We start from the raw sequence: 230686 nt of genomic DNA, 5'->3' as shown, positions 1-230686 counted from the left end.
CTTGCGCCAGATGTTCGGCACCGCGATGGGGTCACGGTGGCCGATGTGGCGGGTCGTCGTCACACCGATCACGAGCGCCAAGATTCCCACAAACAGCGCAACGGAACTGAGGACTATTGCAAGCATTCCTACAGCCTATTGCCCCGCCGTTAGACTTACCTCCATGATCGACCTGAAACTGCTCCGCAATGACCCCGATACCGTGCGTGCCAGCCAGGTCTCTCGCGGCGAGGACCCCGCGGTGGTGGATCACGTGCTCGCCGCAGACGCCGAGCATCGCGCCTCGCTCGCTTCCTTTGAGGCCAAGCGCGCGGAGCAGAAATCACTGGGCAAGTCCGTCGCGCAGGCCAAGGGCGAAGAAAAGCAGGCCGTGCTCGCGCAGGCGAAGGCCCTCGCCGGCGAGGTCAAGGAACTTCAGGCATCGGCCGATGCCGCGGCGGCTCGCGCGGTCGAGCTCGCCCGGTCACTGGGCAACATCCCCGAGCAGGGCGTGCCCAGCGGTGGCGAGGAGAACTTTACGGTGCTGCGCCACGAGGGCACCCCGCGCGACTTCGCTGCCGAGGGCGTCGACGTCCAGGATCACCTGGCCATCGGCGAGGGACTCAAGGCCATCGACATGGAGCGTGGCGCCAAGGTGTCCGGGTCACGGTTCTACTTCCTCAGCGGGATTGGCGCGCGCCTCGAACTCGCAATCCTCAACGCGGCCATGGCGGCGGCGCAGGACGCCGGCTTCAGCCCCATGATCACGCCCACGTTGGTGCGACCCGAGACCATGGCCGGCACGGGCTTTTTGGGCAATCACGCTGACGAGATCTACTACCTCGAGAAGGACGACCTCTACCTGGTGGGCACGTCCGAGGTGGCACTCGCCGGCTACCACTCGGACGAGATCCTCGACCTCGAGGGAGGGCCGCTGCGCTACGCGGGCTGGAGCACCTGCTACCGCCGCGAGGCCGGTTCCACTGGGCGGGACACGCGCGGCATCATTCGCGTTCACCAGTTCCAGAAGATCGAGATGTTCTCATATGTGACGGCGGCCGATGCCGCGGCCGAGCATGCTCGTTTCCTCGCCACCGAGGAGGCCATGCTGCAGGCGCTCGAACTTCCATACCGTGTGATCGACACCGCTGCCGGCGACCTGGGTCAGAGCGCGGCGCGCAAGTTTGACTGCGAGGCGTGGCTGCCCAGCCAGGAGCGCTGGATGGAGGTCACCTCGACCTCCAACTGCACCACCTACCAGGCACGACGGCTTGGAATTCGCGAGCGCGGCGAACACGGCACCGAGGCCGTGGCTACCGTGAATGGCACCATCGGCACCACGCGCTGGATTGTCGCGTTGCTCGAGAATCATCAGCAGGCCGACGGGTCCGTGTACGTACCTCCACTGTTGCGGCCCTACCTCGGCGGCCTCGAGGTGCTTGAGCCGGTCCGGTAGCCTTCCTGCACCCATTGGCTGCTGGGGCGCACCGGCGCGTTTACCGAAGCGTCACGTGGTGGTGTTTCCGCGAGTCAGACGCGCGTCGTAAAGTCGAGGCATGACCGAAGCTGAACTTGCCATGAACCCGCCGCTCGACGAGAACTCCTGGCAGTTGCTGGGGCTGGACATTGACGGCACGCTCATGCATTGGGGCGGCGACATCTCACCCGCAGTGGTCGACGCGGTGGAGAAGGTGCGCATGTGCCGCAACCACGTCATCCTCGCGACCGGCCGCAACATCATCGCGACGCTGCCGGTGGCCGAGACCCTTGGAATTCGGCGCGGGTGGGCCGTGTGCTCCAACGGCGCCATCACGATCCGCCTGAATCCCGGCACCCCGGGCGGCTACGACATCGTCGAGAAGGTCACCTTCAACCCTCGGGCGGCGCTCGAGCTCATCCGCCAGGAGATGCCTGACGCATTTTTTGCGGTGGAGGACCTGGGCGTTGGCTTCCGCGTCAGTCAGGAGTTCCCTATGGGCGAACTCGTGGGTCGACAGCGCGTGGTGGACAGCTTCGAGGAGCTCTACGAGGAGGAATGCACCCGCGTGGTCATCCGTGCGCCCGGCGGCGACGTGAGCCACTTCGATGCCCTGGTTCAGCGCCTGGGGCTCAACGACGTCACCTATGCCGTGGGCTACAGCGCCTGGCTCGACCTCACGCCTCCGGGGGTGAGCAAGGCCTCGGCACTCGAGGCGCTGCGTCGTCAGCTAGGGGTCTACCCGGACCACACCGTGGCAGTGGGCGACGGCAACAATGACATCGACATGCTGAAGTGGGCCGGGCGCTCCGCCGCAATGGGTAACGCAATCGAACGTGTGCGTGAAACGGCCGACCGCGTGGTGCCAAGCGTCGAGGACGACGGAGTGCTCGACGTGTTACTGCCCATGATCGACCCCAAGCGCCTCGCGGTGCTGTGACTGAAGTGGGGGATTCCCCCGAGTCGCACACCGACGACCATGCCAGGCGGCGCCGCACCTCGGTGCTGGGGACGTCGCAACTCTTCACTTCCGTCGGCGTCGCCTCCGGCCTGGCGGTTGGCAGCCTGCTCGCCGAGGACATCACCGGACGCACCTCGCTCAGCGGGTTGCCCACGACCGCGATGGTGCTCGGCGCCGCAATTCTCGCCGTGCCGTTGGCCCGGTTCGCCTCACGCTCGGGGCGCCGCAACGCATTGATCACGGGGCTGCTGATCGCTGCCCTGGGTTCCGCGACCATCATCCTGGCCGCCGCGCAGAACCTGTTTCCACTGCTACTGCTGGGGGCTCTGCTCGTGGGGGGCGGGACGGCAACGGGACTCCAGGCGCGCTACGCCGCGACTGACAACGTGCCCACGCGCCATCGTGGGCGCAGCCTGTCCATTGTGGTGTGGGCCTCGACGGCGGGCGCGGTGCTGGGTCCCAACCTCATCGATCTTGGTGCGACGGTCGCCCACGCCCTCACGATCCCCGACCTGGCCGGCCCCTGGGTGCTGACCGTGGCGGCGCTGCTGGTGTCGGTGGTGATTCTGGGCATCGGCCTGCGTGGTTCCGGGCCAGTGGGAGGCAACCGCCAGCCCGCCTCCATCCGCATCACCTTGGCGGCGGTGGTGTCACGCCGCGACGGGCTGATCGGCTTGGTGTCGCTGGGCACCGGACACGCCGTCATGGTGGGAATCATGGCGATGAGTGCCGTCCATCTGCATGGTCACGGCTCAAGTTTCACGTTCATCGGCCTCGTCATCAGCATCCACGTCGCCGGCATGTACGCCTTCAGCCCCCTATTTGGCGCCGCGGTGGACCGCTGGGGTGCAATCCGCGTCATCGTGCTTGGCGTCGCGCTGCTGTGTGTGGGTGCGCTCGCGACCATGATGGCCGGCTTCGCGGATGGCCGTATGGACCACGGCGCGGCCCAGCAGTGGATCACCGGTGGTCTCCTCGTCATTGGGTTGGGGTGGTCGGCGTGCATGATCGCCGGATCCACGTTGCTCTCCACGGGTGCCCACGAAGCCGACGAGCGCGTCAGCAACACTGACGTGCAGGGAACCTCAGACCTGATCATGGGACTCGCTGGCGCGACCGCGGGAGCGGGATCAGGTGCGGTGCTTGCCTGGGTCGGCTACAGCGGACTGTCGCTGGTCGGCATCGGCTTGCTGGTGCCATTGCTCATCCTGTTGATGGTGAAGCGTCCGGCCGCTCCGCAGGTCGTCCCAGACCACGCGCTCTCCTCGTAGCGGTCCCTTTTTGCACGACTCTCGGGCCTAGAAATTCCAGGCGGTCCGCGAGCGCTCGGGTCGCTAGTGTTGGGTCATGAACTGGCTGATGTCCCCCGCTCATCACCGCTGGCTTGAGGCGGAGTCCCACCGTCTGATTGGTTTCGCGGAGGCTTCCAAGCACCCTGACGGCGGCTTTGGCTTCCTGCGCACCGACGGAACGCTGGATGAATCGCGCGACGTGGAGTTGTGGATTACGTGTCGCATGACGCACGTCTTCGCCATCGCAGCGCTGATGGGACGCCCCGGTGCCGCCGCTCTTGTGGACCACGGCCTGGATGCGCTGCGCGGTCGTCTTTACGACGTCGAGCACGGCGGCTGGTTCGCTGCAGTCGATGCCGAGGGCCCCACCAACACCGCCAAGGAGGCCTACGGGCACGCGTTCGTGATCCTCGCGGCCTCGAGTGCCAAGGCGGCCGGTCGCGAGGGTGCCAGCGCGATGTTGCGTGACGCCCTCGACGCACACCAGACCCATTTTTGGGACGAGGCGGAGGGGATGAGTCGCGAGTCGTTCAATCGCGACTGGTCCGAGGAAGAGGACTACCGCGGGATCAATTCCAACATGCACATGGTCGAGGCCTACCTCGCCGCCGCCGATGTGACCGGAGAGCGTGACCTTTTGCAGCGGGCCCTACGGATCACTGAGCGCACCGTTCACGGCTTCGCGCGCGAGCACGAGTGGCGACTTCCCGAGCACTTCACTTCCGAGTGGCAGCCCATTCTCGACTACAACGAAAGCACACCCGCACACCCCTTCCGGCCATTCGGAGCGACCATCGGGCACTGGTTCGAGTGGTCCCGGCTCACGCTGCAGTTGGCGGCATCCCTTGAGCAGAGCGGCCACGCCGCCCCAGAGTGGATGCTGGCCGATGCGCAGGATCTGTTCGAAGCCGCGGTCACCCAGGGATGGGCAGTCGATGGGATGCCAGGCTTCACCTATACCGTCGACTTTGAGGGCGTTCCAGTGGTCCGCGAGCGCATGCACTGGGTGAGTGCGGAGGCGATCGCGGCGGCGGCAGTGCTGTGGCAGCGCACTCGCGCGGACCGCTGCGCGGATTACTATCGCGAGTGGTGGGACTTTGTCGGTGAGTACCACGTCGACGCTGTTGGCGGTTCGTGGTGGCACGAGCTCGATTCACAGAATCGACGCGCCAGCACCGTCTGGGAAGGCAAAGTCGACGTCTATCACGCGCTGCAGGCGACGATCTATCCGCGCCTGCCCATCACGCCCGCCATCGCCGCCTCACTAGCGTCCGAGAATCTCAGATAGTCATCCGCCTGGAGCGCTGCGGGCGAGGACGTGCGGTGTGGGGGCTAAGGGATGAGGAGTAGTTTGCCGCGCACCCCGCCTGCGTCCATGGCACGGTGAGCCTCGGCCACGTCGTCCAGCGCAAAGCGCGCGTGAGTGACGGGACGCACGTCCGTCGGAATCAGGGGCCAGAGTTCGCGCTCGACTCCTCGAACGATCGCCGCCTTCTGAGCGTGAGGTCGTGAACGCAGGCTGGTGGCAATCACGCTGAGCCGCTTGGCGAGCATCGTGCCGAGGTTGATCTCTCCCACGGACCCCTTCTGCATACCGATCACCACGAGTCGGCCGTCGGCGCGAAGTGCAGCGAGGTTCCGCTCAAGATAAGCGGCCCCCACGACGTCCAGGATGACGTCGGCGCCGCCACGCGTGTTGACCTCGGCGACGAAGTCCTGTGAGCGATAGTCGATGGCATGATGCGCACCCAGGTCGAGACAGGCCTGTGCCCGCTCGGGACCCCCGGCGGTGGCGATCACCTGCATGCCGATGGCGCGCGCCCACTGGATGGCCATGGTCCCGATGCCTCCCGCACCGCCGTGGACCAGCAGGGTCTCGCCCGACCGCGCGGACGCGGCTTCCAGGTTTGACCACACGGTGCAGGCCGATTCGACCAGACCGCCCGCATCTACGAGGTCCACGCCGACGGGCGCGGGCAGGACCAGGTCCTGGTCTACAGCGACCGCCTCGGCATAGCCGCCTCCGGCCAGCAGCGCACACACGGGGTCGCCGGGCGCCCATCGGGTCACCTCCGCCCCTACCGATGCGACGTGGCCGGAAACCTCGAGGCCGGGCCAATCCGGCGCATCGGCCGGCGGAGGGTAGTGCCCCTGGCGTTGCAAGACGTCAGCCCGGTTGATGCCGGAGGCAGTGACATTTATCACAACCTCGTGTGCCCCTGCCGCTGGCGCAGGCATATTAACCAGGGCGAATACCTCAGGAGCCCCAAACTGGGGCAAACTTGCCACCTTCACTGAAAATCACCCACATTCGTCGCGTCATAGTCTCGTCACTCAAGCGTCTCACTAACCACAGCGAGTGATGGTGCTCATGTTTGACGCCCGGTGGCCGATAACAGTGAGGATCGGAATCAACGTTGCGTGTCATGCAAGCGGCGGCCGTAACTCGCGGTTGTCAATAAGGGAGAGGTCCATGCTCCAGAGGCTGAGTATTCGAGGAAAGATCCTCGCCGTAGTAGCAGTGCCTATTCTCGTGCTGTTGCTCGCCGTCGGCGTGGTGACCTTGAACGCGACCCAGAGTCTGAACAACGCGCGAAACGTCGAGCAGTTGCTCGGCGTGCTCGGCGATGCTCGCTCGTTCGGGGCCGACCTCCAGACCGAGCGCAACCTCTCCGTGAACTACGTCGACGCGGTTGCCGTTGGCGAAAGCAAGCGTGCCGATGCCGAACAGGCGACCAATTCCGCCGTGGCCACCCTACAAACAGACGTCGCCGAGAACCCGACCCCCGAAGGTGAAGCCGCCCTCTCCCAGATCAACAAGGCCATCGGGCTCACGCAGCCCACCGTCTTTCTGGTCGACGAACGCTCCGTGGACATCGTCAGCAACGAGATTGGCGAGTGGCCCACGTTCCCGAGCGAGGCCGACGTGCAGGAGACGGTGGACAACTACACCGCCATCACCACGCAGATTGACCTCATCGGTGACGCGACTCCCGCCTCCGCTGGAATTTCGAGCTCAATTTCCAGTCTTTCCATCGCGATCGGCGCAGAAAGCGCAGCGACGCAGACCTACCTGACCGAGCCTGCAGCGCTCCAGGAACTGCTCATTGCAGCAATACCCGACACCGATGCGTCTGAGAACGCCTACAACGACGCCACCACGGGGATTGAGAGCCGCTCGGAGAACGAGTCCGTTCAGTTGACGGTTGCGGATGCCAGCGAGCAGCTCGCCCAGCTTCCCAACGTGCGTACCCAGGTGGTCAACCGAAGCATCTCCGTCTCGGTGCTCAACAGCTACTTCGGCGACACGATCGAGCCCATCGTCAAGCTCTCGTCCGACGTCTCGAGTGTGGTCTCCGACCGTGAGCTCGCCGCCCAACTTCGTGCGTACAACTCCATGGATGTGCTCGTCGAGCGCGTGCGTGCTGAAGAGGTCTACACCGACCACCTGCTCCGTGCGGGTGAGTTCCTCCCCGGTGACTCGACGTTCCAGCGCTCGCTGGTGTCGTTGTCTGACATCGCATTGGACAACGCGCAGACCACGGTGGACCCCATCGACTCCGAGATGCAGGTGCCGCCCTTCGGCGCCTCCGCGGACTCCAGCACCGGCGAGAGTGCATCGTTCGAGTCGATTCGACGAAACATCGCCTCTGGTTTGCCCGCCTCACTGATCACCGAGCGCGGCAACGACTGGCCACTCCAGGTGACGCAGGAACTCGACGTCCAGGAGCCCATTCGCGACACGCTGTGGACTGACGCCCAGGCAAACGCGTCTGACTCCCTCCAGTCCACGGTGCTGCAGACGATCCTGACGATCGTTGGAGCCGTGCTCGTGGTGGCAGCAACGATCTTCATCGCACTCTTGATTGCTCGCCGAATCATCGGCCCGCTTCGCCGCCTGACCACGACGGCAACCGCCGTTCGTCAGGAACTTCCCCGCATGGTGGAGCGCGTGGCACTGCCCGGTGAGACTGTGGACGTGTCCGAGGTACAGATTCCCGTGGAGTCCTCTGACGAGATCGGCCGTCTGGCCGAGGCGTTCAACGGCGTTAACGCGGCGACGCTCGCCATCGCAGGTGAGCAGGCCGCGCTGCGTGGCTCCATCTCGGAGATGTTCGTTAACGTCGCCCGCCGTGACCAGGTGCTCCTCAACCGCCAGCTGTCCTCTATCGATGAGATGGAGCGCACTGAGGACGACCCCGACACGCTGACGCGACTGTTCGCGCTGGACCACCTCGCAACGCGAATGCGTCGTAACTCTGAGTCGCTGCTCGTGCTCGCAGGTATTGACACCGGTCGCCGCCTGCGCCGCCCGATGCCGCTCGCCGACGTGATCCGTACCGCATCGTCTGAAATCGAACTGTACGAGCGTGTTCAGCTTGAGCTTGACGCCGACCCCGCCATGGTCGGTCACTCCGCGTTGACCGCCGCGCACCTGTTCGCGGAGCTGCTGGAGAACGCCACCGTGTTCTCCGACCCCGGCACGCCCGTGGTGGTGCGCACGTTCGAGCGCGACGGCAACTTCCTCGTGGAGGTCGAAGACTCGGGAATTGGCATGACCGCGGACGAGCTCCACGAGGCCAACAACCGCGTGGCTTCGACCGCCGCATCGGAAATCCTTGGTGCACAGCGACTGGGACTGTTCGTGGTTGGTCGTATTGCCCGCCGCGTGGGTGCCCGTGTGTCGATCGCGTCCAAGGAAGGCGAAGGCACGGTGGCGACCGTCACGATGCCGCCCACGCTGTTCGACACCCGTTCGCAGGAGCCCGTCGCACACGTGTCCACAAATGCAGTGGACACCGCCATGCACGCTCCTTCGGCACTCGTGGGGCACAACGCCGCCGACGAGGTCATGGACACCACGTCGGAGCCCGATGCCACGAAGCGCCCGAGCGCTCCCACGTACCAGCCCGCATCGGTTGCCGCCGGCGCGAGCCTCGTGGGTCGCACGGACGATGCCGTGGCGGAGGAGTCGCCCGTCGAGCAGGCGTCCGAGCCGACGGTTGATGACTTGATCGCAGCGGATGCCGCGGTCGCGCCCGAGGCAACCGCGATCGACGCAGCCGCCCTCGCAGGCGGACTCACCGCATCCGGTCTGCCCGCTCGCCGCCGTCGTAGCAACGCTGGAGCGGAAGCGGCCAGTGAGGAAGAGCGCGCCAAGATCATCGGCTTGCCCGTGCGCGCAACGCCCGACCAGCTCAGCGCGCTTGACGCTGAAGCCCCGACCGGCTTCACGCCCAGCGTCTCTGCGGACGAGATCGCTCCGCAGACGGCTGAGGAGCGGGCCTCGATGTTCCGTGGGTTCCGCTCACGCAAGGCCACCGAGCAGGACATGCCTGTCAGTGTCGATCCCGAGGCTGAGTCCATGGGGCAGGCAGCACGCCGTGGCGCGTTTATCGAGCCTCCCGTGTCGCAGGTACCGGCAGTCCCGGAGACCCCTGAGGTTGCTGAGCCCGAGAGCCCGGCTGAGCCCGAGATGGAGATTCCGCAGCTCGAGGATGACAAGCCAGCGGCCGACGACCGGCCGACGTTCGCCATGCCAAAGTTCGATTCCCAGCAGGGCGCGAGCGGAGCCATCGTGGCGGGTGCCGTTGGCCTCGGAGCCGCGGCCGGCATTGCCGCCCACGGCAACGCGTCCGACGACGACGACAACGCGAGTGCTGACGCGACCGGCGACGAGAACGCCACCAGCGCCACCGACGACAGCAGCGCGCCTGTCGCATCGCAGGAGACTCCCGCGGAGCCACAGGCGTGGACTATTCCGCAACTCGAGGACGACGAGCCCGAGCTCGCGGCCGAGGATGCTCACGACATTGAGGACGCGCCCATGGTGGTGCCCTCGCTGGTCGAGGATGAAGTTGACGAGGGTGCCGGAGAAGCAAACCTCGACGAGCCATACTCATGGGGCGCTCCGCCCGTTGCCGAGGCACCGCAGGACGCCGCCGCTTCCGAGGAAGCTAGCGACGCTGCACCCGTGGCCGACGGCTTCCCTGTGCCGGAAACCACTCCGTCCCACGATGCGCCCGTCGAGCGTCCGGTGCCGTCCTACGGCGTCGACCAGGTATCTCTGGAGACGGGACCCACCTTCTCCGAGCCCGCACCAAGTGCGCCGGTCGCGGCCACACCGCCCGCGCCCACGGGTGCACCGCTTTCGGAAGGCACCGAGCCGGCACCGTACACACCTGCGCCATATGCGCCTGAGGCGGACGCTCCAGTGACGGAGGCAGCTCCCGCTGTGTCCGCGCCTTACGCCCCCGAGGCAGACGCCGCACCGGCTGCAGCTCCACAGTCACCCGCTCCGTCGCACCAGATGGACCCGGCCGCACTGGCCGCGCTCACCGCGACTCCAAGCATGGACGACCTCATGCAGCCGGGCGAGGACGATGACAAGCCGAACTTCTTCTCGCGCCTGTTTGGCCGTGGCAAGAAGGCGACGGAAGCGCCCGCGCCCGTACCGGCATCGGACGTCAGCAAGTCTCCCGCTGCGGCCCCCGTGTTTGCTCCGATCACCCCTCCCTCGCAACCGCCCGCGCAGGCGCCGGCCGCCTCGCCGCACACCGGTTTCACACCGGCGGCGACGCCCGAGCCCGCTCAGGCACGTGAGGAAGCACCGGCATCCGAGCCTGCGGCTCAGCCCGATGCGCAGCCCGCCTGGGGTCAATTCACCCCGGCGGTGTCCTTGCACGACGCACCCGCCAAGGACGAGTCGCCGTGGCACACGCAGTCGACGCCCACTCCGCAGCAGCCCTCTGAGCCGGCACAGCCGGTCGAAGCGGCTCAGCCGGTCGAACCCGCTCCGGCGGCGCCCGCGCCGGTCGCTGCGGCGAGCTTCTTCGCGCCACGTACTGACGACGCACCGCAGCAGACGCAGTTCTCACCCGACGAACTCGCCAGCCCGATGGGCTGGGAGGCCGCCGGTGCGAGTGCGCTGCAGGCCGCGGAGCCCGATGTTCAGACGTCGTACAGCCCCAAGGTGGACTTCGAGTCCGATCACGACGGCGACTCGGACCTCTCGAGCGTGTTTAGCGAGTTCAGCTCGCTGTCCGCCGAACGCCCCAAGGTAGAGAAGACGCGAGCCGGCCTCCAGAAGCGCCGTTCCGCCGATGCTCCGCCTGTGCAGGTGACGCCCATCGAGGAGGAAGTCGTGGTCGCACCTCGCGAACGCGATGCCGATGCCGTACGTTCACGTTTTAGTAGTTTCTATTCCGGCACCGAGCGTGCTCGTTCTGATGCAGCCGAATTTGAGCGGTCTCAGGCGACTAGCGACGCGAAGGAATGAGAGTATGACCCACATCAGTGATCAACCGCTCCGGCCCCGGAGCAGCAACCTCAAGGAGGAGCAGTGACCGCGCTCAGTACTGAAGCCACTAACTTCGGATGGCTTCTGGACAACTTTGTCCAAACCGTGCCCGGCACTCGCCACACCCTGGTCGTCAGTGCTGACGGCCTACTCATGGCGATGTCGAAGAACCTCGATCGCACCGGCGGTGACACGCTCGCGGCCGTTGTGTCCGGCATGGCTTCACTGACCCGCGGCGCCGCACGCCAGCTGCAGGCGGGTGAGGTTCGCCAGTCCATCATTGAGATGGACGAGCTGTTCCTGTTCCTCATGAGCGTGTCCAACGGTTCCGTTCTGGCAGTGGCCGCCGACTCCACGTGTGACGTGGGACTGGTGGGCTACGAGATGACTCTGCTGGTGTCGCGCACGGAGAACGCGCTCACGCCTCAGCTCATCACGGAGATGCGTCAGAACCTGCCTACGGATGGCGCCACGCGCGCATAGGCAAATATGACCGATTCAATGGCGACATCGGAACACGGAGACGAAGAGGCGTACACGGTGCGCCCCTACGCCGTCACCGGCGGGCGTGTGAGTGCTGCGAGCACCGGCCTTCCCATGGAGGCGCTCGTCGAAGCGCTATCCGATTATCAGACTTTACGGGGGCTTACCCCTGAAAAGAAGAAGATCCTGCAGCTTGCTGCGGGCCAGTACCAATCCGTGGCTGAACTTTCGGCTCACACCCGGCTTCCGCTGGGTGTGGTCCGGGTGCTCGTCACGGATCTTGCCGATCAAAATCATCTGAAAATTCATACCGGCGGAACCGCGAGCGATGCAACGACGCACGACGAGTCCGGCGGTCTTTCCCTGAGTCTCCTGGAGAGTGTCCTCGATGGCATCGCAGCCCTCTGACGCACCGACGGCGCCTGTGAGCGCCCCCGTTGCAGCCCCTACCGTTGTCAAAATCGTGATCGCTGGTGGTTTTGCCGTGGGCAAGACCACCTTCATCGGCTCGATCTCTGACATTGATCCCCTCAACACCGAAGCCGCCATGACGGAGCACTCGGTGGGCGTCGACGACGCTGGTGGGGTCACCGACCGCAAGACCACCACGACGGTGGCGATGGACTTCGGTCGTATCGCCCTGCCTGGTTCGCTTTGGCTCTACCTGTTCGGCACGCCCGGCCAGGACCGCTTCTTGTTCATGTGGGATGACCTGGTTCGTGGCGCCATCGGCGCGGCCGTGCTAGTCGACACCGAACGTCTCGACCAGTGCTTCCCGGCTGTTGACTACTTCGAGGGCAAGGGCATCCCCTTTGTCGTCTGCGTCAACTGCTTTGACGGTGTGGCTCGCCACCAGCTCGAGGACGTGCGTGAGGCACTTGGGCTGTCGCCCGAGACCCCCATCATGTACACGGACGCACGCGAGAAGGCCGCTACCAAGCAGGCACTGATCGCGGTCGTTCAGCTCGCCATGAAGCGACTCAAGAACGACTAGTTCATCGGTAGTGACGACGGGCGGCACACCTGATGGTGTTCCGCCCGTCGTCGCGTACCGGGATAGTCTGTGACCTGTGATTTACGTCGATGGCACCGCGCTGATCCGCTTCCTCCCCGGGGTGCGGTACTTCGACGAATGGAACGAGTGGGCGGTGCCGCGCATCAATGCGCTGGCCACCACGCAGCTGGGACTGACCGAGCTGCGCCAGGCGGCTGAGCTCTTCCCGCGCGAGACTAAGTCCAAGGCCTTCGACGTGGTCGAACAGGTCCGCGCCAAGATGCCGGTGATTCGATTCTCCGACGAGAACGTCTCCGTCTCCACGCACGCCTCTGTGGTTCTCAAGCCCTTCGCCGCGCTGCACCTGGGTGCCGCCGTGGCGCACAGCGCCATTGACACCATCGCCACGTATGACGGCGACTTGGCGCGGGTGGCTGAGCTTTACGAGCTCAAGATCATTACCCCCGGGCTCTACCCGGGCTGGCACAACGGAACCGCGCGCGGTTAGCGCGGATTAACGACTCGCGCTCGCGCCTGGCATAATCACACGGTGCCGTTCTTTCGGCGCACGCTAGGAGAGTTGACCGAGCGGCCGAAGGTGACAGTCTTGAAAACTGTTGAGGCGTAACCCGCCTCCGCGGGTTCGAATCCCGCACTCTCCGCCATTTTTGCCCAGGCGAGCCGCCCGCTCCGGTCGCCCGTGTCGTGCGTAATGCGCCCTGCGCTTACACCTGCGCGCAAATCAGTCGCCAAATGAGCCGAGATGTAAGCGCAAGGGCCGCGGGGTCGGCCTGAAGTCTCGCTCGCCGAGCGCCGCCCACAGGCTCAACTAGGGCCGATGAAAATGCGCGCTTTGGTAAGTGAGCCCACGGGCAGGTAGTCTGTGTTCTCGCTAGGAGACGTCGCATAGTCCGGCCTAGTGCGCATCCCTGCTAAGGATGTGACGGAGCAATCCGTCCGTGGGTTCAAATCCCACCGTCTCCGCCACTGTGAGCCCTCGGGCTCGCGAGTGCAAAACATGAGTGTGCAAGGCTGTATACTCGTGACTCGGCCTTTGGGCCGACGCGCCCGTAGCTCAACGGATAGAGCATCTGACTACGGATCAGAAGGTTGGGGGTTCGAATCCCTCCGGGCGCACACTTGAGACTAGAAGTTCACTCACATCCACGATGCGGCTAGGCCGCCGGCGTCTCGCCTCTTTGGCTGATGGCTCCCCAACGTGGAGCACTGGAAAACCTCCAAGCGGACGTTGTTCCATAAAGTGCTGTCCAGTTTGTGGCGTTTTTGCGTGTTTGCCCTGCTATTTGCACCCGAATCCGTGTGATGTTTTGCACATTCTTGTGCTCACAGCGCCGTAAGATGGATGCCATGCTGAGGAAAAGTATGCTAGGAAACGCGCGCCAAAAAAACGACTCCGGGACCGTCAAGCGGCGTATCGCCGCGACGGTGGCCGCGGTACTCGCGCTGAGCTTCGCGCTCGCGCCCGCCGCCACGGCCGTGGAGAATCCAGTCGACCGGCAGGCGTTGCTTGAGGTGACAAAGGAAGTCGCCACTCCCTCCGACAAGTTGGTGGTGTCTGGCGGTGACGTGACCTGGAATATCACCGTCAACTGCCAGTCGGACACGATCTATTGCTGGGACACCACACTGACGGACGTCATCCCCGCGCCGTTCGTTTACGTGCCGGGCAGCATCCAGTTCACCTCAGACGGCGACTGGCCCGCACCTACCGTTACTGAGCCCGCTGCAGACAACGGTCAGACTCTGTCGGTGGTCTTCAACGACTACAGCGGCAGTTTCCCCGGCAAGACGGGCCTCGCCAGCGGTCACGGTTTGACCTTCTCGGTCACAGCGAATCTGCCGTTGTCGCAGGAAATCCCCGGAGGCGGCGAAGACATCCTCAATACCGCCACGCTCACCTCGACCGATGAGAGCGTCCAGGATGCCAAGGATGGCGACACCGTCCACATCGAGTTTGCTGCAAAGGTTGTTGCAAACGTCAACAAGTCGTGGAGCGAAGACAGCGTCGTCGCCGGCGACCCCAGCAACGTCGGCGTGAGCCTCGACGCATGGCACACCTCCAACGTGCCCGCGCAATCGCTCGTCATCAATGACCCAGTGGGACCCAGCACGGCTTTCGACAAGTTCTCGTTCGTGGGTTTCACGGGCTTGACCCTTCCCAATGCTGCAGACCACGTAGCGGTGTCCCTCGCCTTGGACGGCGGGGGCAGCCTTGACTTCCCGGCGGCGGCGACGCTCCCGACGGACGCCCAGATCGCCACGGAACTGGCAGGAGCCGGAAAGGCGCTGACGGACATCATGGGCGTCACGGCGACGTTCACCAACCCCGCGGTCGACGGCACCATCGCCGCCAACGACCACGCCAAGATCAACTTTGCCATGGCGCAGCGTGACTCCATTACCGGCGGGCAGACTGTAGACAACCTCGCGTCGGCGAACGTCACTACCGCCTATGGCGACGACACCGCAGCGGCGAACGACGCCATCGACATCGAGTCACGCTCGCTCTCGTCGTCGGCGAGCAAGGTCTACACGGACGCTGCTGGCGTGACGCTCGGCAACAACGTCAACGTCGTCACGGGCCAGACATTTGGCGGCCTTGCGACCCTCACGAGCAGCGGCAACGTGTCCCTGGACTCGCTCACAATTAACGACCCGGCACTCGACCCTGTGAGCACTCTCACCGGTGAATACGCCTTCAGTGACCAAGGAGTGACGTTCAACGGCTTCGGCGCCGACGGCACGAACACCATTGGCGCCGCAAGTTCGGTTCCGAGCGGGGCGACCGGCGCGACAGTTACGTACACATATGTGGGCGGAGCTACGGAAGTCTTGGCGGCAACGTTGAACTCGCCGGGCATCACGTTCCCGGCGGCCAGTGGCGTGGTCGACGGCTTCTCCATCACTTACTCGGGGGACCTTGCGCCCGACGCTTCCGCCAGGATTCCCTACAGCCTCACCGCGGGCGCGACTCCCGTGAGCAGCGCGAACAACAGCGCCGATGGCCAGGTCACCTCTGGCGCCGAGAACGCGGTAGCACCTCCGGCGACCGACGAGATCGCCATCGTAGTGCCCCACGTCGAGAGCACCACCGACAAGAACATCGTTCCAGGGCAGGTATCGAAGGACTCCGGCTCGACCTTTGTCTCGATCCTCTCCTCGCGCCTGGACAAGACCAACGGCACGCCGCTGTCCAACGTACCCGTCAACCAGTTGGTCATTGAAGACTCGACCGCCACGGGTGGTGACGTGTGGACCTCGACGTTCCGGCCCACCGGGCTCACTTCGTCGTCTCTCCCGACTGGAGTGACCGCCACCTTCGAGCTCTTCAACGGATCCGACTGGAGCACCTACACGGCGCCCGGTCCGTTCACGGGGTACATTCCGGAGGTGTCCTTTGGCTATGTAGGCGGCGTGGACGGCGTCCGCGTGACTTACACGAGCACCGACGGATCCTCCATTGACGAGTCGCAGCGGTACCGCACGTTGCTCGAGTGGACCGCGATTGGCGAGAACGCTCAGGACACGTACACGAACACCGCTACCTCCCGGGCCACGGGCACCAACCCGGCCACCGGTGAACCAGTCGTGGGCGACGAGGTTGCAGACTCCGACACCATCACCACGGTGGAGGGCAGCGGCGGCGGTGGCGGAGACGGCGACACCCCGATCGCAGTCACCACGGTCAAGGACTGGACCGTCTCCGGTGACTCGGCCGCACGTGCGCTTGGCGTCCCGCTTTGGGTTCCGAATACCGGCAACTACCCCAAGTTCGGTCTCGCAATCGGCGTGGAGAACAGCTCCGAGCACGGCGTTCCGGTCGACTCGCTGTCGCTCCAGGAGCCCGCGGTTGGGCCCCAGGACATCGGCAGCTCCACAGTCGCCCAGACCGAACCCTTCGACACCATCCAGTTGCTCTCGCTGAACTCCGTGGTGACCCCCGACAATGCGGACCTCACCACGTTCAGTGTGACGTTGACGCCGCAGGGCGGAAGTGCCACGACGTTCGGGCCGGGACTGCCGAATGCGGTCACCCCCTTGGTCAACACCTTCCTTGCCGCGAACACTGACGTCGACAACGTCGAGTTCTACATCGAGGCTAAGCCCGGCGGTATCGAGACCGGCGAGCGTTTCAGCGCTCGCTTCGCGACGCAGGTGCGCACGGTCACGCTCTCGGGAGTGGCCGTAGACCCGGACGTGCTGGCGGTAGCCCCTGAGACCATCGACAACGTGGTCCTAGGCTCGGCAGTTTACGGAGAGTATGCGGCGGACGCTGCGGATCAGGACGACGTGGAGCTGCGCGCCCTGTCCACGCAGCCGGTCACGGTGAAAGCGAGCAAGTCGCTGTCCCCTAACCACGCCACCATCCTGTCCGACCAGGAGTCCCCGACGGTCACCATGACCTTGGGTGCGAACAAATTCGCCGCGAACGCGACCAGGCCCGATGTGGATTCCTTCAGCAACCCCATCAGCTACGAACTCACCGACATTACGCCAGCATTCTGGGACATCTTTACGCTGAAGGGCGCGACGCAGATTATTGGCGAGCCCACCAATTCTTCCGTGGAAGTCAAGTTCAGCATTGAGTACCAAACTCCCACCGGCTGGCTCACACCTGATGGCGCGACGGCCGACGGTTTTGATGTCCCGCAGGGGTCTAGTTACAAGAACGTCCCCGCGTCGGCGAAGCTTCCCCCTGCGGGATACACATTTGCCGATGTCACCGGTGTGCGCGTGAAATTCTGGACTGAAGACGGCGTCTCGCCCCTCCCGGACATGTCGACGAGCACCAACAGCTTGAATAGCTACGGTCAGAAGATCAGGTTCGGTTTTGAGCTGCGGTCGACGTTCCGCGACTCGGGCGATGCAATTCCTGACGGCACCTCCGTCACCAACTCGGTCGACGTCCATGCCGTCAACGCGCAAGGAAGGTTCGCGGACGACGACGCTTCGGCCACCTTCAGGGTCGACCAGCGCACCAGCAAGGTGACGATCAAGAAGACGCCGGACGGCAGGACCGCCCCCGCGGGCACCGGTATTAGCTTTGGTCTTTCCCTCAAGAACGAGGGCACCACGGCAGTGCGCGGGTTGGTGTTGACTGACACGATCCAGTGCGTCGGCGGTAAGCCAGACATGATCTACGACGCCGAGACAGCCGCCATCGCACTGGGTACGGGCGCGACTGACGCTGCGGGCGTTACGACCGACCCCAAGGCTGCCACGGTCACCTACACGACCGGATGCGTTGACGGCACCGACACCGTCAGCATCGCGCTGCCTGCAGCTGACACGGTGTGGCCGGGTGAGACCTACGCGATCACCGTGCCTCTGACAGTGAGCGCGGGGCACGAGCCCGGCGACTTCAAGAACTCGTATGGCCTCTCCTACACCGACGAACTCGGGGACGCCGCAGTTGGCCCCGTCACGGTGAACATCTACGTGCCCGTTGCGCCGGGCTTCTGGTTCTCCAAGTATGTGCGTGAGGTAGTCGACACCGACGCGGGCCAAATGCTCACCGGCGTCAAGGGTGTTTGCCGTGGCACTGAGGAGGAATACCTCAGTGGCGAGCTCGACCCCTGGCAACGTATTCCCTGCGTCGTGAAGACGCAACCGGGAGGCACCGAAGAGTGGCGCATTTGGCTGACCAACGCGGGCAACCAGCCCACCAAGCAGCTCGTGGCGGTCGACGTGTTGCCCACCCCGGGCGACGTGGGGATCACTACAGGACTCTCGACCATTTCACGTGGCAGCGAGTTCACGCCTACCCTGCTTGCGGGGATCGATGTCGAGTGGCTGGGTAGCGAGGGAACCCTCGAGATCGAGTATCAGACTGCCGCCAACGCAGGTTGCGTGCTCACGGGAGGGGTGGACGAACAGGACCCGTTCAACCCGGAGTGCAACGACTGGGAGTCTGACTGGGACTCAATCAAGGACGACGCGAGCGCACTGGCGGCGGTTACCGCCCTGCGTTTCAATGTGATGTACGCCGACGACGCACTTCTTCAGCCGGGTGAGGCCGTCAAGATTTACTTCAAGACGAAGAATCCGGAGACCCTTCCTGAGGCGGCCCCTGCGGACGATGCGCCGGCGTGGAACTCGTTTGGTGGGTGGGCTCAGACCGTGACCAACCCGAGGGATGAACCCGCTGACTTCAACTTCACGTATTTCCGCACCGCTCCGCTTAAGGCGGGTGTGGTGGTGTCTCAGCCCGACCCGCCGTTGGCGATCGGCGACCGAGTATGGATTGACGAGAACCGCAACGGTGTCCAGGACCCCGGTGAGGAGCCCTTGCCTGGAGTGACAGTGAGGTTGCACGAACTCGATGGCACCGTGGTCGGCGAGACCGTGACCGGCGTTGACGGCGACTATGTCTTCGAGGGGCTCTACCCAGGTACGTACCGGGTGAGCTTCGAACTGACGGCGGAACAACGGGTCATTTACATGGCGACCCTGCCCAAGCAGGGCGACGGCGCGGACGACTCGAACATCGCCGCAGAGCCGGTGGATGGCAGTTACTGGAGCGACACGGTCACCATCGACTACCCGTCGCGCGGCGACGCGGCGAACATGGTCAGCGCGGCTGACTACAACGCGTTGGACATCCAACAGATCACTGCGGGGAGCTACATCGACCCAACGATCGACGCGGGCTTTATGCTGATTGACCCTAAATGGCTCAAGGTTGCGGGAGAATCGCAGTGCATCTCCGATGCGCCGTGGTTCTACTACGACATCACCACCAGCAACTTCGTGGAGCAGGGTCTACCCTTCACCATCTCGTGGTACCCCGATGCAAACCAGGACATGGTGCCGGATGGCCCGGCCGTGCAGGTTGACACGATGCCGGCCGGCAGCGCGTTGAACGGGCGCATCCTGTGGCCCGGTGCCGAGATCGACCCCACGACCGAGTGGGGAACGGCGTGGCCCGGTTGGCGCGTGGCCACTCGTGACGAGACTCCCAAATGGGAGAACTTGATCTACGACCCGACCTTGTTCGGCGCGGATCTGCGCGACGGAGCGCTCGTCATTATCGAAATGAACCCAACGGGAGAGGCGTGGCAGGTCTACCCGACGTCGACCCCCACGTGCGAGGAGGACAGGGTTCCGAACCTCAGCGTCACCAAGAGCGTGGGTGTCGACGCGGTCAAGGCTGGCGAGGCGGTCTCTTGGGACCTGGTGGTTGAGAACGCGGGCCCGGGTGCCTCCAACGACGTGACTCTGACGGATCAGATCCCGGCCGAGCTTAGGGTCACGGATGTTGCTGTGGCGGACCCGACCGACGACACGCAGCCGGAGTGGGACAAGTGCACCGTCACTGGGGCAGACAACGACGGCTATGGGGGCTCGGTCGCATGCGTCCTCGATGGCTGGCTTGGGATTGGCCAGTCGGCTCCGCCGGTCACCATCACTACCACCGTCAACCCGGAATTCTCGGGCGACGTGGTCAACGGCGCCACGGTCACGTGGACTGATCCAGACGAAGACGACCCTATGGAGAGGTCCGACGACGACAATGCGACCGTTGCCGTCAGCGCATCGGGGTCGCTCTCCATGACGGGCCTGAACGCCATCGCGCCACTCGGCCTCGCCGCAGTGCTGCTACTGGTTGGGTTTGGTCTGATGGCGATCCGCCGAGGCCGCAACTAGCGCAAGAACCGCGCCCGTGGGGGCGCAAGTAACGCACCGGGCTCTCCTCCTCAGCAGGGAGTCCGGTGCGTTGCTTTGTGCGTCACCCGCCGATGCACTCGACGTCGCCGGGACGCCAGGTTTGATCAAACCAGCCGTCGAGCGGGCCGTAGAGCCGCAATACGACGAACCAACCCTTACCCGGCACGGTTTGGATCCAATTGGTGGATAGTTCAGTAGGTTCGTCGGGCCCGAACAGGATGTCAATAGACCCGTCCCCGTTGGCCTGAAGCGGGTCGCGCGTGTTGTTGAGACTGGGAAAGCGCTGGCCCGTTTGGAGTTCGGATCGCGTCTGTGGGTCATAGACGCAGATTGACCAGAAGTTCTTGGCAGGCACGCCAGCAGGGAGATTTAGACGATAGCGCCCTGAACCTTCGAGGAAGTCACCTGCGGCGTCGACATCCGCGCCCGCGTACTGCGACCCGGCGCCCACGATCTTGAGAGCCATCGCTGGCGTGTTCACCGTCGCCATGTAGAAGAAGAAGGTCCGCGCGTCCATGTAGCGGCCGCCGCGGCCCTCATCACGCAGCCACTGATAGTCACCGCCGATGAAGTAGGTGTGCCATGACCGGTCGTCGTAGATCCGTGCCTCGCCGGTACGCCAGCGAAAGTACAGCGCCCGTGCGGTGGCGTTGGCTACGGCGGCGGCGTCGACGAGGATCGCCTTCATACGCTCATCTGGCTCGAATGGTCGATCCTTGTGGATCCCGATGGCGGCGAGGAGCCCGCGGGTCTCGGGATCGATCATGTCGATTGGCTCACGGTGGATGACGGGTGCAAGCTCTTCGTAGTAGCTCGCGTCGTTGGCGTGCACAGTGTTGAATAGTCGCCCTTCCGCAGTATGGAACTCCATCGGCGGCTGGTGGTCGGCATGCGAGAGCGGATAGATCTTCACGCCCTCCTTGAACATCGTGGCCGAGGCATCAGGCTTTCCGTCGACCAGGAAGCCGCGCAGAATGATCCAGTTGCTGAACGACCTGGACCTCGCGACGAAGTAGCCGTCGGGCACGTCGCCTTCATACCCAGGAGGCAAAATCAGGTACTTGCCTCCCTGACCTCGGTCCGGTCCGGGGCCACCCATGTCGATGACGAATCTGAACCAAGCGTCATTGACGGTGCCCGGTCCGCATCCCGGTGGAATCTCGACGACGGTCGGCCCGTCCTTCTCGAGATCCAGGAACCCGCCGCAGTAGACCGTGTCAGCGTTCCCCGTGAGGAAAAGAGGTTCGGAGTTGAGCAGTGTGTCCATGATCAGCATCTTGTGGCAGGCATCGACGCCGACGTCCGCGAAACCGAGACGCAGCGCCTCGATCGACGCTGCAGGCACGCAATTGAGGAACACCTCGACCGCCCGCAGGTGGTCGAGGTTGTCAAACAGTTTCTGCGCGGTCTGAGCCGACGGCACTCCGTCGGTGAAGTCGAGGGGCCCCAGGCGGGAACTGACCCGGTCAGGCGTGAGAATCTTCGACGGCACAGGGGTGTTGTAACCAGTGGGAATTTCATCTGTCGCCATGACAGTCTCCTCAGTCGGGGTGATGTTTTGACACTAGCCTCAAACATGGTGAGCGGCAGGATGAGAGAGGGGTTGTGACGCCCCCTGTGCCCCCCTATGCTCGGAAGTCCGGGACCTGATCAGGTGCATCCGTCGGACGCGCATCAGGACCGTCGAACTTTAGGGAGATGTTCTCAATGGCTGAGCCCAAAGCACCAACCGAAGCGATCAAGAAGGCGCACGCGCACACGCTGGCAACCCTGCCATTTGATGACACAGCGGACTTCGACGCCGCGAACCGTGGCTTCCTGGGCACTCACGAGTCCAACGTCATCAAGGACGCGGATGGCAATGTGGTGTGGGACGCCGAGAGCTACCGCTTCCTTGAGGGCGACGCCCCCGAGTCTGTGAACCCCAGCCTGTGGCGCCAGTCCAGCCTGGTCGCCAAGCACGGCCTGTACGAGGTCACTGAGGGGCTGTATCAGGTGCGCGGGTTTGACCTGTCGAACATCACCTTCGTGGAGACGAACTCCGGCGTGGTCGTGATCGATCCGCTGATCTCGGCGGAGACGGCCGCTGCCGCGTTCGACCTCTACAAGGAGCACCGAGGCGACCGTCCACTGGTCGCGGTCATTCACACCCACAGCCACATCGACCACTTTGGTGGCATCTTTGGCATCACCTCACGCGAAGCGGTCGAGGCCGGTGACGTGCAGATCGTCGCCCCTGAAGGCTTCCTCGAGCACTCAATCGAAGAGAACGTCTTCGCTGGTGTCGCCATGGGTCGCCGCGCGGGCTACATGTATGGCGCTGCGCTCGCGCGTGGCGAGCGTGGCCAGGTGGGCGCCGGTCTTGGTCAGTCCACCTCGCAGGGCGAGGCCGGAATCCTCGAGCCGACACTCATCATCACCACCACCGGCGAAACTCACACCTTCGACGGCCTCGAGATCGAGTTCCAGATGGCGCCCGGCACCGAGGCTCCGGCGGAGATGCACTTTTACTTCCCCAGCTTGCGCGCGCTGTGCATGGCTGAGAACGCCACCCACACCCTGCACAATCTGCTGACGCTGCGTGGCGCCGTGGTGCGTGACCCCCACGTATGGTCCCAGTACCTCACCGAGGCCATCGAGGTCTTCGACGGCAAGGCCGACGTGGCCTTCGCGTCGCACCACTGGCCCACGTGGGGTGCGGACAACATTCGCGAGTTCCTGTCGACGCAGCGCGACCTCTACGCGTACTTGCACGACCAGACGCTCCGCATGCTTAACCAGGGCATGACCGGTGCTGAGATCGCCGAGGAGATCACGCTGCCTCCAGTGCTGGAGAACGCATGGAACGCCCGCGGCTACTACGGGTCTGTCAGCCACAACGTCAAGGCCATCTACCAGCGCTACATGGGCTGGTTCGACGGCAACCCTGCACGACTGTGGCCACACCCGCCGGCCGCTGAGGCGACGCGGTATGTGGACGCCATGGGCGGCATCGGCCGTGTTGTCGAACTCGCACAGGCGGCGTTCGACGAGGGCGACTTCCGTTGGGCCGCGACCCTGCTCGACCACGCGATCTTTGTGGACGAGAATGACCAGTCAGTGCGTGACCTCTACGCGGACACGCTCGAGCAGTTGGGCTACGGCGCGGAGAACGGCACGTGGCGCAACTTCTTCCTGTCGGGTGCCACTGAGCTTCGTGGCGAGAACTTTGGTACGCCAACCAAGACTAATTCGCCCACGATCATGGCGCAGCTCACGCCGGCGCAGTTGTTCGATTCGCTGTCGCTCAGCATCGATGGCCCCAAGGCGTGGGACCTGGATCTGTCTATCGACGTCACGCTGACGGACCTGGACACGAACTACCGGGTGACGCTGCGCAACGGCGTGCTGGTCTACATCGAGCGTCCGGCTCGCGACGATGCTCAACTCACGCTGACGCTGACCAAGGCGCGCCTGCTCACGCTCGCGGGTGGAGACACCACGAGTGCGGGCGTCGAGCTCACCGGCGACACCGGTGTGTTGCCGCAGTTGCTCGCGGTTCTTACCGAGGGCAACCCGGCGTTCAACATCATTACGCCGTAGTGGCTCGAGTAGTGGCGGTTGGCGAGTGATCCGTTAGGGGCGCTCGCGCAACCGCCACTGCGCACCACCGATGAGCCACTCGGTCAGGAAGATGTCTCCCGTCGCGTCGACGGCCACGCCGTGCGGTGAATTCAACACGCCTGGTGTGAGCGTCGGACGCACTAGAGCGCCGTCGACTAAGACATTCGGCCAGGGCGCGCTACGAGTCGTGGGCGCAGGTGGATCGGTGAGGCGCGCGACCTCGTCATCCGGCCCTACCTCCAGTAGCCCCCCATGCAGGTCGGTGACCACCACGGTGGTCCCGCGCTGGGCGAGGCACGACGGGCTAGTGAGAAGGTCAGATGCAATGACCCGCGAGACGCTGCCGTCGATCCCGAAGGCGACGATGCGACGGTTGCCGCGGTCCGCCACCAGGATCTCCGGCGATTCCCGCCGGCGATCCACCACGAGTCCGTGCGGACAATCGAGGGGGACGCCTTCAGCGCCCCTCAGGGTCAGGGTGAGCGTGCCATCCGCATCAAAGCGATGCACCAGCGACTCTCCATAGCCGTCAGCTACCCAGACTGCCCCCGAGTCATCCTCCACCACCGAGGTTGGGCGCCAACGAGCGTCCTCATAGTCGGGCAACTCGGGCTGGGACAGTTCCGCGACGATGCTCGCCGCGTCATGGTCGCGCGAGCCGAGGTCAATGAGCACGGCACGCCCTGGGTGGATGCTCTCGTCGTATCCCAGCCCCGGACGAGCCTTGGCGCCGGGATCGGCCAGCCACAGCATCGTTCCCGAGCCGGGGCGCAGCGATATCCCGTGAACCTCCGGTAGCGCCACGGCGACCGACTGGGCCGTGCCCGCCTCGGCATCGGCGACGATCAACCGTCCGCCTTCCGGGGCGCAAAAGACAGCGCGGCCATCGGCAAGCACCTCGATGCCCGAGTGGGCCCACTCGTCGCTTCCGGCGCCGTCGGGCCAGAGGTCGGTCCATTCCCACGCGGTCATGCGGCGGTCCCCGCGGCGAGGGGCTGCGCCATGAGTTCCTTGCGATACGTCAGCATCTGACCGGTCATTCCGATCCCACACACGCCCACTAGGCGACTGTCGCGGTAGTAGCCCACGAGGCACTCGCCGGCGAGATCCCCGGCGAGCAGCGTGGAGCGGTCGGCAATGCGCGTCATGCCGTACGCGAGCAGGTGAGTGTCGTATTGGTCGGTCCAGAACGACGGCAGGGGCGTGAAGGGAGTCGCGGCGACATCGAGATGGGAGGGGTCATCGGCGAGCATTGGCGCGATGACGGAGGCCGCGCGTTTTGCCGTCTCCGTGGGAATGTTCCAGTGTTCGACTGACGCCGCCCCGATGCCGTGGTGCGGATGCGGGTAGCTGGCGACGTCGCCCACCGCAAACACGTGGGGGTGCGGCGACCCGTCGCCACGCACCACGCGCATGGCGGAATCCGTGCGAAGCCCACGGGTGGCGTCGACGTCATTGCTGGAAATCCATTCGACGTTGGGGGAGGAGCCGACGGCCTCGACCAGCACGTCGCACGCAAGGGTGCGCCCGTCGGCGCGGTCGACGTGAGTCAGGTAGGGGTGGCCCAGCGCTGCGGTGATGCGCGTGCCCATGGAGAATGCCACGCCGTGATCCTCGTGGCGGGCTTGCATAGCGGCGCCCAGGTCGTGGCCCAGCGCGGCCTGCATGGGAACGGAGGTGGTGCCCACGACGTGGACGTCGCACCCGAGTCCGATGGCGGTGGCGGCAACTTCGCAGCCGATGAACCCGGCCCCGGCGATCACGACTCGTGTGCCGGGGGTCAGTACGTCCCGCAATGCTCGGGCATCGTCGATGGTCCGTAGCGCGTAGCGGCCTACGGTGGCGCCGCCCGGAACGTGGAGGCGGCGTGGGCGCACGCCCGTCGCCACCACGAGCGCGCTGAACTCGCGGATCTCGCCTTGGTGGTCCGTCACCGTGCTGGCGTCGAGATCGGCGCTGACCACGCGGGTGCCGGTGATCCAGGTGACGTCCGAGATGGCGGGTCGGTGGGCGAAGGCGAGATTCTCAAGCGAGCCTTCCGCGTCGTTGAGGGCGGCCTTGGACAGCGGCGGCCGCTGATAGGGCAGGTGGGGCTCGTCGCCGATGACGGTGATGGGACCCTCGTAGCCGAAGCGGCGCAGGGACTCGGCTGTGCGCAGGCCGCCTAGCGAGGCCCCCACGATGATGACGGGAGGGGTTGCCATGGTGCTACTGCACCATCGAGATTGCCTGCATGGGGCAGATGTCGATCGCATCCTCGATGGCCTCACGCTCGTCGTCCGCGACCTGCGCGACGTACTCGAGGCGATCCTTGGCGTTGAGTTCGAAGACGCTCGGCGCCTCGAGGACGCACTGGCCGTAGTGCTGGCACTGGGACATGTCGACTTTGACGTTGATCACGGGGGACCTCCGGGGATAGGTGGCGGGTGACGCGGCTCAGTATTGCATAAAATAGTCGGTAAGTGTCTAAATTGGCGAGATGGCACGATGAGTCCATCGACGAGGGGGGTCCATGGGCGAGGCGAAAGGTCACAGCAAGGTCGAGATGCGCCGGCGCAACCTGGCAGTGATGCTGACCCGCGTGCAGCGCTCCGGCGCAATGTCGCGCTCGGAACTCACCAACGCGCTCGGGCTATCGCGCACCACCGTCCTGGAACTCTCTCAGCAACTTGCCGAGCTAGGCCTGGTGACGGAGGCCGACTCTCCGCGTGAGGCCGGCGCTGGCCGACCCAGCCGGGTGGTGCGAGCATCGGACCGCGTCGTCTCGCTCGCCGTGAATCCTGAGAGCGACGCCCTGACCGTGGGCCTGGTCACCCTCGGGGGCGTGCTTCTCCGGAGCGTGCGCATCCCCACCCAGGGTTCGATGACGCCCGAACAGGCGGCCGATGCTGCCGCGGGCGCGTGGGCTGCGTTGCGTGATGAGTTGCCGACTGGGGCAATCGTGGTCGGCGCGGGCGCCGCCATCCCCGGACAGGTGGCACGCGAGGCAGGGCTCGTGCTGAATGCCCCACGGCTTGGCTGGCACGACGTGGCGTTCGCCGAGATGCTTCACGGCAGACTCGGCATGCCCGTCGCAATCGACAATAACGCCCGTGTGGTGACCGCCACCGAGCATCTGCGGGGGGTCGCACGCGACTGTAGTGACTTCATCTACGTCTTCGCCGGCGCAGGCGGAATTGGTGGCGGCGTGTTTTCCGGCGGCCGCCCGCTGCTCGGCAAGAGTGGGCTGGCCGGCGAGATCGGGCACGTGCGGTTGACGGCCGATGCGGTCGCTGACTTTGGCGGGCTCACGGGAACGCTCGAGGCTCACGTGCGTCGTGACGAGATCGTGGATGTACTGGGTGGGATGTCGGGTGACGATCTGGAGCTGGACGCGCGGATCGCCGTCGCGCAGGGCCCAGAATTCACCGCGATTGCCACCCGCCAGCTCGAGGCGCTCGCGGGAGCGCTCGGAAGCCTGGCCAACGTCTTCGACCCGCAGGCCCTGGTGCTGGGGGGATTCGCGGGTTCGCTCTATCAGCGACTGCCCGAGGCATTCGATGCCGCGCTCGCGGCCTCGGTCCTGCCGGGCATCGGCGCGGGCCTCGAGGTGCGGACGTCGGTGGACACCGCCAGCGCGGTGCTGGCGGGGGCGGCTCAGCTTGCGTTCGAGCCGGTCCTGGCGGATCCGCTGAGTGTCGCGTTTGTCCCACGAGAGTAGTCGCCGCCACTCAGGGGTGCGTCCATGGTAATCTTCTCGAAGAATTTAGACGATTACCGATTTTATTGAGGAGTGCGCCGTGGCACACCAGACTTACCAGGGGCGACGCGAGGTTCGGGGTCACGCCAACGTGCGGGCCGCGCTCAAGGACACCGAGACCTACTCGAGCGACCTGCTGGGCGATCGTGACGTGCGCAGCTACCGTCAATTGCCTCTCGAGGCGGACCCGCCGCGACACACGAAGTACCGTCAGGCTCTCCAACCGCTCTTCATGGGCGACGCCATTGCACCCAAGGCGCCGCGCTTCAAGGCGCTGGCACGTGAGCTTATTGATGGGATCACAGCCCGCGGAGGTGGCGAACTCACCACGGAACTCGCCCTGCCGTACGTGATTGGCTGCCTCACCATCGTCTACGAGCGCCCGCAGGATTACGAGGAGTGGCTGTCGTGGGGACCCGACGTGTGGACCGCGGAGGCCTACGCGAAGGGCGAGGTCTCCGAGGAGTCGATCCGCGCCCAGCGTGATCGTGACTTCGACAAGCCCAGCCAGCGCTCCGGCGCGATGCTGGACGACTACCTCGCGCGCGTGTTCGACGCAGCGGAGGCGAAGGGGCACGTCGCACCCGAGGACCGCGACGTGTGGGACCAGATCGTCGCGCTCGAGATCGACGGCGAGCGCCTGACACGTGACGAGATGAAGGGCATTGCCAACGTGCTGCTGGCGGGCGGTCGCGACACGGTCATCAAGGTCGTGACCGGCATGGCGTGGCACCTGATGCGCAACGTCGAGGACCGCGACTACCTGACGCGAGAGCCCGATGCCTTCAACAGTGCCTTCGCAGAGATGGTGCGATACCTGTCGCCACTGTCCAAGATGGAGCGCGTGCTTCCGGAAGATCGCCAGGTACCTGACGCGGAGCGGGATGCATCGAGGTACGTGCTGATGAGCTACGTTTCCGCGAACTACGACGACTCGGTGTTTCCCAACCCGGAGACGCTGGATCTGCACCGCAAGCGCACGCCCCATCTGGGGTTCGGATTCGGCAAGCATTCCTGCATGGGGATGAATATTGCCGAGCACGAGACCAAGGCGTTCCTGCACACCCTGCTCGAGTCGTGGCCGGCGTGGGAGTTCGACGGTGAGCCCGAGATTGTGTGGGAGGTCGATGGCGAGGGTGCCGACGCGCACACCATCCTGGAACGCTTCGCCTCGGTGCCGGTACGCGTCGCATAGGACTCACGGCAGCAGATGTGGTTCAGTTATCCCCATGACCAACGCAGCTAGCCCCACGGGCGACCAGATCCACCTCGAGCGCCACGTCGGGGACTCGACCGTCACCGCCACCGTCACCAGCATCGGTGCCGGCCTGCGCGAGTTGCGTGTGGGCACCATAGACATCATCCAAGGATTTCCGGCCGATGCTGAGGTTGCGTTCTGCGCGGGACAAATTCTGATCCCGTGGCCCAACCGGGTGCGCGATGGCAAGTGGTCGCACCAGGGCGAGAGTTTCCAACTGCCCATCAACGAAGCCGACCGCAACAATGCCATTCACGGCTTCCTGTTGACGTTGCCGCACGAGGTGATGGCCTCCAGTTCGGAGTCGGTGGTGCTTCACACCACGATTGCTGCCAGCGACGGCTACCCCTGGGAGCTCAGCGTGGTCACGGAGTACGTCCTGACTGAAGCGGGTGTGGCGATTACGCACCGCATCACGAACGCCTCCGCGACCCCCGCCCCGGTGGCTGTGGGCTCGCACCCCTTCCCGTGCATCGGCGATGTGCCGACCGAGGACCTGGTGGTGACGCTCGACGCCGCGACCCGTGTGGTGGTTGACGAGCGCCTCAACCCCACCGGCACCGAGTCCGTCCAGGGCACCCGGTTTGATCTCAGTGGCGGCCAGCGTGTGGGCGACTTTGACCTGGACACGGCGTACACAGACATCCCTGCGCGGGCTGATGGCACGCGTGCGCTGACGGCTACTGCGCCGGACGGGCGCTCGGTCACGGTCTGGGGCGACAGCAACTTCACGCAGGCTCAGGTCTTCAATACCAACGAGTTTCCCGCCGATGGCGGCACCACCTGGGCGGTCGCCCTCGAGCCCACGACGGCCCCGCCCAACGCCCTCGCCTCCGGCGAGGACGTACACCTCGTGGCACCGGGCGAAACCTGGGAGTTGACCTGGGGCATTGAGTACGACGCCCACCACTAGCCGATGCTGCGGCACCCGTTCTAGGAAACCCGCGCGCGTGCGGGTAGGGTATTTCTAGGTTCGTCAAAAATGGCGGCCCGTCATAATTTTCTTAAGGGGTAGTAATGGATTTTCTCGGTGACTTCCTGAACGTGTTGCTCTTCACGTTGTGGATCTTTGTTTTCGTCGCAGTGATCATGCTCGTGGTGCGTATCTTCATGGATATCTTCCGTGACCACGACCTGAGCGGCTGGGGCAAGACCGGCTGGACCTTCCTGATCATCGTGTTCCCGCTGATCGGTGCGCTCATCTACCTGATCGCTCGCGGCAAGGGCATGGCAGAGCGCAACGTCAAGGACGCTCAGGCGATGCACAACGCTCAGGTCGAGTACACCCGCTCGCTGGTCAACGAAGCCTCGGGCCCCGCGGCTGACATCAAGGCAGCGCAGGACCTCCTCGACGCTGGCACGATCAACCAGGCCGAGTTCGACAAGCTCAAGGCAAAGGCGCTCGCGTAATCACGCGAAGTTCTTAACTAGACGGTTCGCCGTCGCCAAGGCGGGTGTCCCCTTCGGGGGGCGCCCGCCTGTTTGCTTTCCAGCCCTGCGGATCAGAGGCCCTGAAGTCCACCGGCCCAGCGATCTACCGGTGCCGTGCGCTACCCGCCGATGCGCTCGCCGGCGTCGTCGAGTGAGACACGCTGGCGGCTGTCGCCCTCGCCGGACACCACGGTGACGGCGACGTCACGGCCTTCGGGCAGCGTGCGGGCGGTCACGGTGCCGTGCTGGGCGCGCTCAAGCTCGCCCACCACCACGCTGCCGAGCCGGCGCATGGCCTCACCGGACGGAAGGGGTGTGCCGCGGTCGTCGAGCAGGTTGACCGTCACGCCACGCGATCGTGCGTTGCGGGCTGCATCCGCAACGGCAGGCAGCGTGAGCGAACGGCCGCGCACGCTGTCGCGCAACTCAGCCTCTACCGTCTGGAACACCAGTCGGTCCTCGTCGGTGAGGGGCGCCCCGCTGGCGATCTGTTCCAGGTGCGGCACCGCGAGTGCTGCCAACTCGGTCACCCGCTGCCGGCGTATCTCCAGGCTCGCATCCGCGGCCGCAGCGGCCGCCGCGGCGTCCACGGAGCGGTTGGTCAGGGTGTTGATGATGCGCGCGGTGCGTCGCAGGCTCGACGCGAAGAGGGTGGCCACAAGCAGGATTCCCCAGTGGTTCTGCATGAGTGTGAGCCCAAACAGGGGGCTGTGACCCACGCTGACTGCCCATCCGATGGTGATCGCCGTCAGCAGCATGATGCCGATCCACGCCATACGAGCACGCCTGCGCAGAGCCAGGAAGAACAGTAGCCAGGTTGCGGCACCCAGGTTCCACGACTCCCGGCCCAGGTCCCCGGTCTCCGGGAAGTGCCAGTTCATCACCAGAGCGGTGACGCACACGATCGCGATGATCGCGAAGGTATCCCACCAGGGGAGGGGATCCGCGTGCGGGCGGGTGACGATCAGCGCGCCTGCACTGATGAGCACGAGCCCCACGAACGAGGGCCAGGCCGACTGCATGCGGTCCAGCGTCGCAAGGGTGAACACCACGTTGGAAAGGATGAAGAAGTAGAGAATGAAGCGCGCCGGCGTGGACGTGAGCGAGAGCAGCTCGCTGACGTCCGTGGGGGTTGACACCAGATCCACCGGCTTGGACGATGCGTCCTCGCGCAGGGTCGTCTCAGTCATGGTCGCCGCCAGGTGAGCTCGACGGTGGTGCCTGCCCCGGGTCGCGACGTGACGGTGGCATCCCCACCGGGGATCGACTTCATGCGTTCAACAATGCTCACCCGGATGCCGAGCCGTCGTGGGCCGACGGCCCGAGGCGAGAAACCGCGGCCCGAGTCGCGAACGCTCACGGCGGCGCCGGTGTCCGTGACGTCGACGTGGACCTCACGGCTAACGACCTCGTCGCCAAGGCCCGCGTACTGAGCGCTATTGCGGATCGCCTCGGCGAGAGCCTCGGTCATAGCTGCGACAACACTCGCCGGGGCCGATTTTGTGGACTGCAGCCGATAGGAAAAGTCGACGTCGGCGAGGATGCCCGTCACGGTGGCGCGGAGGGCAGCGGTGAATTCTTCGGGGCTGTACGTGGTTCGTCGGGTGCCCTCTTGGGTGATCGCGGCAATGGCGGCCAGGGCGTGCTGCGCTTGATCCGCGAGTTCGGGGGCCGCACTCTTGCGTCCGGCGGTGAGCAGCACCGACATCACGTCGTCGTGCACGATGGCGTTGATGCGCGTCTGCTCCCGGTCGCGCGTGCGCCGCGAAGCCTCAAGGGAGGCCTGCGCTCGTGCTCGCGCCGCTACCTGGTCCTGACGCTCCGCGGCGTGCACCACGGCGGTAGCGACGCCCATGAGGATCAGCGAGAACACCATCCCGCCGAGCCCGTCGAGGATGGCATCGAGCGTGGAGTCCGCTCGAGAAAGGATCTGGTTCACGGCGACGATGGGTCCAGTTGCGAGCGCATACGCCCACACCCAGCGCCCTTGCCAGCGCACGGCCGTGATGGTCGCGGCGAGCGCGGTCACGCCCTGGAGCCACGGTGACGCATCGTTTGCCAGAACGTCCACCGTCATCGACGGCACCCACAGCAATTCCGCCACGACAAAACCAATCGACGCGGTGGCGGCGAGCGCGTACATCGCGCGCAGTGGAATCACGAACGGCAACACGACAAAGGTGGCGGGAAGAAGGATCACCACGGTGAGCGCGCCCCACGCAAACGCGGGGCGTAGCTGACTCATCTGAGTGAGAATGCCGCCGCCCCCGGTCGCGAGCAGGGCCCCGAACACGATGGCGCCGATTCCTGTCGCGAGGAACAGCATGCGTTGCATGCGGTCGCGGGCCTCGTGGGTCAGCACCGGCACACCGGCCGATGCCGTGGCGGGTCCCGTGTAGGGCTCGCCTTGGTGCAGCGCCACGGGGGTTGTCACGCGGGACCTTCGAGCAGGCCGTCCTCAAGCGCTCGCTTGTAGAGATCGACACGAGTGGTCGCTGGCCGTCCCACCTCCGCATATTTCTTGCGGATCCTGCTGACGTAGTCTGCGACCGTGTCGCGCGACAGGTTGGTGATGGTGGCCACCGACGTCGCGGTCTCTCCGGAGGCGTACAACGACAAAATTTCCTGCTCACGGGCGCTGAGTCGGGCATCGGGCAACTGAGCATCGGCGTCGATGGCGGCCGCCCAGTCCACACCAAACACTTCGCGTCCACGCGCAGCCGTGCGAATGGCATCGAGCAGTGTTTCCGCGTCGGTCGACTTGCGAATCAATCCGAGCGCGCCCGAGCGTGCGGCGGATTGGATCAGTCGCCGGTCCTCGGCCCCGGTGTAGATCAGCACGTGCGCACCACGGGCGTGGATGGCACGCACGTTGTCCTCGGGCAGTGACCCATCCGCGAGGCGCAGGTCCAGCACCACAAGGTCCACACTTTCGCCGAGGCTGTCGAGCTCAGCGACGGACTCGACCATGCCCACCAGACGCAGGTCATCGGTGGCGTTGACCAGGTCCCGGAATCCAAGTGCAATCAACGCATGGTCCTCGACCAGCGCGATCGTTGGCATTGACGTGCTCATGTGGTGACCTCCCTGGTGGATAGCGTAGTGGGAGAGGGGATCAAACGTGCTCTCTGCCCCCCATTCGGGGGGCTTTACGTCATCCCGATCGAATGCCACGCTGGGGGAGGGCGATGCGGGGGCCGCGAGACTGAAGTCTTGCGCCCGGTCGTCCCAGGCGTCGTGAGGGAGGGCACCGGATGCATTGGTCGGCTGAGGAGTACGTGCTCATGGGCACGGGCGCGCTGTTCGTCGTGGTCTTGCTGCTGGGGCGTGCGCCCACCGTTTCCCTGTCGCGATTTTCCTATGCCGTGTTCTCGGCGGCGGCAGCAATATGCGCGGTGGCGGCAGTCCTTCTCGCCACCGTCGACGACGTCTGGTACCCGCGGGTGCTCTGGTTACTCCCAGTCATTCCGGCCATCGAGATCGCAATCCTGCTGCGCGACGCGCTCCATCGTCAAGACAACGCGGTCCACGTGACAGAGCTCGTCGAGTTCGAGGTGGGTGAACCCGGCGTTGATCACCCCGTGATCTCGATACCTCGCCCGGAGGCCAAGCCCTTTCCGCGATCCGAGATCCGTCGGCCGCCCCATCCCGCCGACGATGCCGCTGCCCGTGCGCGAGCCCACAATCCGCATACCGACGCGACGGTGCTCGCTGATCTCGCTTACGGCTACCCGTCGCTACGGGCCGCAGTCGCCGGAAATCCTGCGACACCGGCTGCAGTGCTCGACTGGCTCGCGAAGTCCGGCGACCCGGTGGTCACTGCGGCAATCGCGGCACGAGGGTCGTCCTTGTCCATGCGCGGTCGTCACGTCAACCCACCTACCGCCGTCTGAGGCCCTGGCGAGGTACTAGCTCACTACTGCATCGGCCGTCGCGTCGTGTGCGGTGCCGGCTCCGTAGGAACCCGCCACGGGCCGCTCGGTCGTGATGACGCACACCCCGGTGCGGTCGCCCAGCTGCCACGTGTCGGCCGACGGCACCCACGCGAGCCATTCGTATGCGGGAGCCTCCGGTGGAGTCTCGATAAAACCGCTAGCGGGGTCGACCTGGGCGGCGCAGAACTCCATGACTTCCTGGCGAGCTGCTGGAGTCCCGGGCCAATCAGTTGAGGTGAAGGTATAGCTGACCAGCGCCTCGGCGTGATGTGGGTCCACGCAATTCACCACCTCGACGGGTTCGGGGTCCTCAGTGAGGTCGGGCGCTTCCTTGATGCACATGCCGGTGATGACCTGGCCGGTGTGAAGAGTACCGGTGGTGCCCTGCGTCGCGGGCTTGACCCCCGACGAGCGATAGGTCAGCACGCCCGCCCAGCCGATTCCGCCGACGATGAGGGCAATCGCAGCGATCATCGTTGCGAACACCCAACGCCCGTTGGTGCCCCGCCTCGCCTTTCGTGGCCGGCGGCCCTTCGTGCCAGGACGGATAGGCGCAGGCGGTGCAAGAGAGGAGGCAAAGCGTCCACCCGATGCCGCAGGTGGGGTGGTCGAGGAGGGGCCCGCCACGTTGCCGCCAGGGGGTGGAGGTGGCGCGAAGTCGAAGCCTGGTTCGTTCGGGGTCGATGAGCCGTCCTCGCTCATAGTGCGGGGCCGGCCTCGTCAATGTCGAGCACCACGGGGACGTGATCGGAGGCGCCCTTGCCCTTGCGCTCGTTGCGGTTGATCTGCACATCGACGGCACGTGCCGCGAGAGACTGCGAGGCGTAGATGAAGTCGATCCGCATGCCCTCACCCTTGGGGAAGCGCAGCTGCTTGTAGTCCCAGAACGTGTACGTGTTCGGCTCGGGTTGAAAGCGGCGTGACAGCTCCTCGTAGCCCGAGGCTTCAAAGGCGTGGAACGCTGCGCGTGCCTCAGCCGTGATGTGGGTCTCCGCTTCGCTGTCCGCCTCGGACCAGATGTCCTCGGTGCGCGGCGCTACATTGAAGTCGCCCACCAGAGCCGTGGGGACCTCTGCCCAGGTCGCCGATGCGGCGCGCAGTTCCTCGAGGAAGCCCAACTTGTACGCATAGTGTGGGTCGGCGAGGCCCCGCCCATTGGGCACGTACAGGCTCCACACGCGCACGCCACCGCAGGTCGCTCCCAGGGCTCGCGCCTCGACCACGACGTCCTGGCCCGGCTTTCCGAATCCGGGCTGCTGCGGGAAGTGATCCTGCACGTCCTCAAGCCCCACGCGCGACGCGATCGCGACGCCGTTCCACTGGTTGAGGCCGTGGATGGCGACCTCGTAGCCGGCGTCGGTAAAGGCCTGCAGCGGGAACTGTTCGGGCTTGCACTTGATTTCCTGCATGGCGAGCACGTCAGTCTGTGAGCGCTCGAGCCAGTCGATCACCCTTTCCTGTCGGGCACGGATCGAGTTCACATTCCAAGTGGCGAGGCGCATGACTCCACGCTACCGGAGCGCACTGGCGCCGATGCGTCCCGTAGCCTCGAACTATGGCAACAGCATTGGTGACCGGCGCATCGGCCGGATTGGGTGAAGAATTTGTGTGGCAGCTCGCGACGGCGGGCCACGACGTGGTGCTGGTGGCGCGGTCGGGCGACCGGCTCAGCGAACTCGCGGATGTGATTCGCTCCGCGACGGGCGTGGGCGCCGAGGTGCTCGTGGCGGACCTGTCCACGGAGGCAGGCCGTGCCGCGGTCGAGGCGCGCATTCTGGACGACGCGCACCCCGTCAGCATGGTGGTGAACAATGCGGGTTTTGGGCTCGGCGAGGGGTTCCTCCAGAGCACCTGGGAGGACGAGCGGGCCGTGCTCGACGTGATGGTCACCGCGACGTTGCAGCTCTCGCACGCCGCCGCCAAGGCCATGACGGCGCGTGGGCACGGCGCGATCGTCAACATCTCCTCGATCGCCGCGCACCTGGCCAACTCGACCTACGCGGCCCACAAGCGGTGGATCCTCGACTTCACGGAGGCGCTGGCCGGCCAACTCAAGGGCACGGGCGTGAGCGCGACGGTGGTGGTGCCCGGCCTCGTGCGCACCGAGTTCCACGACGCCGAGTCGCTCGAGCACATGAAGACCGACTACCCCGACGTCGCCTGGCTGACGCCCGACGTGGTGGTGACCGCGGCGCTCGCGGGCGTGCGGCGCAAGCAGGTGGTGGTGACGCCCAGCGCCCGCTACCTCGCGGCCGCGGGACTGCTACGCCTCGTTCCCAAGTCGCTCACGCGCCGTGGGGGCAGCAAGCTTTGACGACGCCACGGCATCGGCCGATGCTTGGGGCGTTGGGTCTTTGACTCGCCGCTAGGCTGGGGTCATGACTTCAGCAACCCCTCGCGAGGAGCTTCGCGACCTCATCAAGGACCTCGCCGTGGTGCACGGTCGTATTACGCTCGCCTCGGGCAAGGAGGCCGACTACTACGTCGACCTGCGCCGCATCACGCTGCACCACCGCGCGTCCCCACTCGTGGGTCACCTGCTGCTGGACCGCCTCGAGGAGGAGGGCTTTGGCCCCGCCGACGTGGAAGCCGTGGGTGGGCTGACACTCGGTGCTGACCCCGTTGCCACCGCTCTCATGCATGCCGCCGCCTCGCGCGGACTCGAGTTGGACTCATTTGTGGTGCGCAAGGAGAACAAGGCACACGGACTCCAGCGGCGCATCGAGGGCCCCGACGTTGAGGGCCGCAAGGTTGTGGCCGTCGAGGACACCTCGACCACGGGCGGCTCCGTATTGACGGCGGTCGACGCGCTGCGTGAAGCGGGCGCCGAGGTGGTTGCTGTCGCCGTGATCGTGGACCGCAACACCGGGTCGCGTGAGCGCATCGAAGAGGCCGGGCTGCCCTACATCTACCTCTATGGCCTCGAGGACCTGGGCCTCGCCTAGCCACTGATGGCCAGCGGTCATGCAAGGAACAATCACTCTTCACAGTACGAGCCCACGCCGCTAGTGTGAGCGCATGCGCCAGTCGTTGAGTCTCCGTAACGTCGCGGCCTACGTCGCCGCCGGCGTCTTTGTGCTCGGCTTTTTCCTGTTCCGCATCGGCTTCACGCCCTTCTGGCTGTTCGTGTTGGGCGCCGTTGCCGTGGTGATCTGGGTGGTCGACTACGTCCGCGCTCAGCGCCATCGCAGTGAGTACGCGGAGTTCGCCGAGCTGCACGGCTGGGAGTATGCGGCTCGCAGCTTCGACTACAACTCCAGGTTCACCAGCGCGCCGTTTGGCGTAGGAAACAAGTGGCATCAGACGGATGTGCTGAGGGGAACCCTGAGTGGGCTCGAGTGCGCCACCTTCACCCACCACTACGAGGTCGAGAACGGCCGTGGGGGCGAGAGCACTCAGTACATCTTCCAGGTCACGATCGCGGAGCTTCCCGTGAATCTGCCGCGACTCGAACTCATCCCCGAGTCGCTCGCGCAACGCGTTGCCAAGACCGTTGGCGCGATGGACATCGAGTTCGAGTCCCATGAATTCAACCGTCAGTGGCGCGTGCGCGCGGCGGACCGGCGCTACGCGCACGACGTCCTGGACCCGCGGATGCTGGAACGGCTGATCCTGCCCGATGCGCAAGGCGCCATGATCCGCATCGAGGGCGGGGCGGTGATGACCTGGCAGGCAGGTCGCGTGGGACTCGACGGACTCTCCACGCGGCTGGGTGTGCTGACAGCCATCGCGCGGCGTATCCCGGACCACGTGCTGCGGGAGTACACCGAGCGGGGCCTTGCCTCGCACCATGGCAAGCACGCAGGCGGCCACGGAGCGCATAGGCCTCTCGTGGGCCCGGATTGGGCCACCACACCTGGCGCCCTCACCTCTGGGCGGTACACCGGCATCGGCGCCGAGGACGAGGATCCACAACGACTGACCCCGCCCGCCTCGTAGCCCGCGGTCTTCGCGTTCGTCACGGTGGGGCGCTAGCATCGCCCTAGGTACTCATCAAAGGGAGTCAAGTCATGCTGGAGATTTTCCTGATCGTCATCTTCGCGTTGATCGTCATCGCGGTGCTGTGGGTCATTAGCGCGTACAACGGTCTGGTGCGCCTGCGCAATCTCGTGCAGGAAGCCTGGCGCCAGATTGACGTCGAGCTGCAGCGTCGTCACGACTTGATCCCCAACCTCGTGGAGACCGTCAAGGGTTATGCCGGACACGAGAAGTCGACCCTCGACGAGGTCACGCAGGCGCGCACCATTGCTGCTGCCCCCGGATCGACCCCGGGCGAGCAGGCCCAGCAGGAGAACGTGCTGACCCAGGCGCTCGGACGCCTGTTCGCCGTCGCCGAGGCCTACCCGGACCTCAAGGCGAACCAGAACTTCATGGAGTTGCAGCGCGAGCTGACCAACACCGAGGATCGAGTGGCCGCCGGACGCCGCTTCTACAACGCGAACGTCCGCACCATCAACACCAAGGTCGAGACGTTCCCCACGAGCATCGTCGCCAGCTCGTTCGGCTTCCACCGCGAGGAGTACTTCGAGGTCGAAGACCAGGCCGCACGCCAGGCCCCCAACGTCCAGTTCTAGTCTCGCCGCTCGTCGAGTAGGGAACCCGCGAGCCTCAGTTCCTGGCTATGCGGCCGGCGGCTTCTGAATGGGCGTGACTTCATCCTCGACGGCATCGACCACTGCTGCGGCGGCACGACGCGCTGCCACGCGGTGGTTGATGGTCTCGATGATGATGGGCAAGAGCGACACGAACACCACCAGCACCAGCGCAACCTCGATGTTGTCGCGCACCACCGCGAATCCACCCAGCCAGTAGCCGAGCAACGTCACACCGATGCCCCACACCACTGCGCCAATGGCGTTGTAGCGAGCGAAGTGGCCCCAATGCATGCGGCCCACACCTGCCGCGACCGGCACGTAGGTGCGGACGAAGGGCACAAAGCGGGCCAGAATGATGGCGCGCGGACCGTACTTGTCGAAGAATTTCTCGGTCTGGTCCGCATACTCCCGCTTGAAGAGCCGCGAGTCGGGTCTATTGAATATTCGGGGGCCGGCATAGTGGCCGATGCCAAAGCCAATCTGGTCGCCCACGAATGCCGCGACCCCCATCGTCAGCGCCGCGACCCAAATGGGCATGTCGATCGCACCGGTACCGACGAAGAGGCCGACCGTGAAGAGCAGCGAGTCGCCTGGCAGGAACGGGAAAAGCAGCCCGGTCTCGATGATGATGACGACACAGATCGCGAAGACCGCCCACGTACCCCAGCGCTCGAGGAACCCGTTGATGAGGTGCTCGGGGTCGAGCCAGTCTGGCCCAAGCGTGGGTAGATGAGCGCCAGCCAGCGCGAGGGCGTGATTCATGGGGCAAGGATACGTGAAGCGAACAAGCGTCTCCCCGCGTCGTCCCCGTTGCTAGTGTCGGAGTCGTGTCAGCATCCACCACACTTTCCGTCCGCGGCCTCACCCAGACGTTTGGCGACCGCACCGCGCTCGACGACGTCTCGTTCGAGGTGCGCCCCGGCAGGCTCACCGGGTTCGTCGGCGGCAACGGCGCGGGCAAGACCACCACCATGCGGGCCATCGTCGGCGTCCTCAAGCCCGATGCTGGGGAGGTGACCTTTGGCGAGGAGCCCATGACGCTGGGCGTGCGGAGAACCATCGGCTACATGCCTGAGGAACGTGGCCTGTATCCCAAAATGAAGGTGCTCGAGCAGTTGATCTTCTTGGGGCGGGTGTTCGGTGTCGACAAGGACGTGGCGCGCGAGCGGGCCACACAGTTGCTTGAGGATTTTGGCCTGAGCGACCGCGCGGGTGACGTCCTGCATACGCTGTCGCTCGGCAACCAGCAACGGGTTCAGGTGGCTGCCGCGCTGATTCACGATCCGGCGCTATTGGTGCTCGACGAGCCCTTCAGTGGCTTGGACCCCAACGCGATGGACGCGATGAGCGAGCGACTACGGGAGCGGGCCAGCGCGGGCGTACCCGTGCTGTTCTCCTCGCATCAGCTCGACCTGGTCGAGAAGCTCTGCGACGACATCGTGCTGATTCACGAGGGCCGCGTGGTCGCGACAGGCGAGGTTCGGTCCCTGCGCGAAGAGCGTGCTGGGCGGCGCTACCGAGTCCAGGTGGAGGGCCTCCCCGACTGGAGCCCGGACCTCCCGGGTGTCAGTGTCCTCACCGCGGGAGCGGATGGCACCACCGTCGAGCTCGCCGACGGCGCCGACCCGCAGGCGTTGCTTGTCTCAGCCCAGCAGGCTGGCCCCATCGCGCACTTTGGGCGCGTGCTGCCCACCCTTGCCGACCTCTTCGCGGAGGTGTCGCGATGAGCGCCGCTGCCCGCCCCACCGCCAACCGCTCGGACCTGGTGCGCACCATCGCCGGCCGCGAGATCTCCGTCAAGCTCCACGACAAGGGTTTCATCGCCTCGACCGTGGTGTTCCTGGTGGTCATCGTCGTGGCGACGGTGCTGCCCGCGCTGCTTGAGGGAGGCACCCCCTCCTACACAGTCGGCGTGACCCAGGGGGCACAGTCGGAGGCCGAGGTCGCGCAGCGACTCGGCGGACTCAACAACGACGAGCGCCCCTCGGACATCCCCGCCGCGGACATCACACTCGTGGACGTCGCGAGCGTGGAGGAGGGACTCGCGGACCAGGACGTCGACGCCGTCCTGACCGTCGACGGCCAGAACGCGATGCTGTCCGGCCGCGACAGCATGCCCGACGAATTGCTGACCTTGGTGACTGTGGCCCACGCCCAGTCGGTCATCGGCGCCGTGGCGACCGAGGCGGGTCTCGACGCCGACCAGCTCGCAACGCTAACGTCGCCGCCCGCACCGCAAGTGGTCCTCGCCGACCCTCCACCGGACTTCGCAGTACCCCCGCAGCTTGTGATCATCGTATTCGGCTTCCTGTTCTACTTCTCCGTGCTGACGTTCGGCATGTCGATCGCGCAGTCCGTGGTCGAGGAGAAGCAGTCGCGCGTGGTCGAACTCCTGGTGGCTGCGGTGCCGATCCGCTGGCTGCTGTCCGGCAAGGTACTCGGCAACGCAGTTCTCGCCATCTCACAGGTCGCGATCATCATTGGGGCCGGGCTGATCGGCGCCTCGGTGACCGGGGCCAGCGACGTGATCGGCCAGGTCGCGGGCGTCAGCGGCTGGTTCCTCGCGTTCTTCGTGGTGGGCTTCTTGATGCTCGCGTGCCTGTGGGCCGTCGCGGGATCGATGGCGTCCCGCATCGAGGATCTGCAGTCCACGACCCTCTACATGCAGATCGCGGTCATGGTGCCGTTCTTCGCTGCCGTGCTGATTCAGGACGACGGCCCACTCCAGCGATTCCTGTCCTACTTCCCGCTGACAGCGCCGCTGCTGATGCCGGCGCGCATGATTCAGGGCACTGCGGCCGGGTGGGAGCCGTGGATCGCCATGGCGCTTGTGTTGCTCACCGCCGCCATCCTGATCGTCGTGGGCGCACGCCTCTACGCGGGCTCCGTGCTCAACACCTCCAAGCGTTCGCACCTACGCTCCGCCTGGGCGCAGGGGGCCGGCGCGTGAACGAGGGGAGTTCGTCGGCTCAAACCGCACCGGCATCGGCCGTTCCAGCAGCGGACCTCCCGGAGGAGCCGATGCACGGGCTGGGTCCCTGGGAGGGCACGCTTCCCGATGGCGACCAATGGGATCAGGACCTGCTGCGCGACGGCGACCGCCGCAACGTGGTGGACCGCTACCGGTACTGGAACCACGACGCGATCGTCGCCGACTTGGACGCGCGCAGACATGACTTCCACGTGGCCATCGAGAACTGGCAGCACGACTTCAACATCGGCTCCGTGGTGCGCACCGCCAATGCCTTCATGGCCCGCGAGGTGCACATCGTGGGCAACCGCCGCTGGAACCGCCGCGGCGCGATGGTGACCGACCGGTACCAGCACGTGCGCCACCACCCCACGGTCGGGGAGTTTGTCGAGTGGGCGCATAGCGAGGGTCTGACGGTGATCGGCATCGACAACCTGCCGGGTTCCGTCCCGCTCGAAACCTACGAACTGCCGCGCAACTGCGTGCTGGTCTTTGGTCAGGAGAGCGTGGGTCTGACCGATGCCGTCCGAGAGGCGGCCGATGCGACGCTCGCGATCGCGCAGTACGGTTCCACGCGGTCGATCAACGCCGGCGCAGCCGCAGCCATTGCGATGCACTCCTGGGTGCGCCACCATGGAGACGTGGAGGCCGGACATGACGGATAGTGCGAACGTTGACGAGGACCTCGAGCCCTACGAGAAGTTCCACAAGGATGGCTCGCTGTGGGCGCGCGGGCAGTTCCTCGAGGGAAAGATGCACGGCTACTGGGAGTACTTCCGTGTGGACGGCACAATAATGCGGTCGGGTTCCTTTGACAGGGACGTGCAGGTAGGAGAGTGGACCACCTACGACAAGCAGGGTGCGCCCTACAAGGTGACCACAATGAAGGGTGACGCGGGGTCGTAGCCGGCCCAAGCATCGGCTGTCTGTGCGCGGGACCAAGGTCATGTGCGCTCATAGCGCGGTTTCTGACAGAATGGGGGGCGGATACGTCCCCCCATAACTCCAGGAGATAACTATGGCTCTCGCCAATCCCGAGTCTTACAACGCGATGCTCGATGCCGCCAAGGCCGGCTCTTACGCGTTCCCCGCGATCAACATCACGTCCTCGTCCTCGATCACCGCAGCCATCCAGGGCTTCGCGGAGGCCGAGTCCGACGGCATCATCCAGGTCTCGGTCGGCGGTGGACAGTACGCCTCCGGCTCCACCATCAAGGACCAGGTGGTGGGCTCGCTCGCACTCGCGGCCTACGCTCGCGAGGTTGCTGACAGCTACGGCGTCACCATCGCACTGCACACCGACCACTGCCACCCCGACTACGTCGACTCCTGGCTGCGCCCGCTGCTCGCCGCCTCGACCGCGCGCGTGAAGAACGGCGAAGAGCCCATCTTCCAGTCGCACATGTGGGATGGCTCGCCTGTTCCCATGGCGGACAACCTGTCGCTCGCGCAGGAGCTGCTCGAGCTCTCGCAGGCTGCCAAGACCATTCTCGAGATCGAGATCGGTGTTGTCGGTGGCGAGGAAGACGGCCACACGGCCGAGATCAACGACAAGCTCTACACGACCACCGAAGACGGTCTCGCGACCGTCGAGGCGCTGGGCCTGGGCGAGAAGGGCCGCTACCTGACGGCCCTCACGTTCGGCAACGTGCACGGCGCCTACAAGCCCGGCGCGGTCAAGCTCCGCCCCGAGCTCCTCGGCACCATCCAGGCCGAGGTCGGCGCCAAGTACGGCAAGGACAAGCCCTTCGACCTCGTGTTCCACGGCGGCTCCGGCTCGACCGCGGAAGAGATTGCGGAGGCCGTCAGCCACGGTGTCATCAAGATGAACGTCGACACCGACACGCAGTACGCGTACACGCGTCCCGTCGTCGACCACATGATGAAGAACTACGACGGCGTCCTCAAGGTCGACGGTGAGTGGGGCAACAAGAAGGCCTACGACCCTCGCGCCTGGGGCAAGCTCGCCGAGGCCGGCATGGCTGCTCGCGTCGTCGAGGCATGCCAGCAGCTCGGCTCAGCCGGCAAGAAGATTTAAGTACGACTGTGGCGGAGGCCCCCGGAGTCGCACTGACACCGGGGGCTTTCGCACGTCACCGTAAGATAGACACGCATTAGTGACGTGAGCGAGTGCTCACGTTAACCAAGCCCCGGGCGTTGTTTCCGGGTGAGGGGAGGGCCTTGTGCCCGGAGTAGTTATTGTTGGCGCCCAGTGGGGCGATGAAGGCAAGGGCAAGGCGACTGACGTCCTGGGCTCCCGCGTGGACTACGTGGTGAAGTTCAACGGCGGCAATAACGCCGGTCACACCGTGGTGATTGGCGACCAAAAGTTCGCCCTGCACCTGCTGCCTTCCGGCATCTTGTCTCCCGGCGTCACGCCGGTGATCGGCAACGGCGTCGTCGTGGACATCTCGGTGCTCTTCCAGGAGTTGGATGCAATCCAGGAGCGCGGGGTCGAGACCTCGAAGCTGCTAATCTCCAACGCCGCCCACGTGATTGCGCCGTACGCGCGGACGCTAGACAACGTCACCGAACGCTTCCTCGGGTCGCGCAAGATCGGCACCACCGGTCGCGGCATCGGCCCGGCATATGCCGACAAGATCAACCGCCTCGGCATTCGCATGGGTGATCTATTCGATGACCAGGTGCTGCGCGACAAGGTCGAGGGCGCCCTTGAGCAGAAGAATCACCTGCTCGTGAAGGTGTACAACCGTCGTGCCATCGAGGTCGACGAGGTAGTCGAGGAACTGATGCAGTACCGCGAGCGCCTCGCCCCCATGGTGACGGACACGTCGCTGGTGCTCAACGCCGCGCTCGACCGCGGCGAGACCGTGCTGTTCGAAGGTGGCCAGGCCACCATGCTGGACGTCGACCACGGCACCTACCCGTTCGTGACGTCATCCAATGCGACCGCCGGTGGTGCGTGCACTGGTTCCGGTGTGGGACCGACCCGCATCGACTCCGTCATTGGCATCGTGAAGGCCTACACGACCCGCGTGGGCGAGGGCCCTATGCCGACCGAGTTGTTCGATGAGGATGGCATCAAGCTGCAGACCATCGGCGGCGAGTTTGGTGTCACCACCGGGCGCACCCGTCGTTGCGGCTGGTACGACGCGGTCATCGCCCGCTACTCCGCGCGCATCAACGGCCTGACGGACTTTGTGTTGACCAAGCTCGATGTGCTGACCGGCTGGGAGACCATCCCGGTGTGTGTCGCGTACGAAGTCGATGGTGTTCGCTACGAGGACCTCCCGCAGGACCAGGCAGCCTTCGCGGCGGCCAAGCCCATTTGGGAGGAGTTCCCCGGTTGGACCGAGGACATCTCCGCGTGCAGGACGTTCGACGAGTTGCCGGCGAACGCGCAGAACTACGTGCGCGCGCTTGAGGCCATGTCGGGCTGCCGGATCTCGTCCATTGGAGTGGGCCCGGACCGCGAGCAGACCATTGAGGTCAACGACCTCATCCACGCCCGCGGGGTCTAGCAACTTCTTACTCACCGCCCTCCCACCGCGGGTGCCCCCGCCGGCGGGCTGTAGTCCTGTCCGCCGCGCGCCCCACCCACGCCCGCAGCTCACCTTCCCAGTTGGTCCGATTTGGCACGCTTTTTTGGGTGCTCGGCATGCTGTTGGTCCGATCTGGACCGCAGCCCGCCTGCAATTTAGGTGAAGCGCCGCCGCCGCTCGCGTGCGCTTGCGAGGCGCGGCGTGACAAGAAGGACCAACAGGGCTCCGGCCAGCTCAGATCCGTGCGAAAACGGACCAATACGGGGTAGGCGGGCCAGGGACGCCAGTTCGCTAGACTCGCGGAGTGATCATCCTCATCGTCGGCGGGGGAGCCCGCGAGCATGCCATTGCCCGCTCCCTCCACCTGGACCCTGCAGTCACCGAGCTTCACGCCGCCCCGGGCAACCCCGGCATCGGCCAGATAGCGACGCTGCACTCGACCGACCAAAATGACGGAGTGGCCGTCGCGTCTCTCGCGGCGCAGGTACGAGCCGACCTGGTTGTTGTGGGCCCCGAGGCCCCGCTCGTCAACGGCGTCGCGGATGCCGTACGCAAGGCAGGCATTCCGTGCTTTGGCCCCGGCGCCGCAGCCGCGATGCTCGAGGGCTCCAAGGCGTTCGCCAAGGACGTCATGAACGCCGCCAAGGTGCCGACCGCCGGCGCGGCGGTGTGCACGGACCGGGAACAGTTGGCCGCCGCATTGGACGAGTTTGGTGCTCCGCATGTCGTCAAGGATGACGGGCTAGCGGCAGGCAAGGGCGTCGTCGTGACCAACGACCGTGCTGAGGCCGATGCGCATGGCGAGTCGATTCTTAGCTCGGGCGGCCAGGTGGTGATCGAGGAGTTCCTCGACGGACCCGAGGTGAGTCTGTTCGTGATCTGCGACGGCACCAATGTTGTCCCGCTCCAGCCAGCACAGGATTTCAAGCGCGCCTACGACGGCGACGAGGGTCTCAACACCGGCGGCATGGGTGCATACAGCCCGCTGCCCTGGGCTCCCGCGGACCTGGTGGATGAGGTGGTGCGCACCGTCGCCCAGCCCACTGTCGATGAGATGGCCCGGCGCGGCGCCCCATTCCAGGGCGTGCTCTACTGCGGCCTCGCGCTCACCTCACGCGGCGTGCGAGTCATCGAGTTCAACGCGCGCTTTGGCGACCCCGAGACCCAGGTGGTCCTCGCCCGCTTGGAGACCCCCCTTTCCGATGTACTGATGGCGGCTGCGCTGGGACGCCTCCCAGAACTGCCTAGGCTTGCGTGGCGCGCAGAGTCCGCCGTCACTGTCGTGATCGCAGCCGAGGGATACCCGGCGGATCCTCGCAAGGGCGACGCGATCACCGGTATCGACGACGCTGAGGCGATGGAAGACGTGCATGTGCTTCACGCCGGCACCACCTTCGACGACAACGGAGCGCTCGTGTCGAACGGTGGGCGCGTGCTGTCTGTCGTCGCGGCCGGCGCCGACCTGACCGAGGCTCGCACGCGTGCGTACGCCGGCGTCGACGCGATCGATCTACCCGGCTCGCACCACCGCACGGACATCGCACGGACCGCAGCGGAGGCGAACTGATGGGCGAGATCGTCCTTCCTGCTCCGCCGGTAGTACCTGGCTGGCGCCATATCTACTCCGGCAAGGTCCGCGACCTGTACGAGCCCATCGAGCCACACCCGCGCGGTGATGTCGTCCTGGTGGTCGCGTCGGACCGCATCAGTGCCTATGACTGGGTTCTACCCACGACCATCCCTGGCAAGGGTGAGATCCTCACGGCGCTGAGTCTGTGGTGGTTCGACCAGATCCGGGACATCGTCCCTAACCACACGGTCGAGGCCCCGGTGCCGGCAGAGGTAGCCGGCCGCGGCATGATCTGCCAGCGCCTGGACATGTTCCCGGTCGAGTGCGTGGCGCGTGGCTACCTGACCGGTTCCGGCTTGGTCGAGTACCGCGACAACGGCGAGGTGTGCGGTGTCCCACTTCCCGATGGCCTGGTGGACGGATCTCGCTTGCGCACCCCGATCTTCACCCCGGCCACCAAGGCCGCCGTGGGCGACCACGATGAGAACGTGAGTTTTGACGCCGTGGCGGACACCATCGGGCCGGTGGACGCGGCCGCGCTGCGCGAGATCACGCTGCATGCCTATACGCGTGCGCACGAGATTGCGGCAAGCAAGGGCATCATCCTGGCTGACACCAAGTTCGAGTTTGGTCGCAATGCCGCCGGTGAGATCGTGATCGGAGACGAGGTGCTCACCCCGGACTCCAGTCGCTTCTGGCCCGCGGACACGTGGGAGCCGGGCCGTGCCCAGCCCAGCTACGACAAGCAATTCGTCCGCGACTGGCTGACCTCGCCGGAGTCTGGCTGGGACAAGGCTGGCGACGTGCCGCCGCCCCAGTTGCCCGCGGAGATCGTCGAGAAGACCCGTCAGCGCTACCTCGAGGCGTACGACCGGCTCGCCAAGGCGTAGTCAGCGGGCCACCCGCACCCGAACCGCGCCACAATGAGGACATGCGTTCCTTCGATGATTTAGTGGCGGAAGCCGATGCTGCGGATGTATCCGGTTGGGGGTTCGGCTGGCTAGACGGCAGGGCGACGGAGGAGCGCCCGCCGTGGGGTTTTGCGCGTTTGCTCGCAGATCGACTGGCCACCGTCGACTCCGCGCTCGACCTCGACACCGGCGGGGGAGAGGTGTTGGGGGAAGCCCCGATCTTTCCTCCAACGATGGTGGCGACCGAGGGCTGGCCGCCCAATGCGGCGCGGGCCCGTTCCGCATTGGCGCCACGCGGCGTGAAGATCGTCGATGCTGTGCCTGGCGAGGCCTTGCCCTTCGAGGACCACACCTTCACCCTGGTCACCGCGCGGCACCCCGTCGCGCCGGACTGGCCCGAGATTCATCGCGTCCTCCGGCCGGGCGGCTCCTACTTTGCGCAGCACGTGGGGCCTGCCTCCGCCTTCGAACTCATTGAGGAGTTCCTAGGGCCGCTGGTCGAGGAGCGCCGGGGGCGCGACCCAGACTTGGAGAGCGCAGCGGCTCGCGACGCCGGCCTGGAAATCGTTCACCTGAGCACGGCTCGATGCCGCATGGAGTTCTACGACATCGGCGCCGTGGTGTGGACCCTCCGCAAGTGCGTGTGGTGGGTGCCAGACTTCTCCGTGGTCAAGTACGACGCGATGCTGCGAAGGCTCGATGCCCAGATGCGGGCGGGAAAGCCTGTTGTGGCGCATTCGACGCGCCACCTCATCGAAGCTCGCCGCCCTAGCTAGGTCGCGGTGAGAACCCAACGTTTCCCGAGCATCGGCCGTCCTATCTGTATGAAGCCTTTTCAGAAGACCCTGGCCTTGGCGGCCGTCGCCCTTGGAGCCGTCGCCGCCCTGACGGGCTGTGCCGCGGCGGGGTCGGGATCGCCCGGCGAGCAGCGGCAGGTAGTCGAGGGCGTCGAGTACTACCCCGCCTGTGGAAACGAGACGCTGACCTTTGACGGCGTGACCTGGTACCAGTTCGACCCCGAGGACGAGGAGGACTTCCCCACACCCGTGGCGTTCGCAGCGGTGGATATGCCCGGACTTGGGATGTCGCGTTCGACAAAAGCAGTCGTGGCCCCTGGCCCTGGAGACGACACGGGAACACTGGTCGTCTACGACGGTGGATACGCGTACTTCCGCTCCGACAGCGGCGACCTCACCACCTGGCTAACCACCGACAAGATCGAGTACAACTTTGTCTGCTGAGACTGCCGCTAGACTTTGCCCATGGCCACCATCGTCGTACATGTGATGCCCAAGCCCGAGATCCTTGACCCGCAGGGCAAGGCAGTTGGCGCCGCACTCCCGCGTCTGGGATTCGACCAGTTTGCCGGCGTGCGCCAGGGCAAGCGATTCGAACTGACCGTTGACGGTGAGGTCACCGACGAGGTGCTCGCTAAGGCTCGCGAGGCCGCGGAGACGATGCTATCCAACCCGGTCATCGAAGACGTGGTCTCGGTCGCCGTCGAGGAGAACTAAATGACCGCCCGCATCGGCGTCGTCACGTTCCCCGGCACGCTCGACGACCGCGACGCGGCACGCGCCGTCCGCCTCGCAGGTGCCGAACCGGTCTCGCTTTTCCATGCGGAGCCCGACCTCAAGGACGTCGACGCGATTGTCCTCCCCGGTGGTTTCAGCTACGGAGACTATCTGCGCGCAGGTGCCATCTCGCGCTTCTCTCCCATCACGGAGAAGATCGTGGACGCGGCCAACGGCGGCATGCCGGTGCTGGGCATCTGCAACGGTTTTCAGGTGCTGACCGAGGTCCACCTGCTGCCGGGATCGATGATCAAGAACGAGCACCTGCACTTCATCTGCCGCGACCAGACGCTACGCGTCGAGAACGCGGACACCGACTGGACTCGCGAGTACGAGGACGGCCAGGACATCATCGTGCCGCTGAAGAACCAGGACGGCCAGTACGTCGCCGACGAGCACACCCTCGACGAGCTCGAGGCCGAGGGTCGCGTGGCCTTCCGCTACGTGGGCTGGAACCCGAACGGTTCGCGACGCGACATCGCCGGCATCACCAACGCGCGCGGCAACGTGGTGGGCCTCATGCCGCACCCCGAACACGCGGTCGAGCGCGGATTCGGCCCCGACTCGACAGAGGAGGGCCGCGCCGGAACCGACGGCCTGACCTTCTTCACGAGCGCCATCTCGTCCTTGCTCGCCAACGCCTAAGAGGCTTCAGTCAGCCGATGCAGGGGCTGGCCTCGTCGTAGGAGCATCGTCGAGGCGGCGGCTGAGGAGCGACTAGTGCTGTCCCGCCGGGCCGTTCGCGCGACGATCTCGGAAGAACAGGTAGAGCGTCCATCCCGCCAGAATCAGCGTCATGGTGCGGGGAATGGGCACGAACCCGGTAGGCGTGATGAAGGCGAGTGCCGCAGCGCCCGAGGCCCAGCCCCAGTTCTTGTGGTGCACGGACCGTGCCGCGAATATCGATGAGCTGAGGCCCACGATGATGGAGCCCGCGACAAGGACTCGTAGCGATACCTCAAGGTCGGCCCAGACCGAACTCGCATACATAGCGCTGTAGATCAGCATCGCGACCGTCGTGAGAACGGCGAGCGCTAGCGGCCCCCACTCTTTGCGTGCGGGGCGGCCATGAGGCATCTCGGGCTTGGATCTGTCTGGCACGGGGAAGACGTTACACCAGCGGTACGGTGGCCCGTGAAGTCGTCTACTCCCCGAGCGCGGGCTTGATGTCGCGCGCGAGGACCTCAAACGTGCGCCCATTGAACTCCGCGCCCAGTTGATTGGGCACCGTGACCAGGACAGTGTCCGCAGCCATGACGGCCTCGTCCCGGAGCAGCTCTGCCACGATCTTGTCCGGCGCACCTACGTAGGTCTTGCCGAACGTTCCCTTGGCGTTGTCGATGTAGCCGATCTGATCCTCGTTGCCGCCCATGGACTCGCGTGCGAGTATGCCGCCAAAGTAGCGCTCGGATGCGTCGTCGAAGATGGGCATGATGGATCGGCTCACGGACACGCGGGGCTTGCCGTCATGACCGGCCGCGTCCCACGCCTCGCGATAGGCCGCGATCTGGCGAGCCTGGACGGTGCCGAGCGGCTCGCCCGTGGCCTCGAGAACAAGCGTCGAAGACATCAGATGCATACCGAGTGAGCCGACTCGCTTAGCGCTGTCGGTGTTGCCCGCGCCGTACCAGATGCGCTGTGAGAGTCCCGGCGACTGCGGAGTGATCGGTAGTTTCTGACCGGCGAGCACGTGGGCATTCGCGCCAGGCTCCGCGATCCCCTCACCCGAGATCGCCTTGCGGAAGAGCGCAATTCGCTCCGCCGCGTCCTCAACCGGCAGTTTGCCCACGGGAAGCGGGTAGCCAAAGCTGGCTGGGCCATCGGCCGCTGGCTCGGGAGAGCCGCGCGAGACGCCAAGCTGGAGTCGACCTGTCGACACCAGGTCAGCGGTGGCCGCGAGTTCCGCCATGTATAGCGGGTTCTCGTAGCGCATGTTGATGACGCCGGTTCCCAGTTCGATGCGCGACGTGCGTGCGGCCATCGCGGCGAGGAGGGGGAAGGGCGAGGACAGGTTCTGCTCGTAGTGATGCACTCGGATCCATGCGCCGTCCATGCCTGCCTCCTCGGCCGCGACCGCCAAGTCGATGGTGTCGCGCACGGTCTCGCCAGCATCGCGCGTCCTGGAACCGGGCGCAGCCGACCAGTGGCCAAAGGAGAGAAAGCCAAAGTTCTTCATGGAGTTGTCCAATGGTTGATGTGTCTACTGTCCGCTTCAACGTGACCTGGGAAGCCGTCATTCCCGCATCGTTCCAGGGCGCGCGGAGGTCAGGTGCGCCTCACTGAGTTGAGCCTGTCCTTGCTAGCGCATTGTGTGGTCGCGGCCTAGGCTGGCGATATGACAAACGACACTTTTGAATCATTGCTCAGGGCCCAGGTGGGCGTGGAACTCGACGCCCACACGCAGTACATCGCGATCGCGGTGTACTTCGACTCCGAAGACCTTCCCCAGCTCGCCGCTCACTTCTACCGCCAGGCGGTCGAGGAGCGCAATCACGGCATGATGATCGTCCAGTACATGCTGGACCGCGACCTTAAGGTCGAGATCCCTGCCGGCAAGGAGCCAAAGAACGGCTTCGGTTCCGTCACCGAGCCCATTGAGCTCGCTCTTGCGCAGGAGAAGCAGGTCACCAAGCAGATCGAGGCGCTCTTCGCGGCCGCCCGTGCCGAGGGTGACGTGCTGTCCGAGCAGTTCCTGCTGTGGTTCCTCAAGGAGCAGGTCGAGGAGGTCGCCTCCATGTCGACTCTCCTCACGGTCGCGCAGCGTGCCAGCGGCAACCTGTTCGACATCGAGAACTTCGTGGCTCGCGAGCAGGTGGGTGACGGCGGCGTCGACGCCGATGCTCCTGGCGCTGCTGGTGGAGTGCTCTAGCGAGCGCTCGCGTCACCTCAAACGACAACGGTTCCGCTCGGCCATCGTGGCCGGGCGGAACCGTTCGTGTTTGTGCTTGGTGCCGGACCTAGGCGGCAGCGCCGCGCAGTGCGGCAAGCTCGCGACCGGACTTGCGTGCGACCTCTTCCGCGTCGCTCTTGAGGCCAGCGGCCATCTCGGTGAAGTCATTCAGCGCCGGGTCCACACCCACGAGCGTGAACGAGCGCGACACTACGCGAAGGTCGAGCCCGAGGACGTCGCGCAGGACGCGGACCAGCCACTCGGTGGAGTGGTCCCACCCCTCCTTGGGCGTTCCCTCGGAGTAGTTGCCGCCCAGCACGGTCACAAGTGTCGCGGGCTTGCCATTGACGGCAGTGACTGCGGAGCCGATGCGGGGGTCCGTCTTGACCAGGTCGAACCAGGTCTTGAAGTGCTGTGAAACACCAAAGTTGTACAGCGGCACGTCGAACAGCAGTGCGTCGGCGTCAACAACTTCGTCCGCGAGAGTCTTGGCAAGCGCGCCAGCCTCGAGCTGTGCGGGCGAGCGGTCGCCCTCGGGGGTGAAGCCGCCGAGCACCGCGTTCTGCCACGCGGTCGCGGGGACCGGGTCGGCCGTAAGGTCGCGACGAGTGACCGCGGAATCGGGGTGAGCCGCGGCCCACTCCTGCTCGACGATGTCGCCGAGCGCGCGGCTTGCTGAGGTGGCGGGCATGATGCTTGCGTCCAGACGAAACAGTGTCATTTCTTCTCCATGAGTTGGGTGTCAATAGTGACTAATAAAAAAATAGTGACTAGACAGAGCGTAGCACGGTACACTCGTGGCATGGAAACCGAGATCAGCGAGCACAATGCGTGCGATGGCGCCGTCAGCCTCGCTTTCACGATCCTCGGCAAGCGCTGGAACGGGATGATCATCGCCACGCTGGGCAAGGGCCCGCTGTGCTTTGCGGAGTTGCGACGCGCGGTACCCGGGATCAGCGACGCGGTGCTGTCCGACCGGCTCTCCGAACTCGCGGAGGTCACCCTGGTGACCCGTAGCGTCAATCCCGGCCCGCCCATCGCCGTCTCTTACGCCCTCACTGACGGCGGCAAGCACCTGGTGCCGGTGCTCGAGCAACTCGGGCAGTGGGCGTCCAGCAACCTGCAACCGCCCGTCAAGGCCTAGCTGCCCGCGCCAAGAGGATCTGAACGTGCTCTCCATTCGCCGCGTCCAGTCGGACGATGCCGCGGCCCGGGGCCTCTGGGACGAACAGCAGGCCGAGATGCGGGTGGTTTACGGAGACGACGGGCACGTCGATGCCCCGGAGGGCGAGGCGTTCGATGATGCGATCGACCTCTCCCGCGTCTATGCGTCGCTGGTAGGTGCGGACGAGTCGGGTGAGGACATTGCTACCGCGATGCTCCAATGGCCGGCGTACGACCTGCCTCTGGGAACCATTGAGGCCAAGCGCCTCTACGTCCGGCCGGAGCATCGTCGCCGGGGATACTCACGCGTCATGATGGGCGCGCTCGAGGCCGCCGCGCGGCGATCGGGTGCCACGAGCATCGCCCTCGAGACCGGCACCGAGCAGCCAGCCGCGATCGCCCTGTACGAGGCGCTCGGGTATCACCGCATCGAGCCATACGGTCAATACAACGAGGATCCGCGCTCGGTGTGTTTCGCGAAGGAACTGCCCACCCGAGTGCTGGTGGTGAACGGCAGCATCGGCGCGGGAAAGACCACCAGCGCCGCCGCCGTGTTCGACGCCTTGGAGGCGCGCGGGTCTCGCTCAGCCTTCATCGATGGCGACTTTCTATGCCAGGCCGTTCCACCCCCCGCGGACGACCCGTACAACCAGGCGCTGTTTTTCCAGAACCTCGCAGCAACGGCACCCGTGTATCGGGCACGGGGGTGTGGGCTGGTCGTGATCTCTCGCGTCCTGGAGGACGCCGACGACCGTGCCCGCTGCGCCACCGCCTTTGCGAGTGTGGCGGGACAAGCCGACGTCAGCATCGTCCGCGTGGACGCGCCGTTGGACGTGCGCGAGGCGCGCCTGTCCGTGCGCGAGCCGGAGGGCAAGTGGCGGGACTGGGCGCTCGCGCGCACCGTGGAGCTGAGCGACTCGCTCGACAGCCAGGACCTGGACGACGCGATCGTTATGACTGCCATGGATGCCGGTGAGAACCGCTCGCGCGCAGAGGTGGCCGAGGATGTCCTTGACGCGGCCGGCTGGGCTTAGTTACTGCGCTAGTCCTCCAGGCAGAACCTCAGTGCGGCGTCCACGAACAGCCCGGCGGAGTCGAAGTAGGGCACGTCGATGTCGGGCTGCGTGACGACCATGGGAATCTCGGTGCAGCCGGAGATCATTCCCTGAGCGCCCTGCTCCAGCAGCGGGTCGAGGATTGCCAGTACCTGCTCGCGCGCGCCTTCGGGGATGACGCCTTTGGCGAGCGAGCCGTAGATCAGCTCGTGTAGTTCACTGAGGGCCGGTTCCGCGGGGGCAAGGGTGGTGATGCCGCGCGTGGCCATGTGATCCCGGTAGAAGGGGTCGCGCATCGTGTAGCCGGTACCCAACAGGGCGACGGTGTCGAGGTCCTGGGCGAGGATGGCATCGGCGGTGGCGTCGAGCATGTGAATCAGCGGCACGTCGATGGCCGCCTCGACCGCCGGAGCGACCTTGTGCATCGTGTTCGCGCAAATCATGATGGCCTCGGCGCCGGCACTCTGCAAGCCCACGGCATCGGCCGCGAACTCGGCCCCAAGGCCCTCCCAATCCCCGGCGGCCTGAGCGTCGGCGATGTGTTGGAAGTTGTAGGAGCGCACCAGGAGGTCACCGGAGCTGCTCCCGCCGAGCGCGTCGTTCACGCCGTCGTTGATGGCGCGCTCCATCTCGATGGAGCTGTGCCAGGTGATGCCTCCCAGGAGGCCGAGTCGACGGGGTGTAGTTCTCATGCTTTTCACAGTAGCGGCCGATGGTGGGTCCAGGTGCGCATCGGATGGCACCTTGGGCGGGACGTAACGTTCTAGCCAGATGGAATGAATTGGCGTATCGTGGAGCCATGAAGATTGGTGAACTTGCCGAGGCCGGCCACGTGACGGCGAAGACCGTGCGGTACTACGAGAGCATCGGGCTGATGCCCGCTCCGGGTCGCACGGCCTCCGGCTACCGCGACTACAGCGACGACGCCGTTGATCGGTTGCGGTTCATTCGTGACGCCCAGGCATCGGGCCTGACGCTCGCCGAGGCGGGGCAGATCCTGGGCATGAAGGACGACGGCGAGTCCACGTGCCAGCACACCCGCGCGCTGGTGGACCGTCACCTTGCGGACATCGACCTGCAAATCGCGAGCCTGCTTGCGGCGAAGGGAGAGCTCACGGCACTGTCCCGCCGGGCGGCAAGCCTGGACCCGGCGAACTGCAATGACCCGAACGCATGCCAGGTGCTCGCGCACTAAGTCGGCGTACGGCTTGACCTTCCAGCACACTGTAAGGTCTATGTTGAGGTTATGACTACTTCAACGACCATCATTGAACTCTCTGTCGAGGGCATGACGTGCGAGGGCTGCGCCACCACCGTGCGCGAGGCCCTGGTTGCGGCTGACGGTATCTCCGGCGCCGACATCGACGTAGCGACCGGTCAGGTCGCCGTGCACTCCGACGGCACTGTGCCCGTCGATGATCTCGAGTTCGCCATCGACGAGGCCGTGACCAAGGCCGGCTACACCGTAGGCGCCTAGCCACGCCCCATCCTTCCCCTTTCACCCACGCACCAACGCACGGAGAGCTCTCATGAGTACGCCGACCACCCCCAGCACCGGCCAACCGAGTGTCCCGATCAACCTTGCGATCGATGGCATGACGTGCGCGAGTTGTGCTTCGTCCATCCAGGGCGGCCTGGCGAAGCTACCCGGCACCACGGACGCCACGGTGAACTACGCGACCCGCCGCGCCACCGTCCAGAGCGACGGCACCATGGATCGCGCCGAACTCGAGGCCGCGATGCGCACCACCATCGAGGGGCTCGGGTACCAGGTACTCACGCCGCAGCGCGGGAAGGAAGCCGTGGGTGCCAACCGTCCTGGTGATGCTCAGGGCGGCGATATGGATCACGGCGGCATGGACATGGGCAACGAGCATGCCGCACACATGAACGCCGACGCCTCGCGCATCGCGGACTACAAGCGCCGCTTCATCTTTGCGCTTGTCTTCAGCGTGCCCCTGTTACTGGTCTCGATGATCCCGGCCTGGCAGTTCGACGGCTGGGAGTGGCTCGCCTTCGCCCTCGCCACCCCCGTCGTGTTCTACGCCGCCTGGCCGTTTCACCGCAGTGCCCTCATGAGCGCGCGTCACGGCGCCACCAACATGGACACCCTGGTGACGATGGGCACCGGTGCCGCCTGGCTGTGGTCGACCGTGGTGCTGTTCGGTGGAGCGTTGGGCGTCACCGCGTTCCAGAACGGCCACATCTACTACGAGACCGCCGGAGTCATCATTTCGCTGATTCTGCTCGGCAAGTGGCTCGAAACCCGCTCCACCGCCCGTGCGGGCGACGCCATCCGCGCGCTCAGCTCCCGCCAGTCTGCGACAGCCCGGCTCGAGGACGGCACGGAGATCTCGCGCGAGGAACTCGAGGTGGGCATGCGCTTTGTGACACGTCCCGGCGAGACCATCGCGACGGACGGCACTGTGGTTGATGGCGGCGCCTCCGTGGACGCAAGCCTGGTCACCGGCGAGTCGGTCCCGGTTCGAGTCGAGGTTGGGGGAGAGGTGGTGGGCGGCACGGTCGCGACCGACGGCGCGCTCACCATCGAGGCAACCAAGGTGGGCAGCGAGACGATGCTGTCCCAAATCGCCCAGATGGTCGACCAGGCGCAGAACGGCCGAGCCCGCGTACAACGTCTCGCGGACCGCATCTCGCGGATCTTCGTGCCGGTCGTCTTGGGGATCGCTCTTGTGACGCTCATCCTGTGGATCGCTATCACGGGCGACGTCAACGCGGCCTTCACCGCCGCCGTTGCCGTCATGATCATCAGTTGCCCCTGCGCCCTGGGACTGGCAACTCCCCTCGCGATCATGGTGGGAACCGGCCGCGGCGCTCAGCTGGGCGTTCTCGTTCGTGGGCCCGAGGCGCTCGAGGACACGCGTGACGTCAGCACCATCGTGCTCGACAAGACCGGCACCGTCACCGAGGGCAAGATGTCCGTCGTCGACGCCGAGACTCCGGGCCTGGACGCCGATGGCGCGCAGACCCTGCTCGACGCCATCGCGTCGGTCGAGAGCCGTGCATCGCACCCCATCGCGCAGGCGATTGCGGACTCCCGCGATCACCGTCTCAGAGTCAAGGGCTTCAGCAACGTCGCCGGCAAGGGAGTGGTCGCCACGGTACAAGACGCCGCCGCCGATGGCTCCAACGCCCTGGTCTACGTGGGCTCGCGCCGACTGTTCGCCACCATCCCGAACCACCTTGAGGAACTCGCGTCGACGGCAGAGGCAGAGGGACGCACGGCAGTCTTCGCTGGGCGCTCTGCGCCCAAGCCAGCGATTTCGCAGGGCAAAACAACAGCATCGGCCGATGCTGGGGCGCCGGAAGGCGCTGTGGTCGCCGAAGCGATGATTTCCGTCAGCGACACCGTCAAGCCCACCTCGAAGGACGCGATTGTTGCGTTCCGCGACCTGGGTCTTGAGGTGGTGCTGCTCACCGGTGACAACGAGCGTGCTGCCCGCGCGGTCGCGGCCCAGGTGGGGATTGACGACGTCATCGCCGAGGTCCTTCCCGGCGACAAGTCCGACGTCATCACGAGGCTCCAGTCCGACGGCAAGCGCGTGGCGATGGTGGGTGACGGCATCAACGACGCCCCCGCGCTGGCTCAGGCGGATCTGGGCATCGCGGTCGGTACCGGTACGGATGTTGCGCGCGAGGCATCGGACCTGACCATCGTCTCCGGAGACCTACGCGCGGCGGCCGACGCGATCGCACTGTCCCGGCGCACGCTCGGCACCATCCGGGGCAACTTGTTCTGGGCGTTCGCCTACAACGTGGCCGCCATCCCGCTCGCGGCGTTCGGGGTCCTCAATCCCATGATCGCCGCCGCGGCCATGGGAGGTTCCAGCTTGTTCGTCGTGGCCAACTCGCTGCGATTGCGCGGCTTCTCGGGATATCGGGGCTAGCCGGAGGGTCTACCGGTCATCTCACGAGGATGTTTGAGCGCGTAGATCAACGGCCGAGTGGTCCAGGCCGCAATCTCTAATGAGGTGAGGAGGTGGCCGGGTGACCCGCGGCATCGGCTCTCAACTGGGCGAGCGCCGCCTGCGCGGCGAGGACGTGTTCTGTTGCCTCGTCGGCGCGTTCGGAATCCATGCCATCCTCGTGTGCGGCGCTCAGCAGCGCGAGCTGGCTCTGTTGCAACTGCCGCATGGCGAGCGCGCCGGACAAGCCCAGACTCCGGCGAGCGGAGGTGCGCACGTTGCTACGAATCGTGCGGTTGGACAGCAACGCGAAATCGAGTGAGCTCACCAGGTGGTCGGGCACCGTGTCGCGGGCTAGGTGAGCGAGGATGGAACGCTCGCGCTTGTGCACTACCCGGAGCACCACGAGCAGCATGACAAAGACGGGGATGCCTTTGGCGATAGTCGCCGCGTAAACGTTGGTGTCGAGCAGTGGCGCATCGAAGAAGGCGTGCAGCAGCATCGCTACTCCAAGGCCGCCCAGCATCACACCCCAGCGCACCCCGGGGCCGCGCGTCGAATTAAAGAAGTAGCCCACGCCTGCACCAGCGATTGCCGTGAGCGTCGCATGGCTCCACAGACCGGAGACGACCCCTCGCAGGATGACGAGCTGAAAGACGGTGTCGAAATTCCCTCCCGAGGCCACGGCTGCCTGCATCGTGTAGAGGTAACTCTCCACCACCATGAACCCAAGCCCGATGATCGCGCCGTAGAACAGTCCGTCCGCGGCGCTGCGGACTCTGGCCCCAGGAATCAGCGCGAGAGCCACTACGCCGAGCATCTTCAACGGCTCCTCGACGAGCGGCGCGGATACGGCAGTGATCCATGGCGAGTCCTCACCCAACCATGAGGCGACGATACCGTGCATGGCGGGTGCAGCGACCACGCCGATGCCGGCGCATACCAAGGAGCCCCACATCAGGGCTCCAAAGATGGTGACGGGGGACCGACGCTCGAACAGCTCGAGTTTGTAGACCACGAACACGAATGCCAGGGCGTACAGGCTCCACAGGATGACCGCCAGCATGCCTGCCGCCGGGTAGGTCTGCATCCCACGGAGCAGCAGGGGGGTGACCTGGATCAACCCATACGCGGACAGAATCATGAAGACCCAAAACACCAAGGAGTGGATGTCGACAAACGACCGCGTGCGCGGTGAATGGCGGAGCACCGGAGTAGCTGCGGTGGCGGTGGGTGGTTCGGCCGACGAACTGCGTCGCCCCGCGGTGAGGCGATCGAAGGTAGTCCGGCGGCTCACGGCAGGTCCTCCGGGGTGAACTTCACCGACGCTGCGATCGCGTTGGCGCTGTCGGAGATGCCATCCCATACGGACAGCGGAGAGGTCAGCACCAGGGTGGTTTGAAGATTGCCGTCGGAGACCACCCACACTTGCGTGGCCGCGTCCTTGGATTGGGCGGTGACGGTCGCGCCTGAGTCTCCGGCGGTGGTGGTGAAGGTCGAGGGTGGCGTCACCACCCAGGAGTTGTTGGGGTCGTCCGCGAGGGCATCCGCGAGAGTCTGAATCCGCGTGGCGACGGACTCCGTGGCCGGCGCCGCCGACGTGATGACGAGTTGCGCACCGCTGTTCGTGAGGGAGGTCATGCCACCCTCGGCCGTGTTGCTCAGCACCCAACCGGGAGGTGGAGTGACCTGCAGGTTCTCACCGACCGCAAGAGGCACGCCCACGGTCAGGTCCTCGCCCTTGACGTGGTCGCTGATCGCGGGGAGCACCAGGATGAAGAACAGCGCGCAGAGCAAGATCGCGGCCGCGCCGCCAATCGACTGCTTGTTGAGGAGCGCGACGGATAGCGGCATCGCGCTTCTGCGCGGCCCTGCCGTCTGAATGGGCATCTCGGAGGTCAGCGGAGCGTATTCCGCGACGGGCGTGGGCTTTGCGGCGTGCTCCGCCTCGTCGCGACGCGAGGTGCGCCGTCGTCCGAGACTGAACCTGGCCACGATGTGCCCCTTCGCTAGATTGCCGCGAGCGCGCGCTCGAGGTCGGCGCGCAGGTCCTCACGCTCCTCGAGCCCGATGCTGAGGCGCACCGTCGCTTCCGACATGCCTACGGCGGCGCGTGCCTCGGGGGTCATTTTGTTGTGAGTCGTGGTCGCGGGGTGCGTCGAGATTGACTTGGCGTCACCCAAGTTGTTCGATACCTCGAACAGCTCGAGGGCGTTCATGAACCGGAAGGCGGCTGCGCGCGCCTCAGACCCCGCTGGGTCCGTGCCCGGGGGCAGAGCGACGTCGATGGTCACGAGCGTCCCGCCCAGCGTCATCTGGCTTGCGGCCAACTCGTATTGCGGGTGCGACGGCAGCAACGGGTAGCGGGCGAGTGCCACCTTGGGGTGGGCATCCAGCCAGCCAGCAAGGTCAGCAGCCGATGCGCTCTGTGCCTTCACGCGCACGCTCAGGGTCTCGAGCGACTTCAGTAAGACCCAGGCGTTGAAGGGCGACATAGTCGCGCCCATCTGACGGACCATCTGCTTGACCGGCCCGTTGATGTAGTCGGTGGAACCAAGGATCGCCCCACCCATGACCCGGCCCTGGCCGTCGATGTGCTTGGTCGCGGAGTACACCACGGCATCGGCGCCCAGCTCCAGAGGCTTCTGGCCGATCGCCGTCGCGAAGACGTTGTCGACCACGAACAGCGCGCCGGCGGCTTTGGAGAGCGTGGCGACAGCCGAGATGTCGACCACATCCTGCATGGGGTTGGACGGAGACTCGACGAACACGACTTTGGCGGGGGTTGCGAGCGCGCGCGCCCAGTCGTCGTTGTCGTGGGCATCGACGTAGTCAACCGTGATGCCCCAGTTCTCGAAGTAGTTGGTAAAGACCTGGATGCTCGACCCGAAAAGCGCACGGCCCGCCACAAGGCGATCGCCCTGCTGGAGAATCGAGGCGAGCGACACGAAAACCGCCGCCATTCCCGTGGCAGTGCCGAAGCACGCGTCGGCGCCCTCGATCGCGGCCAGGCGTTCCTGGAAGGCGGTCACCGTGGGGTTGGCGTAACGCGAGTACATGTAGACGTCGATGTCTCCGGCGAACGCGGCGGCAGCCTGCTCGGCCGACTCGTACGCGTAGCCCTGCGTCAGGAACAGCCCCTCGGACATCTCGTTGGCCTCGGAACGGTGGATGCCCGTGTGCAGCGCGAGCGTGTCGGGTCCGTACGAGTGCGAGTTGTCCTGGTTCGTCATGGCTCAAGCGTAGCGGCGTGGGCAAGTGCCAGCGGGGAGTGCCGCGGCCCCCGACCGCCGAACGTCCGCACCCTCAATCACCTGGGTGGCTGGCCAGCCCCGCACGCGGGGCACCGGCCACATCGATTGAGGGTGCGGACGTAGAGAAAAGCGGTGGTGAGGTTAGCGCACTGTTGCCTTACGACGCGCGATGATCACCGCGGCGCCGGAGAGCAGCAGCAACACGCTGAGCAGGATGGTGCCATCGACGGGTGCGCCCGTCTGGGAGAGCTCGCCAGAGGACGCCGTCACGGTCTCTCCCGCCGCGACCGGGGCAGTGAGTTCAATGGTGGTTGAGCCCAGCACGGTGCCGTCGGGGCTTTGCAACTCGATGGTGTGCGTCCCGGCGGGGAGGTCCGTCGGGATGGTGAAGGAGACCACCCCGTCGGCGCCTACCGCGAAGGTGCCGATGACCGTGGGCTCGGAGTACATCACCACGACCACCGAGTCACCCGCGCAGGCTGGATCCACGGTGATAGCGATGCTCTGGCCTGCGGCGGCGCCGGCGGGAGCCGTGACGGTGCACTGCACGGTGTCAGCGTCACCCTCACCCTCCGTCGCGACTGGGTCTGTGGTTCCGGGATCCGGCACAACAGGGTCGGTTGAGTCGTCAGGATCGGTCGTCCCGGGGTCAGTGGTGCCCGGCTCGGACTCATCGTCGCCGGCGCAGCCCAGTGTGCCGGTGCGAATCGAGAACCCGTCGGTGTTGGCATCGTCCACATAGAACGTGGCGACCGAACCATCGGTGCAGGTTGACGCGCTCGCGATGGCAAAGCCCTCGTTGGCGACATTGGGCATTCCCGCGGGACGCTCGTACAGCGCCGATGCGGTGAACACTCCCGCGTTGTCACCCTCGTCGGTGAGCGCAAAGGTGGCGATGCGGCCGTCGCAAACGTCGTCACAGACAACCCACAGCAGGTCGCGGTCTGCGTCGAACTGCACGTCGGCCACGTTGCTGAAACTCAGGCTCGCGAGGTCCAGTTCGGCGATGCGCTGAAAGGTGCCTCCCGGCATGAGTGCGTAGGCGTATACGCCCGCCGTGCCCTCAATGCTGACGAAGAACAGCCCGCTCCCGTGACCCGCATAGTCCGCGGGGTCGTAGGCCACCGCGGTGTTCTGGTCCACGAAGCCGCGCGCGGTGAGCCACGCGTCAGAGATGAAGGTGATGCCCTCCATGCCGGCATTCGCGCCGATGCCGGGGAAGTCTGTGGCCAGGTTCCATTCGGCCGATGCCGTGATTTCCTCTCCCGCGCCACTCACGTCGAACTTCAGCACGGAGGGACGGCTCGTACTGCTCGCGTCGTTGTTGCGTTCGGAGGAGACGTAGACACCCGCCTGAGCTCCGGCGTCGGTGACCGTCACGCCCTCGGCATCGACGGTGCCAGTGCCGTCGGGGTAGCGCAACGTCTTGCCTTCTGCCCAACCCTCGGTCGCGTCGGGAACCCAGGTGCCCGAATCATCGGCGACGATGCGGTAGAGCAGGCCGTCGCCGTTCTGGACTGCCCAGAGGGCGCCGGTGGTCGAGTCGTAGTCGATGCCGCTCATGTCACCGGCGTACGTGTCCATGGCGTCCACTGTGGAGACTGCCTCGCCTCCGGGCCACTGCTGCGCGTTGACGATGCCGGCACAGACGTTGGTGTCACCCTTGGTGGGAACGGCGGTGGTGGCGAACTCGCCGGTGCCGTCTGGGCAACGGCCATAGGTGGTCGCAGCGTGCTCGCTCCACTCGTAGGAGTCGATCAGCGTGGCGCCGTCCGCCTCGAACAGGCGCACGTTGTCGCCTCCGCCCAAGCCGTAGTCGAAGCCCGTGGCCGGGTCGTCGGTCCGCTCGAACACGACGATGGCGCCCGCGGCGAGCGCCGGGGTCGCGGGGATGGAGAAGACGTCGTCGTCCTTGTTGTCGCTCAGCACAAGGCCCGTGATGCCCACGGGGGCGTCGCTGATGTTGATCAGCTCGATCCAGTCGGCACCGTCACTAGCGTCGCTGGACTCGACCTCGTTGATGCGGATAGGAGTGGAGCAGTTGTTCAGTGCGCCCTTGGTGGACACGGTCGAGTCGACAAAGTCTCCGGTGCCGTTGGGGCATCGTGCCCAGGTCACTGTTGCGTGGGAGTCGTATGCGAAGTCCGCCACGGGCGTGGTGCCGTCGGCGGCGAACAGGCGCACGTGGTCCGGGTCGCCCAAACCGAAGTCGAAGCCATCGGCGGTCGTGGTCTTCTGGTCAATGACGAAGACGGCTCCGGGTGTGACCGTGCTGCCCTCGGGCAGTGTGTAAGCGTCGCGATCCTTGTTGTCCATCAGCACATAGCCGGAGATGTCTGCCGCCGCGTCACCGATGTTCATGACCTCGACCCAGTCGGTGTCGTCGCCGTTGGACTCGACCTCGTTGATCACGATGATGCTGGAGTTTTCCGGTTCAGTGGTAGCGCAGTCATTGGCCGCTCCCATGGTTGCCGAGGCCGTCAGCACGAAATCTTTGTCGATGGCCGGCACGGGGCAGCGGCCCCACGTGGTGTCCGCGTGAGCGTCCCAGGCGAAGCTGTCAATCAGCGTGGTGCCGTCAGTATCGAAGAGCCGTGCGCTGTCCGAGCCGCCTAGGCCAAAACCGAGGCTTGCGTCGCTGTCATCGTTGAGAAATGCGAGGTACGCACCGGCGGCGAGGTCGACGTCCTCGGGGACGGCGAAGGTGTGGGCGTCGTCATTGTCACTCAGGATGAGGCCCGTGAGGCTCACCGCGGTCTCGCCCGTGTTGTAGAGCTCGATGAAGTCGGCGGTTTCTTCCGAACTGGACTCAATCTCGCTGATCACGACGACGTCGGCCGCGGTCACAGGTGTGGGTTCTGGGCTGTTGGGCACGCATGAGTTGGCGGCGCCGGGTGTGGCCTCCGCGGTCAGTTCAAAGTCGCTGTCGGGCGTGGGGCAGCGACCCCAGGTGGTTGCCGCCTCGGATTCCCAGGTGAAGCTGTCAATCAGTGTCTCGCCGTCCTGTGCGAACAACCGTGCCGAGTCGGCACCGCCTAGCCCAAAATCAAAGCCAACAGCAGCATCGTCTGATTTTTCGAACGCGATGTACGAGCCGGCCGCCAGGCTCGTGCCCGCCGGAATGGTCCAGGCGTGAGTGTCATCGTCGTCCTTGAAAACGAGTCCGTCCAGCGCGATGGCCTCGCGCGTGGGGTTGTAGACCTCGACCCAGTCCGGGCCATCGGGTGCCTTCGACTCCACCTCGGTTATGACTACCGGAGGGGCTGACTCGCCGTCGGCGGCGGCCAGGGCAGGAGTGCCCGCCGCGACTGACGCGGCTCCTATCGTCAACGTCATGACAGCGGCGAGAGCCGCCTTGGAACCACGCATCGTTTACCCCTTTGTCGGTACTGCCAGGCACAGGTCGTGTGGCCGAACCTAACGACGCAGGGCAAACGTCGGGTGAACATGGGGTGAGGGATGCGTGAATCATTGCGCCCGGACGCAAGCACGGCCCGGCCCCAAGAGAGTGAGGTCGGGCCGCGCTGGTGCAGCAAGTGCTGCGTTCGGTCGCGGGTACGGCTAGGTAACGACGCGGACCGAAACCTCCCCTGCATCGGGCGACGTGGCAGTGATGCCGTCGCCAGTACCGCGCACACGGTACGTGACGCGACGGCCCTCAGCCGTCACCACCTCGAGGTCCTTGTCCACGGTCTCACCACCGGAGTAGACGTCGAGCGTCAGCCCGTCGAGGAAGTCGTAGTCGGGGCGGTCCACGCGACCGCCCCGAGCAATGATGGCGCCCTGGCGCACGTACACCGGCAATGAGTCGTAGCCGTGCGTCTCGCGTACCCAGCGACCACCTCCCACGAGCTCACCGGTCAGCAGGTGGGTCCACACCCCAGTGGGCAGGTAGAAGTCCACCGTGCCATCAGCCGTCATGACGGGCGCGACCAGAATGTCGTCGCCCAGCATGTATTGACGATCCAGGTAGCCCACGGCCGGGTCATCGGGGAACTCCATGAACATTGGACGCGCGACAGAGACGCCACTTGCCGCGGCATGTGCTCCTGCTGTGTAGAGGTAGGGCATGAGCGAGTTTTTGAGTTGGGCGAACTGTCGCGTGACATCTACCGCCTCGTCGTCGAACGCCCACGGCACCCGGTAGGACGTGGAGCCATGCAGGCGTGAATGCGAGGACAGCAGGCCGAACGCGACCCAACGCTTGAACACTCCGGCGTCGGGCAAGCCCTCGAAGCCGCCGATGTCGTGACTCCAATAGCCAAAGCCGGACGATGCGAGGGAGAGCCCTCCGCGCAGAGTCTCCGCCATCGACACGTAGGACGAGGAGTTGTCGCCGCCCCAGTGCACGGGCATGGTCTGGCCGCCGGCAGTCGCCGAGCGAGAGAACAGCACCGCCTCGCCCTCGCCTCGTTCCTCGACCAGCACATCCCAGACCGCCTGGTTGTAGAGCTGTGTGTAGAGGTTGTGCATGGCAGCAGGGCTGGAGCCGTCGTGCCACACGACGTCGGTGGGGATGCGCTCGCCAAAGTCGGTCTTGAGGGCATCCACCCCCTGGCGTAGCAGGCCGCGAAGCTTGTCTTGGAACCATGCGGTGGCATCCGGGTTGGTGAAATCGACGAGCGCCATGCCCGCCTGCCACCAGTCCCACTGCCACACGGTGCCGTCGGCGCGCTCGACCAGGTAGCCGGCCTCCATCGCCTCGTCGAACAACACCGAGCGCTGGGCGATGTACGGGTTGATCCACACGCAGACGTGCAGGTCCTTCTCGTCGTGCATGCGCTGCAGCATGCCCTCCGGATCCGGGAAGGTGCGCTCGTCCCAGACCAAGTCTGTCCAGTTGAATTCGCGCATCCAGAAGCAGTCGTAGTGGAACGCGCTGAGCGGGATGTCTCGCTCGCGCATGCCGTCCACGAACGAGTTGACCGTCTCCTCGTCGTAGTCCGTGGTGAAGGACGTGGACAGCCACAGGCCGTAGGACCACGCGGGCAACATGGGTGGGCGGCCGGTGAGCTTGGTGTAGCGATCGATGACGTCGCGTGGAGTGGGGCCGTCGATGATGAAGTACTCGAGCGCCTCGCCGGCGGTCGAGAACTGGACACGCTCCACCATCTCCGTACCTACCTCAAACGACACGTGTTCGGGCTGGTTGACGAAGACTCCATAGCCGCGGGAGGAGAGATAGAACGGGACGTTCTTGTACGACTGCTCGGAACTGGTCCCGCCGTCTGCGTTCCAGATGTCGACCGTCTGGCCATTCTTGACGAACGCTCCGAACCGCTCTCCCAGGCCGTAGACGAGCTCGCCCACGTCGAGGTCGAGCTGCTCGTGGATATACGAGCGCGACGGTGCGAGCCCATTGTCCGTGTAGCCAGCGACTCCCGCGGGCTCTGCGGTCACGGGCGCATCGGCCGTGAGGGCGATGTGTCCGACGGACTTGTGCCCGCTGCCGGTGAGGCGGCGGCCGTCGTGCGAGAAACTCAGGTCCCACGGCGCACCCTTGGTGATGTGAGCGGTCAGTGAACCGGTGACCAGGTTGCCCCCAGCATCGTTCACGGTGACGCTCGCCGCGCCTTCGGTCTCGTTAATTGCGAAGCCGGGGGAGCGGTGGGCGCCCTTGTGGTGTTCGATGCGAACCCGTACTACGCCCTCGAGAGGAGAGCTCAAGGTGACGGTGAGCATCGGCTGATTGAGCACGTTGCCCCGTTGCAGGATCTGGCGGCCGGGTGCGTGCACCACGAGCGAGTCCTCGACCTCGGTGATATCGAAGGCCTCTTGCGCGTAGGTGGCGGTGACTCCTGGTCGTAGGTGCCAGTAACCGTCGGTGAACTTCATTTACTTCACTGCTCCTGCCGTGATTCCTCGGGTCAGCGTGCGCTGGAAAATGAGGAAGAAGATGATGGTGGGGATGATGCTGATGAGGGTTCCTGCGATCAGCGTGGTGGTATCGGTCTGACGCTCGCCGTTGAGCTGCTCGAGCAGCAGCGGCACGGTCAGTGAGTCCGAGGTGTTGAGGAACGCCAGGGGCAGTAGGAATTCGTTCCACGTCCAGATGAAGAAGAACACCATGAGAACGGACAACGTGGGCTTGATCACCGGCACGATGACTGACCTCAGTGAGCGCCAGCGCGTCGCGCCGTCGACTGCCGCGGCCTCGAGAATCTCCTTGGGGAATGTCCCCAGCAGGCTCGACAGCAGATAGGTGCCGAAGGCCGACTGAATGACCACAAAAGTGATGATCACTGACCAGGGGTTGGACAACAGCCCGAGGTCGTCGTAGAGCCTGAAGAGAGGGTCGAACAGCATTTCCTGGGGGACCAGGTTGGCCATCAGGAAGATGAGGACGATCCAGCTGCGGCCCTTGACGCGGCCGATTCCGATCGCGAACGAGTTGAACACCGACAGGATGACGGCGAGCACCGCCACCACACTGGAGATGAAGATGGAGTTCCATAGCGCGCGGGGGAAGTTGTTCTCGGCCCAGAATGTCCTGATGCCTTCAAAGCTGAGCGCTTGAGGCAGGTCGAGCGGTCCAGACGTGGCGTAGTCCGCTGGGGACTTAAACGCGTTGATGAGGAGAAGCGCGATGGGAAAGACGACGATGAGTGCGCCCAGGATCACGATGGCGAGAAGCACCCACTCCATCGGTGTCTTGGGGCGCTTCTTGGTCTTCTCCTTGGTCGGACGCTGTTGTGCCTTGTACGACTTGTAGGGCTTGGACGCAGGCGCTGGGAGCGCGGCGGATCCGGCTGAAGTAGTCATGTCACGCCTCCTTCTTCTCGGAGCGGGTTTGGACGCGTAGGAAGATGATCGCGACGATAGTGACGACGATGAAGACCGCCGATGCGATAGCCGCCGCGTACCCCTTATCCGTGCCATTGATGAACTCGTTGTACGCGTAGAAGGACGGCACGTAGGTGGACTTGTTTGGTCCGCCCTGCGTGAGGATGAACACTGGCGCGAACACCTTGAGCGCGGCGATGGTGGTGGTCAGCGAGACTACGAACACCTCGGGGCGGATCATGGGCAAGGTGATGGCGCGGAAGCGCTGATACCAATTGGCGCCATCAAGTTCGGATGCCTCGTACAGTTCCGGGTCGACGCGCTGCAGTGCCGCCATGAAGATCACGATGGGGTAGCCGATCTGAATCCAGATCATGAGCACCATGACGGAACCCATGGCGGTGGCGTACGAGCCACCCAGCCAGTTGACAGTGACGTCGCTGCCAGTGATGGCACTGAGAAATTGATTCAGCACGCCTTCACTGTTGGGTTTGAGTAGCCAACCGAACAGCACGCCGGCGACGGCGATTGGCAGGATCTGCGGCAAGTAATAGGTGGCCCGCAGAAAGCTGGAGAGGCCGCCGCCAAAGCGTCTTCCGACGACATCGAAGAGCGCGGCCGCAATGACGAGGCCAAGCAGCGTCGGGATGATGACCATCGCGACCACGACCAGGATGATGTTGACGAACGATCTAATGAACTCGTCGTCTTGGAAGAGCGCAATCCAGTTGTCGAGTCCCGCGAAGGTTTCCTCGGCCCTGCCCCCGCGCCAGTGGAAGAAGCTGAGCCTCAGGTTGCGCACGATGGGGTAGAAGATAATGAGCCCCACCAGTGCGATACCGGGAATGAAGTAGAGCCAGTAGCCCCACTTGCCGCCGTCGCGCTGCGGAATCCGAGCTGGCTCCGCTGAGTTTTTGCGTCGGCGCTTGGGCGCTTTGGCCTCAGGCTTGTCAGTCGCCGTGGTTGTCATGTCAGTCCGTCTCTGGTGGGGCCGGGTTTGGACAACCCGGCCCCACCGTGGTGAGTCGTGGGACTAGCGGAGATCCGCTACGTAGTCCTCGTAGTAGCCCTCGAGCTCGGTCTGCGCCTGCTCGGGAGTGAAGTCGCCGTTCACCAGACCCTGGAGAACGCCGTTGAGGTCGCCGTAGAAGCTGGGCGTCGGCCAGTCGGGGTAGAAGGCCAGGCCGTCGCGGTCATTGACCTCGTTGAAGAGTTCGATGAGCGCCTTGGCGTCCTCGTTCGTGATCTCGTCGGTGTTGGCTGCGACGGGAAGACCGCCGGACTCGCCCAGCAGGTTCTGGACCTCGGGGCGCATGGTGATGTCGATGAACGCCTTCGCCAGTTCGGGCTGCTTGGACTCGACGGGGACGACCCACATGTTGCCACCGGATCCCGGGGTCAGTTCCGTGCTCGGCCAGTTGGAGATGCCGAGCTCGAAGTCGCTGATGTCGTCGAGGAAGCGCCCGTACCACCATGAACCCGAGTAGAACATCGGGGTCTCGCCGGCGATGAACTGCACGCCTGCGTCCTCCGCGGTCATTCCGGTGACGTCCTTGGAGATGTATCCCTTGTCGATCCAGTCGCTCAGGGTCTGTGTGCCGTAGCTAATCTCGGCTCCCTGCCAGTCGACGGGAGCGGTATAGAGCTGATAGGCATCGACGAACGAGCGATCGGCCTGGCTGAGTGCGAGCTGGTACCAGAGCTGACCCAAGGGGTACTCCTGGGCCGATTCCGCGAACGGGGTGACCCCGGCATCGGCGAACTGCTGGGCCGCGGCCTCAATCTCCTCGACGCTCGTGGGAACGGCGATGCCGGCCTCATCGAACATGTCCTGGTTGTAGTAAAGGAAGACGAACTCGCCGTAGTTCGGAACTCCGTAGTAGCTACCCGAGCCCATGACTCCGTCATCGGAGTACTTGGCGGTGGTGGCGACGGAGTCGGCGAGCTTGTCGCCCCATCCGAACTGCTCATATGCATCGTCGAGGTTCTGGATCACGCCAATCGATGCGAGCTGGCCCGCTGTCGCGTTGCCCTTGTTGTACTCGGCGACGTCGGGTGCGTCGGACGAGTCAAAGAGCTGCTCGGCGGAGGTGCGCAGGTCCTCGAAGGCGGTCTCTTCGAGGTTGACGGTGGCGCCCGTCTCTTCCTCGAAAATCTCGATGGCCTTGTTCCAGGCGATGCCCATGGCCGAGTCTGCGCCCTCGTAGTGCATCACGTTGAGGGTCTGGCCGGTGTAGTCGGCATCGCCGCCGGCACTTCCTGACGGGGCTGCGCTGCCACCGTCGTCGGACGAGCAGGCCGCCAAGGTGAGGGCGCCAGCTGCGGCCACCGCAGCGAACGTCCAGGTGCGGGATTTCATCATGTTCTACCTCCTTGTAGTGGCGTCGTCGCGGGGTGACGGTGCGCCGTGGATACTGCTGTCATTGCCGATTTCATCGAAGCGCTTCGACAATGATCCTGACTCAGTCAACTAGTGGATTGTCATTAGTTGACCTGGGGGATGACGGACGCGGTCGAGGATGTGACCGATCCGAAGTTGATGTAGGTGGGAGCGATAAGGGTGGTCGCGGGCGGTTTGAGGCCGTCTTCCACCATCTCGACGAGCATGTCGACCGCGACTGAGCACGAGGCGTGCGCGTCGAGGGGAATGGTGTCGAGAGCTAGGGGGAAGCGGTGAGTGGAGAAGGTGACACCAGCGGCGATCACCGAGACGTCGACGGGCACGGACTTGCCGTGCTCAGCTAGCGCGGCCGTGACCGACGCGGCGACATCGGCTGACGTATTGAGCACGAGGCCGTCAAGGTCGGGCAGCTCGGCAAGAAGTGCCGCGACAGCCTCGTGTGCACGGTGTTCCGTGGGGTACGCGATGGCCGAGTCGACGCCGTTTTCCGTTGCGTGCTTGCGGAATCCGTGCAAGAAGCGCAGCGGGAAGTTGGACTCGCGTTCGAGTGTCTCCTGGTGGTGGGAGATGAGGCCAATGTTCGTGCGGCCGGCGTCGATCAGCCGGTCGATGGCCAACTCCGCGGCCGCCTCGAAGTCGAGGTCGACGCACACTAGCCCGTCCGTGTCCTCGGGGATTCCGATGAAGACGATGGGGCACTTGAGGGTGCGAGCAAGCGCCGCGCGGTCGTCATGGGCGTCCACATCCAAGACGATGATGCCGTCAGCGAGCGATGTGGCGGCCGAGCGCTGCATACCTTCGAGCGCATCGTTGTGAACCAAGAGCAGCGTGTCGTAGTCGTGCTCACGAGCGGACTGCGTGACCTCCATGGCGAACTGCATGTGCGCGCTGTGGTCGGTGTCGGCGTGCAAAGGGGCGGTCACGGCGATGATGTGCGAGCGATTTGCGGCGAGCATGCGGGCCGAGGCGTGGGGGCGGTATCCAAGTTTGGTGGCTGCAGCCTCGACCTTGTCCCGGGTTGAAGGCGAGATTGAGCGCTTGCCGCTGAGGGCATACGAGACAGTGCTGATGGAAACACCAGCCTCGTTCGCTACGTCTGCGATAGTTGCCACAGTGACCTCGTTGTCGTCTCGGAGTCGAAGCGCTTCGATGCTTCGTCGTGATTACGACAATAAGTTCTCGTCGCCAACAATGCAACCGCGGAGACCTAATCGTTACATACGGGACTCTGCCGTGAATGTCCCGGGAGGTCCTCTCTCGCTCGGTTAGGGTCGAAGTCAACGTCACTTCGCGCCAACTGGCCGACCAAGGGGAGTCCTGTGAGAAAGTCAGCCCGTTCCATCGTCGGATTGGCTCTCGGAGCCACCCTGGTGATGGGCACCGCCGGTTGCGGTGTCATCGACAACATTGACCCGTCGAGCCTGCCCAGCATCAGCATTCCCTCGAGGCCCAGTGAAAGCGCGGTTCCCGTTCCCACCGAGACCGTCACCAATGACCCGGAGCCTCAGCCCACCGTGACCGAGGATCCCGAGCCCGCACAGACCGTGACGGCCGAGGCCAGCCCCGAGCCCAGCCCCACATCGGACGCCGACTCAGACGGCTCGTCATTTACGTGGTGGCCGTGGCTGCTTGTCGCCGTGGTTCTGCTGGTCATCATCATCGTGCTGGCGCGTCGCAATGCCGTGCGCAAGGCGTGGATGGAGCGCCTTCACCGGGCCAAGTCCGAGCTCTCCTGGGTCGAGGACTCGCTGATCCCGCAGGTGCTGTCCAAGTCCACCGCGGCAGAGGCTCAATCACTCTGGCAGGCCGCTCGCCCCCGCATGCTGGATCTGGATCGCGAGCTTCACGAGCTCGGTGACAGTGCCCCGTCAGAAGCGGGAACCGCGTCGACAGCCCAGGGACTGCAGGCGCTTCAGGGACTCACGAGGTCTATCGACGAGGAGACCTCGACGCGCGAGGTGACCGACGCCGATGCTCTGAGAGCCCGCCGCGCCGCAGTGGAGAACGCCCGTGCCCAGGCACGCGCCTGGATCACCCCGCCTCAGCGGTAGGCGGGCGTTAGATACTTAGCCCTGGCGCCAGGGCAGACCGGCCTTGCGCCACCCCTGCCATCCGCGGTGGCCGTCCTCGTTGGTGGCGCCCTCGAATCCCTCAAGGACGTTGTACGACGGGCCGATGCCGGCGTCAGTCGCCGCGACGGCCGCACCGATCGAGCGCTGGCCCGAGCGGCACAGGAAGATGATGGGTGCGTCGGTGCCGGGCTCGATGCCCTGCTCCTTGAGCTGCGCGACGAACTGGTAGTTGCGCTCGCCGTCGGGGTAGCTGACCCACTCGACGAACAGCGGCTCGGAGCCGGTCGAGGATGTGTCCGGGACTCCCACAAAGCGCCACTCCGCATCGGTGCGCACGTCCACCAGGCGAGAGTCGGGGTTCGTGGTCAGGATGTCCCACGCCTCCTGCGGCGTGATGTCTCCGGCGTAGTTGCTCACGATGGGTTCCTTTCAGACGGCCAATGCTCGCACCAGTCTAGGCGCAGGGTCGCGGAGGCGATGGGCCGCTTGTGCGCACCTCACGGTTGGCGAGTAGGCAACGTTCGGGTGATGAGCGACTCCCATGCGCCGTGCGCTCATGGCGTGCGGACTCCACACGGATCACGCACAAAACCTCATACTCGGGTATCAATCTGCCGAAGGTGTACTTAAGGTGGAACTGTAGGGAAAGTGAAGCCACGAGACACGAGGCGGGAGCGAGCATGGCACAGCAAGCGGATGAGCAGCGCGCAGGTGCCCTCGAAGATTTGGTGCGCGGTCTCGGAGACCAGGCGCATGAGTTCACGCCCGCCCTCGGGGAAGACGCGGGCCGTACGGGACTTCCCGACCGCCAGCCTGGGGAGAACCTGACTGCGCGTACCGCCCCCGCGAGCGTGGCCGCAACGGTCGTGATCGATTGCGGTACCTCGCGTCGCTCCGGATACTCGCACGTGCTGTGGGTGTCACCAAGTGCGGAGTCCATCCTGGGCTCGCATGGGCTCGACAAGCTGTCTGACGCGATTGGGCGTCTGCCCGGTGTGAGCGCCTACGAGTGGGATGGGCTGGACCTCATGCACCTGCGAGCGGCCGGATCGCGTCATAGCGATTTGCTCGAGGGAGCGCGCGCCGCTGTCGACCAAATTCTGGGCTGACCCGCACCACCACAGTCTGTATACCCTGCCCCCTGTATTCCCTGCCCCGCGCCCCTCTCCAGCGTTCAGGAAATGGTGGCTTTTGAGCGCTCGCGGCGCCCCATGTTCACGTTTTGGTTGATATGCGTCGCTCACCCGCGCGCCCGGTAGTCTTGACCCAGACCCCGTTCGCCCGCACTCACGAGGGAACCCATGAGCTCCGAAGCGCCCGCATCGCCCAACGCCCACCTGGACACGGTGGACAACGCCACTGCGACTCCTGACCAGGAGATGCCGTTCGCGGCGCTTGGTCTCAAGAGCGACGAGTACGCGTCGATCGTCGCGTTGCTGGGCCGCCGCCCCACCGCGGCCGAACTCGCCATGTACTCCGTCATGTGGTCCGAGCACTGCTCCTACAAATCCTCCAAGAACCACCTCCGCCAATTTGGCGAGAAGACCACCGAGGAGATGAAGAAGTCCCTCATGGTCGGCATCGGCGAGAACGCTGGCGTCGTGGACATCGGCGACAACTGGGCCGTCACCTTCAAGGTCGAGAGCCACAACCACCCCAGCTACGTCGAGCCCCACCAGGGCGCCGCGACCGGCGTGGGCGGAATCGTCCGCGACATCCTCGCGATGGGCGCGCGCCCCGTGGCCATCATGGATGAGCTGCGCTTTGGCAAGATCGACCACCCCGATACCCCCCGCGTGGTCCACGGCGTGGTCAGTGGAGTGGGCGGCTACGGAAACTCGCTGGGCCTGCCGAACATTGGTGGCGGCGCGATCTTCGACTCCTGCTACCAAGGAAACCCTCTGGTCAACGCCCTGTGCGTGGGCGTCATGAAGCACGAGGACATCCACCTCGCCTCCGCCGAGGGCGTGGGCAACAAGGTGGTCCTGTTCGGTGCGCGCACCGGTGGCGACGGCATCGGCGGGGCCTCAATCCTCGCCTCTGAGACCTTCGAGGATGGAGTCCCCACCAAGCGGCCATCGGTCCAGGTGGGCGATCCGTTCATGGAGAAGGTGCTCATCGAGTGCTGCCTCGAACTCTTCGCCGCGGATGTCGTGCAGGGCATCCAGGACCTCGGCGCCGCGGGCATCTCGTGCGCGACCTCGGAACTGGCCTCTAACGGCTCCGGTGGCATGCACGTGTGGCTCGATGACGTCCTGTTGCGCGACCCATCGCTGAACGCCGGCGAGATTCTCATGTCCGAATCGCAGGAGCGCATGATGGCGGTCGTCACGCCGGGCAAGCTCGACGCGTTCATGGAGATTGCCGCGAAGTGGGACATCGAATCCTCCGTCGTGGGCGAGGTCAACGACTCCGGCCGCCTCACCATTGACCACCACGGCGAGCGCATCGTCGACGTCGACCCCCGCACCGTCGCGCACGACGGCCCCGTGTACGACCGCCCCTTCGCGCGCCCCGCGTGGATGGATGGCCTGCAGGCGGACGATGCTGGTTCGCTTGAACTTCCGGCCACCGGCGACGATTTGCGCGCCGTGGTTTTGGACCTGATGGGTTCGGTCAACATGTCCTCGCGCGAGTGGATTTACGGACAGTACGACCGCTACGTGCAGGGCAACACCGCGCAGGCTCGCCCCGACACCGTCGGTGTTGTCCGCGTGGACGAGACCACCGGCCGCGGCGTCGCGATCGCCACGCGCTCCAACGACCGTTACACCAAGCTCGACCCGTACGCGGGTGCGCAGCAGTCCATCGCCGCGGCCTACCGCGCGGTCGCCATCGCTGGGGCGGTGCCGCTGGCGGTGACCGACGGGCTGAACTTCGGCTCGCCCGAGGACCCCGACGCCATGTGGCAGTTCGTGGAGGCCATCCGTGGCCTCGCGGACGCGTGCCAGACGCTTGGGGTGCCTGTGACCGGCGGCAACGTGTCGCTGTACAACGGCACTGGTGAGCCCGGAAAGATCGACTCCTCCATCAACCCCACCGCGATCGTCGGAATCCTGGGCGTGCTCGATACCGTCGAGCGGGTCACCCCCTCCGGGTGGCGCGAGGGTGGCCAGCTGCTGTACTTGCTTGGCGAGACCCGTGATGAACTGAACGGCTCGCAGTTCGCCTCCCTCAGTGGGCACCTAGGCGGACTGCCGCCCGCGGTGGACCTGGACAAGGAGCGCGTCCTGGCAGAGGTCATGGTTGCTGCCTCGCGCGACGGCCTGATTGACGCGGCTCGCGACGTCTCTGAGGGTGGCCTTGCCGCTGCTCTCAGCTATGGAGCGCTGCGCTACGGCGTGGGTGCCCGCGTGGTGCTCGAAGAGATCTGCGAGCGCGACGGCGTCACGCCCGCACAGGCGCTACTGTCCGAGTCGCAGGGGCGCGTGTTGGTTGCGCTTCCCCGGGGCGAAGAGGCGCGCTTCTTGGCGATGCTCGAGGCTCGCGGCGTGCCCGCGATCCGCCTGGGAGTCACCGAGGAAGCCCCGCACGGGCTTGATTCGGACGGCACCGGCGCGGTGCTGGACGTCCAGGATCAGTTTGTTCTGCCCCTCGCGGAGTTGAACATCGCCTGGGAGGGTCCGCTCCTCCACCACTTTGGATAGCAGCCGGCGGGGGCGCTTTTTCCAGTCCCGCTCGCCCTTGCGCGCTATTGGTCCGATCCGTCACGCCTAGAGGGTGGCTGTGCATCCTGTTGGTCCCTTTCCGCACGCAAGTGGATGTGACAGGCTAGGCGCATGCCCACCCGCCGCAGAATTGCGCTTCCCGAGGGCCGCGCCGCAGTCGCAGCGTGGCTCGCCGCTCAGCCTCATCAGCAACGAGACGGCGACCTCCAGGGAGCCGACCATGCGGACTCCCGAGCAACACTGCCCGCGGTAGACCGCGCCACCATCGCAACCGCGGTCCGGTACACCCTCGAGGAGCTCAATGCTCGGGCACCTGGCCAAGCCCTCGAGGTGCGCGTCCCACCATTCGGCGCCACCCAATGCATCGAGGGCCCGCGGCATACCCGTGGCACGCCGCCGGGCGTCGTGGAGATGAGCCCCGAGATTTGGCTAGCCGTCGCGACCGGGCGCCGGGAGTGGGACGAGGCCCTCGCATCGGGCGACGTGAGCGCGTCGGGGGAACGCGCCAACCTCTCCGCTCTGCTGCCCCTGACGGACGCCTGACCGTGCCTCACGCGCCTCGCGTGCATCACGCGCTCGCCGCCCTTGCCGCGGCGACGGTGCTCGCCCTATCCGCGTGCTCGAGCGAGCCGGAGCCAATCAACCCCACCGCGCCGGCCGTAGCTCCCTCGGAACCCACCGCTCCGGCGGCCACACTCGCAGCCGTGCCGTCGCCTAGTAGTTCACCCGTCCCCAGCCCAACGGAGGCCAGCATGCTCAACGACGCACCAGCATCGGCAACGTTCTTTAACGCGCCAAAGAAGGCAGACGACGCGTACCAGCGAGCAGTGGACGAGGGCCGTGTCGACGACGCCGCGCTCTTCAAGGTGCTCGCGGATCAGCCCACGGCGACGTGGCTCGGTGACAACGGCGAGGCACTAAGTGAGGCGGCCCAGGTGGCCGCGGGGGCCAAGGCGGCCGGCCAGATCCCGGTGTTCGTGCTCTACGCCATCCCCGGGCGCGACTGCGGTCTCTACAGTGCGGGCGGCCTGCCAGAGGAGCAGTACCTGGACTTCGCCGCGAGCATCGGCGAAGCAATCGCGGGTAGCGGCGCCTGGGTGATCCTGGAGCCCGACGCGCTCCCGCAGCTCGGCGACTGCGACGGCCAGGGCGATCGAGTCGCCTTGCTCGCGGGCGCGGCCAAGGCGCTGGACGATGCCGGGGCCAAGGTCTTCCTCGACGTGGGCCACTCCACATGGCTGAGCGTGTCCGAGGCCGCCGACCGCATTGGGATGGTCGGCACGGAGCACCTCACCGGCTTTGCGACCAACACGTCCAACTACAACGCGACCGCGGACGAGCAGGCGTGGGCGGACCAGGTGAGTCTCCGGGTGGGGCTGCCATTCCTGGTCGACACTTCGCGCAACGGCAATGGATCAGACGGCGAGTGGTGCAATCCGCGCGGCCGGGCCATCGGCGTTGCTCCGGAGGTGATTGGCGGCGACCACATGATCGCAACGGTATGGACCAAGGTGCCGGGCGAGTCCGACGGCACGTGCAATGGTGGGCCGGCGGCCGGGGCCTGGTGGGACGAGGTCGCGCTGGAACTGGTCCGCAACGGCCAGTAACTATTGCACGCGCCTCGACGAGAGCGTCCGGTCTGAGTCTGGAGCGCTGTGAGGTTTGTCGTGATTGGGTAACAATTGTGCATTTCGCACTTTAAGTGTTGCCACCAGGGCAGTAAGTACCTACGGTGGAAAGCAACCGCTTGCATGGTTGGCGAGTATTCGTCGTCAGCGATTCAGGCACTGCCTCGTCGAATCCCTACCGGGATCTGGGGAGGTCCGACTCAACGAAGAGGAGGCACGTTGCTCATGAAAAGACGTTCTGTAGGCCTGGTCGCGGTTGCCGCGATTTCGGGTCTCCTAATTGCCGGTTGCTCATCCAGCGATGACCCGGAAACGACTCCAAGCGCGGACGGCGGCGCGACCAGTGATGGCGGAGGCGCCACGATGGCGGCCGGTTGTGAAGACTACGGCGACTACGGCACCTTTGATGGTGCGGCCGTCGAGTTGTACGGGACCATCTCGGGCGTTGAGGCGGAGCAGCTCACCGAGTCGCTCGTGCCCTTCGAGGAATGCACCGGCGTGGCCGTCACGTATAACGGCTCAGATGAGTTTGAGACCGAGATCAACATTCGCGTCGAGGGTGGAAATGCCCCTGACCTGGCGATCATTCCGCAACCAGGATTGTTGCAGCGCGTGGTCGGTACGGGTGCGGTTGTTCCCGCGCCCGATGCTGTGTCCGCAAACGTCGACGAGTTCTGGTCACCTGACTGGAAGAACTACGGCACTGTGGGCACGACGTTCTACGCGTCGCCGCTGATGGCTTCGGTCAAAGGGTGGGTCTGGTACTCACCCACGGAGTTCGCCGAGAATGGTTACGAGGTTCCCACGACGTGGGACGAGCTGATGGACCTCACGGCGACCATGGCGGACAACGGTGGCCCTGGCCCCAACTACAAGCCCTGGTGCATCGGCTTTGAATCCGGCACCGCAACCGGCTGGTCGGGTACGGACTGGATTGAGGACCTCGTCCTTCGCCAGGCAGGACCCGATGCCTACGATGCGTGGGTCGCGGGAGACCTCGACTTCACGTCACCTGAGATTACCCAAGCCTTCGAGTCCTTTGGCGACGTCGCGCTCAACGCCGACTACGTCAACGGAGGACTGGGAGACTCGGCTTCGATCGTCGACACCGCGTTCCAAGAAGCGGGACTCGAGATCCTCAACGGATCCTGCTCGCTTCACCACCAGGCGTCGTTCTACGAGGCCCAGTGGCCGGAGGGCACCACCGTTGCCGAGGATGGTGACATTTGGGCCTTCCTGACGCCGAACGTGAATGCCGACGACCCAGCAGCCGTTACCGGCGGTGGCGAGTTCGTCGCAGCATTCAACGACAAGCCCGAGACGGTCGCTCTGCAGACCTTCCTTTCCTCGGACACGTGGGCGAATGAGCGAGTCTCCATCGGTGGAGTCATCTCTGCCAACAAGGGCCTCGATCCCGCCAACGCTTCCAGCCCCATCGGACAGGCATCGATTGAAATCCTCCAGGGAGAAGACACGATCTTCCGCTTCGACGCATCGGACCTGATGCCCGCAGTGGTGGGAGCGTCCTCGTTCTGGACCGGGATGAATGACTATGTCAGTGGTACCCCGCTGAACACGGTCCTCACGGATATCGAAAACTCCTGGCCCTGATCCATCCGCGGTAAGTAGCTGCCTGTGCCCCGTACCAAGTGCGGGGCACAGGCGGCCTTGCCTGACGTGACGAAAGGAGTCGGCAATGGTGCCGATGGAGATGCAGATCGCCGCATCGAGAGTGTTGCCGACCTCCGGTCTCGGGGCGGATTTTTGGGCTACCCAGGGGCAGAACCTGCTGATGGCAGGCATCGCGATCGTCGTGTTTATCGCGATCGTGTTGCTGATCATGTACGGCGCGGACCTGGTCAAGGGCCGTGGGCGCGACAAAGTCACGCTGATTGTGTTGATCGCTCCAGTGCTGTTGCTCCTCGGGATCGGCCTGGTCTATCCCGCCCTGAGTACCACCTGGCTGTCGTTCAACGACGTCTCCAACGAGGCTGACCCTGACACCGGCATCTACACGACTGTCATGCAGTTCGTCGGTCTCGACAACTACCGCTTTGCCTTCACCGATCCGTCGACGCTCCGAACCGTCATCAATACCTTCGTCTGGATGGTCTTGGTGCCGCTGCTTTCCACCGGATTCGGGCTCGCCTACGCAGTGTTCATTGACCGCGCGAAGGGCGAGAAGGTCCTGAAGTCCCTGGTGTTCATGCCGATGGCGATCTCGCTCGTGGGCGCCTCGGTCATCTGGGGCAACATCATGTACGACTACAACCAGGTCGGCGAGCAGACGGGAATGCTCAACGCGCTACGCAGCCTGGTGGGTCTAGAGCCGTACAACTTCTTGACAGACAATCCCTGGAATACGTTCTGGCTGATCATTATCTTGGTCTGGATTCAGACTGGATTTGCCATGGTGATTCTGTCGGCCGCGATCAAGGGTGTGCCGGTCGAGATGAACGAGGCCGCGTCGCTGGACGGCGCCAATGCGTGGCAGCGATTCTGGTCCATCACCATTCCGTCGATCCGCAGCACCATCGTGGTGGTGCTGACAACTATCACCATCATGGCGCTGAAGGTTTACGACATCGTCCGTACCGTCACGCAGGGACGCGACGGCACCGACGTGGTCGCCAACCGCATGTATGTACTCAGCTTTGTTGAGGGTCGTGAGCCACTCGGTGCGGCGCTCGCTGTGATCCTCTTCGTGTTCGTCATCCCGATCGTGATCTACAACGTGCGATCCCTCAACAAGGTGAAGGAGAATCACTGATGAGTGTCACGATGCCTCCCCAGCGACCGGTCGAGGACGACAACCCCAAGAAGGGCGGAACCAGAGTCTCTCGCGGCAATGCCGCCGCACGGAAGGCCAAAGAGCGCCTCACCTCTCCGTGGGCCACCGCGGCGGCCATGATCATCGCCATGCTGTGGACTATTCCTACGGTGGCGTTGTTCATGACGTCACTCGTACCTGGCAGCCGTTACCGCACCGATGCGTGGTGGACGGTGATGGCCGATGGTGACCTAACGTTCGGCAACTTCAACCAGGTGTTGTTTGACTCCTTTGGCGACAACTCAACCGCTCCGCCGCTTCTTGAGTATGTCTTCAACTCGATCGTTGTCACTGTGCCGGCGGTGGTCTTCCCGCTCGTCCTCGGAATGATGGCGGCCTACGCCTTTGCGTGGATCCCATTCCGGGGTTCGGCCTTCCTGTTCGTTCTCATCTTCGCGTTGCAAGTGGTCCCCTTGCAGTTGGCGCTGATCCCGTTGCTGAAGCTGCTCGGCCCGGAGAACCTAGGGCTAGCGGGCCAGTTCTCTGGCGTATGGATAGCGCATACGATCTTCGCGCTCCCGCTCGCGGTGTTCCTGCTGCACAACTTTGTGTCGCACATTCCGCGTGAGGTGCTTGAGGCCGCTCGAGTGGACGGCGCGAGCCACACGCAGATCTTCTTCAGGATCATCATCCCGCTCTCTTTACCGGCGATCGCGTCCCTCGCGATCTTCCAGTTCCTGTGGGTATGGAATGACCTGCTCGTCTCCGCAGTGTTTGGGTCCGCAGACACGTATCCGCTGACGTATCCGATCTCCAATCTGGCCGGCGACTACGGTCAGTACGCCTACCTGGTTCCGCCCGCAGCGTTCATCTCGATGATCATCCCGTTGATCGTGTTCTTCAGCCTGCAGCGGTACTTCGTCAGGGGCCTTCTGGCGGGTTCGAGTAAGGGATAAGGGCGGAGCCACCACTCGGAAGGCACTGGTGTCATTCGCTGTGGTGCCGCCCGGTTCGTCGCTTGGAGGCGCACCGCCTAGACTTAACCCCGTGAGTGACGCACCCACCCCCGACCAGGCCAAGGCAGTCCCCTCAAACGAGGAATTGCGACGCACTGCCGTACCTGCGGCGATCCGCCACGCCCCCCGAGTTGGCCGCATGATCGGCACGGGTGTCGGCATTGGAGTCGTGCTCGGAATCGTGCTTGGAGCGGTGCTGCCCAACTCGACCGGCGCGGGCCGTGGCATCGTCATGGTGCTGTTGAGTCTGGGATTCGCGGTCATCGGCGGTCTCTTCGCCGGCGTCATCGCGACGCGCCTCGACAAGCCCCTCAAAAACCAGGCCGACGGCCCGCTGTTCCCGCAGGATGCCATCGTCACGGAGAAGGTGGCCACGCGAGAAGCTGCGGCCGATGCCGTGGCTGGCTCCGATGCATCGGCCGACGACGTCGAGCGCGCCGTAGGCGACGATGCGACCGCAGACACAGACCTCTCTATTCCAGAGTCCCCACCCAAAGAACGCCCGAATGGAGACCCCACCTGATGCCTCGCGGTGACGGACGCCTGAACCACGACCTCCTGCCCGGCGAGAAGGGCCCGCAGGACGCGTGTGGCGTCTTTGGCGTCTACGGACCCGGCGAAGAGGTATCCAAGCTCACGTATTTTGGGCTCTACGCGCTGCAGCACCGCGGCCAAGAGTCAGCGGGAATCGCGACAACGGACGGCGACAAGATCCTGGTCTTTAAGGACATGGGGTTGGTCTCGCAGGTCTTCGATGAAGGTGCGCTCGAGGCGCTCACCGGCCACATTGCAGTCGGCCACGCACGCTATTCGACCACCGGGGCCTCCACGTGGGCGAACGCACAGCCCACGCTCGGGCCCACAGCGCACGGCACCGTCGCGCTGGGACACAACGGCAACCTGACCAACACGGCGCAGTTGCTTGAACTGCTGGGCGAGCGCCAAGGCGAAGCGGCGCGCAACAAACTCAGCGGCGGCAAGGCGACCGACACCGCGGTGGTCACGGCGTTGTTGGGCGACAAGAATCAGGGCACGCTCGCTGAGACTGCGCTGGAGCTGCTTCCCCAGATTGAGGGTGCGTTCTGCTTCGCGTTCATGGACGAGGACACGCTCTACGCGGCGCGCGATCGACACGGTGTGCGTCCCCTGCAGCTCGGCAAGCTTCCCTCGGGTGGTTGGGTCGTGGCGTCCGAGACGCCTGCGCTCGACATCGTCGGTGCAGCCTTTGAGCGCGAGGTCGAGCCAGGCGAGTTGCTGGTGATCAACGCCGATGGCGTGCAGTCGTTCCGATTCGCGGAGGCTACGCCCCGTGGATGCATCTTTGAGTACGTCTACCTCGCCCGCCCGGACACCACCATCAACGGCCGGTCCATCAACGCGGCGCGACTCGAGATGGGCCGGGCGCTAGCGCGCGAACATCAGGTCGAGGCGGACCTGGTCATTCCCGTGCCCGAATCTGGCACCCCGGCCGCCGTGGGCTACGCCCAAGAGTCGGGCATCCCCTTCGCGCAGGGCCTGATGAAGAACGCGTATGTAGGCCGGACGTTCATCCAGCCATCGCAAACCCTGCGCCAGCTGGGCATTCGCCTCAAACTTAACCCGCTGCGCGAGGTCATTGAGGGCAAGCGCCTGATCGTGGTCGACGACACCATCGTGCGCGGCAACACCCAGCGCGCCATCATCGCGATGCTCCGTGAAGCGGGTGCCGCCGAGGTTCACGTGCGCATCTCCGCGCCGCCCGTGCAGTGGCCGTGCTTCTTTGGCATTGACTTCCCTACGCGCGGTGAGCTCGCTGCCGTCGAGCACAGTCTCGAGGAACTGCGGGAGCAAATTGGCGCGGATACCTTGGGGTACATCTCGCTAGACAGCATGGTCGCCGCAACCCAGCAGGCCGAGGATCGGCTGTGCACCGCGTGCTTCACCGGCGACTACAGCATCGACCCGCCCGTGGACGCCCGCCACTTGCTCATGGTTCAAAAGGAAGAGGTAGCTCGATGACCGCCGACGGAATTACGTACGCCGATGCCGGTGTCGACACTCACGCTGGCGACAAGGCCGTCGAGCTCATGAAGGGTGCCGTAGCCAAGACTCACGGCCCCGAGGTGCTCGGAGGCGTGGGAGCCTTCGCCGGACTGTTCGACGCCTCTGCCCTGAAGTCGTACAAGCGCCCGTTGCTGGCCTCGTCCACCGATGGCGTGGGCACCAAGATCGTGATCGCCCAGCAGATGAACGTGCACGACACCATCGGCCAGGACCTGGTGGCTATGGTGGTCGACGACATTGTGGTGTGCGGCGCAAAGCCCCTGGTCATGACCGACTACATCGCGTGCGGGAAGGTAGTGCCGGAGCGCATCGCGGACATTGTGCGCGGCATCGCGGAAGGCTGCCAGATGGCTGGCACCGCGCTGGTCGGCGGCGAGACGGCAGAGCACCCGGGCGTGATGGGCGCGGACGACTACGACGTGGCCGGCGCGGCCATCGGCGTGGTTGAGGCGGACGCACTGCTGGGCCCCGAGAAGGTAGCCGCGGGTGACGTCGTGGTGGCCATGGCGGCCTCTGGTCTGCACTCGAACGGCTACTCGCTGGTGCGCTCGGTTGTAAAGCACGCCGGCTGGACGCTCGACCAGGACATCCCCGAGCTGGGACGGCGACTAGGGGAGGAGCTCCTGGAGCCCACCCGGATTTACGCGCAGCTCTGCGTCGACATGGCGGCCGCCCACGCTGGCTTGCACGCCTTCAGTCACGTCACCGGCGGGGGCCTGGCGGCCAACGTGGCCCGCATCATTCCGCGCGGCCTCGCTGCGACGGTGGCGCGCGACGCCTGGGATCTGCCCGCGATCTTCGCGCTGGTGCAGTCCGCTGGCAAGGTGCCATGGAACGACCTGGAGTCGACGCTGAACATGGGAGTGGGCATGGTGGCAATCGTGGCCGCCGAGGACGCGGACGCTCTCATCGCGCAGTCCGCAGCTGCCGGTGTTCCCGCTTGGGTGCTCGGCGAGGTCCTCCCAGAGGACGGGCGCGTTGGCGGCCCCGACGTTATTCAGGGCGCCAAGGGCGTCGACGGCGGATCGGTCTACCTGAGCGGGGCCTACCGGGCCTAGCGGCACCTTGGCCGGGCGACGACCTCGATAGGCGCGGGGAACCGAACCGCGCAGACTCCACTCCAGTCAGAACTGGAATTCCTGTCGGCACGTACTCAGCAGGAGTAATCAAAGTCGGAGCGACTAGCTCCGGACAGGAACTCAGTCCTCGTCGTTGGCCCAGCGGGCGTAGGGGTCGTTATCTTCCTCGGCGGCTACCTCGACCTTGGCGGGTCGCACAGCATCGCTGTGAATCAACTCGCGTTCGAGGTCGCGCAAGTCAGCACCATGCGGCGTGTACTTCAGCTCGCGTGCAATCTTTGCGTCTTTGGCCTTCTGACGACCGCGTCCCATGTCGCCGTCCCTTCCACCTTCGCGGACTGCGCTGTGCGCGCTCGCCCTACGGTTGAGTCCTAAACCCGTACTTTACAACGCCCACGGCCCCCAATGCGACTCCCGGCAATTCGACTATTTAGGAAATCTTGCCGAAACCGCGTCATAGCCCGGGCCTTGACCCGTCTCAATACGTGTGAAGCCCATCAAGGGCAACGACTGATTGAGGGACAAAATGATGGCAGAAACGATCCAGGAGCCGGAGAAGCTCCTGACGCCCAGCGAGGTTGCCGCGATTTTCCGCGTTGATCCGAAGACCGTGACGCGCTGGGCCAAGGTCGGCAAACTCTCCTCGATTCGCACGCTGGGCGGTCACCGCCGCTTCCGTGAGGCCGAGGTGCAGCAGTTACTCGCCGACGCCCAGGAGCAGCGCCACCTGGCTTAAGTTTTGACTACGCACGACCATTAGTCGCAGCCCCCGTCCAACGCTGGACGGGGGCTGCTTTGCGTCTCGACCTCACCATCGGCCGATGCTGCGGCGGCCCCAGCATTCAGGTGCCACTTCACCCCCCGATGGCTCGCACATCGCCGCCCTCGAGCGGCCCGCTCGGGCGTACGCTTGCGGCATGCCCCTCCCGCTCGTCGCCGCTGAGTACGACACGCCCTTTGGCGAGCTCGCGGTGCTGGTGTCGCCGGAGGACGGCGTGGTGCGGTCTGCGGGCTTCCACACGGCAGCGGACATGGCACTGCGTGTGTCTCTGCGACAGTTGTCTCGCGGCTGGGCGCCGGGGGAGCTGCCTCACATCGACGCGGCGGTCGAGGCCTGGCTCTCCGGCGATGGCTCCCTTCTGCGCGGCATCGATGTCCAGCAGGACGGTGGCCCGTTCTTCCAGGAGGTATGGGAGACCATGCGGGACGTCCCCAGCGGCGAGACCATCTCGTATCAGGAGCTCGCGGAAGCCGCCGGTCGCCCTCGCGCCATGCGTGCCGCCGGCACTGCGTGCGCACGCAACAACATCGCCCTGTTCATCCCGTGCCACCGCGTGATCAAGTCGGGCGGCGCTCTGGGTAACTACGGTTTTGGTGGGGTGGAGATGAAGGCCGGCATGATCGCCCTTGAGCAGCGGGCCAGCCCTCAGGAAGACGATGCCGCCCCACTGCGCGCCGTAGCGGAGCCTTCCGTATGACGGGCGTAGGTGACGCGCCACTACGCGCCTGGTTGCCCGCCTTCCTCGTGGTTTCCCTCGCGTGGGGTTCCTCGTTTCTTTTCATCGCCATTGCGCTGCGCGAGTTCACTCCTGTGCAAGTGGGCTTTGGGCGCGTGGCAATCGGGGCCGTGGTGCTGTTGGGGATGGTGGCGTGGACCAAGAACTGGCCCCACCTGTCCTGGAAGAACGTGGGCGCGATTGCCATCGTTGCGGTGTTCATGTCCGGCATCCCGCTGGTGTTGATCCCCATGGCCGAGCAGCAGATCACCTCCACCCTCGCCAGTTTGCTGAACGCAAGCACCCCGCTGTGGACCGCGCTGTTTGTCGCGCTGCTGATCCCGGCGGAGAAGGTCAATCGTCTGCAGCTGACGGGCCTGGTGATTGGCGCCCTAGGGATCGCCGTCCTGCTCGGCGCGTGGAACGTCCACTCGTTCCCCCTGCTGGGCGCCGGACTGATGCTGGGGGCGACGGCCTGCTACGGCATCGGCGGAACGCTTTCGCGTGTGCTCCTGAACCGTGTCCAAGAGTCCAACGTCACACTCGCGGCTACCCAAATTGGGCTGTCGGCGCTGATGCTCGCCCCATTCGTCCTGGTGAGCCCCGCCCCGGCTCCTTCGGCCTTTGAGCTGAGTTCGGGTGCCATGTGGGCGCTGATCGCGCTGGGAGTCCTGGGCACATCCTTTGCCTACGTGCTGTTCTGGCGAGTGGTGAAGGTAGCCGGGGCGACCACGGCGGCATCGGTCACCTATGTGGTGCCAGTCGTCGCGACGTTCCTGGGGGTGGTGGTCCTTGGCGACCACCTGCCCTGGTACGAGCTTGCAGGCGCCGGCATCGTCTTTGTGGGGGTAGCCCTCGCCGGACGCAAGAAGGGGCCCGTAATGGTCGCTGAGGAGGGCCTGGCGGCGCAGCCAGCAATTGCCGGCGCATCTCAGATCGAGGAATTGCCCGAACTCGGGGAAGAAGCGTCCGAGGATGCTCGCGTGGCGGAGAGCCCCCGCGAGACCTAGCCCAAGGCTAGAACGGCATCGAGTTCTTGATGTTGTTGATGGCGCGCTCGGGCTTGATGTCCTTGTTCTTCTTGACCTTGTAGCCGCCCCAGATGCCCAGGATCAGCACGATCACCAGGATCAGGCCAGCCACAATCAGCGCCGATGCCCACACGGGTAGTGCCGTGGAGAGGCCAGCGACGGCGGCCGTCAGCAGGAGCAGGAGCAGGAAGAATCCGAAGACCGCGGCGCCCACGAGCATGCCGATGCCCTTGCCCAGCTCGGCCGCCTTGTACTTCAGCTCGATCTTGGCGATCTCAATCTCGGTCTTAATCGTGGAGATCCAGTTGCCGAAGAACGCGGACACGACCGAGTTCACAAACGCTTTACCGATGTTGTTGTCGGACATGGTTCCTCCTTGATGGCGTGCCTCTAGTACACAGGTCATCGGCACCCAATAGCAAACGCTCAAGTGCCAGCGATGTTAGTTTGCACGTTTTTTGCGGCCGATGCGACGGCTGGCTAGGTATTCAACCCAGCCACAGCATCGGGCGGCGAAGGAGTTCGGGGAAACGAAACAGCCCCGCTGCGGGAGCGGGGCTGGGATTCGTTGATGTGGCTGGTGGCTCCGACGGGCGTCGATCCCGTGACCTCACGATTTTCAGTCGTGCGCTCTACCAACTGAGCTACAGAGCCAGGCGTGAGATACGGCGTCGGCGAGAAGCCGTACCCCACTGAGACGAATGCCCCTTCCTAAGAAGGGGCATTCAACCCGCGACCCTGACGGGACTTGAACCCGCGACCTCCGCCGTGACAGGGCGGCGCGCTAACCAACTGCGCTACAGGGCCTTGCGATCCCTAGTTTCCTAGAGGAACGTATGAAGTTTAGACCATATCTGGCCTCCACTAGTACCCCCAACGGGATTCGAACCCGTGCTACCGCCGTGAAAGGGCGGCGTCCTAGGCCGCTAGACGATGGGGGCCCGTTCGCGATTCCCCTTGTGAGGGCACCGTGGACCTCCAAATGATACGGGTTAGCGAGTCCAATATCCAACTCGGGCCGCGCGTGCTTCCGCGTGAGCGTGGGTACGTCACAATGGAGGCATGGTCGAGATGTCACGCGAGGAGTTTGAGGACGCAGTGCGCGACGGGCTGGACCTCATCCCAGACGACCTCACCGCATTGATTGACGACGTGGTGATTCTGGTTGAGGATCAGACGCCGCCCGGTCGCCCCAACCTGCTCGGCCTCTACACGGGAGTTGCTCGCACGCGCCGCGGAAACGACTGGGGCGTGGGTCAGGTGCCGGATCGCATCATCATCTACCGCAGCTCAATTCAGCGCCTATCCCGCACCCCCGAGGAGGTCCGCAAGCGAGTGGCCAAGACCGTGGTGCACGAGGTCGGCCACCACTTTGGGATCAACGACGCGCGGCTACGCGAACTGGGCTACTGAACCGTGACAGTCGAGATGTCCCGTGAGGACTTCGAGTCCGCGGTAGACGACGCGCTCGACGGGATCCCCGAGGATTTGATCGCGTTGGTCGACAACGTGGTGATCCTGATCGAGGACGACGCCCCGGCCGGCGAGCCCGACCTGCTAGGCCTCTACGACGGCGTGGCACTCACCGAGCGCGGCTCCGACTGGGGCATGGGCGAGCTTCCTGACCGCATTTTCATCTACATGAATCCCACGCTGCGCTTCTGCGACGACGCGGACCATGTGCGCGAGGAAGTCACCGTCACCGTGGTGCACGAGATCGCGCACCACTTTGGCATCGACGACGCGCGCCTGCACGAGTTGGGCTGGGGCTAGCGGACTCTCGCCGGCCGATGCCGGGGCCAGCTGGTATCGCGGCCAGCTGGTGTGACGCCGGTGGCTAGTCCTCGGGCTCGTCCTCCAGGGTCCAGCCCTGGCGCTGTAGATCGAACACGAACTTCTGGACGACTGCCGTCGACTCGGCGTCGTTCTCGCACTCCTCGTACTGCATGCGCGCGGGCACGTCGGGACGAGCCGTATCGGAGGTGGCGACAACGAGTGTGGCGTCGTTGTTCTCGAGGCTGAACACCTTCACCTCGGTGCCCTTGGTCATGCTGAACGGTTCCATGGTTTCAGGCTAGCGCCAGCGGTAGGCCCTGCCCACCGCCGCGTCCCAGAACTGCGAGCCCAGGAAGTGGCGCGCATAGACCACCACGCGCCCCGACACGGTGTTGAGATAGCGGTGGCGAGGGTGGCGGGCCTCCACGGCCTTGACGTAGGTCTTGGCGCCGTATTCGGCGCTTGCGGCGGCCTTGCCGTAGGCACCTGAGAAGACCTGGCCATTGGCGACCTCGAGTTCGGCGTAGGGCGAATCCATGTCGATGCCGACGCCCATCCCTGCGGTGGTGTCGAATTCCGTCTTGATGGCGCCAGGCTCGATGATCACCACGTCAATGCCAAACGGCCGCACTTCCATGCGCAGCGCGTCTGAGAGCGACTCCACCGCGTACTTGGTCGAGTGGTACCAGCCGTTCACCGGCAGCGTCATCCGCCCGCCCATGGAGCCGACATTGATGATGCGCCCGGAGCCCTTGGCGCGCATGGCCGGCAACACCAACTGGCACATCTGGGTCAACCCAAAGACATTGGTCTCGTACTGCGCGCGCGCCTTGTCGACCGGCACGGTCTCGATGGGGCCGGGCTGCGAGTATCCCGCGTTGTTGATGAGCGTGCCCACGGCGCCGTGGGCAGACTCGACGGCAGCCACGGCCGCGCGCATCGACTCGAGGTCCGTGACGTCCAGCGCGAGCACGTGTGCGCCCTTGGCCTTGAGTTCCGCGAGGGTCTCCGGACGTCGTGCAGTGGCGTAGACGGTGTGGCCGCGCTCCAGGAGGGCGCGCGCTGCCTCGCGGCCCATGCCGGAGGAGCAACCAGTGATCAGAATGGGGTCAGTCATGTTTCGAGCGTAGCCGCGGAGCCGATGCTTGGGTTCCGGATGGTGCCCAGGATTGGGTGTGAGTGGGTGCGGCAATAGACTTGCCAGGTTCGTTGCGCCCGTGCGGATCTATGTGGAGGAGTTTCAGTGCACCACCCCAAGCACCCCGAGATTCAGCTCGACGCAGCGCACCCGGTCCGCAGCGCGCGCACGTTGATGCGCCCTCACCGCAAGAACTTCGCCCTCGCCGCCGGGGTCTTTGTGCTCAAGGACAGCCCGCTGTGGCTGCTGCCCGTCGTGACGGCCGCCGTCGTTGACACGGTTGTGGACGGCGGGCCGATGCGCAAACTTGGCTTCCTCGCGATCGCCGCCGCGATCCTGCTGGGGCAGAACTACCCGTTCCACATGCTCTTCATCCGTCTGTTCATGGGTGCGAGCCGGCAAATCGGCGCGGACCTGCGCAATGCCCTCATTGCCCGTCTCCAGGTGCTGTCTATTGGCTTCCATTCCCGAGCATCGGCCGCCGTGGTGCAGACCAAGCTAGTGCGCGACGTGGAAAACGTGGAGCTCGCCTTCTTGCAGGTAGGGGCACCGGCCCTGAGTGCGACGACGGTGTTTGTGGGTGCCGTGGTCATCACGGCCATCCAGGTGCCCCAGTTCCTGCCGGTGTATGCGCTCGCGGTGCCCTTCGGTGCGGGGTTGTGGTGGATGGTGCGCCGCTCAAGCGCGCGTCGCAACGAGGAGTTCCGCCGTGAGGTCGAGGTGTTCTCCTCACGTGTGGGCGAGATGGCCACTCTGCTGCCCATCACGCGCGCGCACGGTCTCGAGCACGTGGCCGCCGAGCGCGTCGCTCACGGTGCCGAGAACGTCCGTTCTGCGGGCTTGCGTCTGGACATCCTCAACGGGCGTTTCGGTGCCCTCAGCTGGGTGTCGCTGCAGATGCTCACGGTGTTCTGCCTGATCGGCGCCGCTGCCGCGTCCATCTCTGGGCTGATCGGCATCTCCGCGGGCCAGGTAGTGCTGCTGTCCACGTATTTCTCGCTACTCACCGGTGCGGTGACGGCGCTGCTGTCACTGGTGCCGATCTCCGCCAAGGGTGGCGAGTCGCTCAAGTCGATCGCCGGAGTGTTGCAGGAGCCCGACCTCGAATTCAACGAGGGCAAGGCCCGCGTCGAATCGGTGGAGGGGGACCTCAACGTAGAGAACGTCACGTACCAGTACCCCGGCGCCAGCGAGCCGGCCATCCATGGCCTCAATCTCCACGTCAAGACGGGTGAGACGGTGGCGCTCGTGGGATCGTCCGGCTCCGGAAAGTCGACCCTGCTGAACCTGGTGCTGGGCTTCCTGCGCCCCACCGACGGCCGCATGCTGCTGGATGGCGTAGACATGGAGACGATGGACCTACGCACCGCCAGGCGCTTCCTCTCCGTGGTGCCCCAAGAGTCCGTGATGTTCGAGGGCTCGATCCTCGACAACGTCACCTACGGTCTGGGTGAGGTCCCGGAGTCCGTGGTGTGGGACGCGCTGACCAGCGCCAACGCACGGGACTTTGTCGACGAACTCCCCGAGGGCATTCACACCATGGTGGGGGACCGCGGGGCTCGATTGTCCGGCGGCCAGCGTCAGCGCCTGTCAATCGCCCGCGCTCTTATCCGCGACCCCCGCATCCTGCTACTCGACGAGGCCACCAGCGCGCTCGACACGGAGTCCGAGCAGAAAATCCAGGGCGCGCTCGCGAACCTGGTGGCAGACCGCACCACACTGGTGGTTGCGCACCGGCTATCGACCATCCGCGCCGCCGACCGCATCGTGGTGATGGAGAGGGGCCGGATTGTGGAGGTGGGCTCGCACGACGAGCTGCTGGCAGCTGAGGGACGCTACGCCACGTTGCACCGCATGCAAACCCGCTAGGTGCCTGCCCTCCTACGATGTTCGCATGAGACACAACTTCAGTTCGGGCGGTCCCTTCGAGGCCGAGTACGGCTACTCCCGGGCGGTGCGCGTCGGTAATCAGGTGTGGGTATCGGGCTCGTGTGCCCGTGGCGACGCCGTCGATGGTGACGCCTACGTCCAGTCAGTCGATGCCCTGAGGGTCATCGCAGGGTCGCTCGCTGAGGCCGGGGCGTCGCTTGCGGACGTGGTGCGGACGGTCACCTATGTGACCGACATTGCGGACATGCCGCTGGTCGCCCGCGCGCACCGCGAGGCGTTCGGCGAGGTGCTGCCCGCCGCGACCATCGTTGAGGTGAGTGCGTTCGCGGATGCCCGCTACAAGGTGGAGATTCAGGTCGACGCGGTGGTCGACGGGTTGGAGTAACCACCGCGTGAACGCAGGGCGTCGTGGTGGTGGATTTTCAACCACTACGTGAACGCAGGAAACTGAGCCACGCTGGGGTTGGGCTCTGACGAACCCGCCGGAGGTGCTAGCCCTTGGGGTGCGAGGCCCAGGCCGTCGCGACCATCTCGTGAACGTCGTGGCTGTTCTTCCACTCGATGTCATCCCCGGCGAGTTCGCCGGTGGCAACGATGCGCGCAGGGTCACCCGCGCGGCGGGGCTCGATACGGGGCTGGAAGTCGATCTCCGTGACCTCGCGCACCGCGTCCATGATCTCGCGCACCGACGTGCCAGCTCCCGAGCCCAGGTTGTAGACCGGGGCGAGCTCTCGGCCGGCCTCCATCATGCGGGCTGCGGCCACGTGAGAATGGGCAAGGTCGCTGACGTGTACGTAGTCGCGCACGCACGTGCCGTCGTCGGTCGCGTAGTCGTCGCCAAAGATTGCGGGGGTGTCTCCCGCGGTGAGCTTCGCAAAGACCAGCGGGAAGAGGTTATAGGGCGAGGCGTCGTAGATGTCCTCGAAGCCGGAGCCCACCACGTTGAAGTAACGCAGGCTGGTGGCGGTGAGCGGCGCATCGGAACCCGCCAGAGCGCGTACCTGGTCGCGGATCAGCCACTCGCCGATGAGTTTGGATTCGCCGTAGGGGGACTCGGGCGTGGTGGGGGTGTCCTCGGTGACGAGGTCCACCGACGGGGTGCCATAGACCCCTGCGGAGGAGGAGAACACCAGTCGTCCCGCACCCGCGGCGGCCATCGAGTCGAGCAGCACGCCCAGGCCCTCGACGTTCTGACGGTACGTGTGGACGGGGCGCTTGACGGACTCGCCCGCGTACTTGTAGCCCGCGCAGTGGATGACGCCTGTGACGCCGTGCTCACGCATGGCTTTGGTAACCGCTTCGCCATCCAGGATGCTGGCGCGCACCAGGGGTACGCCGTCCTCGACGAAGTCCGCGAAGCCGGTAGAGAGGTCGTCGAGCGCCACGGCGCTCATTCCGGCGCCGGTCAGCGCCCTGACGACGTGCGATCCGATATAGCCGGCTCCGCCGGTCACCATCCAAGTCATGCTTACATCCTTACCTAGATTTTCAACCACTACGTGAACGTCAGACCTGCGAGGCTCTCAAATTCAACCATTTCCTGAACGCTGGAGCGGTGGCGCTGGAGCGGTGACGCTGGAGCGGTGACGCTGGAGCGGTGATGGTGGGGTGTGCGCGCTGAGGTGATGGTGCTGGGGTGGTGGTGCTGGGAGCCGGTGCTGGGGTGTGCGCGCTGGGAGCCGGCGCTGGAGTGATGGTGCTGGAGTGTTCACAATCCGGGAGCGCCACCGGCCCAACTTTCCTGCGTTCAGGGAATGGTTGCTTTTTGACGGGTATCTCGTCCCATGTTCACGTGGTGGTTGATTCGGAGTCGTCCCGCCTCGCCCCGGAGGCCGCGTGAACGGTGAACGAGTGAGGCTCCGTGTAGCCCGCACCCGCGAAGGCGGCCGCGACCGCCGCGGAGATGGCGTCAACGTCTCCGTCGCGGACCAGGGCGACCATCGAACCGCCAAACCCACCACCGGTGAGCCGGGCACCGATCGCGCCGCTGGCCATCGCAGTGTCCACCGCCAGGTCCATCTCGGGCACCGAGATCTCGAAGTCGTCGCGCATCGAAGCGTGACCCGCACACAGCAAGTTGCCGATCGCAAGCGGTCCCTTAGTTCGCAGCGCCTCGACCGTATCGAGCACACGCTGGTTCTCGGTAACGATGTGGCGACAGCGGCGGAAGGTCTCGTCGTCGACGCGCTTCTGCAGTTCAGGTAGGTCGTCCACCGACAGTTCGCTGAGGAACTTGACGCCCATTGCCGCTGCGCCCTTCTCACACGAGGCGCGGCGCGAGGCATACCCGCCGGTCGCGTGAGCGTGTTCGACGCGGGTGTCGACAATCAGTAGCGCGAGGGCGTTCTCCTCGAGGTGCAGCGGCACGGTCTGGGCCTCCTCGGTCATGCAGTCCAGGAACACTGCGTGATCCTGCTCGCCCAGCATCGAGGCGGCCTGATCCATGATTCCCGTGGGGGCACCGACGGCGCTGTTCTCTGCGAGCCGACCCGCACGGGCAAGCTCCATTGGGGACCGGCCGAGACTCCACAAGTCGTTCAGGGCGACAGCGACGGAGCATTCGATCGCGGCAGAGGAGGACAGCCCCGCGCCGATCGGTACGTCTGAGTCGAGCTCGATGTTGAGACCCGTGACACTTGACAGGTCGGAGCCCATCTCGCCCAACGCCCACGCCACCCCAAGGACGTACGCGGACCAGCCCGACACGGCATCGGCGGCAAGTTCATCAATGCTCAACTCGATCGCTTCGCCATCACCCGCAGTCGACGTGACGCGCAGGATGCGATCCTCGCGTGGCGTGACCGTACACGTGGTGCGGCGGTCGATCGCGAGGGGAAGGACCAAGCCGCCGTTGTAGTCGGTGTGCTCGCCGATCAGGTTGACGCGGCCCGGGGCGGACCATACGCCCCCCTGGGCGAGGTGGGGTGTAGCGGGTTCAATGGCGGTCATCGGGCGTCCTTCTGGGGGATTGCGGTTAGCGACGGGGCGGCCGATGCATCGGCTCGGGCGATTGCTTCGCGCAAGTTCTGGGCGGCCACCTCGGGAGAGACGTCCGCGATCCAGGCACCCATGGCGGCCTCGGAGCCAGCAAGGAACTTGAGCTTGTCGGCCGCGCGGCGGGGGCTCGTGACCTGGGCCATCAGCCGGATGCCGTCGCCGCCCTCGAGCGGGGCCTGGTGCCACGCCCCGATGTACGGAGTCGGGGTGTCGTAGAGAGCGTCGACCCCGCGTAGGACGCGGGGGTAGAGCATTGCGAGCTCGTCGCGCTCCTCGAGCGAGGTGTGGGCGAAGTCGGGCACGTCGCGGTGGGGCAGGACGTGGATCTCGACGGGCCAGCGCGCGGCGAACGGCACAAAAGCAGTCCAGTACTCGCCTGCGATCAGCACGCGGTCGCCCTCACGCTCGCGGTCCAGGATGTCTGCCATTAGCGACTGGCCGTAGGCGGCGACGCTGGATTGCAGGCGCTGCGTGCGAGGGGTGACATACGGGTAGGAGTAGATCTGGCCGTGGGGGTGGTGCAGCGTGACGCCGATGGCCTCGCCCCGGTTCTCGAAAGGGAACACTTGCTTAACGGCAGGGATCTTGGATAGCTCCGAGGTGCGGTGCGCCCAGGCTTCGATGACGGTGCGAGCGCGCAGGTCTCCGAGCGATGCGAACGAACCATCGTGCTCGGGGGAGAAACACACCACCTCGCATCGACCCGCTGACTGTGCAGTGCGCTCGAGGCCAATCTCGGTGGAGAAGCCGGTGTCCTCGATGGTTGGTTGGGGGCCGAATGACGGCGAGCGGTTCTCGAAGACCGCGACGTCGTAGTTGTCGGGGACTTCCGAGGGGTTGGTGGGGGACTGCGGTGCCAGCGGGTCCAGGTGCGCGGGCGGCAGCATCACGCGATTCTGACGGGCTGCCGCGACTGAAATCCATTCGCCCGTGAGAGGGTCCTGGCGCGCCGTGGCCGTGGCGGGGCGCGGGTCGAGGGTGCGGGCGTCGGCTTTGCGGGCCTCCGGCAGCGTGGTGCCGCGGTCGTCGAAATAGATGATCTCGCGGCCATCAGCGAGGCGGTCGCGACTGACATGAATCGTCTCGTCGCGAGCTACTTCCTCGTTGCCTGGCTTCTTTGCCTCTGACCCGGAACTCATTGGTGCCCTTCATCGGAGACTGTGACCGTGCACAGTCCAATACTTCACCGCGTCGTGTCAACACGATGTTAACGTGAACAATAGCCGATGCTGGCACTTGCGGCAATTGTTGGAGCGGTCTGCGAGCAATGGAGCACACACCGCGACGCCAATGACGTAGACGCCGGTGGACCGTTGTGTTGGCGATACGACACCGCCAATGCGCATGCAGTCTTAAGGAAACTGGAGTCCGGTGATGCGCTTGAGTTCCTTCATCAGAGCCGCCCGAGCGGCAACATCCTGAGTAGCGGGGTTGGGCTCGAGTACTTCGCGGCGCTTGACGTATTGTCCCGAGGTTGTCGCGACCGCCTCGGTTGACGTCGCGAGCCACACCTGAGTCTCAGCGCCCTCGGACACGGGGTCCCACGCGTCGGGGCCGCCCAGCTGAGTCTTGATCCAGCCGGGGTCGACCACGTTGACAATCGACTCGGGGTGGCGCGCGGCGAGCTCAAAACCCAGCATCGAATCGTGCAACTTGGAGTCCGAGTACGCCTGCATGCTGTTCCATTCGCGGCCGGTCCACTGCAGGTCGTCCGCCACCCAATGACCGTCAGCTTCCAGCCCCGAGGTCAAGTAGATCATCCGTGGAGCGAGCGCCATCAAGCAGGTGAGAATGTATGGCGCCACCACGTTGATGTGGAAGACGCGCTCGAGGCCATCGGCGGTCTCGGTTCGGTCGCCGCTACCGCCGCCCACCCCTGCATTGTGAATGATGACGTCGTATGGACCGGCGGCCTCGGCCGCAGCGGCGAGTGCGCGGGTCGATTCCATGTTCGCCAGCTCGCCGGTGACGACGGCGCTCGCTCCGGGATTGGTGGCCCTCGCGGCACTGGCGCGGTCGGCGTCACGTGCGTGAAGGACGACCTCGTGCCCGGCTGCGAGGAGTTGGCGCGCGCACTCGGCGCCTATACCTTGGGCGGATCCTGTGATGAAGATGCGTGACATGCGAGGCCCTTCGGTTGAGGTTTGAGGGGGCGTCGAATCAATTCGACTTGCTTATTTGAGTCTACGTCCGCCCATGGTGCTCGCAAAAGTGACGATCGCTCCGCGCGTGGCCGCCTCCGAACCGTGCGGCCATCCTGACGCGAGGGCGACTGGTCGCCAGTTTGGGGTGAGATCCAGGCGCTGTTTGCCCTATTCTGAACGGAGTCCAGCGCGGCCAGATAGTTCCCCGCGCGCCCGAACGATGGAGAAGCCGAATGACAGTCGCCGATCAGCTAGTGAAGAACAACCGCGCGTATGCCGAATCCTTCACGCCGGACCTCCCTCTCCCCCCCAAGCTCAAGCTCGCCGTGGTGTCCTGCATGGACTCCCGCCTCGACACGTTCGCGATGCTCGGGCTCGACCTGGGTGACGCACACATCATCCGCAACGCCGGTGGCGTGGTGACGGACGACGTGATCCGATCCTTGGTCATCTCTCAGCGCAAGCTTGGAACTCGCGAAATTGTGCTCGTCCACCACACGGACTGCGGCGCGCTGACGTTCACCGATGACGAATTGCGCAACCAGCTACTCGACGAGACCGGGCTCAAGCCCACGTGGAGCCCAGAGAGCTTCCGTGATCTGGACGCGGACTTGCGCCAGTCCATTGAGCGCGTGCGCCGCAACCCCTTCCTGGTAGACGCCACGCAGGTGCGCGGATTTGTCTTTGACGTGCACTCGGGCGAACTGCGCGAGGTCACTTCGCCCTCCGCGTAGTGGGAACCCTGGTGAATGTCACCAGCGAGGCGTAACCTTAAAGTCAACTGTCGGCAAAGAAGTGAGCGGGTGACGAGCCCGCGCCAGTGTCCGGAGGTGTGACGATGTGGTGGAGTTTCTTCAAGGCCGTGCGCACGGGCCAATACAAGGTCGCGCCGATGACGTGGCTGGCTTTCGCCGGCACCATCGCCTATACGCTGTGGCCGATTGACTTCATTCCGGAGGCATTCCTGGGTCCGATCGGGCTTATCGATGATCTGGGATTGTGGGGAGTGATGCTGATGCTCGCGACCCGCGAGAAGCAGAAGTGGGAAGCACAGTTGGAGCGAGACGGCGTCATCATCGATGCAGAGTCGGTGCGCTGAGGCGCGTTCCCTCATCTAGCGGCGGCGTCGAGACCCCTTGCCGTGGCGTGAGGCGCGTCCCTGTTTCCGACCAGCGTCGCCAGCGGCGAATTCGCATGGCACCCATCGATGCTCCGAAGAGAATGGCGTAGTTCCAGGCGAGGCCCGTCACGATGGCGGTGAATCCGAGCGCGGTGTCGAGGTAGTCGTACACGGCTGTTCCGCCGAGCAAGGACCGGAGCACCGCAATACAGACCCAGACCGTCGCATACGTCGTCAGCCACCAGACGTGACGCCAAGGCAGTGGTGTGCGTGACCCCACGAGCATGTGCTCGACGGCGGCGTAGAGCGGGGTCACCAGATGCGAGACGACCATCACGTAGATGAGTTGTGGTCCATCCTGGAGACCCAGCGGAGCAATCGCGATCCAGTAAATCGCACCGATGGCGACCAGATTGGCAGCCGTGAACGCCCGTGCGTATTCGAGCCAGCGTGGGCTGGCATCGCCGCGGCGCTGACGCTGCACGGCGTAGAACACGAGGGCCCCCCAGGTGGCCATCGCAATGACGTTGGCCTGAAAGGTGAAGTAGGTGGCGATCTCCAAGAATGATGAGGGCACCCGTCCAGACGTATCAGTCAGAGTGGCCAGCAACGCAGACGCGATGAGTCCCATCATGACGAGTCGGGAATACAGGAGTGCTTTGTTCACCGGCTCAGACTATGGGGTGGCGAGCGTGCCGTGGCTCGCGTAGCGTCGAAACCATGAGCACCGACACTGATTTCACTGATCTCAAGGCATGTTTTGTGAACTGCACGCTGAAGCCCAGCCCTGAGCTCAGCCACACTCAGGGCCTGATGGATAACTCGATCGCGATCATGCGGGAGAACGGGGTTGACGTGGATGTCATCCGCGCCGTGGACTTCGACCTGGCCCCCGGCGTCTATCCCGACATGCGCGCGGATGTTCCGGGCGGCAGTCAGGCGAGCGACGGGTGGCCGGACCTGAAGCATCGGATTCTCGACGCCGACATCTTGGTGATCGGCACACCAATTTGGCTGGGGGACAAGTCGTCGGTTGCGACACGACTGATCGAGCGTCTCTACGCTTTGTCGGGGGAGACGAACGATCGGGGCCAATTTCTCTACTACGGGCGCACCGCCGGCGTCCTCGTCACCGGTAACGAGGACGGCATCAAGCACGTGGCCATGAACGTCCTCTATTCGCTGCAGCACCTGGGCTACACCATTCCCCCCAACGCCGATGCTGGCTGGATTGGGCCCGTCGGCCCGGGGCCGTCTTTCCTCGACGAGGGCAGCGGAGGACCAGAGACCGACTTCACGCGCCGCAACACTACGTTCATGACGTGGAACCTGATGCACGCGGCGCGGTGGCTCAAGGACTCTGGCGGCTATCCGGCAGGGGGCAACTCCAGCGAGGCGTGGAGCGACGGCGCCCGCTTCGACCACCCCAACCCCGAGTACCGGGCCTAGCGACATGTCGAACGCAACGTTCCGCGTGGAAAGTCGCGAACCCGTCACCTATGTGGCGTTGCCGGTGACAGTGACGATGCATGACATTGGCCAGCGCATCGGTGCCGCCTACGACCAGCTCGATGTCTACCTCGCAGCGCGAGGGATTAACCCCACCGGTCCTTCGTTGGTGAGGTATCGCAGGCTCGACATGCGGGGCCCGTTCACCGTTGACGTGGGCTGGGTGATTCCGGAGAATACCTGGATTGATCTTCCTTACGTCGCCGATGTGCTTCCCCCGGGGCGCTACGCAGTCGCCTCCTACGAGGGTCCTTTTGACAACCTCGACGAGGTCACCCGCGAGACCATGATGTGGGCAGATCTGAACGACCTCAATTTTGACGTCGAACCGGGCGTGGACGGCGAGTGGGCGTCACGTGTTGAGTTCTATCTCGACGATCCCCGCGAGGGTGATGAGGGCCTTGAGGGTCCCGTCGAAGTCGCGATTCTGACGCGCGACTAGGAACGGTCGTCCTTCACCGGCGTGACGATCTCGTCGGTAGAGGAGTTGATGAACGAGGGGCTGACCTCGTCTTCGTCAGCGAAGGTTTCCGAGTTTGGTGCGGGTGATTGCACCCCGCCGGACGCGCCCACCTTGGCGTTGGGAATCTCCTCACGCTCGGGCGCGCGCCCCAGCTTCTGAAGCCACGACACCTTGTACTTGATGGGCGCGGCCTGTTGGTCCGTGGACTCCAGGCCATACTCATCGCCAACGTATTCAGAAACATGCTCGACAAAGTCCTGTCGGTTGTCGCGCAGGTAGCTTTGATGTTCGCGTCGGAACGCCTTGAGGGTGGCCAACATCATGCCGATCATCACCACCGAGAATGGCAAAGCCGTGATGATGGCCGCCGTCTGTAGCGCGGTCAGGCCCCCACTGAGCAACAGGGCAATTGCCACGAGAGCCGTCGTCACCGCCCAGAAAACACGCAACCACTGGCGAGGGTTCTCTGCCCCTCCCGACGTGAGCATTCCCAGCACCAGCGAGCCGGAGTCCGAGGACGTGATGAAGAACAGCCCGATCAATAGGATTGCGCCGTAACTTACGGCCGCGCCGCCTGGCAGGCCGTCGAGCATCGCGAACAGAGAACCGTTGTAATCGACCTCGCCATTGGGACCGATGAGCCCGCCGTCGCCGTAGAGTTCGCGGTAGATGGCCGTGCCTCCCAGCGTGGCGAACCACAGAAAGGCGATGGACGTCGGGACGAGCAGCACGCCCCAGACGAACTCGCGAACGGTGCGCCCCTTGGAAACACGCGCGATAAAGATGCCGACGAACGGCGCCCAGGAGATCCACCAACCCCAGTAGAAGGTGGTCCATGCGGCCTGCCATTGCTCGCCGGCCTCGCCCGCGTAGGCCGAGACGTTGAAGCTCAGTCCCACAAAGCTCTGTACGTACGCACCCACATCTTGGACGAACTCCCGCAGGATGAAGAGCGTGGGGCCCGCGAAAAGTACGTACAGCAAGATCCCGCCGGCGAGCGCCAGGTTGATGCTGGACAACCACTTCATGCCCTTTTGCAGGCCGGTGACCAAGGAGAAAATGGTGAAGATCGTGATGATGACGATCAGCATGATCTGAGTACTGGTGGTGGGTTGCGCTATGCCCGCCGAGTCGAGCCCGGAACTCATTTGGAGCACGCCGAGTCCCAAAGACGTCGCCACACCAAACATGGTGCCGACCACGGCGGTGACGTCAATCACGTCACCCCAGCGTCCCTTGACTCTGGCGCCCAGGAGAGGTTCGAGCGCCCACCTGATCGACACGGGACGCCCGCGCCGGTGCACGGCATAAGCGATTGAGACGCCCACCACGATGTAGATCGACCACGCGTGGATTCCCCAGTGGAGGAATGTTTGAGTCATGGAGGCCTGCGCGAGTTGCTCGGGAGTGCCGGTCACTCCTGGGCGGGGGTCGGCGTAGTGCGCGAGAGGTTCCGCGACGCCGTAGAAGACCAGGCCGATGCCCATGCCGGCCGCGAAGAGCAGTGCGAACCACGAGAATAGTGAGAATGCCGGCTTGTCCCCAGCCCGTCCCAACTTGATGTTGCCGAACCGGCTAAAGCCGATGAACAGGGTGAACGCCACGAACACCGCGGCAATGAGCACGTAGTACCAGCCGAATCCCGACACGATGCCGGACTGGATCTGAGCGAAGAGTGCTTCAGCGGAGTCGGGCCAGATGATGGCGTAGAGACAGAAGCCAAGGATCAGGATCGCGCCGGGCCAGAAGACCGCCTTGCTGAGCGCCGACTTGGACATCGGGGTGTGGACGTCCTGCTTGGTCGCCATGACTCTCCCTGTGAGTAGGTGTAGCGCTGAGCTTTGTCTCTACGCTAGCCCCCACCCGACAGGAATGTGGGCGAATCCCGGAAAAATACCTGGTGTTCTACCAATCCGCCTCGTGGCAACTCGCATCCTTCGCGTATTCCACCTGGATGGTCGCGTGCGCCAGCGAGTAGGTCTCGCGCAGCAGGGTTCGCGCCGCACCAAGCACGGCGGTTGGATCCGCGTCGTGGCGCGCCACCAGGTGAGCCGTGGCGACGTCCATGCCTGACGTCAATGTCCACACGTGCAGATCGTGCACGCCCTCCACCCCGTCGATCGACATCAGGTCGCTGTCGATCTGGCGGGGATCGGCGTTGGCCGGCGCGTGCTGCGCGAGCACGTGCACCACCTCGCGCCCCAACATGGTCGCCCGCACGGCGACGAACACCCCGATTGCCAAGGCGATGACCGTGTCCCAGACTCCGTCGCCTGTGGCGTGAACCAAGATTCCCGCCGCAATCACGCCCACGGAACCCAAGGCATCGGCGAAAACCTCGAGGTAGGCGCCTTTGACGTTGAGCGACTCCTTGGAGCCGCCGCGCAAGAGCACTAAGGCGACCAGGTTCACTATGAGTCCCAGCGCGCCGACCACGAGCATGGTCCCCGACGCGAGTTCGGGTTCATCGCCGATGCGGCCAATCGCTTCCACGACCACGTAGATGCTGACGCCCCACATCAACAAAACCGCTAGCCCGGACGCGAACACCTCCGCGCGGTAGCTGCCGTACGAGCGAGTTCCGGTGCTGTCGGGTCGGGTGGCGACTCGCGTCGCGATGAGGGCAGCGCCCAGGGCCACGACATCCGCGGCCATGTGGCCGGCATCGGTCAAGAGGGCGAGCGATCCCGAGGTGATCGCGCTGATGAGCTCGACCACAAAGAACGCGAGGATGAGACCGAACGACACCGCGAGGCGCCAGCGATGGCGACTTCCCGCGTGCCCCGTGTGACTGTGGCTTCCACTCATCCCATCAGGCTACGCGCCGCCCCAGCAGCACAACAGCCCCTAGGTGGAGGCAGGAGAGGTGGTTGCGTGGGTGGGGTCCGGACGCCAGCGTGGGGCTCGAAAGTACACGGCGGAGAAGAGTGCACCAACGCTCACCACGACCAGGCAGATGGTCGCGATGTAGGCGTAACCGTTGTTGGGGTTGAGGAACGGGTAGGGGACCCAGCCGTCGGTGATGCCGCGGGCCAGGATGACGCCCAACCACAGCGCGGGATAGATGAGTACGATCCACATCTTGCCCAACGGGAGGGGCCGGCGAGGCCCGGCGATGAGCCAGTCAGCAACCACGATGATGCCGCTCGCCAGGTGAAGCACCGTGTTCGCCCACGGCACTGCGGCGTCGTGGAAGGGAGCCAAGAGTAGCCAGTACACGATCGTTACCACGGTCAAATACACGGCGGCCGATGCTCGCAGCAGCTCCACCCAGTCGGGCCGGGGGCTGCGGGTGTAGATCGCCGCGACGATGAGTGCCGCGGCGGCAATCGCATTGGTTTGGTTGGTGAAAAACCCGTAGGTATTGAAAAACTTGAAGGTGCCGTCGGTCATCGAAGGCAGGGCTGAGGCCACCACCGCGGCCATAATGCCGAGGGCGGCGAGCACTCTGAACGTCCGCACCATTGCGTACACGTTCTTGACCCTACCGTTACCTGAACGTGATGTAACTACCGGTGCGGCGCGTCGACCGGCCCACTGCGGACGCTTGTCCCTTTTGGCGTTTTTATGACTGGCTTTGCGTCGTCTTTACGTTAAAAAATCAAGGGAAACTTTGTAGAACGCTACCTCTGACCAGAGTTGTCATCGTCGGGGTGCCGCCGCAGGTACCAGGCCTCAAAGCTAAACACGACGATCGTCGCGACGACCGCGCCGACGATGACCCACGGGGTCTGTGCGCCTCGAATCAGCACGAACGCGACTAGGGCGGTCACGTCGGCAGCGAGGGCGGCGACAATGATCCACGCCTTCGCGTCCACGTCTTTGCGCAGGTGACGAAGCACGCCCCATTGGAGGGCGATGTCCATGATGAGGTAGACGATGATGCCGACGGCCGCGATGGCAGATAGTCCTAGGGTTGCCGCGAGGACGGCGGCCACGATGCCGATGTAGATCAATACGTGCTGACGCACGCTTCCCGGCAGCCCAAAGTGGCGGTGGGGGATCATCTTCATGTCGGTGACCATGGTGAGCATGCGGGACACGGCGAACAGGCTCGCGATCAGCCCCGTGATGGTCGCGACGACCGCAACCACCACTGTGGCGTTGATGCCGAACTGCCCGAGCGCGGGCTCGGCCGCCTGCGCGAGGGAATAGTCCTTGGCGTCGACGATCTCGCTGACGGACAGCGACGCCCCTGCGCCAATGCTCACCAGTACGTAGAGCGCCGCACAGATGCTCAGCGAGATGATGATGGCGCGGCCCACATTGCGCTCGGGATCCTTCAGTTCTGCGCCGTCGTTGGTGATGGTGGTGAAGCCCTTGTAGGCGAGCACCGCCAGGGCGGTTGCGGCGACAAACCCGCCGATGCTCGTACCATCGGTGAGGCCCTCGTCGGCGGCCTTGTAGCTGAAGCCGGACACGGCGATCGCGGCGATGGCCAGCAGGCCGATTCCGGCAATCTTGATGACTGCCCCCACGGTCTGTACCCACGAGATTGACTCGTTGCGGGCCAGGTTGATGCCCACGGCGGCTGCGACCAGCGCTACGGCCAGCGCCGAGATGAGCCATGGCGGACCACCGCCGAAGGGCCTGAGAACGTAGGTGCCAAAGGTGCGGGCGACCAACGCCTCGTTGAGCACCATCGACAACGCCATCAGCATCGCGGACCCCGCGGCAATAGTGCGCCGGCCGTAAGCCTGAGTCAGGATCATGGCGATCCCGCCGGCCGAGGGATTGACCCGGGTGACCTTAACGTAGGCATAGGCGCTGAGGCCGGCCACTCCCGCGGCGGCAAGAAACGCGAGCGGGAACAGTGGTCCGGCGAGCTCGGCGACCTGGCCGGTGAGGGCGAAGATGCCGGCTCCCACCATGACGCCGGTGCCCATGGCCACGGCCCCGCGCAGGGTGAGGCTGTTCTCGCGGTAACTGTCCTTGGTGCCAGCGGAGCCGTTGGCCATCGAACTACTCCTTTGCGTCAGTAGGCCATTTGTCGCGTCTACTTCTTGCTACGCGTCAATTCCTCGGTAAATTCCCAGGCCGCGATGGGCGCATCGAAGTTCTTGGAGCTACGGCCCATGATGCGCGGGGCTCGGTAGCCCGTGTTCGGGACCACGTGCCCACCGCCCTTGACGGTATAGAGCCGCACCGGCACGCCGCTGCCTGCGCCGAACTCCTTGAGGACCACCGACCGGCGCTTGCCCTCGATCCCGGCAACCAAGGTACGAACGGGGGCACCCTCCACGCTGTTGATGCCAGGGTCCGATGCCGGCCCGGCTACGCCGTTCACGCGGGCGAAGGCGATCGCGGAGTCGATTGCCGACTTCACCTCGCCCAGAGGGTTGCCGCGGCTGCCCGCGCGTCCACCGGCAAAGGGGTTGAGTGAGTCCTTGGTGCCCTCGACCAGCATGACGGGTTTGGGGATGCTGAGGTTGATGCAGTCCGAGCTACTGGGCTCCGACATGTTCGCCGCGTTGGCGACGATGGCGGCAAAGGTATGAGGGCTCTGCGCCAACATCTTGTAGAGCATGTGTGCACCGTTGGAATAGCCGAAGCCATACACGCGCTCCGTGTCGAGGCCATGCTTTTGGGTCAGGTCTGTCACAAGAGCGTTGAGAAACGCGACATCGTCGATTCCCTCCGCACGTGCGGCGTACTTGGTGGCGGTGCGGCAGTCGTGCCAACTGTGCTTGTAGCCGGCCGGGTACACCACGACAAAACCCTCGCGGGCTGCGAGCTCCTCAAACTGGTAGCCGGTGATGAACCGCATGTCTTCGGCATTGGAACTGGCGCCGTGGAGCACTACCCACAGGGGGGCTCCCGGACTGAGGTTTGCCGGCACCACCGCGATGTAGTCACGGTTCATGTCGCCCACCTTGATGGATGCCCGCGAGACCTCATTGTCGAGCGTGGGCTCGGGAGGCTTGGGTGCGTAAATCACAAACCAGCCCACGAGGGCAACGATGGCGAGTCCGCCGATGACACCGATCGCAATAAGCATGTGAGTCAGCCTACGGCGTGACGAGTCGCCATCGAGTCGCCTTGAAGAGCAGGAGCGCGAGCACGCTTCCGACCACCACGATGCCGCCCACGACCACCGCGACGGAGGCGTAGCCATTGTCCGGCTCCAGGAATCCGTACGGCACCCAGCCATCGGTGGCGCCGCGCGCAAGAACCACCGCCAGCCACACCACCGGGTACAGGAGCACCACCCAGAAGCCCTTCGCGGGCAGGGCGCGCCGGGGTCCCACAAGGAGCCAGTCCGCGAGCACAATCAGGCAACTCACGAGGTGGACTATGTAGTTGGCCCACGGGACCTCGGGATCCGAGCTGGGGGCGAGCAGAGTCCAATAGACCACGGTCACAATGACAAGGTAGACCGCGGCGCACGCCCGGAGATACTCGACCCAGGACGGGCGCTCGCGGCCCGTGTAGAACGCCGCGATTCCCAAGGCCGCTGCCGCGATCAGATTGCTCTGAATCGTGAAATAGCCGAAGAAGTTGAAGAATCTCAGCGTGCCGTCGGCCACGCCCGGCCACGCGTCGCCAACGATGGCCGCCAGAATCAACGCGATCGCTGCGATGCGCCCGACCTTTACGACAGTGTTCATCTCGCCGACACTACCGCCCGGAATCTTCCGCACGCTCCTGCGCTTACATCTCAATCACTTTGGGCCCAAAAATGAGCCCAGATGTAAGCGCAGGAGCTGCGGTTGTTGTGCGACGCGTTAGCGGGCGTCCTTCTTTGCCCTGCGCGCCGCGGATGATGTGGTGTTAAGTGTCGCGATGGCGGCGTTGAGCGCCTTGAGGGACACCTTGCCGTTGCTCGCGGTGGCAATGCCGCGCAAGGGCATCTCGCCGAACATGGCGCTCATCATCGCCGCGGTGTCCTCGTCGTCGCCCATGTCGCCAAACTGCTTGCTGATGACACCCTGTAGCTGCGTGCGTAGTTTGCGACCCAGGGCCGTCTGCTGCAGTGAATCGATGGTCGAGTCGCGGTGGAACGGGAGTGTGGGGCGTGGGGTCGGGATGGGGTGCCCGAGCAACGTCGCGAATTCCGCGTCAGTGGCCACAAAGCCCGCGGGGCCGCTCGAGGGGGCCACGGCATCGTCCGATGCGATGCGAACCTTCTTGGAGGCGCGTACATCGGTGGACGACGCGGCGACGATGATTTCAAACTCGCCGGCCTCGACCTTCCAGTCCTTGGAGGGGACGTCGTAGATGGCGAAGGCGCGGCGATCGAGCTCGATCGTGACGGTCTCGGAGGCTCCGGCGGCCAGATGCACTTTGGCGAAGCCCTTGAGTTCCTTGTCGGGACGGTAGACCGACGACTCGATGTCCCGCACGTACACCTGCACGACCTCGCTGCCGGCACGCGTGCCCGTGTTGGTCACGGTCACCTTGACGGTGTAGCCGTCGCCGCTCTTGCGGGTGGACAGGTCCGAGTAGTCGAACGTGGTGTAACTCAGGCCGTGGCCGAACGGGAAGCGCGCGGGGATGCCCGAGGCATCGTGGAAGCGATAGCCCACGAACAGACCCTCGCGGTACTCCACCTGGCCGGGGTCGCCGGGGAAGTTCTGATGCGCGGGCAGGTCCAGGGTCGAGACGGGGAACGACTCGGCCAGGCGTCCGCCGGGCTCAGCAGCGCCGAGCAGCACGTCCGCAATCGCGGATCCGCCTGCCTGGCCACCGAGGTAGGCCTCGACGATTGCTGCCGGACGTGCGGCCCACGGCATGTTCACCGGGCCGCCATTCTGCAGTACCACCACGGTGTTCGGGTTGGTGTCGCACAGCAGCTCGATCAGGCGATCGTGTGCGCCTGGCAACCCCAGGTTCGCGCGGTCAAAGCCCTCGGACTCGAGGGAACTGGGCAGGCCACCCACGAAGATCACTGCGTCTGCGTCGCGCGCGGCGTTCGCCGCCTGGACCAGCAGGTCCGCGGTGGTGTCTCCGGACTTGGCGTCGTAGCCGGCCGCGTAGGTGACCTCGACATCGGCGGTCGCGGTGTCCTGCGCGAGTGCCTCGCGGATGGCGTCGAGCGCGCTGTCGAGCTGGGTGGGGTTGACGTGTGATGACCCTCCGCCCTGGTAGCGGGGGCTCTCGGCGAAGGCGCCCACGACGGCGATGCGGCCCTTGGGGGAGAGTGGGAGGATGCCGTTGTTGGTCATCAGCACGGTTCCGGCCGCCGCGGCGCGGCGAGCGATGGCGTGGTGCGATTCAAAATCAACCCCGGCATCGGCCGATGCTGTGGCTGGGTCGAGGCCATCGTGCTCCACTGAGCGAAGCGCAAGCCGGACCACGTTGGTGGCCGCCGCGTCGAGGTCGGCCATGGCCAGCGAGCCGTCCTTGAGCGCGGCTTCGACGGCGCCGTCCCACAGGCCGTGCGAGCCGGGCATCTCGAGGTCGAGGCCCGCGGCGATGGCCTGGGGGCGGTCGTAGGTCGCGAGCCAGTCGGTCATGGCGAGGCCGGTGAAGCCCCACTCATCACGCAGGATGTCGGTCATGAGGCGTTTGTTCTCGCCGGCGTGGGTGCCGTTGACCTGGTTGTACGAGCACATGATGGTCCACGGGTCGGATTCCTTGACGGCGATCTCGAAGCCGGTCAGGTAGAGCTCGCGCAGCGTGCGCTCGTCTACGACGGCGTCCACTGACATGCGGTTGCTTTCCTGGTTGTTGACGGCGTAGTGCTTGAGGCACGCGCCCACACCCTCGGACTGAATGCCACGCACCAGGCCGGCGGACATCTTGCCGGCCAGGAAGGGATCTTCGGAAACGTACTCGAACACGCGGCCACCGGCGGGGTGGCGCTTCATGTTGAGGCCGGGTCCCAAGAGCACGGCGACGTTTTCGGCGCGAGACTCGCGACCGAGTGCTCCGCCCACCTCTTCGAGCAGGGTCGGGTCCCAGGTGGCGCCGAGCGTGACGGCGGGAGGGAAGCAGGTGGCGGGAACGGAGTCCGCGAGACCCACATGGTCGGTGTCGCCCTGTTGCTTGCGAAGTCCGTGGGGTCCGTCGGTCAGCATGACGGAGGGGACGGCCTCGCGGGACCCGCTGGCGTTGATGGCCTCGGTGGTCCAAAAGTCCTTGCCGGAGACTACGCGGATCTTGTCGGCGGTGCTGAGCTTCGCCACGACCTGCTGGGCTCGGTCGAGGAAGGTGTCGGTGACGCTGTCGGCGGGCGAATTCATGGTGTCTCCTGGGTTGACGATGGGCTGCGGTGACCATCGGGATGTGACAGACTGGCGTTATCTAACAACTGTTAGATAAAGAATCGTAAGCCGCGCTAGGCTCATGCGCAAGTACACGTTCACGAAAGAGAGGCCCGTGTGGCTGAACGGCTCGCCCCCGAAGTGCGCCGAGCGCGCATCCTCGATACCGCGATGGTGATCATCACGGAGGAGGGCTTCCGTGGTCTCACCATGCGCTCGCTGGCGCGCCGCTGCGACATGTCCGCGCCCGGACTCATGCACTACTTCGCCGACCTGCCCACGCTGCTGATGGCCGTGCTCGAGTATCGCGACCGCACCGACGGCGAGCGCGTCGTGAGCGAGCGCGGTGGCCAGCTCACCGCGCGTCAACTCTTCGACGGGGTAGTGGGGACGATGCTAGCTCGGCCGGAAGCGGCGCGCCTGTTCGCGGTGCTCGAGGGTGAGGCGCTCGCGCCGGACCACCCGGCGCACGACTACTTTCAGCGGCGATTCGACGCAATTGTCGAGGGTGCGCACCCCATTCTCGCCAAGGAATTCGCGGACCCAGACTCCTTTGCGCGCCGGCTCTTCGCGATCCTCGACGGCCTGCAGTTGCACTGGCTACGGGACGTCGACGGCTTCGACCTGCGCGCGCAATGGGACGCGATCGCCGATCCGTTGTTTGCCAGCGAAGCTCGCGTCCCGGACTAGCCGTGTGAAACGGCGCCAGTGACGGTCCTTTGGCACCCCGGTCGTCAGTGACACTTAGATCAATGAATACGTCAGCATCTAGCGCCGTGCCAGCACCCACGCCATCCTCGGCCCGCACTCCGTCGTACCTGCTACTCGCCGTCACGGTCCTCGTTGTCGCGGCGAACCTGCGGGGCGCGATCACGGCGCTCGGCCCCATCATCGACCGGGTCGGCACAGACACTGGACTGTCCGCCGGCGCCCTAGGCGTGCTTGGGGCGCTGCCGATCCTCACCTTCGGAGTCGTGTCTCCGCTGGTTCACCGGCTGTCGTCAACGTTCGGCGCCGACCGAGCGGTCTTTGGTGCGCTACTAGTGCTGACGCTCGGCACCGTGGTCCGGTCACTGCCGGGCCTTAGCGGTTGGCTGTGGGTGGGCACGGTGCTGCTCGCCGCAGCCATCGCCGTGGCGAACGTGCTGATGCCCGCGATCGTCAAGCGTGACTTCCCCCAGCAGGTCTCGCTCATGACCGGTCTGTACTCGGCCGTGATGAGTGGCTTCGCAGCCATCGCGTCCGGAATTGCGGTCCCCATCGCACGCTCCACCAACTGGGAGTTGGCGCTGGGGGTCTGGGCCATCCCTGCGCTGATCGCCGCGGGCGTGTGGGTGTTCCGTCTGCGTGGATCCCAGGCAGCACGACCCGTACCCATCCCCGCTACTACGGCGCCCACGGCGGCCCGGTCGATGTGGAGGTCGGGCGTCGCCTGGCAGGTCGCCCTGGTGATGGCGCTACAGTCCTCGGTGTTCTACCTCCTCATCACGTGGCTACCCTCCATCGAGTCGTCGCATGGAGTGGGCGAGTCGGAGGCTGGCTGGCACCTGGTCATCTTCCAGATTGCCGGCATCGTCGGCGGCCTCGTGGCCGGACCGGTCTTGCACCGTCGTCACGACCAAAGTGGGGTGGGAATGGCGACCGCCGGGCTCATGGTCATCGCGATGGTCGGCCTACTGGTGCTCCCCGACCTCGTGGTGGTTTGGGTGGCTTTCGCGGGCCTCAGCGCGGGTTCATCGCTGGTGGTGGCCCTGACCCTCATGTCGGTGCGCGCCCGCACGCCGCACGACTCGGGCAGGCTGTCGGCCATGTCGCAGTCGGTCGGCTATCTGATTGCCTCACTCGGTCCCATCATGTCCGGTCTGCTCTTTGAGTTCACCGACAGTTGGACACCGGTATTGGTGTTCGCTGCGCTGCTCGCGACCGGTCAGGGAGCGTTCGTCGCCTTCGCGGGACGCAACCGCTTTGCGCACGCGGAATAGCGGTCGGGCCCACGGGCGTTGCCGATGGAGACTTGATCCGCGACAACCCACACTTAGGAGTTTCACTCATGGCACGCATCACAGTTCTCGGTGGCACCGGCTACGCGGGCGGCGCAATCGTCGCTGACGCGATCACGCGCGATCACGAGGTGGCGTCTTACAGCCGCCGCCTGCCCGAGGCCGCCGACCTCCTCGACGGCGTGAGCTACGAGGTGGGTTCCATGACCGATGCGGCCGTGCGCGCCGACTCGCTGTCCGCCACCGACGTGTTGGTCGCGGCCCTGTCCCCGCGCGGCGACATGGCGGGCCGAGTACGCGCTCTCTATGCGGCGCTTGCCGACGAGGCGGCCGATGCTGGAGTCAGGTTGGTCGTGATCGGCGGCGCCAGCGCGCTGCGCCCCGCGGCAGGCGAGCCGACCTTCGCCGAGGCTGGGCAGGCCCCAGCGGCCTTCGCCGAGGAGGCGATGGAGATGTTCGGCGTCCTCCAGGATCTGCAGGCACGCACGGACGAGCTCGACTGGCTCTTCGTGAGCCCCGCGCGCACGTTCGGTTCATACGCACCGGGAGAGGCCACAGGGCACTATCGCGTGGGTGGCGACGTGGTGGTCACGGACGATGCTGGGGAGTCAGTCATCTCCGGGCCCGACTTTGGGCAGGCAGTGGTCGACGAGATCGAGTCGCACGACCACACGCGCCAGCAGATCACCTTCGCATACTGATCTAGCCTGGCTACATGAGTAAAGACAAGCGTCCTCCCCGTCCGGTACACACCGCGACGGTGGCGCGCACGGAAGCAGTTGCGCCCAATATGATCCGTGTGATCCTCACGGGCAACGGCTTGCGCGCGCTCCCCGAGCTCACCTACACGGATCACTACGTCAAACTTAGGTTTGGCGACGTCACCCGCACCTACACGATTCGCTCGTTCGATCGTGAGACGAACGAGATGGCGATCGACTTCGTCATTCACGGCGACGAGGGTCTGGCGGGTCCTTGGGCGGCGCGGGCGCAGCCAGGGGACGAGATCTCCTTCAACGGGCCGGGCGGCAAGTGGCGTCCCGCCGCCGATGCCGACGCTCACCTTTTGGTCGGGGACGAGGCGGCGATCCCCGCGATTGCCACAGCGCTCGAGGCGCTCCCGGCCGATGCTGCAGCACGGGTTTTTGTGGAAGTCGCCTCCGCTGCGCATCACCAACCACTACGCGAGACCTCGCGCACCGAGGTCACCTGGGTCCACCGCGACGAGCACAAGACGCCGGACGGCCGACCGCTCGGGTACGGCGAGGCACTGACGCTGGCCGTGATGCGCGCGCGCGTTCCCGAGGGGCGCCTCGAGGCGTTCGTCCACGGCAACGCGGACATGATCAAGCCGCTGCGTCGCTACCTGTTCAAGCAGGTGGGAGTGCCGCGCGATCAGGTATCGATCTCCGGATACTGGCGCACCGGCATGAACGAGGACGGCTGGCAATCCAGCAAGGCCGAGTTCAACGCCGCCATGGAGGCGGAGGACTAGTTACATCTCCTCGTGGGTGTCAGGGTCGCCGCCGAACAGGCGGCCGTCGGGCTTGGTGAGTCCCGAGATTGCCGCGACCTCGGCATCGGTCAACTCGAACCCGAACACGTCGAGGTTCTCCGTCTGACGCGAGGGAGTCGCGGACTTGGGTAGCGGTAGCGACCCAATCTGCACGTGCCAGCGCAGGATCGCCTGGGCGGGCGTCACGCCGTGAGCTGCGGCGGCATCGGCAACCGGGGACTCGCCGAACGGCGCGCTGCGCTTGCCCAGCGGGCTCCACGCCTCCGTCACGATCCCCAGCTTGTCGTGCGTCGCGCGCATCGACTCCTGAACAAAGTAGGGGTGTAGCTCGATCTGGTTGATCGCCGGCGTCACGCCGGAGTCCTCGATGATGTCGGCGAGGTGCTTGGCGGTGAAGTTGGAGACGCCGATGCTGCGGATCAGTCCACGCTTCTGGAGTTCCACGAGCGCGCGCCACGCCTCGCGGTACTTGTTGGTGATGGGGTTGGGCCAGTGGATCAGCAGGACATCGAGTCGATCTAATCCTAGTCGGGTGACTGACTCATAACCTGCGGCGAGGGCGCTGTCATAGTCGTGATGGCGACCGGCGAGCTTGCTCTGCACCGTGACCTCGTCACGAGAGACTCCAGAGTCCGCGAGAAAGTCGCGCAGACCACGGCCAACCGCGCCCTCGTTCTCGTAGTTGGTGGCGGAGTCCAGCAACCGATAGCCGTTGTCGAGCGCGGCATGAACGGCGTCTCGCCCCTCCTCACCCTTCAGTGGGTAGGTGCCAAAGCCGATCGCCGGAATCGAGTGGCCGTCATTGAGCAGGTGTGTAGGTGTCTGAGTCATCTCACCAGGCTATTACCTCAGCGCGGACGTCACCACACAGGCCCGGCCACCAGTTATTCGCCAGACGCGTCCGTGACGCCCTCGTATAACCCGAGGCTATTGCCGTCCAGATCGTTGATCACGGCCCACCAGCTCGTCGGTGAGATCTCCTCCTTGGCCATGGTCACTGTGGCGCCGGCCGCCACCGCGGCTGCGAGAGTCTCGTCGATCGAGTCGACCTCCACGTAGGAACGCGGCTGGGTGAATCCTTCGGAACGGGGCGCCAACCCGCCGCCACTGATCTCGTTGGGAGCCGACCACATGGGGTAGCCCTCAAACCCCGGGATCTCCGCGATCTTCCAGCCGAAGAGGCTGGAGTAGAACTTCGATGCCGCCGCAAAGTCCGTTACGGGAATGTCGATGTGGGTGATGTCGCCGTGTGCCATGGTGGTTGCCTTTCGCTACGAATCTGGATTCTTAGTATGCCTCCGTAGCAAAAATTGCGCCGGGGATCAGTCGCGCTCGACCCAGCGGTCAATCGACCACATCACCGCAAAGGCAAGGCCCGGGTCGACGCCGTCGGCGACGTCCATGATGAACTTGTCCCGCATCGTCACCCACTTCTGCGTGATCTGCATGACGTGGCGGCCGTGGGAGTCGTCGACGGTGTAGGACTTCTCGATGACGTTGCCGACCACGAGCCACTCGTCGCCGTTCGCAAACGTGATCTCGATCTTGTCGTGCACAAACTTGAACGGCTTGGCGTGCACGTGTGCGACGTGCTCGCCCGCTGCATCGGATACATCGATGCGCTTGGGAATACCCAGCAGCTTTCCCTTGACCTTGTAGAGCAACTGGCCGTCGGGGCCATTGATGTCGGCCTTGGGGCGCGTGCCCATTTTTCCATCGACCAGGAACAACTGCTCCTCGGTGGCGGGGTCAAGCACCTTGAAGTCGCGGCCAGCACCGAACTTGCTCTTCATCAGGTACCGAGTAAAGCCGTCAATCGGCGGTGGGATGGCCATGGGATTCTCCTAGGGTTCGCATGAGTGAAGCCGGTATCCCCGAATCTACCTCCCGCGAGGCGCAACACGCGACGGGAATCGCATCCGTATGTGGCACATTTTCTGCGCTGCCCTGCCCACAACGAAAACGGCGGCCGATGCCAACCTGAGTTGGCATCGGCCGCCGCCGTTGGGGGGTACTAACCGGCGATTAGTTAGCCGGGGGCATGAGCACCGTGTCGACCAGGTACACGGTTGCGTTGGCAGTCTGGACGCCACCGCAGATGACGTTGGACTCGCCATTGACCATGATGTCGTCGCCAGTGCCGGTCACGGTGAGGTCTTCGCCGTTGACCGTGGTGAAGGTGCCGTCGATGTCCGCGGGCTCAATCTGACCGGGAATGACGTGGTAGGTCAGGATCGAGCTGAGCAGGTCGCTGTCCGTCTTGAGGACCTCGATGGTGTCCGCGTCGATCTTGGCGAATGCGTCGTCGACAGGCGCAAACACCGTGAACTCATCGCCGTTGAGCGTGTCAACGAGGTCAACGTCGGGGTTGAGCTGCCCGCTCACTGCTGCGACGAGCGTGGTCAGCAGGGGGTTGTTGGACGCGGCAACTGCGACCGGGTCCTGAGACATGCCCTGAACCGAGCCAGCGCCTTCGGGAACGGCTGCTGCGTAGTCGGCACACGCGGCGCCCACCAGGTTCGCGGCCGGGTCCATCATGGCGTCATCCTCGGCCATGGCGTCGTCGGACATGGCGGGATCTGGGGCGGGGGCGGGAGCCTCGGTCGACATTGCGGGGGCCGAGTCGGTGTTCTCTACCGCATCGTCCGAGCCGGACGAGGAGCAAGCGGAGAGGGCGAGTGCGCCAGCAAAGACGAGCGCGAATCCTGAGGTCAGCTTCTTAGTACGTGTAGCCATGATTTCCTCCATAGTGTGTCGCCCGCCGGAACGGACTTCGGTCTGTGGCTTCCCGGGTGGGTTGCCCGCCGCTGTGTGCGGCTTCACAGGAGGTTCGCCCGATGCATCGGGCCGGATTGGTGGCAGTCGTAAGAAATCTTCAGTGACCTATATGTTCCCAGGTAAAACAGCAGCATCGGGCGCTTAGGCAATCCACACGACCCTCGCGGGCGAACCCTCCGTAACTCAACGGAGGCGTACGCCATGGAACTCATCATCATCGGACTGCTCGGCGGTCTTATCACGGGCATCTCGCCCTGCATCCTGCCGGTCCTGCCGGTCATTTTCTTAACGGGTGGCGCGCAATCCGCCCGCACTCGCACGGCCGCACCTGCCCGCGAAAAGGTAGCAGCGGGAATTGGCGGCCAGGTGGGAGCAGGCGCCGCAATCCGCGCCGGCTCCGCGGGGGTCATCAAGGCGGGTACCGATGCGGATGCCGTGCCGGTCGCCCAGCCCGAGGTTTCGCGCTGGCGCCCATACTTTGTGATCGCGGGCCTGGTCACGAGCTTCACGCTCGTCACTCTGGTGGGCTCGGTACTCCTCAGCGCGTTGAACCTCCCGCAGGACATCATCCGTTGGGTGGGCACGATCGTCTTGGTACTGATCGGTATCGGCCTGATTGTCCCCAAGTTTGAGTTCATTCTTGAGAAGCCCTTCGCGTTCCTGCCCAAGCGCAACGTGGACGCCAAGCGAAGCGGTTTTGGCGTGGGTCTTGCCCTTGGTGCGGTGTTTGTACCTTGCGCGGGACCGGTTCTCGCGGCGATCATCGTCGCCGGATCCACCGGCCAGATCGGCATCGGCACGGTCATTTTGACGCTTTCGTTCGCCATCGGAGTTGCCGTTCCGCTGCTGTTCTTCGCGCTCGCGGGCCGCGGCCTGGCAGAGCGAGTCAAGGCCTTCCGCAAGCGCGAGCGCGGACTGCGCATCGCCGCCGGCATCGCGATGATCGCCCTTGCCGTGGGCCTCGCCTTCAACGTTCCTCAGAAGCTGCAAACACTGCTGCCGGACTACACCGCGGGCGTGCAGTCCCAGCTCACGGACAACGAGAGCGCTCGCGATGCGCTGGCGCTGGGCGGCCTGGTCAACGACGAGAACAAGGACCTGGACCTGTGCTCCGATGGTGCGCCTGAACTGGAGTCCTGTGGCACAGCCCCCAGCATTAAGGGCATCGACTCGTGGCTCAACACCCCCGACGGGGAAGGCATTGACCTGACGGACCTCAAGGGCGAGGTAGTGCTCGTGGACTTCTGGGCGTACTCGTGCATCAACTGTCAGCGTTCCATTCCTCACGTGGTGGGCTGGGATGATGCCTACCGCGACGCGGGTCTGAACGTCCTCGGGATCCACTCGCCCGAGTACGCGTTCGAGAAGGACGCGGGCAACGTGGCCGCCGGAGCCGAGGACTTTGGCATCACGTATCCCGTCGCTCTCGACAACAACTTGTCCACCTGGACCAATTACCGCAACCGTTACTGGCCCGCGCACTACCTGATCGACGCCGAGGGCACTGTTCGTCACATCGCGTTTGGCGAGGGCAACTACGCCACGACGGAGAAGCTCATTCGCGAGTTGCTCGAGGACGCGAACCCGGGTGTGAAACTTCCTGCCCCGACGGAGACCGTAGATGACACTCCCGATCTTGGGTCAACGACGCAGGAGACGTTCCTGGGGTCGTCCAAGGACCTGAACTACGCCGGTACGGATCGCTACGCGCCGGGAGAGGGCTCGTATGCGTTCCCTGATTCTCAGGGCGACGACACCTTCGCGCTCGACGGCGGCTGGGACATCCAGACGCAGTACGCGACCCCCACCGCGGACGGCGCGAGCGTCCGATTGAACTTCCACGCGAATGTCGTGGAGATGGTGCTGGCGGGCACGGGGCAGGTGACCGTGGCGCTCGATGACGGTACCGAGACCGTGATCGACGTGGACGGTACGCCGCGGTCCTACGCCTTGGTCAAGGACGTGGGCGACGGGCAGCACGTGCTCGATGTGCAGGTGAGCCAGGGGGTGGAGGCGTACTCGTTCACCTTTGGGTGATCCTGTCCGGCACAAGTTGAGCGCCCGGTCCTCGCTGAGAGGGGACCGGGCGCTCGCGTGGCGATTGGATGGAGTGACACCAAGTGAGCGAAGCGGGCTTGCGGCGTGGCGGAAGCCCGCAGTCGGCCTCGGCAGGGTCATCCGCTTCAATTCGCGAGGGCGTCAAACACTGCCGACGCGGCATCCTCGACGAGTTTGTCGTCATATGGCTTGGAACGGTCAGTGCGCGTCGTGAGGATCGTGATGATGACGGGGTCACCCTGAGGTGGGTACGCAACCGCGATGTCATTCCGTATTGCGCCCGCGCCGCCGGACTTATCCGCGATTTCCCAACCGGCGGGAGCGCCTGCCCTGATCAGGCTGTCCCCGGTGGCATTTCCGGACATGAGGTCAAGTAACAGCGTGCGATCTTCAGCCTCGAGATAATCGGAGTCGACGATGTTTTGGAGGGTCTGGGCGATAGCAAGACTGGTCGTCGTGTTGGCCGCGCTCGCCTCCGAGATGTAATTCAGCGCGGGCTCTTCGTCAGCAAGGTTGGTGACGTCGTCGCCGAGTGCGGCTAGCGCCTCATTCACTACGTCAGGACCGCCGATGCGCTGAAGAACTAGATTCGTCGCGGTGTTGTCGCTATAGCGCACGGACGCTTCGATGAGTTCGCTCAGGGTGAGTCCGTCATCGAAGTGCTCGGAGGTCACAGGAGAGTAGCCGGATAGCGAGACTTTCTCCCGCGTCCACGTCACAGTCTCGTCGCGCTCGTCGGCACTCAATTGTGCGAAGGCGGCCGCGGCGATGACGGCCTTGATTGTTGAAGCGAAACCACGACGTTCGGTGTGGTGGAAACCGAACGGTTCCGCGCCCCCGGGCTCGACTACCGAGACGCTGACTTCCGCGTCGTACTCCATCTCGAGTGCCGTGAGAGCCTCGGCGAGCCCAGTTGAAGCAAGGCTCCTCTGCGATGATGAGGAAGGTTCCGGAAGCTCGTTGCTAGGTAGGGGTGAGGTTGGAGTCGACGGCACACGTGAGGGAGTCGCATCTCTCTCCGCTGGAGCCGGATCTGAGCCACAACCGCTCAGGACCGCCGCCACCAGAAGTACTGCTGCGCCGAGTAGCAGTGGGTGCCGGCGGAAACGGTCGGAAACCTGCAGCTCGTATCCCGTTCGGTATGCCCTTGGACCGCTAGCCTCCGCGGCATGAACCTGTGAGTCTCGCGTCGTTTTGTTCACCTTCCCATTCTGAGGGACTTCTGTCCCGTGGCGCCCATGCCAACTCCGTGTCCCCTAGTTGTCGCCCGGCCCACGGGGTAGGTCGCCCGTTGTCTGACCCATTGACTAAAGTGAATGCAGATCAAGAAGCTCGGCCACACGCCCTCCGGCAGGCCGACTGGCAACCGCGTCCCGCACACGGTGCCCCCGGAGGAAGATCTGCCCGTCGTCAACCGGCGCACGGGAAGAACGGAACGCAAAGGTAATGCCATGTTCGACGCATCCTCATCCAAGATTCACCTGCTCCCGCTCGACGACCCCAACTACGGCAGGCGCCGCGCTAACTATCAGAGGCGCACGGTCACCACGGTCGAGCTTGGCGCCGGCACCAGTGACCACATCACCGTCGCGGACGGGGACCACCGGCCGCTCGTCTGGATCGGTGCGCCGCGTGACCAGGGCCTCAAGCCAGGTGACTCAGTGTGGGCGCTGTGGTTCGAGGGCTTTGTGCAGGGCTGGGGACCCATCGCTAAGACGGTATGCGCGGACTCGACCTGCGAGCGCGACCTCTACGTGGTGAACGCGGCAGGCGCCGTGCGGAGCGTGAACCACGAGGGCTCCACCCATTTTGTGATTGAGCCCGCCTAGGTGGCCCGCTGATTCATGTCGCCCCAGCCTCGTATTCAAACGACGCGTGTCAGGATGGAAGACATGAAGGCAATCATCGCTCTCCACGCTGGCGAACCAGAGGTTATGACCCTTGAGGAAGTCGCTGAGCCCACGTGCCCGGCCAGCGGGATCCGGGTGAGAGTCGAGGCCGCGGGGGTGAACTTCATCGACACCTACCGCCGCTCGGGCGTCTACAAGGTTGACTATCCCCTCATCCCAGGCAGCGAGGGCGCCGGCACGGTGCTCGACGTGGGCGACGACGTCACGTGGGCAAAGGTTGGAGATCGTGTCTCGTGGGCATCCACATCCGCGTCCTATGCCGAGCAGGTCATCCTCGGCGAAGGTGACTGCTACGCGGTGCCTGACGAGGTGTCCTCGGACGTCGCTGCCGCCTCCATGTTGCAAGGGCTGACGGCGCATTACCTCGCACGCTCGGTCTTTGCGCTCGCCCCGGGGCATACGGCTCTGATTCACGCGGGAGCAGGCGGGGTGGGTCTCCTCCTCACTCACATGGCGGTGGACCTGGGCGCTCGCGTCATCACGACGGTGTCGACGAGCGACAAGGCGGAACTCTCCCGCGGGGCGGGCGCCGCCGAGGTGATCCGCTACGACCAATTCGACGACATCACGACTGAACTCACTGAGGCAATTCGTGGCCTCACCGATGGAGCTGGTGTCGACGTGGTGTACGACGGCGTGGGCAAATCAACATTCGAAGCCTCCCTGGCGTCGCTCGCCACCCGCGGCACGATGGTGCTCTTCGGTGGCGCGTCAGGCCAGGTTCCCCCGTTCGACCTGCAACGACTCAACGCGGCGGGCTCCTTGAGCATCACTCGGCCATCCCTCGGGCACTTCCTGCGCACGCCAGAGGAACGAGCATGGCGCAGTCGCGAGCTGTTCGATGCGATTGCGGCAGGGAAACTCAACGTGCACATCGGGCAGCAGTACCCGCTTGCAGAAGCTGCCGCCGCACACCACGCCCTCGAAGGGCGTCGCACTATGGGGAAGCTATTGCTCGTCCCGTAGCGGAGTTGTGCCATCGGTGCCTCCAACGCGAACGGCCGGCACGCGCAGTCGCGTACCGGCCGTTGGCGCGTGCCGTCTAGGAGGGGAAGGCGTCGCTGAGGGTCTGCGCCTCAGTGGCGAGCACGTCGGGGTCAACCAGGTCGGACGCGTCCGACGTGAGCAGCTCGGACCAGGTATCGAGATCCTCCTGGGCGGTGCCCGAGGTGAAGAGCGACTCCGTCAGATCCTCAACCGCGGCCTCGTACAGCGCACTAAAGTCGGCGTTGGCAAGGAAGCGCTCGGACAGGATGTTGCTGCCGCCGCGACCGCCACCCTTGTTGGCGCCGCCCGCCGGCTGTGCGCCAGCATCGGCCGCGTCGCTAGGGGCCTGGGCGCCGTCGGGACGCTGACCGCCGTCCACCGCGTCGGGGCGTTCGGGACGCTCGGCGCCGTCAGGAAGCTGGCCCCCGTTCGGGCGCTGCCCGCCTCCGGCCGCGCCATCGGGGGCTGCGCCAGCGGCAGCATCGGCGTCGGGAAGGGCACCGCCCGGACCGCCGTCCTGGCCACCTTGGCCGCCGCCTCCGCCAATGTTCTCCTGGCCGAATGCGAGGTTGAGGTCCCAGTTGACCACCGTCATTTGCGAGTCATCGGTGTCCCAATAGAGATAGGAGTTGTTGCCGGGGCCGTCAATGTCGTCAAAGTTGTTGACGACGTTTTGGAAGGCGAGGTAGGTCGCGAAGGCATCTACGTCGAGCCACTGGTCGAGGTCGGTGCCGAAGGTCTCGTCGTCGGACTCGTTGACGAATTGCAGGAAGTCGATCAGGGGCTCGTAGTTGTCCTCGCCGCCCTCCTGGTCGAAGGCCTCATTGTAGGAATCGGGGTTGTCGTCGATGTAGTCCCAGGTGCCGGGAGATTCGGCCTTCCAGAGGTAGCCGTCGCCCAGTTCGCGCTCCATCCACGCGTCGTTGGGGTTCTCGATGACGAGGCGCAGCGAAGAGTCCGAGCCGTTCGCGGCGAAGCTCACCGCGATGGCCTCCTCGGCCGCGAGGCCGGTGTCGGCGAGCAGGTCGAGAGCCACGGCCTCGTTCAGCGACGTCTCGGACGAGTTGCCGCGCACCACGAACTCGGTCGCGCCGTCCATGGACTGGTCGTCCAGGTACTTATCGAGGCGAATGATCCACGGTAGGTCCTCGGGATGTGCGGCGCTCACGGTCGCGTCTTCGTCCTCGGTGAGTCCGCGCAGCGACGAGTTGCCCTTGAGTTTCAGCCCGACGTTCTCGAAAGTCTCGCCGTCGATGGTGACGGTCGCGGAGATCCAGACCTTCTCACTGGATTCCATGTACGAGCTGATGAGGGCGTCGTAGTCGGACTCGTTGTAGTCGACGGTGATGGTGTGCATCTGCGTGCTGTCCCAGACGACTGGGGTGGCGGTGTCGGAAGGGGAGGAGTCGGCGGCCGCCTGAGCTTTCGTTGCGCCGTCCGAGTCTCCGGAGGAGTTGGGGTCGGCAGTCGAGCAGCCGGCCAGGATGACGCCGCTGATACCGGTGACGGCGATCGCGGCGAGGACACGGGGGTGAATGTTCATGATTCAAGAGAACCAATGGCGCCTGAGAGAACGCTGAGAGCCGACTGCGAGGTTGTGCAGACATCGGCAGTCAACTGTCTCCCATGCCGAGCGAGAGAAGTGGGCCCCGTGGGGCTCGAACCCACGACCCGCGGATTAAAAGTCCGCTGCTCTACCAACTGAGCTAGAGGCCCGCCCGAACATCGTACCGGGGCGCCCGCCCTTTCCCGTGCGCCGCAATAGGCTCGGTTCATGGATCCCATCAACTCATCGACTGCGCGCGCATTCCTGGACCGCGCATCGTGGACTACTCCGCCCGAAGCCGTTGTCTTGGAAGCCGAGGCCGCGGTGGTTACCGCAGTCGAGGGGTCCGATGCTTGGCGAACCACGAGCTACGGGTTCGTCCATGACACGGAGCACGCGGCACTCGTGCCCGTAGGGGCGCGCTGGAGTCTCGAGGTCACTTTTGTGCTCGACTTCGCGGAGCAGTTTGATCAGGCGGGCATTTTTGTACGGGTGAACGACAGCGAGTGGATCAAGGCGGGTGTGGAGTTCTCGGATGGTGCGCCGCAGGTGGGTGCTGTGGTCACTCATGGCACCTCGGACTGGTCGGTCGCGCCCGTGCCCGAGTGGGTGGGACGCGAGGTCACGGTACGGGCCTCTCGCGACGGCGACGCGCTGACCATTCGCGCGCGTGCCGACGGTGAGGATTGGCGGCTGGTGCGCGTGGCTAATCTCGACCCTACGGCCGATGCCGCGGCCGGGTTGTTCTGCTGCGCACCCTCGCGCTCGGGTCTGGCGGTGCGGTTCACTCGGGTTCAGTTTGGCGATCCGGACGCCTCACTGCACTAGGGAGCCCCGCTCGGTACTATCCAAACCATGGGCATCACACTCGAAAATGTAGGTATCGCGGTTCGCGACCTGGAAGCGGCGATCTCCTTCTTCACGGACCTGGGGCTGACGGTCGTTGGGCGCGATGAGGTCAGCGGCGAGTGGGCAGACACGGCGGTGGGCCTCGACGGCAACCACGCCAAGATTGCGATGCTGCAGACGCCCGATGGCCACGGGCAGGTGGAACTATTCGAGTACCTCCACCCTGAGGCCATCGAGACGGAGCCCACGCAGCCCAATGAGATTGGCATGCACCGCGTCGGCTTCTCCGTGGACGACATCGACGACGCACTCGCGATCGCGGCGACGCATGGATGCCACCCGCTCCGGGGTGTCGCCAATTACCAGGACGTCTACAAGCTGGCTTACGTGCGTGGCCCCAGCGGAATCATCGTGATGCTCGCTCAGGACCTCACCAAGGGCTGACGCGCCTCAGGGGAGACGAAGGCGGAGGCGGCCGGACCGAGATCCCGCCGGATGTGCTGGAACAGCGCGACACTGGCGACTCCTGGCCAGTCCTCAGGCAGCGCACGTGGCTGGAGGCCCGGGTCGAGATAGGGGATGGTCCGCCAACTATCCAGGGTGCGGATGTAGCCGCTAAAGGCCAACTCAGGGCTGTTGCCACCGTCACGGTTGGCGAAGCCAGCGGCGTCGTTCAGGAAGGCTCGATGAAGCTGGGCGATGCGCTCGAGATCCCACCACTGTGCCACCGCGTGGGGGAGAGACTCTGCCGTCTGAGGAGTCTTGGTGATGAACACCGTCGCGTGATCCCGAATATCCAGGTCGGCGAGAATGCGCTCCACCTCCTCTGCGAGAAATGCCGGGCCAATCCATAGCCCGGTGGTGACCGTGCCGCATCCGATCCACTCGAGCCGTCTGCGCAGTTGGTGTCTTGTCGCGCGAGCGGTCTCGGGCAGCGAGAAGGAGACCAGGCACCATTCGCCGCCGTCTTCTTGCTGACGAAAGCTGAAGATGCGTCGATCGCCGTTCTCCAGCATCGGGATCGCATCGTCGGCGAGGCGATAGCCGCGCACCCCGTTGACCTGCTCGGAAACCAGAACTCCCTTGCCCTTGACTCGGGTCACGGCCGTCCTCGTTTGCTGCGGACTCACGCCGAGCGCGCCCATGAGCCGAATCAACTCAGAGACCGATATCCAGCCGCCCAACTCCCGCAGGTACGACCCGATCACGGTGCGCAGTAGGGACGGGGCGCTTCCCGGGCGCGAGTCGAAGTCGTCGAGGATCATCGAGCCGCGCTGGTCACGGCCCGCAACTCGCGCGCGATCGCCTCGACGCCCACCTCCAACTCGGAGAAGCTCGTTGTCAGCGGCGACAGTCCGAGTCGCAGACCGTTGGGGCGGCGAAAGTCGGGGATGATTCCGGCGGCCCAGAGCGGCGCCATGATGTCCGCGAAGGCATCGTGGTCGACGGTCACGTGGCTGCCGCGAAGGGCGGGGTCGCGGGGACTCGCGAGCACAGCACCAAGCGGTACGAGAAGTTCGTCGACGAGTTCCACGGCGAAGGCTGTGAGCCGCTCAGATTTGGCCCGAATCTGGTCCATGCCGGCCTGCCCAATGAGATCGAGCATGTGGCGCATGGCTAGCATCCCGCCGATGGCCGGGGTGCCACTGATGAAGCGTCGGATTCCCTCATGCGGCTCGTAGTCCGGGCCCATTTCGAACGGTTGGTGGGTGCCCATCCACCCCTGAATGGGCTGTCGCATGGTGGCCTGATGGTCGGCACGCACGTAGCCAAAGGCTGGCGAGCCCGGTCCGCCATTCAGGTACTTGTAGGTGCAGCCCGCAGCGAGATCGACTCCCCACTCGTCTAGCTCGACGGGGACCGAGCCCACGGAATGGCAGAGGTCCCACATCACCAGCGCGCCGGCTGCGTGTGCGATCGCGGTGATGGCGGGCGCATCCGCGAGGTAACCGGATCGGTAGGCGACGTGGCTGAGAACCACGAGCGCCGTGTCGTCCCCGACGACCTCCGCGACCTGCGCGGCCGTGACCCCGGCATCGGCCGCTGGTCGTATCCAACGCAAGGTCATTCCGCACTCGGCGGCGATGCCCTGCAGGATGAAGCGATCGGTGGGGAAGTTGTCCGTGTCGACGACGATTTCCCGTCGCCCCGGCCGCGCAGCAACGGCGGAGCGAATCAGCTTGTACAGAATGACGGTGGTCGAGTCGCCGATGAAAACTTGGCCAGGCGCAGCGCCCACACAGGTTTCGCCGATGCTGTTGCCCACCGTGAGGGGAAGCTCGTACCAGCGCTCGTCCCAGCCTCGGATCAGCCGGCCACCCCACTCGGCGGTGACGAACTCGGACAGCTGGTCTGCACTGGCCTTGACTGGGCGGCCGAGCGAATTGCCATCGAGGTAGGCGGCGACGTCACCCTCGAGCACGAACTTGTCGCGATAGCCGGCCAGGAGGTCCGAGGCGTCCAACTGGGCTGCTGAGGTGTGTGTCATGCCGTCACTCTATGTCATAAGCGTGACGCTCGCCATGTTATTGAACTATCGCGCAACGAGACCTCAGCTGCGGCTAGTTGAAGACGCGTCCCAGAAACTCCTCGGTCACTCGCAGACATCCCTCGTGGTCGTGCACGGGCAGGCCGTGTTCCTTGCCGGGCCATAGCTCGAGCGTGTTGTCTACGCCCAACTCGTCCAACGCCGCGTGATACTCCCGGCAGCCGTTGATGAGGAACGGCGCATCCGCGTCTCCGATGCAACTGAAGGTCGGGGGAGTGGCGGCTGACGCGTGAACGATGGGCGAGGCATCGGCTGCGCACTTTGCCGTGCTGTCCGCGTCCGTGCCGCCGAGGAGCGCCGCCATCTGAGGAGCCTGGGCGGCCGGCCGCAGATCCACCACGGGGTTGTAGAGCACGGCAGCCTGCACCTTGCTGGAGACGTCGCCCCAGCCTCCGGTGCCCTCGTTCTGGCCGGGGGTGTTCGCGACAAGTCCCGCCAATAGGCCGCCGGCGGACCCGCCAGCCACCGCGATACGGTCTGGGTCCAGCCCCAGTTCGTCAGCATGCGCGCGCATCCATCGCACTGCGCACTTCGCGTCCTCGACCGGCGCGGGGAGCGATGCCTCGCCACTGAGTCGGTAGCCAATGGTGGCGGTGACATACCCTCGAGCGGCCATCTCGCCCGCGAGTCGCACCAACAGAAAGGGGTGTCCGCCGTCAAAGCCTCCGCCGTGAATGAATACGATCGCAGGCCGCTTCCCGCCCGTGGGTCCTGCGTAGGCGTGGAGGAGCAGGTTGCGCCCGCCAGCTCCCGCGGTGCCGTACGTGGTGTCTGGCAGCCAGGTGTAGCCCTCGGGTGGCGCGGGCGGTGTGAAGAGCAGTTCCACCTCTTCCATGGAGAGGCCGTGTGGAAACTCGCCGTCGGGCCAGAGTTCGTCGCGCACGCGTTCCCAGAACTCGCCACTGTTGCCGTCTGCCGAAGGCGCCATGTTTCTACTCCGTTGTAGGTCCGAGGCTGGTGTGCCCGTGTTTCCGGAGTCTAACTTCTAATCCCGATCGAGCAGTAGGTTTTGGTCCGCAAATCCATCTTTACCAGGGATTATTTCTCGGATTAATTGCGGCCTACAGCGCTACGGTGCGGAACCCCGCGTTACCCATGGACGAGTCCGGAGTGTTCTGCGAGCGCGCGGCGTTGCGATACCGGTTGCAGTACGAGTCGTGGCAGAGATAGGAGCCGCCACGCAGGACACGTGACTCGCCACTGTCCGGTCCGGTCGGATTGATCGCGGGGGACGCGTTGTAGTACCCCTCGTCATACCAGTCCGAGCACCACTCCCAGACGTTGCCCACGGTCTGCCACAACCCCAAGTCGTTGGGCGCGTAGGTGCGCACGGGAGCGGTGGTGAGCCAGCCATCCTCCTGAGTATTCACGCGCGGAAACTGGCCTTGCCAGATGTTGCACTGCCAAGCGCCGTCGTTCGCCATGAGCTCGTCACCCCAGGGGTAGCGGGCGCCGACCAGGCTGCCGCGCGACGCTCGTTCCCACTCGGCCTCGGTGGGTAGGCGACGCCCCGCCCATGCGCAGTAGGCCATCGCGTCGTTCCAACTGACGTGCGTCACGGGATGATCGCCGATGCCGTCGAGGCTGGAGAGCGGGCCGTTGGGGTGTGCCCAGTCGGCGCCTGCGACTCCCAGCCACCACGGCACTGCCGGCGGCTGACCAATGATGTCCTTGCGTTCTGCCTGCACCGCAAGGTGGAAGACGGCGCTGTCACCAAAGACCTCCGCCTCGGTCCGATGCCCGGTAGCGGCGATGAACTTCGCAAAGTCGTCGTTGGTCACCGAGGTCTCGTCGATCGTGAACGCGTCGAGAGTGACCTCGTGGACAACGCACTCACCGTCGGCCTCGCGTCCGTCGCCATACGAGTCACCCATGACGAAGGTGCCGCCCGGAACGTCTTTTTGCCCGATGCTGTGGCTGGCTGTAGCGGAATGAGCGGCCGTTCCAGTGGTGACGATCGGCAGGCTCAGCCGAGGCTGGGTGCGGTCACTCGCTGGCGCGCAGCACGCGCCGTCGGGGTGGTGCTCAGACATGTCTCGTCACTTCCTTGCGAACCGAATTGACTGTCCTCAACTCTAACCGCCGGTGACTGCGTCGGATTATTGCTGGCGTCGAACTAGAGGCCGACGAGTAGCAACGCCGCGAACGCGCCGGCCCCGGCGATAAGCGTCCAGCCCATGGACCGTTTCCACAGCGCAACACCGGTAGCGACGACCGCCGCGATCTGCCACGCGCCAAACGCGCGCCAATCCCCGCCGTCCAACAGCAAGGAGTTTGCGATGATGGCCGCCAGTGCGGCGGGCGCAATGAGTCGCAAGGTTTTAGTGACGGATTCGGGCAGCTTACGGTCGCCACCGAGCAGCATGATGCCGGACAGCCGGATTGCATAGGTCCCGATCCCGGCGAGCAGGAAGGCGAGGAAGAGCATCACTTGATGAGCCTCCCCACGCCGATGCCGGCCAGCGCCGCGGCGATCACGTTCAGCCCAAGCGGTAAATCCTTGAAGACAACGGCAACGACGATTGCGGTCACGGCGGCGACGACCTCAGCCCTGTGTCGCAGCGAGGGAACCATCAGAGAGATGAACATCAGCGGCACGATGAACCCGATCTGCCACGCGCTAGGGATGACCGGCCCGAGCAGGATTCCGGCGGCGGTCCCCACGAACCAAGCGCAGCTGAACGTGAGCGAGGCGCCCAGCACAAACCACCGTCGCCGGACGGGGTCCGGATAACGGTCCTGGTACTGAAGGGTGATCGCGGCTGCCTGGTCGGTCATCAGATAGGCGAGCCCAAGCTTCCATCGGCGAGGGAATCCCGAGTACGCGGGGGAGACGGCAGCGGAATAGAGAGCCAGGCGAGAATTGATGACAAGCGCGGTGAGCACCACGACCACCAGCGGAGCGCCGATGCGCAGCCCCTCCATGATGGCGATCTGGCTCGCACCAGCATTCACCAAGAGCGATCCGGACATGCCGACCACGGAGTTGTAGCCGCTGACCTGTACCAGGGCGCCAACGGCGAGGCCGAACACAAATGATCCGGGATCGAGTGGGGCGATGGCGCGGGCACCCGCGGCGAAGTCGACCCACTGCGTGCGGCCGACTCCGAGTCGCGACGGCGCGGGATAGGGGCTGTCGCCCGGGATTGAGGTGCTCACGGCGTCAGTCTGCCACGCCCATGCCTAAGTTCATTTACCAGGGATTTTGCATCGTGAGCGCAACTGCAAACCGTTATTGCATCGTAACAACAAATGGTCATTTCTCCCTCGTGGCTTGAGTTAGAGTCTTGAACGCAACCGTGATGGAACCGTAATCAATTCGTGTTGACATGCGAATGTGAACGTGAACATAATGGCGTGCACTCAAACCCGCAAAGCGGTGGGTTGTGTTCTCAAGGAGGAGAAATGAAGGGTAAGAAGCTTATTGCTGTTGCAGCTGGAGCTGTCATGGCATTTACGCTCGCTGCTTGCAGCGGAAGCGGCGCAGGCGACGACTCGTCGGCAGACGCAACGACGTCGGCAGCGCCGGCTGAGTCCAACGGCGGCGACGCTGCCATGGAAAAGGGCACCATCGGTGTCGCAATGCCGACGCAGACGTCCGAGCGCTGGATCGCCGATGGCGATGCAGTCAAGGCCGGCCTCGAGGCTGAGGGCTACACCGTCGACCTGCAGTTCGCGGGCGACGACATCCCCACCCAGTCGCAGCAGATCGACTCGATGATCACCAACGGCTCGCAGCTCCTCATCGTTGCAGCTATTGACGGAACCGCACTGTCGGGTCAGCTCGAAGCTGCCGCAGCTGCAGGCATCCCGGTCATCGCTTACGACCGCCTGATCCGTGACAGCGCAAACGTCGACTACTACGTGACGTTCGACAACTACAAGGTCGGCGTTCAGCAGGCCACCTCGCTTCTCGTTGGCCTCGGCGTTCTGAATGCAGATGGCTCCGAAGGCGACGCCGAGGGCCCGTTCAACATCGAGCTCTTCGCTGGTTCGCTGGACGACAACAACGCTCACTTCTTCTACAGTGGCGCGATTGACACCCTGCAGCCGTACATTGACTCGGGCGTGCTGGTCGTGCCTTCCGGTCAGACGGACATCGAGCAGGTCGCTACGCTCCGCTGGGCACAGGAAACCGCTCAGAAGCGCATGGAGGACCTCCTCACGTCGAGCTACTCCAGCGAAAAGGTCCAGGGTGTTCTTTCGCCCTACGACGGCATCTCGCGCGGAATCCTGACGGCACTTTCCAACGCTGGCTACGGCCCGACCATTGCTGATGGCATGCCCGTCGTCACCGGTCAGGACGCTGAGATCGCATCGGTCAAGCTCATCAACGATGACGTTCAGTACGCGACCATCTTCAAGGACACCCGCAAGCTCGCTGCTCAGGCAGTCGCCGCTTCGCTCGAGTTCCTCGCAGGTGCGACCCCTGAGGCCAACGACACCACGACGTACGACAACGGTGTGAAGGTTGTTCCTTCCTACCTGCTTGACTCGGACATCGTGTACAAGGACAACATCACGTCGCTGCTCGTTGACTCGGGCTACTGGACCGCTGATGAGGTTGCTTCCGGCGTAGCCGAGTAACCCAGAAGGTGGTGCCGGCTCGCTCCCCCGCGGGCCGGCGCCACCCTCGTCCGACCTTTCACCAATGGAGGTGAGTCATGTCCACGAACATCCTCGAAATGCGCAAGATCACCAAGACTTTCCCGGGAGTCAAGGCCCTGGAAGACGTTGAGCTCGACGTCATCGATGGCGAAATTCACGCCATCTGCGGCGAGAACGGTGCTGGCAAGTCAACGCTCATGAAGGTGCTGTCTGGTGTTTACCCCCACGGCACATACACAGGCGACATAGTTTTTAAAGGCGAGACCGTTGAGTTTCACAGCATTAACGACAGTGAAGACAAGGGCATCGTCATCATTCACCAGGAACTCGCCCTGGTGCCTTACCTTTCGGTCGCAGAGAACATCTTCCTCGGCAACGAGCGGCGCGGCAGCAGTGGCCTGATCGACTGGAACCGCACCAACCACGAGGCGATGAAGCTCATGGCGGAGGTGGGGCTCGACGAGAACCCACTGACTCCCGTGAGCCAGCTCGGCGTGGGTAAGCAGCAGCTCATCGAGATCGCCAAGGCGCTTTCCAAGGAAGTGCAGTTGCTCATTCTCGATGAGCCGACGTCTGCGCTCAATGATGATGACTCCGAGCACCTCCTGGGACTGCTTCGCAAGCTCCAGGAGCGGGGCATCGGCTCGATCATGATCTCTCACAAGCTCAACGAGATTGAAGAGATCGCTGACCGCACCACCATCCTGCGTGACGGTCACACCATCGAGACCATTGACATGGCAGCGACCGAGGAGCCGCAGGAGCGCATCATCAAGGGCATGGTGGGCCGCGAGCTCGAGAACCGCTACCCCAAGCGCGACCACAAGGTGGGCGAGGAGGTGCTGCGTGTCGAGAATTGGACCGTGCACCACCCCACCCAGCCGGGCCGCATCGTCGTGGACCGGGCATCTTTCAATGTGAAGGCGGGCGAGGTTGTCGGAATCGCCGGCGTCATGGGCGCCGGTCGTACGGAGCTCGCCATGAGCGTGTTCGGCCGGAGTTACGGGCGAGACATCACTGGTGAGATCTACAAGCGTGGCGAACTCATCAAGGTGCGCGACGTTGCCGAGGCCATCAGTCACGGCCTCGCGTATGCCACCGAGGACCGCAAGAAGTACGGCCTCAACCTGATTCAGGACATTCGCACCAATATTTCTGCCGCAGGTCTCGACAAGTTGTCCTCCAACGGATGGATCAACGGCAACGAGGAGCTCAAGGTCGCGGAGGAGTACCGCGAATCCATGAACATCAAGACGCCCTCGGTCCTGCAGACCGTGGGCAACCTCTCTGGTGGAAACCAGCAAAAGGTGGTGCTCAGCAAGTGGATTTACTCCGACGCTGACGTGATGATCTTGGACGAGCCCACCCGCGGTATTGACGTGGGTGCCAAGTACGAGATTTACACGATCATCAACCGACTCGTTGCTGCCGGCAAGGCCGTCATCATCATCTCGTCGGAACTGCCCGAATTGCTCGGCACATGTGACCGGATCTACACGCTCGCTTTCGGACGCATGACGGGCGAGATGCCCGTGGCCGACGCGACGCAGGAAGTACTCATGGAACTTATGACGCAGGAAAGGGAGCAAGAAAAGATGACTGAGGACAAGGAGGTCCTGTCATGATGACCGGCACCGCGAACATTCGCGAACTCGTAACTCGCAACATCCGGACCAGCGGAATCTACATTGCGTTCGTCCTCATCGTCGCGTTCTTCGCGATCCTGACCAACGGCACGCTGCTCAGCGCGACCAACGTCACGAACATCGTCCTGCAGTACTCCTACATCCTGATCCTCGCGATCGGCATGGTGATCGTGATTATTGCGGGGCACATCGACCTTTCGGTCGGGTCCGTGGTGGCACTGACCGGTGCTGTGTCAGCAGTGCTTGTCATCAAGCAAGGCGTCCCGTGGTGGGGCGGCGTCATTGCCGCACTGATCGTCGGTCTGTTGGTGGGTGCGTGGCAGGGCTTCTGGGTGGCCTTCGTGGGTATCCCCGCGTTCATCACCACCCTGGCCGGCATGTTGCTCTTCCGTGGACTCACGCTGCTGGTGCTCGGCAACATCTCGCTGTCACCGTTCCCCCCGGTCTACACCAAGATTGCTGCCGGCTTCCAGAACGGTCTGCTGGGCGGTCAGGGCTTCGACGTCTTCACCGTGGTGATCTTCGCGATCGCCGTCGCCGGTTACGCGTTCTCCGCTATTCGTGGCCGCCGCAACCGCATTGCGTACAACCAGACCGTGGAGGCAGCCCCGCTGTTCGTCCTCCGCCTGGTGGCAGTGGCCGCCGTGGTCATGTGGTTCGGCTACCAGCTGTCGACGGCACGTGGCCTTCCGAACGTGCTGATCCTGCTCGCGTTCCTCGTGATCGCGTACACCCTCGTCACGACCCGTTCGGTCTTTGGCCGTCACGTCTACGCGATCGGTGGCAACCTGTCCGCAGCAATGCTGTCCGGTGTCAAGGTGCGCTGGGTCAACTTCGGCATCATGCTCAATATGGGCTTCCTGGCCGGTATCGCCGGTGTGGTCTACTCCTCCAGGTCTAACGGCGCACAGCCCGCGGCCGGAAACATGTTCGAGCTCGACGCCATCGCTGCCTGTTTCATCGGTGGTGCTGCGGTGACCGGTGGTGTGGGTCGCGTGACCGGCGCCATCGTCGGTGGTCTGATCATGGCCGTGATGTCCAACGGCATGCAGCTGATGGGTATTGACCAGTCGGTTCAGTCCGTCGTCAAGGGCCTTGTGCTGCTGCTCGCAGTGGCATTCGATGTCTACAACAAGCGCCGCGCAGGCGCCCGCTAAACCACGTACCTCTCTGTACTGAGCTGATGGCCCGTTCCCGCAAGGGGGCGGGCCATCAGCTTTTTGTCTGCTGTGACAGAGAATGAGCGAGGGACTGATAGGAGGATCACGAAAGTGTGCCGTATTACTAGGGCAGATATGATTGGCGATAATCTCGAAATTCGTGAGATGTGAACTGTAACTCTAGATTCCGGGGGCGCTTTGATGAGCGGGCCAAAGCGGTCGCGATCCGCGACGATTTACGACGTAGCCACTCGCGCTGGAGTTTCTCATCAGACCGTATCGCGGTACCTCAAGGGGTTTGAAGGTATACGCCCTGCGACTCGGGCTCGCGTGGAACAGGCCCTCGAGGAGCTCAACTACCGACCAAACGTGGTCGCACGCTCGTTAGCCACACAGACTTCACATCGCATCGCGGTGGTGACGTCTGACCTACTCTCAGAGGGACCAAGTCGAACTGTCGGTGGGCTCATCGCGGGAGCTCAGGAGCGGGGATACTCCGTTGAGATCGCGGTCGTCGATCCCACCGTGTCAACAACCATTGATTCTGCGATGGAGTTGGGGCGGAGGCAAGATGTGGCAGCCATGGTCGTACTCGCGGTTTCCGATGGTGTCGCCGAAGCGTTGAGCGCGCTGACACAAGTGAACCCCGTGGTGATGGAGAGTGGCCCCGCGGATCACATAGCGGAGGGCGGTGCCTCGTTTAACGCTCAGGGCATTGCCTTGTGCCTCGAACACCTATGGGACCTCGGCCACCGTGAATTCGTGCACCTGGCAGGTCCGCAGGACTGGGTTGCTGCGAAGAACCGTTCGCAGGCATTTCATGACTTTATCGCAGCGAAGGGCCTTCCCTCTCGCCCGTCCCTCGTCGGCGACTGGACGGCTGCCTCGGGATATGCGGCACTGTCTGGAAACCCGATCCCCTCGGGGGTGACGGCACTGGTGTGCGGCAACGACCAGATGGCGCTGGGGGCGATGGCGTCGCTGCGAGCGGCTGGGGTCGGTGTCCCGTCCGATATCAGCGTGACTGGCTTCGATGATGTCGAGGAGTCGCCGTACTACTCGCCGGCACTCACCACTGCCAGGATCGATTTTGACCAGCAGGGGCGGTATCTGTTTATGCGTACGCTCGCGCAGATCGAAGGCGGCGAGCACCCAGACGAGAGCGTCTTTCTCTCGCCCCGACTGGTCGTTCGAGAGTCCACTGGTCGCGTTCCGCATTGGTTCGCCTAAGTACTTGACATTTCGGTATGTTACCGGCAACATAGTCAATGTTGCCGGTAACATTATCTGCACCAGGCGTGAATCGCGCTTGCTCCTCAGTCGGCCCAGTGCCGTGTTCGACCAAGGAATGGAATCCTGACTATGTCCCCTCGTACCCATCAGCCAATCAGAGCTATCGCAGTAGTGACCGTCGTCGGGGCTCTGACTCTCGCGGCTTGCAGCTCAGATCCAGACACGGAGAATTCCTCGGCGGAACCCGTCACTTCTCCTGCAGTAGATGACGCAGCCATTGCGGAGGCGATGTCCACTCCAACAACCATTGACTTTTGGACCTGGGTCCCGGATATCCAGAATGAGGTCGATCTCTTTGAAGCCGAGTATCCAGAAATCTCCGTCAACGTTCAGAACGTTGGACAGGGCGGCGAGCACTACACGAAGGTGCGCACGGCTCTCGAAGCTGGAGACGGTGGACCCGATGTGATGCAGATGGAATACCAGTATGTGTCGTCTTTCGTCCTCACCGACAGCCTGTTGAACCTGAAGGAATACGGCGCGGACAGCGTTCAGGACCAGTTCGTCCCTTGGGTCTGGAGCCAGGTGAGCGATGATGCGCACGTCTGGGCAATTCCGCAGGACAGCGGACCGGTAGGCACGCTCTATCGCGAGGACATTTTCGCCGAGGCGGGCCTGGAAGGGTCGCCAGAAACGTGGGCGGAATTCGCGTCCGCCGCGCAAAAGGTCAAGGACGAGACAGGGAGTTACATTACTAACTTTGCCTCAAACGAGCCGGGGGCTTTCTTGAGCCTCTTGTGGCAGGCGGGTGCCTCTCCCTTCAGCTTCGATGGTTCGGAGACGCTGGGAATTTCCCTCAACAATGACCGTTCCAAAGAGGTCGTCGCCTACTGGCAAGATCTGGTGCAGAACGACCTCGTAGGAGTCGACCCTGACTTCACCGACACCTGGTACCAGGGCCTCGCCAACGGCACCTACGCGAGCTGGCAGACGGCAGCTTGGGGACCGCTGTTCCTTCAGGGCACTGCGTCAGACACGAGTGGCCTGTGGCGCGCAGCACCTCTGCCGCAGTGGGATGCTAGCGCTCCAAGCGCAGGCAACTGGGGCGGGTCGTCCACCGCAGTTCTGGCAAACACCGACGCCCCCATCGCCGCATCTGAGTTCGCGAAGTGGCTGAACACCAACGCAGAGTCCACCGAGATGTTCGCCAACGAGCAGTTCTTGTTCCCGACGCGCACTGAGATTCTCGAGTCGCCGGAATTCACCTCCGATGAACTGGAGTTTTATGGAGGACAGCGAGTCAATGAAGTGTTTGCCGAGATCTCGGCAACCGTCGACAGCGACTTTCAGTGGCTCCCCATCGCAGACTATGTCTTTGGGTCCTTTAACGAGACCATCGGCGCCGCAATCGCGGAGCGCGGTGACCTCCTCGCCGGCCTCGACGAGTGGCAAGCAGATGTTGTGGAGTACGCGACGGCGCAGGGCTTCACCGTAGTCGAATAGCAACTCCAACCCAGGGGCGGCTACCAGCACTGGTAGCCGCCCCCACAACTCGATTGGAGTTGCTGTGACCATCAGTGCCCAAAAAGTGGCTCACAAGCGCCGGCGGACATCGCTCGCGCGGGGCCGCTCGCGCACCGCCTACGTACTCCTCACCCCCTTCATCCTTGTCTTTCTTGCGATGCTCGTGGTGCCCCTGGTCTATTCCGGGTACTTGAGCATGTTCAAGAGAACCTTGGTGGGAGGTGAGACTTTTGTAGGGCTGCAGAACATCATCAGCGTATTCACCGACCAACGCTTCCTTGAGGGTGTCGGTCGCATGACAATATTCTTTGTTGTCCAAGTCCCGATCATGCTGGGACTCGCGTTGTTCATCGCGTTAGCCCTCGACAGCGGTCGAGTAAGAGCCGCGAGGGCATCGCGCCTGGCCGTCTTCATTCCCTACGCCGTACCCGGAGTGGTCGCGACGCTCATGTGGGGTTACCTCTACGGTCCGGACTTCAGCCCCATCGCACAGGCATTCAAAGCAGTCGGACTGACGCCGCCGGACCTACTGTCGAGCAATCTCATCTTGGCGTCGATGATGAACATCGTGACATGGGAGTTTGTGGGCTACAACATGATCATTATGTTCGCTGCGTTGCGAACGATTCCGCTGGAATCACTTGAAGCAGCTCAGATCGATGGTGCAGGACAGATCCGAACCGCGCTGAGTATCAAGATCCCGGCGATCCGCCAGGCCATCATGTTGACGCTCATCTTCTCGGTGATCGGCACCTTCCAGCTCTTCAACGAGCCGAGCCTTCTGTCCAAGATTGCGCCCAATGTCATCGGGACGTCGTACACGCCAAATCTCTACGCCTACAGCCTGGCGTTCGTAAACCAAGATCCCAACTACGCCGCTGCTGTGGCGTTTGTTCTCGGCGCGCTCATCATGACCGTTTCCTACGTGGTGCAACTGCGCGGTCGCAGAAAGGTATCGGCATGAGCTTCTTCAGCACAGAACCCGCTAGACGGTCCACATCGCGCTCTGACGCGAGGCGACGCAAGCAAACGTCGAAACTCACCACCGTCCTCGTCTGGGCGTGCGCAGCCTATTTCCTGCTGCCGCTCTTGTGGTTAGGAATCTCGTCCACCAAAACGAACAGCGACCTCTTCTCAACCTTCGGATTCTCGTTTGGCAATGAGTTCGCGCTCTTCGACAACATTGCGTCGGTCTTTACGTTTCAGGACGGGGTGTTCCTGCGCTGGGTAGGCAACACCGTGCTCTATGCGGGGACAAGCGCGTTGATTGCGACAGCGCTTGCCACGGCGGCAGGGTACGCGTTTGCCAAGTATGACTTCGGTGGCAAGGCAGCCATCTTTGCCGTTGTCCTTGGATCGATCATGATTCCGCTGACAGCGCTCGCGCTCCCTACGTACCTGATGTTTTCTGGAATGGGACTCACGAATACCCCATGGGCGGTGATTTTGCCCTCCGTCGTGAGCCCCTTCGGTGTCTTCCTGATGCGGGTCTATGCGACCGATTCGGTTCCGGATCAAGTCATCGAAGCGGCCCGAATCGATGGGTCGAGTGAATTGAGCATCTTCTTCAGATTCGGCGTCCCGCTCATGGCACCCGGAATGGTGACCGTCTTTTTGTTCGCGCTCGTCGCAACCTGGAACAACTACTTTCTGCCGCTCATCATGTTGTCCGACTCGGCGCTCTATCCGCTCACGGTGGGGCTCGCTCAGTGGCAATCGATGAGCGCGGCTGGCGGCGGCTCGCAAGCGCTGTTCTCCACCGTGATCACCGGTTCCTTCATCTCCATCGTTCCCCTCATCGTCGTCTTCCTCTATCTGCAGAAGTTCTGGCAGAGCGGGTTGGCCGCTGGTTCAGTCAAGGAGTAATCACACGTGAAAATCAGTTATGGCGGGGACTACAACCCCGAACAGTGGGACCAGGAAAAGTGGGAAGAGGACATCGAACTGATGGTGTCGACCAACGTGAACTTGGTGACGCTGGGAGTGTTCTCGTGGGCGCGACTCGAACCGTCAGAGGGAGTCTTTGAATTCGGGTGGCTCGACGACATTCTTGGCCGGCTCGACGCAGCAGGAATCAAAGTTGATCTTGCAACAGCAACGGCTTCTCCTCCTCCGTGGCTCAGCCGGCGCTATCCGGAGACGCTCCCTGTCAACGACCAGGGAGTGACACTCACGACAGGTAGTCGTCAGCACTACTGCCCGAGTTCGCCCATTTACAGGCGCCACGCGCGCGAGCTCACCAGAATGATGGTCGATCGCTATGGCGGCCACCCCGCCGTGTCCATGTGGCACGTCAATAATGAGTTCGGTTGCCACACCTCCCGATGCTTTTGCGAGCAGTCCGCGCGGTCCTTTCGCACGTGGCTCGAGGCAAAATACACCACAGTTGCTGCGCTCAATGAGTCGTGGGGTACGTCATTCTGGTCGCAAAGCTACGCGTCATTTGATGAGATTTCCGTCCCGGGCGCCACGCCCACCTGGAAGAATCCTTCCCAGTTGCTTGACTTTGAGCGCTTCAGCTCAGACGAGTTGCTTGCCTGTTACTTGAACGAGGCCAACGTGATCCGCGAGTCGTATCCCGACGCTCAGGTCACGACCAACTTCATGGGCCTGTTCAAGGGCGCTGACTACTGGTCGTGGGCGCCGCACTTGTCGATCATTAGTGACGACAACTATCCAGACCCGCATGACGTTGGCGGAGCTGCCGCGGCGGCCATGAGTCGCGATCTCATGCGCTCTCTCAAGTCGGGACAATCCTGGATGCTGATGGAACAGGCGGCGAGCGCAATTAGTTGGTTGCCGGTCAATGCTCGGAAGCCCCCGCAGCAGATGCGTGCGCTGTCCTACCAGGCGATCGCGAGGGGCTCCGACAGCGTGATGTACTTCCAGTGGCGGCAATCGGAGCGAGGCGCAGAACGGTTCCTGACGGGGATGCTTCCGCATACGGGCACGCGATCAACGTCATGGCGCGCAGTTCAAACATTGGGCAACGAATTGGGTGCCCTCGATGCGATGGTGACAGCGCCCGTTCCCGCGAGGGTGGCGATGGTCTTCGATTGGGAGAGTTGGTGGTCGCTGGAGGAGGACGCTAACCCAGCCAATCTCGACTATCTGCGTGAGGTCACGCAGTGGCATCGAGCCCTGTTCGATATGGGTATCACAGTGGACTTCATCCAGGCGGGTGCGGTGCCCGAGGGGTATGACGTGGTGATTGTGCCTACGTTGTTTGTCGCATCGGATGGTGAACTCAAGGCGCTTGACGACTACGTGCGGGGCGGAGGGCAACTGCTCGTAACGTACTTATCGGGCACGACGGACAGAACCGCAAGGGTTCGCCAGGACGGTTACCTGGGTCCATTGTCGCAAACCCTCGGTTTGGCCATCGATGAGTTTGCGCCCATGGCAGTGGACGCATCGGCCAGGTACGGCACCGCCGCGAAACTCTCAGGGGACCTGGTCGGCTCCGGATTTTCCAGTGTCTGGGCGGAAACACTTTTGATTGATGGCGCTGACGTCGTGGCGACCTTTGACGACGGTGAGCTGCCGGGCAGTCCCGCCATTACGAGGAACAACGTCGAGGATGGCGTTGCCTGGTACGTAGCGACATCGCTCGATTCAACGTTGCGTCGCAGACTGCTCAAGGCGCTAGGGCTCATACCAGTGATAGTGCGCGCAGAAGACTCAGACGCCACTGTTGAGTATGTGGGCCGCGGCGATGTGGAGTTCGTGATTAATCACGATCAGGTAGCGAGAACTGTCACCCTCGACCTGCCCCACTCGCCATCTGTCGAGCACGTCGAAGTGGACCCATTTGGAGTGGTGTGCCGCTCGCGGGGTACCGCTGCATTCGGCTCGGTAGGCTCCATTAGCACCTGATCTTTAGTTTCCGACGTGCGGCTCGCCTGGTCCTCCTTGCCGGGTGAGCCGCACTTGGCATCCGCGAAACTGGTGGGGGCGCAAGCCCCATGGCCTAGTTGTTCGCTTCTTCCTTTTTGGCCGCGTACGCCGCCGCCAGGTCCGCATCGTCCCAGTCCACCTGTAGGCCGTCCTTGGCGCCAAACTTCTCCAGGTGCCCTGCGACGATTCCCATGGCGCGGTAGAAATTCAACTGTTCGACACCGCTGATGGCGATCTCGAGTGTGGTGTCGGTGGGAGTGAGTTGGGCGGTGACATCCTGGTACCGCACGGTGCCACCGGACTTGTCGAATTCGACGTCCAGCTTCTCGCCTAGGTGGCTGCATAGTTGCTTGAGGTAGCGGGGAGCGCGCTCGGTGGCTGCGCGTCCGGTAATGGCGATGGTCATGCTGCTCCTTGTGGACGTGGGGCTGACGCGGTTGCGACGGCGGGATTAACGGAAGTACGCGGCGATTCGGTCGCCATCGAGGTCGATGACGGAGAACCTCATGCCGTAGATGCTTTCGAGGGTGTCGGCGTTCATGACGGACTCTGGTGGCCCATCGGCCGCGATGACGCCGTCCTTCATCGCGACGATGCGATCCGAGTACACGCTGGCGTAGTTGATGTCGTGCAGGACCAGCACGATGGATTTGCCGTGGTCGTCCGCCAGGCGGCGCAGTAGCTTCATGACGCTGGTGGCGTGGGGCATGTCGAGGTTGTTCAGTGGCTCGTCGAGTAGCACGTACCTGGTGTCTTGAGCGAGCACCATGGCAATGAATGCACGCTGGCGTTGGCCGCCGGAGAGTTCGTGGATGCCGCGCTGCTCGAATTCGCCAAGATCGCAGTAGGCAATGGCCTCGTCGACCTTGTGCACGCATTCTGCGGTGAGTCGTCCACGCGAGTGAGGGTAGCGGCCAAACTCGACCACCTCCCGCACCGTGATGCGCGCCGTCATGTGCGTTTCTTGGCGCAGAATCGACAGGCGCTTGGCGATCTCCCGGGACGGCGCGTTGAACACGTCGAGACCGTCCACCGCGACGAGACCGGCGTCCGCGTCGAGAATGCGGCTGATCATGGACAGCAACGTGGACTTGCCGGCGCCATTGGCGCCGATGACGGAGGTGACCCCGGCATCGGGCAACGAGACGGAGACGTGGTCGACGACCACGGTCTTGTCGTACACCTTGGTGAGGTCAGAGGTAGTGATCATTTTCGCGACTCCTTGACGAGCAAGAGGATGAAGTAGACGCCGCCCACGAGGTTGATGATGGCGCTGAGCGTCCCGTTGAAGTGCAGGACGTGCTGCAACAGGGCTTGCCCGGCGATCAGCGCGAGCACGGCGAGCAGTGCGGCCACCGTGAGATTCACGGCGTGCCGGTAGGTGCGGGTGAGTTGGTACGCCAGGTTGGCCACCAGTAGGCCAAGGAAGCTGATCGGGCCTACCAGCGCGGTCGAGACGGACACGAGCAGCGCGATCACCAGCAACAGCATGGTGAGCGTGCGCTGATAGTTGATGCCGAGCGCGACAGCGCGGTCGCGACCCAGCGTCAGTACGTCCAGTTGCGGGCCGAGCCAATACGCGGCGCCGATGCCGAGGGCCAGAAGCACGGTGGCGATGCCCAGCAGGGTGGTATCGATCGCATTGAAGCTGGCAAAGAGGGTGGAGAGCAGAGAGTCGTACTCGTTCGGATCCATGACCCGGAACATGAAGGACGTGAGGGAACTGAAGAATGTTCCGGCGATGACTCCGACCAAGACGAGCGTGTAGAGCCCGCGCTTGCCATTGCCCAAGACGAGACGGAACAGCAGCGTGGCGGCGACCATGAGCAGGCACGCTCGGATCAGGAACATGGTCAGCGGGGGAATTGCCGCCGCCGTCGCGGATCCGAGGAAGAACACGACCGAGGTGGCGAGGAGCACGTAGAGCGCATCGAATCCCATGATCGATGGGGTCAGGATGCGGTTGCGGGTGATGGTCTGGAAGATCACCGTGCTGACCGCGATGGCGGTGCCGACCACCACGAGCGCAGCGACCTGTTGCGCGCGTCGGGGAAGTGCGAAGTCCCAGTGGCCGTCCACGCCCCACGTGAGGAATAGTGCGGCCGCGCCGATGGCGAGGAGAGACAGGGCGCCGATGAGGACGCTAGGCCTGCGCATAGCGGTTCCTCCTCAAGACCAACACCAGGAAGATTGCCGAGCCCACGACGCCCACGATGGTGCCGACGGCAATCTCGTAGGGGAAGATGATCCATCGCCCCAACATGTCGCACGCGATGACCAGGGCAGCGCCCGCCAGTGCCGTGGTGGGCAAGACGCGGCGCATGTTGTCGCCCATCATGAGCGTCACGATGTTGGGCACGATGAGGCCGAGGAACGGGATGGCACCCACGGTCACGACCACCACGGCCGTCGCGAGGGCGGCGATGGTGAGCCCGGCGCCCATCACGACCTTGTAGTTGACACCGACGTTTGTGGCGAAGTCACGGCCCATGCCGGCCACAGTGAACCAGTTGGCGAACAGGTAGGCGACAAGGGCGACGACCCCGGCAAAGTACAGCGTCTCGTAGCGCCCCTGGATGACTCCGGAGAAGTCCCCGTTGAGCCACACGTCCAGGGTTTGGGTGAGGTTGTTGCGGTACGCGAAGAACTCGGCGATGGCGCGGAAGACCCCGCCCAGCAGGAGCCCGACCAGGGGCACCAGGATCAGGTCCTTGAACTGGATGCGCTGGATCAGCACGATGAAAAGGAGAGACCCGGCGAGCGCGAACAGCATCGCAATCAGGATCTTGCTCATGACGGAGGCGCCGGCAAACAGCAGCGTGGCCGTCAACAATCCGAGCGCGGCGGCGTCGATGGTGCCGGCCGTGGTGGGGGACACAAACCGGTTGCGTGCTAGGTGCTGCATGATGAGGCCCGCCACGGCCATGGCGGCCCCGGCGAGAATGAGCGCGACAGTCCTCGGTACGCGACTGATCAGGAACACGGACCGCACGTCCGGATCCGTCAGCACGTCGTGGAGCGAGACGTCGGCGACGCCCAGGAAGAGTGATCCGACTCCGAGGATCAGCACGAGCGCGGCCGCCACCCAGGGGGCGACGGCCGCGATCCTGCTACTGCTCTTCATCGGGATGAGGGCTGAGACGTCTAGCTAACGACGGAGTTCACGTCATCGAGAATGCCCTGCAGGGCGGTCAGGCCACCAAAGCTCAGGTACCACTTCTCCGTGTCGACATACGCGACCTTGTCGTTGGTCACGGCGTTGGTGCCGTTGACCAGGTCGTTGTCCAGCACCGTCTGTGCGCTGTCGGCTTCCTCGCCGATGGCTGCGTCGCGGTCGAGTACCAGCAGCACGTCGGGGTTGGTCTCCGCGATGAACTCGAACGAGATCGCGTCGCCGTGGTCGTCGATCGCCACCTGCTCCGCCGCCGGGTCGATGCCGAGGAGGTTGTAGACGAAGTCAAAGCGTGAGCCGGGACCGTAGGCGGACACCTCGCCAGCAGACGTCATCACGACCAGGCCCTTGCCAGCATCGGCTGCAGCCGTGTTGATGTCGGCAGCCTGGGTGGAAAGGCTCTCGAGTGCTGCGGCAGCCTCCGCGTCCTTGCCGAAGATGGTGCCCAGCGTCGTGGTGTTGGTCTGGAGCGAGGTCTCGAAGGCGTCGGCTTCCCAGTCAAAGCTGAGGTCGATGGTGGGGGCAATCTTCTCCATCTCGGGCAGCGTCGCCGCCGAGCGTCCACCGACGATGATGAGGTCGGGCTGGAGCGCGTTCACGGCCTCGTAGTCGGGTTCGAAGAGGGTGCCCATGTTCTCGGTGGACGTCGTGTAGTCGGTGAGGTAGGACGGCACGGCGTGGTGAGGGACTCCCGCCACCGCGTCGCCAGCACCCAGTGCATCGATGGTGTCGAGAATGCCGTGCTCGAAGACCACGACGGTCTGGGGGTTCGCGGGCACGGTGGCCTCACCCTGGTAGGTCTGGACGGTGACTTCGGTGACTTCGGTGACTTCGGTGGCCGTCTCCGATGCCTCGGGGCTCGCGTCGGCCGATGTGGCGGCTGCGATGTCGAGAGCAGTGGCGTCGTCCTCGGTGCTCGAGCATGCGGCGAGGGTCATGGCGGCAACGGCCACGAGTGCGGCTCCGCGGATCAGGGGGACAGCAGACAAGGGAATCTCCTAGTAGATGGGGGCGCGAAGGCCCCAAGGATAAGGTAAGGCATACCTAACTGGGCCGGCGCGAATTACGGTACTAGAGAGTTGCTAAAAAGCAAAACGGCAGCACAAAATGGGCCCCATCGGGGCTGCTGTTGCGGTGTGCTTAGGCCGTGACTCCCAGGGAATTGAGTCCTCGCCACGCCATGGTGGTGTTTGCCGGCCGGTCCAGCGTCGCCCACATGAGGCACTTGTTGAGTGCGATGCCCCGCGCGCGTGCCTCGAGGCCGGGGTCGTCCACCAGGGTCGCGGTGCGGTACGCGGCAAAGGCGAGTTCGGCACCCCCCGCCTCGATGGCGGTATAGAGGAATCCGAGGTCGACGGCACGGTCGCAGACGGCCATCTTGCCCCAGTCGATGATGCCAACAAAGGCGCCCTCGTCCGCGAGGATATTGGAGCCATGAGCATCGGCGTGACCCCAGATGCGCTCGGTAGGCTCGTTTGCGGCCATCGCGTCTGCCCACAGGGCCTGGGCCGCGGGGACGTCAACCGATTCGCCACGTGGACCGCGGGCACCGGCGAGCTGAGTGAGGGCCCAAGCCACGTCATCGGCGCGCGTGGCCATGCCTATCGACTGCTCCTTGTTGAACGGCGCATCGGCCGCCGCCCGGGTGTGAACCTGGGCAAAGGCGAGGCCCAAGCCCGGGCCCGCCGCGGTGTCGAGTGGGGCGATGTCCGCGGTGGTGCCGGGCAGCCACGACACGATCGCCCAGGGCCACGGGTAGCCCTTGCCGGGCTTACCAACGCGTTCCACCGTGGGGCTGGGAAAACCCCAGTCGGGGGACAGCTCCGGAAGCCAGCGGATCTCCGTCTCGAGCGAGGCGACTGCGGCCTCTACGCGGGGCAGGCGCATCGCGAAGTGATCGCCCAACCGGTACGTCACCATGTCCCAGCCGTCAAAGCGGGTGCCCAACTCCAGTCCCGCGAACTCGGGGTGCTGCTGCTTGAGCAGCGAGCGCGCGGTCTTGTCCGTAATCGACGAGTGGGCCGCAGGTGGGCCATTGGCCCCAACGCGGGTGGATGAGTCGGGGCTGGTCATACGCTCGACGCTAGCACCGCATCGGTCGCGAGGGTGGAACAAATCGGTGGTCTGCGTTGTCTAGTAGATACGCCTCATGCCGGGCTAGATCGTCAGGCATGAAGCGTAGGCTGACCCTGAAAGGAGCCACCATGACCCCCAAGATTGAAAAGACCGACGCGCAGTGGCGCGAGGAGTTGTCTGATGAGGAGTACGCGGTGCTCCGCCAGGCGGGCACCGAGCGCCCCGGAACAGGTGCGCTGCTCGACAACAAGCGCGACGGCGTCTACTCCTGTCGCGCGTGCGGCGCCGAGTTGTTCCGCTCCGACACTAAATTCGACTCGCACTGCGGCTGGCCCAGCTTCTTCAACGCAGAGAACGATGCAGTGGTGCTGCTCGAGGACGCTTCGCTGGGCATGGTGCGCACCGAGGTACGCTGCGCCACGTGCGACTCGCACCTGGGTCACGTGTTCCCCGACGCGCCGCAGACGCCCACGGGAGACCGGTACTGCATCAACTCCGTGTGCCTGACGTTCGAAACCGAGAGCGAGCACGCCGCCAAGTCCGATGGTGCGCTGCCCTATAACGGTGGGGATGGCTTCGCCGATCCCAAGCCCAACCACTACACCGGCGAACAGTAGGACCCGTTTTGGCTGAACACCGCTACCGCCGGCCCGCCATGCTCGACATGGAGGAGGCCGAGCAGATCGAGGGCGACATCGACCCCGCTGACGTGGGGCTGATTGCGCACGAGACGGCCGGCGCGGTGGTGGCGCAGGCTCGCGAGGCAGGGGACCCTGCGCTGGTGGAACGCCTCATCAAGCTCGTGGACGAAGAGGGCATCGACACCGTCGCGATGATGTGGTCCAAGGCCGGAGCGCACACCTTGCCGGGTGCACTGTGGCGCATCTACATGCTGCGTGAGTGGGTGCAGCACGACGCCGTCTCCGTTGCTCGCTCGTATCACCACGGTGTCCAGGCGGCCAACGTGCGCCACGCCATCGCGGGAGTCGAGGACCCGCCGGGCCCCAAGGAGGTCAAGACATTGGCCGACTCCGTGTTGTCGGGGGTGTTTTCCGGTGACCTGGCCGTGGCGCTCGACCGCGCGGGCGCCTTCTGCCGGGTGGTCGCGACGGGGGCGGCGTTTGAGGCCGAGTCCGATGACGGCCACGCTGACGCGCGTGCCCACCAGACCACCATGCGTGCGGCGCAGTTGCTGCGGACCGGTGAGGACCTCGAGCGGTGCGCTGCCATGTTCCGCGAAGGCCGCCTGGACTGAGGTTATCCACGGTGACTGAACTCGCAACGGAACGCTTTACGGTGGTCGTCGATCTTCAGCGCGGCGCCAAGATCACGTCGTTGCTCGATCACACTGGCCGTGAATGGCTCGCGCAAGCCGCGCCCGGTGCCAATCGTCAGGCGGGTGCCGCGTTCACCGATGCCGAGATGGCCGGCTGGGACGAGTGTGCTCCCACCATTGACGCATGTGTCGTAGATGGGGTGTCGATGCCGGATCACGGCGACCTGTGGGACCAGCCGTTCATAGGCGACGCCGCGCATTCGGAGGTCACGCGCGATGGACTGGGCTTCACGTTCGAACGCTCGATCACCGAGGTGCCTGAGGGCATACGGCTTAACTACCGGGTAACCGCCCTGCGGGAACAGATCCCTTTCCTCTGGGCGGCCCACCCGCAGTTCAGCGCTCCCGTCGGTACACGCGTCAGCATTGCCGCGAGTCGCATCGTCGATGTCATTGACCCCGAGGAGCCGTTGACTCCGATGGAGGCTGCCACGTCGACGATTGACACCGTCGACCACGGAAAATTCCGCAAATGGTATGCGGACCCTCAGGAGCCTATCCACAAGGCGTCGCTCATCCGGGCCGACGGTGGCGTGCTCGACATGTCATGGTCCAGCAACTGCCCGTACGTGGGGGTGTGGTTCGACAACTGTGCCTTCTCGCGCGAACCAGTGATCGCGATCGAGCCCAGCAACGGATACCGAGACGCTCTTGCCCTCGCGATCGAGCGCGACAGGGTTGTATATGTCGAGCCGGGCAGCCCGCTCGAATGGTGGGTCGAACTGCGGCTTCGCTGACGGCGGAGCGATCCGTCTGCAAGGGCGTCACGGCAGGCGTAGGCTGGCCAGTGACGTCGGACCGCGGCAGCCCCGGGCTCCAATACCAGCCGCCTCGAGCGGCCTTTGCGCCGACTGGCGCTCCCGGTCCGACGTCGCTTCAACTCAAGCGAACCCGTCGCCTTCGCGAGGCGGGCGCACGACCCTGCCGCGGCATCGGCCGTTAGGGGTGGACGTGCAGCAGGTGAGTCTCCACGGCGGTGACCCGCGGCCCAGACTCGGTATCGAGCACGTGCGCGATGAGCGCGCCGCCGGCGGGCAAGTAGGGGTTCTTGCGGGGCAGCGCACCCCGTGTGTACTTGCGGGTCGCAGCGCGGACCATCTCCACGATGGTGGGCAGGGTGGGCCGGTGCACGGCGACGACCCGACTCACCTGCTTGCCCAGCAAATTGGTCAGCGTGGATGCAGTCTTGAGCGGTTTACTCGCGTGGCCGGGCTCGGTGAGTTCGTCGTAGGTCTTGATAGGGAGGCCCGCGGCATCGGCAAACGGGCGTACCGTCGCCACGCACCGCTCTGACGGAGAGGAGCCCACGTGCTTGACGCCGAAGGCGGCGATCAGGGGCACCAGCTGCTCGGCACGCTGTTGCCCAGCCTTGGTAATGGGTCGGTCGTCGTCGGTGCCGCCCCAGGCCTTACGGCGCTTGGCGCGGGCGTGGCGCACCAGCACAAACGCGCGGGTATCGAGGCGGTCGTGCTCGTAGGACGATACGAGCGCCTCGAGCGGGCGCAGGTCGTCAGAGAAGGTGATCTTCTTGCGCGCCTCAGGAACGGTGAGCCACCGCATCTTGTCGATCTCGTTCTTGGAGGCCGGCTTGACCGGAGGACGGGCGGCGACGGCGCGCGAACCGGGGGAGGACAACTGGGCGGCCCAATAGCGAACCACCTTCTGCTTGCCCGACGCCATGGGATAGCGCAACGACGGCAACGGCTGACCGAGCGTCACCTGCTTGCCCGTCTCCTCCGCGACCTCGCGGATTGCGCATTGCGGCAAGGTCTCGCCCTTGTCGAGCTTGCCCTTGGGCCACGACCAGTCGTCGTAGCGTGGGCGGTGCACCGCGAGAACCTGGAGCTCACCGTCACGGACGCGCCAAACCAACGCGCCCGCCGAGATCACGATCCCGGGAGGGTATTCGGTCACTTGCGCTTGGCCCGTCGCTTGGGCTGACGCTTGATGTAGGTGGACTGAAGGTCCTTGAGGCGGTTGCCTTCGTCATCCTCTACGATTCGCTCCCACGATCCGTCCTCGCGGAGTTCCCACGCGGAGAACTTGTCGCTCATCACCATGTCGATATTCTCCACGATGTTGGCGCGCTGCTGGTCGTCAATGATCGAGATCAGTGCCTCAATGCGCCGGTCCAGGTTGCGGTGCATCAGGTCGGCCGAGCCGATGAAGACCTCAGGGTCTCCGCCTCCCGCAAACGCGTAAATCCGCGAGTGCTCGAGGAACCTGCCCAGGATGGAGCGCACCCGAATGTTCTCGCTGAGTCCGGGCACTCCTGGACGCAGCGCGCAGATGCCACGCACCACCAGGTCCACCTGCACACCCGCCTGCGAGGCGCGATACAGCGCATCGATGGTGCGCTCATCCACGATCGAGTTGATCTTGATCTTGATCCACGCGGGTTCACCCTTGGCGGCGCGCTTGGCCTCCGCGTCGATGCGCTCCACGAGGCCAGCACGCACGCCGACAGGCGCCACGATCAGGCGGCGGAACTTGGCCTTGGGGGCGTAGCCGGAGAGCTGGTTGAAGAGTTTGGTGAGGTCAGCGCCCACCTCTTGATCGCGCGTGAGGAGCCCGTAGTCCTCGTAGAGTCGTGCGGTCTTGGGGTGGTAATTTCCGGTTCCGATGTGGCAATACCGTGCCAGGCCATCGTCCTCCTGGCGAACCACCAGTGACAGCTTGCAGTGCGTCTTGAGGCCCACCAGGCCGTAGACCACGTGGACGCCGGCCTGCTCAAGCTTGCGCGCCCAGGAAATGTTGCGTTGCTCGTCAAAGCGCGCCTTGATCTCGACCAGCGCCAGCACCTGCTTGCCATTGCGTGCGGCGTCGATCAGCGCATCGACGATGGGAGAGTCTCCGGACGTCCGGTACAGCGTCTGCTTGATGGCCAACACCTTGGGGTCCACCGCCGCCTGCGCGAGGAAGGCCTGCACCGATGTCGAGAACGAGTCGTACGGGTGGTGCAGCAGTACGTCACCCCGAGTGATGGAGTCGAAGATGTTCTGCTCGTCCGCGGTCTCCACCGGCGCGAGCTGATGGTGGGTGGTGGGGCGGAACGCGGGGAACTGCAGGCGCGGGCGATCCAGGTCCGCGATCACGTGCAGGCCCGTCAAGTCGAGCGGCGCCGGCAGGTGGAACACGTCGGTCTCAGTGATGCCGAGTTCGCGTACCAGCAGCTCGCGGATGCGCGGCGGCAGGTCCTCCGCCACTTCCAGGCGCACGGCAGGGCCAAAGCGGCGACGCAGCAACTCCTTTTCCATGGCCTTCAGGAGGTTCTCGGCATCGTCCTCCTCGACCTCGACGTCCTCGTTGCGCGTGACACGGAACGTGTAGTGGTCGAGTAGTTCCATGCCGGGGAAGAGGTAGTCGAGGTGGGCCGCAATGACGTCCTCGAGTGGCACAAAACTGCGCGGCTCATCGGATAGCGACGAGGCGTCGGTCACCTGGGACGCCCGGCCACGGGCATCCACGGAGATGAACCGGGGCAGTGTTTCCGGAACCTTGACGCGCGCGAAGTGGTGCTTGTCGGACTCGGGGTCGCGCAGTTCCACGGCGAGGTTAAGCGAAAGGCCGGAAATGTAGGGGAAGGGGTGTGCGGGGTCCACGGCGAGCGGTGTCAGCACGGGGAAGATGTCCGAGCGGTACAGCTTGCGCAGGCGCTCCTGCTCCGAGTCCTCGAGCTCGTCGTAGCGCACCAGATGGATGCCCTCCTCGAACAGTGCGGGGACAATCTGCTCCTCAAACACGTCGGCGTGACGGTCCATGAGGATGTGCGCGTGCTCGGTCAGTGCCTCGACCAAGCGGCTGGGGCTCATGCCCGTTGCCGACGGCACGGCAAAGCCAGCGGCGATGCGGCGCTTGAGGCCGGCCACGCGCACCATGAAGAACTCGTCGAGGTTGGACGCGAAGATAGCGAGGAAGCGCGCGCGTTCTAACAGTGGTGTCTCGGGGTCCTCCGCGAGCTCGAGCACACGCTCGTTGAACGCGAGCCAGGAGAGCTCGCGGTCCAGGAAGCGATCCTCGGGCAATATGGAATCCGTTGCGTCCTCCTCGTCATCCACCGGGATCACCGCCGGGATGGCGAAGGTCTCCTCAGAGACCACTTCAGGAACCGCGTCGGCTTTGGGGCCGGAGGCGGGAATGGACTGCACTGAGTCGAGGCTGTCGGACATGCCCCCATCGTGGCACGCCCCCGGGAGTGGTGACCAGCGTTTGGCGAAGTATTTACGTGGATGTCATACATGCCGCTGCTAATCGTCCCTTCGGACGATGGTTAGTTTCAGTGATTTCAGGTATAACTAAAAACATGACGAATTGGGAAGCGGACGATGCTACGGCGACTTACGTTGCGGACGTGGCCGAATACTGGGAACGGGGTGGGTTCTCCCACGCCGCCGGCCAGATCCTTGGCCACCTCATGGTCTGCGAGCCCGCGGAGCAGACACAGGCGGAACTCGCGGAGGCGCTAGGCCTCTCCGCCGGCACGGTCTCCACTCAGCTGAAGATCCTGCTCGCCGTGGAGATGGTGGAGCGCGTGCGCAGCCGCGGCGTGCGTACCTCCTTTTACCAAGTCCCCAAGAACATGTGGACGCGCGTGCTCGCCAGCGAGACCTCCCGCATCGGCGGCCTGCGCGGCCTAGCCGACCAAGGACTAAAGGTGCTACCTCAAACCAGACCCGACCGCATCGTCTCGCTCGACCAGATGGTGCGCTTCTTTGAACACGAATGGCCGCAACTCGAGGAGCGGCTCGAAGAATTTCTACGGAAGGAAGAGTCATGAACGACTCCCTAGCAATTGAGACCATCGGTTTGACTAAGAAGTTCGGCAACTTCACGGCGGTCGATGATGTTTCGCTGCAGATTCAGCGCGGCGAGATTTTTGGCTTCCTCGGCCCCAACGGCGCGGGCAAGTCGACCACCATCAAGTCGATCCTCGATCTGATTCGACCGACGACCGGCGAGTGCCGGGTGCTGGGGCTGGATTCCCGTGCGGACGCGGTCGAGATCCGGCGGCACTTGGGCTTTCTGCCTGCGGATCTCGCGCTCTACCCAAGTCTTACCGGCAAGCAGACACTTGCTTACCTGGGTCACTTGCGTGGCGGAGTCGACTGGAAGTGGATTGACCAACTCGCCGAAAGGTTCGACGCTGATCTGAGTAAGAAGATCAGCGAATACTCGTCCGGCAACCGGCAAAAGGTTGGCCTGATCCAGGCATTCATGCACAAGCCACAGGTACTCATCCTGGACGAGCCCATCACGGGCCTCGACCCACTGGTGCAGCTCGAGTTTCACACGCTGATGCGCGAGCATGTCTCCCAGGGCAACACCGTATTCCTGTCCTCGCACACGATCTCAGAGGTCGAGCGCGTCGCGGACCGCGTGGGCTTCATCCGTCGTGGTCACCTGATCGCCGTCGAGACCATGAGTGAGCTACACGACAAGGCGCTCGGGCGCATCACGCTCGAGTTCGCCGAGCCCGTACCCGCCTCGGTGTTCGAGGGGATCGAGGGCGTCCATGAGGTGACGACCGAGGGCCCAACGGTGACTGCGCAATACGAGGGGTCGATGGCGCCGCTGCTCAAAGTTGCGACCGAGCGTGAGGTGGTGTCCGTCAGCTCGGCGTCGGTCGATCTCGACGAGATCTTCCTCGAGTTCTACCGCGACGAGGTCCAGGCGGCCGATGCCGCAGCTAGTGACGGCGGAGAAGGCGCGGCCGCATGATGTTGCGCAGTCTCTACCTCAAGACGGTTCGCGACCGCTGGGTAAGCGCACTCATCGGCGTCGGATCGCTCTTTCTGATCGCGTGGATGGTCCTCGCCGTGTACGGGGGGTTGGACTCCGAAGCCGTCGACGTCTTCGAATCGCTTCCACCCGCTTACCTGTCGCTGATTGGAATCCCTGCCGATTCGGGTTCCGCGGGCCTGGCCATCAGTATGTTGTTCAACTTCATTGGTCCTTTCGTGATCGCGGGGATCGCCGTCTCGATGGGGTCTGCCGCGATCGCCGGCGAGGAGCGGGACGGCACCATGAACCTGCTCGCCACAGTGCCGCGCAGCCGGTCGCGCATTCTGCGATCTAAGACTGCAGGTGTGCTCACGATCGTGGTGGGAATGACAACGATCTCTTGGCTGTCCTATCTCGCGGCGATAGCGATCACGGGTTCTGACACAGGCTCACTCAATCTCATCGCGGCAACGGTCCAGGTGGGCGCCGTGGCAATTCTCTATGGCTCAGTAGCGCTCGCGATTGGAGCCGGGACTGGAAACCAGGCCCTAGCATCGGGCGTGGCCGTGGCCTTCATTGTGGTGAGCTTCTTGGGTGCCGGCCTACTGCCATTGATTGATGGTTGGGCCGACTGGGCGAAGATATTCCCCTGGTATTACATCTCTGGGTCGCAGCCGCTGAACAATGGCGTTGACTGGACCCAGGTTGCGGGCCTGCTGGGGATTGCAATCATCCTGTACGTGCTCGCTTGGTGGGGATTCAATCGCCGTGACGTGCAGTCGGGCGGGGCGAGGGCGCCGATGCTCGAGCGTTTGCGCTCCAACCCACACCTAGCCAAGGCTTTCGCATTGCTCTCCGGAAGTGGCAGCGTGCGCAGCATCGCTTCACGCGCATTCACCGACCTGCGCGCCTTGCTGGTCATCGCCGGATTCGGTGTCCTGTTCATGGGCTTCGTGGTGGGCGTGATGTTCCCGTCAATATCGGACTCCGTAGGCGGGCTCGTCGACAGCATGCCCGAATCGGTTTTGGCGATGGTGGGCTTCGCTGACTTCTCTACGGCCACTGGCTGGTACTTCGGCGAGATGTTGACCATCCTCGCGCCCATTGCCGTGTCCGTAGTGGCGATTAGTGCCGGCGTCGCGCTGGCTGGGGAGGAGAAGAATCGCACCATTGGGGTCCTACTCGGCACTCCCACGTCCCGCAACAAGGTGGCGCGCGGCAAGGCGATCGCGGTGATCTTTGGTTCGGTGGTCGTGGGGTTCGCGACGTTTGCTGGCATTGCATTGGGAAACCTCGCGGCCTCGCTCGAGATGAGCTATTGGAACATTGCCGCGGCGGGACTGCTCCTCGTCGGTCTTGGCATGGTGCTGGGTGCTGCGGCATTCCTGGGTGGAGCCTTGACTGGCAAGACCTCGGTGGCCCTAGGGGCCGGGGTTGGCCTAGCGGTCCTTGGTTGGGGAATGAACTCGTTCCTTCCCATCAACCCGGACCTCGCGAACTGGGCCAAGATTTCGCCCTTTTATTACTACTCGGGGGAGAACCCACTCGAGGAGGGCATGAACTGGGGTCACATGGGAGTGCTGCTGGCAATTGCTGCGGTGCTGACGCTCGTTGGAATCCTGGCCTACAACCGCCGAGACCTCAGGGGCTAATCCCGCCAGCCACCTTCCCAACTCCGCCCCCAACCCCCATCACCGTATTGGTCCGATTTGGCACGGATCTCGGCCTCTGCGAGCGCTGTTGGTCCTTTCTGGCACAGGTCCGAATCGGGCATGTGCCAGAAAGGACCACTAGGGCTCAGAGAAGGCCAGGACCGTGCCAAATCGGACCAATAGGAGAGGGGGCGTGAGGTGGCCCGCTATTGCATGGCGGCTAGGCCGGCCCTCGTGAACTCAATCGCGCGGTCAAGATCACGCTGGATCTCCTCAATCGAGGACGCGGCGGGGCGTGAGGGGCGAGTCCCCTTGTGGGGGAAGTCGTGGCCCACGGGCATCGAGGCGGCGAGGGCGGCGATAGCGGCTGCGGACGCAATGTCCGGCAGGGCGTCGTCATCGGCACTGCCCAGTTCCGTGCGCAAGGCGCGAGATAGCGCCTGACCGATGCGGTCCAAGTACCGCAGCGCGTGGCCGACGATGTGGTCGTGCTCGGCGGCGAGCGAATCAATCACGCGCGAGACGTGCGGACTCACCGCCCCTCCATCGGTGGACATCTCCATGACGCGTTCGCGAAGGAAGCTCAGCACGTCACCTTCGGCGGGAGGGGTGGCGAGATCTGCTTCAAGGGAAGTGATCGCATCGTCGAGCGGTGCGAAGAGCGCGGCCTCTTTAGTGGGGAAGTAGCTAAAGTACGTGCGCGGTGACACGCCAGCGGAGGCGGCGATCTGCGCGACTGTGGTCTCGTCGTAGCCGTTCTTCTCGAACAACTCGAGCGCGGCCTCGTGGAGCGCGAGGCGTCGCTGCGCCTTTTTGCGCTCGCGCAGTCCTCCGTCGATGTCAGTCACTGTCATTCCGCCATACTACGCAAAAGTTCACTGACTGTAAATATGCAGTGGTTGCAGATTCGCAAGGCGCGGGGTAACGTATTTACACCGCGCAACGTCAGCGTGACCAATCTTCCTCAAGGAGTCACCCGAATGGGTAAAGTTTTGCATGCCATTGGCGCGTTTAGCGCGCGCCGGGCCTGGGCCGTCATCGTGGCTTGGATCATCCTGCTGGTGGGTGTCGGCGCAGCCGCCGCCGCGTTCCAGGAACCGACCGACGATACGTTCAGCATCCCTGGTACCCAGTCCATTGAGACGTACGAGAAGTACGGCGAGGAGTTCCCTGGGGCAGGTGGGGCAACCGCGCAGATTGTGATTGCTGCACCCGAGGGTGAGACCCTCGCCGACCCGGATGCGACGGCAGCCATTGGCGAGTCGGTCGCGGCGCTCAATGCGACCGACGATGTGACCGGTGCGACGGACCCCTTCCAGTCGATGGCCGTTGCACCTGACGGCAGCGTCGCGTACATCTCGGTGAGTTACGCGGAGGACGCGGGACAGCTGCCCGACGGTGCCCTCGACAACGCCACTGAGGCTGCTCAGCCGATGGTCGACGCCGGACTCCAGGTCGAGTACGCGGGCACCGCATTCACTCCGCAGGCACCTACGGGCGGCGCCGGTGAGGTCATCGGAATGCTCGTCGCAATCGTGGTGCTGTACATCACTCTGCGAGCCGTCGTCGCGGCGGCGCTCCCATTCGTGACGGGCATCGCGGCCGTCGGTGTTGGCGTCGGTTCCGTCACCGCGCTGACCGGATTCGTCAGCCTGCCGTCCACCGCGACCGTGCTAGCGCTCATGCTTGGCCTCGCGGTTGGCATCGACTACTCCCTCTTCATCCTTGCGCGACACCGGTCGCAACTCCTCGAGGGCATGGAGAACAAGGAATCGATCGCCAAGGCCATCGGTACCTCGGGTGCCGCTGTGGTCTTCGCCGGCGCGACCGTCATCGTGGCTCTCGTGGCACTCTTCATGGCGAACATTCCGTTCCTCACGGCAATGGGTAACGCTGCCGCGGCAACCGTGGCACTCGCTGTCATTGCTGCGCTCACGCTGCTTCCCGCAGTGATGAGCCTCGCCGGTAACCGCATCCTTCCCAAGAAGATGCGTGCACAGGTCGAGGCGAGCCAGAACGGCACCGCCGAGCCTGTCGTGGCCGAGCCCAACACCAACCGCTGGGCCAGGTTCGTGACGAACCGTCCCGCGACTGTCCTGATCGCCGGGATCGTAGGTCTGGGAATCATCGCGATACCTGCCGCCGACTTGCGCCTCGGACTCCCGTCGGCCGCCTCGCAGCCCGAGGAGAGCACCGGCTACAAGGCGTACGAACTGCTTGCCGACGGCTTTGGGCCCGGCTTCAACGGGCCGATTTTGGTCCTCGCGGAGACGGACGATGCTGCGGACGGTCCCGCGAACGTCGCGGCCATCGGTGAGGACTTCGCCGAGATCGACAACGTTGCCTTCGTGTCGCCTCCCGTACCCAACGCGGACGGCAGCGCCTACCTGTTCCAGATCATTCCGACCACGGCACCTGATAGCGCAGAAACCGAGCAGGTCGTCCACGACATTCGCGAAGTTGAAGCGTCGGGAGACGTCACCTTTGGAGTGACCGGTGAGACCGCCATTCAGATCGACGTCTCGGAAGGTATCTCGGCAGCACTGCCCGGTTACCTCGCGGTGGTCATCGGCCTGGCGCTGATCCTGCTGCTGATCGTCTTCCGCTCCATCCTGATCCCGATCAAGGCGCTGCTGGGCTTCCTGCTCACGCTCGCCGCGACCACCGGAATGCTGGTCGCAGTGTTCCAATGGGGCTGGCTGTCAGGATTGTTCGGCGTCGAATACACCGGACCCATCGTGGCCTTCCTGCCCATCATCGGTATTGGAATCACCTTCGGTCTATCCATGGACTACGAGGTCTTCCTGGTGAGCCGCATGCGTGAGGAGCACCTGAGTGGCCGTGGCGCCAAGGAGTCCATCATCAGGGGCTACTCACACACCGCTCGTGTAGTGGTGGCCGCTGCGCTCATCATGGGCTCCGTGTTCTTCGGGTTCATGCTCGACGACGACGTGATCATCAAGTCGATCGGCTTTGCGCTCGCGTTCGCTGTGCTGTTCGACGCGTTCGTGGTCCGCATGACCCTGGTTCCGGCAGCAATGGCCCTCATGGGCAACGCCGCGTGGTGGATGCCCAAGTGGCTCCAGAAGATCGTGCCGGAGATCCACCTCGAGGGAGACCCCGAGGACCGCAAGGTGATCGACGTCGAGCCTTCGAAGGACGACAAGGTCGACGCGGGCTCGCGCTAGCCGCTCGACATACGTCAAACGGTGGGGCCGGGGTGCACATGCACCCCGGCCCCACTGCGTTTCGCCGTGCCGCATCGGTATTCCGTGGCGCTGCAGATCCTCAACCGTCCCACCCGCTCGCGCCTGCATCACGCCTACGCTTCCCGCCTGCTCGCCCCCCCGACCTGCTCGCCCCCCCGACCTGTTCGCCCCCCCCACTATCACGCCTACCCCCTCCCGCCTCTGTCCCCTCGTGAAGGACGTCGTCACGCAAGCCCTTCATGAGGGGGCCACGGTCCGTGAATGAAGGACAACAATGAGCACGTCCTTCAGGAGGGGACGCCGCGAAATGGGGGGAGAGCCTCCATGTCGCCCCCTCGCCTGGCCTCCCGATATGTTGGTGGGCATAAGAGTGTCGGTGCAGATAGTGATGGAGTGAGCACATGAAGGCCATGATTCTGAAGGAGTTCCGGGAGCTTCGCCGGGACAAGCGCACCATGGCGATGCTCATCGCCCTACCGATCCTGCTCCTAGTGATCTTTGGCTACGCGGCGAACTTCACGATCGACGACATCAGCACCAGGGTGGTGGGCCCCGGTTCCGAACAGGTCACAGCGCAGTTGCCGGACCTCTTTGACGTGGACGCTGACGCCGCGGCCGCAGCCCAGGACACCGACGGCGACACGCAAACGGCCCTGGACCTCGTGCGCGATAACAAGGCGGATGTCGCCATCGACACGACCACGTCGCCTCCCACCGCGTACATCGACGGCTCCAACTTGTTCTCGGCCCAGACCGCCAAGGGCGCCCTCGCGCAGATGCCCGACGGCGCCGTGACGATCGACGTCCTCTACAACCCCGACCTCACCACCGCCTGGGTCATGGTTCCGGCGCTCATTGGGCTGATCCTGACGTTCATCGGCACCATCATCACCAGCATTGGGCTAGTGCGCGAGCGTCAGAACGGCACGCTCGAACAACTCGCCGTGATGCCACTCAAGCCCTCGGACGTGATTGTCGGCAAGATCGCGCCGTACTTCATCCTGGCAGCGCTCGACATGATCATCGTGACGCTATTGGGCGTGTGGATCTTCGACGTCCCATTCAACGGCAACGTCGCGCTGTTCGGCTTTGGCGGCGCGATCTTCCTGTTCGTGGTGCTGGGATTGGGCGTCTTGATCTCGACCGCCTCGCAGACTCAGGCGCAGGCCATCCAAGTGGCGATGATGATTCTGTTGCCGCAGATCCTGCTGTCGGGCTTCATCTTTCCGCTATCCGCCATGCCCGCGGCAATCTCCTGGATCGGCTATATCCTGCCGCTGACCTACTGGGTCAACATCTCGCAGGGCATCTTGCTCCGCGGCGCCGACCTCGCCTCGCTCTGGCCGTCCTTCGCGGTGCTTGCTGTCATGGCGGTGGTCATCTTCACCGCAGCAGTGCTGCGATTCCGCCGTGACCTCGCGCCCAGTTCGCGCCGCAAGTCTCAGAAGTCAAGCAAGGCGGGCAACTAGTGTCCGCCTGGGGAGCCCGCGAGCTCACCGTCACTTACGGCGACACGGTGGCGCTGACAAACGTGAGCGTAGATGTGCGCGAGGGCGAGGTGCTGGCCGTCGTGGGCGGCGACGGCGCCGGCAAGACCACCCTGCTGCGCGCTCTCGCTGGTGCCGTTCCCGCCGCGGAAGGCGAGGTCAACGCACCGTCTCTGGGCAGCATCGGCTTCATGCCTACTGCCGCGGGGGTCTGGCGCGACCTATCGGTCGACCAAAACATCGACTTCGTGGCCTCTGCGCAAGGCGTGACCGGCGCGACGCTTGCCGAGCGCCGCGAGCAGTTGCTCGCGGACACGGGACTCGAGGGCGCGACCAAGCGTCTGGCCGGTCAGCTTTCCGGCGGCATGCGGCAGAAGCTGGCCTTCGCGCTGGCCATGATTCATCGTCCGCCGATGCTGATTCTGGATGAGCCCTCCACCGGCGTCGACCCCGTCAGCCGCGTTGACCTGTGGCGCATGATTTCGCAGGCCGCCGTGGACGGCGCCGCCATCATCATGGCCACGACGTATCTGGACGAGGCGGAGCGGGCGTCGCGCGTCCTCGTGCTCGACGGCGGCGAGATTTTGCTCGCCGGAACGCCTGCCGATGTCATGGCAAACGTCCCCGGCCACGTCGCCGATGCTGGGCAGACGACGGACCGCGCGCGGTCCTGGCGGCGCGGCAGCCGGTTCAAGACGTGGTCGCCCGACGAGCCCGTCGAGGGAGTTGCCCGCGCGGACGATCTCGAGGACGCCGTGATCGCTGCCACGCTGGCGAAGGAGACGAGCAATGCCTGAGCCTCTCATGTCGGCACGCGGTGTCACCCGCAGGTTCGGCGACTTTACGGCCGTGGACAACGTCTCGCTCGAGGTCGCCCCCGGGGAGGTCGTCGGTCTGCTCGGCGCCAACGGCGCGGGCAAGACCACGCTGATCCGCATGATCTTGGGGCTGCTGATTCCCACCGAGGGTGACCTGTCGCTGTTTGGTCAGGCCCCGTCGAGGGAGACGCGGGCGCGGCTGGGTTACGTTTCACAGGGTCTGGGGCTGTGGGACGACCTGACGGTCACCGAGAACCTCGCGTTTGTGGACGGCGCTTTCGGTTCGGCACAAACCCCGGTGCCCGACTCGTTGCGTGGCGCAGGCGACTCACTGGTGGTCGGCATCGGGCTCGGAGGGCAGCGCCAGCTGGCCTTTGCCGCGGCGCTCGGGCACAAACCGGAGTTGCTGGTGCTCGACGAGCCCACCTCGGGCGTCGACCCGCTCGCCCGAGCCAGACTGTGGGACACCGTCCGCGACCAGGCGGACGCAGGAGTGGGCGCGCTGGTCACCACGCACTATATGCAAGAGGCGGAACGCTGCGACCGGCTGATGCTGATGTCGCGAGGCGTGGCCGTGGCGCAGGGCACCGTCAAGGACATCGTGGGGAACACCACCGCCACCGAAGTGCGTACTCAGCACTGGCAGCAGGCCTTTACCGCGCTGAACGATGCGAACATCCTGGTCGCGCTCGCGGGCACACACGTGCGGGCAGTAGATGCGTCGGAGGACGACGTGCGCGCCGCACTCGGCGAAGCCGGCGTGAAGGCGGACCTCGTGCCGATGCAGGCAACGCTCGACGAGGCCATGGTGGCGCGCGAACGAGCAACCGCCTGAGACGTCCGGCGCACGCCAGGGCCCGTCGCGCCTGACCCGACCGCGGCATCGGCGAGGCAGAATGGCGGGATGAGTCTCACCGATCGATTTCACAAGATGCCCAATGCCTGGCAGGCGATTCTCCCCGGCGCGCTCCTGCTCTTGGTGGGCGGGGCGGCCTTCGCGGCGATCCTCGATTCCGTGCTCGAGGGCAACGACATCGAAACGTGGGACCAGCCGATGCTCGACTGGATGGTATCGATCCGCACCCCGTGGCTCACGGACGTGATGACGTTCGTCACCAACATGTTCGGGCCGGTCATCCTGCCCATCATCGTCGCGGTCGCGTGTGCAATTTGGGGAATTGTCACGCGAAGGTGGCGCGACCCCATCCTTCTGGCGAGTGCCATGGTGATGTCCACCGTGCTGTCCACGGTCATCAAGCTCGTGGTGCAGCGCCCGCGGCCCGAGGAGGACCTGCAGGTCGTCCCAGGTTTCGAGACATCCTTCTCCTTCCCCTCGGGGCACACCACCGGGGCGTCGACCCTGGTGCTCGTCGCGGGCTACCTGCTGTGGCGTGAGCGCCGAAGTAAGACGATGCTCGCCGTATGGATGGTCGCGTCGGTGTTCATCATCGGACTCGTGGGCGCGAGCCGCCTGTATCTGGGATACCACTTCCTGAGCGACGTGCTGGCAGGAGCCTGCCTGGGGCTTGTGACTCTGGGGCTGGTGGTCACCGCCTCCCGGCTGCTCGACCTGCGTGCCGGACGAGATCCGGGCCGCCCTGATGAGGGCGACCCGGCGCTCGAGGGCACCAAAGACGCGGTGACTTAGGCCGCGCGCTCGCGAACCACGGTGGCGATGTCTACCTTCTTGACGGCCCGAGCCGCGGGAATTTGCGAGATCAATGCAGCGGCCAAAACGCCGAGTGCCGCCGCGGGCAGGACCCACCACGACCACATGAGGTCGAGCTGGAACAGGTCGTTGTTGAAGGTGTTCAGGAACTGCTGAGCCGCGACCGCACCCAGCCACAGGCCGAGCGGGATGGCGATGATGGTCGCCAGCAGGCTCTCCACCGCGATCGCGCCGGCCACCTTGCGCACCGGTGCGCCTGCCGCGCGAAGCGTGGCGAGTTCGCCCGTACGCTCGACCACGTTGACGGCCATCGTCACGTACATCACGGCGAACGCGAGGATCGCGCCCAGCAGGATCATGATGCCGATGAAGGCCCAGAACAGACCCAGGTAGTCGTCGATCGTGGAGATGATGGCGCGCGTGTCCTGGTAGGCCACCACCCCGTCGAGCTGCGTGATGGTCTGGCGCATCTCGTCGCGGTTCACGCCCTCGTCGAAGGAGAGCGCGTACGCCTCCGCACTGGTCTCCGGCAGGATCGTGGCCGCCGCGTCGTTGGTCGTGTAGACCGACGTGCCGATGGGCTCGTCGAGGAAGCCCGCGATGGTCACGTCGGTGTCGCCAGCATCGGTGGACAGGGTGATCGAGTCGCCCACGCCAACATCGAGCAGGTCGATGACGGCTTGGCCGATCAGCACGCCATCGGTCGGCAGGTCAATGAACGAGCCGTCCTGTGAACGGAAGCCGTGCATGGTGGTGTCCGGCTCGTAGCCATGCAGCAGCGTGGCGTAACTATCGTCGTCCGCCACGATGGTGACTTGGCCCAGCGTGGTCGGCTCCACGGCGGAGACACCGTCGACATCGGCGAGGGCATCGTCCACGCCCGCACCCTTCTGGGCGGCCACGGTTGCGTCCTCGAGGTTGATCTCCGTGTACTGGAGGTTCACCGCCTGGACAATCGACGTCATCATTCCCGATGAGGCGAGCACCAGGATTAGCGCGAGCACCGTTCCGAGCATGGTCGCGAAGGTGCGCTTGCGGCTGCGGACGATGTCGCGTAGCGCCATGCGGGCGGAGACCGGCAGCCAGTCCAAGCGGGCAACCATGCGGCTCCACGCTCCCGGAGGCTTGGACGAGCCTGCCGCGCGCATGGCGGCCGCCGGCGCGGTCCGGGAGGCGGTAATGGCGGGCCCGAGCGCGCCCAGGATGCCCACCACGATTCCGAACGCGAGCCCGATGGCGATCATCCACGGGTAGTTGTGGATCACCGTGTCAGGCACGCCAACAAACCCGGTGTACGCCGTGGTGACGGCGCGGTTGGCGAGCATGCCGAGCGCGACGCCCAGCACCGAGCCGATGGCACCGATCACGATGCCCTGGCCCAGGTAGTGGCGCAACACTCGGCCACGGCGAGCGCCGGATGCCATGAGTGTGCCGATGATGGGCCGCTCCTGGATGATGCGGCGCGCGAGCAGGACCCACGACGCCACTCCGGCGGCGATCATGAATAGCGCGGGGAAGGCCTTGGACATCTCGTCGAACCCGTCGAGGTCCTCGCTCAGCGTGGCGTTGGACGCCTGGTCCTCCCACGGCGTGATGGCCGTGGCGCCGGCATCTCGCATCGCCTGCTCGACGGCGTCGCCATCGTCGTCCGATGCATCGGCTGGCATGAGCGCGAGGGCCTGGTTGGGCCCCTCGCCAAACCACTGCTCCGCCATGTCCTCCGGCGCGTAGACCACCGCGAAGGAGTGCGGGTCGCTCATGATGTCTTGGCGGCTGCGCGCGGCCCACAGGTACTCGGGGGAGTCCACGACGCCCTGGACGGTGACCGTCTCCCAGCCGTCGAGGCCGAAGATCTGGAGGGTGTCTCCCGGTCCCACATCGAAGGTCTCGGCGGCGTGAGTCTCGAGCAGCACCTGGTCAGTGGCGCCATCGTCAAAGTAGTCGCCGTCGATGACGTCCACGTCGTCGATGGCGGGGTGCGCGTCGGTGGGCATTCCCACCACTCGACCCAGGAGCTTAGTGTCCTCGATCAGCATCGGCGGATCGATTTGCAGCCGGGTGATGGCATCCGATGCGCCGGCATCCGTGGCGGCCGTCGCGACGTCCGCGGGGTCCCCGCCGGTGGCGACGTAGTCAGCGAACGCAAGGCGATCGTAGGTCTCTTGGTAGGAGGCGCTGAGGTTCTGATATGCCCCAGCGGTGGCGATGTAGACCATCACGCCGAGCATGATGGTGACCGCGACGGCCGCGACTTGACGCCATTGGCGCTTGAGGTCGCGGATCGACTTGTGTGTGGTGGCGCGCATCGGGCGTTACCAGGTCACGTCGGCGGCATCGGCCGGGTTGTCGTTGACGGTGGAGGACTCGATGGTGCCGTCCACCACCGTGATGACCCGGTCCGCGATCTGGGCGACGGAGACGTTGTGGGTGACGATGATGACGGTGCGTCCCTCACGATGCAGGTTCTGGAGCAGGCCGAGGATCTGGCGGCCGGTGGGTAGGTCCAGAGCGCCGGTGGGCTCGTCGGCGAGCAGAATGTCGGGGTCGGTGGCGAGTGCGCGGGCGACCGCTACACGCTGCTGCTGGCCGCCACTGAGCTGGGCCGGGAAGTTGTCCATCCGGTCGCCCAGGTCCACGGACTTGAGGAGGTCGGGCACTTTCGCTTTGTCGCCCTTGCCCGTCATCTCCACGATGACCTCGACGTTCTCGCGCGCCGTGAGGGTGGGGATGAGGTTGAAGAACTGGAAGATGAAGCCCACGTGGTCGCGACGGAAGGTATCCAACGTGCCCGGGTTGCGGCCCTCGATCTCCTCGCCCGCCACCTGAACGGTGCCGTCGGTCGCTGCGTCAATACCGCCGATGATGTTGCACAGGGTGGTCTTGCCCGAGCCCGAGGGGCCGATCACCACGACGAGCTCTCCCGAGCGGATCTCAAGGTCGATGCCCTTGAGGGCGTGCACGGCGGCGTCGCCGGTGCCGAAGACGCGCGTCACTCCCTTGAGACTCACTCCTCGGTTGGTCGCGACAGGGGTGTCAGTGGTGGTCATGGGGATTCCTTTCTGAAGACGCCGGTGGTGTAAGCGTCCATGGCGTCGGCGACCCAGCGTTCTAGGCCATCGGGGGAGAGTGGGTCGGTGCCGAGCACGTCGGCGAGGTGGTCCTGGAGCAGGATCATAGAGAGGTCATTGGCCATGAGAAAAGCGGCGCGCACGTCGGGGTCGGCACTAGGCTCCATGGCGCCCGTGGCAGTGGCCTGGTCGACGTACCGGCGAGTGAGTTCGAACCACTGACGGATGAGTCGTCGCCCAGCGGGGTCGCCGCTCAGGATTAGGCGGCGGAGGTAGGCGGGGATGGGCGATGCCGCAGGCGTGGCCGCGAGGAGCACGTCGATCATGCTCACGGCTGTGTCCTGCGTGACGGCATCGATCGGCATGTCGAGAACCGCGTCAAATATGCCCGCCACATACTCGTCGGCTGCGTCGCGCAGTCCCTGCTTGGAGCCGTAGTGATGCAAGATCAGCGCGGGCGAGACCTGGGCGCAGGCGGCAATGTCGCGCACCGTCACGGCGTCGGTGCCCGATGCCGCGAACAGTTTGAGAGCGCACTCGAGGATGTGGTCGCGTGCCGTGGCAGCCGGCTGGGGATCAGCCGCTGAGATGGCGCTGGGGTCGGTCACGCCACCACCGTACTGAACAAGCGTTCAGCCCGTCAATCGCAGCATTTCCACCCAGGCGCAACGTGGGGGTCGCCGATGCGCACTTCGGCGACCCCCACGTTGCACCCCGTAAGCGGTGGGGTGTTGGTTCTAGTCCTCGTCGGCCTTTCCGGAGTCCAGACCCTCGGAGATCGCGTCCATCACAGACGAGTCAGCCAATGTCGTCACGTCGCCCACAGGACGATGCTCGGCTACGTCGCGCAGCAGGCGCCGCATGATCTTGCCTGAGCGAGTCTTGGGCACCTCGCTCACCACCAGGATGGAGCGCGGCTTCGCCAGGGCACCAATCTCCTTGGTGACTTGCTTGCGCAGCTCGACCGCAACCTCGTGGCCAGAAGCGTCGACGCCAGCGGCGTCCGAACGCACCACCACAAAGGCCACCACGGCCTGGCCGGTGGTCTCGTCCGTGGCGCCCACGACCGCAGCCTCCGCGACCCATGGGTGCGACACGAGCGCGTGCTCGATCTCAGTGGTGGACAGTCGGTGTCCCGAGACGTTCATCACGTCGTCCACGCGGCCCATCAGCCAGATGTCGCCGTCCGCGTCGTTCTTGGCACCATCGCCAGCAAAGTACATGCCAGGGAAGCGCTCCCAGTAGGTCTTCTCGTAGCGCTCGCGGTCGTTCCAGATGCCGCGCAGCATGGACGGCCAGGGCTCGCGGACCACGAGGTAGCCACCCTTGCCAGGACCCACCGACTCGCCGGCATCGTCCACCACATCGACGGCGATTCCGGGGACTGCGCGCTGTGCGGAGCCGGGCTTGGCGGCCGTCACGCCGGGCAGCGGGGAGATCATGATGGCACCGGTCTCCGACTGCCACCACGTGTCGACCACAGGGCAGCGGTCTCCACCGATGACCCGGCGGTACCACATCCAGGCCTCGGGGTTGATGGGTTCACCCACAGAGCCGAGCAGGCGCAGCGAGCTGAGATCGAACTTGTTGGGGATCGCCTCGCCCCACTTCATGAACGTGCGGATCGCCGTAGGCGCGGTGTACAGGATGGTGACGCCGTACTTCTGGACGATCTCCCACCAGCGGCCCTCGTGCGGGGCGTTCGGCACGCCTTCGTAGAGCACCTGGGTGGCGCCGTTGATCATGGGGCCGTAGACCACATACGAGTGGCCGGTGATCCAGCCCACGTCCGCGGTGCACCAGTAGACGTCCGTCTCCGGCTTGATGTCGAACACTGCCTTGTGCGTGTAGGCCGCGCCGGTCAGATAGCCGCCCGTGGTGTGGAACAGGCCCTTCGGCTTACCGGTAGTGCCGGAGGTGTACATGATGAAGAGCGGGTGCTCGGCATCGACCATCACGGGCTCGTGGGTCTCCGATGCGGGATCCACCACGTCGTGCCACCACACGTCCAGTTCGTCGTTCCAGGCCGTCTCTTGCTTGGTGCGCTGCACCGTGAGGACGTGCTTGACGGACGCGCAGGCCTCGGGGTGGTGCTCACTGGGCGCGAGGGCCTCGTCGACCAAGGGCTTGAGCCCAAAGGCGTTGCCGCGGCGGAAGCCGCCATCGGCCGTAATGACTAGCGAGCACTCGGCATCGTCGATGCGTTGGCGCAGACTCTCCGCGCTGAACCCGCCAAAGACGACGGAGTGAATCGCGCCGATGCGCGCGCAGGCCAGCATGGAGATGACGGCCTCGGGGATCTGGGGAAGGTAGATGGCGATCCGGTCGCCCTTGGTTACTCCCAGGGAGAGCAGTCCGTTGGCGGCCTTGGAGACCTCGCGCTGCATGTCCGCGTACGTGAAGGTCTGAGTGTCGCCGGGCTCTCCCTCGAAGTGGAAGGCGACGCGATCGCCGCGGCCCTCGCGCACATGCCGGTCCACGGCGTTGTCGCAGGCATTCAGGGTGCCGTCAGCAAACCAGCGCGCCACGGGGGCGTCCGACCAGTCCAGGGTTTCGGTGAAGGGCTTGTCCCAGTGGAGTTCGCGGGCTTGCTCGGCCCAGAACTCAGGGAGGTCCGCGGAGGCGCGCTCGTACAGCTCGGAAGTCGCGTTTGCCTGTGCGGCGAATTCGGGAGACGGCGGGAAGGACCGCGTCTCGGTGTGCAGGTTCTCTAAGGTGTGGGCTTCGTTGACCATTTCGCCAGCATAGTTTGTTAGGACTCCTTCCGTTTACCAATGTTGCGAAATTGTCATGTGGTCTGCAGGAATGCCGCGCACGTGTCACGATGAGCACATGGCTAATGCAGAAGGTTTTGACTACAGGACCCGCTCAAACGGCGAGGTCGCCATCTTCCACCACGGCAAGATGTCCAAGCTCATGCGCGATGACGAGGCCAAGGCGTTTTTGAAGGCCGTCGAGGACGGCGACGCGCAGCAGGCAATGGCCGATGCCGTCGGCAACGATGGCCAGAACGCTCGCCCGGGCGGGGGGCCGCAGTCGCCCGACCAGTCGATGCACGGAAACGGCTCTGCTCACACCCCCACGGAGTTCCGCCGCAAGTCGATCTAGCGCCCCAGGCTCGCTGTACGCGAGCGCCTGCCGCGGCATCGGCGTTCCGCAACTTGCGTGCAATCTCGTAACGATTCGACGCGGGATCGCGACATTGGACTTGTGACGCTCGGTCACCGGGTAAGTTGCCTCACGTGAGTGCAACGACGGTCTCAAGAGTTTCCGACGCGACGCCCGAGGGCAACGCCACGTTCAACCACCGCATCTCCGGCGCGGACGGTCTGCGTGCCCTGGCCGCCCTGTGGGTCGTGATGAGCCATGTCTATCAGCGGCTGACCATCGCCAATCTCCCCGACTGGTTGCTGGACTTCAAGCTCGTGATGATGAAGGGATCCTTTGGGGTCTCGATCTTCTTTGTGCTGTCCGGCATGCTGCTGAGCTTCCCGTTCTGGAACGCGTACCTTGCCGGGAAGCCGATGCCGCGGTTGGGTCACTACGCCCGCCGCCGATTCGCTCGGATCGCCCCGGGTTTCTACGCCAGCCTTGCCGTGAGCTTTGCGGTGGGCCTGTACCTGGTGCCCGACACCCCGTACGCGATCTGGCGGCTCATCTCGGGCTTCACGTTCACGTCCGGCTTGTCGTGGATCACGTTGTTCCCCGTCGAGGTCAATGGGCCGCTGTGGTCCATCGGCTTTGAGGTGGTCAGCTATGTTCTGATGCCGCTCGCGATGCTCGGCATGTTCCTGCTCGGCCGGCGCAAGGGGTGGCGCGGCAAGCGCATCGGCATCGGCTACTGGGTGCTGATGCTAGGCGTCGTCATCGCGGTGAACCAGTGGCTCGTCACGAACCTCACCACCCCCGACGAGTACAAGGGCTGGGACAAGGGAAACATCGGTGGCGCGGCCGTGTGGTGGCCCGACTACAACCCGGTGGCGCTGTTCGCGCACTTCCTGATCGGCATCATGGTGGCCGCGGTGATCGTCATGTGGCGCCGCCGGTTCGGGATGCTGCGCACGTGGTGGTGGGACGTGGTCGCACTCGCCGGTCTGGCCGGCGCCTTCTGGCTCGTCTGGGTCAACCGCGAGCCACCGGAGCCCGACCACACCACCAACGTCCAGGGCCAGCCGTACCTGTGGCCCTGGTTCGCGGTGCTCATCGGCGTTGCTCTCATTGGCCTCGCACACTCCACGTTCCTGCACCGGGTGGTCGACAACCGCTTCGCGCGCTACACCGCGATGGTCAGCTTTGGCATCTACATCTGGCACTACCTGATCCTGCACCTGGTGTCGTTTCTGACGGACGGTCAGTTCGTTTACGGCGGGATCCTGAATCCAGTCAAGCACGCATGGCTGACTGTCGCCGTGCTGCTGATGTCCTACGCGGTGGCCAGCGCGAGTTGGTACCTGGTGGAAAAGCCCATTCTCAGATCGAGGTGGGCGACCAAGCCGGCCAAGCCGCGTCGCTAGTCAACCGTGAGGCTGTACGCGTCGGAGACCGCCTCGTCGGGGTCGCCCTCGACGATGTATGAGACGGGAACATCCCGGCGTAGCAGCTCGAGCAGCACGTTGACGGGCACGTCGCACTGAACCTCGGTGGGGTTGCCCTCGGCGTCGGTGAGGTTCTCGCAATACGGCGTCACCTCGGGGTTGTCCGCCAGTGCCGAGTACGCGATCGTGTACTGGAGTGTCGCGAGGCCGGAGATGCCCTCCTCGGAAAGCACGCGCGCGATGGCGGCGGGCTCGCCCAGGATCACGGGGGAGAGCATATAGATCTTGTATTCGCCGGCCGGGAGGTCCTTGTGTGCCTCCCTGAAGGCCGCTGCCTTCTCCTGCGCGGCGGCGATCTCGGCCTCCGTAGCCGTCGCCCAGTCGAGGTCGTCCCAGATGGCGCTGAGCTCGTCGGCCACGTCGCACAACTCGGCGCCGTTCATGCTTACCTTGCCCTGCGTATACGTGGTGTTGTTGGGCTCCGCGACGTAGTACTCGGGCACAAACTCGGCACCCCAGTCGGGGGAGACCACCACGTCGTCCCGGGTCACGACCACGGTGCCCTCGCCGGCAAGGAACGCGAGCGCCTCGTCGCCAGTGACACGGAAGCCGGGGTTCGCCTCCAGCGTCTCGACTCCTTCGTCGAGCATGATGGCGCCATCCACCCGGGCTTCGATGCCGTTGGCGATGTGACTCTCGGGCGAATAGGTCTCGCCGCATTGGGGGACCGAGTGAAGGTCGGCAACGGAGAAGTTGATTGCTCCCACGTCGAACGTGAGGCTGACGGTGTCGCCTTCCGTAGTCGCCGACGCCGAGGGTGACGGGGTAGAGACGGGGGCTGCGACAGTCTGAGAGTCCCGCCAGGCCTTCACTCCGAACCATCCCGCCGCCGCAGAAACGCACGCCACCAGAACCGCGGCCACGATGATCAGTGGCTTGGGCATGGCAACTCCTTAGGCATCGTGCAGATGGTCGCGACGGGCCCGCACCCGTACTGCGTTGAAGGCGAGGTTAACCCACTTTTGTTGCGGGCTTTTTACGCCGCACGGGGCGGTCAGGACTTACGCCTAGTAATCGGTTGTTATGGGTCTGAAAGTTGGTCGCGGTGCCGCGGCGTGGGGCCCGCGAAAAGGTTGAATGGCACCGCGCTGCTGAGCGTGCGCGAACGAGCCATTCACTCGCATGGGACTAGTTCGAGGGGAGCTGTTGGATGTCGAGCAGCTGATGGGTGTGTGGTGCGGCTGGCGCGCCGGTGGCGGTCAGTGAGATGTTGCCGTCCAGAATGGCTGAGTCAATGTTCCCCGTGTCTTGGTCGAAACCGTCGCACAATTCCACGTTACTCAGCACTAGGTCAACAATCGTGGGTCCGTCGTAGCGGTCGTAGGACACGGTGTTTCCACCCGCAATCGAAGCATCGGCCACCCCTACGATCTTCTGGTTTCCTGGGCGCTCTCGAAAGTAGTTGTAGTCCTCGGTCACTCCGGCCACGAGCCATGCTTTGGCGCCGTACTCGAGGTCGATTTCGCCGGTGCCCTTATGTGAGGCGAGCAACGTGATGTTGAAGGCGTTGAACGCCCCCTTTCCCAAGCCAAGCGAGGAGGGGACCTTTCCTGTCGCCACGACTTGAGGCGCTGGGGTGGTGTAGTCGAACGTGACGCCGCATTCGATGGTGTCCGACGCGGTCAGTGGTTTGGAGACGTAGCCAAGGTGATCGGGCTCGATGAAGGGCTCCGGCACCGTCAGGGCCACGGGGTCGCCAATCACGGTCACGTCTAGGGTCTCAGTCAGTTGGGAAGGTTCGTAGGGGAGCGTGACGGTGCCGGCTTGCACGTCCACGATGGCGGTGCCGGTGACGTCGCCCAGGCACGCTCGGGGAACGTTGTTCTGGGTGACAGCTTGTTCGCAGTCCCACGACCCTGGTCGGTAGACGGCCGTTGCCTCATTGGTGGGGTTCTCGGCCACGTAGATGCCCTTCTTGTACAGGTACTTCAGTGCGGCGGCTTCCTCACTCGCCCACACGTGGGCCATCGGCATGACCTGGTACTCGCCGGGGTTCAGAAAACGCCAGTCGTCATCGGGGAAGGCGGCCTTGCTGACCTCTGGGCAGAACGGGCCGATGGGCATCAGTGAAGCGCCGCCGTAGAACGTCTCGAAGTCGTTGTATGTCCAGTACGGCTGGCTGACCTGCGAGATGAATCGCCCCGCGATCTTCCCGTCCTTGATGAGGAGAAGGGTGACCGGATCCTGTTGAACCGGCAGCGGCACCATCGAGTCGTACGTGGTCCAGGTATCGACGGCGGCGCCCTGCCCGGTCTGCAGGGCATCCGTGGCGATGGTGAGTGGGGGAGGCTCGGCGATGGCGACCCCGAAGTGCTCCACGGTGCCGGTGGGCTCCGGCGCTGGCGCACCACATTCCACGTCCGCCGTTTGAGACTGGTACGGAGGGCCGCCGTTGATCGGAATCGTCGCGTTGGCCAGGGGCACCGTGAGGTCCTCGGTAGCCGTAGGAGAAGGGGTCGGGGTGAAGGCGAGTGAGCCCTCGGGCGACCCGTTGACGAAACCGACCCCCGCGATCCCTACCCCGACGCAACTCACCACCGCTATCACGCCCAACACCGAACCCGCACGTCGATGACGAGTCCGGGCGGCGGCAATCACTTCGACAGGCGCCTGGGAGGCATCGGCGCTCAGCGACATCTCAGCCTCGTACAGCAGGCCGTCGAGTCCGCGGGCGATGTTGTCCATCATGAGCGATCACTGCCCCCGGAGACCGCGACTGTGATGACATCCCCGCCGCCCACAAAATGGTCACGACTTGGCGGAGCGTCGCCAGTGGCGCCGGCCAGCGCGACACCGGCGCGGTGCAGCATGTCGACCGCTGAGTTGGGCGTGGTGCCGAGTCGATCCGCAACCTCGTCTGCGGAACAGCCATCGATCCACCAGGAGATCGCCGCGACCCGCTCCCACGGGCTCAAGCGTGCGAGCACGGGCCCCAAGGGTGACGACGTCGATGCCACGCCGATGCCGCGGTCGACGACGTCGTCGCTATCGTCCGGCTTGTCGGCGCCCGGCGAGGTGGTGCCGTGCGCGCTCACGTGGGTGGGCAGAGCGCTCTTTTCTTCCAGCCGGTCATCGTCCGGCTGGGGTGGTGCGAAGGCAGAAGCAGGGACGGCGGCGGTCGCCGGCGGAGCGTACGCAGCATCGGCCGATGCTGTGGCACGCGACCCCGAGGGGACGCCCGGTGCGGAGCTCGCCTTGGGATCCGTCCGATGCTTGTCCACGTAGCCGCGGGCGATTGCCTCGCGGATCGCAGTCTCACGCTCGCCCTCGGTGCGGGGTGCGCGCAGGGCACCCATGACCGCGACGATCGCGGTATTGGTGAGTTCGCGGACCTCGTCGAGGTGAGGCGAAAGCATGGCGGCATAACTCAGCAGCGCAGGGTAACGATCATGCGTGACTGCGTCTAGCCCCCTGTTTCGCTGTCTAGGCATGCTGCTCCGCTGTGGTGGAAAGGTGGTTACCGTTCTCGCTTAGTTGACCGATAGATCAAGATGCCGGCGACGACGGCCACGGCCACGGTGACCAGTGTCGCGATGGCCGGGCGTGCCGGCGAGGTGTTGCGCAGGCCCACGGGGCGCTTGAATCGCAACACGCCCCACCCGTTCTCTTCGCACGCACGACGCATGGCGCGATCAGGATTGACGGCAAAGCCGTGGCCCACGATGTTGAGCATGGGCGCGTCGGTGATGGAGTCCGAATAACCGAACGAACGCGCCAAGTTATATCCGCGCTTCTCCGCCATCTCCTCGATGGCGTCGGCCTTCGCCTGGCCATACGCATAGAACGTGATCTCGCCGGTGTACTTGCCCTTCTTGGACTCCATCTTGGTGGCGATGTGGCCATCCGCGCCCAGCATCTTGGCGATGGGCTTGACCAGTTCCGAGCCGGAGGCGCTGACGATGATGACGTCGCGGCCGTTCTCATGGTGGCGGCGGATCAGGTCGAGTGCCTCGTCGTAGACCACGGGGTCGATGTGCTCGTGGATGGTCTCCTTGACGATCGCGCGGACCTTCTTGACCTCCCAGCCCTTGATGAGTCCGCTGAGGGAGTCGCGCAGGCGGCTGGTTTGGCGCTCGTCAGCGCCGCCGACCAGGAACAGGAACTGCGAATACGCGGTGCGGATCGCGTCCGTGCGGGTGACGAGTCCGCCCTCGTAGAACGACCGGGAGAATGCCATCGAGGAGCTCGTCGCGATGATGGTCTTGTCGAGGTCAAAGAACGCGGCGGTGGGGCGTGGTGCCAGCGGATCGGTGCTCATCTGCTCAGTCGTCGTTGCCATGCGTCAAGAGTAACCAGACAGAGAGACGAATGGCGAGCCTCTCGCGGTGCACGGATGTGCACAGCCACACGCGAGTGGGGCACCGTCCACAGTCTTCTTCGCCATCTCCCGCCGGTCCTTTGCCGCGCGTCACGCTGACCCCATGACTGGCCCACCCGAACCCAACCGCTCGCTGCACCTCGCGCGGCTGCCGCCGCCGACCGATCCGCTTGGGCCATTGGCCGCCGTGGTACGGCAGCCGGGAGTGACCGACGTGGTGGTGAACGCGCCGGGCGCAGTCTGGTGCGATCGAGGGCTCGGCTTGGAACGGGTCACTATGGCCTTCGCCGATGCCGCGGCGGTGAGGGACTTGGCGGTACGGCTGGCATCGGCCGGCGGCAAAAGACTCGATGATGCCAGCCCGCTCGTCGATGCCCGCTTGCCCGATGGCACTCGCCTGCACGCCGCGCTGCCGCCCATCGCGGACGAGTGCGCCCTGATCTCGTTGCGCACCGTGAGGCGGACTCCATTCTCAATTGCCGACCTCGTGACGGCGGGCATGGTGCAGGCCGGCCTGGCACCGCTCCTGGAGGGGCTGGTGAGAGAACGTGCGTCAGTGCTCATCTCCGGGTCGACGGGGGCGGGAAAGACCACTCTGCTGGCCTCGCTGCTTTCACTTGTGGATACCTCCGAACGGATCGTGGTGATCGAGGAGGGAGGGGAGGTGAGCCCCACGCACCCACACGTGGTGCGGCTAGTGGAGCGTCGCGCCAACGTGGACGGCGCGGGAGAGATTGGGCTCGCGCGGCTGGTGAGGGAGGCCCTGCGCATGCGCCCGGACCGGATCGTACTGGGGGAGTGCCGCGGCGCTGAGGTACGCGATGTGTTGACTGCGCTGAACACTGGGCACCGCGGTGGAATGTCCACGATTCATGCGAACTCGGCGCTCGACGTGCCCGCACGGCTCACGGCGCTGGGCTCACTCGCTGGAATGGGTGCGGAATCGGTCGCCCTCCATGCGAGCGCAGCCTTCGAGTGCGTCGTTCACGTCGAGCGTGGAGTTACCGGCCGGAGTGTGGTGCAACTCGGCGTCCTCAGCGCAGACTCCGGCATGGAGGTGGTGGCGGCAGTCACCGTGAGGGAGGGGGGCAAGCTCGAGAGGGGCCCCGCATGGGCGCGACTGGCGGAGTTGGCGGGACTGACATGGCGCGAGATCACCGACAAGGTCGGTAGTGCTGAGGATGGTCGAAACGCGGATACGAGCATGGCGGTTGGCGATGCGGTGGCGTAGCGCGGGCTGGCGCCCGTCGGCCGCGCCAGCGTACGGCCGCCCCGCCTCGGCTGGCCGAGACCTGAGAGAAATCGACCCACCCATCGTGCTCGCCGCCGTGGTGGGACTCCTGCGCTCGGGCATGAGCGCACACGCGGCCTGGGAGTCCGTGGGGGTGGCTGAAGTCGCTGAGGACGGTACCCCCAATCTTCCGTGGCGGGGCGACAGCCGGATGGCGGTGGCCGCGGCGTGCCGGCTCTCACATCGCACGGGCGCACCGCTTGCCACCGTGCTTGCGGCAGTGAGCGCGCATGTGGAGGGCACCATGGAGGCAAACGCCCGGCGCGAAGCGGCGGCAGCGGGACCCCGGCTGAGCGCGCGCGTCCTGACGTTTCTTCCACTGTTCGGTCTCGGACTTGGCGCGGTCGTCGATTCGAATGTGCTGCGGGTAGTAGGTACGACTCCCATTGGCTGGACGCTGGTCGTGGGGGCAGGCGGGCTGACCATGGTGGGGCGGGCGTGGATGCGGCGCATGATGAGGGAGGCTGAGGAGGCCTCTCGAGAGCCGTGACGAGGCGGAGGAGGAGTCCGGATGCTGCCTCCGACGACGAGGATGCGGTTCCGGTGTCGACTGCACTGACGCTGGTAGCCGCGGCGATCGCCGCCGGACTCGACGTGCTCGGAGCGTTGGTGGCAGTGGGCGAGGCGATCGGGGGCCCTAGCGGCCGTGAATTGCGGGGGGCGGCGCGAGCTGTGGCTGACGGCGTTCCCTGGGACCAAGCGTGGTCCTCCGCTGGCGAGCGGTGGGCGCCGCTCGAAGGTGCGCTCCGACCGTGCTGGGTGGCAGGGGCGGCACCTGGCGCGTCGCTCGAGGCCACGTCGCGTGCGCTAGCGGGCAAGGCGCGTCGGGAAGGCGAGAAGGCGATGGCGGAGTTAGGCGTGGCGTTGGCACTGCCCCTCACGCTGTGCCTGCTGCCTGCCTTCACCCTGGTCGGGATCCTGCCCATGGTGATTGCCGTCGCGATGGGTGCCGGTGTCTCACTCAGCTGATGTTCACAGGCCCACGTGGCGCCATCGCCTTCTCCCAATCCGGGCGCTCCAATGCAGGACACGACCGTGTCGCGCGACGCTGAAGATCCATCAACCGAAAGGGAAGATCATGAATGACCAGGAGCACTGGAATGTGGCGTGGCTCGACGGGGAATCGCAGAGAGGCAACAGGGTTAGCGGCACGCAACTGCCGAACAGTGAGTCATGCGATGAGGGCGTGCGCCTCGACACGATGACGAGCCGCCTCAGGGATGACCGTGGCATGGCTACTGCCGAGTACGCGTTGGTGACGGTTGCCGCCGCCGGATTTGCGGGCCTGCTCATCGTGTTGTTGAAGTCGTCCGAGGTGCGTGAGCTACTGATGGGCATCATTCAGGGTGCCCTCGGCGGCTAGGCAGCGAGCATGGCGGGCGAGCGGGCGAGCATGGACGGTGGGAGAGCCAGGGCTGGTGCGGAGGTCCGGGGCCGCAGGCATCGTCGAGAGCGGGGCTCCGTCAGCGTGGAACTCGCGCTCGCGTTGCCCTCCGTGGTGTTGGTGCTGGGGTTTGTGCTCGCCGGGGCGTCCTGGGTCCGGGCCGACGTCTCCGCGACTCAAGCAGCCGCTGCCGCAGCCCGCATCGCGCTGACCGACGGGGACGCCGCAGCGCAGGCCGCTGCGGCTCGCATCTCGGGAGGGGTGGCCGCGGTATCGCGCGACGGTGACTGGATAGTGGTGGCCGTCACCGTCTCCGGACATGGACCCGTCCCGGATGTCGAGGCCAGGGCCCGAGTGCCGGAACAACCGTGACCAGCGCGCCTAGCAGTCGCGAGCCCGCCTCGAGCGAGGGTGCGGCGTGGCTTCGTGGAGACTCAGGAGCTGGCACACTGCTCGCGGTCGGGCTACTTGTGGCGGTGGGGCTGGTGGCGTTGTTCGCCGCGGGACTGGCGGGGGCTGCGGTCGCCCAGGTGCGTGCACAAGGAGCCGCGGACCTCGCGGCGTTGGCTGCCGCTCGATCGGCGCGCGATGCGCTCGCGACGGGCCAAACTATGACGGGCGAGGCCGCGGCCTGCGCCATCGCAGAGAATGTCGCGCGCCACAACGCAGCCAAGACCCAACAATGCGTGGTCGACGCCAAGGGTGCCGTCACCGTCGACGTCGTCATCGCGACGGGATGGGGTGACGCGCGAGGGAGCGCGCGTGCAGGGCCGCGCGGCACTGAGTGAATTGGGGCCGGAAACGCGGAAACCCGGTGATGACTCGGGCTGAGGGATCCGAGCCACCACCGGGCTTTTACGACTTGACCGTAGCGCGGCTGAGGGGTGCGCTCCGCGGTCAAGAAGCGCAGAGCGACTTGCGTCCCTCTGCTACGAACCTTGCGGCCCGTGTGTAAAACGTAACCCAGTCTCTACCGGGTTTATGTCCAAATCGGGTTCTCCTGTGATGAATTACACAGGCGCAACGGGAGCGGGAATGGGACATTTCGCCCCGAACGCCGAATGTGACAACAAAGTCAGTTTTCTTGGGCCAAAAGATCCACGATATTCCCGACGACGGTGAGTGCGATTTCGACGCGAACTATGGACCCGTCGTCGACTCGATGGGCGGCGCGATCGGTTGCTCAGGTACCAGCAGGTACTCCCCGAAGTGTTCGTCGACTGGCGTTCCACTGATGGTGAATGCCACCGCATCGGCCGCGGCACGGAAGCCGCCCACGATGGTGGCTGCCGATCCGGAGGGGTCCGTGATGGAACCGTCCGGTGCGGGCGCCTCGCCGGCGTCGGTCGGGTCATCGGCGAATTCGAAGTACTCCTGAGTGACGAGCAGTTCGTAGCTTCCCGCGGGAAGATCCGTGCCGTCCCAGCAATTCTGCAGAGGCACGTCGAGGTCGTACCCAAAGGTATCGCCCTCCGTCAGGCTTTCCTTGATGGGCTCGACCTCGGGGTTGATGATCTGCTCGTCCGCCGGGCCGAAGGTGAGGATTGATTCCTGCGGCAGGGAGCCCACCACAATCCCGTTCCACAGGATCAGGGCGCCGGGGTCGGTCGTGTAGAGGTCCTGCGTGGTGAGGGCCGTCCCCGTGACGGCGACGGGAAGCAGGGCTCCGGGTTCGGCCGGAGGAAGGGGGCCCGCCTGAATAGCTACCCCCGTCTCGCCCCGAGCGGCGTCCGGATCGGTGGCTTGGCCGCAAACTCCCCACGCGAGCTGCGAGCCGGCGGCGTCCGCGCCGGCATCCCCTGAGACGGCCGGCAGATCCGGCTGAGAAGGCGCAACTTCTGCTGCCGCGTCCGTCGCGAACTCTGCGTCACTCGAGGAGCTGAACCCATTGGGGCCGATGATGCCGAAGGCGATGACGCCGATGGCGGTCACGCCCACTATCCCAGTAGCGGCACCGCGCATTCCGCGGTTGACGGACACGCGCCGCGCGGCGGCATGAGTGGAGACGGAGACGCCGTCCAGCGGTGCGCGGTCGGCCGCGCCACGCAGTGCATCTGAAAGCTTGACCATGGTTACTGTCCTTCTGAAGATCGGGGGGCCGCGGCATCGGCTGCGGGGGAGGGGGCGGCGTCTCGCACGCGCGCATCCTCGAAGGTGCCGAGCGCGAGCTCAAGCTGGGAGAGGCCATCGGAGAGATAGCGCTTGACCGTGCCGGCCGCGATGCCAAGTGTGCTGGCGATGGCGGGAACGGTGAGGTCGTCGAAATACCGCAGGACCACGCAGGCTCTGACGCGTGGCGGCAGGGTGGCCAGTGCATCGGCGACATCTGACCCGGCCTCAACTTGGCCGAACTCGTCACGTGCCGTCTCCGCGGGCCTAAACAGGTGCTGCACTCGCTGCCAGCGCTGCGAGCGGCGATAGCCATCGATGTACACCGACGTGATGGCCCGTCGCACGTATCCCTCCGCCTTGGCGGCGGTAAGGCCCGGCCGGGGCTTGGAGAAGGTCCGTACCAGCGCGTCCTGGACGAGGTCCTGGGCCTGCGTGGGGTCGCCGCATACGAGGTACGCGTACCCGAGGAGCGCGCGTTCGCGATTGCGCACCAACTCGTTCATGGTGTCGCGCCAGTCAGCCATCGTCCCTCCTCTGCCTCAATGTCGGTGCTTGTCATGCAGTATCAACGCACGGCACGCCCAAAACGTTGGGACTCACCGCGCGCCGAGCGCGAACGTCGCTAGACTTCCCGCATACCCATCATGGGTGAGACAACGTGGTCTCACGCAGGCAACTCGTCAAGGAGGACGAATGTCTACATCCGTTGGAGCGACCGTGGAAGTGGGATCGTCTTCCATGACCATCGTCGCGGTCATCGCGGCCATCGCCGTGGTTTCGCTCATCTTCTCGTACATGCTTCGTCGCCAGGTGCTTGCCGCCAAGGACGGAACCCCCAAGATGAATGAGATCGCCGACGCGATCCAGGAGGGGGCGTCCGCATACCTGCGGCGCCAAATGCGCACGCTGGTGGTCTTCGCGGCCATCGTTTTCGCGCTGCTCTTCCTGCTGCCAGGTGACGGCGGTGTGCGCATCGGCCGCTCGCTGTTCTTCCTTCTCGGCGCGGGCTTCTCCGCCGCCATCGGATACATGGGTATGTGGCTGGCCGTCCGCGCGAACGTGCGAGTGGCATCGGCGGCGACGTTTCCCGGTGGCCGCAAGGAGGGGGCGCGTATCGCGTTCCGCACCGGCGGTGCCGTGGGCATGTCCGTGGTGGGCCTCGGTCTCGTGGGCGCCGCGAGTGTCGTCCTGATCTATCGTGGCGACGCCGCCGCGGTGCTCGAGGGCTTCGGTTTTGGCGCCGCGCTGCTCGCGATGTTCATGCGCGTGGGTGGCGGGATCTTCACCAAGGCGGCCGATGTGGGGGCCGACTTGGTCGGCAAGGTTGAGCAACACATCCCCGAGGATGACCCCCGCAATGCGGCGACGATCGCCGACAACGTGGGCGACAACGTGGGCGACTGCGCCGGTATGGCTGCTGACCTGTTCGAGAGCTACGCCGTGATGCTGGTGGCCGCCCTCATTCTGGGCAAGGCCGCCTTCGGCGAGCAGGGCCTGGTCTTCCCGCTGATCGTCACGGCCATCGGCGCGTTCACCGCCGCGCTCGGAGTGTTCGTCACCAAGATTCGCAAGGACGAAAGCGGCCTTAACGCGATCTACCGGGGCTTCTACATCTCCGCGATTGTTGGCGCAGTGCTCGCGGCCATCGCATCGTTCGCCTACCTGCCGTCGGACTTCTCGGCGTTCGAAGGCTCGTCGCTCGGCGACTTGCCGGGAGACCCCCGCATCATGGCCACTGTCGCCGTCTTCGTGGGCATCGGCCTCGCTGGCCTGATCCTGTGGCTCACCGGTTACTTCACCGATGTGGCCCAGAAGCCCACCAAGCGAGTGGCGGAGACGTCACTCACGGGTGCCGCGACTGTGGTGCTGTCCGGCATCGGGCTTGGCCTCGAGTCCGCGGTCTACACCGCGACCGTGATCGCCGGATCCGTGGTCATCCTGTTCTTCGTGGCCGGCGCTTCGGTGCCCCTCGCGCTCTTCCTCGTGGCGCTCGCGGGTTGCGGACTGCTGACCACGGTGGGCGTGATCGTGGCCATGGACACGTTCGGGCCCGTCAGCGACAACGCGCAGGGCATCGCAGAGATGTCCGGTGAGGTGGACGAGGAGGCAGCGCAGACGCTGACCGACCTCGACGCCGTGGGCAACACCACCAAAGCCATCACCAAGGGAATCGCGATCGCGACGGCCGTGTTGGCCGCAACCGCGCTGTTCGGGTCCTACTCGGAGACGGTCGCGACTGCTCTCGCCGAGGCGGGCGCGGCCGCAGCGGACTTCAGCTATGACATCATTCACCCGCTCACCTTGGTGGGAGTGATCATCGGTGGCGCGACGGTGTTCCTCTTCTCCGGCTTGGCGATCGATGCCGTGACCAGGGCAGCAAGCGCGATCGTGTTCGAGGTTCGCCGCCAGTTCCGCGAGATGCCAGGCATCATGGACGGCACCCAGCGCCCCGAGTACGGCCGCGTGGTGGACATTTGCACGCGTGACTCGCTGCGCGAACTCGCGACCCCGGGCCTGCTGGCCGCGACGGCGCCGGTGTTCGTCGGCTTCTCGCTCGGCATTGGTGCGCTCGCGGGCTTCCTAGCCGGAGCCATCGGGACCGGAGTACTCATGGCCGTGTTCCTCGCGAACTCGGGCGGTGCCTGGGACAACGCCAAGAAGATCGTGGAGGACGGCCACCACGGTGGCAAGTACTCTCCGGCGCACGAGGCCACGGTCATTGGTGACACCATCGGCGACCCATTCAAGGACACCGCCGGACCGGCCATCAACCCGCTCATCAAGGTGATGAACCTGGTGGCGCTGCTGATCGCACCTGCCGTCGTCGTCACGTCCTATGGCGTGGACGCCAGCCCGTGGCTGCGCGGAATCATCGCTGCCATCGCCGCCTTCATCGCCATCACGGCGGTGGCCCGCGCCTCACGCCGCTCGCATGCTGCCAATGCACGGGGAGAGACGGATCTCGCCGCGAACTCGGAGGAGCGCGAGTCGCCATCTCCGGGCTCGGCTGTCAATGCCGCGGCGCCGGACGTTGACGAGGTTCCATTTGACCAGGAGGCTGACTCGGCTCCGCGGCAATGAGGACATCGCGCGCGACGCTCGTCGGCGGCGTCGTTGGCGCCCTGGTGGTGGTGGAATTCACCTCCGGGGTGCTGCAGGGGTACTACACGCCGTTGTTCACGGACGTGGCGCGCCACCTGGGAATCCAGGACGCGGACATCAACTGGTTCGAGGCCGCGCAGCTGCTGCTGAGCGCGATTGTGGTGCCGTTCATGGCCCGCCTGGGCGACATGTTCGGCCACCGCAAGATCCTGATCTTCTCGCTGGTGGTCACGCTGGTCGCGAGCATCGGCGTCGCGTTCGCGCCCACGTTCCCCATCTTCATCGCCGCCTGGGCACTGCAGGGTTTCTACGTGGTGTGGCTGCCCATGAACATCTCGATCATCTTCCTGCGAGCCCGGGATCGGCCCAATAGTGCGGCGCTGACCCGCAAGGGCGCCGGCCTGATTGTGGTGGCATTACAGGCGGGCGCCATCATCGGTGCACTCGCCGGCGGCCAGCTCGGCACCATCTTCGAGGGCCGCCTGTGGCTCACGCTGAGCGTGCCGGCCGTGCTGGTCGCGGTGGCGTTGCTCGTTGTCGTATTCAAGGTCCCGGACCCCGGGGTGCGCGCCGGTGGCAAGGTCGACTCGCGCGGCACGGTGGTGCTCTCCCTCGCCCTGCTCGCGATCACCGGTGGCCTGTCGCTGGTGCGGTTGCACGGCGTGACCGCGTGGGTGTTTGCAATGGTGTTGCTGGGCATCGTGCTGCTGTGGGTGTTCGTCCGTGTCGAGCAGCGCAGCACGGACCCGCTGATCGACATCGCGATGTTCAAGCGACCCGAGCTGTGGCCCGTGTTCCTCACCTCGGCGCTCTTTGGGGTCAGCGTGCTGGGAGCTCAGGGCCCGCTGTCGACCTTCGCCCGCACCGACCCAAGCGAGGTGGGCTACGGCCTGGGAGCAAACTCCGCCACGGCCTCCTACCTGATCGGCGGCTACGTGATGTCACTGCTGGTGGGGGCCGGGCTGTTTGCGCAAGTGTCGCGCTCCCTGACCCCTCGCAAGGTCCTGATCGGAGCATCGGCGCTGGTGGCGATCGGCTACTTCGCACTGATTCCATTCCATGACAGCTTTGGCCAGGTACTCGGCTGCATGATTGTGGCGGGCGTGGGATCGGGAGCGCTCGTGGCGGCGCTACCCGCCGCCGCCGCCGCGGCTGCACCTCCGCATCAGACCGGAGTCGCCACGGGGTTGACCAACACCACCAAGGTGATCGGCGGTTCATTCGCATCCTCCGCCTTCGCGCTGGCCCTCGCGGGCGGTGCGGTGGTGACGACCTCGGGTGCGGAGTCCACCGCCGGCTCGCTGTCCGGATACATCGCGGTGTGGGCGATTTGCGGTGGGACCGCAGTTGTTGCCACCCTCTTCCTGTTCGCCGTACCCAAGGTCGCGTTCATGGCGCCGCCCATCGGTGACGTCGACGGCCTACCCGCGGCCGATGCTGGCGGCGCGGTGGCGCCCGACGCGCACCCGCGAGAGAGTTGAGTATGGGCAGGAAAGGCAACAAGACGGACGATGCGGGGGCTGAGGTCGCCGCCCGAGCGGACACCGCGGCGGCGCACCTCTCGAGGCTCGTCCGCATCGCGACGGTGACGCCGGCGGCGCGCGACGAGTTCACGGAGGAGGAACGCCAGAGCTTCGAGGATCTGCACGCCGCGCTCCACGATCTCTACCCGCGCACGTTCGCCGCGGCGGCTCTCGACAGCGTGGGGCGAGCCGGGCTGCTGCTGCGGCTCGCGGGGGCGAGCGCGAAGCGGCCCGTGGTGCTGATGGCGCATCAGGACGTAGTGCCGGTGCCCCAGGACTGGGCGGCCGAGGGTTGGGAGCATCCGCCCTTCGCGGGGGTGATTTCCAAGGGACGCGTCCACGGGCGGGGGACGCTCGACGACAAGGGCGCGCTGGTATGCGTGCTTGACGCGGTCGAGTCTTTGCTGGCAGACGGTTGGGCCCCGGCACGCGACCTCTACCTCCTGTTCGGCGCCGACGAGGAGTCTTATGGTGACAGCGCCATCGCCGCGACGGCCCTGCTCGAGTCCCGCGGGGTCGTGCCGTGGCTAGTGCTCGATGAGGGCGGGGCGGTGGCCACCGGGGCGTTCCCCGGGCTGTCCAAGGAGATGGCCGTGGTGGGCGCGACAGAGAAGGGCCTGGTCACGGTGGTGCTGACGGTGGACAGTGGGGGCGGCCACGCCTCGACGCCGCCCAGGCGATCCGCCCCCGGCATTCTCGCGAAGGCCCTGGTTGCGATCGAAAAGAACCCATTCCCCGCAGAATTGAACGATGTCAGTCTGGAGATGTTCGAGGGGGTGGCGCCGCACCTGAGGGGCCCGCTGAAGACCGTGCTCCGTCGGGCGAGTTCGATGCGCGGGGTGCTCGCACAGATGCTGCCGCGGCTGGGGCCCGAGATGGCGGCGATGGTGCGGACCACCACCGCGATCACTCAGCTCAGCGGCAGCCCGGCACGCAATGTCCTGGCGACGTCCGCCTCCGCGACGGTGAACATGCGCGTCGCGGTGGGGATCACTGCCGACGAGGCGGTCGAGCAGCTGCGCAAGACCATCGGCGACAAGCGTGTGACGCTCGAGGTCATTGAGTCGGACGAGCCGTCACCGGTCTCGCCCACGGGGGACGACGAGCGGTTCGTCGCGATCGGCGCGGCCGTCGCCGCGTCGTACCCCGACGCCATCACCGTGCCGTACGTGATGATGGCGGCGAGCGATGGGCGCCACCTCGCACGCATCAGCCCGGCCGTCTATCGCTTCTCGCCGCTACGCATGGATGCCGAGCAGCGTGCCGCAATTCACGGGCCCAACGAGAACGTGGAGATCTCCGCGCTGGGTGCGGGCGTGCAGTTCTACCGTGCGTTGCTCACGGGCCCAGCCCTGGGCCCTGCCACGCGCTGATTACGGCCCTAACAGTCCCGTGGTGCAACGTGACGGCCGCTCAGCGGTGCTTCAGCGGCCCTCACGTTGCACCACGGGCGAGGCGGTGGGCTCGGCTAGCCTTTTCGCATGAGCCCCGCAGCGTCCCAGCACCAGAACCCAGCCAGCCCGGTCCGCACCGGCCCAGCGCAGGCATCGGCGCTGCGCGCGGACCTCGAGGGATGGACCGTTGATGCCATCGGCGAGATCGTGGGAGATGTCGCCCTGCGCGCCCTGGACCGTGAGCAGGTAGTGCCGGCAGTGCTGGCCGCACGCGCATCGTCCGACCGCCTTGCGGTGTTGACGCGGCTGTTGATGCTGGGCGACACCGTGACGCGCGCGGAAGCTGCGGCGGCCCTGCCCCAACTGAGCGTGGACGGCGCGGTCGCCACCGGGCTGATCGGGACTTCCGGCAACGGTGCCGACGATGAGGTGCGTGCCCTGGTGGATCTGCGCCCCACGTCATCGGTGGGTGCGGACGGCGAGCTCACCTGGTGGATGGCGTCCGACCAGGCCGAGGCCGTCACTGGATCGCGACTGGCGCCGGACCACGTGCTGGGGATGGGCGGAGCGTCCGCCATGCTCGCGTCTGCGACGATGCGGGTGCCACGCGGTCGTGTGCTCGACCTGGGCACGGGGTGCGGGATCCAGGCCATGCATGCATCGCTCCACGCCGACGAGGTGGTCGCGACGGATATCTCGCGGCGCGCTCTCGCCTTCGCGGAGTTCAACCGGGCGGTGAACGCGCCTCCCGCCGTATGGTCGCTGCGCGAGGGGTCGATGCTCGAACCGGTGGCCGCTGACATCGCCGCTGGCAACTTCTTTGATCTGGTGGTGTCCAACCCGCCTTTTGTAATTACCCCCCAGGGCGCGCCCAGCTTCGAGTACCGCCACGGCGGGCTGCCGGGCGACGCGATCGTGGAGTCGCTGGTGTCGAACGTCGGCTCCGTGCTGGCTCCCGGCGGTGTGGCTCAGATGCTCGGCAATTGGGAGATTCGCCGCGGCACCGACTGGCGCGAGCGGTTAGGAACGTGGCTCGACGCATCGGCGGCCGCGGGGTTCCCGATGGACGCGTGGGTCATCCAGCGCGACGCACTCGACGGCGCAGAGTATGCCGAGACCTGGCTCCGCGACGGCGGTGTCACGCCTGAGCGCGGCCGGCAAGAATACGAGGACGCGTACCGTGCGTACCTTGCCGACTTCGCCTCGCGCGACGTCGAGACCGTGGGATTCGGCATCGTGACGTTGCGCCGGGCACCTACGGATCGCGCGCCGATGCGCCGGCTCGAGGAGCACGAGGGGCAACTGCCGTCGCCGCTGGGGGCTCACGTGATGGACGTGCTGGCAGCCCACGACTGGCTGGCGGAGACATCGGACGATGCGCTGCTCGGCACCGCGCTCACCGTCGCCCCGGACGTCACGAAGGAGACGTACGGAAGGCCGTTGCTTCACGAGCCGGAGCACATCCTGATCCGGCAAGGGGGCGGGATGGGGCGGTCGGTCAGAGCCGACACCGCGCTGGCCGGACTCGTGGGGGCGTGCGACGGCGAGCTGACCGTGGGGCAGATCTCCCACGCGCTCGCGGCACTGCTCGACGTACCCTCCGCGACGATGCTCGCCGGGATGGTTCCCGCCGTGCGGGACCTCGTACGCGACGGGTTCCTTCTGCACTGACGTGCCCCTGCATCGGCCAAAATCTATCCAAATGAGGGACAAAGGCAGGCCGTAGGTCCCGTAAGAAGCCCTTTTTCGGGGGGCATGGTTGAGATAACAGAACAACCAAATCCCCGACAGAAGGAAATGCAATCATGAAGTCTCGCATCAAGGTACTCGGCCTGGCGCTGTCTGTCATTGGCCTGCTCTTCATGGGTGGTGGCGTCTTCGCCTACACCATGGTCGCCGACGGCCAGCACGCGCTGCAGTCGTTTAGCGAAGCCCAGAACGTGACCCTGACCTACAACGAGGACGGCCAACTGGTCGACCGCGGTGAGGTGGCCGGCGCCGAGGCAATCCTCGACCTGCTCGAGAACGACTGGGGCTACGCAGTAGTCGCTAGCGACCTCGACCCCAACGACCCGCTCGTGAACACCGGTACCGAGTACATGTACCAGATGGCACTGATCGCGCACCACACGCTCACCGGCACCAACACGGTTGTCCTCACCGAGGACACGGAGTACAACGGTGAAACCTTCCCCGCCGGTACCTACGAGGTAGCGACCGATGGCAAGTACTGGACCGACTTTGACCGCTCTCACCCGCTGGAAGGCCCGGCTCGCGAAATGGCCTGGACTGGCACGGCTCACGGCCTCGTTGGGGAACTGGGCGTCGGCTCGGTCACCGCCTCCACCCTTCAGCTGGGCCTCGGCATCGTGGCTCTGATCGAGGGACTCGGCCTCGTCTTCATTGGAACTGGACTCGCCCTGATCTGGGTAGCAGCCGGCGACAGGAAGAAGGAGCTCAAGGAAGCACCCGCGATCGAATCGATCGACGAGCCAGCAACCGTTTAGTCTGACTCACCTCACGCGCAGGAGGGCCCGAGAGGGCCCTCCTTTTGCGCGTCCGGTCCGGCGTTCGTGGCGGGGTGGTGGGACTACTGCTTGCCCTCGAAGCGGGAGGGGACAAAGGCCAACTGTGCGGCCACGTTGCCGCGGTCGCGCGACACAATCTGGGCGCGGCCCGGAGGGGCGGGCGTGGCCTTGACCTTGCCGATCAACTGACCCTCACCCGGGTCTCCGCTGAGCAGGATGCCGGTGGCACCAAGGTCAGTGAAGCGCTGAATGATGGGGTCGTAGGCCGCGCGACTCGCACCACCGGTGCGCCGGGTCACCACCACGTGCAGGCCGAGGTCCGCAGCCTGAGGCAGGAGCGGTGCCAGCGCGGCGAGGGGGTTGCCCTGCGACGTTGACACCAGGTCGTAGTCGTCCACCAGGATGAAGCCCTCGGCGCCGGTCCACCATGAGCGCGAACGCAATTGCTCCGGGGTGACGTCCTTGCCCGGGACGCGGGTCTGGAAGAACTGCACCAGTTCCTGAATGCCCTGTGTCGCCTCGTCGTGGGTGGACAGCGTCGCACCCACGTACTCCTCGGGTAGGTCGCCCAGCAGGGATCGGCGGTAGTCCACCACAAAGATCTTGGCCTTATCCGCTGGATAGAGCCGAGCCACCTCGCCAGCGTACGCACGCAGGAACGACGTCTTGCCGGAGTCCGCGTCGCCGTACAGGTACAGGTGCGGCTCCTCCATGATGTCCAGGCCAAACGGAGCGAGGTTCGCCTCGTCCACGCCGAGCAGCAACTGGCGCGTGTCGGCGGGGGCAAGGGCGCGCACCTGGTCGAGGTCGATCGACGCCGGAAGCAGGCGGAGCTTGGGCCCCGCGGGCCCCTGGTAGGCACGGTTGAGGTGCCCCACCAGGCCCTCGATGCCGTTGGCAAGTGAGGTGGCATCGCCCGAGCCGTCAATGCGCGGAAGCGCCGTCAGCATCTGCAGCTTGCGGGGGCTGAGCCCGCGTCCCGGTGCTCCGGCGGTGACATTCGCCGCCGCCTTGCGATCTACCTCGGAGTCCGTGGGATCTCCCAGGCGCAACTCCATGCGGGTGCCGATCAGATCCTTCAGGTTCGCGCGCACCTCAAGCCAGCGAGCCGCGGTCAGCACCACGTGCACACCGAACGTGAGTCCGCGCGCCGCTATCGTCTGGATCTGAGCCTCGGCGACTTCGAAGTCCGCGCGCACGGTGCCCCAACCGTCAACAATGAGGAAAACGTCGCCGTAGCCGTCGTCGTAGCGCCCCTCGGCGCGGCGCTGGCGGTACGTGTCGATCGAGTCGATGCCGTTGTCGCGGAAGTACTGCTCGCGGGCGTCCACAATCCCGGCGACCTCGGACACCATGCGGCGCACCACATCGGGCTCGGATCGGGTGGCGACCCCGGCAAGATGCGGGAAGCCGGACAGGCCGGCAAAGCTCCCGCCACCAAAGTCCAGCACGTAGAACTGGACCTCCCGGGGTGTGAGTGTCAGCGCAAGCGACACCATGGTGGTGCGCGCCAACGTGGACTTTCCGGACAGCGGCCCACCCACAATCGCCATGTGACCAGCGGCCCCGCCCAGGTCCACGGTGAGCGCCTCGCGACGCTGCTCCAGCGGAACATCGACCATGCCAATCGGCACGGTCAGGCCGCGTCCACGCCACGACGGCGAGTGGATCCCCAGGTCGGGAGTCTCGGTCAGGTCGCCAAAGAGCTGGTCCAACGACGCCGGGGTCTCGAGCGGCGGCAGCCACACCTGGTGCGCCGGCGTGCCCTTGCCCTGCATCTGCGCGACAGCCAACTCAAAGGTGCTGCGCTTCTCGCCCGCGTCGGCGGCAACCTCAACCCCGGCATCGGCCGGCACTTCGCGAGGGACGTCAACGGCGGAGGGAGCCGCCGTGAAGAACTCCACCTTGGCGCCGATTTCCTCGGAACCCGAGGTCCCCGAACCGCCTCCACTACGGCGGCGGCCCTTGGGCGGTGCGGACACATAGGCGGCGCGGAACTGCGTCATGGTCTCGGTGTCGGACTTGAGGAAACCCACACCCGGCTGCTGCGGCAGCGTGTACGCGTCGGGAACGCCAAGGATGGAGCGCGACTCCGCCGCGGAGAAGGTTCGAAGGCCCACGCGGTACGACAGGTACGTGTCAAGGCCGCGCAGCTTGCCCTCTTCCAGGCGCTGCGAGGCGAGCAGGAGGTGCACCTGCAACGAGCGCCCCACTCGACCGATGTTCACAAAGCTCTCGATGAACTCGGGCTTGGCGGCCAGCAGTTCGGAGAACTCGTCGGCCACAATCAGCAGCGCTGGGAGCGGGTCAAGGTCAGTGCGGCCGCCGCGGCGCGCTTTCTCGTAGTCATAGACGTTGGCGAAATTGCCCGATGCTCTCAACAGTTCCTGGCGGCGCGTCACCTCTCCCTGGAGCGCGTCCTGGAAGCGGTCGACCAGGGCGATCTCGTCGCCAAGGTTGGTGATGATGGACGACACGTGCGGCATGCCAGCCATACCAGCGAATGTCGCGCCGCCCTTGAAGTCCACCAGCACAAAGTTGAGCTGCTCGGGGGAGTGAGTCAGCGCCAGCGCGAGCACCAGCGTGCGCAACACCTCCGACTTACCCGAACCGGTGGCGCCAATCATCACCCCGTGCGGACCCATGCCCTGCTGTGCAGATTCCTTGAGGTCAAGCACGATGGGCGCGCCGGTGGTGGTCTGACCGATCGGCACGCGCAGCCGGTCACGCTCGGGGCGTCCCTGCCACACGTGATCGAAATCGATGTCGCGGACGTCGGGAAGCCCCAGCAGGTCCACGAGCTCGAGCTGCTCGGTGGTGGTCGCCGCGCCCGACTCGGTTGGCCCCGAGCTTGTGTAGAGAGGCAGCAGGCGGCGAGCGGTGGCTTCCGCTTCGGGAATCGACATTGAGTCAGCGACGATGGTCTGAGTGGCGTGCGACAGCGTCACCAGCTCGGCGGTACCCGCCTTGTCGCCCACACCGAACGAGACGCGCATGGTATTCGCCGCCTCCAGTTCGCCCCAGCGGGACGGGAGGTCGATGCGCGTGATGCCTTGCAGCCCGTCGTGAGTCACGACGGGGTCGTTCGAACGTACGTTGACGTCGTCGGTTACCACGATGATGTGGGGGGCGCTCGAGCTGCCGCCGGGCGCAAACCGCGGTCGCTCGTGCACATCCGAGGGGAGCATCTCCTCGAGTGCGGAGAGGTCGGTACCGATCATTCGCGCCGGCCCAAGGCTGTCGCTCGCCGTGGCGGACTGTGCGTGCGGCAACCACTTGGCCCACTCCCAGTGCTCCAGCGCGGCGGGATCAGCGGCAATCACGATCTGCACGTCGTCGGGCGTCTGGAAGGTGGCGATGTTAAGCAGCATGGCGCGCACCATCGCGCGGACTTCCGCCTCATCGCCGGTCATCTCGATGCGCGCCCAGTCCGCGATATCTACGCCGAACGGCAGGTTCTTCTGGGTCTCGTGGGTCAGCATGAAGCGATGGGCGGCCGATGCTGCCACGGGGTCGAGTTGCGTCAAGGGCGGCAACTCGGGTGCCTCGAGAGTCAGACACAGTGGCTGGTCACTGACGCCCAGGCGTGTCAGCAGAAAGTCAGAGTCGTCGGGCGACCGCTCCCATACCCGCGTGCGCTCCTCCGCGACAAAGGCAAGGGTGCCCGGAGGGGGGCTTGCCCAGTTGGTGGCGCGGCGTTGCTGGGTTGCGGCGACGCGCACGGTTTGGCGCAGTTCGGTCAGGTACGCCAAGTACTCGCGGCGAGCGCCCAGGACCTGCGCGGTGCGCTGTGAACGTTGGCGCCAGCCGTTGACCCCGACGAATCCCAGCGAGGACACCAGGAACAGTCCGGCTGTCAGGTAGGCGGCGGGATTGCCGTTGCTGTTCAACACGACCATGACGATGGCGCCCACGGACCCCAGCATTGGCATCAGCGACGTCAGCATGCTCGAGCCGCCGTCGGCAGTGGCGAGCTCTGGCGGCGCCTGAACTTGGATGGTTCCCGACGGCTGTCGCGGTGGGGCGAGTCGGCGTCCACTCATGCTCCGCCACCTCCGTTGGTGCCGTCGGTGAGCACGTTGATGGAGAACGCGCGCTGTCCAATGCGCACGCGCGTGCCGTCCTCGAGCACCGTGCGTTCGTGGGCGGCTAGTGCGGTGGTGTGCCCCGTGTCGTCAATGAGGTGAGTTCCGTTCGCGGAGCCGTTGTCCATGACCCACGTGCGCCCGCGCGTGTGCTCGATCCGCAGATGGGTTCGTGACACTGTCTTCTCCGGGTCTTCGACCACAATCGCGTGATCGGTTGGCTCGATGGGTGAGGGGTTACGGCCCAGAACGATGCCCGAGGTCAGCGGGACTTGCTCGCGTTGGCCAGTGTCGAACACGAGCAGGAGGTCACCGCGGCTATCTGGCTCCGGCGAGGCAGCGGCGTGGCCCGATCCCGGCGCCGATGCGGGCTGGACCTGTGCGGACGGGCTCGCCTGATCCCGGGAGGACGGAACTGGCGGGGACGACGGAGTTGGTGGGGACGACAGTGGAGCGGCCGGGTCCAGATTGGACGAGCCGCTGCTTTCCACCGGTTCGCTACTTCCGAACGCCACCTGCGCTGGCATCGCGATGGCCCCGGGCAGTGGCTCCGGCTCCGTGTCGCGGGCAGCATGCTCGACGTGAGGCGATTGATATGCGACAGGAGCCGCCATGCCGGGAAGCCGTCCCTTGCGGGCTGCCGTGGGCAACGACACGGTCATGGTCCGGGTTGCGACGTCGGCCCAACCGCGGCGGCGGCGCTGTCCGTCCCACGCGCTGGAGGCCACCACCACCCACGCACCCACAATCCCCACTACAAAACCAGCGCCAATCATGGCGAAGCGAGCGGCTGAACGTCCGACGCCGGGGGAGAAGGGGGCATCGGTACGCGACGAGCGGATGCGCAAGAGGAGGTTGCCAAAGGTCAGACCCGTGCGCGCCTCAAGTATCCACAGGAAGACAACGCACTCGAGGAGGGCGATTCCTCCAAAAACTGCACTTCCCGTAGCGACCAGTACCAAGGTGGCGATGACGAGTACTACAACAACGTCGATGGTGAATGCTGCCAGCCGCGCGCCAGTCCCCGTGTGGCTGCCCCGGAACCGTGCGTCGAGCGGCGGCACGGTGCTGTTGGCAGTAGTGCTCGCTGGGCTAGATGACGCCGTCCCCCCACTCACCTGCTCCCGTGGCCGTGCGGGTGTAGCGACGCTCGCGGGCGCGGGGGGTGCAGGAGCACCAGCGGCGGGCGACATTCCTGGTGGAAGTGCCGACGCAATCGGGCTGTCGGCTGGTGCCGCTCCCGGGCGTGCGGCACCACACCACAGGCATTGTGCGGCGGAGGAGTGAACGGGTTGCTGGCAACTCCAGCACGCCACGGTGGGTGACTGTGCTGGCGTGCTCATCCGGACATCATTCCACGAACCAACTCAACGACATCAGCGGCAAGCAAGGCGAAGGGAAGCGCGAGCGCAACAGACAGTGATTCAAAGACGTCACCCACGCGCGACCACGCCAGCGATCGAGAACCCTTGGCAACGGGAACGATCATCGCGGCGGCCAGGACGCCTGCCACCAATAGCGACACAGCAAGGACAGTGACGAGCGCGTCGCTCGAGTGGCTCACCCCTGCGAAGGCAACTTCCACCACCACCGCTGCGGCGGCTAATCGAGAGGCCCACGCGGCGGTGGGGTCCGTGCCGTGCCGTGGCATCAGGGCCAGAGCGGCGACAGTCGTGACGATGAGGCCGATGCTGCCAACGCGCACCATCAGCACCTCGCTCTGCATTCCAGGAATAACCCACGGGGCGACAATCGGTGCGGACACGGCAAGCGTCACGATTCCGGTGCGTAGCCGTGCGGCGGCCACGGCAACGGCCGGCGCTATGGCGGCCATCGTGACGGCACCAGGTTCGCCCGGTACCGCGCCCCGTACGGTCCACCGGCTGGACATGAAGTGCTTGTAGTTGATCGAGTAACCGTCGGGTAGCGGCAGCAAAGTCGTGGGAAGAAAGCGCATGCCAGGAGCCGCGAGCCCAAGGGTGATGGCGGCGGCGGATGCGCTTGGCCATTCCAGCAGCAACGTGGCGCCCCAGATGGATCCGTAGACAGCCATCATGACCGACAACATGGTGGCGACCCCGCGTAGAGTGCGCTCGCGGGCGGCGACCGACATGGCGGCGCCAAGTGTCGCCGCGCTGAGCATCCCCACAGTGACGGCCAGTTGGACCGATGCCACGGCATCGGGCACTGCGAGGGCCCCCGCGGCAAACGCGAGCGACAGCGTGGACACCAGTGACGCAGCTCCGGCGCCATGTGAGGGCGCCCGAGCGATCCAGGCGCTGGCGGTCGCGATCGCGCCCAGCGCAAGGCCAAGGGAGACCCATCCGCGCGTGGCGTCGTCAAGCAAAGGGCCCCCCGCGGCGAGTGCAGCCAATGCACCTGCGGCGAGCAGCAAGGAGCTTGCCGCGAGCAGCCACCAGGTCGAGCGGAAGTCGGCGCGCTTGACCTGAGAGTGGTCCCGCCTGGTGGACTGCTCACTTGACGTTGCGCTGAGGTCGACGATGGTCAGCAGCATGCCGTCGTCGAGGTCCACGAGCGAGGTGCTCGCAGCGATCTCCTGACCGGAGCGGTCCAGTAGCACGTCGCGGCCGGACGTGATGACGAGACCCGCGACTTCAAGTGCCTCGGCCACCGTATGGGTCACGGGCGCGCTGAGATCCAACCGTGCGCCGTCGCCAAGAACGGCGAGGCGTCTCAATTCAGACGTAGTGGTGTTCATCAGGTTATCGATTAAGGAATGCGTAGCGGTTGCCTGCGCGCCGGATGACATCTGCATTCAGTTCAGGGAAGGCGCGACCTACGTCATCGCGTGCCGTGTGAGTGAGGAATCCCGTTCGTTCCACAGCGCTCGAAAATCCTTCGTGCGGCTCCGCAATGTGCAGCCTCTTGATAAAGGTGGCGACAGCGTTCGCTTGCTCAGCGAAGTCAGCCGACCGTGGACCAGCAATCGCCGCTAGTTGCGAATCGTTGTCGTTGACGACAACGGCGAGTACTGCGCGATCAAGATCCGGAAGCTCTTCAATCGAAAACGGAAATCCATAGTGAGAAAGATCTATGGCCATAAACGTTTCACCGTCCCAGTCACCGCGTCAACTGCAGAGATAAATGTGATGCGAGGATTTGTTTGCAATCTGGGAAACTCAATGGACTCCCAAATGTTGCCGGGTCGCATCGAGTCGCCGAGCACCACAGTAACGTCTCCTTGAGCAGACCCGTCTTGCCACTTGCCAGAATCAATGAGGTCCGGAACTGCGTCGGCTGCTGAATGCGCCCGTGGAGCGTGGGTGGGCGAGGCCCTGGAGACGACGAGCGGTTTGTCGCGCTCGGAACCGCCTTGCTTTGCTGGGGACTCACGAGGGGCTAACCGTTTGGCTCGGTCGGTTCTCCCAGCGCCCTCAAGTCAGTGCGAATGCGATGCAGCACTGAGGGGTCCAAAGCCACATTGCCAACGCTAGAGAACAGGAGGAGCCCGAATCCGTCAGGGGTATTAAGAATCAATGACGTAGCGGGGATGGTGATCGCGTTCGGCGTGCGGGAGCGCATCTGCTCAAAACCTTCGGCGGTAGTAAACGCCAGCACATTTGAGTGACCGTCACGATCCACGGTTACCGGTGTCACATTCCCGGAGTCATCGCCGACGTTCACATCGACAGGAACCACCACCACGGACCTCAGGAGCTGGTCGACCACCAACCCCTTGTCGCTGTTCGCCTTGATGAGCGACTCGAGCTCAAGTGTTTCGTCGGGAAGATTCAAAATCGCGCATCTCCTTCAATAGTTTGTCCACGTCATGGGGCTTTACGAACGAAGGTCGCCCCATCAGTTCGTCACCAAAAATGTAATACACACCACATTGGGGGCATCGACCGATTTCTAGGTAGGGAGACACGGCGCCGAGTAGGTCCACGAATCGCCATTCCCGCCGGCTCCAAAAGGGCCTCTGCTTTATGCAATGAGAGCAGGCTCGTGGCTGCCATTCCTGGTCCGTGCCCATCAGAACATTCCCAACGGCAAACGCGATCCGTCTGGCATGAGTTCGAAGAGGACCGTGCCGTGTGGCATGGGGATTTTCCCGTGTGCCACCAGTTCGCGAATGCGGTTGACCTTGAAGAGCTCGTCCTCGGCAATCGCCGTATATCCGCCTTCGACAAAGTGTTCAAAGTCGCCGGAATCGACGCGCGTCGGCACCCTGAGATCAATGCCGTCCGCAGGTACCTCAAGCCCAAAGATCTGCTGTCCGTTGCGCCACGCACCCTCGACGCTAGGGGCGCCTCCGGTGGCAACTACCGCGTCCTCAACTGAATGGATGAGGTTGGCGTCGTCCACGGGCATCACAAAGGTAGCGGTCCCTTCCCGGCCAAATTGGGGGACGTCTGAGTCGCGAAACATCGTCATGATCTTCTCGTCGAAGAAGGCAACGACAGTGTCAACGTCGCCTCGATACGATGGGATCGAACCAGGAACGTGAGCTCTGTCATGCGCCACGAGGTTGGCAAGGTTGTCGTCAATGGAAAGCGCAGGGGCATTCGGTGGCCTCACCGCAGGGGATGGTTCAGGAAAGGTTCGAGGTGCATCTTTGGCGCCATGAGTGAGCGAACGGACGGTGTCTGTTGCGCCGGTGATGGGTTCCATGTGTTCAATCAGCCAGCCGATGCCCATGCCGATCACACTGCCCAGCGGGTCCACCACCATCGCCACACCATCGGCGGCAGCAGCAAAGGCCCCCATACCGCCTTCAACCCAGTCACCATTCTTGATGCCTGAGGAGATCATGTCGCAGTCCTCAAGCAGGAACGTGCCCGCGAGAGGAGTGGACATCTCTACGCGGCCTACCACTAGTGAATTCACGGCAGTCACTTCAGACCTATCTTCCGCCAGCGTCGAGGCGGCGGCCGATGCTGGCCACGTGGTCTTCCACGTCGGATTCGTAGCGGTCGAAGTCCGCGACGGCCCCTTTGAGTTCCTTGGCGCTGCGCTCGATTGCTTCTTCTACCGACTCAATGGAGGACACCGCCACACTGGTGACCGCTACTGCTGGTGCGACGAGAAAAGAGCACATCAGCCCAAACGCACCGCCGCCGAGGTTCATGGAACGGGCGGCCGAGGTCGCTAATCCCACACTGGTCGCAACCTGGTTGACCTTGCCAATGTGATGCGCCATGACGTCAGCGTCGATAGCGATTTTGTCGGACATGCGTTCGTACCCGCCTAGTATGTGATTTCAGGTGATGCGAGCGACTCTTCGCGCAAGCGTGCCGTCACACCGGAGTCCTCACCAAACGCCTCCGCAGTGAGTCGGACTGCCTTTGCGCCCCACGACTGCTCATTCATGCCGTCGCGTCTGTGTCGCCGGGCTCCGCCAGCGAGTCGCGCCCACCTGCCCGGGCGGCCTTGGACCGAGGCACAAAGTCCTCGTCGTCCTCGAGTTTGGGTGCCATGGGTCCGCCGAGGCCGGGACGCTTGTCCTTCTGTTGGCCGCCGGCGCCACCTTGTCCACCCATTCCCATCATGCCGCCACTGCGCGCACCTCCAGCGCCCGCACCGCCACCTGCACCCGAGCCGCCGCTTGCGCCGCCCGCTCCGGCCCCGGTCTGGCCACCACTACCGAGGAGGCCGCCGGCACCGCGTGCACCGGCACCCGAGCCCGCTGCGCCGCCAGCGCCGCCCAAGCCGCCAGCGCCGATGCCACCGGAACCACCAAGGCCACCGGGCATCCCAGCCCCGCCTGCGCCACCGGGCATACCGCCAGGACCCATGCCGGCTCCATACCGTAGAGCTGCGGCACCTGCAGCCGCGCCGCCGCCGAGGGCCCCCGCGGCCAGACCCTGGCTAGGGCCGTTGCCACCCACACCAAAACTGCCATTCGCCCCGGGCCCAAAACTGCTTCCGGAGCCGCCACCGGAGCCGCCAGGAATGACTCCCTGACTGTTACTGTCTACCGCGAAGGAGGAGCCAGGACCAGAGCCGTAGTCGAGATCACCGGACGAGCCCTCACCGCCCGATGGCGCCCAACCACCGGAGCCGCTCATCCCGGCACCACTGCCGGAGCCGCTTCCGGAGCCCGAGGCGTTCGAGCCCGCACCAGTTAGACCTGCACCCGCGCTACTCCCGGCTCCGCTACCGGTCGAACCGCCGTAGCTCCCAGCTGAACCGCCGTAGCTCCCAGCTGATTCGCCGTAGCCCCCACCAGACCCGCTAGGTCCGCCGCCAAAGGTGTAACCCTTGGATGAGTTCCCGTTGTTCGCCGGGTCCCGATCGCGATCATCCTCTTGGCGCTTCATGGGTTTGAGTTGAGTCGAACTCGTCTGGAGTTCTTCCTGAAGTTGGTTGTACGCCTCTTCGGCTTTCTTCTTCCGCTGCTCTTCTAGAAAGTTCCCGTAGACGCTCTCAGCGTAGGTGGGGCTGACGGAACGACCCATGTCTGAGAAGTAGATGGTGCCGTCAGGTGGCGTGCTGGCCGCGGCGTACCTGACCCATTGAGGGACGGTGGCTTCGGGCAATTGCGCCACGCGGTCGCGTGCTCGGTCGAGCGCGGCATTGGCGCTGTCTACGGCAGGCTTCTTGGCGACGACCTCGTCTTCAAGTTCGCGGAAATCCTTTGACAATTGAGCATACTTTTCGCGGATTGCGTCGCCAGTGGCGCCTTCGATGCCCTCGAGGCTCGCCAGCGCATTCAGGGTGCTGGCGAGCGCGTCGAACGCCTCGCGCGCACTGGTGAGGCCAGTGGTCTCCCAATGTCCTGCCCCAAGAATGCTGTTGAGTACCTTCTCGTGATCCATCATGAAGACTCTTTCTGTGAGCGTCTGACGACGACTACTGTCACGACAATTCCTGCGATGACGACGAGTGCGACGATGGCGATCACCAAGGGCCATGGCCACGCCGTGGAAGTGGCGTCGTCCGTCGGGGTGGGTGTGGCGCTTGGAGAAGCACTCGGGGTCGGATCTGGGGTGGACACCGCCGACGCGCTCGCACTGGGACTGGGCGTCGATGCAGGCGTGAGCTCCAGTTGCGCCGGCGTAGGTTCGCCATCCTCGGTAATGAAGGGGTTGGTGTCTGGGTACTGAAGAGGGTCGTCCGACAGGAGGCTGATCGTGTCGACGCTCCCATAGCCGTTCACAAAGGTTGGGTCGTAATACGGCTCATGCGGTGATTCGACGTCGGTGTTGTGGATCAGTAGCTGAAGGATCTGATTGTTGGTGGCGGCAGGGGTTTTTTGCATCGCAAGCGCGAGATTGCCCACCGTAATTGGAGTGGCGTAGGACGTTCCGCTGCCAATGCGCTGGCGATCCCAGGCGCCGTCATCGCCCTGCAGTGCCACATCCACGCCGGGGGCGACCACGTCAATAAACTGGGTCATATTGGGTTGCCCGTCGCTATCGAGGGCTGGCTTGCCGCCCGGGCCAAAGGCCCCCACGCCAAGCACTCCGTTGAAGAAGTTGAAAGTCTCGTTGATACCAAGATCGTCCGTGTCGTTGGAGGTGGAGACTGCCACGACGACGCCGCGACTTATCGCGTACGTCAGGGCATCGGTAAGAGCCTGTGAACCCCCGATGGCGAACGACATTGAGATGATCCGTGCACCATTGTCGACCGCGTCCACAATGCCGGCGGCCACAGCATCGGCGATGTAATAGTTGTTGGCGCCGTCCGAGTCGTAGCATGGGTCCTCGATGTCGACACCAAAGCCATAAAATAAGACGGAGGCGCCCGGGGCAACACCGGTGAGGCCGTCTTGCCCGGGATACCCTTTGCCGTCGCCCAATATTTTTAGCGCGATGTTGGTTCCGTGTGAAGCGACATGGAGGTCGTCAGTATTGACTTTCTGCAGGTCACCAGATTCGTCCCGGCATAGTGAATCCGGCATCACGGTGAGGTCTGCGCCCTGAAGAGCGGGCACCGCCGTATTGATCCCGCCGTCGATGATGGCAACGGTGACCCCGGTGCCGTCGATGCCCTGGTCGTGGTAGTCGTCAATCTTGTAGAGATCGATGTAGTACTCGCCATCGTCCACGATGGATGCGGACGCGGGGAGTCCAACCCCCACAGTGACGGCGAATGTGAGAACGGAGACCAGCGCGAGACGGGGCGAAAAACGGTGTGGCACGGACTTATTCAGCTCGCTTTGTAGTGGATGAGGGAGTAGGAGTGGGCGTGGGCGTGGGCGCTGGGCCATCGTTGACGATGGTGGTCAGCAGACCTTCCGTTTGCTCGGCCTGGTCGTGGAGTTTGTCCGTCTCGATGCTGGCGTCAGCGTCGACCTCGGACAACTGAGTAAGAGCGGCTTTTATGTCATCGGCGAAGGCGACGAGTTGTTCACGCAGGACTTGGGCTCGTTGGCCAATCTTCTTGGCCTCCTTATCGAGCTCGTCGTCAAAGACATTGGTGGCGGTCCACACCTGCGGCCCCCGGCGCTCGGACGCGCTGGCCTCGTCCGGGTAGACCTGTTCCTGAGCCTTCTTGATTTGCTCAAGAACAAAAGCGGCGTCAAATGAAATGCCAAGGCCTGAAGTAATCACGGGATTGTCCTTTGCGAGGAAACGAGACGAGCACGCGGTGAACCCCGCAGCGAAGTGCCGCGGGGTTCACCTACGGGTGAACGTCAGCTAGATGCTGAAGCGCTGTGCTGCTTTGTTGTCGGTGTTGGTGTAGCCAGAGGAGATCTCCTGGGTGGAGCGTGCGATCTGCTCGAGGAGCTGCTGGAGTTCACCAATCGAGGCATCCCACTTGCGCTGGGCTGCGTCGTAGGAGGTCTGTGCCTCACCACCCCACTGGCCGCGCAAGGTGGAGACCTTGTTCTCAAGTTCGTTCAGTTCGTTGCGGATGCCGGTCGCTCCACCACGGATCTGCTCCGACAATGCGGTGACCTGCTCGGGGCGAACACTCATTGATTCCATCATTAGATAACCCCTGTCCTTAGTTCATCATCGAGCCGAGGCCCGAGATTGCCTGCTGGTGGGACTGCTCCGAGGCAGCCTGGTCCTTCTCCGTGCCACGGAGAGCATCTTCGAGGGTGATCAACACGTCGTTGAGCTTCCTCGACTCTTCGTCCCAACGGTTCATCAGCTGAGTGAACGAGTTGGCGGCGCCACCGGTCCAGTACGAGCGCAACTGTTCAATCTCGCCCCGGACGGTCTTGATCTGCTTCTCGATATTTGCCTTGGCGGTACCGACCGCTTCCGCACCCTTGCGGAGCGCGCCTTCTTCTGCGGAAATGACATCAGCCATTTCACACCTCCCCTAATAGTTGGAAATCAAGCGTGTGATGGACAACAGCCGCACGACACGACCACAGGCAGAATACCGACGAACCGGACACGAGGGCAACATGAGACCCAGTTAATCTTTGTAGAATTCATCACACAGGTATGCGTAGTGACCCCCTCGGGCCATTGTCGAGTGCGGATACGGCAATAGACTGTGCCGAGTCAGTTTTCATGCTTGGCCCGAGGTCATCGATGCCGTCCCAGGGAGGAAGTCCACGTGTCGCAATCCGTAGGTGCTCCAAGTGCGCTCGTGAGGGTGTCCGTGTTGATCGACGACCGCCAGCTAGACGTGGGTATTGCGGCTAGTGTGCCGTTGATCGAGGTCATGCCCGGGTTCGCTCGTAGCCTCGGTGTGCTTGACCCCGCTCTCGTTCACGGAGGCTACGCACTGCAGCGAGCCGATGGCACGACCCTCGATGCCAGCCTCAGCGCCACCGCGCAGGGAATTCACGATGGCGACCTCCTGACCCTGCTTCGCGGCACCGCCTTCAAGGAGCCCCGCGTCTACGACGACGTAACCGAGGCCGTGATCGATGCGGCGACCGAACACCACGGCGAGTGGACGCCTCGGGACAACTCGCGCACTGCGCTCGCGGTGAGCCTCACGTTTCTGGCGCTCTGCGCTGTTTTGCTGCTGAGCGCGGGGGCCTCGCTGACCCTTGGCCCCCTCATCGCCGGTGGTGGCGCCGTCGTCCTCCTGGCAGCATCGGCCGTGTTGGGGCGCCTGGGCCAGACCGAGTCAGGGCAGGCCTTCGGGCTGGCCGCCGCCGCCTACGCCGGCATCGCCGGCTTCCTCGCAGTGACCGATGGCACGGTGTGGGGCTGGCCGCTGGCTGCGGCAGCGGCTGCGGTGATGCTCGCCGGAGGGATCGCCTTCGCGTTCACCCCGCGCAGACCCGAAGCACAGTTCATTCCAATTGCGTGGGGCGTGATCGTCGGGATTCCGGCGCTCATCACGGGTCTTGTGCCCGACGCCGCCCTCCCGGCGTATGCCGTGATGGTCGCACTCGCGGGCGCCCTGGGCAACCTATTGCCGTGGCTTGCTCTCAGCTCTACGCGCATCCGGGTGATCTCTCCTCAAAGTGACCAAGAGATCTTCGCGGTGCCCGGTGAGATTGATGCTACTGCGGTGAAGGCCCGCGCCGCGGCCGGTGCGAGGGTCCTCAATTCACTACGCATCGCGGTGGGTCTCGGGGTGCTGGTCGCGACGCCGCTGGTGGCCGGGGCCAATGCCGCGGGTGCGCTGCTGACCGCCTTCGCTTTTGTCGGAATGATGTTCCAGTCCCGCCAGGTCTACGCGAGGGCTTCGGTGCTCATCGTGATGACTCTAGGTGCGCTTGGCCTCGCCGCGACCGCCCTCACCGTGCTCTTCGAGCAGCCACAGCTACGCACGCCGCTACTTGTGGTGTTGCTGGTGGCCACGGCGGTGCTCATCGGGCTGACTCTGCTGAGTCCTGGTGCGAGGTTGAAGCTGGCACGCGCGGCAGACATGGTCGAGGTGCTTCTCCTGGTGGCGATGCTTCCGCTAGGCATCCTCGCGGCTGGCTGGGCATAGCCGATGGCGTCAAAGAAGGACCTGATTGATGCTCAGAGTTTCAGTCGCCGCCGCCTGCTCACCGCCTTCACCGCCGGAGCTCCGGGAGGCAAGGAACTCGAACCAGCCAAGCCGATGCGTGCGGTGGTCGCGGGCATCGCGCTCGCCGCATTGGTGCTGGTGGCGGGAATCTTTTACGGGCTGCTCAAGCCAGGCTTGCCGCCAAATTGGGAAACCAACGCGCTGATTCTGGTGAGCGACTCGGGCGCGCGGTACTTTTCCAGCAACGGCACGTTGTATCCGGCCATCAACTCCACGAGCGCACGGCTGCTGGCGCCCGGTGGCGAACTCAATGTCTTGGGAACCGACAGCGGATCGCTCGACGGGATCCCCATCGGCCCGACGGTCGGGATTGTGGGTGCGCCTGACGATGTCCCCGCCGCGGAGAACCTCATCAATAGCGGCTGGGTGGCGTGTCCTGTGGGCGACGGCACCGCGGTGGACCTCGCGGGCAACGCCGATCCCGCACCCCAGGGCGCTGGCACGGTGGTGGCTAGCGACGGAATGACGTACGTCATCGCCGGTTCCCACCGCTACGCCGTGTCGCCCGACGCGCCGGACAACGTGTCGTCGGTGCTGCGCGAGGTGGGGCTTGCGGACCAGGTGGCGCTCGAGGTCGACAGCCGGTGGCTCAATCTGTTCGCGGCAGGCGACGACCTCGATCCACTGACCATCGCGGGCGCGGGCAATCCAGCGCCGGGAACCGACCTGTTAGTGGGTCAAGTCATCAGTCAGGACGCGACAGAGGCTCGCTATTTGGTCACCCCGGAGGGCACGCTTGCCCCCTTGACTCCGCTTGCGTATCGGCTCTACCTGATGGGGACCGGCGCATTGCTTGGCGAGGCAGTCGAGGTCTCCTCATCCGACACCATCGGCATCGAGACTGACCCAGAATCCGACTACGGTTCAGACTGGCCCGCCGAGGTGCTCACGGAGCTGCCGGCTGATGCATTGCCCTGCGCGCTGCTCGACGCACAGGGAGGTGGAGTGTCAGGCTCAATTCTCGCCACGGCCTCAACGGTGCCTGACTCCGCCACGGTGTCAGTTCCTGCGCGTGGGGGAGCGCTGGTGTTGGCGGGAGGGGAGGGCGACGAGTCGGTGAGTGGCTACGTACTCGTCGACGAACTCGGCACGGCCTACGCAATTCCCGCGTCGGCAGGCGACGACGCGCCAGGCATAGACGACGTGTTGTTGCGCCTCGGGTACACGACTGACGATGCGGGACAGGCGACCTCGGCGTGGATGCAATTCTTCGCCGCCGGACCCGATCTCACCGTCGAGGCCGCGCGCCGGACGCCGCAAGGGGTGCCGGCCGTGACGGACCAACCGTCGCCCGACTCGTCTACCCAACCGTCCGAGGGGGAAGCAGAGGCGGCCGCGTCGGCGACCACGGCATCGGCCGCGGTGCCGCGCTCCCTGGCGCGGGGTCGCTCTTTTGTTGCCGACTCGACAGTGCAAGCTTGCGAAGCGGGGGTGGAGCAGTTCGTCGATGAACGGCCGCCGGCGCTGAGCATGTTGCAGGCCATGGAGGCCAGCGCACTCGCCACCGGAGAAGGCGTCACCGTTGCCGTGGTCGACTCCGGAATCGACGCTGACAACGAGCACCTTCGCGGAGTGGTCGTTGATGGCATCAACCTGGTGAGCGACGGCGAGGACGCGCGCGGGATGACCGACGTGTTCGGTCATGGGACTCAGGTGGCGGGGATTATTGCCGCACAATCGGTACCGGGATCCGGAGTCGTGGGTGTGGCTCCGGACGTGACGTTGCTCTCCGTGCGTGTGTTCCGCGGCACTGATGACGACTCCATCGCGGCTGGATATGACGCCACGCCCGCGCGCATGGCGGAGGGCATTCGCTGGGCCGTCGACAAAGGTGCGGACATCATCAACGTCTCTCTCAGCGACACCGGTGACGACTCCGGGGTGCGCGAGGCCGTGGCCTATGCCGACGCGCGAGGTGCCCTCGTGGTCGCCAGCGCGGGCAACCGCCAAACCGCGACCAGCGAACTCGACGGCCCGCGCTATCCGGCCGCGTACCCCGCCGCCCTCGCGGTGACGGCGGTGGACGCGGCGGGCAACGGGACGTCCGATTCGATCCACGGCTCACACGTCGAACTCGCAGCACCGGGGCAGGACGTTCTGACCGCGATGTCTACCGGTGGCGACTGCATGTACGCGAATGACAAGCCGTCGTCGAGCTACGCGACCGCTTACGCGAGCGGCGCGGCGGCCTTGGTCGCGGATACCCACGCAGGGGAGACTCCCGCCCAGTGGCAGTATCGCCTGATGGCGAGCGCCACCCGCGGCAACCCCGATGTCCGTAGCGATGTGGTGGGGTGGGGCAACGTTCAGCCCTATGACGCCCTCGTGATGGTGCCAGGCAGCGGCGAGCGTGGCCCGGCCAACCCGTTCACCGGCCAGAGCGGACTGACCGTGGACGCTCCCACGGTGGCGCTCGTGCCACATCAGACCGAGTCGCCGTTCGTGCAGTCGCAGACGATGTTCGTGGTGGTCACGCTGGCCGCTGCAGTGCTGTTGGCGACGCTCGCTACCGTGTTGGTGGTACGTCGACAGGCGGATGTGGTGGCCCCCAAGGTCGATCAGGGCGACGGGATGCTCGACCAAATCAAAGGCGCCTCCACGCGCATTACGCCCGAAGGGTAATGCCCGCCCTGCTCGCGAGGGCGTCCGCCACGTCCAGCCAGATCTCGTCGGGCGCCGTCAGCAGGGGGGCTCCAGGGACGCCGGGAAGATACTCGGCGCCATCGAGCCTGCGCACGGTGAAACCCGCTTCACGCACAATTGCCGCACCCGGGGCGTGGTCCCACGGGTGTGTGCGGGAAAACAGCAGATAGTCAGTATTGCCCAGCAGCAGGTCGGCGTAGTCCCAGCCGGCGCACATGCGCGGCTCGGCAATCTCGCCGATGCTCGCCTGCGCCTCCAGGAGCGCGTACCTGGCGTCCGGATCCACATAGCGGGCCGATGCCGCGCCGCGTAGGGTGCCGAGAGTGCGCCCACCGGACGCAGCGTCTCCGACGACCCGGGCGGGAATCGGCTTGCCGTTGAGGGTCGCGCCCTTGCCGCGTACTCCTATATATAGGTCTCCAGTCTCAGGGTGCAGGATCCAACCCGCGGTCGCGACCCCCGCTTCCATGTACGCCACCATGACCGCGTACGTCTCGGAACCGTGCACAAAGTGATACGTGCCGTCGACGGGGTCGACAACCCAGGCGGCCGATGCATCGGCTAGAAGGTCGGGGAGCGCTGGGTTGTCGGCGGTCGCCTCCTCGCCCACGACGGGGGCATCGACGATCTCTCGCAGGCGCCTCGTGAGAAAGATCTCGGCGTTCTTGTCCGCCTCGGTGACGTAGTCGTTCGGGCCCTTGAGTGCGATATCGCCGTCGGCGAGGGCACGGAATCTGGGCCGGATTTCGGCATCGGCCGCATCGGTCATTGCCAGGGCTACGCGGGTGATGTCCATAGGCCCATGGTGACACCCCAAAGCAACGAAAAGGTAAACGCCTCATCAGGCCCCCGGGTGGCGGCATCGGTTTCGGTATGTATTCTGTGACCGACGCGCCCCGCATCTTTTGGGCTCACGCCATCTGACTAGAAAGTAGGTCCCATGACCCGCAAACTCGTGATCGTCGAGTCTCCCACCAAGGCCGGAACCATTGGCGGTTACCTTGGCGACGACTACGACGTCGTGTCGAGCGTGGGTCACATTCGCGACATCCCCGAACCCCGGGAGATGCCTGTGGAGGTCAAGAAGGGGCCATTCGGTAAGTACGGCGTCGATGTGGACAACGGCTTTGAGCCGTATTATCAGGTGTCGGTGCGCGCCAAGAAGACTGTGGCGGACATCAAGCGCCGACTCAAGGACGCCGACGAGCTCTATCTCGCAACTGATGAGGACCGTGAGGGAGAGGCCATCGCGTGGCACCTGCTCGAGGTGCTCAAGCCCAAAGTGCCAGTTAAGCGCCTGGCTTTCCACGAGATCACCCGCGAGGGCATCGAGCGTGCCATGGCGGCGCCGCGCGACATCGACATGGAGATGGTGGAGGCGCAGGAGACGCGCCGCATCCTGGACCGCCTGTACGGCTGGGACATGTCCGACGTGATGCGCCGCAAGGTGGGTCAGGGCTCGAGTGCCGGTCGCGTGCAGTCGGTTGCGCTGCGCCTCGTGGTGGACCGCGAGAAGGAGCGCATGGCGTTCCAGAGTGCCGAGTATTGGGACCTCACCGCGACGTTCGCCGCGAAGGCCGGGCCCGATGCGGGGACCAAGTTTGCCGCCAAGCTCGCCAAGGTGGACGGCGCTCGCGTCGCGAGCGGTAAGGACTTTGACGACCGCGGCGTACTCACGTCAGACAAGGCCCATCACCTGACTGCCGGGGCCGCTGGCGCGCTGGCGGCCGGCCTCGCCAACGCCGACTTCTCCGTTGTCAATGTGGCCTCGAAGCCGTACAAGAAGCGCCCGGTGGCGCCGTTCATCACGTCGTCGCTCATCCAGGAGTCCAGCCGCAAGCTGAGCCTCGGTGCGCGTCAGGCGATGGGCGTCGCGCAGGCCCTGTACCAGCAGGGTTACATCACTTATATGCGTTCCGACTCGCCCACCCTGTCGAGCGAGGCCATCAAGGCCGCCCGTTCTCAGGCCATCGATCTGTTCGGCTCGGATGCCGTGCCGACCTCGCCGCGCATCTATGCGTCGGCAGATTCGAACGCCCAAGAGGCGCACGAGGCCATCCGCCCGTCGGGCGACAAGTTCCGCACGCCCGAGTCGCTGCGTACGCAGCTTCGCGGCGACGAGTTCCGCATGTACGAGATGATCTGGAAGCGCACGCTCGCCTCGCAGATGTCGGACGCCGTGGGAACCACCTCGACCATCACGATCGGCGCGAAGTCCTCCGCCGGTCACGCCGTCGAGTTCACCAAGTCCGGCACCATCCTCACCTCGCCCGGCTTCCGCGCGCTCTACATCGAGACTACTGAGGCGAAGCGGTACGAGGACGAGGACGGCAAGCAGCCGTCTGACGGCGACTCGCGCCTGCCGCAGGTGGCCGAGGGCGACGGTGTTGATGCCAGCGACCTCGAGCCCATCACTCACGCGACCAACCCGCCGCCCCGCTTCACTCAGGGCGCGATGATCAAGGAACTCGAGGACCGCAAGCTGGGTCGCCCGTCGACGTACGCGTCCACGGTGGACACGATCATTTCGCGCGGCTATGTAAGCATCGTGCGCCGCAACCTGGTGCCAACCTGGCTCGCGTTCTCCATTGTGGGACTGCTTGAGGAGCACTTCCCGTCGCTCGTGGACTACGGATTTACGGCGGACATGGAGGCAGGGCTGGACCGGATCGCTGCCGGCGACCGCGCCATGAAGGACTGGCTGCAGGAGTTCTACTTTGGTAGCCCCAATGTCGAGCAGCAGGGCCTGCGCGAGCTCCTCGAGAACATGGGCGAGATCGATGCCCGCGCCATCAATACGTTCATGATCGGTGACGGTATCGCCGCCCGCAACGGCCGCTACGGTCCATACGTGGAGCGCGAGGTCGACGGCGAGCAGCAGCGCGCCTCGATTCCCGAGGACTTGGCACCCGATGAGCTCACTGTCGCCAAGGCCGAGGAATTGTTCGCGAACCAGGGCGGGGACGAGCGCGAACTGGGTTCCCACCCGGAAACCGGCCGCACCATCGTCGCGAAGGCTGGTCGCTTTGGTCCGTACGTGACCGAGGTTCTGCCCGAGGATTCCAAGGATCGGCCTAAGACGGCGTCACTGTTCAAGTCGATGCAACTTGAGACCATTGGCCTGGACGACGCGGTGGTGCTCATGAGCTTGCCGCGCGTCGTGGGAGTCGACCCTGAGGACAACACCGAGATCACGGCCCAGAACGGCCGCTACGGCCCGTACCTGAAGAAGGGCACGGACTCGCGCACCATTGACTCCGAGGACCAACTGCTGGACATCACGCTTGACGAGGCGCTGGCCATTTACGCGCAGCCCAAGCGAGGACGTGGCCGCACCGCCGCGCCGCCCCTCAAGGAGTTGGGCACTGACCCCGCCAGCGAGAAGCCGATCGTCATCAAGGCCGGCCGTTTTGGTGAGTACATTACCGACGGCGAAACCAACGTGACCATCCCGCGCGGCGAAACCGTGGACGAGATGAACCACGAGCGTGCCGTGGAGTTGCTCGCGGACAAGCGCGCCAAGGGTCCGGCAAAGAAGAAGCGTGCTCCCGCCAAGAAGAAGGCACCTGCCAAGAAGCCCGCTGCTAAGAAGGCTCCCGCGAAGAAGGCTGCGCCAAAGAAGAAGTAGTCGCTCGCTTGCCAGCCGGGGCACGTTGCATCTTTGCGCGACCACCGGCTGGCGTGCGAAGACGCATTCCGAGCGCCCAAAGCCACCCAGGGATGAGCACCGCGGCGAGTGCGCGCTGCCACCAGCCGAACCCGTCGCCCACCACCATTGGCCATGCGGTGAACGTGGCGAACAGGATGAGCGCCAGGAAGCCAAAGACGAGTGACGGGATTGCCCAGCGGGCCCAAGCATCGGCCGTACGGAAGACGGCCCACCCCACAAAACCGAGCAAAATAAGCGCGATGAACGCGGCGCCCGCAGCTCGCGAGTGGACGATGCCCTCGATGCTGTGAGACTCGGTGCCGAGCGGGTCTGCGCGGAAGACGCCCGCGGTGAACATCCCGAGCGCGGCAATGCCTGCGAGCGCCGCGAGCCCGGTGGCGCCCCGAATCCCTGCGAGCGATCGGCGCAGGCCGATGCCCGCCGCTGCCCACCCCGCCGCGTTGATCAGAAACGCCAGGCGAATGACCCAGGCCCAGTCGCCGCGCGCATAGTTCGAGATGTACGCGTTGCCGGGGGCGAGGTCGGGGCGGATCAGGTGGAACGCCGCGACGGTCGCGATCCAGACGGCGGCGCCCGTGATCGCGATGGCGCCAAGGGTGCGGGTGCTGATCGGTGAGGGACGGTGACTTCTGGATGCTCTCATGCCGCTAGTTCGCATCCCGGCTCTCTAGGATTGGTCCGCTGCACGAGCGGGGTAGCGCGCGGGCGTTCGAGGGTGCGCACGCCGCGGAAGCGAGGGACGTGTGGGTTTGCGCTAGGAAACAACGAATCTTGGGCGCGAGGCATGCCGCAGGTCGTGCGCGTTGCTAAGGTGACGTTATGACTGCCAACGAAGCCACTCCCGTCCCGTTCACCGCACCCGCCCCCGACCCCATGGACGCACCCGCGTATCGCTGGGGCATCCTTGGCGCAGGCGGTATTGCCCGCAAGCTCGCCGATGCTGTCACCAATCACACCGCCTCGTCGGTCGTGGCCGTGGCCGCGGCGTCGAGCCAGGAGCGTGCGCAGGCCTTTGCTGACGAGATGGGCGTCCCCACCGCCTACGGCTCTTACGAGGAGCTCGTCGCGGATCCCGACGTCGATATTGTTTATGTTGCGACCACGCACAACCACCACCACGAGCCCGCACTGCTCGCCATCAATGCAGGCAAGCACGTGCTCGTCGAGAAGTCCTTCACTCAGAACTCCGCACAGGCTCAGCTGATCGTTGACGCCGCGCGGGCCAAGGGCGTCTTTGTGATGGAGGCCATGTGGGCCCGTCACCTGCCACACATGTACGCGGTGCGCGAAGTGATCGCCCGCGGCGACATCGGCGAGGTGGGCTCGGTCGTTGCCGACCATGGCCAGATGCTCACGCACGTTGAGCGCATGATTCGTCCGGAACTCGCCGGTGGCGCGTTGCTGGACCTTGGCATCTACCCGGTCGCTTTCGCGCACGACATCCTGGGTGTACCAGAGTCGATCACGTCCGTGGGTCGACTCCGCGATGCGGGCGTCGACGGTCAGATCTCGATGATCTTCGACTATCCCAGCAAGGGCGCCCAGGCATCGCTCACCACCACGATGGAGTCCCGTACGTCGTGCATCGCGCACGTCGGTGGCACCAAGGGCGAACTGCACATCGAGGGGACGTTCTACAACCCCACCTCGTTCACCGTGGAGCTGCTCGACGGCACCCGGTGGTCGTTCGATGGCATGATTGAGAACGGCTTCCAGTACGAGGCCGCCGAGTGCGCACGCCGCATTGCTGCGGGTGAGACCGAGAGCCCGCTCCACACTCTCGATCAGTCGCTCGAGCTCATGCGCATCCTCGATGAGATCCGGGCACAGGTTGGGGTCGTCTACCCCGGTGAGTAGTAATCAGACTGACTAGGATTCGCTCGGCGACGGAACGGGCGCCCCAACGCGGCTCAACTCTGCCAGGGTCAGGTCAGCGATCTTCGCGTGCCCGGCGGGGTTCGGGTGTAGCGTATCCGGCCCCATGAGTTCGGGGTGCCCGAGAAGTGGCTCGCCAATATCCAGATAGTGGCCACCCGCCTCGGTGACCGCGTGCTCGATCGCCTCGTTCAGGTAGGCGAGCAGAGCAGGCGTCACGAGTCCCGTGTAGAAGATGCCGTTGACGGCATAGATCTGTGCCTCAGGGAACGACTCCCGCAGTGCCTTGAAGGTTTCGGGCACGCGCATGTCGATGAGTTCGCGTGACGCGCTGAGGTCGTTGACCCCTCCGGACACGATCACGATGTCGGCATCCGCCTCGGCAAGGGCGGGCACCCGTTCCACATAGTTGCTTGCGCATACCCCACCTCGGCGCGTGTAGCCGGAGCCGTTACACCCGGCGTTCACCTCCGCCCAGCCCGCACGCGCGGACAGTACCGTCGTCCATCTCGCGTGAAGATCCGCCTCGCTGAGCCCCGTCCCCTGCGCGTAGGAGTCGCCAAGGAACAAGGCGACCGGCGCATCGGCCGATGGTGCGGCGGGCGAGGTTTCTTGCGTCGCTGGCCCCGCGCAGGCGGCGGCCACCAGGGTCACGGCGGCAGCGGTGGCGAGAGCCCAGCGGGTGGTCATGATGTGCCTCTTCCTTCGTCTCCCAGAGGCGCGCGGTGCGCTCTCTGTCATGTATTCGCACCGGTGCGGCACGCGGTTTGGTACACGCGGCCGATGCTGAGGCTAGCTTTGCTGCGGCAGTCGCCCCAGCGGTCGTCCCGTGTGGGTGGCGCCCGGTAGCGTAGCCACATGGCCTCGCGTGGATTCTTTGTGGTGTTCGAGGGCGGCGACGGCGTGGGCAAGACCACGCAGATCGAGCGCCTCGCTGAGTTGCTGCGCTCCGAGGCCGGCGGGTCTCACGATGTGGTGACCACAAGGGAGCCCGGCGGCACGGATCTGGGTCGCGAGTTGCGCCAGGTCATCATGCACGGCGGACACGTCGCGCCACGCGCCGAGGCGTTGCTCTATGCCGCCGACCGCGCCCACCACGTGGAGTCTTTGGTGCGTCCCGCGCTTGAGGCTGGGTCCGTTGTGGTGCAGGACCGGTACTTCGATTCGTCGATTGTGTATCAGGGCGGTGCGCGCGGCCTCGGCGACGAGGTCGAGCGGATTTCCCTGTGGGCGACCGAAGGATTGCTGCCCGATCTCACCGTGGTGTTGGACATGGAGCCCGCGTCGGGCCGACTCGAGCGCGAGCTCGACCGGGTGGAGCGCGAGACTTCGGTTCACGCCTCGCAGATGCGTCAGGGATTCCTCAAGCTCGCCGCGCGGGCGCCGGGGCGCTACGTCGTGATCAACGCCGCTCACAGCATCGACGAAGTTTTCGCTGATGTCGCCGCTGCGGTGACGGATGCCATGTCGCGTGCTGGTGAAGGCGGCGCCCCATGAGTGTCTGGGACGATGTTGTGGGCCAGGAGGAGCAGATTGCGCCGCTTCGCGCTGCGGTCGGCTCAACGGATTCGATGACGCATGCGTGGTTGATCACCGGGCCTCCCGGCTCGGGACGCTCGCATGCCGCCCGTGCGTTCGCAGCCGCCTTGCAGTGTGACAACGGCGGGTGTGGCACGTGTCGCGAATGCCAGACGGCGTTGTCTGGCGCGCACGCTGACGTGACCCTCCTCGCTACGGAGAAGGTGACGATCAGCATCGACGAGGTGCGGGACCTCATATCCGTCGCACAGAGCGCCCCCAGCCAGGGCAAGTGGCGAGTCATCGTGGTCGAGGATGCCGACCGCATGACCGAGCGCACGTCCAATGTGCTCCTGAAGTCAATCGAGGAGCCCCCGCCGCGCACCGTGTGGTTGCTCTGCGCGCCTGCCGCGCAGGACGTGGCGGTGACGATTCGTTCGCGCTCCCGCGTCGTGAGCTTGCGGATGCCGGATCCCGATGCGGTGGCGCAGTTGCTGATGACCCGTGATGGGGTGGAGCCCGCGTTGGCGCGCGAGGTAGCACTTGCCGCGCAGAGCCACATCGGGGTGGCCCGGCGACTGGCGCGCGACCCGGGCGCGCGTGCGAGGCGTGACCAGATTGTGGCCCTTGCCACGGAGATTCGCGGCGTGGGCGACGCGGTGCTGGCCGCCGCAGACCTCGTCGCCGTTTCCGAGCAGGACGCCAAGGCCTCATCCGAGGAACGTGACGCGGACGAGCGCAACGCGCTGCTGCGGACGCTGGGTGCTGACGATGGCGGTAGGCTCCCGCCGGCGTTGCGCGCTCAGGTGAAGCAACTGGAAGACAACCAGAAGCGGCGCGCCACGCGACTCAAGCGCGACGTCCTGGATCGCGCCATCACCGATCTGCAGTCGCTGTATCGCGATGTCGCCGCTACCCAGGTGGGCGCGCAGGTAGAGCTGATCAACGAGGCGCACCGCAGCCACATCGAGCAACTGGCGGGTCGGACCACGCTCGCGGACACGATGCGCTGCCTCGACGCGCTGTCGACCGCGCGAAGGCGGCTGGCGGGAAACGTGTCTCCGCTTCTTGCGCTCGAGGCCATGGCGCTCGCGCTGCGACCGGCCACGTAGGGCCGCCTCTATCCGACCCCATAAACTTGAGCACATGAACAGGCGCACCCTCCTTGGAACAGTCGCGGCCATCGCAGCGTTCGGCCTAGTCCTCACGGGGTGTGTGCCGGAGCGCGACCAGGTGTCACCCAGCGACACCCCCACTGTCGCGTCAACCGCAGACCCCAGCGCATCGGCCGTTGCCCCAGGTGGGACGGCCAGCCCGGCCAATCCCGGCGACTCTCGTGTCTACAACCAGCAGCTCACCTGGTCGCCGTGCGACGAGCTCGAGTGCTCGACGGTGCAGGTGCCGGTGGACTGGTCGAATCCTGACGGTCCTACCTTTGGGGTTGCGATCAATCGCCACGTCGCGCTCGACTCCGACAGGCGATTGGGGTCGATGCTGATCAACCCGGGCGGACCCGGCGGCGAGGGGCTGAGCTTCGCCGAATACTTCGTATCGATCGCGGGCGACGACCTCCTGGATGCGTACGACGTGATCGGGTTCGACCCGCGAGGTGTGGGGCAGTCCTCCGGCGTGAACTGTGGTGACGGGGCCGCGCTCGACGCGTACTACCTGCCGGACGTGGTGCTTAACACGCAAGCCGACATCGATGCCGCCCGCCAAACCTTCATTGAATTCACGAACAACTGCCGTGAGCTCACCGGGCCAGTGTGGGAGAACGTGGACACCGTCAGCGCCGCTCGAGACATGGACGTGATTCGCTCAGTCCTCGGTGACGAGCAGTTGAACTTTCTGGGCTATTCGTATGGCACGGAGTTGGGGGCGACCTACGCGGAGCTCTACCCCACGAACGTGGGCCGAATGACGCTCGATGGTGCGGTGGACTTCCTGCTGGACGACACCCAGATCTCGGTTGACCAGGCCAGCGGTTTTGAGCTCGCTCTCGGCAACTTCGTTGAGTGGTGCCACTCGCAGGAGGAATGTCTCCTGGACGGCAACACTGCCACCGCCAAGCAGCAGATCCACGACATGACCGTCACCGCCCAGGACACTGGATACCCCTCGGGGCACGAGATGGACGTCAACGGCACCCTCATGTTCTATGGCATTGCGGTCACGCTGTATGACCAGACGTCCTGGCCCTACCTGATGAACGGGCTCAACGAGGTGCTCAGGGACAAGACGGCGTCCGTCATCTTCCAACTGGCAAACTTTTACCTAGACCGCGACCCGTCCAGCGGCAACTACAGCTCCAATTCCACCGAGGCCTTTACGGCGATTGGTTGCATGGACTCGCCCCTCGAGGACCCGTACACCATCGAGGAGTACAACGACTTCGCCGATGCCGTGATCGCCGCGGCGCCCACGCTCGGCTTTGCGTATGCGGCTGGCACCGGATGCGACGGCTGGCAGTGGGAGGCCAACGAGCACATCGAGAACCTAGACGCGACGAGCGCAACCGGACCGATTCTGGTGATTGGCACCACGAACGACCCGGCCACCCCCATCAAGTGGGCACGGTCCCTCACGGATCGACTCGGCAATGCGTCCTTGCTCGAGTGGGACGGCGAGGGTCACACTGCCTACGGCCGTTCCAACCAGTGTGTGATCGACGCCGTTGACGGATACATGGTCGACGGCGAGATGCCGAGTTCTGGAAAGCAGTGTTGACCCGCTAGACTATCTGCTCGGCCCGGGATTATTCGGGCTCGCCGCCTTAGCTCAGTCGGCAGAGCGTTTCACTCGTAATGAAAAGGTCGTGGGTTCGATTCCCACAGGCGGCTCCAGCAAGAAAGGCCCGGTCATCAGACCGGGCCTTTTTGCATGTGTGAAGGAGTTACTCCGTCGGGATGGGTACGTGTGTTGTCGTGACAGGAGTCAGGGTCACGGTGACCGAGACCGCGTGGCCGAGCTTCTCGAGAAGAGACTGCTGAAGCTGATCGACGGCTGGTGTGGCGCCCGACCCGATCAGTGACACGGAGACCTCCGCCTCGTTGATGGTCACATCCTGAACAAGCAGATTCTCAGAGTCACCAACCCAGTCAGTGACGACGCTCTGGGCATCACGTTGCTTGGTCGCGGTCGACACGATTCCCTCTGAGGTCAGCATCAGCGGGAGCAGGATGACCGCGGCGAGGGCGACGAAGGGCACCACCGTGATGATCATCTTGGTGGGGTTCTCGCGGAGAGCTCGCGGTCGCGCAAAGCCCGACAGGATGAAGACGACCGCCGCGACAATCACGATGGCGACGAAGTTCGTGAGGAAGAGCAGGAACGCTCCCGCAGCATCGTCCGTGTTCCCTGCGCGCAGTGTGACGCCAACCACCGCCAGCGGGGGTACGAGGGCGACGGCAATGGCGACTCCCGCGATGCTCGCGGAGACACGGCTGTTGACGGTGGCGAATGCGCCCGCGGCGCCGGCAGCCACAGCGATCAGCATGTCGAGCAACGTGGGCGTGACGCGAGAGGTGATCTGAGAGTTCGTGTCGAGTGCTGTCGCTACCGGTACCCACGCCGCAAATGCGTAGGAAAGCAGAATAGACACTCCTACGCCGGCCGCGACCAGCAACGCGGACTGAAGCGCGCGGCGCGACCAGCCGTTGACCAACGCCCCAGCAAGTCCGAGGATGGGCACCATGAGCGGCGCAACGAGCATGGCGCCGATGACGACGGCGGTGGAGTCGGCTAGTACTGCGAAGGTGGCGATCGCGACGGACAGCACGAGCATGATCCACCAGGAGGACATCTTGTCGAATTTGCCCGGGTTCTCGAAGTAGAGCGTATCCGCGAGTTCCTCGCGTCGCTTATTACCCACGTTGGAGCCCCGGATCCAGTCCCAGAGGACTTCCGGAAGCGAGGCGGTACGGGGGTCAACCTTCGTCTCACCTGTCTCGATCAGCCTGAATCCCCAAGCCACCAGGACGAGTCCTCCCACGATGGCACATACCGCCGCGCCCGCAATGAGGGTGTTTGTGGTGGGCTCGGGGGCGGCATTTGCAAGTCCGCCAATGCAGATCGCGGCGATTCCGCCCGTGATGCGGATGCCACGGTGAGTGGCCTCCTTGTGTGCCAGCGCATGAATCACGATGATGAGTCCGCGCACCATGATGTAGAGCCCCACGATTGCGACAACGATGGAAAGGCGAACCTCCCCGCCCTCGTTTGAGATGTAAGGGGCCAGTAGGAGGAGGAGCAGGAGAAGGACAGTAGCAAGCGCTCGCAGGAAAGCCACGAAGCGGTTGCCTCGCTTGCCAAACCGACGACGGCCGATAATTGCGTACACGATGTCGGAGCCCGCCGAAAGGATGAGGCCGACGATCAGGATGAGTTGCAATAGTGCGCTCGACACCTGAGGCAAGAGGAGGACCAACAGGCCGCCGATGACGGCGAAAACCCCTCGCATCGACGCGGGGTTTCCTACCGCGTGAGCGGCGTACTCAATGTTGGCCACGAAGTTCTTCTTGGCGGGCGCGTCGACCTTTGTTTCATCCATGCGTGACACTCCTCTACCCGGGACGATGCGCTAATAGTAGTCCCGCGGGAGGGGTGAGGCGCGCCGAGTTTTCGAGGGGAATCTGGGCCTCACCTTTCGCCCTTCCGCAGAACTCAACAGAGGCGTAGTGTGGATGGGAAACGTCCAAGTCACTGAGGGAGTGCTCTTGAGAATCGTTGTGCGGGTTGCGGCGCCGTTGACCGCCCTAGCGTTGGTGGTGAGTGGGTGCTCGTCGAGCGAACCGGTGGCGTCTCCGTCGGTGTCAGCGGCGACTTCTGTCCCGGCCATTACTGACGGCGGCAGCACGATTGCCCCGACTCCAGTGGCAGTGCCAACCCGAGACACGCTGTCGCAGATTGCGACGTCTAAGAGCAAAGCGATCGATGTCTACCCCAACCCAAACAAGTCTGATTTCACCACGCTCCAAGCGGACGACGTTCTTACCGCGCCAGACGAAACGCCGTTCGTGTTTCTGGTCAAGAGAGTGACCGATGGCTGGCTCGAGGTGTGGCTTCCCACGCGCCCCAATGGCGCCACAGGATGGATCCACACGGATGACGTGACGCTCGCGGACACACGCTATTGGATCGATGTCGATCTTCAAGACTTCGAGCTAAAGGTCTACGACGACGAGGACATGGTGTTTCAGACTGCGATCGGTGTGGGTCAGGACGAGCTGCCTACGCCCGGCGGCACGTATTACATTCGTGAATTGCTGCAGCCACCCAATCCCGATGGGGTTTACGGACCGTTCGCCTATGGCCTGTCTGGCTATTCGCCGGTACTCGACTCCTTCAACGGCGGTGATGCAGTGATCGGCATTCATGGCACCGACGACCCCTCGTCCATTGGCAACACCGTCTCGCATGGATGTATACGGATGCCGAATGACTCGATCACGGAGATCGTGACGAAGGTGGGGTTGCCGCTTGGCACCCCCGTCTTCATCAACGCCTAAAGCGCTACCCGATCTACTCCTCGCACATCAATGCCCGCCTCACGCAGAGGCGGGCATTGATGTGTTCGCTAGTGCGGGAGGGCTATCCGGCGAACGTTGCCTCGGCGACGACCGCGACAGCGGAGGTGGCCTCCGGAAGCGGTGCTGCTCCGAGAACCTGGTCGACCTCGGTCGGTGGGGTGGTTGCGCACGACGGGGTCGCTGGCGGGTAACTCACGGTCGCGTTGGCTTCAGGGTTCACCGCGATGGTTACCTTGATGCCCTTCGGCTGACGCGTCCATCCGAAGTTCTCATTGCCGATGGCGATCCACTCACCGTTGGCGTCGAGCCCCCAGCCGGGCCATCCCGTGGGATTGCCGTCAGCGTCGGTCGAAGCTCCCGGCCAGAGAATCCGACCTTCTCCGATTGGTACCTCGACAACCTCGTCCTTCCAGATCACCCCATTCGCGTCCGGCGTACTCGCGTAGGGACTGTGGAACGTAATGGTGGCCATTCCGGTGGTGTTGGTGGACTGATTGTCCGGGTCAGTGACAACCACCTTGTAATTCAGCCACGGAACATCTCCATCGCAGACTGGAGAGATGAGGGTGCCCTTGAGTGTTGCTGCTTGTGGATCGCCGCACCCGCCGTCCTCTCCGGCCTCGCTATCCCAGAACCTCGTGTCTTCAGTGAGCTGGTAGTCGTAGACCACCGCGATACTCCACGTCTGGCCTCCGTCGTCGGTGGAGCAGATGTCGTACTGCGGAGGCGTGCACTCGGAGCCATCGACCCAGAGAATGTCCGAGTCCTTGAGGTTCTCGCGGTTCGTGATGGTCACCATGTTCGCGGTTCCCGTTTCTGGGTCCCACTGGCAGACATCCACGGGAGGCGCGGTAGCGCAGTCCGGAGTCGCGGGAGGGTAGTTAACCCCCTCTTGGGTGAGTTCCGGATTGACCTTCATCAGGATCGTGACTCCTCCACGCGTCCATCCGAAGTTCCCGTCGCCTAGCGACTCCCAGTTGCCGCTCGCATCCTGACCCCAGCCAGGCCACCCCGTGGGAGTGATGCCGTCCGCTGCGACAGACGCGCCGGGCCACAGGAAGCGTCCCTCGGAGGTGTAGGTGCCGGTCGCATCGTCGAACACGGTGTTGAGTGCGATCTCGATGGGTTCGGTGGTCCGAGTCTCGTCCTCAGGATCGATGAATGTGACATACGCAACCTCATGTTGTGTTGCTTGCCCGTCGGGGTCAGTCAGCACAATCTTGTAGTTCACCCATGGGGCATCGCCGTCGCACACTGGCTGGAGGAACGATCCTCCAAGCTTCGGCTCTTGAGGAATCTTGCAGTCGACGCCGTCTTGGATTCGGCCTTCAGGGATTTCGGTCTGCACGCCGTCTATGTTGGCGCAGAGGTCGACCGGTGGCGGGGGGCATTCGTCGGACGGCTCATCAGCAGTCCAGAGGAACCAGTCACCGTTGCCAGAGTTGCCGTGGCTCACGAAGTAGGGAACTCCGGGCATGTGATAGATGAGTGCGTGGTTTGCAGACTGCGGGTCACCGCTATTGGCGTTCCAACCGTCGGCGTCAGGGGCAGGCCCAGCGTCGGAAGTGACGGGTCCACCAGTCCAGGTGTGCCACACGGCATTCTGCCATTCACCAACACCATCGGTGCAAACCACAGGGGGTTGGCACGTCTCGTCGTCGTAGGGGGTGTAGTTGCCGGTGGAGAAGTCGGCTGCGCTGACGTGGCCGAGTTCGTAGTTGTCGGTGCAGATGGGGACCTCGGGCGGGTCACAGGGGTCGGTGGCGTTGGGGTAGGCAACGGTCGTGGTGAATTCCGGGTTGTAGGACACGTTGATGTTCATGTCGCCTACTCGGGTCCAACCGAAGTTGCCGCCGGTGTTGGTGAGTACGTCGTCGACCAGTTCCCATCCGGGCCACATTCCGGGACCGCCACCAGGCCAGTTCACGGAACCCGACACTGGGAATCCTCCGGTCACGTCGACCTCGTGTGTCCAGGTGTTCGAGCCATCGGTCATCGTGATCGTCGCGACGTCAGACGCCGTGGCCTGTGCGTCTGGGTCGTTCAACGCGATCGTGTAGTTCAACGTCGGAACGTTCTCCACACACTGCGCCGTCACAGAACCAGACAACACCGGGTCTGCGGGTTCGTTGCAGTGGGTGTAGTTGCCGATCTTGACGAGTTTGTAGGTGGTGCCGAAGCCTGCGTTAGGCAGGTGGTCTTCGGCGGGGTTGTTGGGGCTGGTCAACGTGCCACCGGCGAGAAGGTCGGCGGTGATTTGGGTGTCCCAGTAGATGTCGACTTGGTAGCAGCCATAGCCGATGTCGTTGAGTTCGTCGTCGAGGCCGCTGAGGTCGGGGTTGACCTGATCCTTGCTGGTGACGAGGGTTTGTGGCCAAGTGGCGTGTAGGGAGTCAGTCCAGCTGGGCATCCGCCAGGCTGCGATGACGAAGCATCCATTGTCTTCGGACAGGATCGCCTTGTTCTGCGCAGCGTTCTGCAGGAGCTCCGAGTCAATCTCGGGGCAAACCGTGGGTGGCTGGCAGTCTTCCTGGTTGTAGATGGTGTAGTCCTCGGAGTTGTATAGCGATCCGGCTATCTCCATGGGCTGCCAGGTTTCAGTGTCGCAAACCACCACTGGTTTCATGCAGTCCTCGGACTTTTGGACGTACTTCCAGGCTGTGTGGTGCCCGCCGGGGATCAAGTGTTCGGTGGGGTTGTTGGGTCCGTAGAGGACTCCGCCATCGATGAGGTCCTTCGTCTCTTGAGTGTCGAAGTAGATATCGATTTGGTAGCAACCCCACTCGGGTAGTTCGTCATCCAAGGCGTCGAGGTCCGGATTGAACTGGTCGGCAGAGGTGACGTAGACCTGAGGCTTGGAGAAGTTGGGACGCGGGTCCCAACCGGCCATTTGCCAAGCAACAATTACGAAGCAACCATTGTCCTCGGACAAGATCGGGTCGTGCCCATTGAACGCGACTGTGGCGGAGTGCAGCCCCTCGTCCGTGATGGTTTCGCAGAACGGGGCGACACAGGTGGCTTCGTCGTAGGGGGTGTAGTTGCCGGTGGAGAACTCGGCTGCGCTGACGTGGCCGAGTTCGTAGTTGTCGGTGCAGATCGGCACGTCCGGCGGGTCACAGGGGTCGGTGGCGTTGGGGTAGGCAACGGTCGTGGTGAATTCCGGGTTGTAGGACACGTTGATGTTCATGTCGCCGGCTCGGGTCCAGCCGAAGTTGTTGCCAGTGTTGGTGAGTACGTCGTCGACCAGTTCCCATCCGGGCCACATTCCGGGACCGGCACCAGGCCAGGTCACGGAACCCGACACTGGGAATCCTCCGGTCACGTCGACCTCGTGTGTCCAGGTGTTCGAGCCATCAGTCATTGTGATCGTCGCGACGTCAGACGCCGTGGCCTGTGCGTCTGGGTCGTTCAACGCGATCGTGTAGTTCAACGTCGGAACGTTCTCCACACACTGCGCCGTCACAGACCCAGACAACACCGGGTCTGCACAGTCGCCGCCGTAGAGGAAGAACCATTGACCGACGCCGGCCTCATGGACGAGCAGTGGCTGATCCTCGCCCACGTGGAGGACATTGTCCGCCCACAGTGCGGAGATTTCGGCTGGCGTACCCATGTACTTGTCGACCTGGTACCAGACGCCGCACTCTGGAACAAAGTTGTCGCTGTATTCGCCCACGTAGTCCTGGGGGAAGATCGATTCCCGTGGCGAGTTGCAGGCCGTCGACGGCAGCCCCATGGCGCTCTTGCCCACCTCGTTCAGCGAGGACTTGAGGCTATCCTTGCAGTCGCCATCTAGCTTCCAGATGTGCCACTGCATGATCTTCTCTGGTTCATTGGGCGCACACGAGGGGTCGTTCTCTGTCGCCGTATCCGTCTCGGGATTGCCAAATGTCTTCTCGCCCAACACCCACGCGCCATTTTCGAGGACGTATGGCTGAGTCCACGGAGTAGTAGTCACCGTGAAAGTGCGGGTCCCATCAGCGGGTTCCGTGCAGAAGTTGTCGCGTTCGACCTTCTCGCCAGTTTTGTCGGCTGGCTGCTCGGGGAGGCAGGGTTCGTCGCTAAACTGGATCTTGAACTTTAGCTTGCCGCCACTTGATGGCTTCCAGAGGTCTGAGGTGTCTCCCCATTCAACATTGCGGCCATTGAGTTCCGCGTAGACATAGCCCCGCTTAAAGCTATAGGTGATGCGATCGGTATTTGAGGGAAGCGTGAAGTCGTCGTTCTCGGTGCCGCACTCGTCGACGATCGCGGGAATCTCTGGAACGACGACGGTCTTTTCCGGCGGGGGAGTAGGTGCGGGGCAATCAGCGAGAGAGGGCTCGTCGTCCACGCCCACGATTCCAATCACCACGGACTTGCCGTGCTTATCGTTGAACTCGGTACCGTTAGGCGGGTTTCCGTCTCGGTCCCAGCCGAGAGCGTTGAAGTCAACCTCGATAGGGTTCTGGCCCGTCTGTAGCCTCTCGTCCACTCCCGGTGTTCCGACGTACTTGCAGACGTAGGCCTTGTGAATCCGCGGTTCGTTATCCCCGCCGTTGCCGCCCGCATAGGACGGACCCGCAAAGGTCACGGTCAGCACGAGCGCGAGAACCAGCGCCCACATTTTTTGGAAATCCCTCAGCTTCATGATGGTCGTCCTCCCCAGACTATGCGCGCAGTCGACGGTGACTACGCACGTATCCCATTACGCGCCACGCTAGAACTGACCACCAGCGGCATACAGTCGCCCAAAAAAAGTGCGTGACGAAAGTGACGAAGTGATACTGATGTGGTCAATGTGACTAAAGGGGTTCAGGAGATCGGCGTGTCAAGGTTTCGCTTTCGTGCCCGAAGGGGTAGATAACAGGGGCTTTGCGGATATGCCACAAAACGGACATTCCGCATCGCTTTGGCCTATGAGGCACGTGCGTCCGCTACACCGCACCCTCAGGGCGACGCAGCCCACACTCACTCGCGTGCCAGAATGAACGAATGACCTCGACCCCCACCCGCACCGACCTCGTCGCGGAGCTCGCGGCGGCCGTGGACGGCGAGGTTGACTCGAGTGCCCGCCGCCGCGCGGAGTACTCCACCGATGCATCCAATTACCGCGTCGTACCAGAAGTAGTAGTGTTTCCGCTCGATGCGGACGACCTCGTGGCTGCCATCGCCACCTCGCGCGCTGCAGGTTCTCCCATCACCATGCGAGGCGGCGGCACGTCCATCGCCGGAAACAGCATCGGCCCTGGGGTAGTAATAGACACCTCACGCCACATGCACCGCATCCTCGACATCGACCTCGAGGCCAAGACCGCACGGGTTCAGCCCGGGGTGGTGCTGACGGATCTGCAGAAGCGGGTGGCGCCGGCGGGGCTCCGGTTTGGCCCCGACCCATCGACGTCCTCGCGCGCGACCTTGGGCGGAATGCTAGGCAACAACGCCTGCGGTCCTCACGCGGTCGCCTACGGCAAGACGGCGCAGAATGTGCATTCGATTGACGTGTTGGACGGCGCCGGCCGCCGCTATGAGGCCGCCGACAGCCTGTCCGTTGTCCCTGGACTGGACGAACTGGTCGCCGCCAACCTCGCCATGATTCGTACCGAGTTCGGCCGTTTTGGCCGCCAGGTGAGTGGCTATTCGCTGGAGCACCTGCTCCCCGAGCACGGTCACTCGCTCGCACGCTTCCTAGTGGGCACCGAGGGCACTCTTGCCACCACGCTCGAGGCAACTGTCAAGCTTGTCGACGTTGCGCCCGCGCGCCTGATGGCCGCCTTTGGATACGACGACATGCCCGCAGCAGCCGATGCTGTGGTCCCCATGCTTGCCCATTCACCCGATGCGGTGGAGGGCTTGGATGCCCGGCTGGTCGAGAAGGTACGGCGCGCCAAGGGCGCCAGCCCCATTCCCGAGCTTCCCCCGGGAGCCGGCTGGCTCTTCGTGGAGATTGGCGCCGCCACCGAGGCGGAGGCCGAGGCGCGGATGGCGGCACTGGCCGCGGATGCCGGGACCAGCAGTGTGCGCATCGTTCGCGACCCCATCGAGGCCACTCGCCTGTGGGGGATCCGTGCGGACGGCGCCGGGCTTGGCGGGCGGACCTCAAAGAATAAGGAGGCGTGGCCCGGTTGGGAGGACGCCTCCGTGCCTCCCGAGAAGCTCGGCACCTACCTGCGCGAGCTCGACAAGCTCATGGAGAAGTACGGAGTGGAGGGCGAACCCTTTGGACACTTTGGCGACGGGTGCATCCACCTCCGTATCGATATCCCGCTCCAGGAGGACGGCCGCGTGCTGCGCGCGTTCATGGAGGACGGCGCGGCACTAGTGACGAGCCTGGGCGGGTCGCTGTCCGGCGAGCACGGCGACGGTCGTGCCCGCGGAGAACTCCTCAAAGTGATGTATTCCGCCGACGCGATCGACGCGTTCGGTCAGGTCAAGGCGCTGTTTGACCCGTCCGGCAACCTCAACCCGGGCATCATCGTGGATCCCGCCCCTCTTGATGCGAACCTGAGGCGGCCTGCCGCGAAGAAGACCGCACCATCGGCCGGTGGCCTTGCCTTCGCGCACGACCATGGCGACCTGACCGAGGCCGTGCACCGCTGTACAGGTGTGGGGAAGTGCCGTTCCGATGCGGTCACCTCCGGCACTGGCTTCATGTGCCCAAGCTTCGCGGCGACCGGAGATGAGAAGGACGTGACGCGCGGGCGCGCGCGGGTGTTGCAGGATGCGATCAATGGCACGCTCGTGGGTGGGCTGACGGCGCCCGAGGTGCGTGAGAGTCTCGACCTCTGCCTCAGCTGCAAGGCGTGCTCGAGCGACTGCCCGAGTGGCATCGACATGGCCGCGTACAAGGCCGAGGTGCTGCACCGCACGTACCAGGGCAAGCGTCGTCCCATCGCTCACTATTCAGTTGGCTGGCTACCACGCTGGCTCAAGGTGGTTGGCGTCGCCCCACGGGTAGTGAATGCGCTCGCCAGTCCCAAGTGGATTCAGCGTGCGCTAGTCAGCGGGGCCGGTATGGACACCAGGCGATCCCTGCCCACCTTCGCGACCGAGCCGTTCCGACGGAGCACCACCGCGAAGACGCGCGCCGCCAAGAACAACCCCGCACATGCGGCCGATGCGGGGGCCGCCTTCGGCGTCGAGGGAACCGGCGAGCGCCGACGGGTAGTGCTGTGGGCAGACTCGTTCACGGATGGGCTGGATCCGCGGATTCCCACCGCGATGGTGGCGGTTCTTGAGGATGCGGGTTTTGAAGTGATCGTCTCCGCGGGAGACGCCTGCTGCGGCGTCACCTGGATCTCGACGGGACAGCTGGATGCCGCCCGCAAGCGACTCAACGGGCTGCTCGAGGTGCTCGGGCCGTACGCCGTCAATGGCATTCCGATCATCGGCGTGGAGCCTTCTTGCATGGGAGTCCTGCGCGGCGACCTGACCGAACTGCTTCCGGACGACCCTCGCGCGCACGCCGTCGCCAACGGCACCTACTCGCTGGCCGAGGTGCTGACCGGCCGGGCGCCGGTCAAGCCCTCCGACCGTTGGCAGCCTCCTCGCTTGGATGACGTCACCGCCGTGGTCCAGCCGCACTGTCATCAGTACTCCGTGATGGGATACGCAGCTGACCGAGATCTGCTGGCCCGCGCCGGCGCACAGGTCACTGAGGCATCGGGTTGCTGCGGACTCGCAGGCAACTGGGGAACAGAGAAGGGGCACTACGACGTGTCCGTCAAGGTGGCGGAGAACTCGTTGCTACCCAAGTTGCGTGACGCACCCGAGGGTGCCATCTATCTGGCCGACGGCGTGAGTTGCCGTACCCAGGGCAGTGATCTCGCCGACGTCGACGGCCGACACCTCGCGGAACTGTTGGCCGAGCGCATCGGAGCTCGCTAGGGTCCTCGCCTCGCCTCGCCTCGCCTCACCTCACCTCGCCGAGATGCGGTGAGAGGAACGAATCCTCGCTAGAGTTTCTGCTCGAATGCGGCCAAGAACGCGTTGAGCTGACCGGACTCCACCAGGAAGCCGTCGTGCCCCACGGGGGAGTGAACGACCTTGACCCCGTGCGAGCCCGACAGGGCGGCATCGAGACGTTCTGAGTTGTGTACGGGGTAAAGCCGGTCGCTGTCCACCGCAACGATCAGTGCGGGTACGTCGACACTCGCCAGTGCGGACTCGACGCCGTCGCGGGCGCGGCCAACGTCGTGTGACTGAATAGCCTGCGCGAGGCGGACATACGTATTGGCATCGAACCGTCGTGCGAGTTTGCGTGCGTGGTGAGCGAGGTAGCTTTGCACTGCGAACTGGCCGCCGCGTCCCACGGGGTCGCTGTCGCCCTGATAGGAGCGGCCAAAACGTTCGCCGAGCTCACCCTCGGAGCGGTACGTGGTGTGCGCGATCATGCGCGCGATGCCGAGGCCGGTGTGCGGGCCGTCGCCGTCCACCGCGTCGTAGTAGTCGCCGCCGCGGAACTTGGGGTCTGCCGCAATCGCGGCCAACTGAGTAGTCGACCAGGCGATCTGGTCAGCGGTCACCGCCGCAGTGGAGCCGACCGGTGCGATGGCGCCCACTCGGCCCGGGGCCATGACCGTCCACTCAATCGCGCGCATGCCGCCCATGGAGGGGCCGGCGATGAGTCGCCAACAGTCGATCCCTAGGTGGTCCATGACCGCGATCTCCGCATTGACCATGTCGCGCATGGTCACGTACGGGAAGCGAGAACCCCACGGTTGGCCGTCGACGGGGTGGGTCGAGGCCGGACCAGTGGTGCCCTGGCAGCCGCCCACGACGTTGGCGGAGACGATGAAGTGGCGGGTGGGGTCGATCGGCTTGCCGGCGCCCACCATGGCGTTCCACCAGCCGCCGGTGATGTGACCGGACTCGGCGGGGCCAAAAACGTGACTGTCGCCCGTGAGCGCGTGTGCAACATAGACCGCGTTGTCGCGAGCCGCGTTGAGTTCGCCCCACGTCTCGTACGCCATCCGTACGTCGGGGAGCACGCCGAGCGGATCGGCCTCTAGAGCGAGGTCGCCAATATCTACGAACTGGCGTCGGCCGGGGTTGTCCCCCTCGCGCCAGGCCGCCGAGGCGGGAATGGGCGCGCCGGAGCCCGGACCCTCGTCCGCGGCCCACGCGTCTGTTTCAATGCCGTCGTCATCCATACCGCACACAAGACTAGGGCACGCGCGCACTTGAGTGCCCAACCGAGTGTGCCGATGAAGTGAACGGGCACCCGAGCCCACCGAATTGCTGCGACCCGTGTGTCGCGCGTGCGGGATGTGACAAACCCGACATGTGCATTCATGTTTCGCATGTGACAATTGGGACGTAGTATCGACGAATGCCCATTCTCGCCGCGGCGGGGCAGGGCCGAACAGGCATGTAATCGACGGCAGGAGGCCGGCAGTGCGAGCAACAGTCCAGGGGACTACGCCCTCCCGCGCCCTGTCTATTCGCGGCCTTGCGTTCCGTGCGCGCCGCTCCGTCGCCGCAGCATCGGCCGTCTTGGCCGTGAGCGCGACCATCGTGATCGCGTCACCGTCGACTCCCGCAGATGCCGTGGGATACCCCGGCCAGGACGAGATTGAGGCGGCACAGGCTGCCGTGTCGGACGCACAGTCTGGCGTCGCGGAACTCGACAACGCGATGGCAGGCCTCGAGGCCGCACTAAATGAGGCAGACACCGCAGCCATGGTCGCGGAGAACAACGTCACCGACGCACAGGTCGCCAAGGATGACGCCGATGCCGAGCTCGAGGACGCCAAAGAGAAGTCCGCCAAGGCAGACGCGGCCCTCGCAGCGGCGCGCGACAACCTCGCTACCGTCGCGATGGACGCCTACCGCACGGGCGGGGGCATGAACGAGCTCACCGCCATCACCTCCTCTTCCGGCTTTGACGATGTCATCGCCAAGTCCGAGGCTGTCGAGCGTTCGTCCTCTGAGGCGGACTCACGCATTCAGACCGTCAAGGCAGCGGAGATTGTCTCCAGCACCATGCGCACCTATGCGGAAGAGGCTGCTACCAAGGCCGCTGAGGCTCAGCAGGCAGCCATTGACGCCGCAGCCACCGCCGAGGAGTCGCGCAAGCAGGCTCAGCGCGCCGTGGACCAGGTGGCTAGCGCGCGCACTGAGGCGATCAACCGTCTGGTGAGCCTGCGCAACTCGAGCGTCGCGCTCGAGCAGCAGCGCCAGGACGGGCTCGCAGAGGAACGCCAGGCCAATGCGCGCAAGGCGCTCGAAGCTAAGGCCGCGGCCGATGCCGAGGCAGCCAACGACGCCGAGCAGACCAGCAATGTACGCCCCAATCCGGTGCCGCGCCCCACGGATTCCGCCACCACGGACAACTCGAGCAAGCCCACGTCGACCTCGGCCCCTAAGCCGACCGCGACCAAGGACCCCGCACCTGCGGAGACCAAGGACCCCACGCCGGCCGAGACGAAGGATCCGGCTCCAGCGGAGACCAAGGACCCCACGCCGGTGGAGACCAAAGACCCGGCACCAGCGCCTGCGCCTGACCCCGACCCCACGTGGAGTTCCAGCGCCTCGCAGGGTCGCACTGCACTCGCCCACGCGCTGACGCTGCAGGGCAAGCCCTACTCGCAGACCAAGGACGGCGGCGTTGGCCCCACGTACTACGACTGCTCGGGCTTGACCCAGAAGTCCTGGGCCGCTGCGGGCGTGTACATCCCACGCACCTCCAGCAGCCAGTACTACGCGACCACCAAGATTCCGTTCTCGCAGGCACGTCCGGGCGACCTCATCTTCTGGAGCTCAAACGGTTCGGGCAGCGGCATCTACCACGTCGAGGTCTACATGGGCGGCAACCAAGTGATGGGTGCCCACAAGCCCGGGACTCCCGCGCAGATCAACTCGTTGGCCTACCGCATGTACAACCTCATGCCGGTCGTCGGCAGGCCGTAGCGCAGCGCACGGTAACGCCGCAACAACAAACGCCGCCGGGCGCCTGAGGCGCATCCGACGGCGTGAGCTGGCGCCAGCATCGGCGCCCTGACAGCTGTTAGTGCTGCGGCGGGCTGAGCGGGTTCATGTGCTCAAACGGCGTGCCCTTGGCGCGCTCGAAGGACGCCTTGATCTCCGCCTCGGCTTCCTCGCGGCTCACCCAGTGAGCGCCCTCGACGGACTTGCCGGGCTCGAGGTCCTTGTAGACCTCAAAGAAGTGCTGGACTTCGAGGCGGTGGAAGTCACTGACGTCTTCGAGCTCCTGTCGCCACGTCTGGCGCTGGTCGCCCACCGGCACGCACAGCAGCTTGTCGTCCCCACCGGCCTCGTCGCGCATGCGGAACATGCCCAGCACGCGGCAGCGGATCTGGCAGCCGGGGAACGTGGGCTCCTCGAGAAGGACGAGCGCATCGAGCGGGTCGCCGTCCTGGCCTAGCGTGCCATCGATGAATCCGTAGTCGTCCGGGTACCGGGTCGACGTGAACAGCATCCGGTCGAGGCGGATGCGGCCGCTCTCGTGGTCAACCTCGTACTTGTTTCGGCTTCCCTTGGGGATTTCAACCGTGACATCAAATTCCATGGCGCTTCCTTACGTCCAATATGGGGGTTCCTGGGTACTAGTCTGGCGCATGTTGGGAGGTGTCGTGTGCGGCGCAAGGTTTGGGCAGGAATTCTGACCCCGGTAGTGGTGCTTGGTGGGCTTGGCGCATACGCGTGGGCCGATGCTGAGGACCTGGTTCCCGGCGTCCTCACAACGGCGGAAGAAAAATTGCCACCGGCGCCTTTTTTGAGCGCCGAGCCAGTTGCCGCGGTTCCCCCAACCGAGGGGCCCGTCACCAACCTGGACGGCGATGCGCCTCAGCCCACCAAGGCGACGATCGACGCGCTCGCCAAGAAGCTGCGCGACGACGAGCGCACCGGCGATTCCACGAACGTGTCCGTCCTTGACTACGTCACAGGTGAATACCTTGGCGGCATCTCGCCCGCTGATTCTCAGGTTCCCGCCTCCACCACCAAGTTGCTGACCGCCGCCGCGGCGCTGCACGCCCTAGGTCCGGACTTCACCACCACGACCGAGGTGACCTGGGATCCCGGCACCGCGACCCTCACCCTGGTGGCTGGCGGCGACCTCATGCTCGCTGCGGGTGACGGTCACCACGGAGTGGGCCACGAGGACGACCTTGACGAGGCGAACGGCTGGGCAGGATTGGGTGACCTCGCGCAGATGGTGCGCACGGAACTCGGCGACAGTGCCCCGGCTGCCGTCAACGTCGCGGTCGACGACACCGCATTTCCCGGTCCGGCGTGGCCCGAGGCGTGGCCCGAGTACGCGCGTGTCAACGGCTACGCCGCCCCCGTGACAGGCATCGCGGTCAACGTCGCACGGCTCGAGGGTGACGGTTACGGACCGCGCCACGACGACCCGTCGCTCGCGGCCGCCGATGATTTCGCTCAGGCCCTCGCCGCCGCCGGTTTCACCGTCGACGACGTCGACCACGGCACTACCCCGGCCGATGCTGCGGTAGTCGCCTCGGTGGAATCGGCGCCTTTAAGTCTGGTCACCAAGTACTTCCTCGCGGTATCCGACAACACCATCTCCGAGGTCGTCGCGCGGGTCCTTGCGCTCGAGACAGGGCAGGCGGTCAATCCCTCTGGCGCGGCGGCGGCCACCATCGCGCAACTGCGCGACATGGGCGTCGACACCGACGGCCTGGCACTCTTCGACGGCGCCGGCTTCTCCGAGAACAATCGGATCGCGCCTTCGCAACTGACGTCGACCATCGTGGCGTCGCGAACGGACCCTCACAATGTTGACCTCGTCAACTACATGGCGCTCGGTGGGCTCGAAGGCACGGTTGAGGCGCGGTATGAGGGAACGAGTGCCGCCGGTTATGTGCGCGCCAAGACCGGCTCGCTGACCGGCGTCACCACGCTCGCGGGCATCGTTACGACGGCCGATGGGCGCGTACTCGCCTTCGCCACCATGGCGGACGGCATGCCCTACGGACAGAGTCGCCCGATGGGCGCAATCGACGACTTCGTGACCGCGCTGGCAGACTGTGGATGTCAGTAGTGCCCATCGCGATTGCTATGAGGAGGACGACCAGATGACGGGTCCTCATCCGTCCGTTGCCGCCACTAGGGTCGCCGTCCGCGAGGCATTGCATGGCTACGACATCGGCACCCGCATTTGGGTGGCGTGCAGCGGTGGCCCAGATTCGTTGGCGCTTGCCGCCGCCACGGCTTACGTGTCGCGCAAAGAGGGCTACTTTTCGGGCGCCATCATCGTGGACCACGGAATTCAGCCGGACAGCGCCGAGGTAGCTCAGCGAGCGGCGATGCAGGTCAAGAAGGCCGGCATCCACCAGGTTTTTGTGGAGCGTGTCGTCGTGGGCCGTGACGGTGGCCTCGAGGCGGCCGCCCGAACTGCTCGCTACACCGCGATCGAGGAGCGAGTGAGCGCCGAGGGCGGCGTAGATCCGCACATCCTGACTGGCCACACCATGGACGACCAGGCAGAAACCGTGCTGCTGGCCCTCGCACGCGGCTCGGGTGCTCGTGCGCTGAGCGGCATCCCCGCACGGCGTGGACGGATCATCCGGCCCTTTCTCTCCATCCGCCGCAAGGACACCGTGACGGCGTGCCAGACGCTCGGGCTCGACCCCTGGATGGACCCCACTAACGAGACCGATGGCGGGCCCAAGCGGTCGGCGCTGCGAGGCAAGGTGATGCCCGCGCTGGTGGACGTCCTCGGCCCCGGCGTCGTCTCCGGACTCGCCCGCTCGGCCGCCATGTTGCAAGCCGACGCGGACGAACTGGAACGCCAGGCCAGGGCAACCCTTCGCAAATCAGCCTCCGCGGCATCGTCCGATGACGACTGGCGGTGTGACAACCTCGCGGCACTGCCCGACGCGATCCGCTCGCGCATGCTGAAGATGCTTGCGGAGAGCAAAGGCGCTGGCCCACTGACGGCTGCGCACGTGCGCATGCTCGACAAGTTGGTGATGCAATACAAAGGTCAGGGCGCAGTTGCGTT

The 230686-nt window shown here is 64.9% G+C and carries 205 protein-coding genes, 8 tRNA genes, 1 pseudogene and 1 riboswitch (2 of these 215 cut by a window edge); of the genes and pseudogenes, 117 read left to right on the top strand and 97 right to left on the bottom strand.

Going from position 1 to position 230686, the window contains the following annotated elements:
• On the bottom strand, positions 1-126 hold the 5' portion of the coding sequence (locus AOP73_RS02965) for a diacylglycerol/lipid kinase family protein (protein ID WP_061963135.1). The gene continues 1182 nt to the left of window position 1, outside the view; the window shows 126 of its 1308 coding nt (coding positions 1-126); the start codon lies at positions 124-126; its stop codon lies off the left edge, out of view.
• A gap of 37 nt (positions 127-163) precedes the next feature.
• Here AOP73_RS02965 and serS point away from each other — a divergent pair, with 37 nt between their 5' ends.
• The 4 genes from serS (at position 164) to AOP73_RS02945 (ending at position 4997) form a co-directional block, all read left to right on the top strand.
• Complete coding sequence (gene serS, locus AOP73_RS02960; protein ID WP_061963134.1) at positions 164-1435, top strand: serine--tRNA ligase; 1272 nt, start codon at positions 164-166, stop codon at positions 1433-1435.
• A gap of 100 nt (positions 1436-1535) precedes the next feature.
• Positions 1536-2396: an HAD family hydrolase gene (locus AOP73_RS02955; protein ID WP_236683483.1), complete on the top strand. Its 861-nt coding sequence runs from the start codon at positions 1536-1538 to the stop codon at positions 2394-2396.
• Complete coding sequence (locus AOP73_RS02950) at positions 2393-3688, top strand: MFS transporter (protein ID WP_061963133.1); 1296 nt, start codon at positions 2393-2395, stop codon at positions 3686-3688. The genes AOP73_RS02955 and AOP73_RS02950 overlap by 4 nt, the downstream gene beginning before the upstream one ends.
• Positions 3689-3764: 76 nt before the next feature.
• Complete coding sequence (locus AOP73_RS02945; RefSeq protein ID WP_061963132.1) at positions 3765-4997, top strand: AGE family epimerase/isomerase; 1233 nt, start codon at positions 3765-3767, stop codon at positions 4995-4997.
• Between the two features lie 44 nt (positions 4998-5041).
• Here AOP73_RS02945 and AOP73_RS02940 read toward each other — a convergent pair whose 3' ends face one another.
• Positions 5042-5998 (bottom strand): NAD(P)H-quinone oxidoreductase, encoded by a 957-nt coding sequence (locus AOP73_RS02940; protein WP_269078514.1) that lies wholly within the window; start codon positions 5996-5998, stop codon positions 5042-5044.
• A gap of 184 nt (positions 5999-6182) precedes the next feature.
• Here AOP73_RS02940 and AOP73_RS02935 point away from each other — a divergent pair, with 184 nt between their 5' ends.
• From AOP73_RS02935 to AOP73_RS02895, 9 genes are all read left to right on the top strand, one after another.
• The gene (locus AOP73_RS02935) at positions 6183-10988 is read left to right on the top strand and encodes a sensor histidine kinase (RefSeq protein ID WP_061963130.1); all 4806 of its coding nucleotides are present in this window, start codon (positions 6183-6185) and stop codon (positions 10986-10988) included.
• Between the two features lie 63 nt (positions 10989-11051).
• Positions 11052-11492, top strand: a complete 441-nt coding sequence (locus AOP73_RS02930; RefSeq protein WP_061963129.1) for a roadblock/LC7 domain-containing protein — start codon at positions 11052-11054, stop codon at positions 11490-11492.
• A gap of 6 nt (positions 11493-11498) precedes the next feature.
• Entirely contained in the window at positions 11499-11900 is a 402-nt protein-coding gene (locus AOP73_RS02925) for a DUF742 domain-containing protein (RefSeq protein WP_084622354.1), read from the top strand.
• Entirely contained in the window at positions 11881-12486 is a 606-nt protein-coding gene (locus AOP73_RS02920; RefSeq protein WP_061963128.1) for a GTP-binding protein, read from the top strand. The genes AOP73_RS02925 and AOP73_RS02920 overlap by 20 nt, the downstream gene beginning before the upstream one ends.
• A gap of 76 nt (positions 12487-12562) precedes the next feature.
• Positions 12563-12994 carry a PIN domain-containing protein gene (locus tag AOP73_RS02915; protein WP_061963127.1) on the top strand — a complete coding sequence of 144 codons (432 nt, stop codon included), beginning with the start codon at positions 12563-12565 and terminating at the stop codon, positions 12992-12994.
• 66 nt (positions 12995-13060) lie between these two features.
• A tRNA-Ser gene (locus AOP73_RS02910) sits at positions 13061-13151 on the top strand.
• 230 nt (positions 13152-13381) lie between these two features.
• Positions 13382-13473 (top strand) — tRNA-Ser (locus AOP73_RS02905).
• Positions 13474-13550: 77 nt separating this feature from the next.
• Positions 13551-13623: transfer RNA gene (locus AOP73_RS02900), tRNA-Arg, on the top strand.
• Between the two features lie 246 nt (positions 13624-13869).
• Positions 13870-20154, top strand: a complete 6285-nt coding sequence (locus AOP73_RS02895; RefSeq protein WP_061963126.1) for an SdrD B-like domain-containing protein — start codon at positions 13870-13872, stop codon at positions 20152-20154.
• 82 nt (positions 20155-20236) lie between these two features.
• Here the strand turns inward: AOP73_RS02895 and AOP73_RS02890 are convergent, their stop codons facing one another.
• Positions 20237-21706: a DUF1254 domain-containing protein gene (locus tag AOP73_RS02890; RefSeq protein ID WP_152650513.1), complete on the bottom strand. Its 1470-nt coding sequence runs from the start codon at positions 21704-21706 to the stop codon at positions 20237-20239.
• 176 nt (positions 21707-21882) lie between these two features.
• On the opposite strand from AOP73_RS02890, the gene AOP73_RS02885 reads away from it, so the two are divergent.
• Positions 21883-23757 carry an alkyl/aryl-sulfatase gene (locus tag AOP73_RS02885; RefSeq protein ID WP_061963125.1) on the top strand — a complete coding sequence of 625 codons (1875 nt, stop codon included), beginning with the start codon at positions 21883-21885 and terminating at the stop codon, positions 23755-23757.
• Positions 23758-23790: 33 nt separating this feature from the next.
• Here AOP73_RS02885 and AOP73_RS02880 read toward each other — a convergent pair whose 3' ends face one another.
• The 3 genes from AOP73_RS02880 to AOP73_RS02870 are packed head-to-tail and all read right to left on the bottom strand — an operon-like array spanning position 23791 to position 26178.
• Positions 23791-24750, bottom strand: a complete 960-nt coding sequence (locus AOP73_RS02880; RefSeq protein WP_061963124.1) for an NHL repeat-containing protein — start codon at positions 24748-24750, stop codon at positions 23791-23793.
• Positions 24747-25982 (bottom strand): NAD(P)/FAD-dependent oxidoreductase, encoded by a 1236-nt coding sequence (locus AOP73_RS02875; RefSeq protein WP_061963123.1) that lies wholly within the window; start codon positions 25980-25982, stop codon positions 24747-24749. The genes AOP73_RS02880 and AOP73_RS02875 overlap by 4 nt, the downstream gene beginning before the upstream one ends.
• A 4-nt stretch (positions 25983-25986) precedes the next feature.
• Positions 25987-26178 (bottom strand): ferredoxin, encoded by a 192-nt coding sequence (locus AOP73_RS02870; protein WP_061963122.1) that lies wholly within the window; start codon positions 26176-26178, stop codon positions 25987-25989.
• Positions 26179-26290: 112 nt separating this feature from the next.
• On the opposite strand from AOP73_RS02870, the gene AOP73_RS02865 reads away from it, so the two are divergent.
• From AOP73_RS02865 to AOP73_RS02850, 4 genes are all read left to right on the top strand, one after another.
• Positions 26291-27478: an ROK family transcriptional regulator gene (locus tag AOP73_RS02865; RefSeq protein WP_061963121.1), complete on the top strand. Its 1188-nt coding sequence runs from the start codon at positions 26291-26293 to the stop codon at positions 27476-27478.
• 79 nt (positions 27479-27557) lie between these two features.
• Positions 27558-28712 (top strand): cytochrome P450, encoded by a 1155-nt coding sequence (locus AOP73_RS02860; RefSeq protein WP_061963120.1) that lies wholly within the window; start codon positions 27558-27560, stop codon positions 28710-28712.
• A gap of 34 nt (positions 28713-28746) precedes the next feature.
• Positions 28747-29688: an aldose 1-epimerase family protein gene (locus AOP73_RS02855; RefSeq protein WP_061963119.1), complete on the top strand. Its 942-nt coding sequence runs from the start codon at positions 28747-28749 to the stop codon at positions 29686-29688.
• Positions 29689-29792: 104 nt separating this feature from the next.
• On the top strand, positions 29793-30185 hold the full coding sequence (locus AOP73_RS02850) for a PLDc N-terminal domain-containing protein (protein ID WP_061963118.1): 393 nt from the start codon (positions 29793-29795) through the stop codon (positions 30183-30185).
• A 140-nt stretch (positions 30186-30325) separates the two neighbouring features.
• Here AOP73_RS02850 and AOP73_RS02845 read toward each other — a convergent pair whose 3' ends face one another.
• The 3 genes from AOP73_RS02845 to AOP73_RS02835 are packed head-to-tail and all read right to left on the bottom strand — an operon-like array spanning position 30326 to position 33281.
• Positions 30326-31396 carry a DUF8320 family protein gene (locus tag AOP73_RS02845; protein ID WP_061963117.1) on the bottom strand — a complete coding sequence of 357 codons (1071 nt, stop codon included), beginning with the start codon at positions 31394-31396 and terminating at the stop codon, positions 30326-30328.
• Positions 31393-32640 carry a sensor histidine kinase gene (locus AOP73_RS02840; protein WP_152650512.1) on the bottom strand — a complete coding sequence of 416 codons (1248 nt, stop codon included), beginning with the start codon at positions 32638-32640 and terminating at the stop codon, positions 31393-31395. The genes AOP73_RS02845 and AOP73_RS02840 overlap by 4 nt, the downstream gene beginning before the upstream one ends.
• Entirely contained in the window at positions 32637-33281 is a 645-nt protein-coding gene (locus tag AOP73_RS02835) for a response regulator transcription factor (RefSeq protein ID WP_061963115.1), read from the bottom strand. The genes AOP73_RS02840 and AOP73_RS02835 overlap by 4 nt, the downstream gene beginning before the upstream one ends.
• A 179-nt stretch (positions 33282-33460) precedes the next feature.
• On the opposite strand from AOP73_RS02835, the gene AOP73_RS02830 reads away from it, so the two are divergent.
• Entirely contained in the window at positions 33461-34099 is a 639-nt protein-coding gene (locus AOP73_RS02830; RefSeq protein WP_061963114.1) for a variant leucine-rich repeat-containing protein, read from the top strand.
• A gap of 15 nt (positions 34100-34114) precedes the next feature.
• Here AOP73_RS02830 and AOP73_RS02825 read toward each other — a convergent pair whose 3' ends face one another.
• Together AOP73_RS02825 and AOP73_RS02820 are read right to left on the bottom strand one after the other, a co-directional pair.
• Positions 34115-34627, bottom strand: coding sequence for a hypothetical protein (locus AOP73_RS02825; RefSeq protein WP_061963113.1), 513 nt, complete (start codon positions 34625-34627; stop codon positions 34115-34117).
• Between the two features lie 212 nt (positions 34628-34839).
• On the bottom strand, positions 34840-35643 hold the full coding sequence (locus AOP73_RS02820; RefSeq protein ID WP_061963112.1) for an exodeoxyribonuclease III: 804 nt from the start codon (positions 35641-35643) through the stop codon (positions 34840-34842).
• A gap of 53 nt (positions 35644-35696) precedes the next feature.
• Here AOP73_RS02820 and AOP73_RS02815 point away from each other — a divergent pair, with 53 nt between their 5' ends.
• From AOP73_RS02815 to AOP73_RS02800, 4 genes are all read left to right on the top strand, one after another.
• Entirely contained in the window at positions 35697-36455 is a 759-nt protein-coding gene (locus AOP73_RS02815) for an SDR family NAD(P)-dependent oxidoreductase (protein WP_061963111.1), read from the top strand.
• A gap of 64 nt (positions 36456-36519) precedes the next feature.
• Positions 36520-37086 carry an orotate phosphoribosyltransferase gene (gene pyrE, locus AOP73_RS02810; protein WP_061963110.1) on the top strand — a complete coding sequence of 189 codons (567 nt, stop codon included), beginning with the start codon at positions 36520-36522 and terminating at the stop codon, positions 37084-37086.
• A gap of 73 nt (positions 37087-37159) precedes the next feature.
• On the top strand, positions 37160-38080 hold the full coding sequence (locus AOP73_RS02805; protein WP_061963109.1) for a hypothetical protein: 921 nt from the start codon (positions 37160-37162) through the stop codon (positions 38078-38080).
• Positions 38081-38151: 71 nt separating this feature from the next.
• Entirely contained in the window at positions 38152-38715 is a 564-nt protein-coding gene (locus AOP73_RS02800) for a LemA family protein (protein ID WP_061963108.1), read from the top strand.
• A gap of 45 nt (positions 38716-38760) precedes the next feature.
• On the opposite strand, the gene AOP73_RS02795 is transcribed toward AOP73_RS02800, so the two are convergent.
• The gene (locus AOP73_RS02795; RefSeq protein ID WP_061963107.1) at positions 38761-39498 is read right to left on the bottom strand and encodes a DedA family protein; all 738 of its coding nucleotides are present in this window, start codon (positions 39496-39498) and stop codon (positions 38761-38763) included.
• Between the two features lie 65 nt (positions 39499-39563).
• Here AOP73_RS02795 and AOP73_RS02790 point away from each other — a divergent pair, with 65 nt between their 5' ends.
• The 12 genes from AOP73_RS02790 (at position 39564) to purQ (ending at position 49910) form a co-directional block, all read left to right on the top strand.
• On the top strand, positions 39564-40463 hold the full coding sequence (locus AOP73_RS02790; protein ID WP_061963106.1) for an ABC transporter ATP-binding protein: 900 nt from the start codon (positions 39564-39566) through the stop codon (positions 40461-40463).
• Positions 40460-41686 (top strand): ABC transporter permease, encoded by a 1227-nt coding sequence (locus tag AOP73_RS02785; RefSeq protein ID WP_061963105.1) that lies wholly within the window; start codon positions 40460-40462, stop codon positions 41684-41686. The genes AOP73_RS02790 and AOP73_RS02785 overlap by 4 nt, the downstream gene beginning before the upstream one ends.
• Positions 41687-41757: 71 nt before the next feature.
• On the top strand, positions 41758-42372 hold the full coding sequence (locus AOP73_RS02780) for a TrmH family RNA methyltransferase (protein ID WP_061963104.1): 615 nt from the start codon (positions 41758-41760) through the stop codon (positions 42370-42372).
• A complete protein-coding gene (locus tag AOP73_RS02775) occupies positions 42362-42613 on the top strand; it encodes a toxin-antitoxin system YwqK family antitoxin (protein WP_061963103.1) in 252 nt (83 codons plus the stop codon). The genes AOP73_RS02780 and AOP73_RS02775 overlap by 11 nt, the downstream gene beginning before the upstream one ends.
• A gap of 112 nt (positions 42614-42725) precedes the next feature.
• Entirely contained in the window at positions 42726-43745 is a 1020-nt protein-coding gene (gene fbaA, locus AOP73_RS02770) for a class II fructose-bisphosphate aldolase (RefSeq protein ID WP_061963102.1), read from the top strand.
• A gap of 145 nt (positions 43746-43890) precedes the next feature.
• Positions 43891-45189 (top strand): adenylosuccinate synthase, encoded by a 1299-nt coding sequence (locus tag AOP73_RS02765; protein ID WP_061963101.1) that lies wholly within the window; start codon positions 43891-43893, stop codon positions 45187-45189.
• Positions 45190-45514: 325 nt separating this feature from the next.
• On the top strand, positions 45515-46777 hold the full coding sequence (gene purD / locus AOP73_RS02760; protein ID WP_061963100.1) for a phosphoribosylamine--glycine ligase: 1263 nt from the start codon (positions 45515-45517) through the stop codon (positions 46775-46777).
• Entirely contained in the window at positions 46777-47670 is an 894-nt protein-coding gene (locus AOP73_RS02755) for a phosphoribosylaminoimidazolesuccinocarboxamide synthase (RefSeq protein WP_061963099.1), read from the top strand. Before purD ends, AOP73_RS02755 begins: the two co-directional genes overlap by 1 nt.
• Positions 47671-47711: 41 nt before the next feature.
• Positions 47712-48467, top strand: a complete 756-nt coding sequence (locus AOP73_RS02750; protein ID WP_061963098.1) for a class I SAM-dependent methyltransferase — start codon at positions 47712-47714, stop codon at positions 48465-48467.
• Positions 48468-48515: 48 nt separating this feature from the next.
• Complete coding sequence (locus AOP73_RS02745) at positions 48516-48932, top strand: hypothetical protein (protein ID WP_061963097.1); 417 nt, start codon at positions 48516-48518, stop codon at positions 48930-48932.
• 21 nt (positions 48933-48953) lie between these two features.
• Positions 48954-49205 (top strand): phosphoribosylformylglycinamidine synthase subunit PurS, encoded by a 252-nt coding sequence (gene purS, locus AOP73_RS02740; RefSeq protein WP_061963096.1) that lies wholly within the window; start codon positions 48954-48956, stop codon positions 49203-49205.
• Positions 49206-49910, top strand: coding sequence for a phosphoribosylformylglycinamidine synthase subunit PurQ (gene purQ, locus AOP73_RS02735; protein ID WP_061963095.1), 705 nt, complete (start codon positions 49206-49208; stop codon positions 49908-49910).
• Between the two features lie 72 nt (positions 49911-49982).
• Here purQ and AOP73_RS02730 read toward each other — a convergent pair whose 3' ends face one another.
• Positions 49983-50366 (bottom strand): hypothetical protein, encoded by a 384-nt coding sequence (locus tag AOP73_RS02730; RefSeq protein ID WP_152650511.1) that lies wholly within the window; start codon positions 50364-50366, stop codon positions 49983-49985.
• Between the two features lie 43 nt (positions 50367-50409).
• Entirely contained in the window at positions 50410-51441 is a 1032-nt protein-coding gene (locus AOP73_RS02725; RefSeq protein ID WP_061963093.1) for an LLM class flavin-dependent oxidoreductase, read from the bottom strand.
• Positions 51442-51600: 159 nt separating this feature from the next.
• Between AOP73_RS02725 and AOP73_RS02720 the strand changes: the two genes are divergently transcribed.
• On the top strand, positions 51601-52134 hold the full coding sequence (locus AOP73_RS02720) for a ferritin (RefSeq protein WP_061963092.1): 534 nt from the start codon (positions 51601-51603) through the stop codon (positions 52132-52134).
• Between the two features lie 88 nt (positions 52135-52222).
• Here the strand turns inward: AOP73_RS02720 and AOP73_RS02715 are convergent, their stop codons facing one another.
• Positions 52223-52876 (bottom strand): FMN-dependent NADH-azoreductase, encoded by a 654-nt coding sequence (locus AOP73_RS02715; RefSeq protein ID WP_061963091.1) that lies wholly within the window; start codon positions 52874-52876, stop codon positions 52223-52225.
• Positions 52877-52957: 81 nt separating this feature from the next.
• Between AOP73_RS02715 and AOP73_RS02710 the strand changes: the two genes are divergently transcribed.
• Positions 52958-53299, top strand: coding sequence for a winged helix-turn-helix transcriptional regulator (locus AOP73_RS02710; protein ID WP_061963090.1), 342 nt, complete (start codon positions 52958-52960; stop codon positions 53297-53299).
• 25 nt (positions 53300-53324) lie between these two features.
• Entirely contained in the window at positions 53325-54353 is a 1029-nt protein-coding gene (locus AOP73_RS02705) for a GNAT family N-acetyltransferase (RefSeq protein ID WP_061963089.1), read from the top strand.
• 8 nt (positions 54354-54361) lie between these two features.
• On the opposite strand, the gene AOP73_RS02700 is transcribed toward AOP73_RS02705, so the two are convergent.
• Positions 54362-55066, bottom strand: a complete 705-nt coding sequence (locus AOP73_RS02700; protein WP_084626509.1) for an aspartate/glutamate racemase family protein — start codon at positions 55064-55066, stop codon at positions 54362-54364.
• Between the two features lie 107 nt (positions 55067-55173).
• Here AOP73_RS02700 and AOP73_RS02695 point away from each other — a divergent pair, with 107 nt between their 5' ends.
• From AOP73_RS02695 to AOP73_RS02685, 3 genes are read left to right on the top strand one after another with little or no spacing between them, the layout of a single operon-like run.
• A complete protein-coding gene (locus AOP73_RS02695) occupies positions 55174-55569 on the top strand; it encodes a heavy metal-responsive transcriptional regulator (protein ID WP_061963087.1) in 396 nt (131 codons plus the stop codon).
• A gap of 51 nt (positions 55570-55620) precedes the next feature.
• Entirely contained in the window at positions 55621-55851 is a 231-nt protein-coding gene (locus AOP73_RS02690) for a heavy-metal-associated domain-containing protein (protein ID WP_061963086.1), read from the top strand.
• 52 nt (positions 55852-55903) lie between these two features.
• Positions 55904-58282: a heavy metal translocating P-type ATPase gene (locus AOP73_RS02685; RefSeq protein ID WP_061963085.1), complete on the top strand. Its 2379-nt coding sequence runs from the start codon at positions 55904-55906 to the stop codon at positions 58280-58282.
• 76 nt (positions 58283-58358) lie between these two features.
• Here the strand turns inward: AOP73_RS02685 and AOP73_RS02680 are convergent, their stop codons facing one another.
• The 9 genes from AOP73_RS02680 to AOP73_RS02640 all read right to left on the bottom strand — a co-directional run bounded on the left by AOP73_RS02680 (position 58359) and on the right by AOP73_RS02640 (position 71850).
• A complete protein-coding gene (locus tag AOP73_RS02680; protein ID WP_061963084.1) occupies positions 58359-59597 on the bottom strand; it encodes a PrsW family intramembrane metalloprotease in 1239 nt (412 codons plus the stop codon).
• Entirely contained in the window at positions 59594-60295 is a 702-nt protein-coding gene (locus tag AOP73_RS02675; protein WP_061963083.1) for a hypothetical protein, read from the bottom strand. Before AOP73_RS02675 ends, AOP73_RS02680 begins: the two co-directional genes overlap by 4 nt.
• Positions 60296-60309: 14 nt before the next feature.
• Positions 60310-61533: an O-succinylhomoserine sulfhydrylase gene (metZ, locus tag AOP73_RS02670; protein WP_061963082.1), complete on the bottom strand. Its 1224-nt coding sequence runs from the start codon at positions 61531-61533 to the stop codon at positions 60310-60312.
• Between the two features lie 162 nt (positions 61534-61695).
• A complete protein-coding gene (locus tag AOP73_RS02665) occupies positions 61696-64923 on the bottom strand; it encodes a lamin tail domain-containing protein (protein WP_061963081.1) in 3228 nt (1075 codons plus the stop codon).
• Positions 64924-65115: 192 nt separating this feature from the next.
• Complete coding sequence (gene yicI / locus AOP73_RS02660) at positions 65116-67389, bottom strand: alpha-xylosidase (RefSeq protein ID WP_061963080.1); 2274 nt, start codon at positions 67387-67389, stop codon at positions 65116-65118.
• Positions 67390-68316, bottom strand: coding sequence for a carbohydrate ABC transporter permease (locus tag AOP73_RS02655; protein ID WP_084626507.1), 927 nt, complete (start codon positions 68314-68316; stop codon positions 67390-67392). It lies immediately after the preceding gene.
• Between the two features lies 1 nt (position 68317).
• Positions 68318-69307, bottom strand: coding sequence for a carbohydrate ABC transporter permease (locus AOP73_RS02650; RefSeq protein WP_061963079.1), 990 nt, complete (start codon positions 69305-69307; stop codon positions 68318-68320).
• A gap of 63 nt (positions 69308-69370) precedes the next feature.
• Positions 69371-70699 carry an ABC transporter substrate-binding protein gene (locus tag AOP73_RS02645; protein ID WP_061963078.1) on the bottom strand — a complete coding sequence of 443 codons (1329 nt, stop codon included), beginning with the start codon at positions 70697-70699 and terminating at the stop codon, positions 69371-69373.
• 122 nt (positions 70700-70821) lie between these two features.
• On the bottom strand, positions 70822-71850 hold the full coding sequence (locus AOP73_RS02640; protein ID WP_061963077.1) for a LacI family DNA-binding transcriptional regulator: 1029 nt from the start codon (positions 71848-71850) through the stop codon (positions 70822-70824).
• Positions 71851-72057: 207 nt separating this feature from the next.
• Between AOP73_RS02640 and AOP73_RS02635 the strand changes: the two genes are divergently transcribed.
• Positions 72058-72789 (top strand): hypothetical protein, encoded by a 732-nt coding sequence (locus AOP73_RS02635; RefSeq protein WP_061963076.1) that lies wholly within the window; start codon positions 72058-72060, stop codon positions 72787-72789.
• A gap of 15 nt (positions 72790-72804) precedes the next feature.
• Here the strand turns inward: AOP73_RS02635 and AOP73_RS02630 are convergent, their stop codons facing one another.
• On the bottom strand, positions 72805-73227 hold the full coding sequence (locus AOP73_RS02630; protein ID WP_061963075.1) for a rhodanese-like domain-containing protein: 423 nt from the start codon (positions 73225-73227) through the stop codon (positions 72805-72807).
• A 263-nt stretch (positions 73228-73490) separates the two neighbouring features.
• Here AOP73_RS02630 and AOP73_RS02625 point away from each other — a divergent pair, with 263 nt between their 5' ends.
• From AOP73_RS02625 to AOP73_RS02615, 3 genes are all read left to right on the top strand, one after another.
• A complete protein-coding gene (locus AOP73_RS02625; RefSeq protein WP_061963074.1) occupies positions 73491-73919 on the top strand; it encodes a hypothetical protein in 429 nt (142 codons plus the stop codon).
• Between the two features lie 192 nt (positions 73920-74111).
• Positions 74112-76457, top strand: a complete 2346-nt coding sequence (purL, locus tag AOP73_RS02620; RefSeq protein ID WP_061963073.1) for a phosphoribosylformylglycinamidine synthase subunit PurL — start codon at positions 74112-74114, stop codon at positions 76455-76457.
• 132 nt (positions 76458-76589) lie between these two features.
• On the top strand, positions 76590-77021 hold the full coding sequence (locus tag AOP73_RS02615) for a sterol carrier family protein (protein WP_061963072.1): 432 nt from the start codon (positions 76590-76592) through the stop codon (positions 77019-77021).
• Positions 77022-77046: 25 nt separating this feature from the next.
• Here the strand turns inward: AOP73_RS02615 and AOP73_RS02610 are convergent, their stop codons facing one another.
• Positions 77047-77232 (bottom strand): hypothetical protein, encoded by a 186-nt coding sequence (locus AOP73_RS02610; protein ID WP_061963071.1) that lies wholly within the window; start codon positions 77230-77232, stop codon positions 77047-77049.
• On the opposite strand from AOP73_RS02610, the gene AOP73_RS02605 reads away from it, so the two are divergent.
• The 7 genes from AOP73_RS02605 to purM all read left to right on the top strand — a co-directional run bounded on the left by AOP73_RS02605 (position 77231) and on the right by purM (position 84993).
• A complete protein-coding gene (locus AOP73_RS02605) occupies positions 77231-78085 on the top strand; it encodes a glycoside hydrolase family 6 protein (RefSeq protein ID WP_061963070.1) in 855 nt (284 codons plus the stop codon). The two genes, AOP73_RS02610 and AOP73_RS02605, sit on opposite strands and share 2 nt — an antisense overlap.
• A 246-nt stretch (positions 78086-78331) precedes the next feature.
• Positions 78332-79717, top strand: coding sequence for an ABC transporter substrate-binding protein (locus tag AOP73_RS02600; RefSeq protein WP_061963069.1), 1386 nt, complete (start codon positions 78332-78334; stop codon positions 79715-79717).
• An 85-nt stretch (positions 79718-79802) separates the two neighbouring features.
• Entirely contained in the window at positions 79803-80876 is a 1074-nt protein-coding gene (locus AOP73_RS02595) for a carbohydrate ABC transporter permease (protein ID WP_369345509.1), read from the top strand.
• Positions 80876-81832: a carbohydrate ABC transporter permease gene (locus tag AOP73_RS02590; RefSeq protein WP_061963068.1), complete on the top strand. Its 957-nt coding sequence runs from the start codon at positions 80876-80878 to the stop codon at positions 81830-81832. Before AOP73_RS02595 ends, AOP73_RS02590 begins: the two co-directional genes overlap by 1 nt.
• A 91-nt stretch (positions 81833-81923) precedes the next feature.
• Positions 81924-82415 (top strand): ATP synthase subunit c family protein, encoded by a 492-nt coding sequence (locus AOP73_RS02585; RefSeq protein WP_061963067.1) that lies wholly within the window; start codon positions 81924-81926, stop codon positions 82413-82415.
• Entirely contained in the window at positions 82415-83890 is a 1476-nt protein-coding gene (purF, locus tag AOP73_RS02580; RefSeq protein WP_061963066.1) for an amidophosphoribosyltransferase, read from the top strand. The genes AOP73_RS02585 and purF overlap by 1 nt, the downstream gene beginning before the upstream one ends.
• On the top strand, positions 83887-84993 hold the full coding sequence (purM, locus tag AOP73_RS02575) for a phosphoribosylformylglycinamidine cyclo-ligase (RefSeq protein ID WP_061963065.1): 1107 nt from the start codon (positions 83887-83889) through the stop codon (positions 84991-84993). The genes purF and purM overlap by 4 nt, the downstream gene beginning before the upstream one ends.
• 141 nt (positions 84994-85134) lie before the next feature.
• On the opposite strand, the gene AOP73_RS02570 is transcribed toward purM, so the two are convergent.
• Positions 85135-85326 carry a DUF3073 family protein gene (locus AOP73_RS02570; protein ID WP_061963064.1) on the bottom strand — a complete coding sequence of 64 codons (192 nt, stop codon included), beginning with the start codon at positions 85324-85326 and terminating at the stop codon, positions 85135-85137.
• A 217-nt stretch (positions 85327-85543) separates the two neighbouring features.
• Here AOP73_RS02570 and AOP73_RS02565 point away from each other — a divergent pair, with 217 nt between their 5' ends.
• The 3 genes from AOP73_RS02565 (at position 85544) to AOP73_RS02555 (ending at position 87520) form a co-directional block, all read left to right on the top strand.
• The gene (locus tag AOP73_RS02565; protein WP_061964772.1) at positions 85544-85750 is read left to right on the top strand and encodes a BldC family transcriptional regulator; all 207 of its coding nucleotides are present in this window, start codon (positions 85544-85546) and stop codon (positions 85748-85750) included.
• Positions 85751-85931: 181 nt separating this feature from the next.
• Positions 85932-86492, top strand: a complete 561-nt coding sequence (locus tag AOP73_RS02560; RefSeq protein ID WP_061963063.1) for a methylated-DNA--[protein]-cysteine S-methyltransferase — start codon at positions 85932-85934, stop codon at positions 86490-86492.
• Positions 86489-87520 carry a DMT family transporter gene (locus AOP73_RS02555; protein WP_061963062.1) on the top strand — a complete coding sequence of 344 codons (1032 nt, stop codon included), beginning with the start codon at positions 86489-86491 and terminating at the stop codon, positions 87518-87520. Before AOP73_RS02560 ends, AOP73_RS02555 begins: the two co-directional genes overlap by 4 nt.
• A gap of 7 nt (positions 87521-87527) precedes the next feature.
• Here AOP73_RS02555 and AOP73_RS02550 read toward each other — a convergent pair whose 3' ends face one another.
• The 4 genes from AOP73_RS02550 to AOP73_RS02535 all read right to left on the bottom strand — a co-directional run bounded on the left by AOP73_RS02550 (position 87528) and on the right by AOP73_RS02535 (position 88482).
• The gene (locus tag AOP73_RS02550; protein WP_061963061.1) at positions 87528-87908 is read right to left on the bottom strand and encodes a phage holin family protein; all 381 of its coding nucleotides are present in this window, start codon (positions 87906-87908) and stop codon (positions 87528-87530) included.
• A 211-nt stretch (positions 87909-88119) separates the two neighbouring features.
• Positions 88120-88195 (bottom strand) — tRNA-Phe (locus AOP73_RS02545).
• Positions 88196-88274: 79 nt separating this feature from the next.
• Positions 88275-88348: transfer RNA gene (locus tag AOP73_RS02540), tRNA-Asp, on the bottom strand.
• A 61-nt stretch (positions 88349-88409) separates the two neighbouring features.
• Positions 88410-88482: transfer RNA gene (locus AOP73_RS02535), tRNA-Glu, on the bottom strand.
• Between the two features lie 121 nt (positions 88483-88603).
• Here AOP73_RS02535 and AOP73_RS02530 point away from each other — a divergent pair.
• A complete protein-coding gene (locus AOP73_RS02530; protein ID WP_061963060.1) occupies positions 88604-88954 on the top strand; it encodes a metallopeptidase family protein in 351 nt (116 codons plus the stop codon).
• Between the two features lie 15 nt (positions 88955-88969).
• The gene (locus tag AOP73_RS02525; RefSeq protein WP_061964770.1) at positions 88970-89314 is read left to right on the top strand and encodes a metallopeptidase family protein; all 345 of its coding nucleotides are present in this window, start codon (positions 88970-88972) and stop codon (positions 89312-89314) included.
• Positions 89315-89378: 64 nt separating this feature from the next.
• Here AOP73_RS02525 and AOP73_RS02520 read toward each other — a convergent pair whose 3' ends face one another.
• Positions 89379-89606: a hypothetical protein gene (locus tag AOP73_RS02520; RefSeq protein WP_062210826.1), complete on the bottom strand. Its 228-nt coding sequence runs from the start codon at positions 89604-89606 to the stop codon at positions 89379-89381.
• Between the two features lie 9 nt (positions 89607-89615).
• Positions 89616-90434, bottom strand: coding sequence for an SDR family NAD(P)-dependent oxidoreductase (locus AOP73_RS02515; RefSeq protein ID WP_061963058.1), 819 nt, complete (start codon positions 90432-90434; stop codon positions 89616-89618).
• A 126-nt stretch (positions 90435-90560) separates the two neighbouring features.
• On the opposite strand from AOP73_RS02515, the gene AOP73_RS02510 reads away from it, so the two are divergent.
• Positions 90561-92324 (top strand): ABC transporter ATP-binding protein, encoded by a 1764-nt coding sequence (locus AOP73_RS02510; protein WP_061963057.1) that lies wholly within the window; start codon positions 90561-90563, stop codon positions 92322-92324.
• 25 nt (positions 92325-92349) lie between these two features.
• Positions 92350-92730, top strand: a complete 381-nt coding sequence (locus AOP73_RS02505; RefSeq protein WP_061963056.1) for a RidA family protein — start codon at positions 92350-92352, stop codon at positions 92728-92730.
• A 106-nt stretch (positions 92731-92836) separates the two neighbouring features.
• Here the strand turns inward: AOP73_RS02505 and galE are convergent, their stop codons facing one another.
• The 4 genes from galE to AOP73_RS02485 form a co-directional block, all read right to left on the bottom strand.
• Positions 92837-93811 carry a UDP-glucose 4-epimerase GalE gene (gene galE / locus AOP73_RS02500; RefSeq protein ID WP_061963055.1) on the bottom strand — a complete coding sequence of 325 codons (975 nt, stop codon included), beginning with the start codon at positions 93809-93811 and terminating at the stop codon, positions 92837-92839.
• A 322-nt stretch (positions 93812-94133) separates the two neighbouring features.
• Complete coding sequence (gene galK, locus AOP73_RS02495) at positions 94134-95294, bottom strand: galactokinase (RefSeq protein WP_061963054.1); 1161 nt, start codon at positions 95292-95294, stop codon at positions 94134-94136.
• A complete protein-coding gene (gene galT, locus AOP73_RS02490; protein ID WP_084626503.1) occupies positions 95291-96481 on the bottom strand; it encodes a galactose-1-phosphate uridylyltransferase in 1191 nt (396 codons plus the stop codon). The genes galK and galT overlap by 4 nt, the downstream gene beginning before the upstream one ends.
• 213 nt (positions 96482-96694) lie before the next feature.
• Positions 96695-97465: an SDR family NAD(P)-dependent oxidoreductase gene (locus tag AOP73_RS02485; RefSeq protein WP_061963053.1), complete on the bottom strand. Its 771-nt coding sequence runs from the start codon at positions 97463-97465 to the stop codon at positions 96695-96697.
• A gap of 254 nt (positions 97466-97719) precedes the next feature.
• Here AOP73_RS02485 and AOP73_RS02480 point away from each other — a divergent pair, with 254 nt between their 5' ends.
• Together AOP73_RS02480 and AOP73_RS02475 are read left to right on the top strand one after the other, a co-directional pair.
• A complete protein-coding gene (locus AOP73_RS02480) occupies positions 97720-98220 on the top strand; it encodes a beta-class carbonic anhydrase (protein ID WP_061963052.1) in 501 nt (166 codons plus the stop codon).
• A 104-nt stretch (positions 98221-98324) separates the two neighbouring features.
• A complete protein-coding gene (locus tag AOP73_RS02475) occupies positions 98325-98585 on the top strand; it encodes a DUF1232 domain-containing protein (protein ID WP_061963051.1) in 261 nt (86 codons plus the stop codon).
• Here the strand turns inward: AOP73_RS02475 and AOP73_RS02470 are convergent.
• Complete coding sequence (locus AOP73_RS02470) at positions 98560-99273, bottom strand: Pr6Pr family membrane protein (RefSeq protein WP_061963050.1); 714 nt, start codon at positions 99271-99273, stop codon at positions 98560-98562. The genes AOP73_RS02475 and AOP73_RS02470 overlap by 26 nt on opposite strands.
• A 53-nt stretch (positions 99274-99326) precedes the next feature.
• Between AOP73_RS02470 and AOP73_RS02465 the strand changes: the two genes are divergently transcribed.
• Together AOP73_RS02465 and AOP73_RS02460 are read left to right on the top strand one after the other, a co-directional pair.
• Positions 99327-100055, top strand: a complete 729-nt coding sequence (locus AOP73_RS02465; RefSeq protein WP_061963049.1) for a flavodoxin family protein — start codon at positions 99327-99329, stop codon at positions 100053-100055.
• A gap of 4 nt (positions 100056-100059) precedes the next feature.
• Positions 100060-100557, top strand: a complete 498-nt coding sequence (locus AOP73_RS02460) for a GyrI-like domain-containing protein (protein WP_061963048.1) — start codon at positions 100060-100062, stop codon at positions 100555-100557.
• On the opposite strand, the gene AOP73_RS02455 is transcribed toward AOP73_RS02460, so the two are convergent.
• The 7 genes from AOP73_RS02455 to AOP73_RS02425 all read right to left on the bottom strand — a co-directional run bounded on the left by AOP73_RS02455 (position 100554) and on the right by AOP73_RS02425 (position 109763).
• On the bottom strand, positions 100554-102386 hold the full coding sequence (locus AOP73_RS02455) for a BCCT family transporter (RefSeq protein WP_061963047.1): 1833 nt from the start codon (positions 102384-102386) through the stop codon (positions 100554-100556). The two genes, AOP73_RS02460 and AOP73_RS02455, sit on opposite strands and share 4 nt — an antisense overlap.
• Before the next feature lie 97 nt (positions 102387-102483).
• Positions 102484-103386 carry a cation diffusion facilitator family transporter gene (locus AOP73_RS02450; RefSeq protein ID WP_061963046.1) on the bottom strand — a complete coding sequence of 301 codons (903 nt, stop codon included), beginning with the start codon at positions 103384-103386 and terminating at the stop codon, positions 102484-102486.
• 39 nt (positions 103387-103425) lie between these two features.
• Positions 103426-104043, bottom strand: coding sequence for a Pr6Pr family membrane protein (locus AOP73_RS02445; protein WP_061963045.1), 618 nt, complete (start codon positions 104041-104043; stop codon positions 103426-103428).
• 158 nt (positions 104044-104201) lie between these two features.
• Positions 104202-105536 (bottom strand): APC family permease, encoded by a 1335-nt coding sequence (locus AOP73_RS02440; RefSeq protein ID WP_061963044.1) that lies wholly within the window; start codon positions 105534-105536, stop codon positions 104202-104204.
• A gap of 38 nt (positions 105537-105574) precedes the next feature.
• Complete coding sequence (locus tag AOP73_RS02435; protein ID WP_061963043.1) at positions 105575-106576, bottom strand: CE1 family esterase; 1002 nt, start codon at positions 106574-106576, stop codon at positions 105575-105577.
• 10 nt (positions 106577-106586) lie between these two features.
• Positions 106587-107186: a Pr6Pr family membrane protein gene (locus tag AOP73_RS11965; RefSeq protein ID WP_061963042.1), complete on the bottom strand. Its 600-nt coding sequence runs from the start codon at positions 107184-107186 to the stop codon at positions 106587-106589.
• 117 nt (positions 107187-107303) lie between these two features.
• On the bottom strand, positions 107304-109763 hold the full coding sequence (locus AOP73_RS02425; RefSeq protein WP_061963041.1) for a glycoside hydrolase family 3 C-terminal domain-containing protein: 2460 nt from the start codon (positions 109761-109763) through the stop codon (positions 107304-107306).
• A gap of 138 nt (positions 109764-109901) precedes the next feature.
• Here AOP73_RS02425 and AOP73_RS02420 point away from each other — a divergent pair, with 138 nt between their 5' ends.
• The 4 genes from AOP73_RS02420 (at position 109902) to AOP73_RS02405 (ending at position 113279) form a co-directional block, all read left to right on the top strand.
• Positions 109902-110474, top strand: a complete 573-nt coding sequence (locus tag AOP73_RS02420; RefSeq protein WP_061963040.1) for a TetR/AcrR family transcriptional regulator — start codon at positions 109902-109904, stop codon at positions 110472-110474.
• A gap of 62 nt (positions 110475-110536) precedes the next feature.
• Positions 110537-111766, top strand: coding sequence for an MFS transporter (locus tag AOP73_RS02415; RefSeq protein ID WP_084626501.1), 1230 nt, complete (start codon positions 110537-110539; stop codon positions 111764-111766).
• 68 nt (positions 111767-111834) lie between these two features.
• On the top strand, positions 111835-112485 hold the full coding sequence (locus AOP73_RS02410) for an NAD(P)-dependent oxidoreductase (RefSeq protein ID WP_061963038.1): 651 nt from the start codon (positions 111835-111837) through the stop codon (positions 112483-112485).
• Positions 112486-112499: 14 nt separating this feature from the next.
• Complete coding sequence (locus tag AOP73_RS02405; RefSeq protein ID WP_061963037.1) at positions 112500-113279, top strand: siderophore-interacting protein; 780 nt, start codon at positions 112500-112502, stop codon at positions 113277-113279.
• Here the strand turns inward: AOP73_RS02405 and AOP73_RS02400 are convergent, their stop codons facing one another.
• The 4 genes from AOP73_RS02400 to AOP73_RS02385 all read right to left on the bottom strand — a co-directional run bounded on the left by AOP73_RS02400 (position 113280) and on the right by AOP73_RS02385 (position 116036).
• Positions 113280-114131: an aldo/keto reductase gene (locus AOP73_RS02400; RefSeq protein ID WP_061963036.1), complete on the bottom strand. Its 852-nt coding sequence runs from the start codon at positions 114129-114131 to the stop codon at positions 113280-113282.
• A 53-nt stretch (positions 114132-114184) separates the two neighbouring features.
• A complete protein-coding gene (locus tag AOP73_RS02395; RefSeq protein WP_061963035.1) occupies positions 114185-114556 on the bottom strand; it encodes a VOC family protein in 372 nt (123 codons plus the stop codon).
• A 66-nt stretch (positions 114557-114622) separates the two neighbouring features.
• Entirely contained in the window at positions 114623-115135 is a 513-nt protein-coding gene (locus AOP73_RS02390; protein ID WP_061963034.1) for an LURP-one-related/scramblase family protein, read from the bottom strand.
• 190 nt (positions 115136-115325) lie between these two features.
• Positions 115326-116036: a fasciclin domain-containing protein gene (locus tag AOP73_RS02385; protein ID WP_061963033.1), complete on the bottom strand. Its 711-nt coding sequence runs from the start codon at positions 116034-116036 to the stop codon at positions 115326-115328.
• A gap of 243 nt (positions 116037-116279) precedes the next feature.
• Between AOP73_RS02385 and AOP73_RS02380 the strand changes: the two genes are divergently transcribed.
• A complete protein-coding gene (locus AOP73_RS02380; protein ID WP_061963032.1) occupies positions 116280-118115 on the top strand; it encodes a cytochrome c biogenesis protein CcdA in 1836 nt (611 codons plus the stop codon).
• Positions 118116-118261: 146 nt separating this feature from the next.
• Here AOP73_RS02380 and bla read toward each other — a convergent pair whose 3' ends face one another.
• Positions 118262-119131: a class A beta-lactamase gene (gene bla, locus AOP73_RS02375; RefSeq protein ID WP_269078513.1), complete on the bottom strand. Its 870-nt coding sequence runs from the start codon at positions 119129-119131 to the stop codon at positions 118262-118264.
• Between the two features lie 326 nt (positions 119132-119457).
• Positions 119458-119573: riboswitch (SAM riboswitch) on the top strand.
• A gap of 14 nt (positions 119574-119587) precedes the next feature.
• Between bla and AOP73_RS02370 the strand changes: the two genes are divergently transcribed.
• Positions 119588-119965 (top strand): hypothetical protein, encoded by a 378-nt coding sequence (locus AOP73_RS02370; protein ID WP_061963030.1) that lies wholly within the window; start codon positions 119588-119590, stop codon positions 119963-119965.
• 63 nt (positions 119966-120028) lie between these two features.
• Entirely contained in the window at positions 120029-121012 is a 984-nt protein-coding gene (locus tag AOP73_RS02365; RefSeq protein ID WP_061963029.1) for a quinone oxidoreductase family protein, read from the top strand.
• Positions 121013-121088: 76 nt separating this feature from the next.
• Here the strand turns inward: AOP73_RS02365 and AOP73_RS02360 are convergent, their stop codons facing one another.
• Together AOP73_RS02360 and AOP73_RS02355 are read right to left on the bottom strand one after the other, a co-directional pair.
• Entirely contained in the window at positions 121089-122576 is a 1488-nt protein-coding gene (locus AOP73_RS02360; RefSeq protein ID WP_061963028.1) for a CotH kinase family protein, read from the bottom strand.
• 100 nt (positions 122577-122676) lie between these two features.
• A tRNA-Lys gene (locus AOP73_RS02355) sits at positions 122677-122749 on the bottom strand.
• A gap of 58 nt (positions 122750-122807) precedes the next feature.
• Between AOP73_RS02355 and AOP73_RS02350 the strand changes: the two genes are divergently transcribed.
• Both AOP73_RS02350 and AOP73_RS02345 read left to right on the top strand, forming a co-directional pair.
• On the top strand, positions 122808-123407 hold the full coding sequence (locus AOP73_RS02350) for a DUF1349 domain-containing protein (RefSeq protein WP_084626500.1): 600 nt from the start codon (positions 122808-122810) through the stop codon (positions 123405-123407).
• A 27-nt stretch (positions 123408-123434) separates the two neighbouring features.
• On the top strand, positions 123435-123872 hold the full coding sequence (locus AOP73_RS02345; RefSeq protein ID WP_061963027.1) for a VOC family protein: 438 nt from the start codon (positions 123435-123437) through the stop codon (positions 123870-123872).
• Here AOP73_RS02345 and AOP73_RS02340 read toward each other — a convergent pair.
• From AOP73_RS02340 to AOP73_RS02315, 6 genes are all read right to left on the bottom strand, one after another.
• Positions 123851-124693 carry a PaaX family transcriptional regulator gene (locus AOP73_RS02340; RefSeq protein ID WP_061963026.1) on the bottom strand — a complete coding sequence of 281 codons (843 nt, stop codon included), beginning with the start codon at positions 124691-124693 and terminating at the stop codon, positions 123851-123853. The two genes, AOP73_RS02345 and AOP73_RS02340, sit on opposite strands and share 22 nt — an antisense overlap.
• The gene (locus AOP73_RS02335; protein ID WP_061963025.1) at positions 124690-125916 is read right to left on the bottom strand and encodes a kynureninase; all 1227 of its coding nucleotides are present in this window, start codon (positions 125914-125916) and stop codon (positions 124690-124692) included. Before AOP73_RS02335 ends, AOP73_RS02340 begins: the two co-directional genes overlap by 4 nt.
• Positions 125917-125989: 73 nt before the next feature.
• Positions 125990-126904: an alpha/beta hydrolase gene (locus AOP73_RS02330; RefSeq protein WP_061963024.1), complete on the bottom strand. Its 915-nt coding sequence runs from the start codon at positions 126902-126904 to the stop codon at positions 125990-125992.
• A 133-nt stretch (positions 126905-127037) separates the two neighbouring features.
• Positions 127038-128009: a formylglycine-generating enzyme family protein gene (locus AOP73_RS02325; RefSeq protein ID WP_061963023.1), complete on the bottom strand. Its 972-nt coding sequence runs from the start codon at positions 128007-128009 to the stop codon at positions 127038-127040.
• 83 nt (positions 128010-128092) lie between these two features.
• A complete protein-coding gene (locus tag AOP73_RS02320) occupies positions 128093-128404 on the bottom strand; it encodes an AzlD domain-containing protein (RefSeq protein ID WP_061963022.1) in 312 nt (103 codons plus the stop codon).
• Complete coding sequence (locus tag AOP73_RS02315; RefSeq protein ID WP_061963021.1) at positions 128404-129135, bottom strand: AzlC family ABC transporter permease; 732 nt, start codon at positions 129133-129135, stop codon at positions 128404-128406. Before AOP73_RS02315 ends, AOP73_RS02320 begins: the two co-directional genes overlap by 1 nt.
• A 246-nt stretch (positions 129136-129381) precedes the next feature.
• Here AOP73_RS02315 and chvE point away from each other — a divergent pair, with 246 nt between their 5' ends.
• From chvE to AOP73_RS02275, 8 genes are all read left to right on the top strand, one after another.
• Positions 129382-130563, top strand: a complete 1182-nt coding sequence (chvE, locus tag AOP73_RS02310) for a multiple monosaccharide ABC transporter substrate-binding protein (RefSeq protein ID WP_061963020.1) — start codon at positions 129382-129384, stop codon at positions 130561-130563.
• 77 nt (positions 130564-130640) lie between these two features.
• On the top strand, positions 130641-132209 hold the full coding sequence (gene mmsA / locus AOP73_RS02305; RefSeq protein ID WP_061963019.1) for a multiple monosaccharide ABC transporter ATP-binding protein: 1569 nt from the start codon (positions 130641-130643) through the stop codon (positions 132207-132209).
• Positions 132209-133387 (top strand): multiple monosaccharide ABC transporter permease, encoded by a 1179-nt coding sequence (gene mmsB / locus AOP73_RS02300; RefSeq protein WP_061964764.1) that lies wholly within the window; start codon positions 132209-132211, stop codon positions 133385-133387. Before mmsA ends, mmsB begins: the two co-directional genes overlap by 1 nt.
• A gap of 204 nt (positions 133388-133591) precedes the next feature.
• A complete protein-coding gene (locus AOP73_RS02295; RefSeq protein ID WP_084626499.1) occupies positions 133592-134620 on the top strand; it encodes a LacI family DNA-binding transcriptional regulator in 1029 nt (342 codons plus the stop codon).
• 291 nt (positions 134621-134911) lie between these two features.
• Complete coding sequence (locus AOP73_RS02290) at positions 134912-136126, top strand: ABC transporter substrate-binding protein (protein ID WP_160295418.1); 1215 nt, start codon at positions 134912-134914, stop codon at positions 136124-136126.
• 85 nt (positions 136127-136211) lie between these two features.
• The gene (locus tag AOP73_RS02285; protein WP_061964762.1) at positions 136212-137111 is read left to right on the top strand and encodes a carbohydrate ABC transporter permease; all 900 of its coding nucleotides are present in this window, start codon (positions 136212-136214) and stop codon (positions 137109-137111) included.
• Positions 137108-138013 (top strand): carbohydrate ABC transporter permease, encoded by a 906-nt coding sequence (locus tag AOP73_RS02280; RefSeq protein ID WP_061963016.1) that lies wholly within the window; start codon positions 137108-137110, stop codon positions 138011-138013. Before AOP73_RS02285 ends, AOP73_RS02280 begins: the two co-directional genes overlap by 4 nt.
• A gap of 6 nt (positions 138014-138019) precedes the next feature.
• Positions 138020-140023: a beta-galactosidase gene (locus AOP73_RS02275; protein WP_152650508.1), complete on the top strand. Its 2004-nt coding sequence runs from the start codon at positions 138020-138022 to the stop codon at positions 140021-140023.
• A gap of 94 nt (positions 140024-140117) precedes the next feature.
• On the opposite strand, the gene AOP73_RS02270 is transcribed toward AOP73_RS02275, so the two are convergent.
• The 6 genes from AOP73_RS02270 to AOP73_RS02245 form a co-directional block, all read right to left on the bottom strand.
• Positions 140118-140450 carry a DUF2218 domain-containing protein gene (locus tag AOP73_RS02270; RefSeq protein ID WP_061963015.1) on the bottom strand — a complete coding sequence of 111 codons (333 nt, stop codon included), beginning with the start codon at positions 140448-140450 and terminating at the stop codon, positions 140118-140120.
• Positions 140451-140495: 45 nt separating this feature from the next.
• Complete coding sequence (locus tag AOP73_RS02265; protein WP_061963014.1) at positions 140496-141254, bottom strand: iron ABC transporter ATP-binding protein; 759 nt, start codon at positions 141252-141254, stop codon at positions 140496-140498.
• On the bottom strand, positions 141251-142201 hold the full coding sequence (locus AOP73_RS02260; protein ID WP_061963013.1) for an iron chelate uptake ABC transporter family permease subunit: 951 nt from the start codon (positions 142199-142201) through the stop codon (positions 141251-141253). The genes AOP73_RS02265 and AOP73_RS02260 overlap by 4 nt, the downstream gene beginning before the upstream one ends.
• A complete protein-coding gene (locus AOP73_RS02255; RefSeq protein WP_061963012.1) occupies positions 142188-143168 on the bottom strand; it encodes an ABC transporter permease in 981 nt (326 codons plus the stop codon). The genes AOP73_RS02260 and AOP73_RS02255 overlap by 14 nt, the downstream gene beginning before the upstream one ends.
• A 20-nt stretch (positions 143169-143188) precedes the next feature.
• Positions 143189-144205, bottom strand: coding sequence for a siderophore ABC transporter substrate-binding protein (locus tag AOP73_RS02250; RefSeq protein WP_201774485.1), 1017 nt, complete (start codon positions 144203-144205; stop codon positions 143189-143191).
• A 151-nt stretch (positions 144206-144356) separates the two neighbouring features.
• Positions 144357-145289, bottom strand: coding sequence for a phosphotransferase (locus tag AOP73_RS02245; protein ID WP_061963011.1), 933 nt, complete (start codon positions 145287-145289; stop codon positions 144357-144359).
• A 131-nt stretch (positions 145290-145420) separates the two neighbouring features.
• Here AOP73_RS02245 and msrB point away from each other — a divergent pair.
• The 3 genes and pseudogenes from msrB to AOP73_RS02230 form a co-directional block, all read left to right on the top strand.
• Positions 145421-145810: pseudogene (msrB, locus tag AOP73_RS02240) on the top strand (peptide-methionine (R)-S-oxide reductase MsrB); the annotation flags it as partial.
• Between the two features lie 107 nt (positions 145811-145917).
• Positions 145918-146547 carry a hypothetical protein gene (locus AOP73_RS02235; RefSeq protein WP_236683482.1) on the top strand — a complete coding sequence of 210 codons (630 nt, stop codon included), beginning with the start codon at positions 145918-145920 and terminating at the stop codon, positions 146545-146547.
• 11 nt (positions 146548-146558) lie between these two features.
• The gene (locus tag AOP73_RS02230; RefSeq protein ID WP_061963009.1) at positions 146559-147365 is read left to right on the top strand and encodes an aldose epimerase family protein; all 807 of its coding nucleotides are present in this window, start codon (positions 146559-146561) and stop codon (positions 147363-147365) included.
• 202 nt (positions 147366-147567) lie between these two features.
• On the opposite strand, the gene AOP73_RS02225 is transcribed toward AOP73_RS02230, so the two are convergent.
• Entirely contained in the window at positions 147568-148542 is a 975-nt protein-coding gene (locus tag AOP73_RS02225; protein WP_061963008.1) for an NUDIX hydrolase, read from the bottom strand.
• Positions 148539-150797 (bottom strand): RNA degradosome polyphosphate kinase, encoded by a 2259-nt coding sequence (locus AOP73_RS02220; RefSeq protein WP_084626497.1) that lies wholly within the window; start codon positions 150795-150797, stop codon positions 148539-148541. Before AOP73_RS02220 ends, AOP73_RS02225 begins: the two co-directional genes overlap by 4 nt.
• Positions 150798-150931: 134 nt before the next feature.
• Here AOP73_RS02220 and AOP73_RS02215 point away from each other — a divergent pair, with 134 nt between their 5' ends.
• From AOP73_RS02215 to AOP73_RS02205, 3 genes are read left to right on the top strand one after another with little or no spacing between them, the layout of a single operon-like run.
• Positions 150932-151405, top strand: coding sequence for a GbsR/MarR family transcriptional regulator (locus AOP73_RS02215; protein ID WP_061963007.1), 474 nt, complete (start codon positions 150932-150934; stop codon positions 151403-151405).
• The gene (locus AOP73_RS02210; RefSeq protein WP_061963006.1) at positions 151402-152346 is read left to right on the top strand and encodes an ABC transporter ATP-binding protein; all 945 of its coding nucleotides are present in this window, start codon (positions 151402-151404) and stop codon (positions 152344-152346) included. The genes AOP73_RS02215 and AOP73_RS02210 overlap by 4 nt, the downstream gene beginning before the upstream one ends.
• A complete protein-coding gene (locus tag AOP73_RS02205) occupies positions 152343-154001 on the top strand; it encodes a DUF2705 family protein (RefSeq protein ID WP_061963005.1) in 1659 nt (552 codons plus the stop codon). Before AOP73_RS02210 ends, AOP73_RS02205 begins: the two co-directional genes overlap by 4 nt.
• Before the next feature lie 206 nt (positions 154002-154207).
• Here the strand turns inward: AOP73_RS02205 and AOP73_RS02200 are convergent, their stop codons facing one another.
• On the bottom strand, positions 154208-154855 hold the full coding sequence (locus AOP73_RS02200; protein ID WP_061963004.1) for a TetR/AcrR family transcriptional regulator: 648 nt from the start codon (positions 154853-154855) through the stop codon (positions 154208-154210).
• Between the two features lie 126 nt (positions 154856-154981).
• Between AOP73_RS02200 and AOP73_RS02195 the strand changes: the two genes are divergently transcribed.
• The 5 genes from AOP73_RS02195 (at position 154982) to AOP73_RS02175 (ending at position 161163) form a co-directional block, all read left to right on the top strand.
• A complete protein-coding gene (locus AOP73_RS02195; RefSeq protein ID WP_061963003.1) occupies positions 154982-157189 on the top strand; it encodes an MMPL family transporter in 2208 nt (735 codons plus the stop codon).
• Between the two features lie 422 nt (positions 157190-157611).
• On the top strand, positions 157612-158679 hold the full coding sequence (locus AOP73_RS02190) for an ABC transporter permease (RefSeq protein ID WP_061963002.1): 1068 nt from the start codon (positions 157612-157614) through the stop codon (positions 158677-158679).
• Positions 158679-159494: an ABC transporter ATP-binding protein gene (locus AOP73_RS02185; RefSeq protein ID WP_061963001.1), complete on the top strand. Its 816-nt coding sequence runs from the start codon at positions 158679-158681 to the stop codon at positions 159492-159494. The genes AOP73_RS02190 and AOP73_RS02185 overlap by 1 nt, the downstream gene beginning before the upstream one ends.
• Positions 159487-160350 carry an ABC transporter ATP-binding protein gene (locus tag AOP73_RS02180; protein WP_061963000.1) on the top strand — a complete coding sequence of 288 codons (864 nt, stop codon included), beginning with the start codon at positions 159487-159489 and terminating at the stop codon, positions 160348-160350. The genes AOP73_RS02185 and AOP73_RS02180 overlap by 8 nt, the downstream gene beginning before the upstream one ends.
• A gap of 69 nt (positions 160351-160419) precedes the next feature.
• Positions 160420-161163: a phosphatase PAP2 family protein gene (locus AOP73_RS02175; RefSeq protein WP_061962999.1), complete on the top strand. Its 744-nt coding sequence runs from the start codon at positions 160420-160422 to the stop codon at positions 161161-161163.
• Here AOP73_RS02175 and AOP73_RS02170 read toward each other — a convergent pair.
• The 4 genes from AOP73_RS02170 to acs all read right to left on the bottom strand — a co-directional run bounded on the left by AOP73_RS02170 (position 161160) and on the right by acs (position 166987).
• Positions 161160-163490 (bottom strand): ABC transporter permease, encoded by a 2331-nt coding sequence (locus AOP73_RS02170; RefSeq protein ID WP_061962998.1) that lies wholly within the window; start codon positions 163488-163490, stop codon positions 161160-161162. The genes AOP73_RS02175 and AOP73_RS02170 overlap by 4 nt on opposite strands.
• Positions 163491-163496: 6 nt before the next feature.
• Positions 163497-164231, bottom strand: a complete 735-nt coding sequence (locus AOP73_RS02165; protein WP_061962997.1) for an ABC transporter ATP-binding protein — start codon at positions 164229-164231, stop codon at positions 163497-163499.
• Positions 164228-164860 carry a TetR/AcrR family transcriptional regulator gene (locus AOP73_RS02160; protein ID WP_061962996.1) on the bottom strand — a complete coding sequence of 211 codons (633 nt, stop codon included), beginning with the start codon at positions 164858-164860 and terminating at the stop codon, positions 164228-164230. The genes AOP73_RS02165 and AOP73_RS02160 overlap by 4 nt, the downstream gene beginning before the upstream one ends.
• A gap of 129 nt (positions 164861-164989) precedes the next feature.
• A complete protein-coding gene (gene acs / locus AOP73_RS02155; RefSeq protein ID WP_061962995.1) occupies positions 164990-166987 on the bottom strand; it encodes an acetate--CoA ligase in 1998 nt (665 codons plus the stop codon).
• A 97-nt stretch (positions 166988-167084) separates the two neighbouring features.
• Between acs and AOP73_RS02150 the strand changes: the two genes are divergently transcribed.
• Together AOP73_RS02150 and AOP73_RS02145 are read left to right on the top strand one after the other, a co-directional pair.
• Positions 167085-167360 (top strand): hypothetical protein, encoded by a 276-nt coding sequence (locus tag AOP73_RS02150; RefSeq protein ID WP_061962994.1) that lies wholly within the window; start codon positions 167085-167087, stop codon positions 167358-167360.
• Between the two features lie 134 nt (positions 167361-167494).
• The gene (locus AOP73_RS02145) at positions 167495-168766 is read left to right on the top strand and encodes an acyltransferase family protein (protein ID WP_084626496.1); all 1272 of its coding nucleotides are present in this window, start codon (positions 167495-167497) and stop codon (positions 168764-168766) included.
• Here the strand turns inward: AOP73_RS02145 and AOP73_RS02140 are convergent.
• The 4 genes from AOP73_RS02140 to AOP73_RS02125 form a co-directional block, all read right to left on the bottom strand.
• On the bottom strand, positions 168763-169731 hold the full coding sequence (locus tag AOP73_RS02140) for a hypothetical protein (RefSeq protein WP_061962993.1): 969 nt from the start codon (positions 169729-169731) through the stop codon (positions 168763-168765). The genes AOP73_RS02145 and AOP73_RS02140 overlap by 4 nt on opposite strands.
• A gap of 244 nt (positions 169732-169975) precedes the next feature.
• Complete coding sequence (locus AOP73_RS02135; protein ID WP_061962992.1) at positions 169976-171535, bottom strand: hypothetical protein; 1560 nt, start codon at positions 171533-171535, stop codon at positions 169976-169978.
• Positions 171532-172203, bottom strand: coding sequence for a sigma-70 RNA polymerase sigma factor region 4 domain-containing protein (locus AOP73_RS02130; RefSeq protein ID WP_061962991.1), 672 nt, complete (start codon positions 172201-172203; stop codon positions 171532-171534). The genes AOP73_RS02135 and AOP73_RS02130 overlap by 4 nt, the downstream gene beginning before the upstream one ends.
• 101 nt (positions 172204-172304) lie before the next feature.
• The gene (locus AOP73_RS02125) at positions 172305-173126 is read right to left on the bottom strand and encodes an HAD family hydrolase (protein WP_061962990.1); all 822 of its coding nucleotides are present in this window, start codon (positions 173124-173126) and stop codon (positions 172305-172307) included.
• Positions 173127-173268: 142 nt separating this feature from the next.
• Here AOP73_RS02125 and AOP73_RS02120 point away from each other — a divergent pair, with 142 nt between their 5' ends.
• From AOP73_RS02120 to AOP73_RS02095, 6 genes are all read left to right on the top strand, one after another.
• Entirely contained in the window at positions 173269-174396 is a 1128-nt protein-coding gene (locus AOP73_RS02120) for a TadA family conjugal transfer-associated ATPase (protein ID WP_084626495.1), read from the top strand.
• Positions 174383-174946, top strand: coding sequence for a type II secretion system F family protein (locus AOP73_RS02115; RefSeq protein WP_061962988.1), 564 nt, complete (start codon positions 174383-174385; stop codon positions 174944-174946). The genes AOP73_RS02120 and AOP73_RS02115 overlap by 14 nt, the downstream gene beginning before the upstream one ends.
• Before the next feature lie 53 nt (positions 174947-174999).
• On the top strand, positions 175000-175425 hold the full coding sequence (locus tag AOP73_RS02110; RefSeq protein ID WP_061962987.1) for a type II secretion system F family protein: 426 nt from the start codon (positions 175000-175002) through the stop codon (positions 175423-175425).
• A gap of 109 nt (positions 175426-175534) precedes the next feature.
• Positions 175535-175819, top strand: a complete 285-nt coding sequence (locus AOP73_RS12260; RefSeq protein WP_061962986.1) for a DUF4244 domain-containing protein — start codon at positions 175535-175537, stop codon at positions 175817-175819.
• A 9-nt stretch (positions 175820-175828) separates the two neighbouring features.
• Positions 175829-176212, top strand: a complete 384-nt coding sequence (locus AOP73_RS02100) for a TadE/TadG family type IV pilus assembly protein (RefSeq protein WP_061962985.1) — start codon at positions 175829-175831, stop codon at positions 176210-176212.
• The gene (locus tag AOP73_RS02095) at positions 176209-176628 is read left to right on the top strand and encodes a pilus assembly protein TadG-related protein (protein ID WP_061962984.1); all 420 of its coding nucleotides are present in this window, start codon (positions 176209-176211) and stop codon (positions 176626-176628) included. Before AOP73_RS02100 ends, AOP73_RS02095 begins: the two co-directional genes overlap by 4 nt.
• 352 nt (positions 176629-176980) lie before the next feature.
• On the opposite strand, the gene AOP73_RS02090 is transcribed toward AOP73_RS02095, so the two are convergent.
• Positions 176981-177910: a hypothetical protein gene (locus AOP73_RS02090; protein ID WP_061962983.1), complete on the bottom strand. Its 930-nt coding sequence runs from the start codon at positions 177908-177910 to the stop codon at positions 176981-176983.
• Positions 177911-177912: 2 nt separating this feature from the next.
• Entirely contained in the window at positions 177913-178476 is a 564-nt protein-coding gene (locus AOP73_RS02085; protein WP_084626493.1) for a sigma-70 family RNA polymerase sigma factor, read from the bottom strand.
• 169 nt (positions 178477-178645) lie between these two features.
• Here AOP73_RS02085 and AOP73_RS02080 point away from each other — a divergent pair, with 169 nt between their 5' ends.
• From AOP73_RS02080 to AOP73_RS02060, 5 genes are all read left to right on the top strand, one after another.
• On the top strand, positions 178646-181033 hold the full coding sequence (locus AOP73_RS02080) for a sodium-translocating pyrophosphatase (protein WP_084626492.1): 2388 nt from the start codon (positions 178646-178648) through the stop codon (positions 181031-181033).
• Positions 181030-182535 carry an MFS transporter gene (locus AOP73_RS02075; protein ID WP_084626491.1) on the top strand — a complete coding sequence of 502 codons (1506 nt, stop codon included), beginning with the start codon at positions 181030-181032 and terminating at the stop codon, positions 182533-182535. The genes AOP73_RS02080 and AOP73_RS02075 overlap by 4 nt, the downstream gene beginning before the upstream one ends.
• A 2-nt stretch (positions 182536-182537) precedes the next feature.
• Positions 182538-183950 carry a M20/M25/M40 family metallo-hydrolase gene (locus tag AOP73_RS02070; RefSeq protein WP_061962982.1) on the top strand — a complete coding sequence of 471 codons (1413 nt, stop codon included), beginning with the start codon at positions 182538-182540 and terminating at the stop codon, positions 183948-183950.
• A 108-nt stretch (positions 183951-184058) separates the two neighbouring features.
• On the top strand, positions 184059-185642 hold the full coding sequence (locus AOP73_RS02065) for a DUF7059 domain-containing protein (protein ID WP_061962981.1): 1584 nt from the start codon (positions 184059-184061) through the stop codon (positions 185640-185642).
• 134 nt (positions 185643-185776) lie between these two features.
• A complete protein-coding gene (locus AOP73_RS02060) occupies positions 185777-186478 on the top strand; it encodes a hypothetical protein (protein WP_061962980.1) in 702 nt (233 codons plus the stop codon).
• Between the two features lie 83 nt (positions 186479-186561).
• Here AOP73_RS02060 and eccCa read toward each other — a convergent pair whose 3' ends face one another.
• The 12 genes from eccCa to AOP73_RS02000 form a co-directional block, all read right to left on the bottom strand.
• Positions 186562-190542 carry a type VII secretion protein EccCa gene (eccCa, locus tag AOP73_RS02055; RefSeq protein WP_061962979.1) on the bottom strand — a complete coding sequence of 1327 codons (3981 nt, stop codon included), beginning with the start codon at positions 190540-190542 and terminating at the stop codon, positions 186562-186564.
• Positions 190539-191648: an FHA domain-containing protein gene (locus AOP73_RS02050; protein ID WP_061962978.1), complete on the bottom strand. Its 1110-nt coding sequence runs from the start codon at positions 191646-191648 to the stop codon at positions 190539-190541. Before AOP73_RS02050 ends, eccCa begins: the two co-directional genes overlap by 4 nt.
• A 275-nt stretch (positions 191649-191923) precedes the next feature.
• Positions 191924-193303: a hypothetical protein gene (locus AOP73_RS02045; protein ID WP_061962977.1), complete on the bottom strand. Its 1380-nt coding sequence runs from the start codon at positions 193301-193303 to the stop codon at positions 191924-191926.
• A 4-nt stretch (positions 193304-193307) separates the two neighbouring features.
• Positions 193308-193646, bottom strand: a complete 339-nt coding sequence (locus AOP73_RS02040) for a hypothetical protein (RefSeq protein WP_061962976.1) — start codon at positions 193644-193646, stop codon at positions 193308-193310.
• A gap of 298 nt (positions 193647-193944) precedes the next feature.
• Positions 193945-194340, bottom strand: coding sequence for an SseB family protein (locus tag AOP73_RS02035; protein ID WP_061962975.1), 396 nt, complete (start codon positions 194338-194340; stop codon positions 193945-193947).
• A 237-nt stretch (positions 194341-194577) separates the two neighbouring features.
• Positions 194578-195432 (bottom strand): hypothetical protein, encoded by an 855-nt coding sequence (locus AOP73_RS02030; protein WP_152650507.1) that lies wholly within the window; start codon positions 195430-195432, stop codon positions 194578-194580.
• A gap of 16 nt (positions 195433-195448) precedes the next feature.
• Entirely contained in the window at positions 195449-195778 is a 330-nt protein-coding gene (locus tag AOP73_RS02025) for a hypothetical protein (protein ID WP_061962973.1), read from the bottom strand.
• Positions 195779-195911: 133 nt separating this feature from the next.
• The gene (locus tag AOP73_RS02020; RefSeq protein ID WP_061962972.1) at positions 195912-197366 is read right to left on the bottom strand and encodes a hypothetical protein; all 1455 of its coding nucleotides are present in this window, start codon (positions 197364-197366) and stop codon (positions 195912-195914) included.
• Positions 197363-198691: a S8 family peptidase gene (locus AOP73_RS02015; RefSeq protein WP_061962971.1), complete on the bottom strand. Its 1329-nt coding sequence runs from the start codon at positions 198689-198691 to the stop codon at positions 197363-197365. Before AOP73_RS02015 ends, AOP73_RS02020 begins: the two co-directional genes overlap by 4 nt.
• 4 nt (positions 198692-198695) lie before the next feature.
• On the bottom strand, positions 198696-199103 hold the full coding sequence (locus tag AOP73_RS02010; protein ID WP_061962970.1) for a hypothetical protein: 408 nt from the start codon (positions 199101-199103) through the stop codon (positions 198696-198698).
• A gap of 87 nt (positions 199104-199190) precedes the next feature.
• Positions 199191-199484, bottom strand: coding sequence for a WXG100 family type VII secretion target (locus tag AOP73_RS02005; RefSeq protein WP_236683480.1), 294 nt, complete (start codon positions 199482-199484; stop codon positions 199191-199193).
• Positions 199485-199500: 16 nt separating this feature from the next.
• Positions 199501-199812 (bottom strand): WXG100 family type VII secretion target, encoded by a 312-nt coding sequence (locus tag AOP73_RS02000; RefSeq protein ID WP_061962969.1) that lies wholly within the window; start codon positions 199810-199812, stop codon positions 199501-199503.
• A gap of 255 nt (positions 199813-200067) precedes the next feature.
• Between AOP73_RS02000 and eccD the strand changes: the two genes are divergently transcribed.
• Both eccD and AOP73_RS01990 read left to right on the top strand, forming a co-directional pair.
• Positions 200068-201405, top strand: coding sequence for a type VII secretion integral membrane protein EccD (gene eccD / locus AOP73_RS01995; protein WP_061962968.1), 1338 nt, complete (start codon positions 200068-200070; stop codon positions 201403-201405).
• Positions 201406-201408: 3 nt separating this feature from the next.
• Complete coding sequence (locus AOP73_RS01990) at positions 201409-204108, top strand: type VII secretion protein EccB (RefSeq protein ID WP_061962967.1); 2700 nt, start codon at positions 201409-201411, stop codon at positions 204106-204108.
• On the opposite strand, the gene AOP73_RS01985 is transcribed toward AOP73_RS01990, so the two are convergent.
• Positions 204092-204925: an inositol monophosphatase family protein gene (locus tag AOP73_RS01985; RefSeq protein ID WP_061962966.1), complete on the bottom strand. Its 834-nt coding sequence runs from the start codon at positions 204923-204925 to the stop codon at positions 204092-204094. The genes AOP73_RS01990 and AOP73_RS01985 overlap by 17 nt on opposite strands.
• 144 nt (positions 204926-205069) lie before the next feature.
• On the opposite strand from AOP73_RS01985, the gene topA reads away from it, so the two are divergent.
• Complete coding sequence (gene topA / locus AOP73_RS01980; RefSeq protein ID WP_061962965.1) at positions 205070-207757, top strand: type I DNA topoisomerase; 2688 nt, start codon at positions 205070-205072, stop codon at positions 207755-207757.
• Here the strand turns inward: topA and AOP73_RS01975 are convergent.
• Positions 207714-208442: a DUF998 domain-containing protein gene (locus AOP73_RS01975; RefSeq protein WP_061962964.1), complete on the bottom strand. Its 729-nt coding sequence runs from the start codon at positions 208440-208442 to the stop codon at positions 207714-207716. The genes topA and AOP73_RS01975 overlap by 44 nt on opposite strands.
• Positions 208443-208618: 176 nt before the next feature.
• Between AOP73_RS01975 and AOP73_RS01970 the strand changes: the two genes are divergently transcribed.
• Positions 208619-209656, top strand: a complete 1038-nt coding sequence (locus AOP73_RS01970; RefSeq protein ID WP_061962963.1) for a Gfo/Idh/MocA family protein — start codon at positions 208619-208621, stop codon at positions 209654-209656.
• A 12-nt stretch (positions 209657-209668) separates the two neighbouring features.
• Here AOP73_RS01970 and AOP73_RS01965 read toward each other — a convergent pair whose 3' ends face one another.
• Positions 209669-210364 (bottom strand): SGNH/GDSL hydrolase family protein, encoded by a 696-nt coding sequence (locus AOP73_RS01965; RefSeq protein WP_061962962.1) that lies wholly within the window; start codon positions 210362-210364, stop codon positions 209669-209671.
• Between the two features lie 168 nt (positions 210365-210532).
• Between AOP73_RS01965 and tmk the strand changes: the two genes are divergently transcribed.
• The 4 genes from tmk to AOP73_RS01945 all read left to right on the top strand — a co-directional run bounded on the left by tmk (position 210533) and on the right by AOP73_RS01945 (position 214035).
• Entirely contained in the window at positions 210533-211171 is a 639-nt protein-coding gene (gene tmk / locus AOP73_RS01960) for a dTMP kinase (protein ID WP_061962961.1), read from the top strand.
• Complete coding sequence (locus AOP73_RS01955; RefSeq protein ID WP_061962960.1) at positions 211168-212304, top strand: DNA polymerase III subunit delta'; 1137 nt, start codon at positions 211168-211170, stop codon at positions 212302-212304. The genes tmk and AOP73_RS01955 overlap by 4 nt, the downstream gene beginning before the upstream one ends.
• A 34-nt stretch (positions 212305-212338) precedes the next feature.
• A complete protein-coding gene (locus AOP73_RS01950) occupies positions 212339-213919 on the top strand; it encodes an alpha/beta hydrolase (protein ID WP_061962959.1) in 1581 nt (526 codons plus the stop codon).
• A 40-nt stretch (positions 213920-213959) separates the two neighbouring features.
• A tRNA-Thr gene (locus AOP73_RS01945) sits at positions 213960-214035 on the top strand.
• 50 nt (positions 214036-214085) lie between these two features.
• On the opposite strand, the gene AOP73_RS01940 is transcribed toward AOP73_RS01945, so the two are convergent.
• Complete coding sequence (locus AOP73_RS01940) at positions 214086-215741, bottom strand: DUF389 domain-containing protein (RefSeq protein ID WP_061962958.1); 1656 nt, start codon at positions 215739-215741, stop codon at positions 214086-214088.
• Between the two features lie 322 nt (positions 215742-216063).
• Here AOP73_RS01940 and AOP73_RS01935 point away from each other — a divergent pair, with 322 nt between their 5' ends.
• On the top strand, positions 216064-216699 hold the full coding sequence (locus AOP73_RS01935; protein ID WP_160295416.1) for a L,D-transpeptidase: 636 nt from the start codon (positions 216064-216066) through the stop codon (positions 216697-216699).
• Between the two features lie 82 nt (positions 216700-216781).
• Here AOP73_RS01935 and AOP73_RS01930 read toward each other — a convergent pair whose 3' ends face one another.
• Complete coding sequence (locus AOP73_RS01930; RefSeq protein WP_152650506.1) at positions 216782-221350, bottom strand: hypothetical protein; 4569 nt, start codon at positions 221348-221350, stop codon at positions 216782-216784.
• 344 nt (positions 221351-221694) lie between these two features.
• Here AOP73_RS01930 and AOP73_RS01925 point away from each other — a divergent pair, with 344 nt between their 5' ends.
• Positions 221695-224586 carry an FAD-binding and (Fe-S)-binding domain-containing protein gene (locus AOP73_RS01925; protein ID WP_061962955.1) on the top strand — a complete coding sequence of 964 codons (2892 nt, stop codon included), beginning with the start codon at positions 221695-221697 and terminating at the stop codon, positions 224584-224586.
• 68 nt (positions 224587-224654) lie between these two features.
• Here AOP73_RS01925 and metX read toward each other — a convergent pair whose 3' ends face one another.
• Positions 224655-225851: a homoserine O-acetyltransferase MetX gene (gene metX / locus AOP73_RS01920; RefSeq protein WP_084626486.1), complete on the bottom strand. Its 1197-nt coding sequence runs from the start codon at positions 225849-225851 to the stop codon at positions 224655-224657.
• 244 nt (positions 225852-226095) lie between these two features.
• Here metX and AOP73_RS01915 point away from each other — a divergent pair, with 244 nt between their 5' ends.
• Positions 226096-227610, top strand: coding sequence for a C40 family peptidase (locus AOP73_RS01915; protein ID WP_061962954.1), 1515 nt, complete (start codon positions 226096-226098; stop codon positions 227608-227610).
• 97 nt (positions 227611-227707) lie between these two features.
• Here the strand turns inward: AOP73_RS01915 and AOP73_RS01910 are convergent, their stop codons facing one another.
• Complete coding sequence (locus AOP73_RS01910; RefSeq protein ID WP_061962953.1) at positions 227708-228229, bottom strand: inorganic diphosphatase; 522 nt, start codon at positions 228227-228229, stop codon at positions 227708-227710.
• A gap of 66 nt (positions 228230-228295) precedes the next feature.
• Here AOP73_RS01910 and dacB point away from each other — a divergent pair, with 66 nt between their 5' ends.
• Together dacB and tilS are read left to right on the top strand one after the other, a co-directional pair.
• Positions 228296-229723: a D-alanyl-D-alanine carboxypeptidase/D-alanyl-D-alanine endopeptidase gene (gene dacB, locus AOP73_RS01905; RefSeq protein ID WP_160295415.1), complete on the top strand. Its 1428-nt coding sequence runs from the start codon at positions 228296-228298 to the stop codon at positions 229721-229723.
• Between the two features lie 34 nt (positions 229724-229757).
• Positions 229758-230686, top strand: partial view of a tRNA lysidine(34) synthetase TilS gene (gene tilS, locus AOP73_RS01900; protein ID WP_061962951.1) — the 5' portion only. It continues 79 nt past the right edge of the window; only the first 929 of its 1008 coding nucleotides appear in the window; it begins with the start codon at positions 229758-229760; the stop codon falls past the right edge of the window.

This window comes from Demequina aurantiaca (assembly GCF_000975135.1).
GTDB lineage: Bacteria > Actinomycetota > Actinomycetes > Actinomycetales > Demequinaceae > Demequina > Demequina aurantiaca.
Note: the sequence above shows the minus strand (reverse complement) of the source record. Positions and strands in the feature narration are given on the sequence as shown.

What these genes read in the sequence shown, in the direction of transcription:
- AOP73_RS02070 (WP_061962982.1), top strand. Translation starts at nt 182,538, where the DNA reads ATGGGCAGGAAAGGCAACAAGACGGACGATGCGGGGGCTGAGGTCGCC.
- AOP73_RS02040 (WP_061962976.1), bottom strand. Translation starts at nt 193,646, where the DNA reads ATGGCCATAGATCTTTCTCACTATGGATTTCCGTTTTCGATTGAAGAG.
- AOP73_RS02800 (WP_061963108.1), top strand. Translation starts at nt 38,152, where the DNA reads ATGCTGGAGATTTTCCTGATCGTCATCTTCGCGTTGATCGTCATCGCG.
- AOP73_RS02720 (WP_061963092.1), top strand. Translation starts at nt 51,601, where the DNA reads ATGACAAACGACACTTTTGAATCATTGCTCAGGGCCCAGGTGGGCGTG.
- AOP73_RS01930 (WP_152650506.1), bottom strand. Translation starts at nt 221,350, where the DNA reads ATGAAGCTGAGGGATTTCCAAAAAATGTGGGCGCTGGTTCTCGCGCTC.
- AOP73_RS02570 (WP_061963064.1), bottom strand. Translation starts at nt 85,326, where the DNA reads ATGGGACGCGGTCGTCAGAAGGCCAAAGACGCAAAGATTGCACGCGAG.
- purL (WP_061963073.1), top strand. Translation starts at nt 74,112, where the DNA reads ATGAGCTCCGAAGCGCCCGCATCGCCCAACGCCCACCTGGACACGGTG.
- AOP73_RS02890 (WP_152650513.1), bottom strand. Translation starts at nt 21,706, where the DNA reads ATGGCGACAGATGAAATTCCCACTGGTTACAACACCCCTGTGCCGTCG.
- AOP73_RS01975 (WP_061962964.1), bottom strand. Translation starts at nt 208,442, where the DNA reads ATGAGAGCATCCAGAAGTCACCGTCCCTCACCGATCAGCACCCGCACC.
- acs (WP_061962995.1), bottom strand. Translation starts at nt 166,987, where the DNA reads ATGGTCAACGAAGCCCACACCTTAGAGAACCTGCACACCGAGACGCGG.
- AOP73_RS02625 (WP_061963074.1), top strand. Translation starts at nt 73,491, where the DNA reads ATGGCACAGCAAGCGGATGAGCAGCGCGCAGGTGCCCTCGAAGATTTG.
- AOP73_RS02320 (WP_061963022.1), bottom strand. Translation starts at nt 128,404, where the DNA reads ATGCTCTTCCTCGCCTTCCTGCTCGCCGGGATCGGGACCTATGCAATC.
- AOP73_RS02415 (WP_084626501.1), top strand. Translation starts at nt 110,537, where the DNA reads ATGAATACGTCAGCATCTAGCGCCGTGCCAGCACCCACGCCATCCTCG.
- AOP73_RS02120 (WP_084626495.1), top strand. Translation starts at nt 173,269, where the DNA reads ATGACTGGCCCACCCGAACCCAACCGCTCGCTGCACCTCGCGCGGCTG.
- AOP73_RS02195 (WP_061963003.1), top strand. Translation starts at nt 154,982, where the DNA reads ATGGGTAAAGTTTTGCATGCCATTGGCGCGTTTAGCGCGCGCCGGGCC.
- AOP73_RS02785 (WP_061963105.1), top strand. Translation starts at nt 40,460, where the DNA reads ATGAGCGCCGCTGCCCGCCCCACCGCCAACCGCTCGGACCTGGTGCGC.
- AOP73_RS01985 (WP_061962966.1), bottom strand. Translation starts at nt 204,925, where the DNA reads ATGGACATCACCCGCGTAGCCCTGGCAATGACCGATGCGGCCGATGCC.
- AOP73_RS02645 (WP_061963078.1), bottom strand. Translation starts at nt 70,699, where the DNA reads ATGATGAAATCCCGCACCTGGACGTTCGCTGCGGTGGCCGCAGCTGGC.
- AOP73_RS02605 (WP_061963070.1), top strand. Translation starts at nt 77,231, where the DNA reads ATGCTCAACGACGCACCAGCATCGGCAACGTTCTTTAACGCGCCAAAG.
- AOP73_RS02515 (WP_061963058.1), bottom strand. Translation starts at nt 90,434, where the DNA reads ATGACTGACCCCATTCTGATCACTGGTTGCTCCTCCGGCATGGGCCGC.
- chvE (WP_061963020.1), top strand. Translation starts at nt 129,382, where the DNA reads ATGAAGGGTAAGAAGCTTATTGCTGTTGCAGCTGGAGCTGTCATGGCA.
- pyrE (WP_061963110.1), top strand. Translation starts at nt 36,520, where the DNA reads ATGACTTCAGCAACCCCTCGCGAGGAGCTTCGCGACCTCATCAAGGAC.
- AOP73_RS02565 (WP_061964772.1), top strand. Translation starts at nt 85,544, where the DNA reads ATGGCAGAAACGATCCAGGAGCCGGAGAAGCTCCTGACGCCCAGCGAG.
- AOP73_RS02255 (WP_061963012.1), bottom strand. Translation starts at nt 143,168, where the DNA reads ATGAAGAGCAGTAGCAGGATCGCGGCCGTCGCCCCCTGGGTGGCGGCC.
- AOP73_RS02525 (WP_061964770.1), top strand. Translation starts at nt 88,970, where the DNA reads ATGTCCCGTGAGGACTTCGAGTCCGCGGTAGACGACGCGCTCGACGGG.
- AOP73_RS02650 (WP_061963079.1), bottom strand. Translation starts at nt 69,307, where the DNA reads ATGACAACCACGGCGACTGACAAGCCTGAGGCCAAAGCGCCCAAGCGC.
- purF (WP_061963066.1), top strand. Translation starts at nt 82,415, where the DNA reads ATGCCTCGCGGTGACGGACGCCTGAACCACGACCTCCTGCCCGGCGAG.
- AOP73_RS02260 (WP_061963013.1), bottom strand. Translation starts at nt 142,201, where the DNA reads ATGCGCAGGCCTAGCGTCCTCATCGGCGCCCTGTCTCTCCTCGCCATC.
- AOP73_RS02025 (WP_061962973.1), bottom strand. Translation starts at nt 195,778, where the DNA reads ATGTCCGACAAAATCGCTATCGACGCTGACGTCATGGCGCATCACATT.
- AOP73_RS02560 (WP_061963063.1), top strand. Translation starts at nt 85,932, where the DNA reads ATGCCCCTCCCGCTCGTCGCCGCTGAGTACGACACGCCCTTTGGCGAG.
- AOP73_RS02175 (WP_061962999.1), top strand. Translation starts at nt 160,420, where the DNA reads ATGAGTCTCACCGATCGATTTCACAAGATGCCCAATGCCTGGCAGGCG.
- AOP73_RS02615 (WP_061963072.1), top strand. Translation starts at nt 76,590, where the DNA reads ATGCCCACCCGCCGCAGAATTGCGCTTCCCGAGGGCCGCGCCGCAGTC.
- AOP73_RS01970 (WP_061962963.1), top strand. Translation starts at nt 208,619, where the DNA reads ATGACTGCCAACGAAGCCACTCCCGTCCCGTTCACCGCACCCGCCCCC.
- AOP73_RS02880 (WP_061963124.1), bottom strand. Translation starts at nt 24,750, where the DNA reads ATGACCGCGTGGGAATGGACCGACCTCTGGCCCGACGGCGCCGGAAGC.
- AOP73_RS02395 (WP_061963035.1), bottom strand. Translation starts at nt 114,556, where the DNA reads ATGGCACACGGCGACATCACCCACATCGACATTCCCGTAACGGACTTT.
- AOP73_RS02130 (WP_061962991.1), bottom strand. Translation starts at nt 172,203, where the DNA reads ATGCTTTCGCCTCACCTCGACGAGGTCCGCGAACTCACCAATACCGCG.
- AOP73_RS02005 (WP_236683480.1), bottom strand. Translation starts at nt 199,484, where the DNA reads ATGATGGAATCAATGAGTGTTCGCCCCGAGCAGGTCACCGCATTGTCG.
- yicI (WP_061963080.1), bottom strand. Translation starts at nt 67,389, where the DNA reads ATGAAGTTCACCGACGGTTACTGGCACCTACGACCAGGAGTCACCGCC.
- AOP73_RS02595 (WP_369345509.1), top strand. Translation starts at nt 79,803, where the DNA reads ATGGTGCCGATGGAGATGCAGATCGCCGCATCGAGAGTGTTGCCGACC.
- AOP73_RS02715 (WP_061963091.1), bottom strand. Translation starts at nt 52,876, where the DNA reads ATGACACTGTTTCGTCTGGACGCAAGCATCATGCCCGCCACCTCAGCA.
- AOP73_RS02485 (WP_061963053.1), bottom strand. Translation starts at nt 97,465, where the DNA reads ATGTCACGCATCTTCATCACAGGATCCGCCCAAGGTATAGGCGCCGAG.
- AOP73_RS12260 (WP_061962986.1), top strand. Translation starts at nt 175,535, where the DNA reads ATGAATGACCAGGAGCACTGGAATGTGGCGTGGCTCGACGGGGAATCG.
- AOP73_RS02920 (WP_061963128.1), top strand. Translation starts at nt 11,881, where the DNA reads ATGGCATCGCAGCCCTCTGACGCACCGACGGCGCCTGTGAGCGCCCCC.
- purQ (WP_061963095.1), top strand. Translation starts at nt 49,206, where the DNA reads ATGACCGCCCGCATCGGCGTCGTCACGTTCCCCGGCACGCTCGACGAC.
- AOP73_RS02690 (WP_061963086.1), top strand. Translation starts at nt 55,621, where the DNA reads ATGACTACTTCAACGACCATCATTGAACTCTCTGTCGAGGGCATGACG.
- AOP73_RS02865 (WP_061963121.1), top strand. Translation starts at nt 26,291, where the DNA reads ATGGGCGAGGCGAAAGGTCACAGCAAGGTCGAGATGCGCCGGCGCAAC.
- AOP73_RS02935 (WP_061963130.1), top strand. Translation starts at nt 6,183, where the DNA reads ATGCTCCAGAGGCTGAGTATTCGAGGAAAGATCCTCGCCGTAGTAGCA.
- AOP73_RS02455 (WP_061963047.1), bottom strand. Translation starts at nt 102,386, where the DNA reads ATGGCGACCAAGCAGGACGTCCACACCCCGATGTCCAAGTCGGCGCTC.
- AOP73_RS02465 (WP_061963049.1), top strand. Translation starts at nt 99,327, where the DNA reads ATGAGCACCGACACTGATTTCACTGATCTCAAGGCATGTTTTGTGAAC.
- AOP73_RS02165 (WP_061962997.1), bottom strand. Translation starts at nt 164,231, where the DNA reads ATGACCACCACTGACACCCCTGTCGCGACCAACCGAGGAGTGAGTCTC.
- AOP73_RS02885 (WP_061963125.1), top strand. Translation starts at nt 21,883, where the DNA reads ATGGCTGAGCCCAAAGCACCAACCGAAGCGATCAAGAAGGCGCACGCG.
- metZ (WP_061963082.1), bottom strand. Translation starts at nt 61,533, where the DNA reads ATGACGAACCAGGACAACTCGCACTCGTACGGACCCGACACGCTCGCG.
- AOP73_RS02125 (WP_061962990.1), bottom strand. Translation starts at nt 173,126, where the DNA reads ATGGCAACGACGACTGAGCAGATGAGCACCGATCCGCTGGCACCACGC.
- AOP73_RS02685 (WP_061963085.1), top strand. Translation starts at nt 55,904, where the DNA reads ATGAGTACGCCGACCACCCCCAGCACCGGCCAACCGAGTGTCCCGATC.
- AOP73_RS02205 (WP_061963005.1), top strand. Translation starts at nt 152,343, where the DNA reads ATGATGTTGCGCAGTCTCTACCTCAAGACGGTTCGCGACCGCTGGGTA.
- AOP73_RS02855 (WP_061963119.1), top strand. Translation starts at nt 28,747, where the DNA reads ATGACCAACGCAGCTAGCCCCACGGGCGACCAGATCCACCTCGAGCGC.
- AOP73_RS02895 (WP_061963126.1), top strand. Translation starts at nt 13,870, where the DNA reads ATGCTAGGAAACGCGCGCCAAAAAAACGACTCCGGGACCGTCAAGCGG.
- AOP73_RS02425 (WP_061963041.1), bottom strand. Translation starts at nt 109,763, where the DNA reads ATGAATTCGCCCGCCGACAGCGTCACCGACACCTTCCTCGACCGAGCC.
- AOP73_RS02190 (WP_061963002.1), top strand. Translation starts at nt 157,612, where the DNA reads ATGAAGGCCATGATTCTGAAGGAGTTCCGGGAGCTTCGCCGGGACAAG.
- mmsB (WP_061964764.1), top strand. Translation starts at nt 132,209, where the DNA reads ATGACCGGCACCGCGAACATTCGCGAACTCGTAACTCGCAACATCCGG.
- AOP73_RS02600 (WP_061963069.1), top strand. Translation starts at nt 78,332, where the DNA reads ATGAAAAGACGTTCTGTAGGCCTGGTCGCGGTTGCCGCGATTTCGGGT.
- AOP73_RS02265 (WP_061963014.1), bottom strand. Translation starts at nt 141,254, where the DNA reads ATGATCACTACCTCTGACCTCACCAAGGTGTACGACAAGACCGTGGTC.
- AOP73_RS02350 (WP_084626500.1), top strand. Translation starts at nt 122,808, where the DNA reads ATGGATCCCATCAACTCATCGACTGCGCGCGCATTCCTGGACCGCGCA.
- AOP73_RS02505 (WP_061963056.1), top strand. Translation starts at nt 92,350, where the DNA reads ATGAGACACAACTTCAGTTCGGGCGGTCCCTTCGAGGCCGAGTACGGC.
- AOP73_RS02150 (WP_061962994.1), top strand. Translation starts at nt 167,085, where the DNA reads ATGGCTAATGCAGAAGGTTTTGACTACAGGACCCGCTCAAACGGCGAG.
- AOP73_RS02045 (WP_061962977.1), bottom strand. Translation starts at nt 193,303, where the DNA reads ATGAACACCACTACGTCTGAATTGAGACGCCTCGCCGTTCTTGGCGAC.
- AOP73_RS02330 (WP_061963024.1), bottom strand. Translation starts at nt 126,904, where the DNA reads ATGGCGCCTTCGGCAGACGGCAACAGTGGCGAGTTCTGGGAACGCGTG.
- AOP73_RS11965 (WP_061963042.1), bottom strand. Translation starts at nt 107,186, where the DNA reads ATGAACACTGTCGTAAAGGTCGGGCGCATCGCAGCGATCGCGTTGATT.
- AOP73_RS02850 (WP_061963118.1), top strand. Translation starts at nt 29,793, where the DNA reads ATGGATTTTCTCGGTGACTTCCTGAACGTGTTGCTCTTCACGTTGTGG.
- AOP73_RS02745 (WP_061963097.1), top strand. Translation starts at nt 48,516, where the DNA reads ATGAAGCCTTTTCAGAAGACCCTGGCCTTGGCGGCCGTCGCCCTTGGA.
- AOP73_RS02945 (WP_061963132.1), top strand. Translation starts at nt 3,765, where the DNA reads ATGAACTGGCTGATGTCCCCCGCTCATCACCGCTGGCTTGAGGCGGAG.
- AOP73_RS01950 (WP_061962959.1), top strand. Translation starts at nt 212,339, where the DNA reads ATGAACAGGCGCACCCTCCTTGGAACAGTCGCGGCCATCGCAGCGTTC.
- AOP73_RS02475 (WP_061963051.1), top strand. Translation starts at nt 98,325, where the DNA reads ATGTGGTGGAGTTTCTTCAAGGCCGTGCGCACGGGCCAATACAAGGTC.
- AOP73_RS02370 (WP_061963030.1), top strand. Translation starts at nt 119,588, where the DNA reads ATGTTCGACGCATCCTCATCCAAGATTCACCTGCTCCCGCTCGACGAC.
- AOP73_RS02400 (WP_061963036.1), bottom strand. Translation starts at nt 114,131, where the DNA reads ATGACTCAGACACCTACACACCTGCTCAATGACGGCCACTCGATTCCG.
- AOP73_RS02775 (WP_061963103.1), top strand. Translation starts at nt 42,362, where the DNA reads ATGACGGATAGTGCGAACGTTGACGAGGACCTCGAGCCCTACGAGAAG.
- AOP73_RS02795 (WP_061963107.1), bottom strand. Translation starts at nt 39,498, where the DNA reads ATGAATCACGCCCTCGCGCTGGCTGGCGCTCATCTACCCACGCTTGGG.
- AOP73_RS02655 (WP_084626507.1), bottom strand. Translation starts at nt 68,316, where the DNA reads ATGACTACTTCAGCCGGATCCGCCGCGCTCCCAGCGCCTGCGTCCAAG.
- AOP73_RS02480 (WP_061963052.1), top strand. Translation starts at nt 97,720, where the DNA reads ATGACAGTCGCCGATCAGCTAGTGAAGAACAACCGCGCGTATGCCGAA.
- galT (WP_084626503.1), bottom strand. Translation starts at nt 96,481, where the DNA reads ATGAGTTCCGGGTCAGAGGCAAAGAAGCCAGGCAACGAGGAAGTAGCT.
- AOP73_RS02090 (WP_061962983.1), bottom strand. Translation starts at nt 177,910, where the DNA reads ATGGTCAAGCTTTCAGATGCACTGCGTGGCGCGGCCGACCGCGCACCG.
- purS (WP_061963096.1), top strand. Translation starts at nt 48,954, where the DNA reads ATGGCCACCATCGTCGTACATGTGATGCCCAAGCCCGAGATCCTTGAC.
- AOP73_RS02140 (WP_061962993.1), bottom strand. Translation starts at nt 169,731, where the DNA reads ATGCCCAAGCCACTGATCATCGTGGCCGCGGTTCTGGTGGCGTGCGTT.
- AOP73_RS01955 (WP_061962960.1), top strand. Translation starts at nt 211,168, where the DNA reads ATGAGTGTCTGGGACGATGTTGTGGGCCAGGAGGAGCAGATTGCGCCG.
- AOP73_RS01910 (WP_061962953.1), bottom strand. Translation starts at nt 228,229, where the DNA reads ATGGAATTTGATGTCACGGTTGAAATCCCCAAGGGAAGCCGAAACAAG.
- AOP73_RS02450 (WP_061963046.1), bottom strand. Translation starts at nt 103,386, where the DNA reads ATGAGTGGAAGCCACAGTCACACGGGGCACGCGGGAAGTCGCCATCGC.
- fbaA (WP_061963102.1), top strand. Translation starts at nt 42,726, where the DNA reads ATGGCTCTCGCCAATCCCGAGTCTTACAACGCGATGCTCGATGCCGCC.
- AOP73_RS02590 (WP_061963068.1), top strand. Translation starts at nt 80,876, where the DNA reads ATGAGTGTCACGATGCCTCCCCAGCGACCGGTCGAGGACGACAACCCC.
- AOP73_RS02020 (WP_061962972.1), bottom strand. Translation starts at nt 197,366, where the DNA reads ATGATGGATCACGAGAAGGTACTCAACAGCATTCTTGGGGCAGGACAT.
- AOP73_RS02170 (WP_061962998.1), bottom strand. Translation starts at nt 163,490, where the DNA reads ATGCGCGCCACCACACACAAGTCGATCCGCGACCTCAAGCGCCAATGG.
- AOP73_RS01925 (WP_061962955.1), top strand. Translation starts at nt 221,695, where the DNA reads ATGACCTCGACCCCCACCCGCACCGACCTCGTCGCGGAGCTCGCGGCG.
- AOP73_RS02755 (WP_061963099.1), top strand. Translation starts at nt 46,777, where the DNA reads ATGGGCGAGATCGTCCTTCCTGCTCCGCCGGTAGTACCTGGCTGGCGC.
- AOP73_RS02200 (WP_061963004.1), bottom strand. Translation starts at nt 154,855, where the DNA reads ATGACAGTGACTGACATCGACGGAGGACTGCGCGAGCGCAAAAAGGCG.
- AOP73_RS02955 (WP_236683483.1), top strand. Translation starts at nt 1,536, where the DNA reads ATGACCGAAGCTGAACTTGCCATGAACCCGCCGCTCGACGAGAACTCC.
- AOP73_RS01940 (WP_061962958.1), bottom strand. Translation starts at nt 215,741, where the DNA reads ATGGATGAAACAAAGGTCGACGCGCCCGCCAAGAAGAACTTCGTGGCC.
- AOP73_RS02220 (WP_084626497.1), bottom strand. Translation starts at nt 150,797, where the DNA reads ATGTCCGACAGCCTCGACTCAGTGCAGTCCATTCCCGCCTCCGGCCCC.
- AOP73_RS02435 (WP_061963043.1), bottom strand. Translation starts at nt 106,576, where the DNA reads ATGCTTATTGCGATCGGTGTCATCGGCGGACTCGCCATCGTTGCCCTC.
- AOP73_RS02180 (WP_061963000.1), top strand. Translation starts at nt 159,487, where the DNA reads ATGCCTGAGCCTCTCATGTCGGCACGCGGTGTCACCCGCAGGTTCGGC.
- AOP73_RS02460 (WP_061963048.1), top strand. Translation starts at nt 100,060, where the DNA reads ATGTCGAACGCAACGTTCCGCGTGGAAAGTCGCGAACCCGTCACCTAT.
- purM (WP_061963065.1), top strand. Translation starts at nt 83,887, where the DNA reads ATGACCGCCGACGGAATTACGTACGCCGATGCCGGTGTCGACACTCAC.
- AOP73_RS02380 (WP_061963032.1), top strand. Translation starts at nt 116,280, where the DNA reads ATGGAACTCATCATCATCGGACTGCTCGGCGGTCTTATCACGGGCATC.
- AOP73_RS02445 (WP_061963045.1), bottom strand. Translation starts at nt 104,043, where the DNA reads ATGGTGCGGACGTTCAGAGTGCTCGCCGCCCTCGGCATTATGGCCGCG.
- AOP73_RS02700 (WP_084626509.1), bottom strand. Translation starts at nt 55,066, where the DNA reads ATGAGAACTACACCCCGTCGACTCGGCCTCCTGGGAGGCATCACCTGG.
- tmk (WP_061962961.1), top strand. Translation starts at nt 210,533, where the DNA reads ATGGCCTCGCGTGGATTCTTTGTGGTGTTCGAGGGCGGCGACGGCGTG.
- AOP73_RS02410 (WP_061963038.1), top strand. Translation starts at nt 111,835, where the DNA reads ATGGCACGCATCACAGTTCTCGGTGGCACCGGCTACGCGGGCGGCGCA.
- AOP73_RS02405 (WP_061963037.1), top strand. Translation starts at nt 112,500, where the DNA reads ATGAGTAAAGACAAGCGTCCTCCCCGTCCGGTACACACCGCGACGGTG.
- AOP73_RS02710 (WP_061963090.1), top strand. Translation starts at nt 52,958, where the DNA reads ATGGAAACCGAGATCAGCGAGCACAATGCGTGCGATGGCGCCGTCAGC.
- AOP73_RS02360 (WP_061963028.1), bottom strand. Translation starts at nt 122,576, where the DNA reads ATGAACATTCACCCCCGTGTCCTCGCCGCGATCGCCGTCACCGGTATC.
- AOP73_RS02805 (WP_061963109.1), top strand. Translation starts at nt 37,160, where the DNA reads ATGCGCCAGTCGTTGAGTCTCCGTAACGTCGCGGCCTACGTCGCCGCC.
- AOP73_RS02550 (WP_061963061.1), bottom strand. Translation starts at nt 87,908, where the DNA reads ATGTCCGACAACAACATCGGTAAAGCGTTTGTGAACTCGGTCGTGTCC.
- AOP73_RS02210 (WP_061963006.1), top strand. Translation starts at nt 151,402, where the DNA reads ATGAACGACTCCCTAGCAATTGAGACCATCGGTTTGACTAAGAAGTTC.
- AOP73_RS02080 (WP_084626492.1), top strand. Translation starts at nt 178,646, where the DNA reads ATGTCTACATCCGTTGGAGCGACCGTGGAAGTGGGATCGTCTTCCATG.
- AOP73_RS02665 (WP_061963081.1), bottom strand. Translation starts at nt 64,923, where the DNA reads ATGCGTGGTTCCAAGGCGGCTCTCGCCGCTGTCATGACGTTGACGATA.
- AOP73_RS02135 (WP_061962992.1), bottom strand. Translation starts at nt 171,535, where the DNA reads ATGATGGACAACATCGCCCGCGGACTCGACGGCCTGCTGTACGAGGCT.
- AOP73_RS01990 (WP_061962967.1), top strand. Translation starts at nt 201,409, where the DNA reads ATGGCGTCAAAGAAGGACCTGATTGATGCTCAGAGTTTCAGTCGCCGC.
- AOP73_RS02335 (WP_061963025.1), bottom strand. Translation starts at nt 125,916, where the DNA reads ATGACACACACCTCAGCAGCCCAGTTGGACGCCTCGGACCTCCTGGCC.
- AOP73_RS02295 (WP_084626499.1), top strand. Translation starts at nt 133,592, where the DNA reads ATGAGCGGGCCAAAGCGGTCGCGATCCGCGACGATTTACGACGTAGCC.
- AOP73_RS02215 (WP_061963007.1), top strand. Translation starts at nt 150,932, where the DNA reads ATGACGAATTGGGAAGCGGACGATGCTACGGCGACTTACGTTGCGGAC.
- AOP73_RS02520 (WP_062210826.1), bottom strand. Translation starts at nt 89,606, where the DNA reads ATGGAACCGTTCAGCATGACCAAGGGCACCGAGGTGAAGGTGTTCAGC.
- AOP73_RS02325 (WP_061963023.1), bottom strand. Translation starts at nt 128,009, where the DNA reads ATGTCTGAGCACCACCCCGACGGCGCGTGCTGCGCGCCAGCGAGTGAC.
- AOP73_RS02695 (WP_061963087.1), top strand. Translation starts at nt 55,174, where the DNA reads ATGAAGATTGGTGAACTTGCCGAGGCCGGCCACGTGACGGCGAAGACC.
- galK (WP_061963054.1), bottom strand. Translation starts at nt 95,294, where the DNA reads ATGACCGCCATTGAACCCGCTACACCCCACCTCGCCCAGGGGGGCGTA.
- serS (WP_061963134.1), top strand. Translation starts at nt 164, where the DNA reads ATGATCGACCTGAAACTGCTCCGCAATGACCCCGATACCGTGCGTGCC.
- AOP73_RS02875 (WP_061963123.1), bottom strand. Translation starts at nt 25,982, where the DNA reads ATGGCAACCCCTCCCGTCATCATCGTGGGGGCCTCGCTAGGCGGCCTG.
- AOP73_RS02835 (WP_061963115.1), bottom strand. Translation starts at nt 33,281, where the DNA reads ATGAGCACGTCAATGCCAACGATCGCGCTGGTCGAGGACCATGCGTTG.
- AOP73_RS02345 (WP_061963027.1), top strand. Translation starts at nt 123,435, where the DNA reads ATGGGCATCACACTCGAAAATGTAGGTATCGCGGTTCGCGACCTGGAA.
- AOP73_RS01965 (WP_061962962.1), bottom strand. Translation starts at nt 210,364, where the DNA reads ATGACCACCCGCTGGGCTCTCGCCACCGCTGCCGCCGTGACCCTGGTG.
- AOP73_RS02925 (WP_084622354.1), top strand. Translation starts at nt 11,499, where the DNA reads ATGACCGATTCAATGGCGACATCGGAACACGGAGACGAAGAGGCGTAC.
- AOP73_RS02610 (WP_061963071.1), bottom strand. Translation starts at nt 77,232, where the DNA reads ATGCTGGCCTCCGTTGGGCTGGGGACGGGTGAACTACTAGGCGACGGC.
- AOP73_RS02725 (WP_061963093.1), bottom strand. Translation starts at nt 51,441, where the DNA reads ATGAAGAACTTTGGCTTTCTCTCCTTTGGCCACTGGTCGGCTGCGCCC.
- AOP73_RS02290 (WP_160295418.1), top strand. Translation starts at nt 134,912, where the DNA reads ATGTCCACTCCAACAACCATTGACTTTTGGACCTGGGTCCCGGATATC.
- AOP73_RS02820 (WP_061963112.1), bottom strand. Translation starts at nt 35,643, where the DNA reads ATGCGCCTCGCCACTTGGAATGTGAACTCGATCCGTGCCCGACAGGAA.
- AOP73_RS02280 (WP_061963016.1), top strand. Translation starts at nt 137,108, where the DNA reads ATGAGCTTCTTCAGCACAGAACCCGCTAGACGGTCCACATCGCGCTCT.
- AOP73_RS02100 (WP_061962985.1), top strand. Translation starts at nt 175,829, where the DNA reads ATGGCGGGCGAGCGGGCGAGCATGGACGGTGGGAGAGCCAGGGCTGGT.
- AOP73_RS02780 (WP_061963104.1), top strand. Translation starts at nt 41,758, where the DNA reads ATGCACGGGCTGGGTCCCTGGGAGGGCACGCTTCCCGATGGCGACCAA.
- metX (WP_084626486.1), bottom strand. Translation starts at nt 225,851, where the DNA reads ATGGATGACGACGGCATTGAAACAGACGCGTGGGCCGCGGACGAGGGT.
- AOP73_RS02385 (WP_061963033.1), bottom strand. Translation starts at nt 116,036, where the DNA reads ATGGCTACACGTACTAAGAAGCTGACCTCAGGATTCGCGCTCGTCTTT.
- AOP73_RS02075 (WP_084626491.1), top strand. Translation starts at nt 181,030, where the DNA reads ATGAGGACATCGCGCGCGACGCTCGTCGGCGGCGTCGTTGGCGCCCTG.
- AOP73_RS02830 (WP_061963114.1), top strand. Translation starts at nt 33,461, where the DNA reads ATGCATTGGTCGGCTGAGGAGTACGTGCTCATGGGCACGGGCGCGCTG.
- AOP73_RS02365 (WP_061963029.1), top strand. Translation starts at nt 120,029, where the DNA reads ATGAAGGCAATCATCGCTCTCCACGCTGGCGAACCAGAGGTTATGACC.
- topA (WP_061962965.1), top strand. Translation starts at nt 205,070, where the DNA reads ATGACCCGCAAACTCGTGATCGTCGAGTCTCCCACCAAGGCCGGAACC.
- AOP73_RS02750 (WP_061963098.1), top strand. Translation starts at nt 47,712, where the DNA reads ATGCGTTCCTTCGATGATTTAGTGGCGGAAGCCGATGCTGCGGATGTA.
- AOP73_RS02440 (WP_061963044.1), bottom strand. Translation starts at nt 105,536, where the DNA reads ATGGCCAACGGCTCCGCTGGCACCAAGGACAGTTACCGCGAGAACAGC.
- eccCa (WP_061962979.1), bottom strand. Translation starts at nt 190,542, where the DNA reads ATGAGTGGACGCCGACTCGCCCCACCGCGACAGCCGTCGGGAACCATC.
- AOP73_RS02815 (WP_061963111.1), top strand. Translation starts at nt 35,697, where the DNA reads ATGGCAACAGCATTGGTGACCGGCGCATCGGCCGGATTGGGTGAAGAA.
- AOP73_RS02085 (WP_084626493.1), bottom strand. Translation starts at nt 178,476, where the DNA reads ATGGCTGACTGGCGCGACACCATGAACGAGTTGGTGCGCAATCGCGAA.
- AOP73_RS02555 (WP_061963062.1), top strand. Translation starts at nt 86,489, where the DNA reads ATGACGGGCGTAGGTGACGCGCCACTACGCGCCTGGTTGCCCGCCTTC.
- AOP73_RS02270 (WP_061963015.1), bottom strand. Translation starts at nt 140,450, where the DNA reads ATGACCATCGCCATTACCGGACGCGCAGCCACCGAGCGCGCTCCCCGC.
- AOP73_RS02245 (WP_061963011.1), bottom strand. Translation starts at nt 145,289, where the DNA reads ATGACCAGCCCCGACTCATCCACCCGCGTTGGGGCCAATGGCCCACCT.
- mmsA (WP_061963019.1), top strand. Translation starts at nt 130,641, where the DNA reads ATGTCCACGAACATCCTCGAAATGCGCAAGATCACCAAGACTTTCCCG.
- AOP73_RS02000 (WP_061962969.1), bottom strand. Translation starts at nt 199,812, where the DNA reads ATGGCTGATGTCATTTCCGCAGAAGAAGGCGCGCTCCGCAAGGGTGCG.
- AOP73_RS02115 (WP_061962988.1), top strand. Translation starts at nt 174,383, where the DNA reads ATGCGGTGGCGTAGCGCGGGCTGGCGCCCGTCGGCCGCGCCAGCGTAC.
- AOP73_RS02065 (WP_061962981.1), top strand. Translation starts at nt 184,059, where the DNA reads ATGAGCCCCGCAGCGTCCCAGCACCAGAACCCAGCCAGCCCGGTCCGC.
- AOP73_RS02060 (WP_061962980.1), top strand. Translation starts at nt 185,777, where the DNA reads ATGAAGTCTCGCATCAAGGTACTCGGCCTGGCGCTGTCTGTCATTGGC.
- AOP73_RS02845 (WP_061963117.1), bottom strand. Translation starts at nt 31,396, where the DNA reads ATGACTGAGACGACCCTGCGCGAGGACGCATCGTCCAAGCCGGTGGAT.
- galE (WP_061963055.1), bottom strand. Translation starts at nt 93,811, where the DNA reads ATGACTTGGATGGTGACCGGCGGAGCCGGCTATATCGGATCGCACGTC.
- AOP73_RS02340 (WP_061963026.1), bottom strand. Translation starts at nt 124,693, where the DNA reads ATGATCCTCGACGACTTCGACTCGCGCCCGGGAAGCGCCCCGTCCCTA.
- AOP73_RS02390 (WP_061963034.1), bottom strand. Translation starts at nt 115,135, where the DNA reads ATGGCCATCCCACCGCCGATTGACGGCTTTACTCGGTACCTGATGAAG.
- AOP73_RS02530 (WP_061963060.1), top strand. Translation starts at nt 88,604, where the DNA reads ATGGTCGAGATGTCACGCGAGGAGTTTGAGGACGCAGTGCGCGACGGG.